Below are 200,538 nucleotides of genomic sequence, written 5' to 3' on the forward strand. Positions count from 1 at the left end.
TAGGTGTGTAGGGTGTCGAAGATTTGCTGGTTCTTGTCGGTGGGGATGTCATCGAGCCAGTAGACCCGTTCGACCTGATAGAGGCCGGTGTCGCGGCCGTGGCTGTCGGCACACGGGATGTCGAGGCGGCGTCGTGGTTTCGGGCGGGGTTGTGGGGTCATGTGTGTGATGGCGTTGTCGATGTGTTGCTCGACGCGTTCGAGGGCTTCGTCTTCGGTCATGTCGGCTCCGCCTTCTCCGGCGCACGCACCGATGAGAAGCAGCACGGCGGTGATGATGGCTATGACAAGATGTCTCATCACTGCACCCGGTCGTGCTGACCTGTAACGATGTAGGCGAGATTGTTCCTTGCTTGGTTGCCTTCGTTCCAGTAGCTCGAGTGCCCTCCGATGTCGCTACTGAAATCGGTCGCACCGAACGGACTCACCACGTCGAAAGGCGAGCTCGTGGGCTGCGGGCCGAGCATCCGGTGCGGTGCAAAAGAGATCGGATCCCCCAGGGCCGTGGTGGCGAAGACGTTTTCCGGGTCGATACCGAGCTCGGACACAGTGTCCACCCCCACGCCCGGGCTGGCCACGAAGACCAGATTGTCCACGGGGACGTCTCCTTCCTTGGCGGCGTGCCCGATCACGGTGGTGCCGTAGCTGTGTCCCAGCAGGGTGTTGTGTGAATCTCCCTCGGCGTGAGTGACGCGCAGTCCTTCCTGGAAGCCGCGCAGACGCGGCGCCCCAGCCTCGGCGGCATCGGGGCTCCAAGCGGTCCTCGACGGGGATTCGACGTCGAGCACGACGTCCTGAGGAGCGTCATAACCCAGCCACATGACCACTGCGGTGGAACCTTGCCCGGCTTCTTGCGCATCCTCGAACATGATGTCCGTGCGCTGGATGTCGGTCCGGATACGCTCGTCCAGCCGGCTTCCGGTGCCGGGGACGTAGGTGGCGACGTGGCCCGCCTCGTCGGGATTGCCCACCGAGACGACGGCGCGTCCGAACCCGTGGGTGCTCAGGTCGATCAGGAAGGCCGGTGGTTCGCTCTGGTCGAGCCGTTCCTTGACGACTGACAGCCCGCCCAGGCGCTCCGCGATGCGCGAGGCCTCCTGATGGCGGGGGAGGAGCCCGGCCACGTCGGTGGGGGAGACCGGACGGCCGTCGAGATAGAGGGATGTATCGGATCCAGGTTTCTGGATCAGTTCGCCCAACTCGGTGTGCAGCCGCTCGATTTCGTGATCAAGGACGGTGCGGTTGGCCCGATCCCGCGAGGCAATTGGAACGCCGTCGAGCCGGCCTACGAGGTAAGGGTGGTACTCGACGAGGTACTCCCGCTCGGTCTCGTCCAGGCCGGCCCACCATTCGTGAACGTCCTCGGGGGAACGCCCGGCCTGGTCGTGGATCTGGTGGCTGACGTGCTCGTCGCCGTCGAGTAGATCACCCGGGAAGTGAACCACGCCGTCGTCACCGTGCAATCCGTACGCTTCCTGGTGCACGAGAAGTGTCTCGGCGCGGCGGTGCCGTTCACGCAAGTCGGGAACGACGGTTTCGAGCTCCCGTTTGGCGGCGGCGAGCCGGGCGAGATTGGTGGTCTCCACTCCGAAGTAGGAAAAGTCGCGTTCCAGTCCGGGTAGCCAATGGCGTAACCCGTCGAGGGTCCGTTCGAGGTCGTCGACGACCTGGCCGAGGGCGTCGAGATCGATGGAGGCGTAGCCGTCGTTCATCGGAGGCTGAGGTCGGCGCGCATGGTCTCGGCGACGTCTTCCGGGACGAGATCGTCCATACCGAGCAGCGCCTTCTCGACGTCGTCGGCGATGCTCGACCGGCCCGCTTCGAGATCACGAGCCGCTGGCGCAAGAGAGTGGTCGTATACCTCGCGGGCGGCCGATCCCGTCCAGGCCGGGCCGGCACCGATGGCGTCGGCTGCTGCCGTGATGCCGGCGATATCGTCGACGGCCCGGTTGACGCTGGTCAGCACCTGTTCGAGGGCGGACTTCATCGGGTTGGGAACCATCTGCGCCGGATCGGCCATGGTGGTAGTCGCCTTTCCCGTCACGTCGACTCGAGCGGAGCGTTCCGGATAGGTGAACGGTTCAGGAGACTACCGTAAAAGGAGGGGTGCCCGCTCGCATCCGTGTCTGTGCGGTGCGCGTAGCCCGCCGGCAGGCTTTGCCGGGGGTCAGGGCGCGGGAGACTGGCCGGCGTCGAGCACGTATTCGGCGTAGCGCTGCTTCATCAGGGCAACGACGTCGTCGGGGTTGGTGGCCCAGAGCTCGGCATTGAAGATCTCGACTTCAATGTCGCCGTCATATCCGGCGTCGTCGACGAGGCGGCGCAGGTACCGAAAGTCGATGTGCCCGTCGCCCATCATGCCGCGAGACAGCAGGGCATCGCCGGGGAACGGGGTGATCCAGTCGCAGACCTGGAAGCTGGCGATCCGTCCGCGAGCGCGCGCGATCTGGCGTTCGATCTCGGGGTCCCACCACACGTGGAAGGTGTCGACGACGACGCCCACGGTGTCGGCAGGATGCTGTTCTGCGATGTCCAGGGCCTGGCCGAGCGTGGACAGGACCCCTCGGTCCGCGCAGTACAGGGGGTGCATCGGTTCGAGGGCGAGCCGCACGCCACGCTCGCGTGCGTACGGGGCCAGCTCGGCGATCCCGTCGGCGACGCGCTGGCGGGCACCGGCCAGATCCCGGTCACCTTCGGGAAGCCCTCCGACGACCATCACCAGGCACGTCGTCCCCAGCTCGACGGCCTCGTCGATGGCGCGGCGGTTGTCGTCGATGGTCTGGCGACGAGCCGGTCCCTCGCGGGCGGTGAGGAAGCCACCGCGGCACAGCGACGACACTCGCAGCCCGGCATCGTGGACCAGCTCGGCGGCCCGTGCCACGCCCGCGTCGTGGACCGGCTCGCGCCACAGGCCGATGGCCTCCAACCCCGCGCGCACGCACCCGTCGACGGCCTCGTCGACGCCCCACCGGTTGGTGGTCTTCTGGTTCAGCGACAGCCGCCGCATGCCTACCTCCTCCCGCACCCAATCCCGCCATTCCCGCTGATCATGAACACTAGGTGAGTACATAGGTCGATTAATGTTCATGATCAGCGGGAAGGCGGTGGAGGGGTGCCGTACGTCTCGAGAAGTGCCGTCATGCGGGCTGCGGCGAGTTCGGGATCGGGAAAGAGTCGTGCCGCGTCTGCCAGCCGGAACGCTTCCACCAGGTGGGGCAGGCTGCGGGCGGATTGCAGCCCGCCCACCATCGTGAAACCCGCCTGGAACCCGGACAGCCACGACAGGAAGGCCACACCGGTTTTGTAGTAATACGTTGGCGCCCCGAAGATGTGCCGGGCCAGTGGCAGGGTCGGTGCGAACGCCGCGTCATAGGCGTTGTCGTCGCCGTCGTCCAGCGCTTGCAAGGCCGCGGACGCCGCGGGCGCGATCGCCGCGAAAACCCCGAGCAACGCGTCGCTGTGGTGCGCGCCGTCACCGCGAATCAGCTCGGGATAGTTGAAGTCGTCTCCGGTGTACAGGCGCACGCCGGCGGGCAGCTGGGCACGGAACGCCTTCTCGTGGTCGGCATCGAGCAGCGAGACCTTGACACCGTCGATCATCGACGCGTGGTCCCGGACGAGATCGACGACGTGACCGGTGGCGACGTCGACGTCGTCGGACCCCCAGTACCCCTGAAGGGCGGGATCGAACGCGGGGCCGAGCCAGTGCAGGATGACGGGGGAATCGACCTGCGCCAGGACGCGATCGTAGACGGCGCGATAGTCGTCGACGCTACGCGCCAGCGCGGCCAGGTGCCGGCTGGCCATGATGATCACTTGGGCGCCGGCATCCTGAATGGTGCCGATCTGTTCCTCGTACGCGGCCACCACCTCGTCCAGCGTCGTCGCCGGGCCGTCGAGCTGATCGGTGCCGGCGCCCGCCGCGATACGGGTGCCGGCGGAGGCGGCCTCGGCGGCGCTTCGCCGGATGAGCTCGCGGGTGGCCGGCCAATCCATGCCCATGCCGCGCTGCGCCGTGTCCATCGCCTCGGCCACGCCCAGCCCGTGCGACCACAGGTGGCGGCGGAACGCCAGGGTGGAGTCCCAGTCCAGCGCGGCCGGCGTGCCCGGCGTGTTGTCGGCGAGGGGATGCGCGACGACGTGGGCTGCGGCGAACGCCACGCGGGACCGGAACGGCCGCTGGGGTTTGGGCCAGTCGCGTGGCTCGTTCAGGGCGTGTTCGATGCGCCCGCCGTCGGGCGTTGGCAGGGTGATCGTGGTCATAGCGTTAACTCCGGAAGGTCGACGCGTGTGCCCTGGGCCGACGAGTCCAGCCCGGCTTGGGCGAGGCGGACGCCGCGCGCGCCGGCGAGGAAATCGTACGGATGCGGGGCATCCTCGACGACGTGCCGGACGAAGTCCTCCCATTGGGCCTTGAACCCGTTGTCGAGCTCGGCGTTGGCGGGGACCTCCTGCCACTGGGAACGGAACGGCTCGGTCTCCACGACGTCCGGGTTCCACACCGGGCGGGGTGTGGCGCCGCGGTGCTGGGCGACGCAATGGTGCAGGCCAGCGACGGCGGAACCGTGCGTGCCGTCGACCTGGAACTCGACCAGCTCGTCGCGGTGCACCCGCACGCACCACGACGAGTTGACCTGGGCGACGATGCCTCCCGCGAGCTCGAAGATCGCGTAAGCGGCGTCGTCGGCGGTGGCGTCGTAGGGCTTGCCGTTCTCGTCCCAGCGTTGCGGGATGTGGGTGACGGCGCGAGCGGTGACTGCCTCGACCCGGCCGAAGAGGTTTTCCAGGACGTAGTCCCAGTGGCAGAACATGTCAGAGACGATGCCGCCGCCGTCCTCCTTGCGGTAATTCCAGCTGGGACGTTGCGCCGGCTGCCAGTCGCCCTCGAAGACCCAGTAACCGAACTCGCCGCGTATGGAGAGGATGCGACCGAAGAACCCGCTGTCGAGAAGCCGGCGCAGTTTGATCAGCCCGGGCAGGTAGAGCTTGTCGTGGACGACACCGTTCTTCACGTTCGCTGCCGCGGCCCGGCGGGCGAGGTCGAGGGCCTCGTCCACGGTCTCGGCTACCGGCTTCTCGGTGTAGATGTGCTTGCCGGCCTCGATCGCCTTGATGATCGATGTCCGGCGAACCGAGGTGAGCTGCGCGTCGAAGTAGATCGGCAGGTCCGGGTCGGCGAGCGCGGCGTCGAGGTCGGTGGTCCACCGGGTGAGCCCGTGACGTTCGGCGATGTCGCGGAGCTTGGCTTCATTCCGGCCGACGAGCACCGGTTCGAGCTGGACACGGGTGCCGTCGGCGAGCTCGACGCCGCCCTGGTCTCGGATGCGGAGTACGGATCGGAGCAGGTGCTGCCGGTAGCCCATCCGTCCGGTGACGCCGTTCATGATGACGCCAAGCGATCTGGCTGGCATGAGGTCTCCTTGGGAAAGCGCTTTCCACCGAGCCTACACCACGCATCATCGTGATCGGGAGACCCCCATTCGTCGCCGGCGTTCACCTTCCCAAGCAGGCCGTGACGTGCGCGTATGTCCATGCTGCATGCAACGCATGCCTGCAAGATCCCGCGGTGCAACGCGAGGCGCACAGGCTCTTCGGCGGGCGTGAATGACACGCTGGTACGGAACGCCGTCTAGCGGCCTTCCGTACCAGGACTCGGTGATCGGCAGGCAGATGACGAGGAGCATGGCGTGAGCGTTGGATCCGGTGGCTCCACCAGGCGCGTTACACGTCGGCGGACGATCGTGGCGCTGGCCGTAGTCGTCGCGCTCGTGGCCGCGGCGTATGGTGCCGTGGTTGCGTACCAATGGTGGAACGGACGATGCGAAGCGCGACTGACGCCGGCGGACCCGGACGATGCTGCCACGCCGGTGGTCGTGACCGCCGAGGAGCTGGACGGCGGCTCTGTCTCGGACCGCTGGCGTGACGAGCTCACAACGACCTTGCAGACCGGCTCTGAGCAGCGGACTCCCTGGGAGGAGTTCTATGGTGCGCTTGCACCGACGATCCACCCCGTGGCGCTGACCGGCGGGACGCTTGTATACCAGACGGAGATCGACGCAGCGACCGCCGTCGTCGGCTCCGACCTCGAAAGCGAGACACCAGAGTGGGCAGTGGAGCTCGCTGCGGACGATCGTACAGACGTGTCGGTTCTGCCGGCGCGAGAGGACGTTCCCGCTGTGGTGGCGCAGGCCGGTCCCGGGACGATACATGTCGGCGGCGTGAGCGGCCCCGAGGGCGGCGGTGGAGAACTGCAATGGTGCCTCGGCCTCGATGGCGATTCGCTGGTCGATGCCGGACTCCATCGCGCATCGGGCGACGTCCTGGTGCACGCGCGTCTGGGGGAGGCGTCGCGGTTGACCCGTCTTGACGGCACCAGCGGGGAGAACGCGTGGTCGGTCACCCTGCCGGATGATGCCCAGCTCGTCGGCGACGCAGCCGCTGGAGTTCAGCTGACGTTCGACGGCGTCGAGATCGTTGCCGTCGATGTGCGCGACGGCTCGCAGGCGTGGTCCCACGAGCTGCCCGTCGACGGACTGGGCGATGCGCACCTCGTCGGGGTGTCGGATGGGTGGAGCGTCGTCCTTAGTACCGAAGATCGCGAGCAAGCGCGATCGGGCACGGGCACGACGTCGATGTATGCACTCGGCCCGGACGGCGAGGTGCGCTGGCGCGAGGATGTGGCGTCAGGCGTGGTGCGGCTCGGGTGGGCGCTGCGCGATGCGGATATGGACGTCGACGACGAGTTCGCGCGTTCGACGGCTGTCGTCGACGGAACGATCCTCGTGGCCGAGGCGGCGGGCGATGACAGCTCTGTGGATCAGCAGATGTCGGCCCGGACCGTGCACGGTTTCGATCTTCACTCCGGGCAGCGGCTATGGAGCGACGAGCTCGACGCCGACGTGCGGCTGGACGAGTCGGTCGTGCTGGATGAGGGTGACGTGATGGTGCCCCTCGGAGGGCCGCTGCTGGCGGACGAGCGCCGGGAACCGGGCATGGTGCTGGTGGACGTCGCCGAGGGGGCGATCAGCGAACGGTACCTGCCGGATGCGTGGGTGGGTAACTCCTCCACGGCCAGGGTGCTCGCCGACGATAGCTATGTCGTCCTGCCGGCCGGGGACACGTACGCGGTCTTTCGCCGCTGACGGCGCAGGCAACGGCCTTTGCCAGAGGGCCCGGCGGCCCGGAAACATTGGTGCAACCGCAGAGTTGCATTTCCCTCCAATCTAGTGCAACCTATTGGTAGCACATCAGGGTTGCCCAGTGAATGGAGAAAATCATGAGCACTCAGGATCGGATCGAGCAGCAGGTCGTGATCGACGCCCCCGTGGCCCGCGTGTGGAAGCTGGTCACCGAGCCCGGCTGGTGGATCGGCGATGGTAACGACCGCACAGGTCAACGGCGGTACCGCGATGGAGACCTGGACGTGGTCGAGGACCCACGGTTCGGGCGGTTCCCGGTCCGTACCGAAACGACAGAACCGCAGCACTACGTGTCGTATCGATGGGCCAGCACGTTTCCCGGGGAAGACCTCCGCCCGGACAATTCCACACTGGTCGAGTTCTGGCTGAGCGAGCACGACGGTGGCACACTGCTTCGCGTGGTTGAGAGTGGCTTCGCATCCCTCGCGGTTCCCGACGAGGCCCGTGAGCGTTCGGTCAACGGGAACATCGAGGGCTGGGTGGAACAGCTGACGGCGATCCAGAAGCGCGCGGAGCAGAGCGTGGAATGAGCGTCGACGAGCATGAGATCGGCACGGTGCTCGTCGCGCTCGCGGACCCGACCCGGCGCGAGCTCCTGGATGCGCTGGCCGAGGAGGGACAGGCGAGCGCGACGACCCTGGCCGGTCGCCTTCCGGTGTCTCGCCAGGCCGTCGTCAAACACCTTCGAGTCCTGGAGGAGGCCGGTCTGGTCCGATACGGCCGGTTGGGACGGGAGGTGCTGTACGAAGTTCGCCCGGCACCTCTCGATTCCTCGGCCCGGTGGCTGGCGGAACGCGCTGCGGCGTGGGACCGTCGCCTCGAAGCGATCAAACGGGTCGCCGAGAACCCGCCGGCCCGCCCATCTGATAAACCCGCTGATCATGAACACTAGTCGACCTCATGGGTCGCTTAGTGTTCATGATCAGCGGGCGAGGGGTGGTGTGCTCTGGCGGACGACGACCTCGCCGGGCACGTGGCGTAGCCGGGGCGGCTCGCCCACGGCGGCATCCAGGGCCAGTTCGAGCGCCATCCTCCCCGCCTTCTCCAGCGGGAGCCGCACCGTGGTCAGTGCAGGGCTGACGTCACGCAGCGTGGTGATGTCGTCGAACCCGGCCATGGCGATGTCGCGGGGAACGTCGACCCCCCGGTCACGGCAGGCGGTCATCGCTCCCACGGCCATGACGTCGTTGGCGGCGAACACGCACTCGACGTCCGGGTCGCGATCCAGGAGCTGGGACATCGCGGCGTGGCCGCCGTCGCGAGTGAAGTCGCCGTGAATGACGTTGTCGGTATCGACCTCGATGTTCGCCGTGACGAGCCCGTCTTGGAATCCCTGCACCCGATCGCGCGCCGTACGTAGCCTGGCCGAGCCTGCGAGGATGCCGAAGCTGCGATACCCGAGGTCGACGAGCTCGGCGGCCAGGTTCCGGGCGCCGGCATGGTTCTCGAAGGCAACCGTGTCGACCGGGAGCAGCGGCTGACTGATCATCACGACACGTCCGCCACCGCGCTCGAATTCGGCAGCCTCCTCGGACAGTGCGTGCAGGGTGTCATCGTCGTCGATGCGGCTGCCCGCCAGGATGGCGGCCTGGCCGTGCTGGCCACGAAGCGCCGCGAGGTGTTCGATCTCGCGTTGGGGGTGGCGTTCGGTGTGGGCCAGCGTGACCAGCATGTCGTGATCGTCGGCGGCTTGCATGATGCCGGCGGCGATCGACGAGAAGTAGGGGTCGGCTATGTCGTGGACGAGCAGCCCCACGATGTTCGTCTTCCCGCGAGCGACGGCTTGCGCCTGGAGGTTGGCGGAGTAGTTGAGCCTGCGGGCGGCCGCGAGTACACGCTCCCGGAGATCCTCGCCGACCTGGCGTTCGCTGCCGTTGATCGCCCTGGAGGCGGTGGCCAATGAGACGCCAGCCTCGCGGGCGACGTCCAGGAGCGTGGTGGTGCCGCTCCGCGCGTCGGTCATGGACACTCCCATTCTCAGTCGATCACGCCACGTGGGCTGGAAGGGGTTCCCATGCTATCGATGTGCTCGACCGGCACCGTCCCGCTCGCGGTCACACATTGGTGACCGCCGCCCGAGGAATCGAGATGACGTCCCGGACGGCGGCCATTGCTTCATCGGATGGCCACTCGGACCATGGTGGATGTTTAGATCGACCAGGCGGTCAGCGAATGCCGGCGTTGCGGCTCACGCAGCGCTGCGAGGGCATGCTTCTCTAGCTGGCGCACCCGTTCGCGCGATACGCCTACCTCCTCGGCGACATCTTGGAGGGTGTGCTCGCGGCCGTCGGCGAGCCCGTACCGCAACTCGATGATCCGTGCCTCGCGTGGCGGCAGCGAGTCCAGCACGGAGCGCAGCGAGTCCACGAGGGCGTGCCGTTCGGCGATGTCCTCTGCTTGCAGGACGTCGTCGTCCTCGACGATCTCTCCGACCGACGTATCCCCGTCCTCGCCGATCGGCGTGTCGAGACTGAGCGGGTCACGGGAGACCCGACGCAGTTCGATGACCCGTTCGACGGGCAACCCGGCCTCCTCGGCCACTTCCTCGACCGTGGCGTCGCGTCCGAGGAGTCGTTGCAGGTCACGGCCGATACGATGCAGCTTGGCGACCGTCTCGGCGACATGCACGGGCAACCGCACGGTGCGGGTCTGCTCCGCGAGTCCACGCTGGATGGATTGTCGAATCCACCATGTGGCATATGTGGAGAACTTGAATCCCTTGGTGTAATCGAACTTCTCGACCGCACGCATTAGGCCGAGGTTGCCTTCCTGAATCACATCGAGGAAAGGCAAGCCTCGATTGGATAGCTTTCGTGCTACCGAGACGACGAGGCGGAGGTTGGCCCGGATCATATGATCTTTGGCCAGTTGTCCGTCTTGCGCAATGGCTTGGAGTTCACGCCGGTCGTGTGGAGTGAGCTGGCGGTCGCTTTCACCAGCATCCACGGCGCGCAGGAGTTCTCCTGCATACACACCGGCCTCGATCCGCTTGGCCAGCTCGACCTCTTCATTGGCGCTGAGTAGCGGTGTCTTACCGATCTGCGCGAGGTATCGACCGACCAGGTCAGGTTCCGCATCGGAGCCGCTCGGCTGACCACGACGTTGGACGTCGGTGTCGATGCTGACCGTCATGGCTCCTCCCTTCCTGTCGTCATATCCGGACGATACCCAGATCGCCCGACGAACACACGTTTCATAACGTTCGAGACGCCCCGCAAAATTCCGAGATACCTGAGAACTTGCTGAGACTTTTCCGGCTGTGCGGAAAAGCCGCCTCGTGACCCCACCTGGCGAACCACACAATCCCCCCGGCCCCGCCTGCGCAATCCGTAGGCCCAACTACGGTACCTTCCGGGCGCGCGATTGTCGCGCATTCTCGGCGCGCTGCATTCAGCTCTTGTCCATTTCATCTCGGATCTCTTCGTACCCGAGTTGCGTTACCGGAATGTCCGGCGACGAACCGGCATCGCGGCGAGAATGCCGCTGTGCGGTATGTCAGGCGATGGCGGGCACGTGCGAGAACCGATCGCGACGATGCTGCGTCTCTACGGGGCGTGGAAGGTACGCGTACCGACGACGAGCTCTTGCGCGCCGCCGGCTCCGGTGACCGCGTGGCGTTTGAGGAGTACTACTCCCGCAACGCCGCGTGGCTGCTGATCCGGCTGCGTCGCCGATGCGGCGACGCGGAGCTCGCTGCTGACGTGATGCAGGATACGTTCCTGGCGGTGTGGCGGGCCGCGGCGACGTATTCCGGAAGCGGCCAGTCAGGAGGATGGCTGTGGTCGATAGCCACGCGCCGCCTGATCGACGCGTATCGCCGGCGCGCTGCGCGTCCCGAGTCGGCGGGTGAAGCGTCTGAAGGGCTCGTCTACACATCCTCCGCCGAGGACGAGGCGCTCGCGTCGTCGTTCGGCGCCGAGCTGGCGGTGGCACTTGACCGGCTCTCGCCGGAACTGCGTGCTGTGCTCCAGGCCACGGTCCTCGACGGGCTCTCGACGAGGGAGGCCGCGACGTTGCTCGACATTCCGGAGGGAACCGTCAAGACCCGTGTCCGGCGCGCGCGGTTGCTGCTGAAGGAGGCATTGGCATGAGTTGGCACGTGACAGGGGAGGCGCTGAGCGCCTATGCGTCCGGTCGCATCGCCGACTCGGACGCGTGGTCCGTCGAGATGCACCTGACGGCGTGTGAGCGATGCCGTGCCGCTCTCGCCGCCGAGGCAGCAACCGATGTCGATCTCTCGACGGCCATACGGGAGAGCTGGCCGGGCATTGCGGCCAACCTGTCGTCGCAGGGCCGCGTCCGCCGCGGGTCTCGATCGCGGGAGCTGATCGTCTTGATCGCCGCCGGTCCTGCGGCCCGGTGGGCGTGGTTCACCGCGGCCGTCGTCGTTCTCGCCCTGGCAGCGGGGCTCGGCGCCGTGACGCCGTTCGGGAGGGGGCAGGAGATCCCGCTCCTCGGCGTCGTGGCGCCGCTCCTCCCGATACTGGGGGTGGCAGCCTCGTACGGAAGCGGTCTCGACGATGCGCACGAGGTCATCGCGTCGACACCCGGGGGAGGGATACGGCTCCTGCTGCTTCGCTCCGCGTCGGTCCTGGCCGTCACGCTTCCGGTCGGGTTGATAGCGGGGGCGGTAACCGGGTACGGCTCTCCGATTCCCTGGCTGGCGGCGTCGCTGGCGTTGATCTTGACGACGTTGGCTCTCGCTTCCGTGACGGGCGTCGGGCGCGCCGCCGCCATCGTGGGTGCCGCCTGGGTCACCGGCCTCGCCATGAGCGCCGCGGGAGACGTTACGCAGGCGGCGCCCGCGTTGCTGGACCCCGACGCGGTCCCCGTCTGGCTGCTCGTGAGCGTGGCGGCCGTCGCGGTCGTCGCATTGCGCCGCCAGGCCTTCAACTACACATCCCTACCCGCTCACCCCCGTCTGGAGAACTGAGAACTGACATGAACGCGTCCACCATGATCGGAACGCACGTCGACGTGCGCGATCTCGTCGTCGAGTTCGGCAAGCGCACCGCCCTGGACGGCGTGGACCTCCAGCTGGACACCGGCGTGCACGGCCTGCTCGGGCCCAACGGGGCGGGCAAGACGACCCTGATGCGCGTCCTCGCCACCGTGGCCCGGTCCACGTCCGGCTCGGTGTCGTTGCTGGACCACGATCTGAGCAAGCAGCGGGACCTGCGGATGGTGCGGCGCCGGCTCGGCTACCTGCCCCAGCAGTTCGGCTACTACCCGCGTTTCACGGTGCGCGAGTTCGTCGAGTACTTCGCGTGGTTGAAGGAGATGACACCGTCGGCGGTACCGCTGGCCGTGGACCATGCGATCGAACGGGTCGGCCTTGCCGATCGTGCCGACGACCGGCTCAAGAAGCTCTCCGGTGGGATGTTGCGGCGGGCCGGCATCGCGCAGGCGATCGTCAACGACCCCGATGTCTTGCTGCTGGACGAGCCCACGGCCGGGCTCGATCCCGAACAGCGCGTCGAGTTCCGGGAGTTGCTGCGCACCATCGGTGTCGACTCGTGCGTGCTGGTGGCCACCCACCTCGTCGAAGACGTGGCCGTGGCGTGCACACATGTGACGGTGGTGAGCGACGGGCGCGCCGTCTTCCGTGGCACGCCCGACGATCTGGTGGCCGCGGGCGAGGACACCTCCGACGGTGATTCCCCGATCGAGCGGGGATACACGGCGGCCATCCGTGCGGCTCGGAAGCGCTGAGGGGTGACGTTTTCGATGAGCCGGTTGGTCGCGCGTGTGCTGAAGATGGAGCTGTGGCGTGGAACGGCACCGGTCGCGGCGCTGTCCATCGCCGTCGCCGGTATCGCGACGCTGTTCAACATGAGCGAGTACTGGGCCGGACGCTGGGCGCCGCTGGCCGAGAACTTGCGCATGATCCTGATCGTGCTGGTACCACTCGCGGCTGCGGCAGGTGCCTGGCAAGGCGGTCGCGAGCGACGGCGCCGGATCGGTGAGCTGCTCGGCTCGACCGCGCGGTCGCCATGGCAGCCGCTCCTGGTCTCGTGGACCTCTGTGGTCCTCGGGACGTTCGTCGGACTAGCGGTCACGTGGACGGCCGGCGCCGCCCTCGTGGCCCCGGTGGCGACCTACGAGGGCCGGCATTGGTGGTGGAGCGTCGTCGTGGCCTTTGCCGGGCTGGCGGCGGCCAGCGCCGTCGGCCTGGCGGTGGGCCGGCTCATACCCAACCGGCTTGTCGCTCCGATCCTGGGCATCGTCTTCTACGTTGTCGGGGGCGTGGCGACGTATCAGTCGGGTGGGACTCAGTGGCTGATGCCCACAGTGTCCAATTCCCGGGATGGCGCGTCCTACCTGGAACCGCAATTCCAGCTGATCCAGATCACCTGGCTGCTGGCGCTCGCGGCCGCCGCGCTCGTCGTGGTGGGAGCGCGCCGCCGGTGGCTGAGCACCGTCCCCCTGGCCGTGGCAGTGGTGGCGGCCATACCCATCGCGACCGGTCCCGGAGACGGACGCTGGCAGCCCGATCCGCAGGCCCGCGAGCTGGTCTGTGCCGACGGGGAGCCGCAGGTGTGCCTGGCCCGGGTGAACGCGTTCGTACTCGACGACGTCGCACCCAAGGTGCGAGAGATGCTCGAACGCTGGGAGGGCGTATCGGGCGGTTTCGAGCGCGCCATCGACCGGACGTCTTTGTCCAGGGACGAGAGGCGACGAGCCATGCCTGGTAACGGGCCGCAGGGCGACGAGATGCCCGATGGCGAGCAGGACCATGCCTCGGTCACCGAGCCGGGTGTCGATCTCGAACGCACCGTGGTGCTCGACCTGGACAACCTGATCTCGTGGAACGCGACGCTTGCCCGGCGTTCCGAACACGGCAAGACGCTCGAACTCGTCGTAGCCGAGGCAGCGCGCGAGGCCTACGGCTGCGAGGTCGGCGCCGGGGTACCCGAGGCGGCCTGGACGGCCATGTCGGTCGCGCGCCTGTGGGCGGCCGGAATGTCAGACGAGCAGCCCGGCGATGGAACGTGGGTATCCCAGGAGGAGACGCAGGCGTTCGAACACCTCCGGTCGTTGCCGGAAGCCGAGCAGAAGGCATGGATGGGTGACTATCTCGCCGCGGCTCGCGACTGCGATCACGCGGCCTTGACGGAACTCGCCGGGGAACTGCGTTGATTCCGCAGTCGCGTCCGTCGACGGAGTGGCGCGGGAACCACGCGCGGCGAACCGGCAGGCGTCGCAGGTTCCTCTGGCTGCACGTCCGCGCCCGCGGTGTCGTGCTGGCGGCGGCAGGCGTGGCGGCCGTGGCGCTGGTGGCGTGGTGGGCCGCGGGGTGGCTGGTGAATCTCGAATGGACCGGCGGCGCCGATGCGCGGGTTCCGGTGGTGGTCGGGGCTCCGCTGCTCGGTTCCGTCCTCGTCTCTGCCGGTCTGGAGGGAAAGGACGAGGAATTCGAACGGTCACTGGCGGTGCGATGGCCGGTGTTCCGGTCGATACACGTCGCCGGTGCCGCGCTGGCCATCGGCGCGCCGCTGGCCGTGACGGGCCTGTGGGAGCCGCGCGTGTACGGCGCGTTCGAGCTGGTCCGAAACACCCTGGGGTTTCTTGGCCTGGTCACGCTGGCGGCCGTCGTTGTGGGTGCGCGGCTAGCCTGGTTCCTGCCATTCGGCTTCGCCGGAGTGATCTACATCGCCACGCCGCAGCCGCTCACCGAGGCGACAGCGTGGTGGACGTGGCCGGTGCAGCAGTGGAGCTCCGGCGTGGCCGCGTGGACGGCGGCGGCTCTGTTCGTCGTCGGGACTCTGGCGTACGTCGTTCTGGGTTCCCGCCGCGCTCATTCCCGCTGATCATGAACACTAAGCGACCTATGTAGTCGCTTAGTGTTCATGATCAGCGGGAGCCAGCGGGAGCCAGCGGGAGCGGGGTTGCGAAATCGGCTTCCGGTCGGCACTATTGGTCGTCAACACGAGTTGCGCAATTCGTGTTGACACGAAGCTGGACGAGCTGAGCCGGAGGAGGCGGTAGACCGTGACCGTTCGCCGTGCCGACGTCGCCCGACTGGCGGGGACGTCTCCGGCGGTCGTCAGCTACGTCCTCAACGGAGGGCCGCGCAGCGTCGCCCCCGAGACGCGCGCCCGCGTCCTGGCCGCCGTCGAGCAGCTTGACTACCGGCCGAACGGTGTCGCGCGCTCGCTGCGCACGAACAAGACGATGACGCTGGGGCTCGTCGTGCCGGACACGTCGAACCCGTACTTCGCCGAGCTGGCGCGAGCGATCGAGGAAGCGGCGTTCTCTCATGGCTACACCCTGTTGATCGGCAATGGCGCGGAAGACGACGCGCGCCAGACGGCCTACGTCCGGACCTTCCTGCAACGCCAGGTTGACGGCCTCTTTCTCGTGCCGGCGCACGGCGTGGCCAGCTACATTGCCGACCTGGAACGCGCCCGCACGCCCTGGATCACGCTCGACCGGCGGCTGCCGGGTGTGACCGCCCCGCCGGCGGTCCTCGTGGACAACCGCGGTGGCGCCCGGGAAGCAACGGCCCACCTGCTTGAACATGGCCGCAACACGGTCGCGTGCATCGCGGGTCCGGAGGACGTGATGCCGGCCACCGATCGGGTCGCGGGCTGGCGTGACGCCTTGGCCTACGCCGGGTTGCCGGCCGACGACGCATACCTGTGGCATGTGCCCTTCGGGCGGCACCCGGGCTACATCGCCGCGCGCGAGATGCTGGGCGATCGGTCGATCGACGCCGTCTTCACCGCCAGCGACGAGCAGGCGCTCGGGGTGCTGCGCGCGGTCACTGAGGAGGGGTTGAGCTGCCCCGACGATGTCGCGATCACCTCGTTCGACGGGATTGCCGCCGCGGCCTACGCCACGCCGGCACTGACCACGATGGCCCAGCCGTTCGGTGAGCTGGGCCGGGCAGCCGTCGACCTGCTGCTGGCACGCATGGCCGATCCCGGGGACATGGCGGCGCCGTCGGTGCTTCCCGTGCAGCTGACGCCGCGCGGCTCGTGCGGTTGTGCCGATCCGCCCGGGGGCGATCTGTTCGACGGTCCGATGAGCGGAGGGCGGTGATGGCGATGACGCGGGGAGAGAGCGGGGTCCAGCCACCTGCCGGGGCCGCCGGCGGTCTGGTGTGCCGGGGACTGACCAAATCGTTCCCGGGGATACGTGCCCTGGACGGTGTCGATGTCGACGTTCCCTACGGGAGTGTCGAGGTGATCCTCGGGGAGAACGGTGCTGGCAAGTCCACCCTGATGAAGATCCTCTCGGGTGTCCACGGCCCGGACTCCGGGAGCATGACGCTGGACGGCCAGGAGTACCGGCCGGCGACGCCCAAGGCAGCCATCGCCGCAGGCGTGGCCATGATCCACCAAGAGATGAACCTGGTGCCGGGCATGTCCGTGGCGGAGAACATCTTCCTGGGGCGCCAGCCACGACGGCGCGGTGGCGTCGACTATCGCGAGATGACCCGGGCAGCGACCGACATCGTGCGCCGGGTGGGGCTGCGGGTGGACGTGACGCGGCCCGTGGGCAGCCTGTCGGTGGCCGCGCAGCAGCAGGTGGAGATCGCCAAGGCGCTGTCGCTGGAGGCGCGGATCCTGATCCTTGACGAGCCGACTGCCGCGCTGGGTGCCGAGGAGTCCGAGCGACTCTTCGAGATCGTCGACGAGCTGCGCGCGGACGGCGTGGGGTTCGCCTACATCACGCACCGCCTGCGGGAAGTGGAACGGGTGGGCGATCGTGTCGTCGTCATGCGGGACGGGCGGCGGGTGGCCAGCTGGGACCGCGCGGACGTCGACGTTGACACGCTCGTCGAGGCGATGGTCGACCGCACCGTTGACCAGGTGTATCCGGAGCCGCGCGCGCCAGAGTCCGGAGAGCTGCTGCGCGTCGAGGGGCTGGGACGCGCCGGTGCCTTCTCGGGCGTGTCGTTCACGCTGCACCGTGGCGAAGTGCTGGGCATCGCGGGGCTGGTCGGAGCGGGAAGGACCGAGCTGGCCCGCGCACTGTTCGGTGCCGAACCCGCGGACCGGGGCCGCATCGTCGCCGGCGATCGCGAGCTGGAGATCGCCAGCCCGATCGACGCGATCGAGGCGGGGATCGTGCTGGTCCCGGAGGATCGCAAGGCGTCCGGGCTGGTCCTCGGGATGCCGGTGCAGGACAACGTCGCACTGCCCTCGCTGCGTGATCTCACCGACGGGGGCGTGGTGCGGCGGTCGAGAGTGCGCGACATGGCCCGGAACCTCGCCCAGCGGTTCGACATCCGTGGCCGGCCCGGCCAGGCGGCCGGCACGCTCTCCGGCGGTAATCACCGGAGGATCGCAAGGCGTCCGGGCTGGTCCTCGGGATGCCGGTGCAGGACAACGTCGCACTGCCCTCGCTGCGTGATCTCACCGACGGGGGCGTGGTGCGGCGGTCGAGAGTGCGCGACATGGCCCGGAACCTCGCCCAGCGGTTCGACATCCGTGGCCGGCCCGGCCAGGCGGCCGGCACGCTCTCCGGCGGTAATCAGCAGAAGGCGGTCATCGCCAAGTGGATTCCGAAGCGGCCGCGCTTGGTGATCTTCGATGAGCCCACGCGGGGGATCGATGTGGGAGCGAAGACGGCGATCTACACGCTCATCGAGGAGCTCACCAGCGACGGCGTCGGCGTCATCGTCATCTCGTCGGAGCTCTCGGAGGTGCTCGGGCTGGCGCGGCGGGTGCTGGTGCTGTCGCACGGACGCCAGACCGGGCTGCTCGAACGGGACGAAGCAACGGAGGAACATGTCATGGCACTGGCGGTGAGCGGCTGATGTCGGCGCTCGTGCGAGATCAGGAGACTCCGGATCAAACGGGCCGGAAACCGTCGTGGCGCGCGGTGCTCGACCGGTTCGGGTCGAGCGGGCCACTGCTCGGCTTGTTGCTGCTGGTGGCCATCCTGTCGGTGCTCTCTCCGGCATTCTTGACCGTGAACAACTTCGTCAACGTCTTCCAGCAGATCTCGGTGCTCGCGATCCTGGCCCTCGGCATGACGGCCGTGATCATCACCGCGGGCATCGACCTGTCGGTGGGGTCCGTGCTGGCCCTCGCCGGGGTTACGGCCGGATGGACGTTCGCCGAAGCGGGCATGCCGATGCCGTTCGCGTTTCTCGCGGGCCTGGGGATCGGCGCGCTGGCCGGGCTGGCGAACGGTCTCATGATCACGCTGGGGAAGCTCCCGCCGTTCATCGCGACCCTGGCGATGCTGTCCATGGCGCGCGGGCTCGCGCTGGTCATCTCCGACGGCCGGCCGATCTCGGGCTATCCGGACTGGTTCCGCGCCATCACCCGGTTCCAGCTGTTCGGGGTCGTGCCGCTGTCCGTCCTGCTGGTGGTCATCCTGTTCCTGCTGGGTGCCGCGTACCTGCGGTATCGCCCGTCCGGGAGGGCGCTGTATGCGATCGGCGGCAACGAGGAAGTAGCGCGCCTGTCCGGCCTCAACGTCAGACGCGAGAAGATCAAGGTGTACACGGTTGCCGGCGCGCTGGCCGGGCTCGGCGGGCTCATCCTGATGGCGCGGCTCAATTCGGCCCAGCCCACCGCCGGTACGGGAATGGAGCTGGACGTGATCGCCGCCGTCGTGATCGGCGGGGCGAGCCTGGCCGGTGGGCGCGGGAGCGTGTCCGGGACGCTCGTCGGCGCGCTCATCATCGGGGTCTTGCGCAACGGCCTCAACCTGCTGGACGTCTCGTCGTTCTGGCAGCAGGTGGTCATCGGCGCGGTCATCGCGATCGCGGTGATGACCGACACCCTGCGCCGCAGATCGAAGCATTGACACCACACGAGAACAAGGGAGTGCAGACCATGAGACGACTGCTGATCGCGGTCGCCGCGGGTACGGCCGTGGCGCTCACCGCATGCGGAAACGGCGACGAAGGGGGTGGCTCCGATGCCGATGTGACCGTCGGGCTGTCCATCTCCACGCTCGAAAACCCCTTCTTCGTCACCCTTCGTGACGGCGCCGAGGAGGCAGCGGACGAGGCGGGTGTCGAGCTGCGGGTGTCCGACGCGCGCGACGACGCGCAATCGCAGGCCGATGACGTGCAAGACTTCGTCACCCGCGACGTTGACGTTCTGGTGATCAACCCGGTGGACTCCGCCGCGATCGTGCCGTCCATCGAGGCGGCGAACGATGCGGATATCCCGGTCGTCACCGTCGATCGTGGATCCGAGGGAGGAGAGGTCGCCTCCCACATCGCCAGTGACAACGTTCAAGGTGGCCGCCTGGCGGGCGAATTCCTCTTCGAGGAGATCGGTGGATCCGGTGAGGTCGCACAGCTCGAAGGGATCGCCGGGACGTCGGCGGCGCGGGACCGTGGAGCGGGCTTCGAGGAAGCCCTTGACGCGGCGTCCGGAATCGAGCTGGTGAGCAGCCAGGCGGCAGACTTCAGCCGGGACGAGGGACTGACCGTCGCGGAGAACGTCTTGCAGGCCAATGCCGATCTCGGCGGCGTGTTCGCCCAGAACGACGAGATGGCGCTGGGCGCTGTCGAGGCGGCACGCTCGGCAGGGGTGCTCGACGAGCTGGTGATCGTCGGGTTCGACGCCACCGACGACGCGCTCGCGGCGATCGAGGACGGCGAGATGGATGCCACCATCGCCCAGCAGCCCGACGAGATGGGCCGGCTGGGGATCGAGACCGCCGTGTCCATCGCGGGCGGCGACGACGTCGAGGCCGAGCAGCCGGTCGAGGTCCAGCTGGTGACGGCGGACAATGTCGGCGAATTCGCCGAGTAGCGCGGTGCAATCGGGGATGGGGCAACGGACGGCGGTGGCCGTTGCCGGCAGCCTGAACCTGGACGTGGTGATGCCGGTACCGCACCACCCCCGCCCGGGCGAGACCGTCCTGGGCGGGGACCACACCCGCCACCCTGGCGGGAAGGGAGCCAACCAGGCGGTCGCGGCGGCCCGGCTGGGCCAGCACGTCACGATGCTGGGCCGGGTGGGCGATGACGACGCGGGCTCGTTCCTGACGGGAATGCTGGACAGTGCCGGTGTGGACACGTCCGCGGTGACGGTGACGCCGCAGACCCCCACCGGCATGGCGTACATCGCGGTCGACGAGGCCGGGGAGAACACGATCATCGTGAGCCCGGGCGCCAACGGGATGTTCTCGGCCGGCGACGTGGCGTCGTCGGCCGCCGTTCTGGCAGACGCGGACGTGACCCTGCTGCAGCTTGAGGTGCCCCTGGATACTGTCGAGGCAGCGGCGCGCGCCGCGGGCGGGACCGTCGTGCTGAACCCGGCGCCGGCTCGGGAGCTGAGGCCGGCCCTGCTCGATGCTGTGGACGTGCTCGTGCTCAACGAGACGGAACTGGAGGTCCTCGCCGGGCAGCAGTTACCGAGCGGCAACCTCGACGGGATCGTCGATCTGTCCCGGCGCATCAACGGTCCGGACGCGATCGTGGTGACGCTGGGTGCACGGGGAGCGCTCCTGGTCGATTCGGAGGGCGTGTCGTACGTGCCCGCAGTGGAGGTCGACGTGGTGGATACGACGGCGGCGGGTGATGCCTTCTGTGGTGCGTTGGCCGACGCCCTCGTTCGCCGTGAAGGTCTCGGGGCGGCGGTGCGCTGGGCGACGCGTGCCGCGGCCGTGACGGTGACCCGGGATGGAGCCCAGCCGGCACTGCCCAGCCGCGACGACGTGGAGAACGTGCGCTGAGTATGAAAGACCATGGAATCCTGCATCCGAGGCTGTCTGCCGTGGTCACGGCGATGGGCCATGGCGACACGCTGTGTGTGGCCGACGCGGGCTTACCCGTCCCGCCCGGCGTCGAGCGCATCGATCTGGCCTTCGCTGCCGGGCAGCCGCGATTCATCGACGTCGTCGAGGCCGTGCTCGCCGAGCTGAGGGTCGAGGCCTACACGATCGCTGACGAATCTCTCGACCACAGCCGTCACCTGGTCGATCACGTGCGGCAACGGCTGCACGGGGCCGAGGAGCTGCGGGTGAGCCATGACGTGTTGAAGGAGCAGACGCGGGCGGTTCGCGCCGTCGTACGCACCGGGGAGTTCACGCCGTTCGCGAATGTCGTGCTGCGCAGCGGGGTTGCCTTTCCGGTGTCCCAGTAGCGGGAGCGGGAGGCGTCCGGTCATGGACGCCCGGTCGAGAGGGCTGGTGGTGGCGCCGGTCGTGTGGGCCAGCCGAGGGCCGAGCCAGCAGGTTTGGGCTCGTCGGCAAGAACCGACATTGTCCAGGTCATGGCCGTGATGATGTCGGTTCCTTGGCTGACACGGTGGGCGCTGCCCCGAGGTTCCGCTGCCCGGTGATCGATGCGGAGTTTCGGCTGGGCTGCGGGGAAAAACGGTCGTGATAGTGGCCCATTCTCTACGCACGACGGGCGGAAACTCCACATCGATCACTCACGGGTCCGGCTCACCAGTCGTGAAGATCGTCGTGGTGGCACAACCGGTGGGAACCGTCGTGGTGGAACAACCGGTGGGAACTGTCGCGATGGCACAGCCGGTGGGTGTGGTGGATGCCGGCCGCAGGCCGAGCCAGCAGGGTGGCCCGGTCGTGTGGGCCGGCCCGGGGGCCGAGCCAGCAGGTTTGGGCTCGTCGGCAAGAACCGACATTGTGGAGGTCATGGCCGTGATGATGTCGGTTCCTTGCCTGACACGGTGGGCGCTGTCGTGCTGCGCATCAACGATCACCGACATGGACTTGTGCAGGATCGTCAACGATCAGATGGCTTCATCGTGTGGGCTTCGTCGTGTGGGGCGGGCTAGGGTGTGATCGCGAGGACGGCGGCGTCGGGCGTCTCCAGCCAGTGCGGCCCGGACGTGGCGGGAAAGCGGGCCAGATCGTCGTGGACCGGGCGGCGGCGTCCCAGCGTGTCGGTGAGGAGCGTGCCCTTGGCATCGACGGCGACCAGCTCGCCGTCCACCCGCAGGAGAGCGGGACCGTCCCGGCCGGCGGCCACGGCGGTCCGCCCCGCGCGCAACGCGGCCAGGACGGCGTCGGAACCGATGTCCGATGCGGATCCCGGCGCGGCGGTCCGGTCCCCGTCTCGGGCGACGCCCTCTCCGGTGCGGCCCTCTCCGGCGCGGGCGGTGAGCCGGTCGGCCACATCGTCGTCGACGGCAACCCAGGTGACGGGCACGCCGATGGGCCGGCCCTGCTCGGGTGCGTGAAAGTCGCTGCCGCCGACGGGGATCGTGTCCCAGCCCCACGCGTTCCACCAGGACAGCGGGCCGGTCCAGCGGGTGTCCAGCCAGCTCCAGTGCCAGATTTCGGCCAGCGGCGGACGCTGGGCCAGCGGGTGGTGCCACGCGCAGTCGGCGGCCAGCGGATGGTTGATGGACAGCAGGCCACCGGTCTCGGCGACCTGCGACACCCAGGTGTCCGGAGGCTGGCGGAAATCGATCCAGGGGATCGCCCCGAAGGCGTTCGCGTGGCCGCGGTCGGTGGTCACCTCCTGGCCGGGAACGAGCGTGATGCCGTAGGCGTCGCCGATCTGGCCGAGCCCGTCGTGGTGGCTCACGGTGTTGTGGTCGGTGACCGCGAGCACGTCGAGCCCGGCCTGCACGGCCAGCGCGGCGAGTCCGGCGCGGCCGAGAGCACCGTCAGAATGCACGGTGTGCGCGTGGAAATCGCAGGCCAGCCAGGTGCGCCCGGAGTCGGCAGGCAGCCGCCGGCGCGGCGGGCGCTCGGGCAGCGGGGGAGCGGGTGGTTCAGCCTCGGGAGGGCCGGATGCGGGCACGTCAATCTCGACCGTGACGTCGAGGCCGGCAGCGGGAATGCGGTGCAGGCCCAGCACGACGGACCAGGTACCCGGCTCCAGCTCACCCGGCAGGTAACCGGGGGTCGCGGCCTCCGGGGTGATCACGTAGCGCTCGCGGTTACCGCCCGACCATCCGCGAAAGCCGTCCGCTCCGGCGCAGCCGAGATCGATCACGCCGCTGCCGCGATCGTAGGACAGGCGCACTTCCAGCGTCGACGTTCCGGGGCCGATCTCGAAGGGGATGGTCAGGTACGGCGTCTCTGCCCGGTCGTCGGGTGTCAGGGTTCGCTCGATCCGTGTGGTCATGTCTCGTCCGTTCCCTGGGATCGCCGTGCGGGCGTCGAGATCACGGGGATGTGGGAGTGTCGTCGAGGATGAGTTCGCCGCTGGCGCCGTCGAACAGCAAGGTCCGATCGATGCGCGGGACGACCCACCCGCGTGCTCCCATCTCGGGCTCGTCGTCCTCGTCGACAACCAGCTGAATGAGTGTCCCCCCGGCATCCACCGTGACGAGCGCCGCCGCGCCGAGATTCTCGACGATGGTGGCGCTGCCCTCGATCGAATCCTCGACGGGCTCGGTGGACCACCGCAGGTATTCCGGGCGCGCACCCCAGATCACCTCGTCACCGTCGCTGACCCGGCTGCGCGCGGACGGAGGTATCGGGACCGACGAGCCGGCGACCTTGACGTGCTCGCCGGACACCGTCGCGGTATGCAAGTTCATCGGTGTGGAGCCGACGAACGACGCGACGAACGTGTTGGCGGGCCGGGCAAAGACCTCGCGCGGGCTGCCGATCTGCTGGATACGTCCCTCCTTCATGATCGCGATCCGGTCGGCGAGCGCCAGCGCCTCGGCCTGGTCGTGGGTGACGAACACGGTGGTCACGCCGAGATCGCGCTGCAGCCGCTTGAGGAATGTCCGGGCTTCCAGCCGCAACCGAGCGTCCAGGTTGGACAGCGGCTCGTCGAAGAGGAATACCGTCGGGTTGCTGGCCACGGCGCGGGCCAGCGCGACCCGCTGCTGCTGGCCACCGGAGAGCTGCCCGGGCCGGCGGTCGATGAGCCCGTGCAGCGCCAGCCCATCGGCCGTCTCGGCAGCCGTCGCGTGCCGTGAGCTCTTCGGTACCCGCTGGATCTTCAGCGGGTACGAGATGTTGTCCGCGACGGACATGTGCGGGAAGAGCGCGTAGTCCTGGAATACCATGGCGACGTCGCGCTTTCCCGGAGGCAGCTCGGTGACGTCGCGGTCACCGATGGTCAGGCGTCCCTTGGTAGCGGCCTCGAGGCCGGCGATGGTGCGCAGCAGGGTGGTCTTGCCACAGCCGGACGGTCCGAGCAGGGCGAAGAACTCGCCGTCGGCGATGGTCAGATCGAGCCCGTCGACGGCGCGCACTCCGCCGGGAAACTCCTTGACCAGCTGGTGCGTGGTGATCTCCGCCATCAGCTCTTGATACCTCCGTAAAAGCGGAACCCGTAGCGCCGGCTGACGAAGAGGTACAGCAGCACCACCGGGATGGAGAACAGCAGGGAGAACGCTGAGATCAGCGCGAGGTTGGGCTGGCCGCCCTCGGTGTAGAACGTGAACATCACCACGGCCCCCGGGAACTGCTCGGGTGAGCGCAGCAGGATGAAGGGGATGAGGAAGTTCCCCCAGACCTGCACGACACCCCAGACGGCGATGGTGGCCAGCCCGGGCCGGGCGATCGGGACGACCACGTGCCGCAGGATCTGCAGCGGCGACGCCCCGTACACCCGAGCGGACTCCTCGTAGGACTTCGGGGTGTTGTCCATGAAGTCCTTCAAGATGAAGATCGCTGCTGGCAGCAGGCCGCCAGCCATCACCAGGACGACCGCGAGGTAGGTGTCGATCAGCTGGAGCTCGGTGATCAAGACGAAGATCGGCACCATCGCGGCCGTGCCCGTGACGATGGACGACAGCAGCAGCAGCGAGTACAGCAAGATGTCGCGGCCGGGCACCCGTACCCGGGACAGCGCGTAGGCGGCGAGCGCGGCCAGAACCAGGACGATTGCCATGGTGCCCACCGCGATGATCACCGAGTTCCACATCGAGCGCAGCGCGTACGGGTTGTCGATGAGCACCTGGAAGTTCTGGAGGGTGAACTCCGGAACGGACAGGCGTAGCGCCGGTGCCTGGTCGAAAGGCGCGGTGACCAGCCACAGCACGGGCAGCGCGAAGAATACGATGACGAACCCGATGAACACGTATCGCCCGATCTTGGCGAGCGTCGTGCGCACGATGCCGACCGCATCGCGGTGCTTCATGGGTGTGGTCTCGTGGGTGGTCGTCATTTCTGGCGTCGCTCCCTCAGCACACGGAGGTAGATCAGCGCGATCGCGAGGTTGATCACGATCATGATCAGGGAGAATGCCGCGCCCCGGCCGAGCTGGCCGGTTTCGAGCGCCATCCGGTAGATCAGAACCGGGAAGATCTCCGTCTCCTGGCCGGGCCCGCCCTGGGTGAGCAGGAAGGGCGTGAACACGTTGAACGTCCACAACGTCACCAGGAGCATCACCGTGAGGATGTGCCCGCGGATGTTGGGAAAGACGACGTCGCGCAGTGTCGCCCAGGTTCCGGCACCGGACATCCGGGCGGTCTCCAGCTGCGACGGCGGTATCGAGGCCAGTGCCGAGCTGAACAGCAGCATCGCGAACGCCGTGCCGTTGAAGATGTTGAAGGCGATGATCGACTGCATCGGGTACTCGAGCAGCCACGCCGTTTCCCCGGTCCCGAGTAAGGAGTTCAGCGTCCCTTCCCGCCGGTCGAGCAGTACGAGCCATAGCCACGCGATGACCGACGCGGGGAGGATCCACCCCATCAGCACCAACGTTTCGACGATCCCGCGCAGGGTCTTGCCGGCGGTGCGCATCAGCCACGCGATGGTGAAGCCGAGCACCATCTGGCCGATCAGGGCGGAGCCGAGAACGAAGACCAGGGTGCGAAAGACGGAATCGAGAAAGCGGTCGTTGGTGAGGGCGTCGATGTAGTTGTCCAGCCCGACGAACTCCGGCTCGGCGGCCGCCAGACCGGTCAACTGCCAGTTGGTGACCCCGAGATACAGCGTCCACAGGGCGGGAAAGACCAGGAAGATGCCGATGAGGACGAGTGCCGGTGCCACGAAGGCACTGGCACGTGTCCTGCCCAGGCCGGCGGCGTCCTCGTCGAGACGGCGCCGCTTGGGCGCCGTCTCGACAACGGGCTGCTCGTCCGGTTCCTGATCAGTTGGCGATGTTCTCGTCACCGACGATCCCCTCGAGCGAGGACTGGTACTGCTCCGCGGCATCGGCCGGCGACGTGCCGGTCACCACGGCTTCGGTACTTTCCTGCAGGGCTATCGAGACCTCGGGGTACTCCTCCAAACCCGGCCGGTAGAAGGTGATCGGCAGCACCTCGTCGGTGATGTAGCGGATCATCTCGTCGAGGTCGAGTTCCTCGTTCACGTCGGCCCGCGAGGTGATCCGGGGATCGTCGCCGTACCGCTCGAGCAGCGCCTCCTTCGAGTTCATGAAGGACAGCAGCTCCCAGGCGAGTTCCGGATAGTCGGTGTTCGGGTTGAGCACCTGGCCACCGCCGCCGGACATGCTGACGAAGTCCTGTCCGCCGACGCCGGCACCGGGCTCGACGGCTGGGATCTTCGCCCAGCCGACCACCTCGTCGCGGTCCTCCATGGGAGCGATGTCGGAATCGGGGGTGATGACCGAGCGCCACAGGTAGTCCCCCTCGATCAGCATCCCGAGCTCGTGCTCGGAGAACATGAGGAACGAGTTGTCCCGTCCGGCGGCCTCCTGCTGCAGAAGCGGATCGCCGAGCTCCTCCTCGACGTAGATGGTGTTGTAGAAGTCGAGTACCTGCTGCATTTCCGGCGAGGCACCCATCCAGAGGCTGGCGTCCTCGTCGTAGATCTCGGCTCCGGTTCCGGCGAGCAGTGGCAGGAAGCCCTGCATCGTGGTGGCCTCGCCCATCGGCGTTCCGGCGTTGATCTGGATCGGGGTCACGCCGTCGAGTTCTTGCAGCTGGCGTGCGGCGTCGAGGATCTCTTCCCAGCTGGTGGGCTGCCAGTCTTCGGGAAGTCCGGCCTCGGCGAACAGCTCGGTGTTGTAGTAGATCACCCGGCCGTCGGTGCCGACGGGGATCCCGTACCGGTCACCCTCGAAGGACATGTTCTGCTGGACGGCCTCCGGGACCTGGTCCCAGCCTTCCCAGTCGTCAGCTCCGGAGTAGATCTCGTTCAATGGCTGGATGTAGTCCGCCTGGGCGAACTCTCCGGTCCAGATGCCGTCGAACCCGCCGATGACGTCGGCGCCCTCGCCGGTCTGCAGGTCGAGGGCCAGCGAGGTCTTGTAGTCCTCGTCGTCGGCGCCGCTGCCGTCGAATTCGACGGTCACGTCGACCCCGTCTTCGGCCTTCATCTCTTCGAATTCGGGGATGACCCAGTCCTCGACCCACTCGGCGACCTCGGCGTTCTTTCCGCCTCGGATAGCGTTCTCGGCGATGGTCAGGGTGGCTTCGGTCACTTCTTCACCGTCGGCGGGAGCATCGGAGTCGTCATCCGAGCCGCAGGCGGCGAGCACGAGCGCGGCGGTGCTGAGGCCGACGGCGAATCCGCCGGCCCGGGAGCGCATTGAGCGAGTTTTCATCGGTTCCTCCAATGAACAGACATGCCGTTAGTGGCATCCACAGGGGTCCTGGAACTCGGCTCCCGAACCCTTCGGAGAGTGGCTCCTCCTGCTGTCAGAATGTCATAACCTTCGCACAGCCTAGACTGTGAGGTCCATAGGCCGCTACCGGCGTCTGGACTAGTGACAGGCAGGTCATGCGAGGATTTTTCGTTAGATGTCCACATGACTGCGTGCTACGCAGGGACGTCATGTCTTAACATGCTGATGTCTGCAAACTTGACGACGGGTGAGGGGTCCGGATGGATGATGGCATTCCGCAGCTGGTGGTCGATCGCAACAGCCCGGTCCCGTTGTATTTCCAGGTCGCCCAGCACCTGGAACAACTGATCGAGTCGGGTGCGTACCCTCCGGGAACGCGGCTGGACAACGAAATCCTCCTGGCAGATCAGCTTGGCCTGTCGCGTCCAACCATGCGCCGCGCGATCGAATATCTGGTCGACCGCGGGTTACTGGTGCGCAAACGGGGAGTGGGTACTCAGGTCGTGCAGCCGAAGGTGCGCCGGCCCGTCGAGCTGTCCAGCCTCTTCGATGACCTGCGTGCCGCCGGGCGGTCGCCGCACACGCAGGTCCTCGCGTTCGACGTGGACCACCCGTCGGAGATGATCGCCGAAACGCTCGGTATCGATGTCGACACCGACGTCTACGTCATCGAGCGTCTCCGGTACACCGGTGACGAACCCTTGTCGATCATGCGCAACTACATCCCGACCTCGCTGCTGGAGCTGAGCAGCGAGACCCTTGAAGAGAAGGGCCTGTACGATGTCATCCGGGCCGCCGGAATCAGCTTGAAGATCGCCACCCAGTCGATCGGCGGGCGAACCGCGAGAACGGCCGAAGCGCGGCTGCTGGACGAGAAACCCGGCGCGCCGCTGCTCACAATGACGCGGGTCGCCTACGACGACGCCGGCCGGGCCATCGAATACGGGTCACACCTGTACCGCGCGTCGCTATACACGTTCGAGCTGACCCTCACCACCCAGTAGCACGGCCATGACGGCTCCCGCTCGTGCTAGCCGCCGGCTGGCACGGACGAGTCACGCACGATGAGCTGCGGGCCCACCACCACGCTGTGGGCTGGCCGGTCGCCGGTGGAGTCGTGCAGCCTGGCGGTCAGCAGGGACACCGCGGCGCGGCCGATCGCCTCGCGGTGTGGCCGTACCGCCGTCAGTGGCGGATCGCACAGCGCGGCCACCTGGTCGTCGTAAGCGACGACGGCGAGATCCGTGGGTACGTCGATGCCGCGTTCCTGGCACCGCTCGACGACGGAGATGGCCTCCGGATCGGAATGCACGAGCAGCGCCGTCGTCGAGCTGGCGAGGCAGGCGTCGATGATCTCGTTCACCGTGTCCGGCCAGCTCGGGTCCCGGTGATCCATGGTGCGCAGATCCGGAACCCCGTCGAGCCGCAGGTGCAGCTCGTCACATGCCTTCTGCCAGCCCCGGCGCACGTGGGGAGTGGTGGGGCTGCCCGCCGTGGCGGTCAGCCCCACGCGCTGATGGCCGAGCCCGGCCAGATGCCGCACGGCCATGGCAGCGCCGTTGACATGGTCGCTGACCACCGACTCCATGGCCTCGCCGTACGGCCCCACCGTGGCTGCCCGCTCGACGAGGACGATCGGCACGGCGGACGTCTCCAGCCAGCGCACCAGCTCCTCGCCCTCCGGGCCGGTGGTGGTGGGAGCCACGAGCAGACCGTCGACGCCGACCGCCTCGACCAGCCGGGTCAGTTGCTGGCGCTCGTCGGCGGCCTCGTACGTCGCGCCGCGCAGGACGACCCGGGCCGACGAACCGGCGGCGGCTTCCCGCACCCCCCGGATGACGTCGGGCCAGTAGTAGTCGAGCGACGGCACGACCATCCCCAGGGTGAGCGAACGGCTGGCCCGGCCGGGGGACGTGCCGGGATCCTCGATCGCGGCGTCGGCTGGTGGCTCCCCGTGGGCACGCTGGGAATGGTCTGCCGACGTGCCCGTCGCCGACTCGTCGTGGGGCAACGTGGCGCCGCCGTGTACGCGCCGCAGCAGGCCGCGCCGGGCGAGCAGGGCGATGTCGCGGCGCACCGTGATCGCCGCGACGCCGAGCATCTGGGCGAGGTCGTTCACCCGCACGGTCCCGTGCCGGCGGACGGCACGCAGCACGCGTTCCCGGCGTTCGTCGGGGAGGAGATCGGGCGCTTCGGGAACGCTCATCCGAGAACCTCCGTCGTCAGGGCGATATTGCCGGGTTCGTCGTCCGGGATGCGCAACTCGAGCCGGGTCAGATGGCTGCCCCAGACGTCGGTGAGCATCGGGTCGTCCAGGATACGTCCGGTCAACGAGCCCGCCGCCCGGTCCGGATTCCAGGTGAGCTGGGTGGCGCGCGCACCGTCGAGTGGCCAGACGATCACCCGACCGGGACATGGCATGTGGACCTCGCCCGCGAGCAGGTAGTGCAGCGTGGTCGGCTCCACCTCGGCGGCCCCGCCGGTGGGGGAGGGCGCCAGGGTCCAGGCGTCCTCGATGGTGACCCGGGAGGCACGGGTGTCGAGGCTGGCGTCGCGCCGCCACTCGAGACCGGGCACCGGGTAGGCGGAGCCGAGGTCGACACGCGCGACGAACCGGTCCGGCTCGCGGGACACGGCGCACCGCCGGGCGTGGAACCGGCGACCCTGGCCCTGCGGCGTGCCACGAACTTTTGGCACGTTGTGCCAGTCGCTGTGCATGGTCCAGATGGCGTAGCGGTCCGGGCCGAAAGTCTGCGCGGTGTACGTGGGCCGCCCGGCATCGACGACGACGGGCACGCCGTCGACGGCCACCACGACCGATCCGACGTCGTTGTGATTGTGATGCTCGCCGTTGTGCCCACCCTTCACGGCCAGGGTCAGGCCCGTCGTCGTGCCGGGCCGCTCGCGTGCCAGCGCCACCTGCACGCCGGGACACCAGGCGCTGCCGACCAGCGGAGGGCGCGACGTCGTGGCCGCGGTCCACTGTGGATCGCAGAGCGCGCCGAGCAGCCGGCCGAGCCCGTGCCGGGCCGTTGCCACGGGCTCGCCGGGGACCCGGTATGACGCGGCGTGCGCGGCAGCGTCGTGGTCGCCGACGTGCCGGGACCAGCGGTGGAGCACGGCCCAGGGCTGATCGCGGGGCGGCCGGGCCCGGGCATCGGCGACATTGAGGTACCAGTCTCCACCCAGGTGCATGCGATGGGGGAACGCGACGGTCGCGCGGACGACGGGTACCTGGCTCGCGTCGAGTGCGCCGGCCGTGGCGTGCGCGACGACGTCGAGCGCCTCCAGCGCCCGGCACGCGCCGTTCCACCAGTACTCGTATCCCTCGTCGACCGAACCGTCGGGAGGCAGCGCGGCAAGGAAACGGTCGATACTCTCGATCGCCCACGCGACGGCGGCCACTCGCTCGTCGCCGTCGGGGATGAGCTGCAAGGCGGCGACGAGGACGTTGCCGCAGATCCACGGGCACCAGTTGTGCACGTCTCCGTCCAGGCCGAGCCAGGGCCAGTCGCGCCGGCCCAGGAACGGCTCGACGATGCGCTGGCGGACCTCGTGGCGTACCCGCTCCCGGAGCCCGGGGTACCGGGTGTCGAGTACCGGTCCGAGAACGTGATCGGCCCAGGCGAGCTGCGCGGCGACCTCGCCCGCACCGAGGTCGAGGTAGGGAGCGTGCACGTCGGGGAGGGCGGTTCCGGACTGCCGGACGTGCGTATCGTGCGCGGCCCAGCACCACGAACTCTGCTCGCACAGCAGCCAGATGCCGTCGGCAGCCTCGTCCAGCCACGCTGGATCGTCCGTGGCCGCGGCCAGGACCACCGCGCGGGTGAGCCGTTCCTGCCGGGCAGCGACCTGACTTTCGTATGCGGTGCGGTTGCCGTCCCGGAAGAAGCGCGAGTACTGCGACGCCAGTGGCTGTGGCCAGGCAGTACCGTGCTCTGCTTCGGCGCGTGCGCGGATGGCTTCCATGGTGGCGCGATCCGCCTGCCGCCATGCGGGTTCACCGATCACCGGACCGGGCAGCGCGCCAGGCGGAAGCGGAAGGGAGGCGCGGTCGAGAAGCTCGGCAGCACGTGTGGCTGACCACGCCGTCAGCAGCGGGCCACGGTCGCGTTCGGCTCCTGGTGTCGCGAGCTCGGCGTCATGCACCACCCGATCATCTCTGATCACATATGTATGTTTCAAGGTATTGACGCGCCGGTTGCGACCGCGTTTACTGGTCTGCCACACATATTCGATCATAAACGAACATATGTGATCGTGCTGCTGGTGGGATTCTCGCCAGCCACTGTGACGGGAGGTCCCACGGGTGACGAGCCGACGGCCACACGCCCTACTGGTCATGGCGCAGGAGAGCTTTGCCATGCAATTTCACGAGCCGCAGCTTCGCCGGTTGCACGCGCTTGCCGAGCTCGGCGAGCCACTCGTGACGGATGAGCTCGACTCGCCCGAGGTGCGCCGGCGGCTGCGCGATGTCGACGTTCTCATGACGTCGTGGGGGTGTCCGAGGCTCACGGCCGAGCGGCTCGCCGCCGCGCCCCGGCTGAGCGCCGTCTTCCACGCCGCCGGGACCGTGCGAGATCTTGTCAGCGACGACGTCTGGCGGCGCGACATCCTGGTCACGAACGCCGCCGACGACAACGCCATCCCGGTAGCGGAGTTCACGCTGGCCGCGATCATCTTCGCCGGCAAGGGCGCACCGTTCCTTGCACAGCACGTCCGGACACACCGCGACGACTGGTCAGGCATCGACCGTGCAGCGCTGAGCAACCGGGGCGGCACCATCGGCGTCGTCGGGTATTCCCGCACGGGACGGCGCGTGGTCGAACGCCTACGGAGTCTCGACGTCGACGTGCTCGTCGCCGACCCCTACGTGTCGGAAGCCGACGTCACGACGGCCGGTGCGCGCCTGGTCGAGCTGTCCGACCTGCTGCTGGCCTGCGACATCCTGACGCTGCACGTGCCTGCCCTGCCGTCGACGCGGCACCTCGTCGGGGCCACCGAATTGAGCTTGCTGCGCGACGGCGCGACCGTCATCAACACGGCCCGCGGTGCCGTCCTCGACACCGAGGCCCTGGAGAAGGAATGTGCGGCCGGCCGGCTGCACGCCATCCTGGACGTCACCGAGCCCGAGCCGCTGCCCGCGTCGTCGGTGCTCTACGAGCTGCCGAACGTCATGATTACGCCGCACATCGCCGGGTCTCTCGGTTCGGAGACCCAGCGGATGAGCGACAGCGCGCTCGACGAGCTGGAGCGCTTCGTCTCGGGCCAGCCGGCGCGAGCATCCGTCGACCCGAGCGAGCTGGAGGCCAGCGCATGACTACCGGCATCTCGCCGATCACCGGCTGGACCCGCGAAAGCTGGACCCGCCTGGCCGACCACATGCTGCGCGCGCTGCGCCCGTATGCCTCGCCGGGACATGGACGCATCACCCTGCCCGGCCCACCGGGTGGACTCGGTACGGACGTCGACGGCCTGGAGGGTTTCGCGCGCACGTTCTTGCTGGCCGGTTTCCGGCTCGCGGGCGAGAACGGTCGCGAGCCGGAGAACGTTCCGGGCCTGGCCGGGTGGTACGCGGAGGGAATCGCTGCGGGGACCGACCCCTCGGCCAGTGATCGCTGGATCCGGCCGGACGAGCATCGCCAGGCGAAGGTGGAAGCCGCCTCGATCGCGTTGATCCTCGACCTGACCCGGCCCTGGATCTGGGACCAGCTGTCGTCCGGTGTCCAGGAGCGCGTCGTCGATTACCTCGCCACCGTCGTGGGTGACGACGATTATCCGCGCAACAACTGGCTGTGGTTCCGGCTGGTGGTGCAGACGTTCCTGTGGTCGGTGGGCGGGCCGTGGTCCCCGGACGACGTCGAGGCCGACCTCGCGCTGCACGATGCCTTCTACCGCGCGGACGGCTGGTACGCGGACGGAGACGAGCGGGCGTTCGACCATTACGTCGGGTGGGCGATGCACCTGTATCCGATCCTGTGGATGCGCATGCGCGGCATGCCCGCCTCCGGCGGCGTCGATGGGCACCCCGGCGGCGCGGCCGTGACCCCTGCGACGCTCGCCGCGCAGCGCGGTGATCTCGACACCTGGCGGCTACGGCGCTTCCTGCAGGACTACGTGCGTCTCATCGGTGGTGACGGTTCCCCTCTGGTGCAGGGCCGTAGCTTGACGTACCGGTTCGCGGCGGCCGCATCGTTGTGGGCCGGCGCCCTGGCCGGCATTGACGAGCCGGGTCCGGGCGCGCTACGCCGCGCCGCGTCCGGGATCGTCGACCATTTCACGCGCCATGCGGTGCCCGACGAGCGCGGGTTGCTGACCTTGGGCTGGCACCACGAATGGCCCGGCATCGCGCAGAGCTACTCCGGACCGTCGTCGCCGTACTGGGCGGCCAAGGGGATGCTCGGTCTGGCCCTGCCCGCCGATCACCCGGCGTGGACCGCGACCGAACAGCCGCTGCCGGCCGAGGGAGGCGACCACGTCTGGGCCGCACCCGTTCCCAGCTGGCTGATCAGCAGCACGCGCGACGACGGCATCGTACGCGTCGTCAACCACGGCACCGATCACGCGTTGCCGGGCTCGTCGGCGGGTGATTCACCGCTGTACGCCCGGCTGGGCTACTCCACGGCGACGGCGCCCCTGATGTCGCCGGACGCCTGGGAATCACCTGTCGATCAGTCGGTGACGCTGCTGGATGCCGACGGCCGCGCGACGCATCGAGCGGGGATGCAGCCGCTGCGCACGGACATCTTGCGCACGGAAAGCGCCGACGAGACGGCAGGCGACGACGGCTCGGGGAGCGCTGACGACGCGACAGGCTCCGACGGCGGTCCCCGGTGCGCCGCCGTCGGAGCCTCGGTCGCGCGTGCGCGCTGGGTCGTGCCCGCACCGGGGCAACGTGATCACGGGTCGGGCCGATCCGGCGAGGTGCACGATGCCGGCGCGGTGAGCGTGCTCTCGGTGGTACGCGGCGCATGGGAGATCCGGTGCGTGCGGGTGGACGCCCTCCCCGAGGACGCGAAAGCGCTTTCCAGCGCGCGGCGGCTGCGCATCGGCGGGTGGCCGATCGCCGACGCCAGCGCCCCTCGCTGGACGGTGGACGGGCCGCGCGGCGATGGGCGCGAACGACCGCGGGGCGCGTCGCGGACCGCCGAGGTCACATCCGCCCGCGCGGTGTCCGTGATCGTCGTCGATGAGGGATTCGACGAAGCCGGTGTACACCGGCAGGTGGACGCGAGCCCGCTCGGCGCACACAGCGCAACCCCTTGGGTAGCAGGTCCGGTCACGGCCGGTGTCTGGCACGCCGTCGTGATCGGCCTGTACGAACACGCCCGCGAGCAGCCGCCACAGGTGGATCTGAACGGCACCCCGGACGGTGCGGCAACCCGGCTGCGAATCACCTGGCCTGGTGGCCAGTGGACGGTGGTCGACCTGCCGGAGGCACCGGCGAAGCATGTCCCGGCCCGGGTGGTGGCACCGGGACCGGCACCGGATTCACGCCGGATCGACGCCGGGAAGGAGAGCACGACGCCATGAGCAACGGACGACGGGACCTCGACGAGGAGTCCCGAAGAGAGGAGAGAACGCATATGCCGCGACGCCTCGTGTCAAGCCTTGGCACCACAGCGGTGCTGTCGCTGGTCCTCGCCGCCTGCGGCGGCGACGGAGATGCCGACAGCGCGACCGGTGACGGCGGAGACGGAACCCTGACCGTCTCTGTCTGGAACCTTGAAGGCACGCCGGAGTTCCAGGCGCTGTTCGACGCCTTCGAAGAAGCCCACCCGGACATCACGGTCGAACCGGTGGACATTCTCGCCGACGACTACGAGGAGAAGCTCACGGCGATGCTTGCCGGTGGCGACCAGACCGATGTGATCACCATCAAGAACGTCATGGAGTACGGGGAATACGCCAACCGCGGGCAGCTTCTCGACATCACCGACGTCGTCGAATCGGCGGACACATCCGACCTTGCCGGCCTGGAGGCGTTCGACGTCGACGGTTCCTACTTCGCGATGCCGTATCGCCAGGACTTCTGGGTGATCTACTACAACAAGACGCTCTTCGACGAGGCCGGTATCGACTATCCGGACACGATCACGTGGGACGAGTACGTCGACATCGCCGAACAACTCACCGAGGGCGAGGACGAGGACAAGGTGTACGGGACGTATCACCACACCTGGCGATCGGTGACCCAGGCGATCTCCGCGGCGCAGACCGGCGGTGACCTGCTCGGGGGAGATTACTCGTTCTTCGCCGATCAGTACGAGGTGGCCGTCGGGCTCCAGGAGTCGGGTGCGGCCATGGACTTCGGCACCGCCAACGCGCAGCAGGCGAGCTACCAGACGATGTTCGAGACCGGTGCCACGGCCATGCTTCCCATGGGTACCTGGTACATCGCCGCCATCCTCGCGGCCGAGGAGAGGGGAGACACGGACGTCGACTGGGGCATCGCTCCCATGGCACAGCGCCCGGACACGGACGAGGTGATCTCCTTCGGCTCGCCCACGGCGTTCGCGGTGAACGAGAACGCCGCGAACGCGGATGCCGCGAAGGAGTTCGTCGAGTTCGCCGCCAGTGCGGAGGGAGCGAAGGCGATCGCGGAGATCGGCGTGGTTCCTGCACTGCAGACCTCGGAGATCACCGAGACGTATTTCTCCCTCGACGGTATGCCCGACGACGAGCTGTCGAAGAAGGCGTTCGAACCGGACGTCGTCGAACTGGAGATGCCGGTGAGCGAGCGGACGGCGGACATCGACGAGATCCTCAACCAGGAACACGAGCTCATCATGGTCGGCGACAAGTCGATCGAGGACGGCCTGTCGACCATGAGCGAGCGCGTGCGCACCGAAGTGCGCGACTGAGACCGCCCCCGCCCCCAGCGCCCCATGATCATGAACACTAACTCGGCATATACGGCGATTTAGTGTTCATGATCATGGGGAGGGGCCTACGGAGAACACCATGGCTCACCCTTCGATCCCCTCGGCTGCGCCCCAACCGGTGGCGCCCGACCCGCCCCGCCGGTCCTCCCGCCGCCGGCTGATCCGGCGCGAGACGCTCGTCGGCTGGAGTTTCATCCTGCCCAACTTCGCCGGATTCGCCCTGCTCACGCTCGTTCCGGTGCTGATGGCCTTCGCCCTGGCCTTCATGCGGTGGGACTCCTACGGATCGCCGGAATGGCTCGGCCTGGACAATTTCCGGCGCCTGGTGAGCGACGAGACGTTCCACATGGCGCTGTTCAACACCGTCTATTACGCGGCCGGGCACATTCCCTTGACGCTCCTGGCGTCCCTGGGCCTGGCCATCGCGTTGAACCGGAAGATCCCGGGTCTAGGCATCTTCCGGACCGCGGCGTTCTTCCCGTACATCACCTCGCTCGTCGCCGTGGCGGTCGTGTGGAACATGCTGTTCAACCCCTCCTTAGGGCCGGTCAATCAGTTCCTCGAAGCCATCGGCATCGCCGAACCGCCGGGCTGGACGGCCAGCACCGCGTGGGCCATGCCAGCGGTGATCATCACGAGCGTGTGGCGCGACATGGGCTACTACATGGTGCTGTATCTGGCCGGCCTGCAGACGATCCCGCAGGAGTACTACGAGGCGGCCCGCGTCGACGGGGCCAACGCCTGGCAGCGGTTCTGGCACGTGACCCTGCCCGGCCTGCGGCCCATCACCTTCTTCGTCGTCGTCATCCTCACCATCCAGAGCTTCAAGGTCTTCGACCTCATCTTCGTCATGACCGAGGGCGGACCCGGCCGCAGCACGCTGGTGCTGTCCCAGCTGATCTACCAGGAGGGCATTAGCCAGGGACGGTTCGGCTACTCGTCGGCGGTGGCGCTCGCGCTGTTCTTCCTGGTGTTCATCATCACCGTGGTCCAGTTCCGGCTGAACAAGAGAGGGGAGTCGTAGTGGCCACCCTGCACGCTCCGGTCGGCGAGGATGCCCCGCTCGCACCGCAGCCATCGGCGGCACCACGGCGGCGTGGCGCGCGGGACCTGCTGCGCATGATCGCGACCTATACCATTCTCATCTTTCTCGCGCTGCTGGTCCTGGTCCCGTTCATCTGGATGATCTCGTCGTCGCTCAAGCGCAACAACGAGGTCTTCACGGTCCCGATCCAGTGGATCCCCGAAGAGTTCCAGTGGTCGAACTTCGTGGAGATCTGGGATCGGATCCCCATGCACACGTACCTGCGCAACTCCGCGTTCCTCGCCACGGTGATCACGTTTCTCCAGGTGCTCACGGGCAGCTTCGCAGCGTACGGGTTCGCCAAGGTCCGTTTTCCCGGACGTGACGCGCTGTTCCTCGGCTACGTCGCCACCGTTGCCATTCCCTGGCAGGCGTACATGGTGCCGCAGTACATCATGATGCAAAACGCCCAGCTGACGAACACGCATCTGTCGATCATCCTGATCCAGGCATTCGGAGCGTTCGGTGTCTTCCTGATGCGCCAGTACTACATGTCGATCCCGGACGAGCTGGTGGAGGCGGCGCGCATCGATGGGTTGAGCGAGTACGGCATCTACTGGCGGATCATCCTTCCCCTCTCCAAGCCGGCGCTGGCCAGTCTCGCGCTGCTCACGTTCGTGAATACCTGGAACGACTACATGGGGCCGTTTATCTATCTCACGAGCAACGAGCTGTGGACCGTGCAGCTGGGTCTGCGCTCGTTTGTCGGCCAGTACGACGCCGAATACGCCATGATCATGACTGGCGCCGTGCTGTCCGTGCTTCCCGTCGTCCTCGTCTTCCTGCTCGGCCAGCGCTACTTCATCCGGGGTATCGCGACCACCGGGCTGAAGGGGTGAACGCTTCATGGGCACCACGGCTGTTGCCCGCGTGCTGCGACCGGCTCCGCAGGCGACCTACGAGAAGATCTTCGGCACGGTCTACGTCGGCCTGATGGTCAACGTCCTGCTGGCCGTGGCGTGCTCGCCACTGCTGCTGGCGCTGGCGATCGTGCGCGATCCGATCGCGTCCTGGCCGTTCTTCCTCGCGATGTCCGGACTGTGCGCGCCCGCGTTGGCCGGGGCGTTCGGCTGTTTCGCCCGGATGGGCGAGGACGGTGGAACGCGCGTGCTCCATCCGTTCTGGACCACATACGCGCGCACCGCCCGGCGCGCCGTCGGGGTCTGGATGATCGGTGCCGTGCTTGTCGGCGTGCTGCTGTTCGATGCCCTGCTGGTCGCGCGGATGGCGTGGGGTCCGGCGCTGGTGCCGTTCTTCATCACGACATCGGCGCTCGCCGGCACCGTCGTCGTCGGCGTTATCGTGCTGGCCGTCGACCGTCCCGACCTCGGACTGCGCCAGATGGTGCGGTCGTGCGTCTACCTGCTGGCTCGCCGCTGGTACCTCGCGACCGCGAACGTCGCTGTCCTGGGGCTGGCCGTCGCTGTCGTCCTGGTCAAACCCGTGATCGGGATGCTGGTGGCGTGCGCGCCCCTGCTCTACGTGGCGTGGGCGAACACCCGCTACGCCCTCGCCCCGCTGCTCCCTGCCGATGATCATCGGCACTTTGCCCAGCCATAGTGCTTGAAAATGCCGATGATCACGGGAGGGTTCATGGATCCACCCCCGGTGAAAGGAGTGCCATGATCCACCGACGACATCGCACCGCCCGAACGTTAGCGTTAACAACGGCAGCGGCGACGACGCTCGCCGCGGTCCAGGCGGCGGTGCCGGCCACATCGGCGACCGAGGCGGTGAACGAGCCGGCGACGGAGGCCGCTGACGAGCCGGCGAGCTCGGTCACGGTCCAGATCGACCCCTCGTACCAGCAACCCGAGTTCGAAGGCTGGGGAGCGAGCCTCGTCTGGTCGGCGAACATCACCGGCGGCTACCCGGATGAGATCCGCGACCGGCTCGTCGACATGGTCTTCGGCGAGGACGGCCTGCGGCTCAACATCGCCCGGTACAACATCGGCGGCGGGAACGCCCCGGACGTGCGCGACGATTACATGAAGCTCGGGGCCACCATGGAGGGCTTCTGGAACGCGCCCGAGGGCATCACGCAGGAAGATATGGACTGGTGGGACCCGGACAATCCGGATCACTGGAACTGGGACGCCGACGCGAACCAGCGGTGGTGGATCGATGCGATCAAGGACCGCGTGGACCACTTCGAGGCGTTCAGCAACTCTCCGCCCTGGTTCCAGACGGTCAACGGCTACGTCTCCGGGCCGTTCACCGCCGGTGAGAACTCCATCCGGGAGGACACGCTCGACGACTTCGCCACCTACCTCGTGCGCGTCGTCGAGCACCTGGAAGACGCCCACGACATCGAGTTCGACACGGTCGAACCGCTCAACGAGGCGAACACCGACTACTGGACCACCACGCTCGGCCCGGACGGGCAGCCCACCGGGGGACGTCAGGAGGGCGTGCACGCCGATCCGCAGCTGCAGGAGAAGGTCATCCAGGCGCTGTCCGACGAGCTCGACGGCGCCGACACCGACGCCGTGATCTCGGCCATGGACGAGACGAACCCCGGGCTCTTCGTGGAGAACTGGAACGCCTACTCTGCCGGGACGCGTGCGGACGTGGAGCAGCTCAACGTCCACACGTACGGCACCGGGCAGCGCACGTCCGTGCGTGACATCGCCAAGGGCGAGCACAAGAAGCTCTGGATGAGCGAGGTGGAGGGCAGCTTCCACTCGCCGACGGATTACACCACCATGGAAACCGGCCTGGGCATAGCCAATCGGATCGTCAACGATCTGCGCGAGCTGGAGCCGTCCGCCTGGGTGCTGTGGCAGCCGATCGAGGACACCGGTCCGCAGGTGGAGGGCGGAGGTAACTGGGGCAGCATCCACGTCCCGTTCACCTGCACCGACGAGGACACTCTCGAGACGTGCGAGATCCAGACCAACACCAAGTACGACACCATCCGCAACTTCACCCACCACATCCGGCCCGGTGACCGGATGGTGAAGGTGGACGACACGTCGAGCGTCGCCGCCATCAAACAGTCCGGTGATGCCGCGACAGTGGTGCACGTCAACGACACGACGGAAGCGCGCGAGGTCACGCTCGACCTGTCGCTGTTCGACAACGTGAGCGGTCAGGCCAGCGTGACACCTGTCGTCTCCAGCGCCGACGGCGGGCTGATCGACGGTGATCCGGTCGCGGTCACCGGCGATTCGGCGAGCCTGGTGGTGCCCGGCAAGTCCGTGACCACGTTCGTCGTCGATGGCGTGAGCGGCGTCGATGATGACGCCGAGCTGGTACAGCCCGACCACGTCTACCGGCTGCAGGGCGTGCAGAGCGGGCTCTCGCTCGCGCCCGGCGACGGGGGCGACGGGGTCGTGATCCGGGACAACGCCGACGTGCCGGAGCAGCTGTGGTCGGTGCGCAAGCTGACCGGCGGTGTCGGTAACCGGGAGCGTCACGTGCTGGCCAACGTCGATATCGGGCAACGGCTTGCCGAGCGGGACGGGTCCCTCGTCCTGGAACCGGATGAGGGGGAGGCCGACGACGCCGCGCAGTGGATCATGTCCACGACCGGTGACGGCACGTACACCTTCGTTAACGCGGGGACCGGCCGGCTGATCGACGTGTCCGGCGAGGCCACGGACGACGGTTCGCCGGTGACCACGTGGACCCCTACGTCGGGTGCCAACCAGCGCTGGACGGTCCTGGACGAGACCCTGCTGGGAACCGAGACCGTGGAACTGTTCACCGTGCCCGAGCTGGCCCCTGAACTGCCCGAAACGGTGCCCGGTGTCTATCGGGACGGTGTCCGCGGCGAACTCCCGGTGGTGTGGGAGGACGCCCGGCCCAACCAGTGGAAGAATCCGGGCACGGTCCAGGTAAGCGGGGAGGCCACCGACGCGCTGGGCCAGACGTATCCCGCGGAGGCCGAGGTCACGGTGGACGTTCTGACGTCCACCCGTCCGGGCCGGGCGAAGACCTACGTGGGTGCCGCTCCGGAGGAGCTGCCGGACACCGTCGTCGGCGTCGGCGAGCACGGCGGCGCGGTGGACCTGCCGGTGAGCTGGGAATCCGCCCCGGACGGCGCGTTCGACGCTGCGGGCGTGGTGACGCTCGACGGCGTGGCCGAGGTGATGGACGGCAGCACCCTGCCCGCCACGGTCGAGGTGCAGGTCACCGAGCCGATCGAGGTGAACGTCGCGCGCGCCGACGGCGTCACGGCCGAGGCCACGTTCACCGAGGACGGCTACTCCGCGGACCGGCTGCGCAGCGGCAATACCACCGAGAAGGCGTGGTCGAACTGGAAACCGGGCGACACCAAGAATCCCTCGGACGCCATCACGGTCACGCTCCCGGCGGAGCGTGACGTGAACCGCGTGGTGACTCACTTCTACAAGGATGGCACCAACACCAGCGTGGCCGAGAGCTTGCAGGTTCAGATCCGGGACGCGGGCGGCCAGTGGGTGGACGCCGGCGACGATGTCGACATCGAGTGGACCGCTGACGATCCGGCTCCGGCGATTGACGTCGCGCTGGACGCGGCGACGGATGCGATCCGGGTGGTGATGTCAGCCCGGCCGGGCGGTTACATGACGCTCAGCGAGATCGAGGTCTTCGCGGACGCACCGGGCACGTCGTCGGATGCGGCGGCCGGATCGATCGAGGTCGACGGCGAGGAGATCGACGGCTTCGATCCCGATTCGACCGAGTACCGGATGGTGACCCGGCCACCGCACCGCAGTACGGTCACGGCCGAGGCCCGCGATCCGTACGCGACGGTGAACGTGGCCGAGCTCGACTCCTCGGAGCGGGGCTCGCGAGATTTCGGTGTCACGGTCGAGAGTGAGGACGGCTCGGCGAGGACGGTATACCACGTCACCCTCGCCCGCCGCTGATTCGCTCGTCCGGGGAACGTCCGGCGGCCGCGCGACGCGTCGGACGTTCCCCGGAGCCTTCCCTGACGGCGCGCGTCGTGGCAGCGTTCGCCGCGGGCCAGGTGATGAATTTCCCAGCATATTGCGCTCTCCGCTATGTGGATATTCTCCGCTTTTTGGATAACTTGACAGAATTCGAATATAGCGCCAAGGTTTAGGTCAATTAGCTGATTTAGCGCATTTCATCGTCGTCATATCGGCACTACAGATGGGCGAAAGGCATGAGACGACTGCGACTCCTGTTAGCGCTCACAACAACCCTTGGCCTGCTCAGCGTCGCCCTGTGGGGCGCTACCGTCTCCACGGCGGCGGAGGAGAGCGCCGAAAACGGGTACGACGTCCTGTTCTTCCACCACACCACCGGATTCCGGCACGACTCGATCGAGGACGCGCTGGCGGCCGTGGAAGAGCTGGGCGCCGAGCACGGTTTCTCCGTGACCGAAACACAAGACCCCGAGGTCTTCGACGACGAAGAACTCCAGAATTATGCCGCGGTCGTGTTCTACACCGACGGTGAGGGAACGCTGAATGCGGAACAGCGCACCGCCTTCGAGCGCTATCTGCATCGCGGTGGCGGCTTCGTCGGGCTGCACTCCACCGCGAACATGGACACCACGGACTGGCCGTGGTGGTCCGAGCTGATGGGCAACGCGCTGTTCGACAACCATCCGCCCATCCAGAGCGCGACCATGAACGTCGAAGACGGCGGCCACCCCGCCACCACGCATCTGGGTGACACCTGGGAGTGGGCCGACGACGAGTGGTACAACTTCACCGCGAACCCGCGCGATGCCGGGGCGCACGTCCTGCTGACGGTCGACGAGACGACGTACGACGGCGGCGAGATGGGCGAGGATCACCCGATCGCCTGGTGCTCGGAGTACGACGGTGGCCGGACGTTCTACACCGCGATCGGGCACTCGGCGAGCCACTACGAGGATCCCGACATGCGCCAGCACATCCTTGGTGCGATCGAGTGGGCGGCCGGTGCCGAGGATGGCGACTGTGGTGAACCCCGCGAGGGCCCGCCCACCGAGGCGGCCTTCGAGAAGGTGGCACTGGACGACAACACCGCCAACCCGATGAAGATGGACATCGCCCCGGACGGGCGCGTCTTCTACGTCGAGCTGGGCGGGACGCTCAAGGTCTGGCACCCCGACACGCAAGCGGTGAACATCGCGGGCGAGCTCGACGTGTTCCGCGAGCACGAGAACGGGCTGCTCGGCGTCGCGCTCGACCCGGATTTCCAGGAAAACAACTACCTGTATCTTTACCACAGCGATCCCGAAGAGTCCGAGGTCGACGGGACGGTCGGTGGGGTCCAGCAGCTGTCCCGGTTCGAGCTGGATCCGGAGAGCGAATCGCTGATCATGGACTCCGAGGTGGTGCTCCTGGAGGTCGAGCACCAGCGGCAGGAATGCTGCCACTCGTCGGGCGACATGGAGTTCGACTCGCAGGGCAACCTGTACATCTCGACGGGAGACGACACGAACCCGTTCGGCTCGCAGAATTTCGCGCCGCTCGACTACCGCGACGGCCGTGCCCCCTGGGACGCGGCACGCAGCGCGGGCAACACGAACGACCTGCGCGGGAAGATCTTGCGCATCACCCCCATGGACGATCCCGGCGACGAGCCCGGGCTCGGCAGCACGTACACGGTGCCCGACGACAATCTCTTCACCGAGGCCAACGACACGCATCACGATCTCTTTCCGGGCGGCGAGTACGATCCCGACCTGGTTCGCCCGGAGATCTATGCGATGGGCTTGCGGAATCCGATAGCCATCGCGATCGACCCGGAGACCGACTGGCTGTACGTGGGCGACGTCGGCCCCGACGCGAACCCGTCCGGCGGGTTCGACGAGGACCGGGGACCGCGGGGATACGACTCCTGGACGCAGGTCCGCGAGGCCGGCAACTACGGGTGGCCGTTCTGCTACATCGCGCAGGAGCCCTATCGCCAGTGGGACTTCGAGACGGAAACGCCGGGTGACTTCTACGACTGCGACGGCGGGCCGGTCAACGACTCGCCACGGAATACGGGGCTGGAACAGCTGCCCCCGGTGACATCGCGGACCATCTGGTATCCGTACTGCCCCTTCACCGCGCCCCAGGAGTTTCCCGAGATTCCCAGCGGCGACGTCTCGGGTGGCCAGAACTACGGTTGTGGCCGCGCCGCCTACGCGGGCGATGTGTACAACTACGACGCCGGCGTGGACGCCGAGGGCCAGTTCCCGGAGCATTACGACGGCAAGCCGTTCCTGATGGAGTGGGAGCGAGACATCGTCGCCAGCATCGATCTGGACGCCGACGGCGAGTACGTCCGGGAGTCGTTCGAGGAGTTCGGATTCCGGTGGCGCCTCGACGACGAGACGAGGTTCCGCAAGCCGCACGACATGGCATTCGGGCCGGACGGCAACATGTACCTGATCGAGTGGGGCGACGAGTTCAACTTCGCCGGTGGCGGGGTGAACCCGGACTCCGGGCTGTATCGGATCAGCTATGTCAAGGGCGGCCGCACCCCGGTGGCCGAGACGTCGGCGTCGCCGGACAGCGGCCAGGCACCGCTGGAGGTCAGCTTCTCGTCCGAGGGCAGTCACGATCCGGATGGTGAGGACATCACCTACGAGTGGAACTTCGGTGACGGGACGACGAGCACGGAGCCGAACCCGACGCACACCTACACCGAGGAAGGTGTCTACCAGGTTCAGCTGACCGTCACGGACACGACGGACCGGTCCAGCAGTTCGAACACCACGGTGACTGTCGGCAACACCCGGCCGGACGTGACCATCGAGATCCCCAAGCACGGCCAGATCTTCGACTGGGGCGACGAGGTCCCATTCGAGCTGAGCGTGACCGACGCCGAGGAGGGATCGACAGACGACGGCGGCATCGACTGCGCGGACGTCACGGTCCAGCGGGGACTGTGGCACTCCAGCGGCGAGAGCGCGCACGTACACCCGGGCCCGAGCCAGAACGGCTGCGAAGGCACGATCGTCACCCAGGCCGACGCCGACCACGGCGAGGACGCCGATCTCGCGACCGTGGTGACGGCCACGTACACCGACGAGGGCGACCATCCCGACGCGCAGCCGCTGACCGGCGGTGTCACGCACCTGCTCCAGCCGGACCGCAAGCAGGCGCAGTACTTCGACGAAGCGTCCGGGGTGAGCGTCTCTGCCGCGAACGACGAGCAGACCGGCGGGCGGGACGCCGTCGCCGGGCAGGACGGCGCCTGGGCCTCGTACGAGCCGTTCGACCTGAGCACCGTCGATGAGATGACGCTGCGCGCGTCGGCGCTCACCGATACCACGGTCGAGGTGCGGCGGGATGCGCCCGACGGCGAGCTCCTGGGAACCGCCGAGATCGAGGCGTCGGCCGAGATCGGCCGGATCGGCGGTCCGGACGGCTTCGGAAGCGCCCTCCAGCTCAACAGCTCCAGCCCGCACGAATACGTGGAGATGCCGCAGGGCGTCGTCAGCGATGTCGACGAGTTCACCATCTCCACGTGGGTGAACTGGGACGGCAGCCAGACCTGGACGCGGATCTTCGATTTCGGCTCCGGTACGGGTACGTACATGTTCCTCACGCCGAGCGCCGGTGACTCGAACAGCATGCGCTACGCGATCACGACGACCGGCGGTGGTGACGGCGAGCAGCGGATCGACGCCCCGGAGGCGTTGCCCACGGACGGGTGGCAGCACGTCGCGGTCACGCTGTCCGGGACCACCGGAACGCTGTACCTCAACGGTGAGCCGGTCGGGACCAACGAGAACATGACGCTGAGCCCGTCCGATCTGGGCGAGACCGAGCAGAATTGGATCGGTGACTCGCAATGGGAGGCGGATCCCCTCGTCGACGCGGCCGTCGACGACTTCCAGATCTTCGACCACGCGCTCGGTCAGGAGGAGATCCAGTCGTTGATGGACGGCCCGGGCGGCAACGTCGGCGGCGGTAACGTGGCCTGGTACGAGTTCGACGAGGATGGTGGCGGCACCGCGGTCGACTCGTCCGGGCAGGACAACCACGGCACGATCGCCGTCTCCGATTCGATCGCTGCTTGGCAGAACGTGACGTTTGGCCTCGAGGAGACCAGCGGCACGTTCCCGCTGCATCTCGTGTTCCCCGAGGGGCAGGCTCGGGTGAACTGGATGCACTTCGGCGATCCGCCGGATGACCCCGGAGATCCCGATCCCGAGCAGCCCATATGCGAGGACGAGCTGATCGTGGATCGTGATGACTTCGACGGGGATGCGCTCGACGACGGCCGGTGGACGGTCGTCGAGCCCGACCCGGACAACCTCGCCGTCGATGATGGTCAGCTGCTGATCCAGACCGTGGAGGGCCGGGATTTCTACGCCGACGGCGGCACGCTGCCCAACGTCGTCGTGCAGGAGCTACCCGGCGAGGCCCGCACGGTCACCGCCTCGATGGACTGGGCACCGGCGCAGAACTGGCAGAACGCCGGTCTGGTGATCTGGGACGACGAGGACAACTACATCAAGGCCGGCATGGTGCACGCGGACGGGCGCGCGTTCGAGCTGATCAAGGAGCTCGGCGGGAGTCCGGAGTTCCTCGGCAACGAGGTCGCCGGCGATGACTTCCCGGGCGGCTTTCAGCTTCGCTACGTCTTCGACGGCGACGAGCTCGAAGCCCAATACTCGGCGGACGGCGAGTCGTGGTCGACGATCGGGGCGACGGACCTATCCGGTCTGAACGATCCGATGGTCGGGGTGTACGCGACCAACTCGACCGGTGCCGATGCGACCGACCCGCCGCAGGCCGGGTTCGACTGGTTCGAGGTGGAATTCGCCGGTGCCGCGCCGGAGCGGTCGGTGAGCGACGACTTCTCCGGTACCGAGCTGGACGGCTGCCGCTGGGACAGCGTCGTGCGCTATGACACCGACCTGCTGGACGTCTCTGACGGCGCGCTGCATGTCACGACGACCAGCCAGGACATCTTCGGTGGTGACAACACCGATCTGCCCAACCTGGTGTTGCAGGAAACGCCGGACGAGGACTGGTCGGTCGAGACCAAGATGCACGCACCGCTAGAGCAGGGCTTCCAGAACGCGGGTCTCTTGGTGTATGGCGACGACGACAACTACCTGAAGGCTGGCATCGTCGCGACGAACGAACCCGGCGAGTCGCGCGCGCTCAGCGCCGAGGTCGCCACGGAGTCCGGGGCGGAACCGGAGGTGTCCAATGAGGACGTGCCGGGCGACGTCGACGGCTGGTGGCTGCGCCTGTCCAAGGAGGGCGCCGAGTACACGTTCGAATGGCGCCCGGAGGGCGCGGACGAGTGGACCGCGTTCGGGACGAACCCCTCCATCGAGCTCTCCGACCCGGCATTCGGCCTGTACGCGACCGGCAGCGCCGAACAGGGGGATGACGAAGAGATCACCGTCAGCTGGGAATGTTTCGCCCTCGGCGGGGAGAACGAGGGCGTCTGCCCGGCGGATGATCCCGCTCCGAGCGAGTGTGCTGATCCCGACACGCGAGAGACGGTGGTGATCGGTGATGTGGACAGCGGCGTCTCCAACCACGAGGTGGGTGACGGCTGCACGGTGAACGATCTCATCCGGGACGGCGAGGAGTGGCCCAACCACGGGCATTTCGTCCGGCACGTCCGCGAGGTCAGCGGCGATCTCGTTGAGCGCGAGGTCCTGACACAGCGCGAGGCCCGGGACATTCACCAGGCGGGTAGCCGCAGCGTCATCGGCCGGCACGGAACCCGGGGCCGGGGTGGCACGGTCTGACTGCCTGTTCACAATTGACCAGCAATTATCCGTATGGTGGATGTGAGCGCGTACATTGTCGAAGAGATTCGCCGCTGAGCTGACTTCGATACCGAGGCGTGCGTCTATTCGCCGTTTTGGCGGTGTTTTCGCGCGTCTGAGTGTCAAAGTCGGCGTCCGTGTCCGGGCAAGCTAGGTATGGACGCTCTTGAGCTGGTCGAGTGCTTCGTCGTCGGTGTGGCCAGCTCGCAGGGACGCGGATAGTGCGGCGGCGATACGGGTCATCTCGGCCAGCAGCCGGTCTTGCTGCCGGGTCTCCAGCCGGGCAGCCGGGCCGGAGACGGAGATCGCGGCAACGGGCTGGCCCACGACGAATACCGGCACGGCGATGCACCGCACGGCTTCTTCCTCCTCGCCCGCGTCTACGGCGTAGCCCTGCCGGGCTACGGTGTCGAGTTCGGTGGCGAAGTGCTCCCACTCGGTGATGGTCGCGGCGGTGCGGCGGGGAAGGCCGGTGCGCTCGATGATCCTTTCCGCCTCCTCGCGGGGTGTGAACGCCAGCAGTACCTTGCCCACGGCACTCGAATGGGGCAAGACGCGGTTGCCGACATGCGTGAACATGCGCAGCCGCCGTTGGGGCGCTCCGACCTGGGCGATGTAGACGACGTGGCTGCCATCGAGGACGGCGAGGTTCGCCGTTTCCTGGCTGACATCGGCAAGTTCGGCCAGATGCCGCTGGGCCCAGACGCCGAACAGCCTCGTGTAGGGCTCGCGCAGCTTCAGCACGCTGGGCCCGAGGAGGTACCGGCGAGATTCCGGGTCCTGCCGGATGTAGCCGCGTGCGGCCAGCGTTGTCAGCAGGCGATGAACCGTGGCCAGGGGCAGGCCGGTCTCCTGGATGAGCGTGGTGAGCCCGAGCGCGCCGTCCGCCTGGGCGAGTGCTTCGAGGACATCGAGCGCGCGCTCGACAGACTGGACTCCGCTGGCGTTCTTGCTCTTCGCCACGTCTGCCTCCCTCATGACCACGCCCGACCCTCGGGACCTGCGCACGGTCTGGAGCGGTCCACGACATCGATGGTCCAGCCACCATTGACGATGTATTCACGCGACCGTAACATCCTATCCATATTAAAACACACTATATCCACCTATCGGATAGTGGGGAGTGGTCGTGGTGAAGTCCGAGTTGCAGCGCGACCTCCTCGACATCCTCGGAGCCGACGGGCTGGTGACGGAGTGGGCGCAGCGCCGCACCTACGAGGCCGACGGCCTCGCCGCGTACCGGTCCGTTCCGGCACTCGTGGCGCTTCCGAGTTCTGCGGATGACGTCGCGGCCGTGATGCGTGCGTGTGTCCGGCACGGTGTGCCGGTGGTTCCCCGGGGCGCCGGAACCGGCCTGTCCGCTGGAGCACTCCCGCATCCCGAGGGTGTGCTGATCGTCATGTCCCGGATGCACCGCATCCTCGACATCGACCCGGTGAATCAGCGGATCGTGGTCGAACCGGGTGTCACCAACGCGGCGATCAGCCGTGCGGTCAGCGAGCACGACCTCTATTACGCGCCGGACCCGTCGAGCCAGATCGTGTGTTCCATCGGCGGCAACCTCGCCGAGAACTCGGGCGGGGCGCACTGCTTGAAGTACGGATTCACGACGCATCACGTGCTGGGATGTGAGCTCGTGCTGCCGGACGGTGAGACCGTCGAGCTCGGCTCTTCCACCCTCGATCCGCCCGGATATGACCTGCGTGGCGTGCTCGTCGGCTCGGAGGGAACGCTCGGCGTGGTCACGAAGATCACGCTACGGCTGTTGCGCCGTCCGGAGGCCGTCCGCACGCTGGTCGCCGACTTCGAGAGCCCGGCCGCGGCCGGCGTCGCGGTGAGCGCGATCGTCGCTGCCGGGATCGTGCCGGCGGCGGTGGAGATGATGGACAATCTCGCCATCCAGGCGTGCGAGGAAGACGCGGCGGCAGGGTTCGACGTGTCCTCGGGCGCGGCATTGATCGTGGAACTGGACGGCCCGGCGGCCGAGTGTGACGCCGCGTTCGCCGAGACGGTCGCGTTATGCCAGGAATCCGGGTCGACGGCGATTCGCGTTGCCGACGACCCGCAAGAGCGTGCTCTGGTGTGGAAGGGCCGCAAGGCCGCGTTCGCGGCCATGGGCCGGCTGGCGCCAGACTACTTCGTCCAGGACGGCGTCATCCCGCGCACGCGGCTGGGCGAGTGCCTCGCCCGGATCGCGGAGATGGCCGCGGAAGCCGATCTCCGGGTGGCGAATGTGTTCCACGCCGGTGATGGAAACTTGCATCCACTCGTCCTCTACGACAGTGCGAATCCCGGCGAGGGTGAACGCGCGGAGTCGCTGTCTGCGCGGATCGCCGAGCTGTGCGTCGAGTTCGGAGGCTCGCTCTCGGGCGAGCACGGCATCGGCGTGGACAAGGCGTGTTCGATGCCGACCATGTTCGGCGCCGACGATCTCGCCGTCATGGACCGCGTACGCGCGGCGTTCGATCCGGCGGGCCGCTGCAACCCCGACAAGGTGCTGCCGACGCCGCGGCTATGTGGCGAGAAACCCGGACCGTACCGGCCGCACCCCCTGGAGGCGGCCGGCGTGATCGAGCGGTTGTGAGCATGATGCATCCCGAAGCGGGGACCGTTGCCGAAGCGCAGGCGAGCTATCGCCCGGCGGAGCTGGCGGGCGCCCGGGAGGCGGTGCTCGCGGCGCGGCAGGCGGATACGAACGTGCTGGTGCGCGGCAGCGGCTCGAAGCTGCGGTGGGGTGCCCGCCCGGCCGGTGAGCGGCCGTGGTCGGTCATCGACACGCGTGCGCTGAATCGGCTGATCCACCACGAGCCGGGTGACATGACCGCCACGGTTCAGGCGGGGATGCCGCTGCACGAGTTGCAGGAGCAGCTCGCCGTCGCCGGCCAGGAGCTGGCCGTGGATCCGCCGCGGGCGGCACGTGGCGCCACCGTCGGGGGCGTCTACGTGGCGAACGACGCCGGTCCGCGCCGGCTGGCCTATGGCGGCATCCGTGACCTCGTGATCGGCACCACCGTGGTGCTGGCTGACGGAACGGTGGGGCGAAGCGGCGGGACCGTGATCAAGAACGTCGCGGGCTACGATCTCAACCGGCTCTGGTGTGGCTCGCTGGGCACGCTCGCGCTCGTCGTCGAGATGACCGTGCGGCTGCACCCGCGGCCGGAGGCCTCGCGCACGGTGCTGATTCCGGCGTCGGCTGGGGACGCGACGGCATTCGTGCTCGACGTGCTGGCCAGCCCGGTCGAATGCGCCCTTCTCGAATGGTCCGCCCCCGCTCCCACCCAACCCCAAGACCCGCTGATCATGAACACTAATCGACCTCATAGGTCGATTAGTGTTCATGATCAGCGGGGTCAGGCCGGGGGTGGCGGGTGGCTGCTTGTCGGGCTGGAAGGCCGGGCGGCCGGGCTCGACGCCCGGGTGGACCAGCTAGTCGACGTCGCACGGCGGCACGACCTGGCTGCCGAACCCGCTGACGGCGAGGACGGGCTGTGGGACGCCTGGCGGGAGGCGCACGCCGGCACGGCGGGCGACGACGGCGCTGAGGGGGAAGCCGAGGGGGAAACGGTCGCGCGAGCGGCGACGCTGCCGAGCCAGCTGGCGGACGTCGCCGGCGGCCTGCATCGTGCCGCCGACGCGAGCGGCGTCGAGGCGCGCCTGCACAGCCACGCTGGCCTGGGCCTGCACGATGCGATCATCACCGGCGCCGATCCGGCCGCACACGCGGCGACGGTCACGGCCTGGCGCGAGCACGTGTGCGCGCTCGGCGGGAGCGTCGTCGTCCGGGACCGTCCGGACGGCCTGGACGGCCTGGTGGACCCGTGGGGCGAGCCCCGATCCGCGCAACTAGTGAAGCTGTCGAGATCGGTGAAGCGGGCGCTGGACCCGGAAGGACGGTTCGCACCCGGCCGATTCTTGGGAGGCCTGTAGATGGACCGCGAGCTGATCGACGACTGTGTGCACTGTGGGTTCTGCCTGCCGGCGTGCCCGACGTACAGCCTGTGGGGCGAGGAGATGGACTCGCCCCGGGGCCGGATCTACCTGATGAAGACCGCGCTCGAGGGCGACACGCCGATCGACTCCACGTGGGTCGGGCACATGGACGCGTGCCTGGGCTGCATGGCCTGCGTGCCGGCGTGCCCGTCGGGCGTGAAGTACGGCGAGCTGATCGAGTCGGCGCGGGCGACCATCGAACGGGATTACCGGCGCCCGTGGCGGGACCGGCTGTTCCGTTCGCTGCTGTTCCGGATGTTCCCCGGCCGGCGACGGCTGCGGCTGGCGGCCGCATTGGGCTGGCTCTACCAGCGCTCGGGCCTGGCCACCCTGGTGCGGCGCAGCGGCGTGCGCGGCCGGCTTCCCGCGCGCTTGCAGGCCCTCGAATCGCTGATGCCGTCCACGACGCTTCGCGCTGTCACCCGGCGTACCCCGCGGCTGACGCCCGCGGAGGGTGAGCGCCGCCAGCGGGTCGGGTTCCTCACGGGGTGCATCCAGGAGGTCTTCTTCGGCGACGTGAACGCCGCTACGGTCCGGGTGCTGGCCGCGGAGGGGTGCGAGGTGGTCGCCCCGCCCGCGCAGGGCTGCTGCGGCGCGCTCGAACTGCACGGCGGGCGGGAGGCGGGCGCCCTGGATCGGGCCCGCTCCGTCGTCGACGTCTTCGCGCCGCTGGAACTCGACGCGATCGTGGTGAACGCGGCCGGGTGCGGATCGGCGTTGAAGGACTACGGCCGCCTGCTGGCCGACGATCCCGATTACGCCGAGCGGGCCGCCGCGTTCGCCGGCAAGGTTCGGGACGTCACCGAGGTACTGGCCGGCTTGCCGCCCCGGCAGAGTTATGGCCAGCTCGACGTGACGGTCGCGTACCACGACGCGTGCCATCTCGCCAACGCGCAGCGCATTACCTCCGAGCCGCGGAACCTCCTGCAGCGGGTGCCCGGCCTCCAGCTGCGCCCGGTGCTGGACGACGGCATCTGCTGCGGCTCGGCCGGTATCTACAACCTGGTCGAGCCGGAGGCCGCGGGCGAGCTGGGCCGGCGCAAGGCGGAGGCGCTCGCGTCCACCGGTGCGCAGATGGTGGTCACCACGAATCCGGGTTGTGCCCTTCAGATCGCGCGGGAGCTCGATCGCCCGGTGGTGCATCCGGTCCAGATCCTCGCGTCGGCGCTGGGCGAGCGGGCGCTGGAGGCGAGCTCATCATGATCATCAAGGTCGTGATCGCCAGGAAGGCGAGCCGAGGAGGGAAGAGCTGATGCCGACCGTGATCTTGCTGGGAACTCTGGACACCAAGGGCGAGGAGTACGACTTTCTCCGCCGTTGCCTGACCCGTTCCGGCGTGGACGTCCTGATGGTCGACTGTGGTGTGTATCCGCCGCGGGGCGACGGCCCGGATGTCGGGGCAGAGGACGTCGCGGCGGCGGGCGGGGCGTCGCTGTCCGAGTTGCGCGAGTCGGGTGATCGCGGCCGGGCGGTGTCGGTGATGGCTGAGGGCGCGGCGGCCGTGCTCGCCGGTTTGCTCGCGGACGGCCGGCTCGACGGGGTGCTCGCCATGGGTGGTTCGGGTGGCACCTCGCTGGCGGCGCACGCCATGCGGACGCTGCCGGTCGGTGTCCCCAAGCTCATCGTGTCCACGGTCGCCTCGGGAGACACCCGCCCGTACGTGGGTGCCAGGGATATCGCGATGATGTACTCCGTCGTCGACATCGCGGGAATCAACCGGCTCTCGGCGCGCATCCTGGCCAATGCCGCCGGTGCGATGGCCGGAATGGTGCGCGCGGAGCCCCCGGACGTGGCCACGCGCCCCCTCGTCGGCGCCACGATGTTCGGGGTCACGACGCAATGCGTCACGGCGGCACGCGAGCGTCTGGAAGAGTCGGGGTACGAGGTACTCGTCTTCCACGCCACCGGAACGGGCGGGCAGTCGATGGAGGCGCTCGCGGCCGACGGATACCTGAGCGGCGTTCTCGACATCACGGCGACGGAGCTGGCCGACGAGCTCGCGGGCGGCATCATGAGCGCCGGGCCCGATCGTCTCGAGATGGCCGGGCGGCTGGGCCTGCCACAGGTGGTGTCGCTGGGTGCCCTCGACATGGTCAATTTCGGTCCCCTCGACAGCGTGCCGGCGCGCTACCGGGACCGCCGCCTTTACCAGCACAACGAGAACGTGACCCTGATGCGCACGACGCCCGGCGAGTGCGCCGAGCTGGGCCGCCGGCTCGCCGGGAAACTCAACGCCGCGACCGGACCCGCCGCCCTGTTCGTCCCGCTGCGTGGTGTGTCCGCGATCGCGGTCGACGGAGGGGCGTTCCACGATGCCGACGCGGACGCCGCGTTGTTCGAGGCGGTGCGCGCGAACCTGGACACCCGGCGGGTCGAGCTGGTCGAGATGGACACGCACATCAACGATCCGGCCTTCGCCACGGCGATGGCCGACCGTTTCGAGGAGATGACACGTGAACACGCGAGCAAGGAGGCAGGGGTCTAGATGAATCGGGGTGAAGCACTCGCGCGGCTGCACCGGGTCGTGGCCGACGGTGGTGCCGTCATCGGGGCCGGCGCGGGCACGGGGCTGTCGGCGAAGTGCGCCGAGGCCGGCGGGGTCGATCTGATCATCATTTACAACTCGGGCCGCTACCGCATGGCCGGGCGCGGGTCGCTGGCAGGGCTGCTGTCCTATGGCGATGCGAACGCCATCGTCGTCGACATGGCCCGCGAGGTGCTTCCCGTCGTCCGGGAGACGCCCGTGCTCGCGGGGGTGTGCGGCACCGATCCATTCCGGCGCATGGACGTCTTCCTGCGCGAGCTCAAGGCCCTGGGCTTCGCCGGGGTGCAGAACTTCCCGACGGTTGGCCTGATCGACGGCGTGTTCCGCGCCAATCTCGAAGAGACCGGGATGAGCTTCGATCTCGAGGTCGACATGGTCCGGCAGGCTCACGAGCTGGACATGCTGACCGCGCCGTACGTCTTCACCCCTGAAGAGGCCGAGAAGATGGCGGCGGCCGGCGCCGACGTTCTCGTGCCGCACATGGGTCTCACGACGTCCGGGACCATCGGCGCGCAGACGGCGATCACGCTCGACGAGGCGGTCGAGCGCGTCCAGGCGATGCGGGATGCGGCTGTGAGCGTTAACAGCGACGTCCTCGTCCTCTGCCATGGCGGGCCGATCGCCGAGCCCGACGACGCCGCATACGTCCTGCAACGAACGTCCGGGGTGGTTGGCTTCTTCGGCGCGTCGAGCATGGAACGCCTGCCGACGGAGGTGGCCATGACCGAGAACATGCGCCGGTTCAAGGCGCTACGACCGGCGCATCCGTGATCAGGAGGATTCGATGAAACTGAGCCAGATCGACCCGCACAGCCGGCCGACCATGACGTTCGACTGGGGCACCGTCAAGTGGTTCGTGCAGCCGGACACCACGCCGGGCGCCACGCTGTCGTTCGGTGAGGTGGTGTTGAACCCGGCCAAGGGGCACGAGCGGCACAACCACCCGACCGCCGAGGAAGTGCTGTACGTCCTCTCCGGCACGGGTGAGCAGATGCTGGACGATCAGGAGCCGTTCCTGGTGCATCCCGGCGACGTGATCTACGTGCCGCAGGGCATGTACCACGCGACGTTCAACACGGGCTGGTCGCCGATGCGCCTGATCGCCCTGTACAACCCGGGTGGCGCGGAGGAGCGAGCGCTGGCGGAGCTACCTGACTATACCGAGCTCCCTCCCGGCAGCGTGCCGACCTTCACGCGCAGTTTCGGGAACGGCTGACGATGGACCAGATCCTGACCATCGGCCTCAACGGGTTGACGGTCGCGTCCCTGTACTTCCTCGTGGCCAGCGGGCTGACGCTGATCTTCGGGATGATGCGCATCGTCAACCTGGCCCACGGCGCGTTCTACCTCCTCGGCGGGTACGTCGCGTTCAGCGTGCTCCAGGGCACGGAGTCGTGGAGCCTCGGGCTGCTGGCGGCGCTCGCCGCCGTCGGGGCGGTGGGCGTCGTCATGCATCAGGTGCTGCTACGGGCCATCGAGCACGAGGACATGCGGGTGGCGCTGGTGACCATCGGCGTCTCGCTGATCCTCGCCGACCAGCTGCTTGTCTACTACGGAGGTGTGGCCCACTCCGTGGTGCCGCCGGACTTCCTCAGTGGCGGGATGGAACTGGGGGTGGCCGGTATCGTCTACCCGCGATACCGGATCTTCGTCCTCGGCCTGGCGATCCTGGTCGGCATCGCGCTGTGGCTCTTCATCAGCCGGACCCGGTTCGGAATGATCATCAGGGCGGGCGTCGACGACCGGGACATGGTGTCGGCGACGGGCATCAACGTCCGCGTGGTCTTCGCCGCCGTGTTCTTCATCGGCTCGGCGCTGGCGGGACTGGCCGGTGCTGTGGGGGCCGGAGCGTTCTCCCTGGCGCCGGGAACCGACGTCGAATACCTGCTGTACTCGCTGATCGTCGTGATCGTCGGCGGGATGGGAAGCATTCCGGGCGCGGCGATCGGCGCCCTGCTGGTTGGCCTGGTGTCGCAGTTCGCCCTGGGCTACACGCCCGCTGTGGCCTCCATCGTCACGTTCGCGCTGATGATCGGCGTGCTCGCGGTGCGCCCGCAAGGTCTACTGGGGAGGACGGCATGACTGGCCCGGATCTGGTAGCCCGCGATCCCCGGCGGAATTCCCCGCCCGACGCGGATTCCCGGCGCGGGTGGCGGCGGATATTCGAGGGCTCGAAGGGAGCCGGCATCATCGCCGCGGCAGTGCTCCTGCTCGTGGCCTTCCCGTTCGTCGTTCCGCAACCGCAGTTCTGGGTGGTCAGCATCGCGATCCGCTCGTTGTGGCTGGGTGTGGTCGCGCTGAGCCTGATCTGGCTGGCCCGCAACACGGGTATGCTCTCGCTCGGTCAGATGACGTTCTTCGCCGTCGCCGGATACACCGTCGGCGTTCTCACCACGCAGAACGATGTCCCCTATGTGGTCTCCATACCCGCGGGAATCCTGCTGGCCACCGCCGTGGGTGCGGTCGTCGCGCTGATCGCGGTGCGTACGCAGGGCGTCTACTTCCTGATGCTCACGCTCGCGGTATCGCAGCTGTTGTACTTCCTGGTCTTGAACGCGGCGACGCTGACCCGCGGGTATCAGGGAATCAGCAACATCACCCGGCCGGAGCCGTTCGGGTTGTCGCTGGACAACCGGAACGTCTTCTACTTCCTGGCGCTCGCCATCGCCGCCGGTGCGTTCGCGTTGTGCTGGTATGTCTCGCGGACACCGTTCGGCCTGGCGCTGCGCGGTATCCGGGACAGTCCGGAGCGGATGCGGGCGTTGGGATACAACGTCTACCTCTATCGGATGTTAGCGTTCACGTTCGCTGCCTTCATCGCCGCAGTCTCGGGTGCGCTCGCCTTCTTCTACCACGGCGGGATCACGCCGGGAGCGATCGACCTGCTCCGGTCGATCGATGTGCTGATCGTGTCCGTGCTCGGTGGCATCAACTCCCTCTGGGGCGCCTTCGCCGGAGCGCTGGGGCTGACGATGCTGCAGAACTTCGCCCAGGCCGGATGGATCCCGATGCGGCGGGTCACGCTGACCGGCGTCGTGTTCGTCGTGGTCCTGCTGTTCTTCCGGGGCGGCATCGTCGACCTGCCACGGCAGCTGCGGGAGTACGGGCGCACAGGGCGACGGGCATGGAACGGATGGCGCGGTCGCGACCTGGGCGGGGACCGACCCGCGTCCGGTCGCGACGGTGACGGAACACGTCCGGAACGGGTCGCGGTGGGATCGAAGCTTTCACCGCCGGGCCGGTCCGGTCCCCAGATCGACGACGGTACGCGCTCGACACGAACCGGAGAAAGGTGAAGGAGATGCGACAACGACGCACGTTGGGCCGCCGACTGTGGGCCATGCCCGTCGCGGCGGCGCTGGTCCTCGCGGCCTGCCAATCGGATGAGGGCGACGAGGCGGACATGGGCTCGCCGGATATGGACGCGCCAGGCGAGGAGAACGGCGAGGACGGCGACGGCGAGGGAACCGATGCCGGCGATGCGGAGGGCGAGCCCATCGTCATCGGGAGGATCAGCGCACTGGAAGGTCCGTACGCGGCGGGCGCCGAGGACGGTGAACGTGGCGTGGAGATGGTGCTGGAGGAGTTCGATCACGAAGTCGCCGGGAGGCCGATCGAGGTGATCGTCGAGAGCTCCGACACCACGCCCGAGACCGCCGTGGACCGGGCACGCAAGCTGGTGGAGCAAGATGGCGTGAACCTCATCCACGGCCCGCTCTCCGGCGCCGAGGGTGAGGCACTGGCGAGCTATGCGCACGACACGGAGCACGTGACGATCGTCGACGCCGCCTCGGGCGCGAGCACGACCACGCTGTCGGACCCGGCGCCGAACTACTTCCGCTGGCACTCCGAAGGCGCGATGTGGACCGCGCCGCTGGGGCCGCACGTGATCGACGAGCTCGGTTACGAGCGCGTGGCCACGCTGGCAGAAGACTACGCGTTCCCGCACGCGCAGGTCGGCGGCTTCCTCGAAGGGTTCTGCGAGGCCGGGGGCGAGCTCGCCAGCACGCACTGGGTGCCGCTCGGCGAGAGCGACTACAGCTCCGTCATCGCGTCGATTCCGGACGACATCGACGCGATCTTCGTGGCCCTCGGTGGTTCGGACGCCGTGGACTTCCTGTCCCAAGCCATCGACTTCGGCCTGGAGAAACCGATCATCGGTGGCTCCTTGCTGGTCGGCTCGGACGTACTGGAGTCGGAAGGTCGCGTGCGCGAGAACGTCGAGGGCATCGTCACGTCGATGGTGTACCCGCCGTCCAGTGCCGACGTGTACGAGTGGCAGGACTTCGTCCAGCGTTACCAGGAGATGTTCCCCGACGAGGGCTTCGAAACGCCGTCGAACTTCGCCATCCTCTACTACAACAGCTTCAAGTCGCTGCTGCTGGGCATCGAGGAGGCCGGCGGCGTCGTCGAGGAGGACGACGGCGAGTCGCTGCGGGCAGCCATGAGCGAGATGAGCTGGGAGTCGCCGATCGGCCCGCTCGAGCTGAACGAGAATCGGCAGGCCGAGACCGACGTCTTCATCTCCGAGGTGGTCGAGAACGACGGCGAGCTGACCACCGAACTGCGCGAGGTCGCCGAGCAGGTGGAACAGCCCGACACACCCTGGGAACGCCTGGATGAGTGCCCCTCCTGAGCCCGCCGTGCCAGCATCGCACGCGGATGCCGTGCTGGCCATTCGTGGCCTGGACAAGCGATTCGGCGGCGTGCGCGCCGTGGCCGATCTCGATCTCGACATCGGCCACGGCGAGCGGGTCTCCGTGATCGGGCCAAACGGTGCTGGCAAGTCGACACTGTTCAACGTCATCGCTGGCGATCACCGGCCGACCGGCGGGCGGATCGTCATGTTCGGTACGGACATCACCGGCGAGTCGACGCGCAAGCGCGCGCATCGCGGCCTGGCCCGCACGTTCCAGACGTCGAAACTGTTCAGCACCCTGACCGTCGGGGACAACCTCTATCTCGCGCTCTGCGGGCGGCCGGGATCGGTGCGGCGGTTGCGCAATGCCAACCGGGATCGCGCCCGCCGGGCGCGGGCGGCCGAGTTCGCCGAGCGCGTCGGCCTGGGCGAGCGGCTGCGAACCGAGGTCGGCGAGTTGTCGCATGGCGAGCAGCGCCAGCTGGAGCTCGTGATGGCACTGGCCACGCAGCCGCGCCTGCTCATGCTCGACGAGCCGGCCGCCGGGCTCTCCCCGGCCGAACGGGGTGGCTTGATGGACGTGCTCACCAGCTTGGATCGCGACGTCACGTTGCTGCTGATCGAGCACGACATGGACATCGCGCTCGTGGTCGGCGAGCGCGTCGTCGTGATGGCCGACGGGGAGAAGGTCCTGGAAGGCGGGCCGGACACGGTGCGGTCGAGCGATCTGGTGCGGCGGATCTACCTGGGAGGTGCTCCGGATGGGCGATGAGGACGGCCGCTTGGTCGTCGACGGGCTCAACGTCTACTACGACCGCGTCCACGTCCTGCAAGACGTGGGTTTCGAGGTGGGTGCGGAACCGGTAGCGATGGTCGGGCGCAACGGCATGGGCAAGACGACGCTCGCGAAAGCGTTGCTGGGGCTGGTGCCGGCCGCGTCGGGCTCGGTGCGGTTCGGCGGCCAGGAGCTGCTGGGCGCGAGCCCGTACAAGATCGTCAAGGCGGGCATCGGCTACGTGCCCCAGGGCCGGCGGATCTGGCCGTCACTGAGCACGCACGAGCACCTGGTGATGGTCGGGGCGAAGGCAGGATCACGCTGGACGGTCGACACCGTGTACGACGTGTTTCCCCGGTTGGCCGAGCGCCGCGACGTCAGCGGCGCCAACCTGTCCGGCGGCGAGCAGCAGATGCTCGCCATCGCCCGGGCCCTGCTCACCAACCCCAGGCTGCTCGTCATGGATGAGCCGTCCGAAGGTCTGGCGCCCGCCATCGTCGAGCATCTCGCGTCAACGCTGCGCTCGCTGGTCGACGAGGGACAGAGCGTGTTCCTCGTCGAGCAGAACCTCCGGTTCGCCACGGAACTGGGCGATCACATCCTGGTGATGGTCAACGGGCGCATCGCCACGGATCTGCGGTCCGAGGAGCTGCTCGCCGACGAGGAGAAGCAGAACCTCTACCTTGGTGTGGCATGAGAGAACTCGTCGGCCAGCACCGTCGCGATGCGGCACATGACCGGGACCACGTGCTCGGCAGAACTGGTGCTCAGCCGCGTGTCGGGGGCCGATATGGAGATGGCCGTCGGCGTCGGGGCGTCCGGAACGGGGACGGCGAAGCAACACACGCCGATCTCCTGTTCCCCGTCGTCGACGGCATATCCGCGGCTGCGTACGAGCTCCAGCTCGGCGAGCAGGGTGTCGAGGTCAGTAATGGTCCGGGGCGTCTGGGCGGGCAGGTCGGAGCGGCCGAGAAGGGAGCGAGCATCGTCACCGGGTAGCTGCGCGAGAACCGCCTTTCCGACGCCGGTGCAGTGCAGGTGTACCCGGCGTCCCACCTCGGTGAACATCCGCATCGAGTGTCGTGACGGCACCTGGGCGACGTAGACGACCATGTCGCCGTCGAGCATGGCCATGTTGGCCGTCTCGCCCAGCTCTTCAACGAGCTGCGCGAGGTGCGGGCGGGCCCAGGCGCCGAGGGCGCGGCCGGCGTTTTCCCCGAGCGGGACGAGCCGGGGGCCGAGCGCGTAACGGCGCGACGGCAGCTGGCGGGCATAGCCGCGCCGGACGAGGGTGCCGATGAGGCGGTGGATGGTCGGCATCGGCAGGCCGGACTCTGCGGCGAGCTGGCTCAGCCCGATCTCACCGCCGGAGTCGGCCATGAGCTCGAGGAGATCCAGCACCCGCTCGACTGACTGGACACCGCGATGGGCGGATGGTTCAGGTGTCACCGCCGGTGGCCTTCCTTCGTCTCGGGTGGCTGCGTTGATGCTGACGGGAATCCACAGCGTACATCAGATGAGGCATTGAAAATTCCGCAACATGGAATATAACATCCACGAAGTGGTAGTTCAGCCATGATTCACAGGGAGAGGCAGAGCAGATGGCAGACGTCGAGGTGACCGGGCCGGCAGTCGACCGTGGTGACGAGATCCTGACCCCGCAAGCACTGGAGTTCATCGGTGCGCTGCAGCGCAGGTTCGGTGCGCGCCGGGACGAGCTCCTGGCGCTGCGAGCGAAGCGGCGCGCCGACGTGATGGAGAACGGCACGCTCGACTTCCTGCCCGAGACGGCGAGCATCCGATCAAGCTCCTGGCAGGTCGCTCCGGCGCCGCAGGACCTGCTCGACCGGCGCGTGGAGATCACCGGACCCACTGAGCGCAAGATGGCGATCAACGCGCTCAACTCGGGCGCCAAGGTGTGGCTCGCCGATCTGGAAGACGCCAACACCCCACACTGGTCCAACGTCGTTGCTGGCCAGGTCAACCTGTATGACGCGGTGCGCCGCACGCTGTACCAGGCCGATCCCGGCGGTAAGGAATACCGGTTGCGCGACGACGCCCCGCTCGCGGTGATCGTGATGCGCCCGCGCGGTTGGCACCTCGACGAGCGGCACATCCTGGTCGACGGCGCTCCCGTGGCAGGAGCCCTGGTCGACTTCGGTCTCTACTTCTTCCACAACGCGCGCGAGCTCCTGAACCGGGGGAGTGGTCCCTACTTTTACCTGCCGAAGCTGGAGAGCCACCTGGAAGCGCGGCTGTGGAACGACGTCTTCGCGTTCGCGCAAGACGAGCTGGGCATCCCCCAGGGCACGATCCGTGCCACGGTGCTCATCGAGACGATCCCGGCCGCGTTCGAGATGGACGAGATCCTCTACGAGCTGCGCGAACACGCGTCGGGCTTGAACGCCGGGCGGTGGGACTACCTGTTCAGTATGATCAAGTACTTCCGCGACGCCGGCAGCGAATTCGTCTTGCCGGATCGCAACTCCGTCACCATGACCGCGCCGTTCATGCGCGCCTACACCGAGCTGCTGGTGCGCACGTGTCACCGGCGTGGAGCGTTCGCGATGGGCGGCATGGCGGCGTTCATCCCCAGCCGCCGCGACGCCGCGGTCAACGAGCGGGCACTGGCCAAGGTGCGCGCGGACAAGGAGCGCGAGGCCGGTGACGGCTTCGACGGCTCGTGGGTGGCGCACCCCGACCTGGTGCCGATCTGCGAGGAGGCGTTCGGCGCGGTGCTGGGGCAGCGTCCCAACCAGGTGGAGCGCACCCGCGACGACGTCCAGGTGGGCGCGGCCGACCTGCTCGACGTGGCCGCGACGCCCGGCTCGGCCACCGAGGACGGCTTGCGCAACAACGTGTCCGTGGCGCTGCAGTACATCGCGTCGTGGCTCGGGGGTAACGGCGCGGCGGCGATCAACAACCTCATGGAAGACGCCGCGACAGCCGAGATCGCGCGGGCGCAGATCTGGCAGTGGGTGCACAACGGGGTCCCGCTGGACGGCGGTCCGGCCGTCACGGCCGGGCTCGTTCGCTCGGTCCTGGACGAGGAGCTGGCATCGATCCGGTCGGCGTATGGTGACGCGTTCGACGAGGCGCGCTTCGCGCAGGCGCGCGACCTGTTCGAACGCGTGGCGTTGGCGGACGACTTCGCCGATTTCCTCACGCTCCCCGCCTACGACCTCCTCGACTGACCCCGGCCACCGCTCCTCCTTCCGAATGATCATGTGCCGGAACGGCGAGCCGCCGGAGGAGGGACGACGGAGGCGGCGAGCGTGACCCAGGGGTCGGAACGGCGAGCCGCCGGAGGAGGGACGACGGAGGCGGCGAGCGTGACCCAGGGGTCGGAACGGCGAGCCGCTGGAGGAGGGACGACGGAGGCGGCGAGCGTGACCCAGGGGTTGGTACGTTTTCTCGGGCCGCAACATGGCTGCAGACGTGTTACGGCCCGAGAACTCCTGGTACGGCACGGTCCCGACAATCCTGGGCCAGCACGCCGCGACAGCATCTGGCAGCGCCGTCCGGCTGGCCGCGCCGACCCGGCTATGGCGTCTGAGCGGTGGATCCGCGGATCGTGTCTAGCGCCGTCTGGGACGCGTCGTCGGCTGCCCGGTAGACGACGAGGCGCTGGTCGCGGTCGTCGAGCGGGGTGAGCGCGTCGAAGTCGATGTCGATCCGGCCGGCTTCCGGATGCCGCAAGCGCTTGCGTCCCCGACCGTTCACCCGGACGTCGTGCTCGTCCCACAACCGGGCAAACTCGGCGCTCTGCGAAGTCAACTCGTCGATCAGGGTGGCCATCTCCGGGTCATCGGTGCGGGACGCCCAGGCAGCACGCAGGTCGGCGATGCCCTGCCGGATCACCTGTTCGCGCTCGAGGTAGAAATCGCGGTGCGGGAGCTGGAGGACGCAGAGCCACATCACGTTGCGATGTTCGGCGGGAAGCGAGTCGAGGTCGACCATCACGAGCCGGGACATCGCGTCGTTCCAGGTGATGATGTCCAGGCGATGGTTGAGCAGCATGGCCGGCAACGGCTCGAGATCGTGAACCAGCTGACCCAGCGGTCCCGGATCCGGCCGTGCCGCGCGGCGGCGTCCGGTGGGGCGCTGCCGCGCCAGGTCGAACAGGTAGGCCCGTTCGTCATCGGTGAGCCGCAAGGCGTTGGCCAGGGCCTCCAGTACGCCAGGAGAGGGGCGCAACCCGCGCGCCTGCTCGAGGCGGATCACGTAGTCCACGCTGACGCCCGCCAGCTCGGCGACCTCCTCGCGGCGCAGGCCCGGAGTGCGCCGCGTGCGGCCGCCCGTGCGTAGCTCGACGTCGTCGGGCGCCAGCCGTTTCCGCCGGGTTCGCAGGAAATCCGCCAGCTCGTGGGAAATGTCGGCGGTGGTGCTCATCACGCTCGATTCTACGGCGGTGACTGCCTGGGATAGACGTTCCCAGGAGAAACCCTCCCTTCCCGCGGACCCGCCGAGCGGCGACTCTTGACCTGTGCGGGCGGCAGCGGCCGCCGTGCCGCCGCTGCACACCCGTAGACCATCGATGCTGTCAACGAGCAGGAGGCCAATCGTGGCTGGATCCGTTTCCCTCGACACCTACCGGCTGCTGGGCCGCTCCGGCCTGCGTGTCTCGCCGATGTCGCTGGGGACGATGACCTTTGGAACCGACTGGGGGTGGGGCGCCGACAAGGACGAGTCCCGGCGAATGTTCGACACCTACGTGGACCGGGGAGGAAACTTCGTCGACACGGCCAACAAGTACACCGACGGCACGTCGGAGCAGCTGCTGGGCGAGTTCGTCGCCGGTAGGCGTGAGCGCCTGGTGCTCGCCACCAAGTACACCCTGGCCATGCGGAACGGGGATCCGAACTCCGGTGGCAACCACCGCAAGAGCATGGTCCGTTCCGTCGAGGACAGCCTGCGCAGGCTCGGCACGGACTACATCGACCTGCTGTACCTGCACGCGTGGGATGGCACGACACCGGTCGAGGAGATCCTGCGGGCCATGGACGACCTGGTCCGGATGGGCAAGGTGCTCTACGTCGGCATCTCCGACGCGCCGGCGTGGCAGGTGGCGCGCATGCAGGCGATCGCCGACCTGCGCGGGTGGTCCCCGCTGATCGCGCTGCAGATCGAGTACAGCCTGATCGAGCGGACCGTCGAACGGGACTTGATCCCGATGGCGGCGGAGATGGGGCTGGGTGTGATTCCCTGGTCACCGCTGGCGCACGGTGTGCTGACCGGCAAGTACACCCGCGTCGACGTTGACGCCGGTGGTGATCCGTCCAGCGACGAGGGAACCCGCAAGCACGTCGCCGCCGCCAACACGGCGCTGTCCGAACGCGGCGTGGCCATTGCCGACGTGGTACGCGACATCGCGGCCGGGATGGGTCGCACGCCCGCCCAGGTGGCACTGGCGTGGATCATGCGCAACCCCGCCGTCACCTCGCCGATCATCGGGGCACGCACGCTCACCCAGCTGGAGGACAACCTGGGCGCGCTGGACGTGGAGTTCGACGACGACCAGGTGGCCAGCCTGGAGCGGGTCAGCGCCGTCGATCTCGGGTTCCCGCACGAGTTTCTGGCCCGCTCGATGACGCGCGACGTCATGTTCGGCGACGTGATGATTCACTCCGGTGACGTGAGAGTCAACGTGTAAATCTCGCCGCCGGCGGATTCCGTGGCGGGCTCCGGACCCGGCGACTGTCAGTTCCGGCCGGCGAGCTCGGCCAGCACGGCGTCGGAGAGCGGCGGCCAGACTTCGGCCGCCCACTCGCCGAAGTCACGATCCGTCAGGACGACGCAGGCGGCGTCGGCGTCCGGATCGACCCACAGGAACGTGCCGGATTGGCCGAAGTGCCCGAACGTTCGCGGCGAATTCGACGATCCGGTCCAGTGCGGTTCCTTGCCGTCGCGGATCTCGAATCCCAGCCCCCAGTCGTTCGGCTCCTGCCGGCCGAAGCCCGGCAGCACCCCCGCAAGTCCGGGGAACGCGACCTGGGTGGCCGTGTCCATCGTGGCCGGATGGATCAGTGTCGGGCGCTGGAGCTCCGCCGCGAACCGGATCAGATCGCCGGCTGACGACGACGCGCCGTGCCCGGGAGAGCCTTCGAAGGTCGTCGACGACATGCCGAGGGGCGCGAGCACGGCCTCGCGCACGTAGCTGTCGAAGGCGATTCCGGATCGCTTGGCCAGCTCGTCGGCGAGCTGTTCGAAACCGGCACTGGAGTAGATGCGACGGCTGCCGACGTCGGCAATGGTGGTGTGCTCGTTGAGGTTCAGCCCCGACGCATGCGCCAGCAGGTGGCGGATCGTCGAGCCCGGAGGTCCGGCCGGATCGTCGAGTTCGGCCACACCCTCCTCGACGGCGATCAGGGCGGCATAGGCGGTGATCAGCTTGGTGACGGACGCGAGCGGGAAGACGCGCCCGATATCGCCGTGCGAGCCCGCGACCTGCCCGTCGCCGGACACCACCGTGGCAGCCGCATTCTCAACTGGCCAGGTATCGATCGAACGTAAACTCTCCACACGCCGACCCTATGGCACGTACCGGCGAGGAGACGGGGAGCGGTGTGCGGGACCGGGGATCGGGGGTGCGGTCAGGTTCGGTCGAGCCCGCGGCGTTGCAGCAGTGGCTCGATCCGCGGATCGCGTCCGCGGAACTCGCGGTAGGCCGCCATCTCCTCCGTGCTGCCGCCCCGCGCGAGCAGGGTACGGCGGAAGTGATCACCGTTCTCCCGCGTCAACCCGCCGTTCTCCCTGAACCACTCGACGGTGTCGGCGTCGAGTACCTCGCTCCAGATGTACGAGTAGTACCCGGCGCTGTAGCCACCAGCGAAGATGTGGGCGAAGTACGACGTGCGGTATCGCGGCGGGATGGCCTCGAGCGCCACCCCGGCCCGCTCCAGGGCTGCCGCCTCGAAGGTGAGGACGTCACCGATCTCCGTGTCCGGGCTGATCTCGTGCCAGGCCAGGTCCAGCAACGACGCGGCGAGGTACTCGGTGGTCTTGAAGCCCTGATCCCAGATCTGGGAGTCGACGATCCGCTGGACCGTTTCCTGCGGCAACGGCTCCCCTGTTTGATGGTGCCGGGCGTAGTTGGCCAGGACGTCGGGCCAGGTCGCCCACATCTCGTTGACCTGTGAAGGGAACTCGACGAAATCGCGCCGGACCTCGGGAGCGGAGAACGTTGGATACCGCACCTCGGAGAACAAGCCGTGCAGCGCATGGCCGAACTCGTGGAACAGCGTCTTGACTTCGTGGAAGGCCAGCAGCGTCGGCTCGCCGTCGGGAACCTTGGTGATGTTGAGATTGTTGACGACGACGGGCTTGGTGCCCATCAGCGACGACTGCTTGACCAGAAGGTCCATCCAGGCGCCCCCGCGCTTGGAGGCGCGAGTGTAGAAATCACCGAGGAAGAGGCCCAGTGGTGTGCCGTCGGCGTCGAAGACCTCGAAGACGCGGACGTCGGGGTGGTAGCCGACGAGGTCGGTACGTTCGACGATGTCGATCCCGTACAGGCGGTGCGCGGCGTGGAACACGCCGTCGTGGAGCACGCGCTCCAGCTCGAAGTAGGGCCGCAGCTCGGCCTCGTCGACGTCGTAGGTGCTGCGGCGCACCCGTTCGGAGTAGAAGGACCAATCCCAGGCGCGTAGTTCGACGGATTTCCCGGTGGGTGTGTCGGCGTCGAGCGCCTTCTGCAGTTCTGCCGCCTCGGCGTGGGCATTGGCAATCGCCGCCGGGATGAGTTCGGACAGCAGCTCGTACACTGCGGCGGGCGACCCGGCCGTGCTGTCTTCCAGGGCGTAGCACGCGTGGCTCGAATAGCCGAGTAGCGCGGCACGTTCGGCACGCAGCCGTGCCATGCGGGCGACGATCCCGGTGGTGTCGTGCTCGTCACCCTTGTTGCCGCGGCTGATGGAGGCGGTGTGGATGCGTTCGCGCAGCTCCCGGCTGGTGAGTGAGTGCAGTGCGGGCTGCGCGGTCGGCAGGTTGAGGGTGATGACATACGCGCCGTCGTGCCCACGTTCCCGGGCTGTCTGCGCTGCAGCGGCGATGGCGTCCCCGGACAGGCCGTCGAGCTGCTCGACATCGTCGACGACGACGGCGGATTCGTTCGTGTCTGCCATCAGTTTCTGCTGGAACGTCGTGGATAGCGAGGAGAGCTCTTCGTTGATCTCTTTCAGCCGGGCCTGCTGGCCCGGTTCGAGGCCGGCCCCGGCACGGGTGAATTCCAGATGGGTGCGTTCGAGGAGCCGCTGAGATTCCGGATCGAGTTCCTCTCCGGCGTCGTGCACGGCTTTGATGCGCGCGAAGAGATCCGGATCGAGCATGATCGCGTCGTGGTGTGCGGAAAGCTTCGGGGAGATCTCGGCCTCGATCTCTTGCACAGTCTCGTCTGCGTCGGCCGCGGTCTGGTTGAAAAAGGCCAACGACACCCGTTCGAGTAGCTGTCCGCTGCGTTCGAGAGCAACGATCGTGTTCTCGAATGTTGGCGGTTCTGGATTCGCCGTGATGGCCCGGATCTCGGCCCGCTGATCGGCCATACCCTGCTCGAATGCCGGCCGATAATGCGCCGCGTCGATCCGTTCGAAATCCGGTAGCTGGTATGGCAGCTCGCTCGGGGTGAAGAACGGGTTGTCCGTTGTCACAAAGATCTCCTCGAGTTTCCGGTGTGCCGCGCCCACGACACCTTTCGCGCGGCGCATCCTATCGACATTTCGACGACGACGGGGGTGGGTGGTGCGGCGTCGTTTCGTCCTGAGTTGCCGCATTTCAGATGGTATCGGTGGTGGTCGTATCGCGTTCACCTCGTGTTCGATGAGCCACGTGCATGGCACAGCGTCGCAGTGTGGTGCACAATGGGACTGGTTCACCGATCCTTCGATAGTGGAACGAGGCCGCAGGGGAAGGCGTCCCTCGACCAACAGGAGGATCCGGTGACAACACGTGGCGTCTTGTACGTCCACGCCGCTACGTCGGCGTTGTGCCCGCATGTCGAATGGGCAGTCGCCGGCGTTCTTGGTGTGCGCGTGAGCCTCGATTGGACACCTCAGCCTGCCCAGCCGCGGGCGTATCGGGCCGAGCTGTCCTGGCAGGGCCAGGCGGGTACCGGCGCGCGTATCGCGTCGGCACTGCGGGGATGGCTGCATCTCCGGTTCGAGGTCACGGAAGAGCCCAGCCCGGGCAACGAGGGCGCTCGTTATGCCTACACGCCGAATCTCGGCATCTTCCATGCGATGATGGGCGTACATGGCGACATCATGATCCCGGAAGATCGGATCAAATCAGCGGTTGTCAAGGCAGCGGCCGGTGAGATCGACCTCGAAGCCGAGATGTGCCGGCTCGTCGGCCAACCATGGGACGACGAGCTTGAGCCATTCCGGTACGCCGGCGACGGAGCCCCGGTCCGATGGCTTCACCAGGTCGTGTAGGGCTGGTCGAAAAATTTGCTGTCAAGGTCTTCACAGATATCGCTATGACGTGTATGGTCACAGCCAGATAACGCCCCCTTAAGCGTGGCCGCTCCGGCACCGGTGATTTCCCCGGCCCGGTGATCCGGGACACAGCGGCCTCACCACTTGTGTGGCCCGGCTCCCCAGAAACTGGGTAGAAGCCGGGCCACGTGCTTGTGCGGCCGCTCCGTGGGCTGCACGGGGATGATTACACGGGGATGTTGCCGTGCTGGCCGTGCTTGCCGCGCTGCCCCAGCGCCTCGGCGATGGCCCGGTGGTGACGGCGGTGCTCATCACGGTCTTCTAGGCGTGAAGGGCAGCGAGCATGGCGATAGTCGTCAGGGCCTGTCGAAGGCGAGGACGACGTTGTGCCCCCCGAAGCCGAACGAGTTGCTCATCGCAGCGTCCGGTCCGCCGTCCAGCTTGCGTGGCTCTCCGCGGATGACGTCGAGCTGGATCTCCTCGTCGAGATTGTCGATGTTGATCGTGGGCGGCGCGAGCCGGTGATGCATGGACAGGATGGTCACGAGCGCCTCGACCGCCCCGGTGCCACCGAGCAGGTGGCCGACCATCGACTTCGGCGCCGTGACGGGAACGTTGGAGATGGCTTCCCCGAAGACCTTGCGCAGCGCCACGGACTCGGCGGCGTCGCCTACCGGTGTCGAGGTCGCGTGGCAGTTGATGTGCCCGATCTCAGTCGGGTCGAGCCCGGCGCTCTCCAGTGCCTTGCGGATCGCGGACACCACGCCGGTGCCGTCCGGTTCGGGTTGCGCGATGTGATGGGCGTCGGCGCTCATTCCCACGCCGGCGAGCTCCGCGTATATGCGCGCGCCCCGGGCGTGCGCGTGCTCGGCAGATTCGAGAACGAGGAGCGCTCCTCCCTCGCCCAGCACGAATCCATCGCGGTCGCGGTCGAAGGGCCGGCTGGCCCGCTCGGGCTCGTCGTTGCGCTTCGACAGCGCCATCATCTTCGCGAATGCCGCGATCGGCAGCGGATGGATGACGGCTTCGATCCCGCCAGCGACGACGACGTCGGCGCGGCCGGAGCGGATCATGTCCGAACCGTGAGCGATCGCCTCGGCGCCCGACGAGCACGCGCTCACGGGGGCGTGGACACCGGCGCGCGCGTCGAACTCGAGGCCGACATTCGCGGCCGAGCTGTTCGGCATGAGCATCGGGATCGCGAGCGGCGAGACCTTGCCCGGACCGACGTCACGCAGCAGATCGTAGTTGGACAGCAGGGTGTGCAACCCGCCGATACCGGAGGCACACACGACGCCGAGACGATCCGGATCGATCCCGGCGTCGCCGGCCTTACCCTCGAATCCGGCATCCGTCCATGCCTCGCGTCCGGCGACCACCGCGAACTGGGCCGAGCGGTCGAGGCGGCGAGCCTGGACGCGGGGGAGGGCCCCGGCGGGGTCGACGGCTGCCGGCGCGCCGAAACGCACCGGCATGTCCGCCACCCACTCCTCGGTCAGAGGCCGCACGCCGTTCTGCCCGGCGAGCAGAGCTTCCCAGGTCGACGCGACATCGCCCCCGACAGGCGTACTCGCGCCGAGCCCGGTGACGACGACAGGTGCCTGGGAACGTGTCATGAGTATCAGGACCCCGCTTTCTCGATGTAGGACACGGCGTCGCTGACGGTGGCGAGGTTCTGGACCTCGTCCTCGGGGATCTTCACCCCGAACTTCTCCTCGGCGGCGACAACCACTTCGATCATGGACAGCGAGTCGATGTCGAGATCGTCAGTGAACGACTTCTCCATCTGGACGTCGTCGGCAGGCACGCCGGTGATCTCGTTGACGATCTCGGCAAGGCCGCTGCGGATCTCTTCTGTACTAGCCATCGGTTCCGGTTCTCCTCTGCGGTTGACATGTTGTTCGAGTGCCGGGCGCACACCGTCGGGCGACACGGCCGTTGGTCAGAGTACGCGGGACATCATGGCATGCGGATCACCTGGGCTGCGTAGACGAGACCGGCGCCGAAGCCGATCACGAGCGCCAGATCGCCGCTGGTGGCGTCGCCGGTCTCCAGCATGCGTTCGAGAGCGAGCGGGATCGATGCCGCCGACGTGTTGCCCTGCTGGGCGATGTCGCGGGCGATCGCGACCCGGTCCGGGAGCATCAGCGCGTTGGCCATGGCGTCCGTGATACGCATGTTCGCCTGATGGGGAGCGAAGACGTCGAGTTCTTCGACACTCACGCCGGCCGCGTCGAGTGCCTGCCGGGCCACCTTCGCCATCTCGTACGAGGCCCAGCGGAAGACCGGGTTTCCTTCCATGATCAGATGCGGCATCCGCGGGCCGTCGGGACCGAACATGGCGTCGCGCCACTCCTCACGCTGCGTGATGAGCGTCTGGTGCTCGCCCTCCGAGCCCCAGACGACGGGGCCGATGCCCTGCTCGTCCTCGCTGTCGGCCGGGCCGACGACGACCGCTCCCGCACCGTCGGCGAAGAGGAACGCCGTCGAACGGTCGTACGGGTCGGTGAGGTCGGACAGCCGCTCGACGCCGATGACCACGACGTGCCGGGCCGTGCCGCCACGCACCATGTCCGAGGCGAGCGAGAGGCCGTAGCAGAAGCCGGCGCATGCCGCGGAGATGTCGAACGCGGCCGCATGGCCCGTGCCGAGTTTGTGCGCGATCTCCACCGCGGCCGCCGGGGTCTGGTAGAGGTGGGTCACCGTAGAGACGATCACGCAGTCCACCTGTTCGGGCCGGATGCCGGCGTCGGCGAGCGCCTTGCCGGCTGCGGAGACGCTCATCGCCACGACGGTCTCCTCGTCGGTGGCCCAGCGCCTGCGCTCGATCCCGGAGCGGGTGCGGATCCACTCGTCGGATGAATCGATGTTCTGAATGATCTCGTCGTTGGTGATGACCCGGCTGGGGCGGTACCCGCCCAGGCCAAGAATCCGACTCGGCCGGAGGGTTGTTGGACCCGTGATCGAACCAGTCATGCTGTCACCGCCTCGGGATGCAACCGGACCAGCGGCTGCCCGGGCGCCACCGGATCTCCGTCTTCTACCAGCCATTCCAGCACGGTGCCGCCGTGTGTGGCACGAATCTCCTGCGAATCACGACGGGACGTGACCGTGCCGACCGCCTCGCCGGGCGCGAGTTCGGCCCCGACGTCTACCGCTGCCGTGGCGAAGGTGCCCTTCATGGGGGCCACCACCAGACGCCAGGTGGGGCTGGCGGACATGGGGCTCGGCGTGCCGTGCCGCTCTACGAACTGCCGGGCGTCGTCGAGCTGGTCGGGAGTCTTGAGCGCGAACGTTTCGACGTCGGGAAGCGCGCGGCGGGCGAGGCCGGTGAGAGTTCCGGCCGGTGGCATTTCGAGGACCCCGGTGACACCGAGATCGGCCATGGTCGACTGGCACAGGTCCCAGCGCACCGGGCGCGATATCTGCTCGACGATCCGGTTGAGCACCTCGCGGCCGTCATGAACGACCAAGCCGTCCCGGTTGGAAATGACGAGGGTCCGCGGCTCGCGGGTGCTGATGGCGCTGGCATAGGCGCGCAGCTTATCGACCCCCGGTTCCATGTGTTCCGTGTGGAAGGCCCCGGCCACGGACAGCGGCCGCAGCCGTGCACCCTCGGGTGGGTTCTCGGCCAACGCGGCTAGCTGGTCGGTGGTCCCGGCAGCGACAACCTGCCCGGCCCCGTTGATATTCGCGGGAGTGAGCCCGCGACTCTCGAGGACCTGGACCACGTCGTCGACGTCGCCGCCGAGGACCGCCGTCATGCCGGTAGGTGTCGTGGCCGCCGCGTCAGCCATGGCCCGGCCTCGCTCGCGGACGAACACCATCGCCTGCTCTGCGGTGATGACGCGAGCACCGGCGGCTGCCGTGATCTCGCCGACGCTGTGCCCGGCAACGGCGCCGACCGTGGCGAACGCGTCAGCGGGATGGGGAAACAGCTCGATGGCGGCAACCAGGCCCGCCGCGACGAGCAACGGCTGGGCGATCGCCGTGTCCCGGATCGTGTCGGCGTCGGCCTCGGTGCCGTAGTGCGCCAGATCGAGCCCGGCGACGGCCGAGAGCCACTCGATCCGGTTCGCAAACGACGGCTCTTCCAGCCACGGCGTGAGAAAGCCGGGAGCCTGGGAACCCTGGCCGGGCGCGACGATGACCAACACACTTACAACCCTGCTGGTTACCGGGACGTAGAGGGGGCGGCCCGCGTAACAAGGTCGTCCAATGAACTTTGGACGATTCCCACAAAGGGATAGTGAAAGTGTGGTGAAGAAGGATCGTGAGGTGCGTTACATGATGCTAGCGCGCATGATCGTCAGTCAACCTGCGGAGAATCGAGCCGGCCGAGCGTGAGCGCGAGCCGCAGGGTGAAGGCGTCGCGCGGCTCTGTCGGAGTCAGGCCGGCCACGTCGGTGACCCGGCGCAGGCGATACCGGACCGTGTTCGGATGCACGAACAGCAGGCGCGCCGCCGCCTCGACCGACGCGCCCGACTCGAGGTAGGCCGCCAGGGTCTCCAGGATCACCGGACCGGCCTCGGCCACGGGCACGTACACCTCGTTCACCAGTTCCTGGGCCGCGTGCTGGTCTCCGGCCAGGGCGCGCTCGGGCAACAGCGCGGAAGCGGGCGCGGGCCGCGGCGCGTCGGGCCAGCCCCGGGCCGCGAGCAGCGCGGACACCGCGGCACGCGCCGAGACGTCGGCGGATACGAGATCGGGAACCAGAGGTCCCACCACGACCGGGCCGGTTCCGAAGTGCGACACCAGACAGCTCGCGGCCTTAACCGGGTCCTCGACGTGGCCGAGGACGGCGACGAGCCGATCACCCTGCACCCCGGTCAGGACGTCGTAGCCGGCCTTGCGGGCGCTACGCCGGATGTCATCGACGGTGTTGTCGATATCGGCAGGCGGCCTTCCGATCGCCACCGTGACACCACTCTGCGCCGTCCAGCCCAGTGCGGACGCCCGGGAGCGGACACCCTCGTCCACCTCGCCTCGAAGGAGGGAGTCGATGACGGTGGCCTCGAGCCGCGCGTCCCATGAGCCTCGGGCTTCCGCGTACCGTGCGTACACGTGTGCCGCCGAGAACGCCACCTCGCGGGAGTATCGCAGGACACCCTCCAGGACGGCGGGCGCGTCGTCCTCACCGACCTCGTGCGCCACGTTGTCCTCCACCACCTCGATAGTGAGCCGCACGATTTCGACCGCCTGCTGCAGGCTGATCGAGCGGATGAGGTCGCGCGGAGCGGTACCGAAGACGTCGGCGGTAGGGGTGGGCCGTGACGGCTCCGGGTTGCGGTACCAGTCCACGAAGGCGGCGATTCCCGCCTGGATCACCAGACCGACCCACGAGCGCTGCTCGGGTGGCATGCCCCGGTACCAGGGAAGCTCGTCTTCCATGCGGGTGATGGCCGCCGTCGCCAGCTTCCCCGTCGCCCGTTCGAGGATGCGGACCGTCCGTTCGTGGCGCTTCGTGTCGCGACGTGGAGACATGTTCGGCAGCGTACGTGGCAGCTGATCGCTGCCGGTAACCCGCGCTCGCACCGCGCGTGCCGGCACGTTCTCACCGATATGGAATATTCCTGCGTAATGCCGGAAATGCCGCCGTACGCGGGACGAATGGATCTATGGAGCTCCGGTGAAGGGGTAGGAACAGCGCGGCGTGGACGCTAGGCTGGCACTCCATGTCCACCTCGGTGCCTCCGGGACGGCGTGCCGACGAACCGACCCTCGACGCGCTCGGGGCCGAGCTTCGCTGGATACTCCTGGTGTTGGCCACGAGTGCGGTGCTGATGAGCATGATCGTGCTCCTGATGTACACCGAACCTGGCGCGCCCTGGGGTGCGGTCGTCACCGCCGTGGTGGGCTGTGCGCTTGCCGCCACGGCATGGCTCATTCCCCGCCGGCGGCTCGCTCCGATGGAACCCGGCGGGCGTGCCGAGCCGCTCGCGTCGGCGCGGACGTTGCGATCGCTCGGGATCCTGGTCATGGTCGTGACCGAGGTTCCCGCCGTCGTCGGGATCGTCGCCAGTGTGCTGGCTGCCGGGTGGTTGCCGGCGTTCGTCGGCGGGGTCCTCGCGACCGGCGCCATGCTGCTGCTCGGGCCGACCAAGATGCGTCTGTCCGCCTGGAAGGACTGTCTCGAGGCGAGCGGGGCACGAACCGGCCTGTAGCAGGCATCCCGGCCAGCGGGCGTCCCGGCGAGCTGGGCGGCGAGGCCCGGGCGGGGTCGGGGAGACTGTCACCGTGGCTGACTATGCGATCATGCGCGGCGCGAACCGGTTCGTGAGCACCGAGCCGGGCGTGACCTCACGGCACTCGTTCTCGTTCGGCCAGCACTACGACCCCGAGAACATCGGGTTCGGCTTGCTGGTAATGAACAACGACGATCTCCTGCAGCCGGGCGCGGGGTACGGGACGCATCCGCACCGGGACGTGGAGATCGTGACGTGGGTGCTCGACGGCGCGCTCGTCCATCGAGATTCCACCGGTGCTGGGGGCGTGGTCTACCCGGGCCTGGCGCAACGGCTCAGTGCGGGGCGGGGAGTGCGGCATTCGGAATTCAACGACACCGGCTCGGCCGGGGACGTGCAAGGCAAGGAGTCCCCGCTGCGTTTCGTCCAGATGTGGGTTCCCCCGGACGAGTGGGGCAGGGAGCCGTCATATGCGCAGTGTGACGTCACACCGGAACTGACGGCGGGCGGGCTGGTTACCGTCGCGAGTGGCATGCGGCGCCACTTCGGAGCCGCCGCGATCGGGCTCGGACAGTCTGCCGCGGCGATGCACGTCGCTCGTGTCGGGGTGCACGCGGGGCGCCACGGCCAGACGCTGCCCGGCAGCGAGGGCCGGGGAGACGGCGAGGCGAGTCCCGGCAGCGCGAGACAGCCCGGACAGTCCGCGAGCGTCGGCCGGCCGGACAGCGTGGTGCTCCCCGGTGCCCCGTACGTGCACGTCTACGTCACCCGCGGATCGGTGCACGTCGAAGAGATTGGCGAGCTCGGCGAGGGCGACGCCGTGCGAATCACGGACGAAGGTGGGCGCCGGATCTCGGCGACACGGGACGCCGAGATCATCGCGTGGGAAATGCACGCCGACGTCCACGCTGGCCCACCCACCCAGTGAGCTCGGTGCCGGGCGGGGCGCGGCGCCGCCTGTGACGGCTGCAGGAACCGACATTGTCGTGGTGATGGCCTCGACAATGTCGGTTTCTTGTCGGTTCCTTGAGGCCGATGTTCGTCGGGAACGGGCGCCGCCGGCCTAAGACTCTCCGCCAGCCTCCACGGCCGTAGTGGCGGTGACGTCATCGAGCTTGTACTTCTCGTGTGCCTTCGCCACGACGTCCCAGGAGATCTCGCCACGCCGTGCCAGCAGGGTGAGCACGTTCACGACGATCGACTGGGCGTCGATCTTGAAGTGCCGCCGCAGCGCCCCGCGCGTGTCGGACAGGCCGAACCCGTCGGTTCCCAGCGACGCCCAGTCGCGCGGGACGTACGGGGCGATCTGGTCCTGCACGGCGCGCATGTAGTCGCTGACACCGACGACGGGACCGGGCGTCTCGTTGAGCCGTTGCGTGACGTAGGGCGTGCGGGGCTGCTGGTCCGGGTGCATGAGATTCCACTCGTCGCACTCGACGGCTTCCCGGCGTAGCTCGTTCCAGGACGTGACTGACCATACGTCGGCGGCGATCTCCCACTCGTCGGCGAGGAGCTGCTGGGCCTCGAGTGCCCAATTGACCGCGACGCCGGAGGCGAGGATCTGGGCATGCGGGACCCGATCTCCCGGTGCGACCTCCATCGGCTTGTACAGGTACATCCCCTTGAGCAGGCCGTCGACGTCCAGGTCCTCCGGCTCCGGTGGCTGCAGGTACGGCTCGTTGTAGACGGTGAGGTAGTAGAAGATGTTTTCCGGATCGTCGCCGTACATCCGGCGCAGACCGTCGCGGACGATGTGACCGATCTCGAACGCCCACGCCGGGTCGTAGTGCACGACCGCCGGATTGGTGGAGGCCAGCAGCACCGAGTGCCCGTCCTCGTGCTGTAGCCCCTCGCCGTTGAGCGTGGTCCGTCCGGCGGTCGCCCCGAGCATGAAGCCACGGGCCATCTGGTCGCCCGCTGCCCACAGGCCGTCGCCGGTGCGCTGGAAACCGAACATCGAGTAGAAGATGTAGACGGGAATCATCGGTTCGCCATGCGTGGCGTACGACGTCCCGGCGGCGGTCCACGACGCGACGGAGCCCGCCTCGTTGATTCCCTCGTGCAGGATCTGGCCGTCGGAGGCCTCCTTGTAGGAGAGGAACAGCTCGCGATCCACCGACGTGTAGTTCTGCCCGTGCGGCGAGTAGATCTTCAGTGTCGGAAAGAGCGAGTCCATACCGAACGTACGGGCCTCGTCCGGGATGATCGGCACGATCCGGTGGCCGATCTCGGGATCCTTCAGCAGATCCTTGAGCAGCCGGACGAACGCCATCGTCGTGGCGACGGGCTGCTTGCCCGAGCCCCGCTGGGTGACCTCGTACACCTTGTCGCCCGGAAGCACCAGCGGCCGGTTCTTGACCCGCCGCTCGGGCAGGAAACCGCCGAGCTTGGAGCGGCGATCCATCATGTAGGCGTACTCGTCGGAGTTCGTGCCCGGGTGGAAGTAGGGCGGGTGGTAGACGTCCTCCAGGGAGGAATCCGGGATGTCCATGTAGAGGCGGTCACGGAACGATTTGAGATCGTCGCCGGTCAGCTTCTTCATCTGGTGAGTGGCGTTGCGGGACTCGAAGTGCGAGCCCAGCGTCCATCCCTTGATGGTCTTGGCCAGGATGACGGTTGGCTGGCCGGTGTGCTCCATCGCGGCCCGGTAGGCAGCGTACAGCTTCTGATAATCGTGCCCGCCGCGTTTGAGTCCCCAGATCTCTTCGTCACTGAGGCCCTCGACCATCTTCGCGGTGCGCGGATCGCGGCCGAAGAAGTGCTCGCGAACGTAGGCGCCGGACTCCGCCTTGTACGTCTGATAGTCGCCATCCGGCGTCGTGTTCATCAGGTTGACGAGGGCGCCCTCGGTGTCGGCTGCGAGCAGGGGATCCCACTCGCGGCCCCAGATCACCTTGATGACGTTCCACCCGGCACCCCGGAACAGCGCCTCCAGCTCCTGGATGATCTTTCCGTTCCCACGTACCGGGCCGTCCAGGCGTTGCAAGTTGCAGTTGACGACGAAGGTGAGGTTGTCCAGTTCCTCCCGTGCAGCGACGCCGAGCGCGCCGACGGTCTCGGGTTCGTCCATCTCGCCGTCACCCAGGAAGGCCCACACGTGCTGCTGGCTGGTGTCGCTGATGCCGCGATTGTGCAGGTAGCGATTGAACCGGGCCTGGAAGATCGCACCGATGGGGCCGAGGCCCATGGAGACGGTGGGGAATTCCCAGAACTCCGGCATCAGCCGCGGGTGCGGGTACGACGGCAGGCCGCCCCCCGCGCCGGCATGCGAGAGCTCCTGCCGGAAGCCGTCGAGTTGCTGCTCGTCGAGCCTGCCTTCCATGTAGGCGCGGGCGTACATGCCGGGGGAGGCGTGACCCTGGAAGAAGATGTGGTCACCGCCGCCGGGATGGTCCTTGCCCCGGAAGAAATGGTTGTATCCGACCTCGTAGAGGCTGGCCGACGACGCGTAGGTGGAGATGTGCCCGCCCACGCCGATGTCCGGACGCTGGGCGCGCTGGACCATCATCGCGGCATTCCAGCGGATGTACGCGCGTATCCGTCGCTCGATGTACTCGTCACCGGGGAACTCCGGCTCCGCCTCGGGCGGGATGGTGTTGATGTAGTCGGTGTTGCGCAGGCTCGGCACACCGACCTGGCGCTCGGTGGCCCGCTGGAGCAGCCGGAGCATGAGATACCGAGCCCGGTGCCGGCCGCCGTGCTCGATCGCGGCGTCCAGCGATTCCAGCCACTCCTGCGTCTCCTCGACGTCGACGTCTGGAAGTTGGCTCGGAAGGCCGTTGATGATGATCGGGGAGCGGTCTGCAGCCACGACGATCCCTTCGCGGTCGGTCCGCGCCGACATGGTCGTTATGTCGGCATTGGTAGGTTCAGGGTCACTGTTTCCTCTCTCCTATCCTGCTCGCTTCGCTGGCGTTCGTCACTATCGGGGTCGGTTTACAGTCAGGTGATAGCCATGTGAGTACTTGACGTGCCACGCTTAGGGAAATCGCCGAGAGTATGAGTTCGGCGCGTGCACTTGCACAATTCGGCGTCCTTGGGTGGACTACGTGCGTACGACGTGGTCCGCACGGGGCGGAGCACATGATGTGAGGAGGACGATCGGTGGGCCAGACCGGGGGCCTGCCGGCCCAGGACAACGGGCCGGCTAGCAGGATGGGATTCCGTCCTGGACAGGTGGTTCAAGAGCTCGGCTGGGATGAGGACTGCGACGACGATCTTCGGATCGACATCGAGGACGCGACCGGCGGTGAACTCATCGACCAGGGCAGCGGGGAAGTGGCGGACGTTGTCCTGCAGTGGTGGAGAGACGAAGACGGCGATCTCACCGACGCGCTCGTCGACGCGATCACCGAGCTTGCTCCCGGGGGAGTGGTGTGGTTGCTCACGCCCAAGGTCGGCCGGGACGGCTACGTGGATCCCAGTGACGTCGCCGACGCTGCCCTGACTGCCGGCCTGTCGACGACTACCACGGTGTCCGTCACCGAGGAATGGTCGGGGACGAAACTCGTCGCGCCCAAGGGGTAGTATCGCGAGGGCGATGACACTGATCGGTACACCGGCACCCGATTTCGAGCGGCCGGACCAGCACGGTCGCACGTGGCGGCTGTCGGCGCTCCGTGGTCATGCCGTCGTCATCGTTTTCTTCCCGTTTGCCTTCACCCGTGTGTGCACTGGTGAGCTCGCCGAGCTGCGAGATGAAATGCTTCCCTCGCTGCCGGACGGAACCGTTGTGCTCGCGATGTCGTGCGACAGCATGTTCGCGTTACGTGTCTTCGCGGAGTCCGAGAAGTTGGAGTTTCCGCTGCTGTCGGATTTTTGGCCGCACGGTGTCGTTGCTTCGTCATACGGTGTCTTCGATGAGGAACGGGGCTGCGCGCGTCGCGGAAGCTTCCTCATCGATGCCAAGGGGATCGTGCGGTGGAGTGTGGTCAACGCCATTCCGAACGCGCGTGACGTCGACGACTACCGGCGCGCGTTGGATGGCCTCGCCATCACCAGCCGCTGACGAGGAAGGATGCCATGCCTTGCTACCGCTGTGGGACCCGGGAATCCGATCCCGCTCGTGGATCGCGCCTGTGGGTACGGGCCGTGCGATCCGATGCCCAGGTTCTCGTCTGCCCTGACTGCCAGCAGAGCAGCGGCTGGACGGCCGAGGTGGACCATTGCCCGACATGCGACGGCACCAACCTGGTTCGACGTCTCGGGGAGACGGTGTGCCGCTCGTGTGAGTCGTCGGCGACCGCGGAGTTTCTCGCCGTGGAGAGCACGACCGACCGTGGCCTGTCCGTCGGTTCGCTGAGCCAGCACGATCAGTCTGGTGACGAGCGCGACTTGAGCAGCGAGGTCGCTACCGCCATCGATCGCGTGCTGGGACGGCATGCGGGCCCGCCGGCGGAGGACGACCATCCGGATGCGGATGTGGCGCACTCGCAGCGCAACGGGGCGGAGTCCGGCCAGCCGCAGAGCAAGGGCGGTCGGCGCAAGCGTCGCGGCAAGTACAGGTAGCCGCAGGCTGATCGGTTTCGAGTACTTGCCGGATGCCGGCTGATCGCCGCGTGCCGGATACGCTGGCCTGGTGCGGCCGTACCGGGAACGGGTGCGGTAATCTGAACTGGCTGCCGGAGCGGCGCTGGTTCCGGCAAGTACAGGGGCGTATAGCTCAGTGGTAGAGCACTGGCCTTACAAGCCAGGGGTCGCTGGTTCGAACCCAGCTGCGCCCACACGCAAACATCGCAGGTCAGCCGCATGATCCGGCGGGCAGATTTTTAGCCGTGCCACCGACGTGCCACTACGTCGCAGGGCTTATTTTGATGGCTGTGGCGCCACGTCGGCTTTATGTGCTACAAATAGCACATGACATCGGTTGGTGTGCGTGAGCTACGTCAGCGAGCCAGTGAGTTACTGCGCCTGGTCGGAGAGGGGGAGACGGTCGAGATCACTGATCGTGGCCGTCCTGTGGCGTTGCTGACTCCCACGCCACAAGGGAGTCCGCTGGAGCGGATGCATGCCGCCGGCGAGATCGAGCCCGCGACCGAGGACTTTGACGATTTGCCCGAACCCTTGGTTGTGCCGGCAGGTGTTGAGTCCGCCTCGCAGGCTCTTGCGCGGTTGCGTCGTGATGAGCGCTGATGGCTGCGACGTATCTAGACTCGTCTGCCATCATCAAGCTTGTGGTGCGGGAGTCTGAGTCTGCGGCGCTGCGGCAGTACTTGCGTCGACGTCGTCCGCTGGTCTCCAGCGCATTGGCCCGCACCGAGGTGGTGCGGGCGTTGCTGCCCGCTGGGGAGAAGGCGGTAGCAGCTGGGCGTAAGGTGCTGAAGCGGATCGATGTCGTCCGTATCAGCAACGGGATCCTCGATGATGCGGCGACGCTGCGGCCAGATGAGGTGCGATCTCTCGACGCGATTCATTTGGCGACGGCTTCCCAGTTGGGCGAGGATCTCGGCGCGCTCGTCACATACGACGAGCGTATGGCTGAGGCGGCCAAGCAGTCCGGCCATCGCGTCGTCATGCCGCGTTAAGCCACATCGGCCTGGGCCTAAGAATACGAGCTTCTTCGCTCAGCCCTGAGTTGTGCAATATCGGGTTGTTGTTCATTGCGGACGGGGCCATTGGTTCGATCCCAGTATCGCCCACCACACGTAGTGGCAGGTCAGCCCCGGTTTTCAGACCGGGGCGTTGTCTTTTGCATCGCTTATGCATCGCTCGAAAGTCTGGTCGGCTGCGGCAAGATCTCAGACTGAGGTGCCGCGAGCCGTTGGCCCGGCCGAACCCAGTTGGAGTTCCGCCAACGACCCCACGTTGAGCTTTGCATCCTGAGGAAGATGATCGGGTTCGGTCGGTGCCCTCACACACCCAATCGGCGCTTTCACGATCATCGAAAGATCGCATCCGATTTGACCCACATCTGTCGATGACCCGACGGTCATGTGGTGCGGGACTGCAGCGCGGCTTAGCCGGAAGCTGACAACATCGCGTCCTTTTCGCCCACTAAGACGCGGGCTCAGCCACGGGAAAGTGCGCTGACGGCGCAATCTCCGTGACCTGCCCAATGGCAGTCCTGGCCGCGATGTCGCGTCCTGGTGCCGTCGCGCACAGGGGCAGCGAATAACGATTCCTCGACCGCATCGCGGCCGCCACGGGACTATCGAAAGAACGGGTCGCCCACCTAGTGCGATGCACATGCGAATGTGACCTCCTGCAGGCAATTTTGGTTTCGCGCCCGTCTACACGAGCACCTTGACAATCTTTGTAGACGATAGGCGTCTCTTCTTCGACACCTTTACCTTGCGCGCCTTGTGCAGGCGCTCAAAGACAGTGGCGTGAGCGTCCCCGGTCGGAAGTTCGAATTCGTCGCCGGGACCACCTTGGAGCAACGAGTAGGGATGTCCGAGGAGGACCAAAATCGCGATGACGTCCGCGGTTGCTGAGCCCTTTAGCTGTGCGAGGAGGGGAACAACGAGGTCCGGGTCTGATGTCACAGTGGCGACGCGGCGCACCTCCGCTATCGACAGCGGATGGCGATGCCTCAGGGACGCCATCGCAGCGGCTCGCATGGGGTCCTCCTGGCTGTCGGGGACGAAGTCACCAAGGCGGTCCAGGACGGAGGTTAGGACCTCGTCGGGCGTGCCTCTGCTGGCCAGCAACTGTTCAACAACCGGTTCAACCCTTGCTGGCGTTAGGAGTTCACGGAAACGTGCCGAATTCCGGACGGCCTCCTCGACGGCGTCCCAGCCAGCCGAGAGGAAGTGGTCGAAGACGTCCTCGGTCTCCGTGAAGAGCCCCGCCTCAACGGCGGCTGCGAGGAAGCCGTCCGCTTCGGGGGTGACTGAGGCCAGCGGGATCGCGTCGACAGGAAGTCCAAAGGTTGAGGCCAGCGCGACTCGATTTTTGACGTCTAGTACGGACGAGGCGCGGAGGACTGTCGCTGCGACTTCAATGACCGTGTCTGTGTCATCTTCGTCCGTTACGACGACCCTTGCCGACTCTTTCCCGGATGTCAGGAAATCGGCGAGGTGCTGGTCGATGTCGTGTGTCTGCGCGTAGGTGTAGAGGTTCGCGATCGTGGGCACGAAGAGGTGACTTGTCGCGAGGAGCTGCCAGAGGTGGTCGGGTAGCTCCGTCAGGTCTGGCACCGCGCTGGTAGTGGCACAAAGCTTGAAAAGGCGCGTCAACTGCTCGGGCGTCCAGGTTTCGTGCTGTGATTCAAGTAGTTCCACGAGCACGCTGCTGCTCTCCACGGCGTGCTGCGTGGCGTCGTCCTCGTCCACGGCTTGGAGGTAAGTGTCGATGTTGTCGCGGCAGTACTCCCACACCGCCGGCGGGGCCTCCGGGGCGCGGACAGCGTTCAGCGGAACCTTGCCAGTTTTGGACAAGGCGGTGCGCAAGTTGTCCGCAGTGAGTCGGTACATGTGCCCGGCGACGATGCGCGCTCGCAGCGGTTCACCGATATCGGAGAGTTCACCGACGACAAGGCCGGCGCGTTCAGCGAACTCGAAGGTGACACGGGCGCAGCCTTCTGTCTGGTCTTTCGTGAACGCGGACATCTCGGTGTAGTTGGAGATCAGGAACTGTGCAACGTCGTCGTCGACCTGGAAGTCGCTGACGGCCGCAGCGGAGTGTAGTGCGGCGTCCACGAGCTTTGTGCGGGTGTCGTCGTCTGGGAGGCCGGGATGTGTGACGAGATAGCTGAACAGGCGCGTCCACGGGTGGCGGGCAAGCTTCTCGACGAGCAGGTGCCGCGGCAATTCGACTTCGTTGAGGTACGTCTCGAGGAACTCCTGTGCCTCGTCGCTGAAGGCGGTTGTGAGGTGGGCCACGATTTCGTCGGCGCGGGGGTCGTTCTCGTTCAGTAGGTAGGTGACGACGTCGAGGTTGAGTGCGCTGAGGGTGCTGGTGAAGTCGGGTGAGACTTCGGCGAGGAGGTTCTTGACTGCGGCTGTCCCACTGAACTTGAAGTCGAGGTACATCGTGTTCGGTTGAACACTGCGGTTGTAGAAGTTCGCGACGTCGACACCTATGAAGTTGCCGTAGAAGACCGACGCGTACTCGGCGAAGTTGCGGTCGATGTAGCCAAACCGGACAAGGTCACGTGCGAGGTCCGACACCAGGGTTTCCTCGACGAAGGCAAGAAACGTGGAGGGCTGCCTAAAGCCGGGTCGTTTTAGTGTGAACCGGCCCTCGTCGATGAGGTCCTTGAAATCGGCTCCCCGTAGGTACGGGATGAGCTCGTCGATCTCCGCTATCCGTTCCTTTCTTCGGTGCTCGTCCGCCGCGGCCCACCTGTCGGCAGCGACTCCGTCGGCGAACTGGATCTCTAGTTCCGGCGCGCCGAGGATCAAGAGTGTGATTGGTTGGTTGCCGGGCTTTTGGGCGCGGATAGTCAGTGTCCGGTGATGAGCGACGTCCTCCCAAAACTCGCAGCCGCCAACCTTATCCTTCGTGTAGGGCTGGTCTCCGGTGACGAACACTAGTCCTGTCTGGTGCCGGGCGTGCGTTTGCTTGAGGGCATCTCCGAGCGACACGAGCCGGCTTCCAAGAGTCGCAGCAGTCGCCTCACGGGTTCGGTATTGGGCGTCCTTGGCTGTGAGGCGGCGCTTCTCTTCCTGCAAGGCTTTGATGCTCGCTCGGACAAGGTCGAGACGAAACCGCTCTACCTCGTCGAGGGTGCTGCCGCGGGCCGGGATGGCCTCGAAGTCTGCGAGGTGGAAGTTTTTGAAGGAGACGAGCGCGAACAGATGGTCTTCGGTGAGGCCGGGCGCGGGCTTGTCGACCCACAAGAGCCGCTCGGCGAAGACGATGAACTCGTTGCAGATGTTGGTGAGCAAGCGCATGTCGGTCGCGTGCCGAGCGACGAGGCCGAGCAGAGGCTTGGCCAGCGTATCCTCGTGGATGCCGCGCTTCTTCAACTGGCTCAGCAGCAGGTCTCGTGCGTTGCGGTGCGATATGAACGGCACCATCGGGATGACGAGCTCGAAGAACTTCGTGCGGTTTGCGCGTTCTGTCGCAGCCGCGGCGATATCCACCTTCTTCAGCGCTATCTCCTCGTTCGAGGATTGTGGCGCGGAGTCCTGCGAAGCCCGCGCGTCGCCCTTCGCGTCGTCCTTCTTGTTCGAGTCATCGTTGGCGTCCCCGCCCAGTTGCTCGAACAGGCTGTCCTTTATGGCATAGATGAAACGCAGCGGAGGCTTATCGCTGCCGCGGTTCGCTGAGGAGTTCAGCAATGTGTTCAGCTCGCGTAGCGAGTCGAAAATGTGTGAGTCGTCGAAACGGTCCAGGTCCTCGAAGATGACGTAGTCGGGGGACACTTGGTCGAAGAACGAGACCAGTTCGTCCAGGTACTTATCGAAGTAGGTGTCCGGCCGCTCCTGCAGAGTCACTGAGGTGCCGGCGGTTGCCACGCCGGAGACGATGCGGTTTCCTACCAGCCAGCGCAGCATCCACACCACAACGACACTCAGCGCCACGAACGCCAGCCATGCTGCAACCTGGATGAGGGGGTGGTGACTGGTTCCCGCTCCCGTAGGGTTGGGCAGGAGTCCTGCCAGCCACAGCAATGCTCCGGCGACCAGGGTGCCGCCGCATGCTTGCCAGAATGCCCGCTTTGGAGTCAGCGGCGCTGTGCGTGCAAACCGCGAGGACCGGACTTGTCCAGCCTTCGCGCGGTAGACGAGTTGTTTGACCATCTCCTTCTGGATGCGGTTCGTCAGTCCCTCGCCCTCGATGTCAGGGCCGAGCGTGTTGATGTTTATGCGGACAGTCGAGTCCTTATGCTCTTCCTCGAACTTGTCAAGGACGCTCGACTTGCCCGCTCCGTACCTGCCGGTCAACGCGATGTTCCGGTTGCGCGGGTCCTTGACAGCTTCCTCAAGGTGTCGGACATAGCTGGCGTGCCAGTTCTCGACGTACTCCGGAGCCAGGGAGCGAAGCTTCAACGACGACGGTCGGCGCGCCTTCGGCGACGACTGCGGCATCTCCTGGGAGTCGTCCGTCTCCGCCATCGCACACGCCGACCCATCGACCCGGACAGAGCCGTCGCCCGGATCTTCTAGATGGCCAGATTGATTGACCTTCAAGGGAACTCTGTCCTCACGTCGTCGTACTGGCTGTCACGACGCCCTGCGTTACCAACAAGCGCCGCTCGGTCACTTCTGCTAAGTGTGCCAAGAGGCGTACCACGACAGAGCCGACGCGGCCAAGCTCGGCACGAAGACGACGTAGGCGGGCACGCTCCGCCCGCGTGCGCAGGGCAAGCGTTCTCATCACCGATTAGTGTGTGTCCGCGCAACTACCTCACCAGCAAGACCTCGACTCGAATTGAGGGTCGCGTCGCAAAGAGCCGAGCATCGACATTTCGGCAGCACGATCACGCAAGCCGAAACTGGCTGCGATCCGCGGGTCTTGTTCCAAGGATCAGTGACTGACCCCCAGCTGCGTATTACCGCCGCGTTCGAGGGCTGACTGAGCATCGTTAGAGGTCAAGATGGTGTGCACTCGCCAGGAGGTCGGCAGCCCAGTCGAAACCTCGCTGACGAAGGATCGGGATGAAGACGTGAACCGGCGGGATATTACTCCTGTATCCCGGATTCGTCGAAAGCCCGCCGCCCGGACCTGAACTGAGTCCTCCGCCGGGCCCGGTCGACAAGCCGCCTCCGGGTCCTGTGCTTAGGCCGCCGCCTGGGCCGGTGGACATCCCGCCTCCCGGACCTGTGCTTAGGCCGCCGCCTGGGCCGGTGGACAACCCGCCACCAGGACCTGAATTCATCCCGCCACCAGGACCCGTGGAGGCACCGTCTCCGGGTCCGGTGCTCAGACCCCCACCAGGGCCCGTGCTCAATCCACCGCCCGGTCCAGTCGATCGATCTCGTGGCCATCCCAAGTTCTTCATGGCCGAGAAGATACAACGAGACACCGACATAGAAGGCTGCGTCATACCGCCGCTACTGTCCCGGTGGACGCGGGTCATAGGGTTTCGTCTGAGTACGCCGGCTGTGGCGACCATTAGTCGTGTATAACCTCGAGGATCGCCTGTGCCATCTCGTCGACGGTCATCAGGGCGGAGTTGAGGGCGAGGATCCCGGCGAGGAGCGGCGATTGTGCGAGCACTTCATCTTTACTGACGTGATGCCAGATAGGGAGGATCAGGTTCCGCCCGGACTCCATCTTTCGGCTGAAGAGCGCATCGAGTTCTGCCCGCGTCCAATGCTTCCGGAAGAAGTCCGGCGAGATGACTACGACGCCGAATCGGGCGTTGGCTATGCCCTTCTCGATCTCTTGACGGATGCTTTGTCCGACTTTGATCTTGATCTCGTCGAACCACACGGAGAGCCCACGGGCCTCCAACGTGTCCTTCAACGGCCGTGCGATCGAGTCCTTGTCCTCGCTCGCGTGGGACAGGAAGACATCATATGTCGGGCTCGCCGCGAACGAGTCGGTTGTGGACGCACTCCATGGACGCGCCGCTACCTCAACACCGAAAGTCGCCGGCGTGAACTGGGAGGCAGCACTAGCGTTCTGCCTCCAGATCGCGTCCATGGCCTTCTTCTGGTCGGCTGCCCGCTTCTTGTCGACATCGATCTGCGCCTTGGCAGTCTTTGTTTCGAGATCGGCCAACTTCTTCTCTAGATCGCCGCGCTTCTTCTCCGCAGCGTTGGCCTCACCCTCGGCGCGATCGGCCTCGGCGGTCTTCTGCCTTATCGTGCTCGCATTCTTCGACCGCTGGGCGGCCGCGCGGGCGTCGGCGGCTTTCTTGCGCTTTGCCGCGACCGATGACGTCGTCTTGGCGATCTCGCTATGCACGCGAGACGCATTGGCCCGGTACCGGTTGAGGTCGCTCTCGCTGGCCACGCCGGCTCCTGGTTCGTCAGATGTTTGGACGTCCATTGTCGCTCCGGCAGAAGGACACCGATACCGCAAGGCTTAGCGTCGCATGATGCCGGGCACTCCATAGATCAGAAGCGTAGTGTCTTTCACAGTACTCGTCCTCGGTGCTCCGACGCCGCCTATGCCCAATCGGGTCGCCTTGGCGAGGGGTTGCGCCATCGCCCTGCGCCACCTGCCCGCTCATTGAGCAGTATCGAACCACAGCGCACTTCGGGAGGTGGTGTCCGGCGGTGGACTTTTTGCTGCAAGCATGTCACTTGTTGCTCGGCGTGCTGGCGCGGGCGATGAGTACACTCGCGAGCACGCGGGCTTCTTCGGCTACCCGATCGTTCTCGAGCCAGACGTCGATGCAGCGATCGATTACTGACCCGAGATCACGGCACCCAAGCGATGTCTTAATGACGTCAAACACCCGTTGGTGAACAACGAAGCGACTCTTGTCGATGGCGACAAGGAGCGTCTGCGGATCGGTCTCCAAGAGCTCCGCAGCGCGCTCTGGATCCTCGGCAAGGGCCAAAACTAGTTCTTCCTCGGGGGGTCCACCGGGGAGGAACAGACAGTCTTCGTACTCGTTGTTCGTGCGCAGATCCCCATCGAGTACACATACCGATGAGAGCCGATGTGATCTCCTCGTCACCCGGAACGCGCGCGCTGCCTCGTCTGACCCCCCACTGGAGACGCCATCGAACTGATTTGCCGAATGCGCGATGAACCGGCGGATGATGGCCTCAAGCATCCGGGCCGCCATGTCATCCTCGACGTAGATGAGGGCTCGCACGTGGTCGGGCTCGAGAGACAGAGCGCTGAGGACCCGCTCCGCTGAGGTCACATTTGTGATCTTCCCGCCGCTTGCTCCGCGGGTGATCAGGCGCAGGCACTCGGGAGCTATTCGACTGATCATTGCCCAGGAGTGCGTCGCTACAACCGTCTGGCACCCGACGGCGCGTGTGATGCGAGCGATTTCGTCAATAAGAGCCGCATGCCCGGGTGTGGCGAGGAAGGACTCGGGCTCATCGATGAGAACAACGTCGCTGGGTCCCGCGTGGCGTAGGCACCATAATACGCAGTGCACCCAACGCTCAGCGGTACTCATCTGCCAGATGTCGATGACTTCACCCTCTCGTGCGCTTCGGACGTAGGGGATGGTCTCGTCACATTCGACTCTGACTTCGCCTTCTTCGACCCACTCATAGCGGTGCCCGAGTATCCGGTTCAATGCGTCTACGCCTGCCCTGCGCACATTTTTGATGCCGACTGGATTCACAGTGCTGAAACGTAGGTGATCGGCGGCATAGGCGGTCTCCTGCTCGACTAAATGCGGGGTGAGATACGTACAGGACACACCTTCAACGGCGACGGCTTCTCTCGTGGTCGTGTTCGACTCCAACGGGCGAACGAACCTCTGCGCCACTGTGGAATCACCCACAAACACAAGCTCATAAGTACCAATCAGAGCATCCAGATCAGAACTAGTGCCTCCACCCCTCGGTATCTGCCAACTCGGTAATGCGCTGTCGAGCATTCGCAACAGAGTGCTCTTGCCAACGCCGTGAACACCCAGCAGTGCGGTGAATTGCGAAAACTCACAGTGAACATCTGTGAACATTGGAGCCGTAGCGATGGCGACCCGACCTACGACAGGCGCAGGCCCTGTCAGTACACCCCACACTCGATCAACCTCGCTCCGGTACACATCTCCTCGGTTCTAATACGCCCGCCCACATTCTGCACGACCGCTCTGTGGAGCGAAGCTCTCCGGAGCCCGAGTCATCCTGAGTCCTCGCGGCGAAATGACACTCGCCAGTTTGCTGCCTAAACCCAGCGCGTTTTCGTCGGTGGTGCCAAGCGGCCTGCATCAGCACGGTCGCACCTCACCCATTGACCGCGATGTCCCATCTCCTCTGAGCTGCGATGCCATCTCTGTTGCTGCCGTGGCTTCCGCCGCTGTAGAGCATCCGCGACACTGCCTGAGCGCCCTGCTTCTGACTTGCCGCCTACCGGACTGGCCATCTGTCCCTTCGGCTTCTTGGCCCGCTGTCCTTGATCTGAATGGACGCATGCTACCGGCGGTAGGGGCTGCGCACCTTCCTCACAAGATACGTGAGGAGGCCAGCGGGTGAAGGGCGGCGTGATCTTGTTCCGAGGTGCTGGCACTGCCGCGCGCCGCTACCTGGAATCCGACCGCTCCCGAGCCGATGACTACTACTTAGAAGCAGGCACCGCGCTGGCCCATTTCACCGTGTCGGACAGCACCGGCCAGGTAATCGCCGAGGCCGAGCTGCTGCCCGGCGACTACGCGGGGTGGGTGGACTGGCAGCATCCGCTGACTGGTGAACAGATGGGCAAGCCACGTGCGCCTGGTGATGGGCGGCGGGGGTCGCCGCGGTTCGCGGAGATGGTCGTCAACGCTCCCAAGAGCTTGTCGATCGCCGCTGCCCTGCATCCCGAGGTGTCGGTGGCGCTGGATGCGGCGCAGCGGCACGCGGTGGCCGAGATTAGCCGCTGGCTCGCTCAACATTCGGTGACCCGTGTCGGGCCGCGTGGGAGGCAGGAGGTGGTGCCGGTCGAGCAGGTGCAGACCGTCGCCGTCTCGCACAAGACGTCGCGGGCGGGTGACCCGCACCGGCACATTCATTTCCAAGTCGGCGCCCGTGTCCGGGCCGGCGGTGCGTGGCGGGCGTTGGATACGGCGGCGCTGTTCAAGCAGCAGGGCGCGATCCGCGCGCTCGGGACCGCTGTGATCGCCGCGCACCCCGGGCTGGCCGGTGTGCTCGACCGGCACGGGTTGACGCTCGATCCGGTGACCGGCGAGGTCACCGAGCTAGAGCGGTTCAACCAGGTAATGAGTAAGCGCGCCGCGCAGGTGGAGCGGAACCTCACCCGGATCGAGGCCGAGTGGCAGGCCGCGCATCCGGGCGTGGAGCCTGGCCCGGTGCTGCGATCTAGGTGGCTGGTGAAAGCGTGGGCGCACGAGCGCCCGAACAAGAAGCCGACCAGCCTCGCTGACGAGGAGGGCTGGCGCCGCGAACTCGCCGACGCCGGCTACCACCCCGAGACTGCGGTGGTTCGCCGCGAGAGCAAGCTCCCGGTGTCGCTGGATGACCTCTCCGTGCAACAGGTCGCGAACCGTGCACTTGACCGCTGCGCCGCCGCTGCATCGACCTGGACCGTGCACGCAATCCAGGAGCACGTCACCCGGATCACCACCGAGCACGGCGTGCGCGCAACGTGCGAGGAGTTGCGGGAGTTCATCGCGATCACGACACGGCTCGCATCGGAGGATTGCTTGTCCGTGTTGCCGCAGGGTGCAGTGCAGCCCGAGCACGTCGCGCACCTTACCTCGTTGCGGGTCGTGCAGGCCGAGACCGAACTGCGCGACCTGCTACAGGCTTGCACATCCGAGACGGAACCGAAGCGTCCGGACGTGACTGACCTCGCCGCCGAGCGCGGCCTCGACGACGGTCAGACCGTTGCGGCAGCAGCTGTCGCCTCAACCGATCCGCTGGTGATTGTGGAGGGTGCTGCAGGGGCCGGAAAGACCACCATGCTCGCCGTCGCCATCACCGCGGCTGAACGTGAGGGCCGACGGGTGCGGGTGGTCGCACCGACGAAGAAGGCCGCCGACGTCGCGCACACCGAGCTCGGTGTACCCGCCGATTCCGTGGCCGCGCTAGTGTGCGCGCACGGGTGGCGGTGGAACACCGATGGAGACTGGACGCGCCTCACCCCTGGCGACACCGACCCAAACACCGGACTCCGCTACGCTGGCCCGCCCGAAGGAGCCCGTCTGGTTCGTGGTGAGCGGGTGATCGTGGATGAGGCCGGAATGCTCGACCAGGACACCGCACTCGCCTTCTTCACCGTTGCACACGAATCGGGCGCAACGGTCGCGTTGGTGGGTGACCGTGCACAGTTGTCGGCCGTCGGGCGCGGCGGCGTGCTCGACATGGCCGCCCACATCCGTGGCACCACCTACGACATGACCGGCGTGCACCGCTTCACCGACCCCGACTACGCAGCGCTGACTGTACACCTACGAGCCGGTGCAGACCCAGCGGTGTTGTTCGACCGGTTGCACGAGCTCGGCCTCATCCAGCTGCACGCCGACGACAACGCGGTGAACGACCACATCGCCAACGAGGCCTGCGAGGGTGCGGCAATCACCGTCGCGACCAACGACGACGCCCGAGCCCTGAACGAGCACATCCGCACCCAGCGCGCGCAGTGGGGCGAGGTGGTTGGCTCTCAGACCGTGACGGGCAGCGACGGCCTGGATATGAGCGTGGGTGATGTGATCCAGACCCGCAAGAACGACCGCGGTCTTCGGGTGGCCAACCGCCAAACATGGACCATCCAGCACATCGCTGATGACGGGACCGTGCGGGTGAGGGAAGCCGGGAACGGTAGGAAGCGCCAGCACACGGTCGCGCTGCCTGCCGAGTACGTGAACGAGCACACGCACCTGGCTTACGCCGCGACCGCGTACGGGGTCCAAGGCGCTACCGCCAGCGAGTCGCACACGATCCTCACCGATGCCCTCGAGGCGGCAGCCGTCTATGTCGGCATGACCAGAGGCCGAAACCAGAACGTCCTCCACGTCGTCGCGCCGAACCTGGACGAGGCTCGTGATCAGTTCGTCGCCGCTATGCAGCGTGACCGCGCCGACCGCGGCCTCGCCGACGCCACCAAGCAGGCCCGCGACGCCACGCGCGGACTGATCGAGGACGGGCCAGTGAAGCAGGTCAACACCGAGCTGGCAGCACTCGACGAGAAGGCCACGCATGCCGAGCGCCGCGCCAAGCGGTGGGAATGGATCGCCAAACACCTCGACGCCCAGACCGTCAAACATGCGGCCGAGGCTGAGCAGAGCGACGCTGTACTCACTGCGGCCAAAGAGAACGCTGCCCAGATGCGAGATGAAATTGCCGGTCCGTTGATCAGCCGGGCCATGAACGACGCACGGACGTATCTCGACGCGGTCGCCGAGGAGGCCGCCGCAGCGCGGCGACTGCGCACAGCGGGATGGCTCGCACGACGCCGCGCCTACCACGACCACCACACCGCAAGCCAGCACGTCGCGACGGTAGGCGGCCAGGTCCGCGATAAATGGGGCAGGTTCCCGGCCAGTCCGGAGGCGCTACCCGACTGGGCGGCACGTGCCGCATCACGCCGCGCCGAGGCCGACCTGCGAGTCGTCGAAGCCGACAGCGCCGTCGCCGCGGCGAAAGACGTGCAACAGGAAGTCACCATGCGGCAGCGTCGCGAACGCCTCGCCCTCCTGACTCGGCTCTACGGCCCGGAGAAGGTGCGCCGCGACCCGACCCGCTGCGAACTCACCGACGCACACCGTGAAGTCAGGCACTGGCAGGCCACCGCCGATCAGGCCAGGGCAGAGGCGGCAAGGCTCCGTGCGCTTCCGCCTCAAGAAGCGGCTCAGCAGATCACCCAGAAGCGCGCTGTCGCGGCGGCACGGCAGGCCACAGCCGAACGTGCTCGACAACTCCGTACCGCAAGCGAACCACCGTCGACCAGCAGAAGTGGCCCGCATCGCGGCCGCTCCGGACTCGGATTCTGAGTCTCATGTCAGCAATCAGCCGAGGTTGCCCCTTTGCCGCCACGCGCACAGCGATATTGGTATGCGACGGCGAAGGAAAGGGTAGTGACTATATCCGTAATATTCGGTAAGCTAGTTATTCACAGTTTGAGCACAGGAGTCATAAAATGCGCGTGATCGCTCGGGTGATGTTCCCCGATCGGCCGCATCTGCGCAGGTCTGACGGTGCCGCCGTAATGGCGGCACCGTACGTCGCGCGGGGTTGACGGCCCCGTCGATTCGACGGCACCGTCCCCACCGAGGCCAATCGTTCAGAACGGTGGCCGTTCAGTCGCGATCTCGTAGGCCATCACGTGAGCGTCAATGATGTCGATCCCGGTATCGGGAGCTGCTGCTACTGACCGCCACGCCTCGATCGACGCCCAGGAATCCCACCGCTCGTAGTTATTGACTCGTCTCGGGTCGATAGGGTCCGCGGTAATGGCGAGATCGAGGCACCCTGCCGCCTGGCGCGCTCGGCGAACCAGGTCGGCGTGAGCGTCGACATACGCGTCACGGTGTTCGGGGTCAACGATCAGGTAGCCAGCGATAATCCACATTGTTCCTCTAACCGCCGCACAGGGCGAGCTTGTCCGTAGGTGTTCTCTGATGCCCCATTCTGGCGGCCAGCGTCCGACTCAGTGGAAACGGGACACTCAGCGCACCTTCTCGGCAAAGGTCCTGCCTCAACGGGTGGTGGAGTGTCATGACGGTGACGAAAACACACGCGCGGCGTCGTGCTCCGATGCGGGAGCTATTCAGCGTGGCCGCGTCCGCAGAGTACTTGGATGTCAGTGAGCGCACCATTCGCCGGATGATCAATGCCGGTCACCTAAAGGCCTACCGGATTCGACGGCGAGGCATGATCCGGATAGCCAGGGTCGATCTTGACGCTGTGCTCTACGAGGTCAAGCCCGGCGAGGTGCAGCCTTGAATGAACTCGCCGGATCGATGACCGCTGTCCATGGCGGTCATTCGTAGCGGTGACAGATCAAGGCGCTACTCTTCCCCTCCTCGTCGTGTGTTGACCGTCTTCGCTGTTTCTGACGTCCGCGGCCAGTTGTTGCCAGTCAGCTAGGCCATCCTCGTCGCCGATCATCGGCGTCACTCGTTGAGTGTCAAGGTTGTTCCCCTCCGCTCCGCTACGGGGACTCCACCTTGACTCTCTCCTCGATGACGACGAAGGAGGCACCGATCGAGGAATGGCTGACCGTGCCTTGTGTGACGCCGAGGGCTGACGTTCGGAATGACGGCGCACCGGCGTGCCGGGAGAAGGCATCTTCGATGCCCGACGCGGCGCGCGTTCGGATTCGGAGGTGATGGTTCAACGCTGGTCGAGGCAGCTCGCGAGGCGGGCGCGGGCATTTGCCCACGCCTCGCCTGCGGAGTCTGCGGCCGTTGCCCGCCGGCCGCGACGCTCGATCTCATGAGCCCAGGCGGCTTTGAGCTCCTGTTGGTCCGCCTCCGGTCGATCATGCAGGCTGGCCAAGAGTTCGGCAGCGATGTGGGCACGATCATGTACTGGCAATTCCAGCGCTGCTTGGAGCAAGTCCTGAGCCTGACGGGTCATAGAAGCAATATAGGCGCCAACACGTCTAGAACTGCGGGAGATGGTCGACGCCTGTCCTGGGACATAGTTGACACCTCAGGGCCGGTGGTGCGACATGTCGTTGGCTGAGCTTGTGATCACGGCGGTCAAGATGTGTCCAGACCATGGATGCATGGTTCAACGCCACAGCCGTTGCAGCCGTGGATTGTCAAGGATCAGGGCCGTTGGGCTCTACCGATACCTATGGTGGCCATCAGGATGATGCTCTGATGAGCTGACGTGCGTCGATGCTGGTCGGATGCATTTGCCGGCGTCGGCAAGATGGTGGATGGTGTGCGCCGCAACGTCGTTGTATTCGTCGATGGTGTGTGACATACTCGATGGGTGACGGAGTTTAGGGTCGCCAGGTCGGCGCGTAAGCACAAGATCGGGAATGCGCACATCCTGGCAGCGATCGCCAACGCGGGCGAACCGATCGTCGAGGGCGACGCCCTGACCTACGTCGGCAAGGATGACCGAGGTGTTGAGCTGACCATCATCATCGTCCCAGACGATCGGGCCGGATGGATGGACTCATGGACCATCATTCATGCCATGCCCAACTACCGGAGGTGATCACGATGACACGTAAGCCGAAGATTGACGACACCACCACGATCCGTGACATAAACCTCGACCAGGAAGAAGTCCACTTCCAGGGTGAGCGGCTGACCGAACAGCGCGCCGAGCAGGTCGCCGAGGAGACCCTGGCCAAGCTGCGCAACAAGAACCTCATCCCTGGCGGCAAGTCGCTCTCGGGTGGCGGCAAGCACTCGCCCACGGTGCAGTTCCGGGTGCCCGAGGAGCTACGCGAAGAGGTCGAGCGGCGCGCGGCGGCCGAAGGGGTCAGCGTGTCGAAGTTCGCCCGCCACGCTCTGGAGGAGTACCTCAAAGCGTCGTGATCTTCGTGCAGGTGTTGATGTCCGCCAGCCCACCCGCCGGGTCCCGGCCTTGACACCGGCGAGAACGGCGCCAACGTGCCCTTGAAACTCATCGCGCTTAACGCGGAGCACTCACTGACCTTTGGCGCCATTCACGCTCTACTTGATGCCGGTGCGTTTCGTCGAGCCTATAGGCACTGCCCACGTGGTCTGAGGCGCGGATGCATTTTCCGATGACGGAGTTGAAGCGGGCAGCGGTACGCGTAGAGACCGTGCGGTGGTGCGCAGCCGTGAAAATGCGCGGGCCCGGGACAACGGCTTGCGCGGCCCGGGCCCGGCTCTATCTTGGGCACAAGCCCATCAGGATGCGTAGCTTCTCTTGCCGTGTAGGAGGAGCCCGGCGAGGCGTTCAGCCATGTCCCACGACAAGATCGCCCGGTTGTACGGTGAGAACTGCCGTGCCGCGAGCGTCAGCACGCAGTATGGGCGTTGGCTGTCGGATTCGGCGGTGACCGCGACGGCGAACACGGCCGCGTTGCGAGGCAGCATGATTTCCCCGATGTGCGCGACGTGGTTGCCCGAATGTCCGCCTTGGTCGGCGAAGTCACACCAGCGTGGGCAGGATCGCGCTTGTGGCCGGGTCATGTTCGCCCCCACTCATCGGCTGCGTCGCGGGCGATCGTCGCCACCCGTCGGGCCTGCCGCAGTGAGAGCTCAACCACGCATTCCTGCCCGCACCTCGCATGCGGCATCTTGCGGATGATCAGGTTGGGCGGTGCCTGGCTGTTCGGAGCACCCAGCCAAACGTCGACCGTCTGTGTCGCGCCGGGACCATCGGGGCCGAACTCTCCCAGACGCCGAGTGTGCCGATAGCCAATGTCGTTATTGCTGTGCCCGGAGCACCAGTGCGGGCATGCCACCCGCTCGCCCGGTTCGGTCACGTGGCTGCCCCGAGCCGTGGTGGCCACCAGGCCACGGTGGCGCAGGATCGCCAGCGTGCGGATGATGGTCCAGCGCGACACCCGGCACTGCTGCGCAAGCCGATGCTCCGCCGGCAGCCGGTCACCCGGCGCGAGCCCGCCAGTCTCGATCATCCGGTCGACGTGGTTAGCGAGCTGGATACTGAAATACACCGGGATGTCACGGTCCGGGCGGAAGTCAGCGAACATCGCTACTCACCACCGCCCGTGGCGACGAAGGTGCCTTTGGCCGGGAGAGTGACAAGCACGCCACGCCGGCGTAGGACATCGGTGGCCCGGCGCACGGTACCGATCGACACCGCGAGGGCTAGTGCGAGGTCGGCCTCGCCTGGCAGCATCGCCCCAGGCCGCAACTCCGCAGCGTGGCGGATGACTCTCTCGATGTGATCGGCGACCTGCTCGAACAGGTATCGCGGGGCCGTTTCTTGGTCGGGTTCGAAATCACTGAGCCGCATCACGACCACCGCCGTCGCGCCGGCGACGGGCGAACAGTGCCGTCAGCGGGGCGGTGACTGTGCGAGATGGCGATGCGGGATGTGAGCCGACGCCGGAATGCGTGCAGCTCGATGGTTGGGCCGTTGTGTACGGTACCCATGGGTCTACCTCCAGGGTTGCTCTGGTGGTGGATCAAGGGACCGTCGCGGAGTTGCCGCTCCCGGCGGTCCCGCCTGGCTTACGTTGTGTCAGCCTCCTTTCGCTTCTTCGTCCTGGTTGCTGTTTCGATGGGAACGACGTTTGTCTGTTCGGTTGCCATCTGCGACATGCGGTCGGCGATCTGCCGGTCACGATCTTTGGCCGCGTGCCAGTAGATCTGCGCTGCCTGAGCCGTCTTGTGCCTCAGGCGCTGCATGAGTTCTGCGGGGGAGGCCCCGGCTGCTGCGGCCAGCATGGAACCGAGATGGCGAAGATCATGCGGACGTATGTCTGGACGGCCGATCTTCTTCTTTGCAGCGTTGAACACCTTGTGCAGGGACGACAGAGACATGTACCCGCCCTGCTTCGCAGGGAACAGCAGGTCGTGCGGATTCAAATGGTCGATGTACTTCTGTACGTCGGGTATGACGTGCGGTGGAATGGCGACGTCGCCACCCTCGCCTGATTTTGGCGTGTCTTCGTGCCATTCGCCCTTGGTACGGGTTACGCCACGGTCGACATGAAGCACGCCGGTGCATCCGGCATCGGGGCAGTTCTCCCGTGATGCATCGCATTGATGGCGAATCCGCACGTCCCGCTTCTGCAATGCTGTCAGCTCACCGAATCGGACGGCGCACCATGCATAGAGCAGCACGAGCAGCCGGTACCGCTCGGGCAAGGCTGCGATGAGTGCGCCTAGCTCGTCTATGGATAGCGGCCGGATAGGACGGCGTCGCTTGGTTGAACCTGCTCCGTCGATTTCCGGTGGCATCGCGGCGATGAGCTTTCGCTTGTGCGCCGTTCGCAATATCGACCGCACGAGCGAGTACGCGTGAGCATTCTGAGTCAAATGATCGGCATCGAGCGAGTGATACCAACTCTCGAAGGTGTCAGCGTCGGCTACCTGTTCCAGCTCAAGGTCGCCGAATGTCGGGTAGATGACCCGGTCGAGAAGGCTCTCGTAGTGAGTTCTTGTGCGAGGCTTCAGCGGGGTGCCGCGACGTGTCCGACGCGTCCTCACCCACTCATCGGCAAAAGGCCGGAAGATCGCGATCTCAGGCGGTTCTTCTTTGCTCGGAGGCTTCCAACGACCTGCTTCAATCTCTTGCCGTACCCACGCCAAGTAGTCCAGCGCTCTCTTCTTGGTGGAGAATGTTCGCGGACCGAGATCGTGGTTGTCATCACTCACGACGCGGGCGCTGTGCCACGCCCCATTCAGCCTCCACCGAGCCTGAAACCGGCCAGACGGCAGCCTGCGCACGTTCCCAAACTGTGCGCGGGGCTCATTGCTCATGATGCCGTCCCTGAGATTCGTGCCACTGGCGTGCCACTGTCAGAGTACATCGATGGCACTTCGAATCCAAGGATGTCAATGGTGGCCTTCATAAAGTCGCAGCTCATAGGCAACTTGTGCGAGCATTGCGAACTCTCAACGAACTATGGCGTATCTGGTTCGAACCCAGCTGCGCCCACCAGAAGATCGTTGTTCAAACCGCTGACATCGGCGGTGCCGATGCCTTCGTCTGAGGTCACGGTGAGCTTGTGGGAGAAGGCTTCGGCCACAACCCGTCAGCGGATGCCGGCCAGTGCCTCACCAAGGGGTGTGCGGGTGTGCAGGACCCGCACACCGGTGCGGCGGCTGTCGACGAGTCCGGCGTCGCGGAGCACGGTGAGGTGGTACGAGGCGGTGGACACGGCGATGTCGGTCAGCTCGGCGCATTCGGAGGTAGACAGGGGCTGCTGGAGCTCGAGGATGAGGCGGGCGCGGGCCTGTCCGAGCAGGGCGGTGAGCGCGTCGAGCACGTCGGCTCCGTCTCGGTGCCACGTTTCGGAAACGCCGTGTGCGGGGTAGAAGATCGTCGGCTGCGCGGGGCGTTCGGTGAGTACCGTGCAGCCGCGGGTGGGCATCATCACCGAGGGCACCAGCACGAGGCCGGTGCCGCCGCAGTCGACGATCTCCTCATGACGGCGCATCTGCACCCGGACGGCCTCGTCGGCCCAGGTGATGGTGGAGTGCAGGGTGGCGGCCATGTGGGCGAGGCCCGCGTCGCTGCTGCGGCGGGCGCGGACGGCGATGTCGGCGCGCGACAGGTGGAGCATCTGCGGCCAGACCGGGCTGAGTAGCGTACCCCATAGCTCTCGCCACGCGTCCGCGATCACCTGTCGGGCGTGGTCCGGCGCGGCGATCAGGTCACGGATCTCCTGCTGCCGGGTGCCGGTGGAGCGGAGCACCATCTTCTCCAGGTCGAACCGCAGCCGCTCGTCGGGCACTTCCCGCAGCCGCTCCAGCTCATCCTCGGGGGTCATGTCACCCGACGGTGTCGCGGTGAGGAAGTCGGGCATGTAGCCGTCAGCCCCGCAGATCACCGCGAGCAGCCGGAACGCCTCGCTCCGGGTCTGCTGCTGCACCGTGCGGAACCATCCCCACTGCAGCGGCGCGGTGTGAGGGCGCAGCAGGACGCGCACGGCGTGGACCAGCTCGTGCCCGGGGGAGATGCCGAACCGGACCGTTGAGATGTCGCTGGATCCCAGCCGGAACTCCACGAACTTTCGATCCACATCGAAAGCGTAGTCGACACCGTGCGTATCCGTGGAGAGTGGAGTCATCGGGCAGCCAGCCCTCACCAGAAGGAGAACCCTCATGACCACTCCGCTCGTGATCCCCGCAGCCGACATCCGTATCTCCGGTAGCCGCACCCTCCGCTTCGAAGGGGAGGCGCACGGGTCGAACGTGTCGTTCTTCCTCGTCACCAGCGACCCTGGACAAGGTCCCGACCTGCACCGCCACCCCTACGACGAGACCTGGACCGTCCTGGAAGGCGAGGCGACCATAGTCGTCGGCGACGAGAAGGTCACGGCCCGCGCGGGCGACACCGCCGTCGCCCCCGCGAAAGCCTGGCACCGGTTCACCAACACCGGCACCGGAACGCTCCGGATCGTCTGCATTCACGCCTCCCCGGTGATAATCCAGGAGTTCGCCGACCAGCCCTGAGCTGAGCGCCGCTCAGGATTTGCTCCAAGCGGCGCTGGCACTGCCCGCACATGATCGTGCCGACGTGGCTGCTGAACTCTTGGCTAGTTTGCATGAGCGGCCGGAGGCTGATCGACAGGACGTCGAGGCTGCCTGGGCTCATGAGATCGAGCGCCGAGCCCGGCGCGTGAAGGCTGGCGATTCCGCGGGTGAAGCGCGCGCAGATGGCCGCGCTCGCCTTGCTGACTGACTCGCCCAGCGTTGAATTACCACCTCCGGATCGAGCCCGAAGCATCGGCGGAGCTCGAAGAGGCCATCCTGTGGTACGAAAAGCAACGTGCCGGTCTTGCTCGGAGTTGCTCGATGCGATAGATGTGCTCATGGCGCATATCGACCGCTCTGGCTATTCGGATCATGCCTCGCCGCCAAATCTGGTATGCCCTCAGGTGATCGGCATGGATCACCTGACGAATGGTGCGCTCGCTGACATCCAAGTACTCGGCGGAAGCGGTCACGCTTAACAGTTCGCGCGCCGGAGCACGCCGCTTGCGAGTCTTCGCCGCGGTCACAACACCTCACCACCCTGCATGGCAGGACTCTCATTGCCGAGAGGGTGTGCGGGGTGCTCCGTATCCACTTGCCCCGACATCCGGCGGGCGGCGCGGTCGCGTTGGCGTCTGTACCGGTGCGGCAGCGCTCGCACGGTGATCCAGACTCTCGGAGGTGAGGTGCACTGTCAGGTCCCTTGTCAGGACGGGCCTGACCCTTGAATCCGCGGCCGGGTCGCCGGATAATTAACGATGTCGGAAATTCGATATGGAGGGTCTCATGGCACGGGTTAGGGTCTACAAGCGCACCTCCGATGACGCTCCAACCGAGCTTGATGGGTGGTTCGACTCAGGCAGAGCGGAGAAGTACGAGTCTCGTGTTGACACGGACCGAACGCTTCGGCGGGGAAAGCAGCGAGCACCCCAGGTGCTATACCACACCGAGGATGGGGCGTGGGTCAGGGAGATGCAGCTTGGGCTGTCGATGGAGCCACATCGGGAGTTCATCAGCGAGGCCGCGGCTCACGACTGGCTGACGCGAAACGGCCACGAGGGTGTGGCGGACGATCTGATCGATCTGCCGCGCGAGCAGGGTCCTGGGCGGCCCGAGATCGGCGGAACTGTTCAGGTACGGCTAGGTCGGCCGCTGCTTCCGCAAGTGGATGATTTTGCCAGGCGACAGGATTGCAGTAGAGCCGAAGCTATTCGCCGGCTGATCACGGCTGGGTTGGAGGCGACTGGGTAGGTCTCTGGTGGAGCTGTGCGTCAGCGCACAGCTCCACCAGCGCGGGTCGGTTAGGTCAGCATCTCACCAGGCCATCGAAGGAGCCGGGCGTGTACCAGGTATGCCGCCATTGGTCTCCCGACAGCGTGTAGTGGCAGGAGCTGTCCGGACCGAAGGCGACGATCGCCTTCACCCTGTAGTTGCCGATGCAGTTGCTGATGACATCGACCCACTTGGAGTAGAAGTTCTCATCGGGGTCGGTCACGAAACAGGTCGGCGCGGGGTCGGCGGCGGCAAGGTTCGGAAGGAATCCGTCCGGATCGACCGAGGTCGGCACTTCCTGGCCCATGTAGGACGGTTTCGTCTCGCCAGTGGACGTCGAGCCTTCTTTCGACTCTGCGGCTGTCGCTGGCGCCGCAAATACTGCGATCAGCAGCGCGAGTACCGCGATAGTGACGGCAGCGAGTCGCTGTAATGGCTGTTGCCGCATACTGGTTGTACTCACCGATGATCACACCTTTCAGCATCGAGTGTCGGTGGGTTGCAAGGGGCGGCCCTGTGCGGTGACACGGGGCCGCCCCGTGACCACGTTCTGGTTCCGCGGCGCGCCTGAAGCAGGGTGGTGGGATCATCGTGCGCTGCGATGCGTTGCGGTGTCCCCCTCTAAAATGGGGAGTCTTTGCATTCGCCAGGCGCGGCCGGGCGGTCAACTCGTACCGTCTCTGATGCCGGCGATCGTGTACTCGTCACGACGCATCGCTGGTCATGAAGCGATATGCGTGACACAACAGTTCTCTGCGGTTTGCGGCACCGGTCTTGAGCCGAATGTTGTCAACGTGGTATTTGACCGTGCTCGGCTGAACGTGCCGGGCCTCGGCGATCTCGCGGTTGGTCATGCCTCGTGCGAGAAGGCGGAACGTCTCCAGCTCGGCGGCGGTGAGATGCTTGAGTGCCGCATCAAGTTCGGGCATGTGGCCGTGTTCCAGATGCTCCCAGATTGCCTGTGCCACCCAGACGCCGTAGCTGGCCGCAGCCGTGATACCTAATGCGAGTGTCTCAGGTGGGTCGTCGGCAAGAACGAGTCCGCGAACAATTCGCGTGCCGATCAGGGCCGACAGCTCATCGCGGCTAGCCCGCTCAACGACAAGTACCACAGGAGCATGGACCGATACGGTGCCACGCCCTGCGGGATCGAGCATGCGAGGCGACGTGATGATCAGGTCGACATCTGCGTGCCGACCGTCCGTAGTGAACTTGCGAACCGACAAGTCCCACGTCGGCAACAGCGGCTGACTGCCCAGGTACCGCTCAGCGCGGTCCGAATGATTGGGCGGAAGCGAGATTCCGACTCGAAGAGATTGCGCCATCGAAAGACCCCCTGGCGCAGCGTGTTGCCGAGCCAGCACCCCGCCCCCTGCTGACGCGGGCACGCCCCTGTGTCTGGTAAGTGCCGCGCAATTCGTCTGAACGATCACGATATTGGTCAGATCGATCGCCAACAAGGGGCCAGAGACGGGCACAACAACCCCGGCAACGAGGTCGTCAACAAGCCAGCTTCGCCCGTGCTCGGGGACTCAAGCAGTCCAACCGTCTCGACAGCACCGAGCTTCCTGACCAGACGCTCCGTGAGGGCATCCGCTGGCTCGGTCATACACGCCAGAAACATCTTGGACCGAGTCATCGCTGATCCCAAGCTGCGCGGCCACCCCAGCAAGCGTCAGCCCTTCTCCGTACAGGCGTGCCGCCTCCGCACGGGTCGTGTCGGCGAGTTCCAGTCGACGTGGCTCCAAAGCGGGAGATGAGTGTGGCTGAACAGCGGTATAAGGCCGTGCTGGCGTTGATCAGCGTGGAAGCGATAGCTCACGGAGTGCGTTGCCGCCGTCGACGAACAGCCGCCCTTGCGGGGTGAGTGCGTCGGCGATGCGTTGCAAGGCGATCTGGCCGGCTTTCGGATGTCGTCCGTCGAGGGCGCCGACCCGGACGGCGAAGGCGAGATCGAACGGCTGCTCGTCCGGGTCGAGTTCGAAGTCTTCGACGGCGACTTGACGGAGGCTCATGATGCCGGCGTCAATCTCGGTGGCGGCGTTTTTCTCCGCCTGGGTGATGCTTTTGGAGGAGCGGTCAATCATGCAGATGTGCCCGTCGCCGATGCGCCCGGCAACGGCTCTTGCGGCGGCACCGGACCCGCCACCGATCTCCAGCACCCGCATCCCGGGGGTGAGAGGAAGCGCGTCGACGATCGCCGCCAAGCGTGGAGACAGGGCGCTCATGCTGGGTTGTCCTCGGGATCGTCGATCCGGTAGTGCTATCAGCCGGTCCAGGATGTCAGCGACCTCGACGACCCCACGGGTCGTCCGCCAACCAGTCGAGTGCCCGCCTGAGAAGACTGTACAGGCCCACCGTGTCCGGGTCATCCAGATCCTGGTTCTTCTTGGTGATGGTGCTGTGATCGGCCGTGGCTACCGGATCATGCCTCGTCGTCGAATCTCGCTCTGTCACAACACCTCACCACCCCTGCGGTAGGTGTTGCCCTTTGCCGAGAAGGTGCGCACGGCGCTCCGTGTCCATTCTGTCGGATGCGGACGTCAGAATGAGCCATCGGAGAAATAAAAATAGTCGGCTCATCAAGCACATCTGTTGGAGGAACCGTGTGGATTATCGCTGGCCACCTGATCGTTGACGCCGAGCACCGGGATGCGTTTGTCGATGCTCATACCGATCTTGTTCGCCGGGCGCGGGAAGCGCCAGGATGCCTCGATCTGGCTATCACCGCAGACCCTGTCGACCCGAGACGAGTCAACAACTACGAGCGCTGGGATTCGTGGGAGTCGATCGAGGCGTGGCGGGCAGTGGCTGCCGCTCCCGACACCGGGATCGACATGATCGATGGTCACGTGATGGCCTACGAGGTCGCGACCGAACGGTCGCCCTTCTGAACGACGAGCGTCGTGGGGTGGGCGTCGCTGTTGAACGGATATGTGATCGATGAACGTGGCGCTCTATTCGTGCGGGTCGGCAGCGAAGCTGACCGGTTGTCTGAGGATGGTGCGCAGCTTCTCGGGTGCCACCTTGCGGAAGTCACTGAGGTAGATCTCGTGATGCTTGCCGACCATGCGCAGGCCATTCTCTGGGATGAACGCGTGGTGCATCCGGGCGAGCACGTCCGCCTCGTTGTCGAAGGAGCCGACGTGCAGTGTTTGCACGCACCGGCCTTCGGACAGCGGCTCCAGGCGAACGTCGTCGAGCCGTGCCGGACGGTTCTTGGCTCCGGCCTGCTCGACTGCGGTGGTGAACATGTCGTGATCTATCCAGTCCGGCACCATGATCATCAGCGTCCACTCCCACCGTGACTTGTCTCGCGCCACCGTGAAGGTATCCATGTTCTCGGCCCACCACAGCCCTTCGAGTGGCATGACGACGTAGTCGCGTCCGAGGTCTCGCTTGCTGGCGAATTTCAGCTTGTAGGCCACCGGATAGAGCGCTCTGATCGCCTCGGCGAAGGCCGGTGAGGTGTTCGGGTCGCCGTGGCCGTCGACCATGAGGTACTGCATGTCGGGCACGTCGACGATCCGGAATTGGCCTCGTGTCGCCCGGTAGGCGTCGAGACTCTTCTTGAAGTCAGTCTTGCCTGTCATCGGGAACCTGTACTCGCGAAGCGAGCCACTGCCTTTCTGCCTCCAGGAGGCTCAGCGAGTACGAGAACACTTCGCGTGCCGGGACCGGGAGTGGTGCTTGCGCTTTCTCGGTTTCCTCGATCACCGCGATACGGGCCGCGACCTGCCCGAGTCTGGCGCGTAGCGCCTCGGCGTACTCCTGCTCGGAGATCAGCGGCAGGTTGGCGATGCCGACCAGAATCGGGTGCGGGACCTCCCGGATCTCCGCGATCAGAGCGAGGGCATTGCGCCTCGCGGCCTGCCGGCCCGCGGTTGTGGCGTGGAAGACGCGACGGGACTTCGCGCCAGCAGGAGCCTCGGACGTCTGGGCCAGACCCCGCTTTTCCAGCTTTGTGAGCAGGTAATAGATCGAGGAGAAGCCGATGTCGGTCCACTGCCGGATACCGCGCTGCTCGATGACCCGCTCCAGGTCGTAGCCATGCCGGGGGTGCTCGACGAGCAATCCCAGGACGGTCAGCTCGGACGGGGTAAGCTCCACGAGTAATATTCTAGCACTAGAATATCACGGCCAGTGCGCCCGGATGCGGATTCGGTCTTCCTAGCCGCCAAGGTCAGCACGTAGTGCGAGCGTTGACCGCCGGCCGCGGTGGTCGCAGCCATGGCAACGAGAGGGGTGATTGCCGTGCCGGAGCTAGGGTGCGGACTCACCGTGCTGTTCGGTCACCGCGAGCGCGTTCAGCATCTCGGTGAGTACCCGGAGCGTGGCGCCGACCTCTGCTTCGGTGATGTCGCCCCCGACGCGGCTCAGCAGCCGCAGTTCGCGCTCTATTACCGCATCGATCGCGGACACTCCCGCCGGAGTCACGCGCACCAGATGTGAGCGCCGGTGTGCGGGGTTCTCGACGATCTCGACCCACCCGGCCGTGTGGGCGTCGTTGACCATCCGCTGGACGAACTGGCGGCTCAGGTCTTGGGTGCGGGCCATCTGGGGAACGGTCATGTCGCCTTCCCGGCGCAGTTGGTAGAGCACCGCGCGAACGCCCACCGACATGCCCATGATCGGTTGGTCGCGTTCCACGATCCGCTGCACTTTGCGGTACAGCGGGCCGACCACGAGGTACACCTCGGCGAGGCGTTCGGCCAGGGCGTCGGGAGGAAGGGGTTCGTCTGTCACGGACCCATTATGACACTCGAGTTGTCAAAGTATAGGAAGTATGACACCTTGGTTGTCATGATTTCTTCGGCCTTCCCGCTCCAGACGCTCGACCTGGACGACCACCGCGTCGCCTATGTCGACCTGGATCCCGACACCTCGCACACCCCGCTGGTGCTGCTCCACGGCGGCGTCGTCGATCACCGCATGTGGTCACATCAGCTCGCCGCCTTCCCCGACCGTCGCGTCATCGCTCCGGACGCGCGTGGTCACGGCCAGACGTCCACGCCGACGGGTCCGCACCGCCTGTGCGACGACGTGGTCGCGCTGCTCGACGCGCTGGACGTGCCGCACGCCGTGCTGGTCGGTTTGTCGATGGGTGGTGGGACGGCCGTGGACACCGCCCTGGAGTACCCGGACCGGGTTACTGGCCTGGTGGTCAGCGGCACCGGAACCAGCGAACCGGAGTTCACCGACCCCTGGATCGTCGACATCTTCTCTGCCTGGCAGCAAGCCCAGGCCGCGGCAGACCTCGAAGCGTGGGTCGACGTCTTCCTGCGGTTCGTGCCCGGCCCGCAACGCACGGCCGCCGACGTCGAACCCGCGGTGATGCGCGGCATCCAGACCATGGCACGTGACCTGGTGACGACGCACGTGAAGCTGGATGAGAACGGCGTCCCGGTCGCTCCGGCCCAGCCGACGCCGGTAACCGGCACGTGGTCGCGCCTGCCCGGGATCGCGGTACCGGTTCTCGCCATCGCCGGATCCGCCGACGGCTCAGACCACGTCAGGATGACCCGGCAGCTGGCGGAGCACGTCCAGCAGGGCCGGTTTGTCACGGTGGACGGTGTCGGGCATTACCCGAACCTGGAGCGGCCAGCGGAGTTCAACGCCGCCGTGTTGGAGTTCCTGGCGGCTCACGACCTCTGACCGAACGCCGAGTGCGCCCGCGAATCGTGGGTACGAGGTACGCCATGTTGACATTGACGATGGAGGCGGTCTCCGCGATACGGGGACTGACGAATCAACCCGAGGTATCCGAGAACGGAGGCTTGCGCATCTCGTCCGCGGCGGACGAGAACGGAGCCGTGGAGCTGGTTGCGGCGGTGGCGGCTGGTCCGGAGCCGCAGGACGATGTGGTCACGATCGACGACGTCAACGTCTATCTGGATCCGCAGGCCACGCCCGCGCTCGACGACAAGGTTCTCGATGCCGAGATCACCGAGGAAGGTCAGGTGCGGTTCGAGGTGGTGTCCCAGAGCGGGGACGAGGGGCCGTACTCGCAACCGGAATGATCCCGCATCGGTGGTGACGCCACTGGCTGCGCGGAGAGTCGTCGTTCCGGACGGCGAGTTCCGGCCGAGCAGGTCGTCGATGGATTCGACCGCGAGGAATATGCCGGCTGGGTGATCGCACCGCGTGGCTCCGGTTCATCTCAGAAGACGGGTTTGCCGCCGGTGACCCCGAGGATGGTGCCGGATACGTAACTGGCTTCGGTGGGGGAGGCCAGGAAGACGAACGCCGGGGCGACTTCCACCGGTTGGCCGGCCCGGCCGAAGGGTGTGTCCTGCCCGAATTTCTCGACTTTCGCCACGGGCTGCGTGGCGGGTTGCAGCGGCGTCCAGATCGGCCCCGGCGCCACCGCGTTGACCCGCACGCCACGCGGGCCGAGTTCCGCCGCGAGGTTGACCGTGAAGTTGTTGATCGCGGACTTGGTGGCGGCATAGTCGAGAAGGGATCCAGAGGGGTCATAGGCCTGGATGGACGAATTGTTGATGATGCAGTCGCCGGCGCTCAGGTGAGGCACGAGGGCCTGGGTCAACCAGAACAACGCGGTGAAGTTCGTCCCGACCACGCGATCGAGCTGTTCCGCGCTCACCTCCTCGATGCTTTGGGACCGGGCCATCTGGAAGCCGGCGTTGTTGACGAGGATGTTCACACCATCGAGCTCGGACAGGGCGCGCTCGGCGACGTCGAGGCAGGTCCGCCGGTCGGTGAGATCGCCGGGCACGGTGACGACGCGCCGTCCCGCGTCCGAGACGAGAGCTGCCGTGGCTTCCCCATCGGGGTGCTCCTCGGGGAGATAGGAGATGGCGACGTCCGCGCCTTCCCGGGCATAGGCGATGGCGATCGCCCGCCCGATTCCGGAGTCGCCCCCGGTGATCAGTGCGCGCATGCCGGTGAGGCGGCCGGTGCCTCGATAGCTGTCCTCGCCGTGATCGGGCCGGGGATCCATGGCATCGGTGAGCCCGGGTGGCTCTTGCTGCTGGGCTGGGAACTCGCGCGGGTAGTGATCAGTACGTGGCGACATACCGGTATTCCTCTCGGGATCGGTCGTCAGCGTCCGACTGCCCGTGCGAGTTCCTGCTTGTTCATCTTCGAGCGACCCTTGACGCCCTGCCGTTTCGCGTCGGCGTAGAGTTGCGCCTTCGTCCGTCCACCGGGACCGGACCCGGAACGCTTACCTCCCCGGCGACCCGGCGAGATGTCCTGCACCGACTCCCGGCTCCGGCGTTCGGCCTCACCTTCGCGGGCGCGCTCCTTGTTCACCGTGCGCGCCGCGATCTCCTCCGCGGTGTCCTCGTCATATCCGCGGTCGGTGAGTCCTTCCTTCACGTGTTCGTACTGGCGTTCGCGCTTGTCACTCCACTGTTCCTGGGGCATGTCTCCAGCACCTCCGCGGTGCTCCGTTGGTGTTCGGGCGGTGTGGCGCTATGCGCCGTTGCCCTTGCACATACCCCTCAGCGAACGGCCGTAACGCCGGCGTTTCACGGGCGCGGCGGAGTCAAGGTCGCAGATGATTCAGCGCTACGGCCGCGTACGTCGCCACGCCGGTCGCCAGGGCGGACTCGTCGAACACCACGAGGTTGGAGTGGTTGGGCGTGGCTTCGCCGGGATTGGTGCCTGCCGGGCAGGCACCGAGGAATGCCATGGCTCCCGGATAGGTGCCGAGCACGTAGGAGAAGTCCTCGGCGCCCATCAGCGGCTCTCCCATCTCCTGGACGCGCTCGGCACCGAGGGTCTCGCTGGCGACGGTCCGCACCACGTCGGTGAACGCGGGGTCGTTCACCGTTGCGGGGTAACCCGGGATCACTGTGACGTCCGCGCTGAGTTCGTGCGCGGCGGCGATGCCGTCGGCGACGACGCGCAGCCGCTCGTGCACGTTCGTGCGGGTCTCCTCGGACAGCGTGCGGATGGTGCCTCTGAGCTCGGCCGTGGCGGGAATGATGTTGTCGGCGGTTCCGCCGGTAATCTGGCCGACCGTGAGCACGGCGGGGTCGAAAACGTCGACTCGGCGGCTGAGGGCGACTTGTAGCGTCGTGACGATCTCGCAGGCGGCCGGCACGGGGTCATTGGCTCGATGCGGCGACGACGCGTGCCCGCCCCTCCCGGTGAGCGTGACCTGGAAGTTGTCGGCGGCGGCGAGCAGTGGCCCGGGCCGGATGTTGATCGTCCCGCACTCGTGCTGGGCGCTGATGTGCAGGGCGAACGCGCCGTTGACCGTGGGGTTGTCGAGCAGGCCCTCGGCGAGCGCGTAGTGAGCACCGTGGTATCCCTCCTCGCCGGGCTGGAAGAAGAACAGGACCCGGCCGGCGAGCTCCTCGCGTCGTCCTGCGAGCAGGCGGGCCGCGCTGGCCAGCATCGCGACGTGGGTGTCGTGGCCGCACGCGTGCATGGCGCCGGGTACCTGCGACGCGAACGGCAGCCCGGTGTCCTCTCGCAGGGGGAGGGCATCCATGTCGCCGCGCAGGATGAGCGTCGGGCCGTCGTACGCGCCGTCCAGTTCGGCCACGATCGACGAGGTCGTCTCCGACAGGCGCAGCGTCAGGCCGAGATCGGCGATCTCGTCGAGTACGGCTTGGCGAGTAACGGGAAGGTCCAGGCCGATTTCGGGGTGCTGGTGAAGTTTCCGGCGAAATGCCCGGGTGCGCTCCGCGAGCGCTTCGGCGGCGGCGAGTGTCGACGTCATCCATGCAGTATGGCCCCGGGACCCGCTGATCATGAACACTAGGCGTCCACATAAGGACGCCTAGTGTTCATGATCAGCGGATCAGGGGGCCGGGTTGGGTATCGTCAGAGCTCGCCGAGCAGGTACGGGCTGTCCGAGACATCGATCGGGGTGTCCACGGCACGCGGCTCGGTGGCCAGCTCGCACTCCCCGCCGACGGTGCAGCGCACCAGCGCCGTCTCGTCGTCCTCCGTCGCCTGGAACACCAGGCTGTCGTTGGACTCCCATGTCGCCTGCGCCGGATCCGGCACGTCGAAGCGCGTGACCTCCTCGCCCGTCGCGGCGTCGACGATCACCAGATCGCGGCGGCCGTCGGAGTTCTCTTGCCGCTCACGGTATTTCCTCGCATGATCGAGCATCTCCTGGGTGATCGTGAACTCCTCGCCGTTGATCGTCACGGTATGACCCACGTCGGGCTCGAGCTCGAGGATCTGCTGGGCGTGCACGCCGTCGATCCACGGCGAGGGACCATGCAACATGATCAGCGCGGCGTACTCCCCCTCCGCCGAGAAGCCGGGGAATGTCCCGCGGTTGGCGGTCCACATCTCCTCGCCGGTCTCGGTATCCACGATGGACGTGTCCCGGTCCGGCGCGTCGTTCGGTGGCATGAACGCTCCGACAGTCCCCGACGGCGCGAACGATCGGGCAAAGCCGTAGTCCAGCCACGACGTGACACTGTCCTCGACGATATTCCAGATGTAGACACCATCCGGGCTGTTCTTGGCACTGTTCAGGACCACCTGATTGTCGTCCAGGAAGCCAGCTACGCCCCCGACATCGCCGAGGTCGTCTTCCTGCGTCCGGCTGTGTACCACCTCACCCGCGGTCACGTCGTACACGCGCACGGTGGTCCGCACGGGACTCCCGGTTGCTTCGTCCATCTCGTGCTCGGCCCACGCCACCAGCGTGCCGTCCGCGGAGACGCGAATGCTGAAGATGGACGACTCCGCGATCTTCTCGACGTCGCCGTTCTCCCGGATCAGGTGGACCGCGTGTCCCCGGTGCTCTCCGTCGTCCTCATGTGCGGTGAGCGCGACCGCCCCGCCCTCGACCGCCTCCAGCTCTCTCAGGTGGCCGAACGATACGTCGAACGGGACTTCGGCGTCACCCAGGTGGATCGCCCCCTCGGAGTACCACGGAGTGGCGGGCGCATCGCCGGTATCGAGGCCGTCCAGCTCGACCACGGTGGAGGAAGCATCCCCCTCGTTGCCGGGCGCATTGCCCTCCTCGGCGGCCGAAGTATTACCGGAGGAGCCATTCTGGCCCGCCGCTGCCGGGCCACCCTCGATCCCGGTGCCGGGGTCCGGCGCGGACCACAGTCCTAACGGGTCGGTGACGCCAACGGTTGCCCCGGCCATGGCCGCGACAGTGACGCCGCCCACCACGGCCGTCCGGGTGGCGTGTTTGCGGCGGCGTGCCTGATGCAGCACGTCGTCCGCCAAACCGGTACGGGCGGGGACCTGCTCGCCCATGTCGTGCACGGTGTCCTTGACCAGTCGTTCGATGTTCATGCTGAAGCCTCCTCCGTCGCGGGGAGATCGTCGGGGTAGTGGGCGTCGAGTTCCGGGGCGAGTTCGCGTAGCCGTGCCAGGGCTCGGTGGGTCTGGCTGCGCACGGTGCCCACCGAACAGTTGAGGGTGTCGGCGATGTCGCGCTCCGGCAGGTCGTGGTAGAAGCGCAGCACCAGCACGGCGCGCTGCCGTGGCGCTAGGCGTAGCAAGGCCTGCCGCAGGTCCAGCCGGAGATTGACGTCGGCGGCGGCATCCCGCTGGCCGCGTTCTGGCGTGTCCTCCACCGGGTCTTCGCGAATCTTGGCCCGGCGGCGCCAGCGGCTGGCATGGTCGTGGTAGATGATCCGCCGCACGTAACGCTCCGGATCGTCCACCTTGTGCCAGCGGCGCACCAGCTTGACCAGCGCACCTTGGACCAGATCCTCTGCTGCGTGAATATCGCCGCACAAGGCATACGCGGCGCGTCGCAGATGCAGTGATCGGGCCTCGACGAATTCTCGGAACTGGCGTTCCTTCTCGGCATTCACGTGCGTCCCTTCGGCGGTACGTCCGTTCGTACCCTGGTAGACGCGTGGCGCCCCGCCAACTATGCGAGGCTCGTCGGTCCGGATACGTCCGGACTGCCCGTACTGGCCGAGAAGCGAGCGCGCCGGGGGCCGGAATGTGCGCGTCGAGCCGTGTGTTGTGCCCCGAAGCGGGTAACACAGACTGTGGTACTACCCGCGTTGACGTGCGAGTGCCATACGATATGTCGCTTCGCTCTTGTGAACAGAAAGGACGACCGTGACCGTTTCCACCCCATCCCGTTCTGCTGACCTGGCCACCGCCGGCGGTCTGCGCCGGTGGAGCTTCGGCGGGTGTGAGATCGTGACGGTACACGGAGAGATCACCACCACACTTGTCCGCGATATAGGTGCTGGACTCACGTCGGCTGGTGGGAGACAGCTGATCGTGGATCTCCGCCATGCCCGTGCCCTGCATGCATCGATGGCGTTGCCGCTGGCCGAGCTGTATGGCCAGCTGCGTGCACGGGGACGCGGCGTGTCCGTGGTTACCGCGCCGGAGTCGACTCACTCGCGGTTGGCCACCGCTCTTGTGAAGCAGGGCATGCCGGTGTTCGATGACATCGCCGACGCCTTGGAGGCGGCCATGGAGGCGGCCGTGCCCGCGCGGCAATCCGAGCTGGCCGGCTGAGGTCCCGCGGCTGCATCCCGCCGCGTTGCAGGCGGTCCCGTTCTGCCGCCCCGCACTCCCGATCAGCAACCGTCCCGTGCATCATGGTGGGCGCGGTTGTTGATGATCGCAGGGGAGGAGCGATTAAGGTGATCGATCGTGCCGCGGTTAAGTGATGTCATCGCCGTTCTGGACGAGCAGTATCCACCGTCCTCGGCGGAGTCGTGGGATGCGGTCGGCCTGGTTTGCGGCGATCCCGATGCCGACGTGCACCGCGTGCTGTTTGCCGTCGACCCGGTTGCCGCCGTTGCCGACGAGGCGATCGACTGGGGCGCCGACCTTCTCGTGACTCATCACCCGCTGTTCCTGCGGCCCGTACACGGTGTCGCGGCGACGACGCCCAAGGGCCGGCTCGTCCACCGCCTGGTGACCAACGGCGCCGCGCTCTATACCGCGCACACCAACGCCGATAGTGCCGATCCCGGCGTCAGCGACGCCCTCGCCGACGCCATCGGGCTGCGTGACCTGCGCCCGCTCCGGCCGGACACCGGTGAGCCGCAAGACAAGCTGATTGTCTTCGTTCCCGAACCCGATACTCCGCAGGTTCTCGATGCGCTCACCACCGCGGGCGCGGGCATCATCGGCAACTACGAGCGCTGCGCGTGGATGACGTCCGGCACCGGCACGTTCCGGCCGGGCGCGGGCGCCAATCCCACCATCGGCGCGGTCGGGGACGTCGAGGAGGTCGCCGAGCACCGGTTGGAGATGGTGCTTCCCCGCCGCATCCGCGCGAGCGTCATTGCGGCACTGTACGAAGCCCACCCCTACGAGGAACCGGCATACGACATCTACGAGCTCGCCGACGTGCCGACGTCGGCCGGGCTGGGGCGCGTAGGCGTGCTCGACGAGCCCGAGTCGCTGCGCTCGTTCACGCGCCGGGTCGCCGACGCGTTGCCGGCGACGGTTTCCGGAGTCCGCGCGGCGGGCGACCCCGAGGCGACCGTGCGCACCGTGGCCGTCTGTGGAGGTGCCGGGGACTCGCTGCTGGACGTGGCGCGCCGCGCCGGTGTCGACGCGTACGTCACCGGCGACCTCCGGCATCACCCGGCGTCCGAGGCGCTGGATGGCGGCGGGCCGGCGCTGCTCGACGTCGCGCACTGGGCCGGTGAGTGGCCCTGGCTGGGTCGAGCCGCCGATCGCCTGCTGGAAGGACTGGCGGCTCGTGGTAATACGGTGGAGACTCGAATATCACAGATACCGACCGATCCGTGGACGCTGCACGAACCGGGCCGGTCAGCCGGCACCGGACGTGCCTGAGGAAGGGACCAACTCCTGAACGTTGACCCGGACGCCCAGCTCCGCCTGCTCGACGTGCAGGGGCTGGACCTGAAGCTGGACCAATTGGCGCACCGGCGGCGCACGCTGCCGGAGCTGAACGAACTCGAATCGCTGGCCGCAGAGCATGCTCGGCTCAGCGATGCACTCGTCGTCGCCCAGACCAAGGTGACCGACCTGGAGCGGGAACGAGAGCGTGCCGACAGCGACGTGGAGCAGGTGCGCGACCGCAAGGCCCGTGACCAGAAACGGCTCGACGCGGGGCAGGTCTCCTCGCCGAAGGAGCTGGAGAGCCTGCAACGCGAGGTCGAATCGCTCAACCGGCGGCAATCCGAACTGGAGGACGCCGAGATTGAGATCATGGAGCGGCTGGAGGAAGCCCAGAGCGAGGTCCAGTCGCTGACGGCGGAACGGGACAAGACGGCCGAGCGGGCCCGCGAGGTGCAGCAGACGCGCGACGCGAAATGGGCCGAGATCGATCAGGAGGCCGAGGAGGCCCGAACCCGGCGTGCCGAGCTCGTCGAGGAGCTGCCCACGGAGTTGATGGAGCTGTACGAGAAGATCCGCAGCTCGCAGGGTGGCATCGGGGCGGCGGCACTGCGCCGGCGTACCTGCGAAGGTTGCCAGCTCCAGCTGGACGCGAGCGAGCTGAAGCGGATCGAGAGTTTCGCGCCCGAGGTGGTGGTCCGGCACGAGGAATGCCGCCGGATCCTCGTCCGGGTCGCCGATTCGGGCACGTGACGGCGCGATGACTCAACTCATCGTGGAGGCCGACGGCGGCTCGCGGGGGAACCCCGGGCCCGCGGCATTCGGGGCGGTAGTTCGCTCGGCCGGATCGGGCGAGGTGCTGGCAGAGGTCGGAGAGACCATCGGCTCGGCGACGAACAACGTCGCCGAGTACCGGGGGCTGATCGCCGGACTCGAACTGGCGTCGGCTATCGATCCGCAGGCGCAAGTCGAGGTGCGGCTGGATTCCAAGCTCGTCGTCGAGCAGATGAGTGGCCGCTGGCGAGTCAAGCACGCCGATCTGCGCCCGCTGGCCCTGGAGGCGCAGCGGATCTTCCCTCCGGAGCACGTCACGTACACGTGGGTGCCACGCGAGCGAAACGCCCACGCCGACCGCTTGCTCAACGACGCTCTGGACGGCAAGCCCGTGTCCGCGCCAGCCAAGTCCGAACTGCCGGCCGGGCCGGAGACCATCACCGGAGCGCTGTGGGACGACGCCGTGACGACGGCCACCGGTCCCGCGAGGCTGCCCGACGTCCAGCCTCCCGAACACGTCAGCCATGTCGACACCTCCGACGAGGACACGCTCGCTACCGGAGATGCGCGATCCGCCGAGGGGGACGTGGACGATGCGGCCCCTGGCGCCCGGGCGGTGACACCGGCGTCGGCGCCGGAGCAGCCCACCACCCTCGTCCTGGTGCGGCATGGCCGCACGCCGATGACCGAAGCCCGGATCTTCTGCGGCGGAGACACGGAAGGCCCACAGCTGGATGATGTCGGGCGTGCGCAGGCTGAACGAGCCGCGAGGGCGCTCGCGGCGGGCACGCCCGTGGCGTTGCCTCCCGGGACGGAGCCGGTGATCGTGTCGTCGCCGATGCTGCGAACCAGGCAGACCGCGGACATGATCGCCGCGCGGCTGGGTGTCGAGAAGGTGACGACGGACGAGCAGTGGCGCGAATGCGAGTTCGGCTCGTGGGATGGCCTGACACTGGCCGAGATCACGGAACGTTTTCCCGACGAGGCGGCGCAGTGGCTGTCCTCCACGTCGTCACGGGCGCCGGGCGGCGAATCGCTGGATGATATGGCCGCGCGCGTCATCGCCGCCCGCGATCGGGTAGTGGAGCGTTACCCAGGGCAGATCGTGGTAATCGTGACGCATTCGATGCCCGTGCGGGCGTTGGTGCAGCTGACGTTGGAGGCGCCGCCGAGCGCGATGTTCCGGTTGCGTCCCGCGCCGGGATCGCTGACCGAGATCCAGCATTACAGCGATGGCGGGATCGCCTTGGGCGGGTTCAATCTCCGGCCCTGACTCTGACGGACGCCAGAGTGTCGGCGTCCGGGCATACCATGAGCCACATGGTCCCTACGATCACGCGCCCTCAGGTGTTGAGCTTCCGGGTGCGGGCTCAGCAGCTCGACCGGGAATCCGGTCTGGCTGGTGATACCGCCCTGCTGAACGGCGGTGTGCAGGATACGGGACCTGATGGCGGGCTGTGGGCGCTCGTCAACCGTGGCGTGGACACCGCCACGCTGGGCCCGGACGAGCTCGCCACGGCGTGGACCATACGCGGCGCTCCGCACCTGTATCGGCGCGCCGACCTGCCGTCGGTGGCCGCCGCCGTCTGGCCCTTCTCGGAGGCGGATGCAGGAAAGCGGATCTTCGACGCGTCCAAGCCGCTCAAAGAGGCTGGTATCGGCAACCTCGAGGCGCTGGAAGCCGTCGCGACGACGATGCGTTCGGTCGTCACGGAACCGATGAGGAAGGGTGAGGTCTCCTCCCGCCTGGCGGCCTTGATGGAGGAACCGTATCTGCGGTTCTGCCGGCCGTGTGACGCCATCCATCTGTACGAGATGCCGTTCCGCCTGGCGGCGTTGCCAGCGGGACTGGAGTTGCAGGCGGGCACGTCGCCTCCGGTGCTCCAGCGGATCGCCGGGTTCGAACGGGTCAGTGAGGTGCCGCCGCGGTTCGATGTCATCCGCACCTACCTCGCGATGTACGGTCCAGCCACGCCGCAGCAGGTCGCGGGCTACCTCGACGCAGCGGTCAAAGACGTGAAGGCGCGTTGGCCAGATGATGTGACCGAGGTGACGGTCGAAGGGGAGACTCGCTGGCTGTTGAGCTCGGACGTCGACGCGCTCGACGCGGGTCCGGTGGGCGCCGTTCGCCTGCTCGGGCCGTACGATGCCTATCTTCAAGCCAAGGACAGGTCCTTGCTGGTGGACGATCCGGCCCGTGCCAAGGCGTTGTGGCCCGTGCTCGGCCGTCCCGGCGCGGTCCTGGTTGACGGCGAGATCGCCGGGATGTGGCGCCCGCGCAAGTCCGGCACGAAGCTGGAGCTCTCGATCGAGTTGTGGGAATCGCTCCCGGCGCACGTCCGCGAGGCGATAGCCGTCGAGGCCGAGCGGCTGGCCGCGTTCCGGCAAGTGCGGCTCGCCGGTGTTCACGGAGTAGATGGTTGATTCCTGGCGATCGTTGACGGGGATCGGGTCCGCGCCGGAGTCCTCCCTGCATCGCCGGAGCTCTCGTTGCACTTGTTACCCCTAGGGGGTATCGTGACAATTACTTCCAACGCTACCCCCTAGGGGTATAGCGTAGAAGCGAGGCGAAAGGGCAGATACGGCGACTGCTGAAAGGCCGTTCGCCAGGCCGGCTACGACGCGCACGGAGCAGGGGAGAGGGCGTAGATGAATGCCCCACTGAAGACCGCCGCCTACTTCGCCGTCCTGGTGCTGGTGTTCGCCGGTGCGTTCGGCGTGGGCAGTCTCACCGCCAGTCCGGTGGACGGGCCTGACGACGGCGTTCGCAGCGATGACCACGGACCAGAACGGAGCACCCGATGACGACGCACGCGGCCGGCAAGCCGCCTGGTACCGAGGCCTCGGCTTCCGAGCGGATGTCGCGCATCGAGATCGCGATCGGTGGGATGACCTGCGCATCGTGCGCGGCCCGGATAGAGAAGAAGCTCAACCGCGTCGACGGCGTCACCGCGTCGGTGAACTTCGCCACCGAGAAGGCGCAGGTCGAATACTCGGACGCGGTCGCACCGGACGAGCTGGTCAGCGTTGTCGAGCAAGCCGGTTATCAGGCGAGCTTGCCACCCATGTCCGACACCTCGTCGGGCCGCACCGAGGTGTCCGGCGAGGCCGACGTGGACGACGTGGACGACGCACACGACCGCGAGCTGGAGTCGCTACGGTTCCGGGTGATCATCAGCGCGGTCCTGTCCCTGCCGGTCATCGCCATGGCCATGGTGCCGGCCTTGCAGTTTGAACATTGGCAGTGGCTCTCACTGACGTTGGCCGCACCCGTGGTCATCTGGGGTGGATGGCCGCTGCACAAGGCCGCGTGGACGAACCTGAAACACGCGACGGCGACCATGGACACGCTCATCTCCATGGGAACCGGCGCGGCGTTGCTCTGGTCGGTCTACGCGCTGTTCTTCGGTACCGCCGGCGAGCCGGGGATGAGCCATTCCTTCGAGCTCACTGTCTCGCGCACCGACGGGCTGTCCAACATCTACCTCGAAGTCGGAGCCGGAGTGGTGACGTTCATCCTGCTCGGCCGCTACTTCGAGGTCCGCTCGAAGCGTCGCGCGGGTGCCGCGCTGCGGGCGTTGCTGGAGCTGGGCGCGAAGGAAGTGTCGATCCTCCGTGATGGGCGCGAGGTGCGCGTGCCCGCCGGTGAGCTGATGGTCGACGACGTCTTCGTCGTGCGCCCGGGAGAGAAGATCGCGACCGACGGCGTCGTCGTCGAGGGCTCGTCCGCGGTCGACGAGAGCATGCTCACCGGGGAATCCGTCCCAGTCGAGGTCGGCCCGGGTGACCGCGTGACCGGTGCCACGGTCAACGCCGGTGGCCGTCTCGTCGTACGGGCGAGCAGGGTGGGTGGCGACACCCAGCTGGCCCAGATGGTGAAGCTCGTCGAGGAGGCACAGTCCGGCAAGGCCGCCATACAGCGGCTGGCCGACCGCGTGTCCGGCGTGCTGGTGCCGGGCGCGATCGCGATCGCCGTCGCGGCCCTGGGGTACTGGCTCGGCACCGGAAGTTCCCCGGCCACGGCGTTCACCGCGGCGGTCGCAGTTCTGATCATCGCCTGCCCGTGCGCGCTGGGTCTGGCCACGCCACTGGCGCTCATGGTGGGTACCGGCCGTGGCGCTGCGATGGGTGTGCTGATCAAGGGACCGGAGGTGCTGGAGTCCACCCGGAAGGTCGACACGATCGTGTTGGACAAGACGGGCACCGTCACCACCGGACAGATGACGCTCATCGACGTCGTCGTCGATGGAGACACCTCGAAGGACGAGGCCCTGCGCCTGGTCGGCGCGCTGGAGAACGCGTCCGAGCATCCCATTGCCCAGGCCATCGCCAGGGCAGCGGAGCAACGCGTCGGCGACCTTCCCGAGGTGGAGTCCTTTGAGAACGTCGAGGGCCAGGGCGTCCAGGGCGTCGTCGACGGCTACGCCGTCGTCGCCGGGCGGGAGAGCCTGTTGGCGGACTGGTCACAGCCGCTCAGCGCGGAGTTGACGGAGGCCAAGCTCACCGCTGAGCGGCGGGGCCAAACGGCGATAGCCGCCGGGTGGGACGGTGCGGCCCGGGCACTGCTGGTGGTCGCCGACGCGATCAAGCCGACGAGCGCGGAGGCGATCAGCCAGCTTCGCGAGCTCGGGCTGACGCCGATTCTGCTCACCGGGGACAACGAGACCGTCGCGCGTTCCGTGGCTGCCGAGGTCGGCATCGCCGAGGTCATCGCGGAGGTACTGCCGAAGGATAAGGTCGAGGTGGTGCGCCGCCTGCAAGGCGACGGCAAGATCGTCGCGATGGTCGGTGACGGTATTAACGATGCCGCCGCTCTCGCCCAGGCCGATCTGGGGTTGGCAATGGGAACCGGCACCGATGTCGCCATGGAAGCGGGGGACCTCACACTGGTGCGAGGTGACCTACGAGCCGCGGTCGATGCGATCCGGCTGTCCCGCCGGACGTTGGGGACGATCAAGACCAACCTGATGTGGGCGTTCGGCTACAACACGGCCGCCATTCCGATAGCTGCCGCGGGACTGCTCAACCCGATGCTGGCCGGTGCGGCGATGGGCCTGTCCAGTGTCAGCGTTGTGATGAACAGCCTGCGCTTGCAGCGGTTCCAGCCAGTTCGTCGCTAGGGACAGTCAGGTGGTGACGACGCCAGCCGAGCCGATCTGAACGTAGACCTGAAGGAACCGACATCATCGAGGCTATGACCTCGATGATGTCGGTTCCTTCAGGTGTGTTGGTGGTGTGTGGATATCCACAGGCATCGTTGAGATCGCAGTGCCATCCACAGATCGCACTTGGGGCATGGCGGGTGGATCGTGTCGTGTCCAGGCTTGATCGCGTGGTGCGCGGATACGGTATTGCTCGGTGGTCCACCACGGACGGTTCGAATCCCTCGCGTGGCGACGAGCTCGACGCCGCGATTCAGCAGATCGTGCGGGAGCAGGACGGCGTGTTCCGTCTCGACCAGGTCGCGACCCTGGTGAGCTGGTCGATGGCGGACCATGCCGTGAGGACTGGTCGGTGGAGTAGGCCGCACCGAGGTGTGTATGTCGCACACAACTCCGATCTCACGAAACGGCAGGAGTCGTGGGTGTGTCTGCTCGCTGGTCCGCCGGGTTCGGCACTGGGCGGGTTGACTGCGGCCGAGCTCGATGGCTTGCGAGGATTTGATGCGGCCGGAACGTACCTGGTAGTGCCCCTCAAATCGCGGTCACCAACCCGCCCCGGGCTCGTCGTGAAGAGGTCGGGGGAGTTGACCGACGGGGACGTGCACCCCTCCCGGCGCCCGCGTCGCACCCGCGTGCCACGCAGCTTGGTGGATGCCGCGTCCTGGCAGGGGAGCACGGGACGGGCGAGCAGCATCATCCTCGCCGGGGTTCAGCAACGGCTCGTCCGGCCCGACGACCTGCGGGACGCGTTGGCTCGCCGGGGCAGATGCCGGAACCGTCTGGTGATCCGCCAGTCGATCTACGACGCCGAGGGCGGCATCGCGTCCGTGCCGGAACGCGATTTCGGTCGGATCGTGCGCATGTTCACGTTGCCCGAACCGGAGCGTCAAGCTGTCATCCAGCGTTCCGACGGCAGGTTCTACCTTGACGCGCATTGGCGTAAGTACGGCGTGAGCTCGGAGGTTCACGGAATCCAGCACCTGGAGCTGTTCTCCTGGGACGCCGACCTGGACCGTCAGGCCATCGTGGCCGCGCGGGGCCTGCGCGTGCTGCCGTTCAGTTCCTATGCCGTCCGCCATCGCAAGGAACATGTCGGCAGGTTGCTGACCGAAGCACTTCGCAACGCTGGCTGGCGTGGTTGAGCGCTCACCGCGAATCTGGCACACCGCAGGAGACGACGTGCTGGCCGAAAGAACCGACATTGTTGAGGTCATAGCCTCGACGATGTCGGTTCCTTTGGGGACGAGTCAGGTGGTGACGACGTCGAGGGTCCAGCTGTGTCCGGTGCTCTGGGGCTCGACGAGTTCTGCCTTCCACCCCAGACCGACGATCATCGCGGCGAGGTCGGCGGCCGTCTCCGGATCGTCGTCGTGTTCCAGGATCGCGCGCACGAGCCGGCCCTTGGTCGCCTTGTTGTGATGGCTGACGACGACGCGCTTGCCGTCGCCGCGTTCGTGCAGGACCCGCACCTTCACGACGTTTTCCGCGACGTCGGGAGACGGCCGCCAGAAGCTGGCGTAGGTGCTGGAGCGCAGATCAACGACGACGCCGCCCGCGGCAGCGGACGGCAGTACCTCCCGCAGCGCTGGCCGCCAGCATGCGGCCAGCCCGCCGATGCCCGGCAGGGAAACGCCACCACCCAACCGGTATGCCGGGATCCGATCCGTAGGGCGCAGCAGTCCCCACAGGCCGCTGACGATGCCGATCCGCTCGTCGGCGCGCCGGGCCGCTTCAGCGTCGAGCCCGGTGTCAAGGCCGGTGTCGAGGCCAGCCTGAGGCGCGGCCAGCCCCAGCGCATCGAACAGGACGCCGGTGTAGACGTCGCGGGCAGGTGCGGCCGGTGAACGGGCGAGCTCGGCGTTGCGGGCGACGTCGTCAGCCTGGCGCGGGCCGAGACCCAGCGTGGTCACCGCCTGATCCGGATCCATCTCGCACAGGCGCACGAGCGCGGCCATGACGTCGACACGGGTCGCGGTGAGCTCGGGGAAGGAAAGCGCATCGAGATCGACAGGTGCTCCGCTGTCTGGTGGCGACTTTCCCTCGGACGGCGGGAGCAGAATCAACACGGCTCGCAGTGTAGAAAGATGCACGCTGCCGGTCGCCGAGTGGGGTCGAAACGGCCAGGTGTCCGGCCCGGTGTCCGGCCTCGTGTCCGGCTTGGTCCCCGGCGGCGTATCCTCCGTTCACCCCCTCATCCCGACCGGGACACGCCCCCGCATCCGGCCCGTACGGGCGGGTCCGGAAAGGGTGACCACAATCGGTAGACCAAGATTGTCGAGTCGATTCGTCGTCAGACCGCATCCGGCAATAGGCTAGCCCGCTGTGGTGACGATGCAGGACGCGCTACTGGCGCTGACCAAGTACTGGACGGACCGGGGCTGCATGATGGCGCAGCCGTTCAACACCGAGGTCGGTGCAGGGACGATGAACCCGGCCACCATCCTCCGGGTGCTCGGGCCCGAGCCGTGGCGAGTCGCCTACGTCGAGCCCAGCGTCCGGCCCGACGACGCCCGGTACGGGGAGAACCCGAACCGGATGCAGATGCACACCCAGTTCCAGGTCATCCTGAAGCCGGATCCGGGCAATCCCCAGGAGATCTACCTGGCCAGCCTCGAAGCACTGGGGATCGACGTGCGCGCGCACGACATCCGGTTCGTCGAGGACAACTGGGCCTCGCCCGCGCTGGGAGCCTGGGGCCTGGGTTGGGAAGTTTGGCTCGACGGTCTGGAGATCACCCAGTTCACGTATTTCCAGCAGGCTGGTGGGATCAGCCTCGATCCGGTCTCGGTAGAGATCACATACGGGATAGAGCGCATCCTCATGGCGCTTCAGGGTGTGACCCACTTCAACGACATCGCCTATGCCCCGGGCGTCTCTTACGGCGAGGTGTTCGGCCAGTCCGAATACGAGATGTCGCGTTACTACCTTGACGACGCCGACATCGACGCGAACCGGTCCCTGTTCGAGACCTATGCCGCCGAGGCCGAGCGCATGATCGCGCAGCGCCTTCCGGTACCAGCTCACAGCTATGTGCTGAAGTGCTCGCACGTTTTCAACGTGCTCGATGCGCGTGGAGCGATCAGCACGACGGAACGTGCGCAGGCGTTCGCCCGGATGCGCGGCCTGGCACGCGAGGTGGCCAGCCTGTGGATGGCCCGGCGCGAGGAGCTGGGGCATCCCCTGGGCACGGGTGTGCCGTCCGCACCGGCCGAGCTGCTGCTGCCCGAGGTGACCGAGGCGCCACTCGCGGCGCCGGACGAACCGGCGTCGCTGCTGTTCGAGATCGGCACCGAGGAGATGCCACCGGCCGAGGTCACCAAAACGGTCGAGGCCGTGCGTTCGGGTGTGACTGACAAGCTTGCCGCGACACGGCTGGGCCACGGCGAGATCAATGTCTACGGCACGCCGCGCCGCGTCGTCGTGACGATCGACGACGTCCAGCCCCGCGAGCCGGATGCCGAACGGACCGTCAAGGGCCCGAAAGTCAGCGCCGCCTACGACGAGACGGGCGAGCCCACCAAGGCGCTACTCGGGTTCGCGCGGAGCAATGGTGTGGAGCTCGAGCAGCTCGGCACAGCCTGGTTCGGCCAGAACGAACACGTCGTTCTGACGGTCACCGACATCGGGCGCGCCGCGCCGGATGTCCTGTCCGGCCTGCTTGCAGACGTCGTATCCGGGCTCCGGTCGGACAAGAACATGCGGTGGAGCGACCCGTCGTTGTCGTTCACCCGGCCGATCCGATGGCTGACAGCGCTGCTCGGCGAGTCCGTGGTGCCGGTGCGGGTCTCCGCGCTGACCAGCAACCGGAACACGCGCGTTCACCGCACCGCGGAGCAACCGGAGGTCGCGGTGCCGTCGGCGGACGGTCATCTGCAGTTCCTGGCCAGTCACGGTATCGTCGCCGATCCCGCGCGTCGCCGTGCCGAGATCGTCGAGACGGCCCAGCAGCTCGCCGAGAAGGCCGGCGGCGAGATCGACGTCGACGCCGAGTCCGATCTGATCGATGAGGTCACCAACCTCGTCGAACAGCCGCACGCGTTGCTCGGCTCGTTTGACCCCGCCTACCTCGAACTGCCCGAGCAGGTGCTGACGACGGTGATGCGCAAGCACCAGCGGTACCTTCCGGTGCGCCGTCCCGACGGCACCTTGCTGCCGAACTTCGTCGCCGTGGCCAATGGCGAGATTGACGAAGGGTTGGTGCGCACCGGTAACGAGGCGGTGTTGCGCGCGCGCTACGAGGACGCGTCCTTCTTCTGGCGTGCGGACCTGGGTGTGGCACCGGAGGAGTTCCGTTCCCGGCTGACCCAGCTCACCTTCGAGGAACGGATCGGCTCCATGGCCGAACGTGCGGACCGGATCGCCTCCGTCGCCGTCGACTTGAGCTCGCACCTGACGATGGAATCCGGCGACCGGGAGACGCTGAACCGGGCGGCGGCGTTGGCGAAGTTCGACCTGGCCTCCCACATGGTCGTCGAGCTGCCCAGCCTGGCCGGGGTCATGGCCAGGGAGTACGCGGCCCGCGCTGGGGAGACCGAGGCGGTGGCCCAGGGGCTTTACGACATGGAGCTGCCGCGGCACACGAGCGACTCGCTGCCCGTGACGTTGCCGGGTGCACTGCTGGCACTGGCCGAACGGTTCGACCTGCTGATGGCACTGTTCGCGCTGGGTGCGAAGCCGACCGGGAGTTCCGACCCGTTCGGGCTGCGACGAGCCGCCCTGGGCGTCATCCGGATTCTGCGCGACCGCCCCGAGCTCGCCGAGGTCACCATCGATCGAGGACTGGCCGCGGCGGCAGAGCGGCTCCGGGTGCAAGGCGTCGACGTCGGCGACGAGGCCGTGGCGGTCGCCCGCGAGTTCGTTCTCGGCAGGTTCGAACAGCAGTTGCGTGACGAAGGCGTGCCGGTCGACTTCGTCACGGCGGTACTGCCCGGCGCTGCCGCACCGGGCAAGGCGGTGGACGAGCTGGCCGTGCTCCGGCAACGTGCCGAGGACGCGAGCTTCCGGGAGCTCGTCGCAGCGTTGCAGCGGATCGCGCGGATCCTGCCCGACGGTACCCCGGCCCAGTTGGACATGTCGCGGCTGCGCGAGCCGGCGGAGATGCAGCTGGCCGAGGCCGTGCAGGCGCTAGGGGACTGGTCGGACGGTTCGGTTGCGGCTTTCGCGGACGCCGGGAGCGCGATCATCGAACCGGTGAACACGTTCTTCGACGAGGTGCTGGTGATGGCCGAAGACGCCGGGGTGCGGTCGGCGCGGCTCGGGCTGTTGCGGACCGTGCTGGAGCGCAGCCCCGCGTCGGTCGACTGGTCTGCGTTGGACACCGCGCTGGGCCAGTCGTCGGCGTCGTCGGCGCCGTCTGCGTATACGTCGCCGGCGGCGTCCGCGTCGTAGGCGGCGGACGCCGGCTGTGGGCGGGTCAGCGCGCGAGGACGTATTGCGGGCGAGGTTGGTTACGCGGGCGACGCCACGGCGGGCATCAGCTCGGTGGCGGCTCGGGAGCGTGCTGGTAGGGAAGGACGACGATCCGGTCCTTCTGTGCCTCGATGAGCTGCGGGTCTATCCGAGAGAGTGCCTGTAGCTCGGTGAACGACGTGTAGCCGCGCCGCAGCTCGCGATCGTTGACGAAATTGCTGACGAGCCCGGCATCCCAGCCGAGGACGTCGATGATGCTGTCGGCGGTCGCGTTGTTCAGGTCGATCATGCCGCCGTCGTCGTACGGTTGGCGCTGATCGTGCAACCGATCCCGCGACGTGCGGTGTGACCGGCGAAGCTCGGGTCGGCCGATCCCCAGTTCGATGGCGAGCTGGGGATCGCTCTCGGCGATGCCCTTGGCTTCTTTGCGGCGCTCGCGATTCTCCAGTGCCTCGTGCACGGCTGGATCGGTTTCGGGTCCCTTTCGGTCGAAGACGATCTCGTGCCCGCTGACGGCTGCCGTCGTGCCTCCGACGGCAGCACCGATGATCAGCCATCCGAAGACCGCGCCGGCGGTGTCGGTGGCCATCCCGGCGACGATCGCGGCGGAGGTGAGGGCAAGCGCGGCGGTCGTGATCAGCCAGCCTGCGGTACGTGCTCGCCAGTAGATCTGGGCAGCTGGCACCCAGGACAGGAAACTCATGCTGATGATGGGGATCAATATCCACACGAATCGGCCGACAAACCGAGCCCGGGACTCGACGCGGGCGTTGTGGCCGTGCGGACGGATACGTTCCACAGCACACACTGTGCCATACCCGTTGCGTTACCAGGTTTCTCCGTGCCGTGACACGTCTACAGCCGTGTTATGGCCCGAGAAAACGTACCAAACATGATCATTCTGAAGTGGTGGTGTCAGCCGAGTTCGTGCACGTGGTGCGGATCGTGTTCGCGGGGGTGCTCGCCCTTGGCGTGATCGGCGTGGAACAGGGCCTGTTCCAGGAGCTGGCGCACGTGCGTGTCGGCGGCGTGGTAGTAGATGAACGTCCCCTCCCGGCGTCCTTCTACCAGGCCGGTGAGCCGGAGTTTGGCCAGGTGCTGGCTGACGGCACTCGGGGTCGAGTTGACCAGCTCGGCCAGGCAGTTGACGGACGATTCGCCTTGGAGTAGCGCCCACATGATCTTGATGCGGGTGGGATCGGCCAGCATGCGCAGCGCACGGGCCGCGCCGTCGACCTGATCGGCCGTGGGCATCTGAAACTCGACGGCTCCGTCATGCATGTAGACCAGAGTACTACGCGACGGCAATTACTTAGTATATAAGCAGATAAGTATACTGTCAGCCATGTCGAATCGGATAGCTGGCAGCATCGAGATCAACAGCGACGGTTCCCGGCATCCCGCCGAGCACTGCCGGGGGCACGACCACGCGACGAGATTGCGACGCCTGTTGCACGCCTTGCGGCCTCATGGGCATGACGCAACGGAATCGATCGAGGCGGTCGAAGAGAACAGCGACGCCGGGGCGCGGGCGGCGAATACCGGAGTGCGGGCTGCGGATGCCGGAGTCCGGGCCGCGTGGGTCGGGCTGGCAGGGATGCTCGTGACCGCCGGCGCGCAGCTGGCGATCGTGGCCGTCAGCGGATCGATCGGCCTGCTGGCCGATGCGGTTCACAGTTTCAGCCATGCCGTGACGACCATTCCGCTGCTGGTCGCGTTCCGGTTGGGGCGCCGGGCCCCCACCAAGCGATATCCCTATGGCTATCGCCGCGCGGAGGACCTCGCAGGGGTCTTCATCACGCTCGTCATCGCGCTCTCCGCCGTGTTGATCATCATCGAGTCGATCCATGCCGTGATCGACCCCAGGGAGCTCGCCAATCTGGGGTGGGTCCTGGCTGCCGCCCTGGTCGGCGTGCTGGGAAACGAGCTCGTCGCGATCTACCGGATCCGGGTCGGTCGCCGGATCGGATCGGCCGCGCTAGTGGCTGAAGGTCACCACGCCCGCGCTGACGGGCTGACGTCTCTGGTGGTGGTCGTGGGCGTCGTTGGCGTGTGGGCCGGCGTCCCACAGGCCGACGCCATCGCCGGGTTCCTGGTCGCTGTGGCGATCGTGGGGATACTGGTGAATTCGTGCCGTACAGTCGTCCGCCGCCTGATGGACGGCGTGGACGACGGGACGGTGGAGAGCATCGAAGCCGTGGCGGCGAGCGTGGATGGTGTCCGGGACGTCGGACGCGTCCGTGCCAGGTGGACCGGCCACCGTCTCGAGGCGGACATCGACATTGCTGTTGACGCCTCGGTCAGCCTCGAGCGAGCAGCATGCGTTGCAGACGACGTGAGTGACACCCTTCGGCATCATGTCCGTCACCTTCACCAGGTGATCGTCCACCTCCGCCCCTCCCATGATCATCGATACGATCCCCAGTCCCGGGTTGGACATGGTTGATGACTACGGGAGGGGCGGCCTGTTACGGCTGCCGGTGCCTCCGGTCGGCCTGTTCTCGGCGGCGGGGCGCGTACTTGGGGTGCGCGTCGACCATCAGGCCGATCAAGCGTTCCCAAGCGGACCAGGTCAGTGTCGTGGCTGCGTAAGGTCGGTGCCCGATATACCCCATGGCGATGGCGAGCTGGGGGGTCATGTCGGTGGGTGCGGCATCGAGGAACAGGCGGACGAACATCTCGGTGGAGTGCGTCTCGCCGAGATCGCGTCGATGCCGCGTACTGTGGTTCGGTGGCTCCTGACACCACCTAACGCTGCAGGTCTCGCTCATGCCCTTCACCATCCTCGTCGTAGGCGCGGAGGCCGGTTGTCTCGTCCTGGCGAGTCCCAGGATCGGTTCTTACCTGGCACGACGGACTCTTGCGCCAATCATGACGCGCATTTCGACCACAAGTGACGGGATGGCTAACATGTCGTGATGTTGTAATCGGCTCGCAGTGCAGCGTGACCGATGAGCACGCGCCGTTGTGGCGTGACGGCCGCGAAGCTTCGCGGTCAGTGTGCGAGGAGCTGGCCGACGCGAGAAAGCGTCTCCTGGAGATTCTCTTCGGCCGTGGCCGAGATCGCCGCTGGGACGGTAAGCCAGCGAAGCGGTGCCTCGCCGTGTTCCGGGCGTATGCTTTCCGGAGCTTGCGTTGCCAGCACGAACCTGATGTCGGCGTGCTCGTGAGCTGGTTCGGTATCGCTGGCGGCGACCGGAACCACGACGACATGCACGATGGATTCGTCAGGCCACGGCACGAGGTCGGTGAGTCCGGTCTCTTCACGGCCTTCGCGCAGCGCGATGTCGATCGGCGTGATCTCTCCCGGATCGCCGTGCCCGCCGACCTGCAGCCAGGCGTGCTGGCGCGGGTGCCAGCGCAGCAGCACGCGCTGCGTCGGTGGATGAACGATGAGAGCCGATGCCGTGACGTGGATGCGAGTGGAGCGTAGCCACGGGTCACGTGCCGTCTTGACGAGATCGCGGGTCCGGGCGAGATCGACGGACTCCAGCGGATCTCGGGCACGATAGCTCGACAGGAGATCGGCGACGGGCGAATTCAGGGCTGCCATGTCGGCCAACTTAGCGCCCCGAGGCCAGCAGGTGTTGGCACCTTAACGGTGACATTGTCGACATGCCGAAACGAGGCCCCTCTCGCACCCGAGATCACACACTTATCGTCAATTGCCATAACTGAAAGTGACGGCGATGTCACTCGGCATGGGCGGCACCGACGTGCCCCAGACGGGCGATAGCGGGCCTGCTGAATACGCGAGATCCGGGTGGCAATCCGACGGAAGGTGGCACAGCATGGCCGTCCTCGAGACGTTCACCGATGATCGCCCTGCCGATGAGGTGCTGCGCTGGAGCCGTGCCATGGTCGAGCCGGCCCTCCGCACGGCCGTCGACGAGCTCGACGAGCCGATGCGGCACGTCGCGTCGTATCACTTCGGCTGGTGCGACGAGCAGGGACGGCCGACATCGGGGCAGGGTGGCAAGGTCTTGCGACCGGCCCTGACCCTCTTGTGCGCCGAGGCCGTCGGTGGCGCCCCGAGTTCGGCGGTTCCGGCCGCCGTCGCGGTCGAGCTCGCACACAACTTCTCCCTGCTTCACGACGACGTCATGGATGGCGACCACACCAGGCGTCACCGCCGGACCGCATGGACGGTGTTCGGTGTCGACGCTGCGGTCTTGGTCGGTGACGGCTTGCTGACCCTGGCGTCGCATGTCGTGGCAACCAGCGGCCATCCAGCTGCTCAGGACGGGACCCGCCTGCTCAGCGCCGCCTTGCTGGATCTCGTGAATGGGCAGGCGGCAGATCTCGAGTGCGAGGGCCGCGACGATGTGGACGTCGCGGAATGCCTGGCCATGGTGAACGGCAAGACGGCAGCGTTGCTCGGCGCCGCATGCGCGCTCGGTGCGTCCTTCGGTAACGCCGAGCAGCGTCAGGTCACCGGTATGCACGAGTTCGGGCGCCAGGTGGGGATGGCCTTTCAGATCGCCGACGATCTGCTGGGCATCTGGGGAGATCCCGACGTCCTGGGCAAGCCCGTCCATGCCGACCTGCGAGCGCGCAAGAAGACCGTTCCCGTCGTCGCCGCGTTGACGTCTGGCACGCCCGCCGGGCAGCAGCTCGCGGAACTCTACAACCGTGCCACTCCGCTCAGCGAGAGCGAACTCGCGCATGCGGCGGAGCTGATCGAAGCCGCCGGCGGGCGGGCGTGGGCACGGGAGCAGACGGACGCCTTCCTCGCCCGGGCACTCGGCCAGCTAGAGGCGGCAGGCGTCCGGCGCCGGGCATGTGCCGAACTGGCGACGCTGGCGCGACTGATCGTCGACCGCAACCACTAACCGTGCCGGAGGTATCCCCTGTATGTGTGCTGATCAGAGATCCGACTTGGCGATGACAGCCCACCGGAGCGTGCGAGACGCGGGAACCGTCCTGGTTGCCGACGCGTTGCACGGGCTGGAGCCGGACGTCATCCCGTGCCCGGCGGCAGAGTTCGTCGCCGGGGAGCTTCGGCGAAGGGAGATTGCCGCCACGATCGCTCCGCTGCACCTCGATCCGGCCGGTGCGTCCGATTCGGACGTGGTGGAGTTCACCGCCGTGCTCGACGGTACCGACGGCCGTGCGGGCCTCGGCCTGGCCGCGTCCCGCGTCCCCGAAGCTTCCGGAATCCGGCAGGCCGCGAGCGACGCGCTCGCCCGCTGGGCTGCGGTCGCTCAACCGCGAACCGTGCTGCTGGCTTCTCCCAGGTCGTTCTGCGCAGGGGTAGAGCGGGCGATCGACGTCGTCTGGCGCCTGCTGGAACAGCGCGGCGGCCCGATCTACGTACGCAAACAGATCGTGCACAACACGCACGTGGTGTCCGAGCTGGAAGAGCACGGCGCCGTCTTCGTGGACGAGCTGGACTCCGTGCCGGAGGGTGCCACGGTGGTGTTTTCCGCGCACGGGGTGTCACCGGAAGTGCGAGCCGAGGCGCAGCGGCGCGGGCTGGATGCGATCGACGCGACCTGCCCGCTGGTGACCAAGGTGCACAGCGAGGCTCGCCGGTTCGCGAATCGGGGCGACACGGTCGTGTTGATCGGCCACGCGGGACACGAAGAGGTCGAAGGCACTCTCGGCGAGGCACCCGGGGAAACGGTACTGGTCGAGGACGCGGCCGATGTCGAGAATCTCGCCGTCGACGACCCGTCGCGGGTGTCGTATCTGACGCAGACCACGCTGGCCGTGGACGAGACCACCGAGGTGCTGGAGGCGCTCCGGGACCGGTTCCCGGATCTGCGTGGCCCCGCTTCGGACGACATCTGCTACGCCTCGACCAACCGGCAGGACGCGCTGAAAGTCATCGCCGAGGAGTCCGACCTGGTTCTCGTCGTCGGATCGGACAACTCCTCGAACTCGTTGCGCCTGGTCGAGCTGGCCCACCGTTACGGCACGCCGGCATACCTCGTCGACGACGCCGGTGACATCCGCGCCGAATGGCTGAGCGGCGTTGACGTCGTCGGGCTCACCGCCGGCGCGTCGGCTCCGTCACGCCTGACCGAAGAGATCATCACCGCCTTGGGCGGGCTGGGGCCGGTCACCGTGAGGGAGCGCAAGACGGTCGAAGAGACCGTGGAATTCAACCTACCGTCGGCAGTGCGGCCATGATGTCGAGCACGGGCACACACGAGCCGCCCGGTGTCACGCTTCCTGCATGGCTCGCCGGTCCGGAGACCGTGCGTGGCCTGTCACAGGATGCCCTGGCCGGGCTGGCCGAACGAATCCGGCAATTCTTGATCGACAAGGTGTGCAGCACCGGCGGTCATCTGGGGCCGAACCTCGGTGTGATCGAGCTGACGCTCGCGCTGCATCGCGTCTTCGACTCGCCACGCGACGTCTTGCTCTTCGACACCGGCCATCAGGCCTACGTCCACAAGATCCTCACCGGCCGTCAGGACGATTTCGACACGTTGCGGCAGTCCGGTGGGCTGTCCGGGTACCCTTCCCGGGCCGAGTCCGGGCACGACGTGATCGAGAACTCGCACGCGTCGACGTCGTTGTCCTACGCGGACGGCCTGGCCAAGGCGTTCGCTGTCCGCCAGGAACACGACCGGCGGGTGGTGGCCATCGTTGGTGACGGCGCGCTGACCGGCGGAATGTGCTGGGAGGCCCTCAACAACATCGGCGGCGCGCCGGACCGGCCAGTGATCATCGTCCTCAACGACAACGGCCGCTCCTATTCGCCGACGGTCGGCGGGGTGTCCGCCCATCTCGGCGAGCTCGCCGGGCTCGCGGGGTCGCCCCGGACGCACCTGCGGTCCTACACGTATGACACGGATCGCAGCCTGTTCGAGAGTCTCGGCCTGAGCTACCTGGGACCGTTCGATGGCCATGACACCCTCGCCATGGAGCGGGCGTTGCGCCGCGCCGCCGCACTCCGGCATCCGGTGGTGGTTCACATGGTGACCACCAAGGGCCGCGGCTACCAGCCGGCGGAAGACGACGAGGAGGACTGCCTGCACACGGTGAGCGTCGTCGATCCGCAGACCGGCCGCCCGCGATCTGCGAGCAAGCCCACCTGGACGTCGGTGTTCGGGCACGAGATCGGAGAGATTGGGGCCGAGCGCGACGACGTCGTGTGTATCACCGCGGCCATGCCGCATCCGACGGGACTGACGACGTTCGCCGCGCGGTTCCCCGACCGGGTGTTCGACGTCGGGATCGCCGAGCAACACGCCGTCACGTCGGCAGCGGGCCTGGCCACGGGCGGGTTGCACCCGGTGGTGGCGCTGTACTCGACATTCCTCAGCCGCGCCTTCGACCAGGTGCTCATGGACGTGGCGCTGCACCGGCTGCCCGTGACGTTCGTCCTGGATCGGGCCGGGGTCACCGGCCCCGACGGGCCGAGCCACCACGGCATGTGGGACTCGTCCATCCTCCCGGTGGTGCCCGGGTTGCGGCTGGCCGCCCCGCGCGACCCGAGCCGGCTGCGTGAATTGCTGCGCGAGGCCATCGACGTGACCGACGGTCCCACGGTGCTGCGCTATCCCAAGGCGACGGCCGGAGCCGACATCGCGGCCGTGTACCGGGTTGGCGAGTGCGACATCCTCCGGGAGAGCACGGAGGGCGAGGTGATGCTCGTCGCCGTCGGTCCGCTGGCGGAGCCGTGCCTGTCGGCGGCTGACGAGCTCGCCGGAGATGGCGTGCCGGTGACCGTGGTCGATCCGCGGTGGATCGCACCCGTCAGTCCAGACCTGGTGTCCCTGGCCCGCGATCACCGTCTCGTCCTGGCGGTCGAGGACACGACGGCCACCGGCGCGCTCGGTGCCCGCCTTGGCCAGGCGCTCACAGCGTCGGGTTCGAGCACGCGGGCGGCCACTTTCGCATTGCCGCCACGGTTCCTGCCGCACGCGTCCCGCAATCAGATCTTGCAGGCGCACGGGCTGGACGCGGCCGGTATCGCGACGACGGTACTCAAACGTCTGGGCCGGGAATGGCAGACCACGATCGAACCTACTGAGGAGGTGCCCACGTGACGGCCGTGAACCTGGATACACCGGCAGTGCGCGCGGCAAGCTCGACGGCAGCAGCGTCGGCGTCGCCCGCCGGTCCGCTGGCCGTACGCCGGGTGAGCCGGCAGGTCATGATAGGCAACGTACCCGTCGGGGGCGGCGCGCCGGTGTCGGTGCAGTCGATGACGACGACGCCGACCACCGACGTCGATGCGACCCTGCAAGAGATCGCCGAGCTGACGGCTGCCGGATGCGACATCGTCCGGGTCGCGGTTCCCTCCCAGGACGACGCCGACGCGTTGCCGGCCATCGCGGCGAAGTCGCAACTCCCGGTCGTCGCCGACATTCATTTCCAGCCCAAGTACGTCTTCGCGGCGATCGAGGCGGGATGCGCTGCCGTGCGGGTGAATCCGGGAAACATCAAGAAGTTCGACGACCGGGTCGGGGAGATCGCCCGGGCCGCGCGAGACGCCGGTGTGCCCATCCGGATCGGTGTCAACGCCGGTTCCCTGGATCCGCGCATGCTCGCCGAGCATGGCCAGCCCAGCGCGGAGGCACTCGTCGAGTCGGCGCTGTGGGAGTGTTCCCTGTTCGAGGAGCACGGCTTCCACGACATCAAGATTTCGGTGAAGCACCACGATCCGCTGGTGATGATCGAGGCATACCGGGGCCTGGCCGAGCGATGCGACTACCCGTTGCATCTCGGTGTCACCGAGGCGGGTCCACCGCCGCAGGGCACCATCAAGTCCACGGCGGCGTTCGCGGTCCTGCTGGCCGAGGGGATCGGGGACACCATCCGGGTGTCGCTGTCCGCACCCCCGGTCGAGGAGGTCAAGGCGGGCACCCAGATCCTGCAGTCGCTCGGCCTGCGCCCACGCAGCCTGGAGATCGTGTCTTGCCCGTCGTGCGGGCGCGCCCAGGTCGACGTCTACAAGCTCACCGAGGAGGTCAACGCCGCGTTCGAGGATTTCCCCGTCCCGCTGCGTGTCGCCGTCATGGGGTGCGTGGTCAACGGGCCGGGTGAGGCGCGCGAAGCGGACATCGGTGTCTCGTCCGGCAACGGCAAGGGCCAGATCTTCGTGCGGGGCGAGGTGGTCCGCACCGTCCCGGAAAGCAAGATCGTCGAGACGCTCGTCGAGGAGGCACTGAAACTCACCGACAGCGAGAGCGGAGCCGGGGGTGACGGTGACGACGTGGCCGAGGACGCAGCCAACCAGGTGTGGGGTGCACCATGACGCAGGATGCCGTCGATGTGCGATTGCCCCCGTTCTACTGCCCCATCGCACCCGCGAAGACTCCGTTGACCGAATCGGCGGAGCATCACAGCAAGCGATGGATGGAGCGGGTTCTCGCCGATCTCGGGGGAGCCCGGCTGGATTGGGCGCACAGCAGCCACGCCCACGAGTTCTTCGGCCGGTGCGCCACGATGGCATGCGAGCCCGAAGTGTTTTACCAGGGCGTCTACTTCCACTACCTGACGTTCACCTTCGACGACGTGTGCGACGCCGAGCGCCACGGCGAGAAGGGGGACAAGCTCGTCCGGTTCACCGACCTGGCGAACCGGTTTATGCGGGCAATCGAGATACCCGGCTACCGGCCGCCGGAGGGAACGGATCCCTTCGTGGCCGCCGCGGGTGACATCGCGGCCGAGCTTCGCCGGCACGTGAGCCCGGCACAGATGGGTCACTTTGTCGATGGGGTGCGCAGCTACGTGCTCGGCTGCGTATGGCACCTGACCAACGAGCAGCAGGGCATCATTCCGGCAGTCGATGACTACCTGTCGGTGCGCCTTCTCGAATGCGGCGGTCGATTCGTCGTCGCGCTTGCCGCGATGGCCGACGGCCTGGACATTCCCATGGAGCGGTTGCAGAGCTCGCCGGTCCGGGCTGTCACCGAGTGCACCACCCTCATCGCGGCGCTCGACAACGATCTGGTCTCGCACCGCAAGGAGGGAACCTACGATCAGAACCAGGACATCATCACGGTGCTGCGGGCGCACCACGGATACGATCTCGCGGACGGGGTGGACGCCGCCGTCCGCCTCCGGGACCGGATGATGAGCCTGTTCCTGCGGCTGCAGCGACAGCTCGTGCAGACCGGCGATGCCGCGCTGCGCACCTACGTCATCGAGCTCGGCCAGATCATCAGCGGCAACATCGAGTGGAGCCTGCACGTCCCGCGCTACGATCTCGCAGCCGACCTGTCCGGCCCGTACTTGTCGCTTGCGCCCGAGCCGTGGACGGATCGGCCATCCGACCCGGACCCGGCGCCGTTGCCGTATCCCAGCGTGGCGTGGTGGTGGGACCAGCTGGACTGAATGACGGAGTGCGCGAAGGCGCTCCCTGTCGTGGCGCCCTCGCGCACTCGATCACGTTCCGGTGGGCCGGGGACCGGGGCAGTGGCGAAGATCTGTGTCTGCACGAGGGACGGGACGGGAAGGAACAGCACCGTGACCAGTGCGACAACCAAGCTGAACAGCAACACGGCCGTTCCCAGGGACAGGATCATCGTCAGCAGCCCGACGCCGACGGCGGGCAGTCCCGCGCCGAGGTAGAACAGCAGGTAGAGGCTGGCCGTGACGGCGGCCCGGTGCTCGCTGGTACGGGCGTCGACATCGGCCGCGGCTCCCCAGTAGCTCATGCCGTGGCCCATCCCGGCGGTGACCGCGGCCGAGATCAGCAACACGAGGGAAGCTGGTGTCTGCGCGAACATCGGCAGGTACGAGCTGACGAGCAACCCCAGAGCGACGGCGATCATGGTGACGCCCAGCGTCTGCGCCGCGTGGGGGAGGAGTCGCGGCGCGAGCGGCTGGGCCAGGGCCGAGCACAGCAACAGGGCGGCGATGATGGCGCCGGTCACCGCCAGGTTGGGCCGTCCCAGGACGGACTCGGCGACTGAAGGCAGCAGGGCGAGGAAGATGCCGACGACGGCCCAGCCGAGGAAGCCGGTGGTTCCCGCCACGACGAACGTCGTCCGCAGGTGATGCGGAACGCTGGGGCGGGTGGGCCGCCAGCGCTGCCCGCGCACCAGCACGCCCCCGGGTACCCAGGCCAGGCTCACGCCGACGGCGAGCAGGACGGCGAGCATCACGACGAACGGCAGGACCGTCGGGGCGGGCGCGTATTGCGCGAGGACGCCGGTCAGCAGTGGCCCGGCCCCGGTCCCACCGATGAACGACAGCGTGGCCAGCAAGGATCCACGGGCCCGGTTTCCGGACGGTTCCCGTTCGATCATCATCGCGACGCCCGCACCCGTGGCCAGCCCGAGCGCCACGCCCAGCAGGAGTCGGCCGGCGAAGAGCCATGCCACGTGCTCGGCCACGGCGAACGGGAGGGTCCCGATGGCAGCACAGGTGACGCCTAGCGCCAGGACCGGCTTGCGGCCGAACGCGTCGGCGGCCGGGCCGAAGAGGAGGAGCGACGGCACGGACGCCAGCGCGTAGGTGGCGTAGAGCAGCGTCACCGCGAGATCGGAGATCCCGAGTGCCTGCTGATAGGTCGGATACAGCGGACTGGCCATGTTGGCCGCCGCGGAGAGTGTGGCGAGCACGCCCGCCGCGATCCACATTTCGCGTGCGGTGCTGCGGACTCGTAGTTCGTTCGTAACATCCCGGGCGTCGCTGCGGAATCTGGGCACGTGTTCATCGTGGTCGCGCCCGAGTATGTTTGAAAAGCAAATACTTTTACAGAAAACCATGTAGGAACGCTGAATGATTGACCAGCGATTGCAGATGCTGCGCATGGTCGCCCACCACGGCACGGTCACCGCCGCGGCGGAAGCGTTGCGCTACACCCCCTCGGCGGTATCGCAGCAGCTCAAGCAGCTGTCCCGGGAGCTCGGAGTGGTACTCCTGGAACCGGAAGGGCGCCAGGTGCGCCTGACCTCGGCGGCGCGCTCGCTGCTGCGCCACGCTGACACGCTCTTCGCCGAGTGGGAGCGGGCACGGGCGGAGCTGGCCAGGCACGTCGACGAGCCCAGCGGAGCGCTCACCATGTGCGGATTCTCCACTGCGGCGGCAGCTCTCCTGCCTCCGGCGGTGGCGGGCCTGCGCGACCGATTTCCGCGCGTGCGCGTCGAGACGATCGAGGCCGAACCGTCCGAGTGCTACGAGCTCGTGTTCGCCGGCCGGGCCGATCTCGCCGTCGTGCTGCTCACGCCGACGACACCGTCGTTGTCGGATCCGCGCTTCGACCAGCGGCGCCTGTTTGACGAGCCGCTCGATCTGCTCGTCCATCCCGAGCACCGGCTCGCGGAACACGCGACGGTGTCGCTTGCCGAGACGGCGGAGGAAGCCTGGATCGTCGCCCGCCCCGGAACCACATACCATCAGCTGACCATGGCCTCGTGCGCCAGCGCCGGGTTCACCCCGAACGTCGCCCACTACGCCAACGAGTGGGAGACCGGGACGGCACTGGTCGCCCACGGATTCGGTGTCGCGCTGGTCTCCCGGCTGGCCCGCTGGTCGGGGCAGCATTCCGTGGTACGCATCCCCCTGCGCGGCGACCCGATTCCGGCCCGTCGCATCCTGGCGGTTACCCGTGCCGGAGCCGGCACGTCGCCGACCCTGGATCACGCGCTCGGCATGATCGGAGCGACTGCGGAGGAACTCATCGGTGCCATGGCCGACCAGCGCGGGTGACACCGGCCAGGTACTGCTGGAAGCGCCCCTGCCGCTCGACGTCGACGTCTACGGCGCCGTCGCGGTGCAGCATCCAGATGACAGGATGAAGTCATGTTCTTCGAGCATTCGAATGCCATCTGGACGGCGCATCCCGATCTCGCCGCGACGGCTCTGTACGCCGACGGCATCACCGCGCACGCTGACGACGTGATCACCGATGCGATCACGCGGTTCAGCGCCGTAGCCGAGACGCGTCTCGCGTCGTCGTCCGAAGGCGAGCTGCCCGAGATACGGGCCTGGCGGCGTACGTTCTCGCAGATGGGCCTGAAACCCACGCAGTACAGATGCGCCTCGGAAGCGCTGCTACGGCGGTTCAAGAAGGAGGGGGCGCTGCCCCGGATCCACCCCCTGATCGATCTGTGCAACGCGCTCTCGCTCGCCTACGCGATCCCGATCGCGGTCTTTGACGCCTCGGCGATCACGGACCACCTGCGGGTGCGGCACGCCACCGGCGACGAGGAGTACCTCACCTTCTCCGGTGACGTGGAACACCCGTACCCGGACGAGGTGATCTTCGCCGATGGGGCGGGCCGGGCGCACGCGCGGCGGTGGACGAACCGCCAGAGCGGCTACTCGGCCGTGCGGGAGACTACGACGTCGGCCCTGATCGTCGCGGAGGCGATGCACGAGACCGCACGAGCCGACGTCGAGAATCTCGCCGGCGATCTGGAAGCTGAGCTCGTCGCGGCATGGTCGGTCACGCCGGAAGCGGCGACGCTGAGTGCGGGCTCGCCCCGGCTGACCGTGTTGGCACCCGCGCCTGCCGACGCGTCGACCTCCGCGCACCCGGACACCCGTTGATCAGCGAGCGGTTGCGTTGATCGTCAGCGATCGCCTACATGGATATGTGCACGTACGTCAATGATCACGTGAGCGAGCTGGACGCCCGGCGTTCACGTTCTCCGACGCTCGGCTTCCTGCCGGATGGCCAGCACGAGGAGCACGGCCGGGGCGAAGATCCAGAATTGGGCAGCGGTGTAATACCGCAGCTCGGGCCAGATATCGACGCCCGCGAGTTCGCTCTCAAGGCGTCGGCCGGGGAACAGGGCTATCGCATGAAGTGCGAGTGGAATGTAGTTCACGCCGACGCCGGCCACCCAGAGCCCGAACACGGTCCAGCCGCCCAGAGGTTGCGTCGCGAGTGTCCATAGTCCGAGTCCGCAGCATCCCAGGGCACCGGCGATGAACTCGGCGAGGATGATCCGGCGGCGTAGCCTGCTACCTGCGGAACCGTACATGTCCACAGCAGCGAGCCGGCGGATGTCCCGGAGCAGAAGTGCGTTGATGTCCACCGACATTACCAAGACGATCGTCGCCTTCAACGGCTCCTAGTCGTCGAGCCACGATGTGGCCATTCTGGGTTCACGTCCCATCGCGGCGCGGTTTGGTGATGACCACCGGTGTGGCTATTCCTCGCTCTGCCCCTGCTGCCCCGTCCTCTTGCTGGGACTGCCCTGCGCCGCATGCGCGTCGGCCTTGGCATCGCTGACGGCAGCTTTGGCCATCTCGGCGGCCCTCGCCGCTGCCGTTTCCGGATCCAGCGCCAGGCTGTCGGCAGGGGTCAGTTCCCGGCCGCCGAGATCCTCGTCGCCGGTCTCCTCCTCTGGCGCCTGCTCGTTGTCCGCGGCCTCCTCGTGTGCGGGCGCGCCCATCTGGGAGTGGTCACCGAAGGCTTCGGTCACGGTGCGCACCGCCTGGGTGAGCTCACCCGGAATCACCCAGAAGGTGTTGTTGTCGCCGTCGGCCAGGTGCGGCAGGGTCTCCAGATACTTGTAGGCGAGCACCTTGGGATCGGCGTTGTTCTTGTGAACCGCCTGGAAGACGCGCTCGACGGCCTTGGCCTCGCCATCGGCACGGAGGATGGCGGCCTGCTGATCACCTTGCGCCTCCAGGATGCGCTGCTGCTGCGTCCCCTCGGCTGTGAGGATCTTGGACTGCCGGTCTCCTTCGGCATGGAGGATGGCGGCGCGCTTGTCACGCTCGGCCCGCATCTGCTTCTCCATGGCCTCCTTGATGGTGGCCGGGGGGTCGATCGCCTTGATCTCCACACGGTTGACGCGAATGCCCCACTTGCCCGTCGCCTCGTCGAGTACCGAGCGCAGATGGGAGTTGATCTCCTCCCGGGAGGTCAGCGTGCGTTCCAGATCCATGCTGCCGATGACGTTACGCAGCGTGGTTACGGTGAGCTGGTCGATCGCCTGCACGTAGTCGGAGACCTCATAAGCGGCCGCCCTGGGGTCGGTGATCTGGAAGTACAGCACCGTGTCGATGTTGACCACGAGGTTGTCCTCGGTGATCACCGGTTGGGGCTGCGACGAGAAGACCTGTTCACGGATGTCGAGCCGGGTATTGATCCGGTCGGCCAGCGGCACGATGAAGTTCAACCCCGGTTGCAGCGTCGTGCGGTAGCGGCCAAACCGTTCGACGTTGTACCTGTGCGCCTGGGGAACGACCCGGACAGTGGCGATGACCAGGAACACCACCAAGACGGCCGCGACGATGATCGGCACCAGCAGGGGATCCATATTTCCTCCGCCTTCGTTGTTAGCGGTTGTGGTTCACGGCAGCAGTTCCCGGGGATAGACGATGGCGGTGGCGCCGTCGATCTCCATCACATCTACCAGTGATCCCACCGGTATCGTCTGGTATTCGTCAAGAGCGCGGGCCGACCATTCCTCGCCGGACAGCTTGACGAGCCCGCGGGCAGCGGTGACTTCTTCCATGACGACGGCTCGCTGTCCGATCAGCGCGTCGCTACCCTCACGCGAGACGGGTGGCTGGGTCATGTGCCGCCGCGCTATGGGGCGTACGATGGCGAGCCCGACGGCGCCGCTCGCGGCGAACGCCAGAATTTGCGCCAACAACGGGAGTCCCAGTCCAGCAACGACCGCGCCGACGAGCGCGGCGGCGGCGAGCAGCCCGAAGGCCAGGGTCAGGGTGAAGAACTCCGCGACACCCAGGCCCGCGGCCACTATCAACCATGCGATCCACGGCATCGAATCGGCCTCCCATCCAGGATGGCTGCTACCAACGTACCTCGCGGGAATGCTGGTAGGCACGTGATGTGCAGCCCTTTCTCCATCCCGGATTGATCACAATTCACGCGGGCTGTCGCCGCCTGGCGCCGTCAGCAGTACGGCGGCGCCGCGCCGACGTTCGCGACGTATCGGGCCGACACCCATTGCCCGCCTCCGCCACCGGTGAGCTGGTACCAGCGCGGATTGCCGTCGACGTTCTGGCTGTCGACCTTGCAGACCAAGGGCAGCCTGTGCCCGCTCGGGGCGGAGCTGACCGTGGCATTCGCGGTGCTGGGACCGCTTCGCACGTTCAGCGACGATTGGGCGATGACGTCACCCTGGTACTCCTCCCCGTCGCCGCAGAAGTGCGGTGCTGCGCCGATGTTGGCGACGTAGCGAGCCGTGACCCAGGTGCCGTCGGCGAGTTTGTACCAGAGGTCGTTGCCGGCGACGGATGGTCCGTAGACCTTGCACTGGAGGTCGACGATGACCCCGTTGGACAGCGTATCCATTCTGGATGATGCTGCTGTCGGTGCGTTTCGGGCGTTGAGGGAGCTCGATGCGATGACTTCACCCTCGTACGGGGCATCGGACGTCGGTTGTGCGGACGTCGTGGGTTGTGCCGATGCCGGCTGTGCGGCTGCTGCCGTGGTCGCCAGGCCCAGGGGGACGACCGTGGCGGTACCGAGTACGACGGCGAACGTCCGGGCGAGATGTCGGATGATCATGGTGGCCTCCCGGTAATCGGCCCGGTCGAGCTGACCGGGCTGGAGCTTTACCCCGGGAGACGCGTGTCTGGCCGGATGGGTTGCACTTTGATCTTCGAGAGCGCGCTGGCCTCGTCCGCGGACCGGGAGTGCGCTGTCCGGGATTCGGATGGCACGGATGCCGGTGCGCGAACATGATCCGCCGGGCTGCTTGGCAGCCCGGCGGATCAGATGTGACGAGCTTCGTGGATTCTCGTCGGCGATTGTCAGGTGTCAGCTGGCGATCTTGAATACGCCGATGTCGTCGCCGTAGGCACCTTGCTCGGGCACGGTCTCGTTCAGGGACGCCTCGACGCCCACCCAACCGTGGAACTCGCCGTTGTCATCCACGACCTGCATCATGGGTTTGACGTGCGAATTGCCGGTGTAGCAGTACTCGTTGCGACCATCGGCGTTGGACAGCCGCCAGCTCCACATCGTGTCCCGGCGATGCCCGATCGGGCTGCGCGCGGGCGATACGTAGTAATCCGTTCCGGAGGTGCCACCATCGGTGCGTGCGCCGAGGCAGCTGCCGCCGCTGCACACCGACCAGTCCGTCACCCAGAACGGCGAACCGTCACCACTGTCGATGTGCGGGTCGGGGTTGCTGTGGGTGGTCTTCCACAGCCGGTACGAGTGCTCGAAGTTCGAGTGGTCGGCAGCCGCGATGTCGGCGTTGGAGACGCGATCGTTCCAGGCGGCGTTGCTCCCGTAGCCGTAGCCGTGCGTGGCGCCGAAGTCGGAGTCGACGTACTCCAGGCTCACCAGGGCGCCATCGGCGGTGGTGGTCATCTCCCACTTTTCCCAGAACTGGCCGTCGTTCCACGTGATTTCGAGCGTGTTCCCGTCGACGGTGTACGTCCCGTCGAGCGTCTTCGAGGACCCGGTGAACTCGTATCCACCGGCCGTCTGGATCTCACACTCCCGGGTGGGGCAGTTACGGGCCACGAAACCGGTGTACGTGCGATCGACCCGGTTGCGCTGGCTCCAATGCCAGTGCCGCTCGGTCACGGTGCCGTCCCCGTGAAATTCGTACTGGCCGAGCCGGACCCAGTTCTGCGTGGAAGACGCTTGCAGGCCGCCGATCGCTACCACGAAGCGTTCTTTGCCATGCGGTAGCTCGGCAGCGCTCGCGGACGATCCTCCCACGGGGGCGACGTTGCTGATCACGGCCGATACGCACACCAGCATGGTGGTGAGCAGGACCGCGACGAGTCTGGAGGGCAATGAGCGAGTGCGCTGGGTGAGTGGGGGAAGTGAGGTCGAGGTGTGAGACATCATGGGCACCGGCATCCTCTCGATCTGACCGGACGTCGTTTTTTGGTTTTCATGCCGCGCTCGAAGCGGGCTAAGGCTGCCATGACTGCCTGAGTGACAAAGAACGTAACAGATTTAGACGCATCTAACTAGTCTTGCGGTTCGCCTAAATCATCCGCTGATCATGAACAGTTCGCGACCTATGTGGTCGCGAACTGTTCATGATCAGCGGGGCGTGGTTGGCTGGGGCGTCGGGAGCCACACGCGCATCGCCGTGGGTCCGCGCTCGGCCCACTGGTGATAGGGGTGCAGCAGGAGGGGGATCGCGCTCGCACCATCCGGTGAGCCGGCCAACGCCTGATACGGCCACGGTGCATCGCCGTTCGCGTCTCCGCTGCCGGACGCCAGTACGCGCCCCTGGACCTCGACCCGATCGTGATCGCGCAGGACCGGCTGGCTCGCCGGATCGACGGCGATCCCGTCCAGCTCCACGCCGTCCGGCAGGTCGATGGACTCCAGGCAGTACACCAGCGGTCCGCGCTCCACGGCCACGCACCCGCGTACCGCGTCGATCCGGGGATCCGGCCAGGTGAAGCGGGGGGACATGGGAAGGTGCAGCCGGATCTCCTCGCCCGGCGTGAACTCCCGATCGACGACGGCCAGGCCCGGCTCCACCGCGCGGCGCCGGCCACCCTCGTCGAGAACGGCTCCATCGGCCCAGGATGGAACGCGCAGCCGCAGTGCCAGCGCGCCGGCAGGCGGATCGTCCAGGGAGACGGTCACGGTGCCGCCCCGGGGATACGTGGTGTCGACCGTCACGCCGATGGCGCGACCATCACCCAACGTCGTCTCGACCCGTGCGCTGCCGTATTGGAGCAGCGTCAGCTCACGTTCGCCGACGCTGGCGGCGTAGGTGTGCCAGGAGGCCAGCGTGCGCGCGACGTTCGTCGGGCAGCACGACACGTCGAACCAGGGCGCGCGGGTGCTGCTCGCGGCGCGGGGCGACACCGTGTCCTCGTCGGGCGCGTTCCCGGCCACGCGCTGGTGCAGCGGGTTCGCGTAGAAGAACGCGCGACCGTCGGAGCGCGGGGAGGTGGCCACGATGTTGAACGACGTGCGTTCGATGAGATCGGCGTAGCGCACGTCTCCCGTTGCCAGATACAGCCGCCACGACACCATGATCGACGCCACGCCGGCGCAGGTCTCGCAGTACGCCCGATCGGCAGGCAGCTCCCAGTCCTCGCCGAAACTCTCGTCCTGATGGCGGGAACCCATGCCGCCAGTGATGTACGTACGCCGGGCCACCGAGGCGGTCCACTGCCGCTGGACGGCAGCCAGCAAGTCCACGTCGTCGTACTCGGTCGCGACGTCCACGGCAGCGGCGGACAGGTACAGCGCGCGCACCGCGTGCCCGCGCCACGTCGCGGCGTCGCGGATCGGCACGTCGTCCTGGAAGTACGCCGGTCCGAACGGGATCTCGCCGAGCCGCCCGTGCCCGCGGCGGTCGAGGAACAGCCGGGCCTGTTCGACGTAGCGGGACTCGTCAACGGCGCGGCCGAACTCCACGAGACCGAGCTCGATCTCCGGGTGGCCGCCGATGCCCTGGAGCCCGTCCGGGCCGAACATGTCGCAGACGTGATCGGCGGCCCGACGCGCGATCTCCACCAGCTCGTCCGGGCCGGCGGTGCGCAGCCGCGCGACGGCGGCCTGCAGCAAGTGCCCCGCACAGTACAGCTCGTGGCCCGTTTCCAGGTCGCTGTAGCGGGGCGGCCGCTGCGGGTGCCCGTAGTAGGTGTTCAGATACCCGTCGGAGTCCTGGGCCCGGCCGACCCGTGCGGTCAGCCGCCGGATCGCGGCGTCGATGGCGGGGTCGCCGGAGCGGCCGAACTCCCACGACATCGCCTCGATGAGCTTGTAGACCTCGGAGTCCGAGAATGACCATCCGGGCCGCTCGATGCCGGTCGTGCCGTCGGCGGCATGGTCGAGGTTGGCCAGCCAGCCGAGCCGTTCCATCCACTGCTCGCAATGCTCCAGCGTCGCGGCCGCATTCGTGGACTGCAGATGCGCCCAGAATCCGGCCACGAATGCGATCTCACCCGAGCCCAGCGGACGGTGGCTGCTGCGGGTAGGGACGACCGGGCGCCCGCCCGACGGGTCGGTGGCGGTCGCGGTCTGGTCGACTGTCACGGTGTACTCCTTGGTCTGTCAGTCTTTCACGGCCCCGGCGGTGACACCGCTGGCCACGTAGCGCTGCGCGATGATGAGCAGGATGGCGGCAGGGATCGACGCGACGACGGCGGTCGCCATGATGGAGTTCCATTGCGTCGTGTTGTTGCCGATGTAGGCGTAGATGCCGAGCGTGATCGGGATCAGGTCGCCGTTGCGATCGAGCGTGGAGGCGAAGATGAAGTCCGACCACGCCCACAGGAAGGCGAACAGCGAAACCGTCACGATGGAGTTCCGGCTCACCGGCAACACCACGGAACGAAACGTCCGCCAGGTGCTGGCGCCGTCGACCTTGGCGGCGTGGATGAACTCCTGGGGTATGCCGGACATGAATGCCCGGAAGATCAGCACGCCGAACGGGACGGCGATCGTCGAATTCGCGATGATCAGTCCCCAGAGCGTGTCGAGCCAGCCAAGCCGGATGTAGATCGCGTAGAAGCCCATGGCCATGACCACGCTGGGAATCATCTGCGCGATGAGGAGCAGGAAGCTCATGCCACCGCGCCCCGGCATGCGCAGCTTGGACAGCGCGTAACCGGCCGGTGCCGAGATCACCAGTGTGAGCAGCACACAGCCCAGGCCCAGCAGCAGGCTCGTGGCCAGGTTGGGAAGCTGCTGGCGGAACACGTCGGCGTACCCCTCGAACGTGGGATCCCACGGGAACACGTGCGGCGGATCGGCACGCATGTCGCCGGTCCTGGTCAGCGAGACGTTGAACATCCAGTAGACGGGGAAGAGCATCAGCGCCGTGAAGACGAGTCCCAGCGCTGTCTTCCACCTGGTGCGGCGCGCGGTCATGCGTTCTCCTGTCGACGCTGGAGGTACAGATAGACGAAGCCGCCCACCAGGGCCATGATGATCAGCAGGTTTCCGACGGCGGCGGCTTCGGAGAAGTCCGGCTGGCCGGTGCCGAAGGCACGCCGGTAGGACCAGATTGCCAGCGTCGTCGACGCGTTTCCGGGTCCACCGGTCGTCATGATCCAGATGACGTCCACGACCTTGAGCGTGTAGACGAGGCCGAGGAGCAGTGTGATCGTCGAGACCGGCCGCAGCAGCGGGAACGTGATGCGCCGGAACTTCTGCCAGGCGTTGGCCCCGTCGAGGGCGGCGGCTTCGTACATGTCGTCGGAGATGGTCTGCAGCCCTGAGTACAAGATGACCAGGTTGAACGGGATGCCGAGCCAGATGTTCGCGATGATCACCGAGACCAGCGCCCACTCCGGCGACGTCAACCAGTTGATCTGCCCGATGCCGAAGGCGCCCAGGAACGCGTTGATGATGCCGTTCTCGCTGTTCAGCATCCACGACCAGGTGGACGCCGAAACGATCAGCGGGAGCAGCCAGGGAATCAGGAACAGCGCCCGCAGCAGCCCGGACAGGCGGAAGTGGGTGCGGAAGAAAACGGCCAGCGCGAGCCCGATGGCGAACTGCGCCACGATCGAGATCAGCGTGAACAGGATGGTATTGCGCACCGCCGGTCCGAACGTGTTCGACGAGAGGACGTCGACGAAGTTGGCCATCCCGACGAAGTCGGGGTTGCCCTGGACGAAAGCTCGGGGCGTGTAGTCGTGCAGGCTGAGCTCGACATTCCGGTACAGCGGGTACGCGTAGAAGACGACCAGATAGGCGATCAGTGGTGCGGCGAACACGAACGCCGCCACCGTCGTCGACTGGATACGCCTGCGCCGCTCACGTGGATGCCGCTCCCGGGTGGGGCCGGGCGAGGGTGTGACGCGCGGCCCCACCCGGCCGGCACGGCCCGGTTCCCGGAACGTGTTCGGGACGGAATTCATGGCGTGCTTCCTGATCGGTTCTCGGTTGGGTGACCGGCGTGCGTGGCTCAGCCGGTCTCGGCCTCGGCGTCTGCCTGGGCTTGCTCCAGTGCCTCCTGCGCGCTCATCGAGCCGCTGAGGGCGTTCTGCACGGCCGTCCAGAGCGCTTCGGAGATCAGCGGGTAGTCGGTGCCGAGATCGTCACTGGTCCGGCCCTTGGCGTTGCGCACCGCTTCCACCCAGGGTTCGAGCTCGGCGTTCTCGTCGAGCAGCGCGTCCTGGCCTTCGGCCGTCGGCGGGATGTAATAGGCGAACGTGGTCGCCGTCTCCACCATGCCCTCGGGCGTGGTCATACACTCGACGATCTGCGCGGTCACCTCGTAGCGTGCGGGGTCGTCCTGCACGGGAGCGGTGATGAACTCGCCGCCCGTTGGTGTCTGGGCCACACCGCCGTCGCGCGCGGGCAGCTGGATGACCCCGGTGGGAAAGTCCGCCTCCTCGGCCGCGCTGTTGACCTGCCACGTGCCGTTCTCGGCGAAGGCGAAGTCCCCGGTGAGGAACTCTTCCCACACGGTGTTCTGCGAGTTGGTGATCACCGAGTTGGGCGCGTATCCGTCGTCCAGCCAGCCCGTCCACAGTTCGAGGGCGTCAACTGCTTCGGCCGAGTCGAGCTCGCGCAGGTCCGCTCCGGCTCCCCAGAACCACGGCAGGAACTGGAACGAGCCCTCCTCGGTCCCGATACCGGCGAACGTGATGCCCTGGTGGCCCGCGTCGACCACCTGCTCCAGTGCGGCCGTGAGGGACTCCCAGTCGGTGACCGATGCCGGATCCACACCGGCGTCGTCGAGGATGTCCTGGTTGTAGTACAGCGCGAGCGTGTTCGCCCCGATGGGAATGCCGTAGGCCTGGCCGCCGACGACGCCCGCGGCGAGGAGGTTCTCGTCGATGTCCGAGGTGTCGAAGCCGAACTCCTCCATCGTGGTCAACATGCCGGTCTCCGCGAGGGTGGACACGGCCGGGTTGTCCAGCAGGATGATGTCCGGCGCGGTGCCTTCCTGGGCGGCGAGCAACGCCTGGTTCGTCAAGGCGGTGGTGTCGTAGGCGGTGCGGTCGATGGTGACCCCGGCCTCGTCACCACACGCGTCGACCCGCTGCTCCCACTCGGACGACTCCTCGTGCTGGGGATACGGATCCCACCACGTGTAGGTGTCGCTCGACGCCGTGTCGCCGTCGCCGCTGTTGTCGTCTGTCGACGTGCAAGCCGAGATGGCGACGAGGCACAGCGCGGTGGTTCCGGCCGCGCCGAGCACGTGCCGGGGCTTCGGTGCGCGATTCATGGTTTCTCCTCCTTGACCGAGGTATGTGCTGACGTTTGTGCAGGTGGGGAGCGCGGATGGGTGGCTATCGACCACGACCCGTCAGCGCGGCTCCCCGGTACTTCCGCGATCGATGAGCTCGGGGGAGACGTATCTGACGACATGTGGTTCGGTGCGGTGCTCGGGTGACTCGATCCGGCGGACGAGCTGGCGCACGGCCATGCGGCCGAGCCGATCCGGGGCACTCTCGATGGACGAGAACGGCAGCGAGAAGATGCGGGCGAACTCGTCGGAGTAGCGACCGATCACGGACAGATCGGCGGGAGCGGCCAGACCACGCGCATGCATGACCGTGGGCAGCGCCGCGGCGGCGGCCTCGTTGTTGAGCAGGAGACCGGTGGCCGACGGGTGGGTGTCGAGCAAGTTGTGAAGCGTCTGCCCGATAGCGGGCTGCCGCGACTCGCCGAACACCGCGTGCAGCCGGATACCGCGCAGCCGGGCCTGCTCGAGCGCCGCGTCTTGCAGCCGCCACACGTACGCGCCGCCGCGCTCGACGACGTGTTCGGGTTGCGAGACCAGGATCAGCTCGCGGTGGCCCAGGCGGTACATGTGCTCGACCATCATCCGGCCGGCCTCTTCGAAGTCGAGATCGAAGACGTCCAGGCCGGAGCAGTCACCCGGCAGCCCGACGAGGGCGCCCGGCTGCGGCGCCGCTCGCAGGATGGGCAACCGGACATCGTCCTGTGCCACGTTGAGCAGGACGACGCCGTCCACCATCCGGGAGTCGGAGATGCGCCGGAGCGCGCGGGCGCCGTCGGCCTCGGTGACCAGCAAGATGTCGTAGCCGAGTTCCCGGGCGGTGTCGGAGACACCCTGCATGTATTGCAGCATCGCCGGGGCGAACTCGTCCTCCAGGAACTGTGCCAGGAGGCCGATGACCATCGTCTGCGACGTCGCCAGGGCGCGGGCGCCCGCGTTCGGGGTGTAGCCCAGCTGGCGCACCGCATCGTTGACGCGCTGCCGGACCTCGGGCGAGATCGTGCGCTTGCCCGACAGCGCGTAGGACGCGGTGCTGCGCGAGACTCCCGCCGCGCGGGCGACGTCTCCGATGGTGACCACTCTTCCTCCTGGTGATGCGATGGCCATGGCGACTCGAACGAAGCGATCGGCCCTGAAGGCCGGAGGGCTCGCGATCCGATCAGCGAACCCTCCGGCACTCCTCGGGCAGTGCGATTCCCTCAGCCCGGTCCGGGGAGGGGCCGGGCGAACTCGGCGATCGTGATCTCGTCGATCACGGGCGCGTACTGCGAGCGCAGCAAGATGCCCGGCCACAGGTCCGAGCTGTAGGACTCCCCGTCGAAGTTGGGCTTCTCCTCGGAGGAGAAGGTGATCGTGTTCGTGCCTTCCTCCAGTTCGAGGGGGATCGTGCGTTCCCAGAAGTTGTTCTCGTGGAAGGTGCCCGGCACGAGCATCTCCGTGGCCTCGGACCCGTTGACCGAGATGTCCGCGCGGCGGGCCATCGGGTTCGGGTTGTAATGCGAGGCCTCGGACTGCTCCGGGTTCGAATAGCGAACCCGCATGGCATGGATGCCGTCGCGCTCCGCTTCCACCTCGAACGTCGCGGTGTTCGAGTTCCCCGGCTCCCCGCCGATTCCGGTCACGGCGGTCTCGTCGCGAGCCAGGGAGAGCGTGGTGACCTCGGCAGATCCAGCGGTCTCGGCGTCGCTGGCGTCATAGGTGGTGGTCGCCAGCGTGCCGGATGTTTCCTCCACATCGATCCGGTCGAGCAGTAGACGCCGGGAAGCCCCGGTGACGGTCACCTGGTTGATGCCGCCGGAGAGCGAGACCGCCGCTTCAGCGGAGCCCGAGTTGACGCGCATCACGTTCTCACCATTGACCGTCAGCGTGCCGTTGCCGCCACCGGCGGTCCGGACCCGGATCGTCGACTCGGCGTCGGCAGCGGAGTAGACCCAGAATGTCGCGCTCTCACCCCGGGACATCTGCACGGCGCCGGAGCCCGAGATCTCGCTTCCGCGCCAGCGGGACGTGTCGTACACGGGCTGGGCACCGTCCAGGTCGGCCAGCTCGGCCTCGTGGACCGCGACGTCGGCCCCGGGATTCGGCAAGGCCAGCGTGATCCGGTCGATGATGGCATTACCCCGCGTCGCGCCGGAGCCGTCGAGACTCTCCGCCGCCAGCGAGATGGTGTTCTCACCCTCGGCCAGCTCGACCGTGGTCTCCGTGTAGTCCCAGACCACCCAGTTGTAGCCGAGCGGCAGGAACATCTCCTGCTCGGCCTCGCCGTTCACCCGCAGGAACACGTTTGTCGGTCCTTGCTCCTGCACGAGGTCGTAGGTGTTCAGCGAGTTGGCGAAGACGCGCAGATCGTAGGTGCCGTCCTCGGGAGCCTCCACCGTGAAGTCGAGCACGCCATCCGAGCCGGTGCGCAGCCCGCCGACGTTGTAGCCGCCGGACGTGTAGTACTTCGAAACGTCGTCGGGAGAGCCCTCGGGGCCGTTCACGCTGTAGCCGCTTCCGGTGTACTCCGCATCCTCGGCCTCGAAGGAGCCCTTCCACCGGGTGGGAGCCTCGGCCGACGGCTCGGCGTTACCGGCCGGGGTCAGCACGATCTCGTACGCGGACGACTCCTGCAGCTGCGGCAGCGCGCCCCCGAAGTCGAAGGCCACCGTCCCGTCCTCGACATCGACGACCTCCTCGGTGATGAGCTCCGGGGCGGCCGAGTCGCCGATCTGCCCGGTCCACGGGATCTCCCGGATCCAGGCGCGCACGCGGTCACCGAACACGTCCTCGGGAACGTTGTCGAATTCGACGAACGCCGGCCCGTCCGTACCCCCGACGATTGCCGTGGAGCGGGCCATGTCCTCATCGAGTGTCGCGACACCCTGGAGTGTGTAGTTCTCACCGGGGAATGGCGGGGAGACCTCGACGGTGTGCCCGGTCATGGAACCGTAGGCGTTGTAGAGCCACCACTGGCCGTTGCCCCGGTTCGCCTCGACAGCGGAATCGGAGATGTTGCCGTTGATGTTCCAGAAGGCGATCATCGCGTCGATCTTCGACTCCTCGATCGCCGAGATCCACTGGATCATCTGCCCGGGAACCGACGTGTGGTAGTTGAAGGCGTACTCGTTGACGTTGATCGGCAGCTCGGTGCCCTCGTACCCGGTCCCCGCGAAGATTTCCCGTTCCCACTGGCGGTACGTCTCGACGGAATCGCGTACCTGCTCGGGGTGGCTGAGCTCGTGCCAGGTGATGATGTCCGGCACCGTGCCGGCCTCCACCGCGTGCTCCATGAAGCCGTAGACCTGCTCGTACAGGATGCTCGTGTTCGGACCCGAGATGCGCACGTCCGGCAGCTTCTCCCGGATCAGCGCGTAGGCGTCGTCCCAGGCGCGGAAGTAGTCGGTGGGATCGTCCAGCCAGCTCGTGCCGTCGTAGCTCCACTCGCCGGTGCCGAACATGTTGCCTTCGGGCTCGTTGAACGGCTCGATCACGATGTTGTCCCGGTACTCGGGGTCGAGCTCCTGGATCTGGTCCAGCTGCCGTTCCATCACGTCCATGTAGCCCGAGAGTTTCTCCTCCGGGGTGTCACCCGGCCACTGGTAGGGAAAGCCCCGGTAGAAGTCCGTCGTGCGCACGTAGATGTCGCCGTCCGTCGCGTCGGCCAGCGGCTCGACGACTTCCAGGGCATCCGAGCCGGGATGCTGGGCACCGTCCTGTCCCTTGGTGGCAACCGTGCGCAGGTTCATGCCCTCGATGACGTTGCTGCTCGGCACCCCCTCGCCGTAGAGGCCGTACAGGGCACCGGAGGCGCCGCCGTGAAAGTCACCGGTGTCGGTGCCCAGGTCGATGGAGATGTGCCCTTCCCTGATGACGGTGACGGTCGCGGTGACGGCCCACTCGCCGGCCGTGCCCGACACCGTGAAGGTGCCCGTGCTGGCGTACTCGTCGGGGTCGATCTCGTCCCACTCGACGGGCAGCGGGCGGTCGTAGCCGTCGGAGTAGGTGGCCGGGACGGAATCGGGGAGATCCGGCGTGTCGCCGACCGCGGTGCGTAGCTCGAAGCTGTCTTGAGTCACGCCCGTCGGAGTCGGGATCTCGCCATCGACGATGTCCGCCACCTGGCCGTCCGAGAGCGTCGACGGGTAGATCCGGAAGTCGTCGACGGCACCGCCGAACAACGGGTCCGGGTAGAACGAGCTGCCGATGTAGCCCGCGATGTCCGTGGAGGTGTCGAGAAGATCGGGCGCGGTCACCGACGTCGGGGCGGACCCGATGGCGGCGCCGTCGAGATAGGTGGTGATCGTCCCCGCATCGGTGTCGAGCGTGACCGTGAGGGTCGTCCACTGCTCGGCTGGCATTGCCGCCGAACCCGTGATCTGGGACTCCGCGCCGGCACCCGATTCCGTGATGGCCGTGCGCAGCCGCTCCGAGTCGTTGTGTGGCGTGCTGAACAGGTACCGGTTCGTGTCCGTGCCCAGGGCGTAGATCCACTGCCACGGTGCGCGTTCGCCATCCCACCTGATCCGGGCCGAGACCGTGAGATCGGTGGCGCCGTCCAGCACGTCACGGGGAAGCTCGACGTAGGCGCCGTCGGAGTCGGGTGCGCCGCCGGGGAGGCTCAGCGCCTGTCCGCCGCTGGCACCGTCGACGAGCGATGCCGTCGATGCGTTGACAAGCGTTCCGTGCCGCTCGTGGCCGGACGTGTCCGTGATGGTGCCGTCCGTCAGATCGTCGGAGTCGAATTCGTAGTGAACGGAGGGGGAGGGGAGATCCACCGTCGCCGCTGGCGTCACAGCACCGCCGAGCAGCAGGCCAGCGGTCAGCGTGCCCGCGAGCAACGCCGGCGCCGATCCCGTGCGGCGGAATCGTCGTGATCTCGATGGGAACATCCTTGCTGCTCCTGACGTGTCGCTTGCTCCGGTCTCGCATCCGCGTGACGGCGTGCGAGTCGTGCTAGTCGAACCGGTTCGACATGCGAGCAACGTGGGCGGACCGTTCCTTGTGGGATTGTGTGTCCGGCACGTACAGCCGCATGTGTATGGCGAACCATTGTGAGCGCTAACATCAGGCAGGTCAAGAGGTACACCGTGGATTCGTGACGTGCGGCGGGGCCTTTCGAGGGCGGTGTCCAGCTCGTTTCGGGTCAGCCGTCGCGTGGTCGGGGAGGCGCTTCGTTACCCCGACCGAGGTCGAATCGGTTCGATAATCCGGCCACGTCCGTCCGTGCCCCTCCGCGCCCCTCCGCACGTTTCTTCCGCTGATCATGAACAGTTAGCGACTATATAGGCCGCGAACTATTCATGATCATGGGACGGGGACGGCTGGGTGTAGTTCTCCCGAGTGGCAATGATTCCTGCGACCAACGCGGTGACGACGCCAGCCATCTGGATCCAGGTGCCGATCTGCGCCCCGGTTCCGTTGTCGCCCTGGAAGTTGGGTATCCCGTCCGGGCTGATCAGGAACCCCACTGTCACGAACAACCCCGCGAACGCTCCCAGGCCCGGCGTCCAACGCCACGGAGCGAACGCCACGACGGCCGCAACGGTCAAGAGAATCACCATCCCTGGTGGCGGAATCATCGGAAACTCGACTCCCGAGGCCCAGAGGATGCCGATTCCGGCCGCGCCACCTATCAAACCCGCGATCGTCGTGACGAGCTATGGGGAGTTGTATGCACGCATGTCGTCTCTCCTGTTCTGCTTTTCTGATGTTTGCACTGCTGGTCGTTCCGAAGCACCCCGTGTGGTCATCACGGGTCATGATCGATTCGTGAGCCCTCCAGCGCGCGCCACCGACGAGGCTCTGATCACGGCGGCGATGGTCAGGACGCCTGCGCCAAGCAGCAGCAATCCACCCAGTCCGGCCACCACATACGCGATCGCCCCGAGGCCGCTGAACGAGTCGATGATTATCGCGACCGCGAACAGCGCATACCCGGCCACGCCGATGTGGACGAACGCATCACGACGGCTCTCGGGCCAGCCGGTGAATGACGTCAGCCAAGCAAGCGCTGGCAAGATCAAGATGCCGTGCATGGTCGCGGCGTGTCCGGGTTTCAGGAAACCGGCCACCTCGTATGCCTCGTGCTGATTCCCGGCGTAGACCTGGGTGACGCCCTCCACGATCATGGCGGCCCCGATCAACAGGGACAGGTCCAGCGCAATGAACCCCATGCGCAGGGCAAGTCGCATACGGCGCTCCACGGTGGGATTCGCGCGGAACGACATCACGGTCAACGTCGCGATGACGATGACGATCACGGCCCCGCCTGCGGCGAGCGCGCGCGAAACCGCCGTGTCGAATGTCGTCTCCTGGTTGAAATGCGACGGCGTACCCCGCCACACCTGCATGGTGACCAAGGCGGTCTCGAGCGTGCAGACGGCAGCGAAGGTCCCGATCAGGACCTTGCGTTCCCTGGATGACAGGCACAAGAACGACGACACCCACACGACGGTGATCAGTGTCAGCCCGAACGACAGGCCGAACGTCGTGGCCTTGCGCCACGACACCGGACCATCCCACGCGTCACCACTGATGACCCAGACACCGAAATGGAAGGCGCCCGAGACGATGAGAGCGGCGCCGATTCGGTAGGCGATGCGGTCGACCGGACGCGCCTCTGTCCACGACCTCCGGAGTTCTCCGAACACACCTAGAGTGTCGTCGTATGGCGAGTCTCGGTAATCCCGCACGAAGCGGCTTCGGGTATACGTCGAGAAACGTACCGGTGACTACGTCCGTACGTTCACGTGTTGACCCTCCTTACCTGACCACCATGATCATGAACAGTTAGCGACTACATAGGTCGCTTACTGTTCATGATCAGCGGAAGAGGAGGGTGCGGAGTGCGGTGGCGGGATGGCCGGTCAGACGGGGGACGTCCTCCGTCACACCGTCGAGCTCGCCGTTCGCCACCGCCGTGTAGGTCGACACCCAGGCGTCGAGCTGCCAGTCCGGCGCGCCGTAGGAGGCGCGCGACCGGTACGCCTCGGGCACCGACTCGGGGTGGTACGTGATGGCACGCCCGGTGGCCTCGGACAGGATCGTGGCGATCTCCTCGAAGGTGAGCGACTGCGGGCCAGTCAGGTCGTAGGTGACGCCGGCGTGCTCGGGAGCGTGCGTGAGCACGGTGACGGCGGCCTCGGCAATGTCGTCTTGCGCGACGACGGATGCCCGTCCGTCCCCGGCAGGACCGCGGATGACGTCGTCGTCGCCGACCAGCGCGGGCGCGAAGTCGGCGTACAGATTGTCGCGGAGGAAGGTGAAGTTCATACCACTGGACCGGATGTGCTGTTCGGTGGCCCAATGGTCACGGGCCAGGGTGAAGGTGGCGTCGGGCGCGGCGCCGAAGAAGGAGATGTAGACCAGGTGCCGTACGCCGGCCTCGGCAGCCGCGTCGACGAAGGTGCGGTGCTGTTCCACCCGGTCGAGGGTCTCCGACGCCGACACCATGAGCACGCGATCGATGCCGTCGAGCGCCGCCCGTACTGCGCTGTGATCACCGAAGGTTGCCTGCGCGGTGGTGGCGCCGGGCAAGCGTGGCGCACGGGCGGGATCGCGGACGACCATGGTTTGCGGCATGCCGGCGGCGGCCAGCAGCCGGGCCACGCGGCCACCGAGCCTGCCGGTGGCGCCCGTGACGGCGATCGGCGTGTCGGCCGAATCGTCGGACTGTCGCTGCGTCATCACATCACGTTCCGTCGTTGGATACCTGCTCCTGTCTCGTCGCCATCGATCATATGGCGGTACCGCCGGCCGGCGCCGGCCTCGGGAGACATCTGGGGGATACTCGCCCTCCTCTTCCGCTGATCATGAACAGTTAGCGACTACATAGGACGCTAACTGTTCATGATCAGCGGAAGAGGGGTGCAGGATGGAGCCGTGAACCGGATCCGGACGCGTGCCCTCGCGAGCGCATTGTGTGTCGGCCTGCTCGTGCCGGGGTGCTCGTCCCCCGCCGACGACGTGAACGGTGACGGGTCCGATGGGGAGCGGCCCGGGGCCGACACCGGCACCGAGGATCGCGCCGAGGCCACGCCGACCGATCCGCCGTCGACACCGGATCCCGCAGGTACCGGCACCGCCACGCCCACCCCGACGGCTGAAGAGCCACACCCGGTCTCGCTGCCGGCGCTCATGGAGCAGGAGTTCGACGGCGGGGATCTGCAGGTGGGCGAGGTGCTGGAGGACGCCGGTGCGTACACGCGCTACGAGGTTACGTACCGCAGCGGGGACCTGACGGTTTCCGGCATCATGAACGTTCCGGAGGGTGCCGGGCCGTTCCCGGTGCTCGTCCTGGCGCACGGGTACATCGACCCCGAGATCTACACCACGGGCCGTGGACTGGCCCGCGAGCAGGACTATCTTGCCCGGCAGGGCTACGTCGTGCTTCACACGGACTACCGCAACCACGCGGGATCCGACGACGATCCGGAGAACGAGGTGCGGCTGCGGCTCGGATACACCGAGGATGTGATTAACGCCGTGCTGGCCGTCCGGGAATCGTCGCTGGACTATCTCGACGGGGAGCGTGTCGGGTTGCTCGGCCGCTCCATGGGTGGCGGTGTCACGCTGAACACGCTGGTGGTTCGGCCCGGACTGGTCAATGCGGCCGTGATCTACGCGTCGGTCAGTTCGGACGCCGTCGAGAACTTCGACCGCTGGACGCGTAACGACCCCGAGTCGAGCGAGCTGGCCGATGAGATCATCGACGCCTATGGAGCACCCGAGGACGATCCGGAGTTCTGGCGGAACGTGTCCCCGGTGACGTTCTTCGATCGGGTCACCGAACCGCTGCTCATGCACCACGGCACCGCCGACGACACGTGCCCCATCGAGTGGGCGCACGACACGCACGACGCGCTCGACGAGCTGGGCAAGGACGTGACATTCGAGGTCTACGAGGGAGAGCAGCACGCATTCGTGCCGCAGTGGCAGGATTCCATCGAGCGCACCGAGGCGTTCTTCGACGAACACCTGTGAGGTCGGCACTGACTGCCGGGATCAGCCGCCGGGGGTGCCGTCTGGCTTACCGTGCACGAGCCTCCAAATCTGCCAGAATGCACAAGCTCCGCCCAGATTTGCCATGTGCAGTTTGCTTCAGCCTCCGTATGGTCGAGCCAGAATCTGCATCACGACTCCATGGGAGGCCGCAGATGGGTGCCCTCGACACCGCTGAGCGCCGGCCGGTCGCGTCGGCCGGAACCCTCCACGCCCGCGAGGTGACGCTGGACGCCGCGCATCTCGGCGAGCTTCGCCGTACCGATCCGGAGGCCGACGTCGCCGAATTGCAGCGTCGGCTCGACGACGACGGCTATGTCTACCTGCCGGGCTTTCACGACCCCGACGACGTGCGCGGCGTGCGGGCGGACGTCGGCGCCCGGTTCGCAGCCGACGGATTGCTCGACGCAGACTCCCTGCCCGACCGGCTGGTAGCTACCGATGCGCTGCGTAAACCCAGCGTGCGCTCGGACATCGCCCATACGAGCGGCCCGCTGACCGAATTGCTGTACCGGGGCCGGACGATGGCGCTGCACCAGGCGCTCTTCGGTGAGCCGGTGGCGCACTTCAGCTACACCTGGCTGCGAGTCGTGCCCCCGGGTCCGGGGACGGCGCCACACGGGGACGCGGTTTTCATGAACCGTGGCACGCCGCGGCTACGGACCACCTGGACGACACTGACGGACACGAGTTTCGAGCTCGGGGGCCTGATCATTCTGGAGGGCAGCCACCGGCTGCCGGAGATCGCCGATGATTACGTCCACCGCGACGTCGACACGTACTGTGAGAACACAGGTGAGGCCCCCGGGCAGTGGGACGGTGCCCTGTCGCACGATCCCGCCGCCTTGCGGGAATGGCTGGGTGGCCGGTGGCTCACCGCGGACTTTCGGGCTGGTGACATCATCGTGTTCGGCATGTCCACGGTGCATGGCAGCCTGGACAACACGTCCGAGGAGGTGCGCATGTCGTCCGACTCGCGCTACCAGCCCGCGAGCGAACCGGCCGACGAGCGCTGGATCGGCCCGGATCCCATCGCCCACGGACCGGATGCCAAGAAGGGGATCATCTGCTGACAGACGTCTCGCCACGAGCGCTCGCCGGAGTTCGTCTCGTTCGCGGTGCCACCGCCGAGGCGTCGCTGGGTCGCGTCCTCTTCACGGGGGCGATTCCCGATGGGGCAGGTCTCGGCGGTCCGCGTGTCCTGGATGTTTACGCCTTCGTGTATCTGGTCAGCGGCGCCGGTCGATACAGCGACGAGCTCGGTGCCGAGCACCGGCTCACGCCCGGCAGCACGGTGACAGTCTTTCCCGGGATGAAGCACAACTACGGTCCGTGCCCGGGGGAGCAGTGGACCGAGCGCTATATCTTGTTCGACGGTGCGCTAGCCCGTCTGCTGGAAGAGCGGGGCGTCATCGATCGCGCGCGTCCGGTGGGACGCTTGCAGCCGGTCGACTCGTGGTTGCCGGCCGTGGAGGGCGTCACCGAGCCCACACCCGCCGGGGTGCGCTCCGCACTGGTCGAGCTCTCCCGCCTGCAGACGCTGCTCGCCGCGGTGCGCGTGGAAACGGGGGCGCGCGACGACGGCTCGTCGTGGTTTCACGAGGCATGCCTGCTGTTGAGCCGGGAACCGGCTCTCGACCTGCACGGCGTCGCGGCGGCTGTGGGCTTGCCATACGATCGTTTCCGCAAGCAGTTCACCGCCATCGCGGGCGAATCGCCGGGCCGGTGGCGGACCCGGCAGCGCATGGACGAGGCGGCCCGGATGCTTCAGCAGGGAGGGTGGACGATCCGCGAGATCGCGCGAACTCTGGGATTCTGCGACGAATACGCGTTCTCGCGGCGCTTCAAGGAGGTGTTCGGAATACCACCCTCGACCTTCCGGGCGCGGCTGCCGAAGGTCCGCGCTGCTGCCTCTTCGAGTGGGTGACGCTTCGAGCGGGTGACGCTACCCGGTATGGGCGGTGACACCCCGGAGGTCGAGCTCTTCGGCGAAGTGGCAGGCGACCGAGTTGCCGTTTCCGAGATCGCGCAGGGGCGGCTCCTCGGTGGCACAGATGGGCTGCGCGTACGGGCAGCGCGGATGGAAGTAGCAGCCGCTCGGGGGGTCGGCGGGATCGGCGACGTCACCGGAGAGCACGATCCGCTCCCGGCGGTCACGCAGCAAGGGATCGGGTTTCGGTACGGCCGACAGCAGTGCCTCGGTGTACGGGTGCTGTGGAGCGGTGAACAGTGATGCGGTGTCCGCCATCTCCACGATCTTCCCGACGTACATGACCGCGACCCGGTCGCAGAGGTACTCCACGACGGACAGATCGTGGGAGATGAACAGGTACGTCAGGTGGCGATCGGCCTGGAGATCTTGCAAGAGGTTGAGGATCTGGGCCCGGACCGACACGTCGAGCGCCGAGATGGCCTCGTCGGCGATGACGAGCCGGGGATCGAGGCTCAGCGCCCGCGCGATGCCGACGCGCTGGCGCTCGCCACCGGAGAACGCGTGCGGGTACCGGCTCATGTACTCCGGGCGCAGCCCGACGGTCTGCAGCAGCGAGGCGACCCGTTCGTCGAGCTCGCTGCCGCTGGCGATGCCGTGCACCTTCAGCGGCTCGCCCACGATGTCGCGCAGGGTCATGCGCGGGTTCAGCGACGAGTGCGGATCCTGGAAGATCATGCGGATGGCGCGCCGGTACTGCTTCAACGCCGTGCTCTTGACCTTCGCGATATCCGCCGGTTGGGTTCCGTTGCCGTGGTACAGGATCTCGCCCCCGGTCGGATCGTAGGAACGCACGACGCACCGGCCGGTCGAGGTCTTGCCGCATCCCGATTCGCCGACGAGTCCCAGGGTTTCGCCGCGGCGGATGACGAAGTCCAGCCCGTCGACGGCGCGCACGTACCCGGCCGGGCGGCGCATCAGTCCCCGGCGGATGGGGAAGTGCAGCTGGAGGTTCCGCACATCGAGCAGGACGTCGTCACCGACGTTGTCGCCGGCGATGCCGGCGGTACCGACGTTGTGACCGGCGGTCGTCATGTGTTCACCTCGTTCCGTACGCCACTCGACGGCGCGCCACCGTGGAGCAGGCACCGCACCTGCCGGTGTTCGTCCAGGTCGATGGGTGGTGGCACGATCTGATCGCAGGTGCCGGGCATGTACTCGCCGCAGCGGTTGTGAAACGGGCATCCGTGGGGTCGGTCGTAGGGGTCGGGGACCATTCCCTTGATCGTGTTCAACCTGGTACGGGTGCCCATGCCCATGGTGGGGATCGATCGCAGCAGTGCCCTGGTGTACGGGTGCTGCGGGTCATGGAAGATCGACACGACGTCTCCGCGCTCGACGGTCATGCCCAGATACATGACGACGACGTCGTCGGCCATCTCCGCGACCACGCCGAGGTCGTGCGTGATGAACATGATCGCCATTCCGTAGTCGTCCTGGAGCTCGCGCATCAGTTCGAGAATCTGTGCCTGGGTCGTGACATCCAGGGCCGTGGTGGGCTCGTCGGCGATCAGCAGTGCGGGGTTGCAGGACAGCGCCATGGCGATCATCGCCCGCTGGCGCAGCCCGCCGCTGAGCTCGAACGGATACGAGTCGAATCGCTGTTTCGCCCGCGGGACGCCGACCTTGTGCAGCACCTCCACGGCGCGCTCCTTGGCCTCCCGGTTGGAGACATTCTCGTGCAGCTGGATGGCCTCGACGATCTGGTTACCGATGGTGTGGACCGGGCTCAGGGACGTCATCGGCTCCTGAAAGATCATCGCGATGTCGCCGCCGCGAATGCGGCGCATCTGCGCGCCCTTGGGATCGAGGGCGGCCAGATCGACGATCTCGCCGTCCGGTCCCTTACCGGCACCGCGTCGCTGGCGGCGGAACAGGATCTCGCCGCCGACGACGCGGCCCGGGCGGTCGACGATCTGCAGGATGGACCGGGCCGTGACGCTCTTGCCGCATCCGCTCTCGCCGACGACACACAGCGTCGTGCCCTGGCGAATGTCGAAGCTGGCACCGTCGACGGCCTTCACCAGCCCCTGATCGAGCGGGAAGTGCGTCTGCAGCGCCCTGACCGACAGCAGGGAATCGTGGTCGAGTTCGGGACTCGCCGACGTCTGGACGCTCTCAGCTACCACGTGTGCCACCAATCACTTGTTGTACGGGTCCGCCGCGTCTCGCAGGCCGTCGCCCAGGAAGTTCAACGCGAGCACCGTGGTGATCACGGCGACCGCTGGCACGATCAGCACCCACGGAGTGTGCGCGATCGACGGGATGTCCTGCGCTTCGCGCAACAACACGCCCCAGCTGACCGTGGGCTCGGTCAGCCCCAGACCGAGGAAGCTCAGCGCCGTCTCGGCCAGGATCATCGCCGGGATCGCCAACGTCACGGCAGCGATGATGTGGCTGGTGAACGACGGCAGCATGTGCCGGAAGATGACCCTGGGCTTGCTGACCCCGTCGAGCACCGCGGCCGTGACGAAATCCTCCTCGCGCAGCGAGAAGAACTTGCCGCGCACGACGCGGGCCAGCGTCGTCCAGCCGACGATCGAGAGGATCACCGTGATCCCGAAATAGACCTGAACCTGGGACCATGACTGCGGCAGTGCCGCCGCGAGCGCCATCCACAACGGGATCTCCGGCAGCGAGCGTACGAACTCGATGACGCGCTGGATCGCGGAATCGATCCACCCGCCGAAGTAGCCGGACACACCTCCCAGGACGATGCCCAGGACCAGGGAGAGGACGACACCGACCACCCCGATCGACATGGAGATCTGCGTCCCGTAGATGACGCGGCTGAGGATGTCCCGGCCGTTGCGGTCCGCACCGAACAGGTACATCGGTGCGTCGGGATCGGTGGGGCCGAACAGGTGGATATCCGTGGTGATCAGCCCGAAGAGCTCGTATTCGTGCCCGTGGACGAAGGGGCGAACGGGATAGATCTCCGACTCGTCTGTGGTGTAGGTGCGCCGCCACGTCTCCTCGTCGGACTCGTAGTCGAAGCCCTTCACGTGGGGGTTGAACCGGGTGCCGTCGTCGGTCTCTTCGAACAGGTGCAGGCTCTGTGGTGGGGCGTGCTGGTATTCGGCGTCGAAATCGGACGAGTGGAACGGCGCGAAGAACTCGGCGAACAGCACCAGCAGGTACACGAAGACGACAAAGATGGCGCTGACCATGGCCAGCTTGTGCTTGCGAAACCTCCACCACATCAACCGCCACTGCGAGGCGGTGTAGAGGTTGTTGCGGCGCTTCGTGCCGCCCGGTACGGCGCTGGAGCCCTCCGGGGAGGTGTCAGGATCAACGCGCGCGCCCGTGGTGTCCGGTGCCGGCTCCACGTGTGTCATCGACGTCCCGCCTTCTCGTACTGGATCCGTGGGTCCAACCAGGCGAGCAGGATGTCCGACAGCAGCGTGCCGATGAGGGTGAGTACGCCCAGCATCATCAGGAAGCTGCCGGCCAGGTACATGTCCTGGCTGCTCAGAGCGCGCAGCAGCAGCGGCCCCGTCGTCGGCAGGTCGAGAACGACCGACACGATGATCTCGCCGGAGACGAGGGTGGGAATGGTCCACCCCACGGTGCTGATGAACGGGTTCAGCGCCAGCCGCAGTGGGTACTTGGCGATCAGGCGCCATTCCTGCATGCCTTTGGCCCGCGCGGTGGTGGTGTAGGGGCGGTGCAGCTCGTCGAGCAGGTTCGCCCGCATGATCCGGATCGTGCTGGCAGCTCCGGCGGTCGCGATGATGACCACCGGAATCCACAGGTGCTGGAACAGGTCCCACGCCTTGCCCAGGCTCCACGGCGCGTTCTGATACTCGGGCGAAAAGAGGCCGCCGACACTTTGCCCGAAATATCGAAAGGATATGTACATCAGCACGAGCGCCAGCAGGAAGTTCGGCGTTGCCAGCCCGATGAACCCGATGAAGGTCCAGAAGTAGTCGCCGAGCGAATACTGGCGCACCGCCGAGTACGTGCCGATGAGGAACGCCACGAGCCACGTGAACAGCGTGGACACCACGGCGAGCAGCATGGTGAGGGTGAGCCGGTCCCAGATCAAGCTGGAGACGGGCTGGTTCCACTCGAACGACTGCCCGAAGTCCCCGCAGCACACGATGTTCGATATCCAGCGCCAGTACTGGACGTGAAAGGGCTCGTCCAGCCCGTAGCGCTCCTCGAGCACGGCGAGCTGCTCGCGCGCGATGATGTTGTCCTGCGCGCCCATGCCGGCGGCGTACGTCGTCAGGAAGTCACCCGGTGGCAGCTGGATGATGAAGAACGACGCCAACGAGATTGCGAACAGCGTCGGGATCATCACCAGCAGCCGCCGGGCGATGTACTTGAGCATCTACGGGCCTTTCATCCGTGTGGTGACACGTGCCGGCTGCGTAGCGCCCGCTCACTCCTGGATGAAGTACTGGATGGTGTTGGTGGGCCCCGGGGTGGGCCAGGACGTGGAGTTGTACATGTGGTCCGGGACGTTGTGCATCCGGTTGGTCACGACGCCCAGGCCCTCGGGAGGCGTGCTGATGCCGATCGAGTAGAACTCGTCCTTCAGGATCTCCAGCAGTTCCCGCATGAGCTCCACCTGCTTGTCCTCATCGACGGTGCGCAGGATCTCGTCGTAGAGCTCCATCTGCCGGCGCGGGCCCTCGGGCGGCTCCTCGGCGTTCGGGTCGTCCGGGTTGAGATACCAGTCGCCCCAGGCCGATGCGAAGTCCGCGGCCGCCGTGGAGGGGAAGTACCAGTGCGTCTGCATGAAGGGAACGAGCCCGCCGCTGCCGGTCCAGACGGTGGCCTCGTGTTCCCCGTTCTCCCGCACGCGCTCGGTGTGCAGGGAGCGGCTCATACCGTTCAGCTCCAGGTCCACCCCGACTTCTTCCCAGTAGCCCTCGACGAGCTCCAGGGCATCGGTCCAGCTGTTGTTGACGTCGTTGGCGTAGTCGACGGTGATCGAAATGGGCTCTCCGTCGGGGCCGATTCGCCGGCCCTGCTCGTCCATCTCGTATCCGGCGTCGTCGAGGTATTCGTTCGCCAGGTCGACGTCATATTCGGTGTACTGCTTCGCCAGCTCTTCGTTGTAGAAGAGTTCCGATGTCGCGGCGATCTGGAACGGCTCACCCTGCCCGAAATAGACCACGTCGATGATTTCTTGACGGTCGATCGCGTGGGAGAGGCCGATGCGGAAGTCCTTGTTCTGGAAGATCTCACGCTTGGTCTCGTCCGGAGTGGTCTGGTTGAGATGGATCGCCATCGTGTTCATGTGGTCCGGTTCCATGGTGACCGTCCGGTAATCGCCTTGCTCGGCGTTCTCCATGATGAGCGCCCGATCGGCGGGATCACCCACGCTGCGCTGGAAGTCCAGCTCGCCGTTCATGGCGTCGAGCTTGATGACCTCGCTCTCCTCCACCAGCCGGACGACGTGTTCGTCGATGTAGGGCAGCTGGTTTCCTTCCGGATCCACCTTCCAGTAGTACGGGTTGCGTTCGAAGACGACGTCGTTTCCCTCGCCGAACGGCTGGGTCACCTGCCAGGCGTAGATGACGGGCAAGTCGGGATTGCGCATGGCGTCGGACTTGTCGAGGAACAGATCCACCCAGCTACTGAGGCCGGACTCCTCGACCAGCTCGTCCAGGTTGTCGTCGTTGTAGTCCGCGTGGAACTGTTCGAGGTAATGGCGGGGGAGCGCGGTGAGTTTCTGCGTCGCCCACTCGGCGACACCCTGCAGGAACAGCCCGTGCGGCTGGTCGAACGTGAACCTCACCGTGTGGTCGTCGACCGCTTCGACCTCGGGTGGACCGCCACTGTCCAGATGCCGCGGGTCGGCCTCGGCACGTAGATCGTCGTTGAAGTAGTAGTCCTCGACGGCGAAAACGATGTCGTCGGCGGTGAACGGCTCGCCATCCGACCAGCGCATCCCCTCGCGCAGGGAGAAGGTGAACTCGGTGCCCTCGTCGTTTACCTCCACATCGGTGGCGACGTTCGGCGTGGTCTCCTTTCCGCCCTCCCACTCGGGAGTCCAGTTGAACAGCCGTTCGTAGCCGATGTGGCGTCGCTCGGTGACCTCGAGTTCGGTCACCTCGGATTCGGCGCGCCGCCAGGTGCCGCCGTACACGCCGATACGGTCGACGACGTCGACCACCAGCGGCTCATCCGGGAGGCGCTCTTCCAGGGGAGGAAGCTCGCCGTTGTCGACCATCTCGGCCAGCTCCGGTGCTTGCGATTGCCCTTCGGCTATGGCGTCGTCGCCTGCTTCCTCCTCGTCTGGCAATGCTCCCGCGCTGTCGTCTCCGGTGCCCGGTGAGCAGGCGGCGGCCAGGAGTGCGCAAGCGGAGATCAGTGCCAGGAGAAGGGACCAGCGGTTCGTGGAGCTCAATGTCGTCATCGGCCTACTCCCTCTGCCGGATCCTCGTCAGCGTGTTCAAGCGCGGACGATCTGTAGCTATGATTCTGTCCGTCGATGTTGATTGCCAATCGTTCAGGCAGAATTCCACGCAGAAACGCTCACGTAGTGATCAGAAGGTGATTGGATAATGACAGGCCGTTTAAATCTCGATGATGCGCCCGGCGAAACCGTGCTGGACGTGATGGTGTTCAACATCTGGCACGGGGGCAACCTCGACAAGCAGCATGCGCACGGGTTCGAGGAGCAGAACCGGGCCGAGCTGCTGGACTTTCTCGCTCACGAGCGCCCGGACCTGCTCTTCGTGGTCGAGACATACGGGCTGGGGGAGCGCATCGAAGCAGCGCTCAACCGCGACGAGAGCGACGGCCGGGTATTTCGCGGTATACAGGTCACCCGCGAGCCAGGTCAGGCCGGTGACCGGGACAATCTCTGGCTGTTCACCTGGCTCCCGGTCCGCGAGGTGTATCCGGTCATTAGCGAGCAGCCGGTGACGTCGTTTCATTTCGGCGGGGCGCGGCTCGGCTTACCTGGAGGCGGCCACATTCACGCATTCACCACATGGATATCCCATATCGCGAATTCGTGGGGTCCGCTCAATCATGCTGTGATCGAGTCCGAGCTCGGATTGGCGCGATCAATCACGAATGACGAACTTGTGGCGAGCGATCACGCACGGCGACAGGAGATGGCCAGGATCATCCTCGACGAGCGGTTGCCCGCGTACGTGACCGATGATGCGCCCGTCCTGCTCGGCGGCGACTTCAACACGCAGACGCACCTGGACTGGACCGGGGCCAGCTCCTCGGCACCCCGCCACGCGGGCTTGGTCCTTGAGTGGCCGGTGACGAGAATGTTCGCCGACGCCGGATTCACCGACACGTTCCGCGCCGCCCATCCCGACGTGGCGCGACACCCTGGGCGGACGTGGGCACCGGGGCACTCCTTCATGTACGCACCGATGCGTCTCGACTACCTTCTGGCCAGGGGAAACGTCGAGGTGTTGGCGTCGTCGACCCGGACTCGACGACTATCCCCACATCGGGGCAGCGAGCTGGACGATCTCTATCCCTTCTACTCCGACCACGGCGCCGTCGTCTCCCGCCTGCGGTTCGACGATGCGGGTCCGGGCTACGCGCCACCGTACGAGCCGGTCGAGGAGCCGGAAACGACGTCGTGGCCCCGTATTCCCGAGCCACCCCCGGGCGCGCCCGTCCCGGCTGGTGAGATGGTGGCGTCCGCCTCGAGCGCGGCGCCGGAGCACGAACCGTGGCTGGCCGTGGACGGAGATCTGCGTACCTATTGGCACTCGCGCACCGAACCGGGAACGCCGGATCCACACCCGCACCATCTCACCGTCGATCTGGGACGGGAGCGCACGCTGACGGCCGTGCGTTACTGGCCACGCATCAACGGCTACGGTGGCATCGTCACCAGATACACCTACCTCGTGAGCACGGACGGGGAGACGTTCGAGCCTGTGGTATCGGGCACGTGGGATCGGGACTCGCTGCCGAAAGACGTCGAGCTGCCGCACGTCCGCGCCCGATATCTGCGGCTCACCGCCGAGGCCGGCGTCGCGGGATTCTCGGCTGCCGCCGAGCTGATCCCTTACGAATAGAGCGGGAGCGTCCGCGGGGAACGTCCGCGCAGAACGCCACTTCTTGGGCCTGTGGAACGCCCAGGACGCTTATACGGCCTCTGGACGTTCCGCAGGCCCAAGAAGTGGCGTTCGCCTGCGCCCATCGTGCCGATGTCGGATGGTCGGCCACCGGCTCGTGCCTCGGCATGCCCGGTGATGGTCCGTCGTACAAAAAATATGATCCGACTTAAGGTCTGCCAATACGACCTATTGGCCTGAAAGATCTGATCAATGTATTGACAGGTCTGACCAAAAGGTTCTAACGTCGGCGCTCACATCGGCCCAAGCCCGCTGGTTCGACACGAGCGAGGGAGGCACCTCATGGCGCAGCCCCGATACTCGCGGCGTCCCTTCCTCGCGTATCGGCACATCGTCGTAGGGCACACGAGCGGGTCGATGAAGGGCTGACGGACGCACGTGCAGGTACCGAGAAGGACACCGAGAAACGACGAGGGGAGCATGGAGATCGATCAGGAGCGGCGTCGAACCGAAGCAACCACCGGCGGGGCGTCGCCGCTGGCGGGCTATCTCTCGGATCAGCGGCTGGTCCGGGCATCTCCCGCCACGGCGGATTCCAGGACGGGCGAGGTTCCGGATGCGGGGCCGCTGAACGTCTGGTTGACGGGCACGGGGACCCCGGCTGTGCTGCCCGGGCGTGCTGGTCCATCGACCCTGATCCGGGCCGGGACGGACCTGATGCTGATCGACTGTGGCAACGGGTGCGCGTATCAGATCGCCCGGCTGGGATTCGATCCGAAGGACATCACGCACATCTTCATCACGCATCACCACGCCGACCACAACGCCGACCTGCCGTTCCTGCTCATGAGCGGGTGGGTCACACACCGGGACGACTACCAGGCGCCGCGCGTGATCGGGCCTCCCGGAACGCTGGAGTTCGTCAACCGGATGCTCGCATTGCACGAGTACGACATCCGGGCGCGACTGGATCACGAATACGACATAGAGCGGCTGGCGCCCGAGGTGATCGAGATTCACGACGGCGCCCAGATGGCCGGCAGCGCGTGGAAGGCCACCGCATTCCGGGTCGATCACCATCCGGTCTGCGAAGCGTATGGATACCGGGTGGAAACGCGGGAGACCTCGGTGGCCATCTCGGGCGATACCCGGCCTTGTGACAACCTGATCTCCTACGCGAACGGTGTCGACGTTCTCATCCACGAGGCGATCTATCCGGGTTACGGCTACCCCGAGTACCACACCCTGTCCACAGACGTCGGCGCCGTCGCCACCCGAGCCGGAGCACGGCAGCTGGTGCTGACCCACCTGTTGCCGGGACACCTGCCGGCGGTTCGCTGGCTCGAGCATGTCCGGCCCGATTACGGCGGGCCGATCACCGTCGGATACGACCTCATGCAGGTGATGTGACGATGGCCCGGGCTCCTGAGAGCGGCCGGGCCACCCGGGTGGACGAAGCCGAATCGATGCTGCGGTCGTTGATCGCCGAGCGCCGTGAGACAGGTGGAAGCCGGCTGCCACCAGAGAAAGAGCTGAGCGAACAGCTCGGAATATCTCGCTCGACGCTGCGGAGTGCGTTGACCCGGTTGGAATCCGAAGGCGTGATCGCCCGGCAGCGACGCGTCGGCACGCTGATCACCTCACCGGAGGGACGCTGGGAACGCCGGTCCGCGCTGGCCTATCCCGTCGACATGATCCTTTCACTGTCGGATTACCTGCAGGCGGTGGGCGCGGATTACGCGGTGCAGGCGGTCTCCGTCCGGAGGGATCCGGCGACCGAGGAGATCGCGGATGCTCTGGGGCTGGAACGCGGAAGCCCCGTGTTCACCGCCTCCCGGCTGTACGAAGTGGAGGGCCGGCCGGCCGCGTTCCTGGAGCACTTCCTCCCGGCGGTCCTCTATGGTCGCGAGGTCCACATCGAGTCGCTGACCGAGGGCGTCACCACGTTCCTCCGCGACACCGAACACATCCGGCTCACCCACACCGAGAGCACCTTCACGGCCCAAGCCGCATCGCCGGAGCTGGCGCACGAGCTGGCGGTGGGCGAGGGAACGCCGTTGCTCGTCATGCACGCGGAGCTCTACTCGGAGGGCCCGGACCCGGTGGCGCTCGGCCGGCTCGTCTTCCGGCCGGACGTGTTGTGCCTGACCGCCAGCGCAGACGAGGGCTCCGGGGAAGAGAGCGTGCGCGGGCTGCGCGTGATGTCGCTCAAGGACAGGGCAGCGACCGACGAGGAGGACACGTGATTCGACTGCAGATATTCTTCGCCGTCGACGATGATGACCGCGACGCGTTCGAGCAGATGTACCACACGGTCTACGTGCCCGCGCTGCAACGGCAGCAGGGATATCTGGGATGCAGCCTGCTGCGCCGCTACCCGGCCGATGTGCTCGACGAATTCGGCGGCACGCCGGTGCCGTACACGTACCAGCTCGAGCTCGATTTCGACACCGAGGAGAACCGCCGACGGTGGGCGGCGAGCGATGACCACGAACATGCCTGGACCCAGGCAAGCGCGCTGGCTACGTCGGTGCAGTCCTGTGGATATGACGTCGTAGCAGCCGAACCGAGCGTGGCTCCGCACGCTGGCCCGGAATCTCGAACGTGAGCGGGGAGCGGGGACCATGGGTGACACGCTGAGCGTGGCGTTGATCGGCGCGGGCTACGTCTCGGGAGATCACGCGGCGGCGTGGCGCGCGCAACCGGGGGCGTCGATCCGCTGTGTCGTCGACGCGGATCCACACCGTGCCCGCAGCCTCGCGGCGGACGCCGGAATCGACGAATGGGCTACGGACTTCGAGTCGCTGATCGATCGGCCGGACATCGACGTGGTGGACATCTGCCTGCCGCCGCGCTTGCATCTGGAAGCGACCGTCGCGTTTCTCGACGCGGGCAAGCACGTCCTGCTCGAAAAGCCGTTCGTGACCAGTCTCGACGAGGCCCGCCGGCTGCTCGACGCCGAGCAGAACAGCACGACGACGCTCATGGTGGCGGAGAACTGGCCGTACTCGTCGGTCGCTCGCCGGGTCCGGCGGCTCGTCGACGACGGCGTGCTGGGCGAGCTGTTCATGCTCCGCGCGCACAACGAAAGCGCCCTGTACATGGAGCACGACGGCGCGCTGGCGCCCGCGCTGCAGGCCTCGTCGGCGGTGGGTGGTTTCACGATGTCGGCGGGGATCCACAACATCAACCTGGCGTCGTCCCTCATGGGCGGTATCGAGTCGATCTACGCGTGTTCCCCGGACCGGTCACCGTCGGCGGCACCGTTTGTCGAGCGTGACGCCGCGATGACCGCGCGTTTCGGTAACGGCGGTGTCGGTGTCATGCATTTCACCGGGCGTTCGCTGCATCTCGGCGAACGTCGTCTGGCCTTCGCGCTGTATGGAACGCGTGGGATGGCCGAGTTCGACATCTTGCATGGTCGAGTTGCGTTCACCGTCGACGGCGAGCGGACCCAGATCGAAGAACGGTCGCCGTCAATGGGGTTCGCAGAGGAGATCGCGCACTTCTGCGAGTGCCTCGCCGGCGGCGCGACGCCGATGACGTCCGTCCGCCAGCAACTCGAGCCGCTGGCGACGGTGCTGGCGGCCTATCAATCCATGTACGAGCGACGAGAGGTGCATCCGGCCGACCTTTTGGCCCAGGCCGGGCTGTCGACCGTGGGCACCGGGGGTGCGATCGATGTCTAGGCAAGATTTGCGAATTGCGCAGCTCAGCTTCTGGTTCATGCACGCCAACGAGATATGCCGGCGCGCCCAGGCCGCCCCGGGCGTGCAGCTTGCGGCGGTCTGGGACAGCGACCAGGCGCGGGGAAACCGCAAGGCCGCCCAGTTCGGCGTGCCGTTCGAACCGGAGCTGGCGACGCTTCTGGACCGGGACGACATTGACGCCGTCAGCATGTGCGCGGAGCCCGCACGCCATCCCGACCTGGTCGAAGCTGCTGCGGCAGCCGGCAAGCACGTTCTGATAGAGAAACCGATAGCCGGAGACGTCGCGGGCGCCCGGAGGATCGTCGAGGCAGCACGCACGCATGGCGTGCAGATCATGCCCGCCTACAACCTGCGCCACCACCCGCTGGCGCAGCGAGTCAAGCAGCTGGTGGACGACGGCGCGGTCGGTGAGGTCGTCCGGGTGCGCAAGCTCCACGGGCACTATCTCGAATACGAGGCCGCGGACTACCGGGCGGATCGGATCACGAGAGCCTGGGGCGATCCGCACGACGAGCGACGCGACTCGCTCTTCTTCGCGGGTACCCACGTGAGCCTCTGGTTCGAGTGGATGTTCGGCATGCCCGAGAGCGCCCTGTGCGTGCGGCAGACGGTGGTGGACGGCCTTCCGGTGGAGGACAACTCCACGGTGATGTTCCGCTATCCCCGTTACGTCGGCGTCAGCGAGCTCAGCGAGACGCTCGCAGCGCAGCAGCCGGTCACCGAGATCTACGGAACCGAAGGCACCATCCTGCAATTGCGCGGCAACCTGCCGTCGACGCGCGTGTTCAACCCGGCGCGCACGCCGCTGCTGATCTTCAACCGGCGGGACGATTCGTGGTGGGTTCCCGACCTTCCGCCGCACTTCCTGCGGCACGAGGACCAGTACCACAGCGCCGGGGTGTTCTTCGAGGCGCTGCGCCGCGAAGAACCCGTCCCGACGTCGCCGGAGGCCGGATTGCGCTCCATAGCGATGCTCGTCGCGGCGGAGCGCGCGGCTGCCACCGGACGCGAGGTCCGCATGGACGAGGTCGTGACGGAGGCGGAGGTGATGGCGGCATGACCGCGGACGGTTCCCCGACATTGTGGCTGATGGCAGATTCACAGCGACGTCGCCGCTATCCGGAACGTCTGTGGCAGGGCGACACGCTGATCGAGGTGAGCACGGACGCGGCAGGGGAGAACCGCGTGGCCACGATCGTCGACGGCGACACGTGGCCCGCCGATGCCCCCGCTGCCGGCCCGGTACTGCTCTCGCTCGATGTCCTCGCTGATTCTCTGCGGGGAAACGAGTACCAGCTCGCGGATCGGGCATGGGTGCCGTTGCTGCCGGCCGATTTCTACTCCGACGTCGCCGTGGCGCGGCAGCGTGTCGCGGCGGGTGAGATCGGCGCGCCGCGCGTCGTCGATGTCACCGTGCCGGTGGGCCTGCCTCCGGCTGGCGCGTGGGACGTCGACCACGTCTGCGCCCTGACGTGGCTGGAAGCGCTCGTCTTCGGGATGCGGGCCGCCGAACTCGTCGGGAACGCGACGGTCGAATCGAGTACCTGGCTGCTCGGCCGTTCCCCGGTACGCACCGTGATGCACACGCTCGACACCGGCGTTGTGGTGGTCCATCACATCGTCCCGGCGGACAGCACTCCCACCACCGCGTACGAGGGTGTCGTTCTGGGCGAGTCCGGCCGCGTGATGCTTCGCCAGCAGTTCGCCCCCGGCGCGCTCGGGGTGTGGCAGCCAGCACGGCCCGGCTATACGTTCCCGGCGATTTACGAAGCCAAACAGGACGTCCAGGCGCCGGACAGCGTCGGCGGCGGGTGGGAGATGGCAGGACTCCTGCACGAGCTTGCCGGACCCGGCGAGCATGCGACGCAACTCAGGGAACATGCCGTGCGCCTGGTCCGGCACGCGATTCAGCTTTATTCGGGAGGAAACGATGACCATTGAGATGCGTGACTCGCAGCTGTCTACCGTCGTCGACGTCGACGAGCAGGTGGAGCGGGTCGCAGGAGGGTTCGAGTTCACCGAAGGCCCGGTGTGGCACCCACGCGAACACTTCCTGATCTTCAGCGACATGCCGGGTGACCACATGCGCCGCTGGAGCGCGGCGGAGGGTGTCACGACGTTTCGCAGCCCGAGCGGGATGGCGAACGGCAACGCCTACGACCGCAGTGGCCGTCTGGTGACGTGCGAGCACGCGACGAGCCGGGTGTCTCGCACCGAGCTGGACGGAACCGTCGTGACACTTGCCGACAGTTACGACGGCCGCAGCCTCAACAGCCCGAACGATGTGGTCGTTGCCAGCGACGGCAGTATCTACTTCACCGATCCCACGTATGGGCGGCAGAGCTTCGTCGGCGTGCCGCGCGAGCCCGAACTGCCCTTCCAGGGCGTCTACCGGATCCGGCCCGATGGCAGCCTCGACCTTCTCGTCGACGACTTCGACCAGCCCAACGGGCTGTGCTTCTCGCTCGATGAGCGGCAGCTGTTCGTCAACGACACCGAACGGATGCACATCCGGGCTTTTGCCGTGTTGCCGGACGGCACCCTTGGCACGGGCAGGGAATGGGCAGTGACCGAAGGGGAGGGCGACGGCGCGCCGGACGGCATGAAGTTCGACAGCGAGGGCAACCTCTATTCGTGCGGCCCGGGTGGCGTTCACGTCTTCGACCCCGACGGCGCCAGCCTCGGCGTCCTGCGCATGCCGGAGAAGGCGGCCAACTTCACCTGGGGCGACGCCGATCTGTGCTCGTTGTATATCTGCGCATCGACCAGCCTCTACCGCATCCGGGTCCGCGTCCCGGGCCGCCCGAGCTTCTGAGCCCCGGGCCGCCCGGGCCTCGGATGCCCGGGAGCGTGACTTCTTGGGTTTGTGGAACGTCCAGAGCGCTCGGAGGCCGCCTGGACGTTCCGCAGCCCCAAGAAGTTGAATCTTTCGGTCACGAGACGGACTGCAGGAACGTGAGCGTGCGGTCGAGCAGCAGGCGAGCGCTCGCGGGCTCGTAATCGGGAGAGTCAGCGTCGGCGAAGAGATGCCCCGTGCCCGGATACACGAACAACTCCGCCGACCTGGCCGCCTCCGCCAGAGCTCGGCACGCGTCGAGCTCGCTCCACTCGTCGCCCTCCATCACGTGAATCTGCAGCGGCACGCCGGCCGGCCACGGGCGACCGAGTTCGGAGGCCGGAACGCCGCCATGGAACAGCACCGCGCCGACGGCTCCCGGCCGGGTCTGGGCCAGCGCCTGGGCGGGCAAGGCTCCCAGGGAGAACCCGGCGTAGACGATCTCGGACGAGAGCTCGTTCGCAGCGGCCACGCCGCGCGAGACGATTTCCGAGAAGCCCACCTGTTCGGCGAAAGCGACCCCAGCATCGAGATCGGTAAACGTCTTGCCCTCGTAGAGGTCGGGCGTGTGCACGGTATGCCCGGCGTTTCTGATGTTCTGGGCGAACTCAAGGAACGCGCCGGTCCGCCCGTGTGCATGGTGGAACAGGAGGACGTCAGCCATCGCTGCACACTAGTTGAACCATCAGTACGTGTCACCATCCCGGCGTGCCGCACGACGGCTAGGAGAAGCTCGGCGTCGCTGGGCGAAGAACTGGCGGATGTCGGACGCGTGTGTGCCGGGCGCGAAAACGCCCAACTGCGGTGCGGAATAGAACCATGACGTTGCAGTTCCTGCCGGTGCAGGCCCGTTGGGACGAGAATGTGGCCGAGCGTGGAAACGAATCATGTGGACGACGAAAGGAGTGATCGTGGCCAACCCGCCGATTCCAGAGCACTTGGTGGAGATTCTGAAGCGGCCCAATCCGGCCGTGATGGGCACGGTGCGCCCGGATGGCACGCCCGTGACGGTGGCCACCTGGTACCTGTGGGAAGAGGGCCGGATCTTGCTTAACTTGGACGCCGGCCGCAAGCGTCTGGAGCACATCAAGGCGAATCCCCGGGTGTCTTTGACCGTGCTGGACGGAGACTCCTGGTATCGGCACGTCAGCGTGCAGGGCACCGTGACGCTCGACGATGACCCGGACCTCACCGACATCGATCGTCTCGCCCGCCACTACATCGGCAAGCAGTACCCGGAGCGGGAGCGCCCGCGGGTGAGCGCCTGGCTCGACATCGACAGCTATCACTCCTGGAACGTGACGTAAGGAGCGTCCCGCCGTGGCGAGCTGGTGAAGACGGCACGTGTCAGGGCACAACGGACCGTGCGACGCGGAAACCGACGTCGTCGATCTGGAGGGTCGGGTGGCTGCGGCGGCGCACCGAGGCGCGGCAGCTCCAGTGCTCGTCGAACCAGCCGCCGCCGCGCAATACCCGATAGCTTCCGTAGACCTCGGCATCGTAGATGTCCCAGCACCACTCCCACACGTTGCCGAGCATGTCGTACAGGCCCCACGCGTTCGGCAGCTTGCCACCGACGTCGTGCACCCGCTCGGACGAGTTGTCGCGGTACCAAGCGATCTCGTCGAGATGCCCGTACCGTGGCCCTGTCGTACCGGCACGACAGGCGTACTCCCATTCGGCTTCGGCCGGTAGCCGGTATCCGTCGGCGGAGGTGTCCCACGTGGCGTCCTCGACGTCAGCTTGCAGGTGGTACACCGGCGTCAACCCCTCGCGCAGCGATAGCGCGTTGCAGAACCGGACCGCATCCCACCAGGTAACGCTCTCGACGGGCAGGTGGTCGCCGTGCACGGTGCCCGGCCGCTGGCCAGCGACCTGTGCGTATTGAAGCTGGGTGACGGGGAACGCGGCAAGGTGGAACGGCGCAAGCTCGACCGGCCAGCTGCGCTGCGTCCGCCGATCCGACAGCGTCACCTGCCCGGCCGGTACGGCGATCATCTCGTTCCCGGCGTTTCCGTCCATCGGTTGCCAAGCCTACGTGCGCCGGTTGTCACCCGTCCCTCGCGGTGGTGACACCGCTGGATCGGTTGAAGCGCGCGCCGCCCGCACGGCGGCTGTCCGGTTGCTGGTCTGGTCATTCCGTTGACCGGGAGCGTCGTCTGGGTAATGGTTAAGGGATGAGCGGCGACGAGTCACGTGCGGGCGTGCAGCTGAGCAACCTCGATCGGCCGCTGTTCGCGGATGCAGGTGTGACCAAGCGGGACCTGGTCGACTACCTCGACGCCATCCACGATCGTGTCCTTCCGGTACTCGAGGATCGGCCACTGTCGGTGATGCGGGTCCATCGCGATCAAGCACCGTTCATGCAGAAGAACGTCCCGAAATACGCTCCGGCGTGGGTGCGAAAGGTCCAGATCTGGGCCGAGGCGTCGAGACGCGAGATCTCGTACGCGTTGTGCAACGATCGTCGCACGCTGTTGTGGTTCGCGAACCAGCGCGCCGTCGAATATCACGTGACATTGATCCGTGCCGATCAGCCGATGCACGCGACCCATCTGGTCGTCGACATCGATCCGCCGGAAGGCCGATTCGAGCACGCGGTCGGGGCGGCGTTCCTCGTGCGGCAGGCTCTCGCGGATACGGGATTGTCCGGAGCGGTGAAGACCAGCGGTGCCAAGGGGATACACGTCGTCGTGCCGGTTTCGGCGCCGACGTCGACGGAGGACGCCGCAGCCGCGACACGTGCGCTGGCGGCGCGTGCCGAACGTCTCGACCCGAAGCTGGCCACCACCGCGTACATCGTCGAAGATCGCGAGGGCAAGGTGTTCCTCGACTCGACCCGGGCCGGCAGCGCGACGGTCATCGCCGCGTACAGCCCGCGGATACGGCCCGACGTGCCGATCTCGTTCCCGCTGGCGTGGGAAGATCTCGAGGGGTTCGTTCCAGGTGAGGTGACGATCCGCAACGCCGTCGAACGTCTCGGCGGCGCCGACCCATGGGCGGATCAGATGCCACGCCCGCAGCCGCTGCCACCGGATCTGGTGGAGGAAGGGCACACCATACCGGTGGCCCGTGTCCAGGCCATGCACGAGGGCAAGCGCCGCGCCCGCGCTCGCCGTTCATGATCCGTTGGTCACGCTCGCCGCCTCCGTCGTCCCTCCTCCGGCGGCTCGCCGTTCCGGCACATGATCATTCCGGTTCCCCGGCGGAGCGAGCGTGCTTCACCTCGTGTGCAACGGCCCAGGCGTCCGCCACGGGTCCGACGTGCCCGAGCTTGTCGGGGTTGATCACCGAACGGATCGTCTGGATCTGCCCACCGCATACGTCGAGCGTCATCGTGCCGACCACATTGCCGTTCCGATCGCGAAGGATCGCGCCAGGCTGGCCGTTCACCTCGCGTCGCTCCATGCGTGCGTCGATCTTGGCGAGCAGCGGGATGTTCGACGCCAGGAACCGGGCCACGTTGTCCGCGCCGATCACGCCCTTGCGGAACGCGGGTGCCTTGCCGCCCCCGTCTCCGAGCATCTGGACGTCGGCAGCGAGCAGCTCCCGAAGCCCGTCGACGTCGCCATCGCGGACCGCGCCGAAAAAGCGCGCCGCCAGCTCCTCGCGTTCCCGGCGATCCGCTTCGAACCGGGGGCGCCCATCGTCCATGTGGCGTCGCGCCCGGACGGCGAGCTGGCGGCAGGCCGCCTCGGATCTGCCGACGGCCGACGCGATTTCGGGAAAGCCGAACCCGAACACGTCTCGCAGCACGAAGACCGCCCGTTCGAGCGGGCTGAGCCGCTCGAGCAGCAACAGGGCCGCCATCGACAACGAGTCGGCCAACTCGGCCGAGCGCGCCGGATCCTCGTAGGTGTCGGTGAGCAGCGGTTCGGGGAACCACGGCCCGACGTACGTTTCGCGCCGTGCGCGTGCGGATCGCAGCACGTCAATCGAGATCCGGGTGACGACAGCGGAGAGGTACGCCTTGGCCGACGTCGGCTGCGTCGGAGACGGCTCGTAGCGCAGCCAGGCCTCCTGGACCGCATCCTCGGCTTCGGTGACGCTGCCGAGAATTCGGTAGGCGATCGAGAACAGCAGCGGGCGTAGCTGTTCGAATTCCTCGTCCCGGGTCATGCGAGTTCTTCCCGGAAACCTTGCCGCCACGATGGATAGCGCGGCTGCCAGCCGAGCTCCCGCTTGGCCTTGGCGTTGGAGAAGCCGCGCCCCTCGACCATCATCATGACCGGCATCTCGCCCGCCAGTAGCCGGGCCAGCCACGTGGGGACCCGCATCGGCCGTTTCGCCCCTGCGCACGCAGCCAGGTGGGGTAGCCATTCCCTGGCCGGTGCGGGGTCGTCGTCGGCGATGTTGAACACACCGCTCGCCCGTTGCTCCACTGCCAGAACGGTAGCGCTCGCCGCGTCGTCGAGATGCACCCACGACATGTAGCCGGTGCCGCGCCCGACCAGCGGAAACTTCCGCTTGCGCACGAGCTCGACCTGGTCGTCAGTGGCACCCGGCCCGTACAGCGCGCCGTATCGTAGGACCGCGCCGCCAGCTTTGACGACCACGTCCTCGAGATGGAAGAGGCACTCCGCCATCTTCCGCGCACTGGCCGGGAACGGGTCCAACGGATCTTCCTCGGTCTTCACCCATCCACCCTCGCGGATGCCGTTGAAACTGCCAAAGCCCTGCGCGACCACGTGAGACACGCCAGTCGCCTCGGCAGCGGCCAGCAGGTGGTCGGTCCCCTCAGTGCGCAACCGGGCGGTAAGGCCGAAGTACCGGTCGGGGTGCTTGAAGTCAGGCTTGCCGGCATGCGCCAGGGACAGCCCGGTCATCTGATGCACGATCGTATCCGGCTGAGCGGCCGCCACCGCCTCGCCGACCGACGCCGCATCCAGCCCGTCCATCACCACGCCCTCGGCACCCATCTGTTCCAGCAGCCCCACCTTGCCCGCGTTGGTCGTCGTCGCGGTCACGTGATGGCCACGGCCCACGAGTTGCGGCACCAGGCGCCGTCCGATAACACCGGTCCCGCCTGCCACGAACACTCGCATTGCGTCACGCTCCAATCCGGGTACTTGCTCTCACCACCGAGACGAGATAGTCCGGCAATTTTGTGACACGACGTCACTATCGTGGAACGTCCACTTGAGCCGATCGTGTCCGGAGAGTGGTGTGCGGTGGACGTGGCGACGCTCGCCGGACTTCCCACGTTGAAGATCACACTACGTGTCCCGGCGACATGGTCATGCCTCATCGTCGTCGGGCCACGCCTCGCGCGGCCACGCGGCGAGCGCCTTTGCCGCCATGGCACGGTTGCGGGTGACGCGATTGCTGAGGGCGGTGGTTGGCGACAAGTGGCCAGCCCTTGCCCGGCCAGCGTTGCAATCCCTGCACGACGAAGCCGAGGCACGTGATACCAGCTCGAGTCCTCCAGCGGATGGCTGCGCAGCCGGCTCAGACGCGCAGGCAGGGTCGGAATGCCGAGCAGTCGCGCCGCGTGGTCGGCCCGGGCGAACGCGACCTCGTCGTCGGCTTGAAGGCCGGCTTCAACCATGTCGCGCCATCCCGGATGTTCGATGATCGCCACGCAGTCCGTACGAAGCGTTTCCCGCAGTTCCGAGGTCCAGCCACGCAGCTCCCGGGTATCCCAATCGGTGTCCTGATCGAGGAACTCGGCAATGTCGCCCAGGTGCAGCAGGTCGTCGATCGTGCGTGCTCGGGTTGCCATGTGATCCACATACCGGCGAGTCGCTTGTGGCCCGTCCAGATAATCGTCGATGTTCTCGGCTGGGCCACCCTCGATGAGCGCGCTGAGAATGTCGCCGGCCGCCGCCAGGAGCTCGTCATCCACATCGTCACCGCCGAGCGCCGCGGCGAGGTCCCCGGTGGTGGCGGCCGTGTGGGCCAGGTACTCGTTCATGATCGAATTACGGAAGCCCTCCCGGAGAATCCAGTCCTTGATCTCCGGCCGGTCGGTGTTGGCGAGCCGTTCCACCAGATGAATGCGGCCCCAGCCTTCTACCTGCTGGGCCAACCTCCACTGTGCCGGCTCGCTATCGTGCAGGCCGTTGCCGAACGCCACGGCGACATAGAGGGTGAATTCTTCGTGTCGGCCCAAGGTCATCAGCTGCTCGGTCAGATCTTCCAGATCGAACAGCCCGAGCAGGCCCACGCCGACCTTCACCGGCTCGCGGTGTGCGGACTCGAATGCCAGCCGACGGCCCAGCTCGTAGACGCGCGCTGGCGGCAAGCGGGACGATGCCACCCGCTCCAGCAACGGATCGAGTACGGAGAGAGCGTCGACAGACCGCAGCGACGTGTACAGCCGCTGGAATCGCTTCTCGGCTCGCCAGCCCCTGGTCGCACGGAGAATTCGGTCGAAGATTCGATCCACTGGCTCGTGATCATCGTCAGTGCCGAAGTGGTGTCCGACTGCCGCATTCGGCCGCGGTGTACGAGACGTGCGAGAGGTCAGGATTCAACGGTGGGTGACATGCCGAATGCATGCGAGAGGCCGGGGTCAAGGAAACGTGTCATGCCGGCGATCCGGCCGTCGCGAAGGGTCAGGACGATGATGCCGTTGAAGCGGACCCCAGCATCGTCGTCGCCGGCGAGGTAGCAACCGAATGCTGGCTGGACGTTGGCGCCGGTCGGCACCAGACGGATGCGGCGGCCGGCACGCCAGGTGGCACTGCTGCGCAGGAAGGCCCCGATAGCGGTGGGGCCGTGGTATTCGTGCGGCGCGGGAGGCATGGCGAGCCAAGCGTCGTCGGTGAGGAGTTCGATGACGCCGTCGATGTCGTCCTCGGTGAATGCCCGGGCGAATCGTCGTGCGATATCCCACCCGTGCGTCGAGTGGGTGTGACGGTGCCCGTCGCTGCGAGCTGTCGTGCGCCGAGCGACGGATGCGCGAGCACGTTGCAAGGCCCCCTTGACGGCGTTTCCCGTGGTGTCCAGCATCTCCGCGACGTCGGCGACGGAGAAATCGAGAACATCACAAAGGATCAGCGTGGCGACCTGCCGTGGCGGTAGCTCCTGCAACGCGGCGACGAACGCCAGCTCGGTCGCTTCCCGGGCGAGATATCGGCCCGCCGGACCGGGCGCTTGATCCGTGGCTTGCTCCAGCAAGGTGTCGGGATAGGGCTGCAGCCAGGTCAGATCTGACCGCCGGGAGGGCGGCGGAGGGTCGAATGGTGGGACTGGTTCGGCCGGAGCGCGCCTGCGGGAATCGCGCAGCGCGTTGAGGCAGCGGTTGGTGGCGATCCGGTAGAGCCAGGCGCGTATCGAGGACCGGCCAGCGAAGCCCGCGAGCCCGCGCCAGGCCGCCAGCATCGTCTCCTGGAGCATGTCGTCGGCATCGGCGAGTGAGCCCATCATCCGGTAGCAATGCAGGTGCAGCTCACGGCGGTACGGTTCGACGAGCTCGTGGAAGGCTTCGTCGCTCCTGTCTCGCGCGCGGTCCGGTGTGGACGGGGTCACGCGTCCATCTTGACATGCGAGATCTCGCGGCGGATTCGGCCGAGAGCGTTCCGCTCGGCCGCCTAGCGGTGTCTCAAACACCGTAGATGCATGTCGACGAAAGGAAGCGACCATGACCGAACAGAGTGCCGCTGCGCTGGAGACCGCGCTCGCCTACCACCGTGCCTGGACGAACGACGACTTCGAGCGGGCAATGACCTACATTGCCGACGACATCGTCTGTGATGCACCGTCCGGACGGTTCGAGGGAGCCGAGGCCTTCCGTGGCTTCATGGGACCCTTTACGCAGATCCTCACGAGGTCCGAACTGCTGGCGGCGTTCGGTGACGACACGACGGCAGTCCTGATGTATGACACCGACACCGTTCCGGTGAACGGCGCTCCCGGTGCCGAGTGGGTCCGGGTGGTCGACGGGCAGATTGCGCAGATGCGGATCATCTTCGACAGGACACCCTTCGACGCCGCCCGCCGAGCAAGCGCATCCATGGCCTCCGGCAGCGAGTGACCTCCGGGCCAGGCACGGCCTTTCGGTCAGGTGCGGTCTTCCGCTCAGGCGCCGCCCTCTGGCCGGCTGCGGCCTTGCGCGGGTGAACCCGCGGAGTTAGCCCTTGACCTTGGCGGGCAGCGAGCGCGCGTAGGCGAGGCCACGAGCCACCCACCGTTCGAGCTGCGTGGCCTCGCCCAGGGCAGCGGTGTCGACGTGGAGCCACCCGCGCATCTCGCGTCCGCGCATGACCATAGCCAGGCGGGCGCACGGTCCCGTGTGATGTCGGCCGCTGAAACGCCGGTGTGCCGCGACGGCTGGGCAGCCACACATGGTGGCCACACATCAAGTGTCGTATTCGTCGGGCAGGCGCATGTTGGGGCCACCGACCTGCAGGCCGAGCGGAACCGCACGGCCCGTCGGCTCCTCCCACGCCTCCTGGCGGCCGAGGGCGGTGAGGTCGAGGTACTGGTAGCCGTTGTGGAACTCTTCGATGCCGCGGCCGTACGTGGAGTAGGTATGGAATACCTCCTCGCCGACTCGCAGGAACGTGCTGATGCCCGGCATCTCTGTGCCGCGCATGTCCTCCGTCCAAGGTCCACCCGTCCACGGCGTTCCGGCCTCGGCAAGCTCAGCTTCGGTGCGGAAGTGGAGCAGCACTGGCGCGACGCGGTCGTCGAGGGTGGCATGGAAGTCGTAGTTGAAATCGCTGCCGTACGAGGAATACCAGGGGAACGTCCAGCCCATCCGCTCGCGAAACGCAGCGATCTTCTCGTACGGGGCCCGCGACACGGCGACAAGTGTGGTGTTGCGGACGTGCAGCTGCCGCAGCCCGCCGATCCCGTCGGCCGCGGAGGAGCAACTCGAACAGGCCTCGTCCCAGTCCGGGCCGAACATGAAGTGGTGCATCACCAACTGCGATCGACCCTCGAACAGGTCGAGCAGCCTGACCTGCCCATCCGGTCCGTCGAACGTGTACTCCTTATCAACGCGGACCATCGGCAACCGACGGCGTTCAGCGTTGACCCGGTCACGGGCCCGGGTGAGCTCCTTTTCTTTCACCAGCAGCTCCCTGCGGGCGGCGAGCCATTCCTCGCGTGACACCACCTCGGGCAGATTCCCCGTGGACATCGATGCCTCCAACCGATTTCGTTTTGCAACTACTCTGACGCTAGGGGATACTGAAGCGGAAATGCAACCGGTTTAGAGGTGGGTGCAGTGCGTAAGGACATGCGGTCGGGCTGTCCGATCAACCTGTCGCTGGAGATCTTTGGCGACCGCTGGACCTTGCTCGTCCTGCGCGACATCATCTTCGGCGGCGCCCGGCACTTCCGTGAGCTGCTGGCCGGCCCCGAGCGGATCTCGTCGAACATTCTCGCCGATCGGCTGAACACGCTGGTCGAGCACGGCCTGCTCACCAAGGCCGACGATCCCTCACACAAGCAGAAGGTCACCTACAGCCTCACCGAGCACGCGATCGAACTGGTCCCGATCCTCGCCCAACTCAGCGCCTGGGGAGTGCGGCATCTCCCCGTAGCAGAGGCGTACGCCGCCCGGGCGCACGTGCTCGCCGACGGCGGACCACCGGTCTGGGAGGCGTACATGGACGAACTCCGGGAGACCCATCTCGGGCCACAAGCGCGTAGACAGCCCGCACCAGACGGCCCCACCGTTGCAGCACAGATGGAGGCCGCGTACGCAGCCACACTCGGCGGCGCATCCGATTCCTAGCTAGGCCGCCCGGACCGGCATCACCCGATCGAGGAGCAGGCGCGGCACAATGGTCATGCCGACCTCCTCCGGGAGTCGGTAGGCAGGGTTACCGGGGCAGTCGCTCCAGCCCGCATGCTCGGGCGCCAGCCAGATCTCGCACTCCTGGCGGCGTCGCATGACCGTCGACGCCGTGGGACGATCGGACACCGATGACCAAGCCCCTGGACCCAGCACAGCGTACGTCCGGGCAGGCCGTGGTCGACGAGCCCCCGCTGCCCGCTCGCACGCGGCGTCCGATCGACGTGCTGTGGCTGCTGCTTATCACCGCAGCCATGTCGACGCTGGTCGTTCTCTCGATCGTCGCTGATCGCACGCTCACTGCGGCAACTGCCGATCTGACGGATTTCAACGATCGCATCCCCGACGGTCCGGTGGAGATCGTCGCGTTCGCCGCCAACCTCGCCGGGTTCGTGTTGCCGCCCGTTCTCATCCTGGTGCTGATGTTGCGCAGCCGGGTTCGCATCACCCTCGAGCTCCTGGTCGCCGGGGGCATGGCGGCTGCGGCAACCGTGGCGGCCTCAGCGTCGTTGAGCGCATGGGCACCGGCGCGGGTCTACGACAGCCTGGTCCCGATCGTCGACGGTGCCGAGGGCACTCCGGTGCCGACCTACCCGGCGCTGCTGGTCACCGTCGTCACCGTCGTATCCCGACTCGACGTGAAACGCTTCCGGCAGGTCGCCATCTTCGCCCTCACCGGCGACGTCGCCGTCTTGTTGCTGCGTGCCGAGGCGTCGGTGGGCGGGCTGCTGATCGCGATGGGGATCGGTGCCGCCGTCGGATTGCTCGTCCGGCTGGTGGGCGGGCAGCCCTCCGTGGCACCCAGCGGGCGAAAGGTTGCCGCCGCGCTCGAGGAGAACGGCTATGACATCACCGCGTTGCGAGCTCGATCCGTCGACGAGTACCGCCGCTTTACCGCCGAGACCCCCGACGACACGTTCAGCGTGCTGGTCCTCGACCGCGACAACGAGGGGGCGGGGACGCTGGTCCGGACGTTCGGGCGGCTGCGGACGCACCAAGAGGTGCTTCCCAAGCAGTCGGTGACGATGCGCGACGCGCTCAACCGGATCACGCTGCAATCGCTGGCGGTCGCCCGCGCCGGCGCACGAACCCCGGAGATCCGCACCGTCCTGCGCATCGACCGCGACTCGGCGGCGGTCGTGTACGACCACGTCCCGGGGAGGCTGCTCGGCGAGCTGTCAGCCAGCCAGGTCAGCGACGCGATGCTCGACGATCTCTGGCGCCAGGTGGGCCAGCTGCACCGCAATCACGTGGCCCACCGCCGGCTGTCCGGACGGACGATCAAGATTTCCGACGACGGCAAGGTGTGGCTGCTCGACCCGGCAGGCGGCGAGGTAGCCGCAACCGAGGTGGCGCTGCGCGCCGACATCGTCCAGGTCCTGGCCGCGGTGGGGGCCGTCGTCGGTGCGGAGCGCGCCGTCGACACGGCCATCCGCACGCTCGGCTCCGATGTCGTCGGCGCGACCGTTCCACTCGTCCAAACGGCAGCTCTGCCGCGGGCCACCCGTCGTGAAATCGCCGAGCACCGGGACGTTCTGGCTCGTGTCCGGGAGCACCTGGTCGAGCGGCTCGGCGCCGGGGCGACGCCGGTACAGCTTCGGCGTTTCCGGCCGTTGACGCTGTTGACCGGGGTCGGAACGGTGGTCGCGGTATACCTGATCGGCACGCAGCTCTCGGATGTGTCGTTCGGCCAGTTGTGGGCAGAGACCGATCTGCGCTGGCTCGTCGTTGCCGTGGTGATGATGTTCGGCAACTATCTCGGCATGGCGTTCGGCATCCTCGGGTTCGTGCCCGAGCGGATACCGTTGCGGCGCGCGTTCTGTGCCCAGGTGGCGCTGGGGTTCGTGCGGCTGCTGGCGCCGGCAGCGGTCAGCAACATGGCCATCAACATGCGGCTGCTCACCAAGGCACAACTCGCCGCGCCGCTGGCGACGGCCAGCGTCGCGGCGCACCAGGCGGGGCAGTGGGCCGTCGTGTTCCCGTTGTTCGCCATCCTCGCGGTCATCTCCAGCTCCTCGGCCGCCGCCGGTCTGGCGTCGGCGACCACACTGATCATCGTTGTCGGGGCATTGGCCGCGCTGGCCCTGAGCGTGCTCATCCCTCCGGTTCGGCGCTGGCTGCGTACTCTCTGGTCCGACTTCACCGAGCAGGGATTGCCTCGGTTGCTTGACGTGCTCAGCGATCCACGCAAGCTGGCGACCGCAGCGGGCGGCATCCTGCTGCAGGCATTCAGCATGATCGTGTGCTTTTATGCCTGCCTGAAAGCGGTGGGCGGAAGCGCGCCCATCGCCGGTCTGGCCGTCGTACAGCTGGTCGGCAACACCGTGGGCACAGCCGTGCCCACGCCTGGTGGCCTGGGCGCGGTGGAAGCCGCGCTATCGGCCGGCGTGAGCACCCTCGGCGTTCCGACCGCCACCGCTGTTACGGCCGTCTTGCTGTTCCGCATCGTGACCTTCTGGCTGCCGATCCTGCCCGGCTGGATCTCGTGGACTCAGATGCAACGACGCGGTCTGCTCTGACCGATTGCGCATGCGCTACCTGGTGTCACGGCGCAGCGGATGATCGTCCGGGATCTCGACGAGCACGATCGGCACGCCGTCGGGGTCCTCGATCCACATCTCGATCAGACCCCATGGCTCCTGACGTGGCTCGCGTGTCACGACGGCGCCACGCTCCAGCAGCCGCTCGTGCTCGGACCGCACGTCGCGGACCTGGAGCCAGATCTGCACCGGGCCGTCGGCCTGGCCGTTCGAGCTGCCCGACACCTCAAGAAATCCCTGGCCGAGAAAGAAGACCACACCCGGGCTCTCCGGCGGCCCGAATTCCCGATACACGGCCAGCCCGAGAACGTCGCCGTAGAAGTGCCGGCTGCGCTCCGGATCGGATGGACGCAGCAGGATCCGGCTGCTGAGGACCTCCATATCTCGATCACCGCCTTCCAACGCTGCGGCGCTTACCCCAGAATCAGCGGAACATGACTCGCACATCCCACAAGGGGGCCGGGCCCTGGACTTGATGATCTCTGAGCGTGGCTCGTCGGATGGTGATCAGCTCGGTGGGTGAGCGTCGAGCCACGCCCGTGCCCGGCGAGCTGACGCGCGTGCCAGCCAGGCGTCCTGGATCACCTCGGTCAGCTCGTCCAATGTGAGCTCACCGATGCGACTGGCCCGCAGCAACACCGACGGATGGCCATCGAAATGCGCGGTGGTGAAGAACGGCGACGTCTGGTCGCGAACCAGGGCTTCTTTGTCTGCCTCCGATCCGACCCAGAACACGATGACATCCTGATACCGTTGCCCCGTCTCGGGGTCGACCGCGTCCGGGCGGGGATTGCGGAAGAAGATGAATGACTTCCCGCCCACCTGATAGATCGGATTTTCCCCGGTTCCGTACTCGACGGTGGCGTGCGGCATGGCCAGAGCACGTTCGTGTATGTCGTCGACCCGTGCGGGCCGGCTCCCGTCGCCGGACACAAGTCCAGCATAGACAGGCACCGGCCCGGTCAGCCTGTGCATCGCCTTCCGATGAGAGGCACCTAGAGCGAGGGGAGCGAAGCGAGGAATGCCCGGGTTGCCGGTGTGGGGTTGAACTCGCTCCAGGCGAGGTACTCGATCCGTCTCGGGCCGTCGGTCACGGAGAGCACCCGGACGTCCGGGTTGGATTGGGCGATGGGAGCGGGGAGAAACGCGACGGCGAGTCCCTGGCTGACGATGCGCATCATCAGTTCGGCCGAGGTCACTTCGTAGGCGACGGTGCGCTCGAGTTCCGCGGCCGCGAACGCCTCGTCGCTCTGGGCGCGGCCCGGGCTGCCGGTGTGGAAGTCGGCGAAGGGTGACTCGGCGAGCTCGCGGAGGGTGACCGTGCCACGCTCGGCGAGCTGATGGTTTACCGGCACGACAGCGACGAGATCCTGGCGCGCGAGCTCGCGCACCTCGACATCTTGCGGCCGGTCGTGAGCCGGCAGGCCGAGGATCGCGATGTCCAGATTCCCGGCTGCGACGTCGGCTGCCATCTCGTCGCTGGCCCCGACGCGGAGGCTGACGCGCACCCGCGGGTGCCGCTCGCGGAAACGCTGCAGCGTGGCGGGGATGTCGAGGGCGGCGACGGTGGGGATGATGCCGATAGCCAACCGTCCCCGCACCTCGCCGACTGCGGCAGCCGCGTCGGCCGCGGCACGTTCGGCAGCGTCTAGACACTCTTGGGCAGCGGGGATGAAGGCCGCGCCAGCGGGGGTGAGCTCGACTCGCCGGCTGGTGCGGGCGAACAGTGCCACTCCAAGCTCCTGCTCGAGGGCCTTGACCTGGTGGCTCAACGCGGATTGAGCCACATAGCACTGCGTGGCGGCCCGGGTGAAGTTCCGGGTCTCGGCCACGGCCATGACGTATCGGATCTGCCGGAGCTCCATCCGAGCAATCTTATATGACGATTGGTTCTATCGAAACAATATGTTGGACTTATAGGTGTGGTCGCAATGAGACTGCATGTGTGACGACATCGATAACCCGACATCCACCACGGGACCTCAGACGTAGCGCCGGGCCGGGATGGATCGGTGGCACGGTGGCACTGATCGCGGCCACCGCCCTCGCGCCCGCATCGTGGGGCACCACGTATTCGGTGACGACCGAGTTCCTGCCGCCCGACCACCCGCTCTTCGCAGCGCTGATGCGGTCCCTGCCCGGTGGGCTCATCCTGATCCTGGCGACCCGCGCGCTCCCTCGCGGTATGTGGTGGTGGAAGGCGGCCGCGCTCGGTGCGCTGAACATCGGCGCCTTCCTGCCCCTTCTCTTCGTGGCGGCCGAGCGGCTTCCCGGCGGGGTCGCGGCGACACTCGGAGCCATCCAGCCGATCATCGTCGCAGGCCTGGCCGTCGCCGTGCTCCGGGAACAACCGTCGATCTGGCGCATCGGCTGGGGAATTGCCGGCGTCGTCGGTGTGGGGCTCGTCGTCCTCGGGCCGACGGCCGCACTTGACGGGGTCGGAATCCTCGCCGGACTCACCGGAGCCGCCTGCATGGCCCTGGGCGTGACACTCACCAAGCACTGGGGCCGCCCAGCCGGAGTGGGCCCGCTGACGTTCGCCGGGTGGCAGCTCGTCGCGGGTGGGCTCGTGTTGCTGCCGCTGACCGCGCTGGTTGAAGGGGCGCCTCCCGGCATCGACGGTTCCGCCATCATCGGATACCTGTGGCTCGGCACCGTCGGTGGCTTCATCGCCTACGCGCTCTGGTTCCGGGGCATCGGACGCCTCCCGGTCACCGCAACCGCCCTCCTCGGCTTGCTCTCTCCACTGGTCGCCGCCCTCATCGGATCACTGCTCCTCAGCGAGACCTTCACGGCCGGTCAAATCGCCGGCTTCGCGCTCGCGCTCACCGCTCTCGTCGCCGGACAACTCAACCCAACTCGACAGCGAAGGACCCGCACATGAAGATCACCGTCATCGGGGCCACCGGCATGGTCGGCACCCGCGTCACCGACGAGGCCGTGCGCCGCGGCCACCAGGTCACCGCCATCTGCCGCAACCCCGGCACCGATGGCCTCCCCAGCGGAGTGACCACGGTGGCCGCGGACGCCAATGACGCCGTCACGCTGCGCTCGCTCCTCGCCGACACCGATGTCGCCGTCCTGAGCGTCCGTCCCGCGCCGGGGTTCGAGGCCACCCTCGCCGCGGTGACCACGGCGGTCCTCGACGCCGCAGCCGCCACCGGCACCCGAGTCCTCGTCGCCGGGGGTGCCGGGCCGCTGCGCAGCCCGAACCGTCCCGACCTGCTCGTCGCCGACGATCCCGCCTACGTTCCCGCGGAATACTCCGCCATCGCGGCCGCCAGCACCGACCAACTGCGGGCCTGCCAGAGCCATCCGGACGCCACCTGGACATACCTGAGCCCGCCAGCCCTCCTCGCCCCAGGCGAACGGACCGGCATCTACCGGCGTGGCACCGAAACCCTCCTGATCGACGACGACGGCATCTCGCGTATCAGTGCCGAAGACTTCGCGATCGCCGTGCTCGACGAACTCGGGAATCCGGCAGGAGCCCCGCACCTCACCGTCGCCTACTGAGCTGGTCAGCCGACGCGCGACGATACGACCAGCAGCTGCCTTCGGTCACTCGTCGTGTCGCGCGCGGCGCCAGGGCACCGAGCAAAGCAGGTAATCCAACGCGATCGCGCATACGCAGATGCCTGCGGTCAGCCACCAGTTGGTCGTCCAATCCTTCCCGGTGGAAAAGTGTTTGGTGAGTACCGATTCCGGCCAGGCCTGCTGAGCGACGACGAATCCGGAATAGGCCAGCAGGGTGACCAGTGGTCCGACACGTGGCCCCACGATCAGCGTGGAAACCACTCCGATACTGCCAGCGAGCAGCACGTTTCCAGCGAGATCCCACGCGGGCGGCAGAGTCTGGGACGGCACATGGAACCGGACGGACTGATACCACGCATGGATAACCAGGAGCGGTGCGATCAGAAACGTAGCCGAGATGAAGGTGTGGGTAATCCGAGCCGTCAATGTGGCTGCTTTCTCCCGTGCGTCGAATGCGGGCACGCACACAGCAGGAAGCAGGGCGGCCAGCGAAGCGCCCAGCAACTCAGGTGTACCGACACCGCGGGCGAGACGGCCGATCGCCGGTTGCACGCGGACGGATATGTCATAGAACAGCCAGGCAGAGATGATCACCACCGCAGTGAGGACGACCCCAGCCCACAGGCGGCGGACGTGCCATAGCCCTCGAGCGTGGTATCTCACAGCTCCGTGACATCCTGAGTGGTCAGCTGGCACGCCACTATCGTCTCGTGCCGCTGGGCTACGAAGTCCGCGAACTGCGCCGAAGACATCTCCTCTAGAACCTGTTCCGCTTCCGAGAGATCAGGAAAGGTTGAGGTGAACAGATCGGCCACGTGACCGTACCCGGCGTCGGTGAGGATCCGGTGACGCACCAGAGCACCGAGGTCATGGTGCTGTCTCGACGAACACGGGCCAGCGGGCACGGCAGCCGCCGTGCTGACCTGTATGGCGACCTGTTCCGGGACGGTCTGCGCAGCCAGCCGCGGGCTATCCGGAGTGAGATTGAGCGAGATGACGGCATTACCTTGTCGCGACGTGTTCACGTCCGACACGGATTCTCCGGTCACGCTGTTGATCAGCGGTTCGGCACCAGCGGATTGCAGCGACGCCACAGTCTCGGCAACGGTGTCAAGACTCTTGGCGTGTGCCTCATGCAGACATACGGGTACATCGTGAACGCTCGTACAGACTTGTGGTCGCTTTCCAGAATCAACATACAGCTCGGGTCGCCAGGCGAAGGCAACCGTCGCCAGTACGAGCGGTGCCAATGCCCAGGCGATGTGTGCTGGGCCCAGCCGACGCAATCCGCAAAGTACCGCGTCAGCGGTGGCGACCGCGGCCAAGATACCGACGACAGCGAAGATGAAGCTGAAGACACTGACCGCCGTGTTGGGGACGAACTTGAGGTCGCTCGTCGTCCACTGTTGTACCGGCTGCAGTAACGCCAACGGGCGCAGGAGGGGATTGTTGGGTAGCTGCATGATGACCAGAGCAGCAATCGCAACAAGCGGTGGTGCCACCTTCGCCGAGCGAATGACAACCCCGGCAACGAAACCTGACGCGACGACGAGTGCGAGTCCGGCTAGCGAAACCAGTACATCCAGTATGCGCAGGTGGCCCCATGTCGCACTGCCGACCGCGTAGGCCGTAACGGGCATCATGCCGAGCACGTGACCAATCAGCGCCCAGACGGCAACACCAGCGATGTGGGTCGCCACAGCACGTCCGCCCAGCCGGGGTCTGATGGGAAGACTGATGGGGGATCGTGATGTGAAGATGCTGGCAGCGGCGAAGGCGCTGAATCCAGCCGCAAGCGCTCCTGGCAGTCTCAACGACTCGTGCCATGCCGTGGACACTTCTGGCCACGTCACATAGGGAGCATGCAACATGTGCTGGGTGCTCAGCGCCGTGCCCACAGCGACGACCATGCCCACCAGGGGAAACGTGAGTCGGTGAAGGGGCCAGCCCGTCCAGAGAGCTCGATACGCCCGGCGTCCCTCAGTCATCCACGGCGCCCAGGCTAGCTATCAGGCTCTCGTAGGCCTTCTCGAAGTCCGAGCCGGGGCCGGGAGATCGAGGGGAGGAATGCGCTCCGGACACGAGGCCATCGAGGGGCCCGTCATAGCGGATCGTCCCCTCCACTAGTACGCCGACGGTGTCCGCCACATACTGGACGTCCTCGGCCATATGCGTCGACATCAGGACCGCCCGCGTGGAGCCGATCTGCTGGATCGTATGCCGGACCTTCAAGCGTTGTCCGGGATCCAAGCCCGCAGTCGGCTCATCGAGGAGCAGCACGTGCGGATCGTGAACGATACCGGTCGCCAGCGCCACACGTTGCCGTTGCCCTCCGGACAACGTGCGAACACGCCGGCGGCGAAGGTCTTGAAGCTCGAGCTCCTCAAGCACCGCCGACATGCGTGTGGCGAACTCTCCACCAGTTACTCCACTCAACCAGGCCGCATAACCGATAGCGTCCTCGACACGTGAAAGAGCGGGCAGTTGAGCACGCTGCGGCACGTATCCCACGAGCCGTTGAGCCTGCCTGCGAGTCGCCCGCTCGGTCATGCTCAACGACCCGATGTGGACAGTTCCGTCGGCTGGGTGAAGCAGCCCCACAATGCACTTGAGAAGCGTGGTCTTCCCCGCACCGTTGGGCCCGAGCAGCGCAGCGACACCAGAACCCACGGACCAGGAGGCGCCGGCCAGCGCTCGGCGCCTCCCGTATGCGAATACCACACCGTCAAGGTGTATTTCAGCCCTCGTCATCAATGAGCTGAACTCCGATCAACAACGATAAGCTGTCGAAGACTGCGCCGTCGCTCCCGAGCTCGAGTCGACCTGCGAGTAGTAAGTGCCATCCCATGCGGTCATTCCCAAAGCAGCCATAACGGCAATCCGAGACGTCACCGATCACCTCGTCGACTTTATCTCCTCCTGAAAGAGTGCGTGTGGATCATGCCGCGTCGAGATCGGGGCGCGTGTCCGCCAAAAAATCGCGCGCGATGTGGTGGCGTCGTGGTATTCGATCGGGGAATGGCGATTGGGTTGGGCAAGCCGGGAATTGAAGGGCTGAGCGAGGCCGTGGGCGTGCTGCGGGAATGGCAGAGCGACGGGTCGCCGATGCAGCTGCATCCGGGGGACCTGGGCTGGTTCTGGCGGTTCGGTGCCGAGGCGACGGCCGCTGCGATTCGGACCTGGAGCCGGGACGGGCAGATTCTCGCCGTCGGGCTGCTGGACGGTCCCGAGCTGCTCCGGCTGACGATGGCGCCGGAAGCTCGGCGGGACGAAGAGCTGGCGCAACAGCTCGTCGACGATATGACTCACCCGGAGCGTGTCGTATTGCCAGAAGGGAAGGTGTACGTCGAAGCGCCAACGTACGCACTGGTCCCAGATCTGCTCGTCGAGAATGGCTGGAAGATCGACGAGCCGTGGACGCCGCTGCGACGCGATCTTGCGGAGCCGGTGCAGGACCCAGGTGTGCGGATCGAGGTGATCGGGCCGGAGCGAGCGCACGTGCGGACCGCTGTACAGCGGGCATCGTTCGGCGGGTCGACGTTCACGGACGGGCGCTGGCATGCGATGGCGGCCGGATTGCCGTACGCCGATGCCCGGTGTCTGGTCGCGTACGACGACCGGGGTATTGCGGTGGCGGCGGTGACGGTGTGGTCCGCCGGTGTGGGCAAGCCCGGGTTGATCGAGCCGATGGGCGTGCACCGGGAACATCGCGGTCACGGCTACGGCAAGGCAATCACCGTTGCTGCGGCGGCCGCACTGCAGGAGCTGGGCTCGTCGAGCGCGATCGTCTCCACCCCGAGCTCCAATACCGGCGCGGTCGCCACGTACAAGGCGGCCGGCTTCCACGAACGCCCCGAGATGCGGGACCGATACCGGGACGCTTAGGGGGCCCACTGGTCGGTCGTCCGCAAGCGACCCCTCTCCGGACGGATCGGGCCCTTAGCGCCTGGTCTCGTACCTGGTCAGCACCACGCCATCGGGAAACGTCCGGGTCTGCACCAGGTTCAGGTTCACCCAGTTGTCCAGGGCTGTGAAGAACGGCGTGCCGCCGCCCACCAGGACCGGATGGGTGACGAGCGTGTACTCGTCGATCAGCCCGGCCCGCATGGCTGCCCCGGCGAGTGTGGCACCGCCGATGTCCATGGGCCCGCCGTCGTCTGCCTTGAGCCTGGTGATCTCGGTGACCGCGTCGCCGGTGACCAGACGGGTGTTCCAGTCGACCGTGCTGATCGTAGAGGAGAACACCACCTTCGGCATGTCCCGCCAGCGGCCGGCGAACTCGATCGCCGCCGGTGTGGCACCCGGCTGCTGGTCGGCGGTCGGCCAATAAGAGCTCATCGTTTCCCACAGCCTGCGCCCGTACAGCGCCAGGCCCGTCGCGTCCACCCGGTCGGACCACCACTGGAACAGCTCGTCGCTCGGCACGCTCCAGCCGAGGTCGTCGCCGGGCGCGGTGATATAGCCGTCCAGGCTCATGTTCATGCTGAAGGTCAGTTTCCGCATGGCGTCATGCCTTCCGTGAGTCGGTATTTGGCGTATAGACAAGCACGGCGCGCCAAACTCATCGGTTGGGCCACACCGAGGGCCCGTTGACCACCACGCCAAACAAATCCTCCATACGAAACAGGAAACCTCCGACATACCGGCGGGAACGAGACGAGCCCGCCGCCACCGCTGTGATCTGCACTGGCTCCGTCGACCGTTGACTCGCTCCGCTCCGACCTACGAACGGGCAACTACGAGGATGACGTCTCAGCATGGCCCCATAGCCCTGCACCGCTAGGGCACATTGAGGGCACATCAGGATGCGAAAGGCCGTCAGGCGATGACAGGTGACGACAGGCAAATCTGCTGGCCAGAGAGCAAGCCGGCGTATCGGCCCGAGCAGAGAGGACGAGCTGGCCTGTAAGCCGGATTCCGGCCGGCGTTCCGCTGGTATGTGGCTGACCTGTGTAAACGCGTGTTCGCGGTGATCACGGTCCGTATGCAGTCCGCAGTAGCAGGTGGACGTTGGTCAACCGAGGACGACGTGAGCTTGGTTAGGTCTGATTGCTAGGTCCTTGATCTGGCCAGCTGCGCATACACTGCTTCGGTGAGCGACGTCAAGATCGTCGCCGTAAGTAACAACATGTGCTTGTAGTGCTGTGATACATAGAGTATTGTGTGTATCACAACTTCATAGGAGGACGGATGCGGATTGACTACGTCGACCTCGACGAGGGCAACACTCCTCACGTGACGCGCCATGGTGTCACCGAGTTCGAGGTGTACGCCGCATTCGATACCAAGCCCTCGGTTCGGCGTAACAAGGGTGACGGAACCGCTGGCTACTACATCGTGGCCAACGGCATCCGGGTCAACTTTGTCTACGACGCCGAGGGGCGAGCAGCGCGGCCGATCAGCGCTTGGAGGATGCGATGAACACGACACCGCCGGAAGGACTCTCCGAAGCTGAGCTTGCGGATTGGCAGTATGAGCACCGCGATGAGCTTGATGCCCAGGGTGAGGACGATGAGGTTGTCGAGGTTGAGTATGCCCAACCGTTAGCGACGACGATTTCGTTTCGGCTTCCAGTCTCTGAGGCGGCCGCGATCAGTAAGGCCGCCCAGGACGCGGGTATTTCCCGGTCGGACTGGATTCGCAGTGCATGCAAAGCGGCGTTGGGGGAGCGGCCGGTTGTGCCGGACCGCGTCGTCAAGAACGTCGAGCAGGTCGCTGATGAGGTTTCGGCCACTTATGCTCACTTGACTGAACTGCTCGACACGATGGGGGTCCCTCCAGGCCACCGGCGCGCGGCGAAGCCGTCACCGTGAAGCTGTGCTTTAAGCCATGTCCCGCCGAGGGCGAAGTCAAGGGCGCCAATGGTCTCCAGCGCAATGCGCCCGGTCACCTTTCGCCGAAACCGTCCATGTGCTCGTCTACCTGCCGGGCGATGGGTGCGTCGCTGGAGAAGAGTGCTCCACAGGGCGGAGATGATTGTCAGACTGACCGGTGTCCTTGCCCTCAGGGGCGACGTCTGCCTTTGGGGTGTCACGCATGTAGACGTCACAACGTTCGCGGGCGGCGACCTTTCCGGCTGCGCGCTCGGCGTCCGTCCGAGGATCAAGTCGCCTGGCCTTTGCCTTGACCTCGACCCAAGGCACGTATTCAGTGTTCATGGTCTCGTTCTCCATGGAGATGTATCGGCCAATGTCGACTGCTCATACTCGACTCCCTGGAAACCAGCGTAGGGTCTTCGAGCTTCGGCCATCCACGTTGTTCTCAAGCCGGAAGACACTCGACGGTCGACGGGTGGAGCACGAGGGCGTTCTGGTCGGCTTGCTATCAGATGATCTCCCTCAGCGCGTGTTCGGTGGCGGCGACGGCGCGGTCCTCGTCATCGATCCAGAGGTGGCTGTACGTGCGAAGGGTTTCCGCGGCGTCTTCGTGACCGAGCCGGTCGGCGACGGCGCGTGGGCTGCGCCCGTCGGCGATGAGTAGGGACGCGTGGTAGTGACGCAGGTCGTGCCAGCCGGATCGGGGCCGTAGTCCCATACTGGTGACGGCGGGTCGCCAGATGTGGCCGGCTCGGCTGCGGTCAATGGGGACGCCGCCGGGTGCGCTGAAGACGAGACCGCCGTTGCCGGGTCCGAACTCGGCGAGGTGATCGGCGATCAGGCGCGTGACAGACGCCCCGATGACCACGATCCGGTCGGCGGCCGGGGTCTTCACGGGGCCGAATACCGGCTGCCGGGCGTCGTCAATGCCGACGAGTTGGCGGTCGATCCGCAGTGTTGTCTGGCGTGGATTGATGTCCCTGCGCATGTGCAGGGCGGGGGAGAGGCGGTCTACCGTGAGCCCACGTAGCTCGCTGCTGCGAGCCCCGGCTGCTGCGCCGGTCAGGACGAGTGCGCGGTAGCGGCGTTCTACGCGGCTGGCGATCTGTGAGACCTGTTCCGTGGTGAGGGGAACGACCTTCACGCGGGGCTTCTCCGGTAGGTTGATCTTCACGCATGGGCTGGTCGGGATGACTCGGTCGACGACGGCGTTCTTGAAGACGGCGGAGACGTAGCTGTAGATCACTTCGACGGTGTTCGGCGCCAGCTCCTGCGCGGCAAGCGTGACTACCCGTTGGACGTCGCTTCGCCGCAGCGAGGTCATCGACCGGCTACCAATGACCGGATAGACCCACAGGCGCAGTCGGCATTCCGCCTGAACGGCGGTACTGGGATCGGTGGCTATGCGCGTGCTGGAGTTCTCATATCTGCAGGCGCATCACATTCTCAGTCTGAGTCAGTCGCCACTGCTAGCACGATCCGGCCTTGGTGGCATCGCTATCTGTCTACTCGGTGTCACGGGAGAGAAAGCCACCGAGTAGATCCTCGGGAGGTGCCCCCAAGGCCCTCTCCAGCATCGTTAGCTGAGTTACAGAAAGGTTGACCAGGCCGCTGATGAGTGGATTGATACTCCGGTCCTGCTCAAGCACTCGGTTGATCGCATCCGTCACCTCCGTTCCGCTGCCGTGGACTAGCCATGTGGCGATCACTGCGGCAGCTTGATCGTCGGCATGTTGCTGCTCTTCCGAGTGAGTCGGCTCGATAGACGACGGCGGGCGAACAGCCGCGAGTGGATCCTCTGTTGCCAGTGCCTGCTCAATATCGTCGAGGGCTGATGTTTCCGGAAACGTTTGCCACGCGAGCTGGCCGGTCTCGTTAGATGTCGGCAGCCGAAAGACCGCTGGGTGCCCATCCACGGCGCCCGCCCGGGTGATCCCGTCTCTCATGATCGAAACCGCTTCTCCACAACGCTGGAGAAGAACTCGAAGGATTTCATCCTCGACGAGCCGCAAACCTGCCATCGCGTCATCGACAAGGGGCATGAGTGAGATTTGCTCGGGCCATTGTTCCAGCAACGCTCGGGCGTGGTGGCTCCAACTGAATCGTGCGAACAATAAGTGGGACCGACTCAGATAAAGATCAACTGTTGTTCTTCCACCCGTGGTAGCGGCGATAGTTAGCCCGGAGAGAGGTGGGCCACAATGTTGGGCATAGTTCCGAAGGTCGTATAGGAATCGATAGCCCGGGTGGGTATCGAATGCCGATGACGTCACAGATTGGTACCGCCGTAGCTGATCACTGCCATCGCCGAACTGCCGAAGAATGAAGTCCCGTTCGCTCTCTAGGTACAAGCGGGTAGATGCCAGCCAGTTGGTTATTTCACCCATGAACATTGAATTCACGCTTTGAAGGTCGAGGTTTTTGAAGAGACCACCAATTCGTTCGAGGTTGCTGTATGTGTCGAGCATTGCCGCAAGCCTATGATGATTCCGTGTAAGGACTTGGTAAGTGGGCCGTGCTACCAGAGATTGATATGTGGCGATCGCCGCAGTGTACGAACTGAATTCCTCCCGACCAATTTCGGCGGCGACGGTGATGTCCATGCCCTCCTGGTCAGGCCCCTGCTCCCAGACACCCAGCGCGTACTCGCCACTCATGATCCCTACCACGACCCTACCGGAGGTGTAACCGCCACCGGGAGCATCTCCCGCCGCTGCCCCATCCGTCCAGTCTCAGCGCGTGCAGGCGTCCGCTCATCAGCAAAGAGCGAGCGTTTCCGACGAAGGTTCGGCTGTGTGCCATCATGCCGGCTCCCCTCTGTTGTCAAGTGCGTGGTTTCGGTTCCTTGGGGTGCGCCGGCGCTTGTCGCCGACAAGGTCGTTCGTCCGGTGGGGTGCTCCATCTTGACGGCTCCGGCACGTCGGGGCGGTGGGCGAATTGCCGAAGCCGCATGGGTTCGCACCGGCCTGGGTTCCGGGTAAGGTCGTGATCGCGGGTCCGGGAAGTGGCTGATCCGAAGTGTCGATGTGCGGGGGAAGGTCGACCGCGCTGGATTCTTGAGACGCCCCGCGGTGCCCTCCGGGCCCGCCTCACCCGGGTCCTCGTGGGCGCCTAGTCCGGCCGCACGTCGAGAACAAGCTGTCGGTCGACGGCGTCGGAGATCTTGGGTTTGAAGCAGCGCGGTGATTTCCTTCTTCGCCCGGCCAGGCAGCAGCTCAGACAGCAGCCGCTGCAGTCTATTGACGGTCTGGACCCGGTCGACGAGCACTACCCGGCCTGGCTCGCCGACGACCTGACGACTCGGGGCATCGATGCGGTGGCGCTGACCGCGCACCGGCCTGAGCTGCGCGGGGTCGACGGCCGCCGCGTTCTGCAAGCCGCCGTGGCCGAAAGCCGGGTCGTGGTGACCGAGGATGTGACCACGTTCAGCGCCGCCATGGCCGCCGTGCCCGACCATGTTGGCGTCATCTACTGTCACCATGCGCGCTTCCCACGTACCCGGCCCGGTCTGAACCTGCTACACAAAGGCCTCGTCGCATTCGTCGCCGACCCGCCAGACGGGCTTGGCAAGCATCCCATCGTCTGGTGGCTCGCAGC

The 200,538-nt window shown here is 66.8% G+C and carries 183 protein-coding genes, 1 tRNA gene and 4 pseudogenes; 95 read left to right on the plus strand and 93 right to left on the minus strand.

The annotated features are described in order from the left end of the window. The 6 genes and pseudogenes from DPM12_RS07740 to DPM12_RS07765 all read right to left on the minus strand — a co-directional run. Positions 1-299: pseudogene (locus DPM12_RS07740) on the minus strand (hypothetical protein); the annotation flags it as partial. Next, complete coding sequence (locus tag DPM12_RS07745; protein ID WP_112257748.1) at positions 299-1,711, minus strand: alpha/beta hydrolase; 1,413 nt, start codon at positions 1,709-1,711, stop codon at positions 299-301. The pseudogene DPM12_RS07740 and the gene DPM12_RS07745, both read right to left, overlap by 1 nt. Continuing rightward, positions 1,708-2,043 (minus strand): hypothetical protein, encoded by a 336-nt coding sequence (locus DPM12_RS07750; protein ID WP_123788522.1) that lies wholly within the window; start codon positions 2,041-2,043, stop codon positions 1,708-1,710. Before DPM12_RS07750 ends, DPM12_RS07745 begins: the two co-directional genes overlap by 4 nt. 123 nt (positions 2,044-2,166) lie before the next feature. Continuing rightward, positions 2,167-3,006 (minus strand): sugar phosphate isomerase/epimerase family protein, encoded by an 840-nt coding sequence (locus tag DPM12_RS07755; RefSeq protein WP_112257750.1) that lies wholly within the window; start codon positions 3,004-3,006, stop codon positions 2,167-2,169. Positions 3,007-3,089: 83 nt separating this feature from the next. Then, on the minus strand, positions 3,090-4,262 hold the full coding sequence (locus DPM12_RS07760; protein WP_112257751.1) for a dihydrodipicolinate synthase family protein: 1,173 nt from the start codon (positions 4,260-4,262) through the stop codon (positions 3,090-3,092). Continuing rightward, positions 4,259-5,410 carry a Gfo/Idh/MocA family protein gene (locus DPM12_RS07765; RefSeq protein ID WP_112257752.1) on the minus strand — a complete coding sequence of 384 codons (1,152 nt, stop codon included), beginning with the start codon at positions 5,408-5,410 and terminating at the stop codon, positions 4,259-4,261. Before DPM12_RS07765 ends, DPM12_RS07760 begins: the two co-directional genes overlap by 4 nt. Positions 5,411-5,686: 276 nt before the next feature. Between DPM12_RS07765 and DPM12_RS07770 the strand changes: the two genes are divergently transcribed. The 3 genes from DPM12_RS07770 (at position 5,687) to DPM12_RS07780 (ending at position 8,090) form a co-directional block, all read left to right on the plus strand. Further along, positions 5,687-7,141, plus strand: coding sequence for a PQQ-binding-like beta-propeller repeat protein (locus DPM12_RS07770; protein ID WP_112257753.1), 1,455 nt, complete (start codon positions 5,687-5,689; stop codon positions 7,139-7,141). Positions 7,142-7,275: 134 nt separating this feature from the next. Next, positions 7,276-7,728, plus strand: a complete 453-nt coding sequence (locus DPM12_RS07775; protein WP_112257754.1) for an SRPBCC domain-containing protein — start codon at positions 7,276-7,278, stop codon at positions 7,726-7,728. Next, the gene (locus DPM12_RS07780) at positions 7,725-8,090 is read left to right on the plus strand and encodes an ArsR/SmtB family transcription factor (protein WP_112257755.1); all 366 of its coding nucleotides are present in this window, start codon (positions 7,725-7,727) and stop codon (positions 8,088-8,090) included. Before DPM12_RS07775 ends, DPM12_RS07780 begins: the two co-directional genes overlap by 4 nt. A gap of 30 nt (positions 8,091-8,120) precedes the next feature. Here DPM12_RS07780 and DPM12_RS07785 read toward each other — a convergent pair whose 3' ends face one another. Further along, positions 8,121-9,161 (minus strand): LacI family DNA-binding transcriptional regulator, encoded by a 1,041-nt coding sequence (locus tag DPM12_RS07785; protein ID WP_112257906.1) that lies wholly within the window; start codon positions 9,159-9,161, stop codon positions 8,121-8,123. Positions 9,162-9,346: 185 nt separating this feature from the next. Continuing rightward, positions 9,347-10,330, minus strand: a complete 984-nt coding sequence (locus tag DPM12_RS07790) for a sigma-70 family RNA polymerase sigma factor (RefSeq protein WP_112257756.1) — start codon at positions 10,328-10,330, stop codon at positions 9,347-9,349. A gap of 422 nt (positions 10,331-10,752) precedes the next feature. On the opposite strand from DPM12_RS07790, the gene DPM12_RS07795 reads away from it, so the two are divergent. The 13 genes and pseudogenes from DPM12_RS07795 (at position 10,753) to rbsD (ending at position 21,264) form a co-directional block, all read left to right on the plus strand. After that, positions 10,753-11,289: an RNA polymerase sigma factor gene (locus DPM12_RS07795; protein ID WP_112257757.1), complete on the plus strand. Its 537-nt coding sequence runs from the start codon at positions 10,753-10,755 to the stop codon at positions 11,287-11,289. After that, positions 11,286-12,131 carry a zf-HC2 domain-containing protein gene (locus DPM12_RS07800; RefSeq protein ID WP_112257758.1) on the plus strand — a complete coding sequence of 282 codons (846 nt, stop codon included), beginning with the start codon at positions 11,286-11,288 and terminating at the stop codon, positions 12,129-12,131. Before DPM12_RS07795 ends, DPM12_RS07800 begins: the two co-directional genes overlap by 4 nt. A gap of 8 nt (positions 12,132-12,139) precedes the next feature. Then, positions 12,140-12,910, plus strand: coding sequence for an ABC transporter ATP-binding protein (locus DPM12_RS07805; RefSeq protein WP_211658618.1), 771 nt, complete (start codon positions 12,140-12,142; stop codon positions 12,908-12,910). 15 nt (positions 12,911-12,925) lie between these two features. Further along, positions 12,926-14,338: a hypothetical protein gene (locus DPM12_RS07810; protein ID WP_112257759.1), complete on the plus strand. Its 1,413-nt coding sequence runs from the start codon at positions 12,926-12,928 to the stop codon at positions 14,336-14,338. After that, positions 14,335-15,009, plus strand: coding sequence for a hypothetical protein (locus DPM12_RS07815; protein ID WP_123788521.1), 675 nt, complete (start codon positions 14,335-14,337; stop codon positions 15,007-15,009). Before DPM12_RS07810 ends, DPM12_RS07815 begins: the two co-directional genes overlap by 4 nt. A gap of 181 nt (positions 15,010-15,190) precedes the next feature. Further along, complete coding sequence (locus DPM12_RS07820; protein ID WP_112257761.1) at positions 15,191-16,243, plus strand: LacI family DNA-binding transcriptional regulator; 1,053 nt, start codon at positions 15,191-15,193, stop codon at positions 16,241-16,243. A 5-nt stretch (positions 16,244-16,248) separates the two neighbouring features. Next, positions 16,249-17,265, plus strand: a pseudogene (locus DPM12_RS07825) (sugar ABC transporter ATP-binding protein); the annotation flags it as partial. A gap of 254 nt (positions 17,266-17,519) precedes the next feature. After that, positions 17,520-17,690 (plus strand): annotated as a pseudogene (locus DPM12_RS24460) (sugar ABC transporter ATP-binding protein); the annotation flags it as partial. A 72-nt stretch (positions 17,691-17,762) separates the two neighbouring features. Further along, positions 17,763-17,966: a hypothetical protein gene (locus tag DPM12_RS23405; protein ID WP_170313678.1), complete on the plus strand. Its 204-nt coding sequence runs from the start codon at positions 17,763-17,765 to the stop codon at positions 17,964-17,966. After that, complete coding sequence (locus DPM12_RS23410) at positions 17,966-18,967, plus strand: ABC transporter permease (protein WP_170313679.1); 1,002 nt, start codon at positions 17,966-17,968, stop codon at positions 18,965-18,967. Before DPM12_RS23405 ends, DPM12_RS23410 begins: the two co-directional genes overlap by 1 nt. Positions 18,968-18,996: 29 nt before the next feature. Continuing rightward, positions 18,997-19,929: a D-ribose ABC transporter substrate-binding protein gene (locus DPM12_RS23415; protein ID WP_170313680.1), complete on the plus strand. Its 933-nt coding sequence runs from the start codon at positions 18,997-18,999 to the stop codon at positions 19,927-19,929. A 16-nt stretch (positions 19,930-19,945) separates the two neighbouring features. Next, positions 19,946-20,854, plus strand: a complete 909-nt coding sequence (gene rbsK, locus DPM12_RS07840; RefSeq protein ID WP_112257763.1) for a ribokinase — start codon at positions 19,946-19,948, stop codon at positions 20,852-20,854. 2 nt (positions 20,855-20,856) lie between these two features. Beyond that, complete coding sequence (rbsD, locus tag DPM12_RS07845; protein WP_112257764.1) at positions 20,857-21,264, plus strand: D-ribose pyranase; 408 nt, start codon at positions 20,857-20,859, stop codon at positions 21,262-21,264. 291 nt (positions 21,265-21,555) lie between these two features. Here rbsD and DPM12_RS23125 read toward each other — a convergent pair whose 3' ends face one another. The 6 genes from DPM12_RS23125 to DPM12_RS07875 all read right to left on the minus strand — a co-directional run bounded on the left by DPM12_RS23125 (position 21,556) and on the right by DPM12_RS07875 (position 27,572). Further along, positions 21,556-21,780: a hypothetical protein gene (locus DPM12_RS23125; protein WP_123788520.1), complete on the minus strand. Its 225-nt coding sequence runs from the start codon at positions 21,778-21,780 to the stop codon at positions 21,556-21,558. A gap of 137 nt (positions 21,781-21,917) precedes the next feature. Next, entirely contained in the window at positions 21,918-23,222 is a 1,305-nt protein-coding gene (locus DPM12_RS07855; protein ID WP_112257766.1) for a CehA/McbA family metallohydrolase, read from the minus strand. Positions 23,223-23,262: 40 nt separating this feature from the next. Next, positions 23,263-24,357, minus strand: a complete 1,095-nt coding sequence (locus tag DPM12_RS07860) for an ABC transporter ATP-binding protein (RefSeq protein ID WP_112257767.1) — start codon at positions 24,355-24,357, stop codon at positions 23,263-23,265. Next, positions 24,357-25,226, minus strand: coding sequence for a carbohydrate ABC transporter permease (locus DPM12_RS07865; protein ID WP_211658619.1), 870 nt, complete (start codon positions 25,224-25,226; stop codon positions 24,357-24,359). The genes DPM12_RS07860 and DPM12_RS07865 overlap by 1 nt, the downstream gene beginning before the upstream one ends. Further along, a complete protein-coding gene (locus DPM12_RS07870; RefSeq protein ID WP_211658620.1) occupies positions 25,223-26,176 on the minus strand; it encodes a carbohydrate ABC transporter permease in 954 nt (317 codons plus the stop codon). Before DPM12_RS07870 ends, DPM12_RS07865 begins: the two co-directional genes overlap by 4 nt. Continuing rightward, on the minus strand, positions 26,154-27,572 hold the full coding sequence (locus tag DPM12_RS07875; RefSeq protein ID WP_211658622.1) for an extracellular solute-binding protein: 1,419 nt from the start codon (positions 27,570-27,572) through the stop codon (positions 26,154-26,156). The genes DPM12_RS07870 and DPM12_RS07875 overlap by 23 nt, the downstream gene beginning before the upstream one ends. 281 nt (positions 27,573-27,853) lie before the next feature. Between DPM12_RS07875 and DPM12_RS07880 the strand changes: the two genes are divergently transcribed. Beyond that, positions 27,854-28,597 (plus strand): GntR family transcriptional regulator, encoded by a 744-nt coding sequence (locus DPM12_RS07880; RefSeq protein WP_112257770.1) that lies wholly within the window; start codon positions 27,854-27,856, stop codon positions 28,595-28,597. A gap of 26 nt (positions 28,598-28,623) precedes the next feature. On the opposite strand, the gene DPM12_RS07885 is transcribed toward DPM12_RS07880, so the two are convergent. After that, the gene (locus tag DPM12_RS07885) at positions 28,624-29,799 is read right to left on the minus strand and encodes a substrate-binding domain-containing protein (RefSeq protein WP_112257771.1); all 1,176 of its coding nucleotides are present in this window, start codon (positions 29,797-29,799) and stop codon (positions 28,624-28,626) included. Further along, entirely contained in the window at positions 29,796-31,763 is a 1,968-nt protein-coding gene (locus tag DPM12_RS07890; protein WP_158542817.1) for a heparinase II/III domain-containing protein, read from the minus strand. Before DPM12_RS07890 ends, DPM12_RS07885 begins: the two co-directional genes overlap by 4 nt. 193 nt (positions 31,764-31,956) lie before the next feature. Between DPM12_RS07890 and DPM12_RS07895 the strand changes: the two genes are divergently transcribed. The 8 genes from DPM12_RS07895 to DPM12_RS07930 all read left to right on the plus strand — a co-directional run bounded on the left by DPM12_RS07895 (position 31,957) and on the right by DPM12_RS07930 (position 48,219). Beyond that, complete coding sequence (locus DPM12_RS07895) at positions 31,957-32,913, plus strand: hydroxyacid dehydrogenase (RefSeq protein ID WP_425467586.1); 957 nt, start codon at positions 31,957-31,959, stop codon at positions 32,911-32,913. Beyond that, positions 32,910-35,126: a DUF2264 domain-containing protein gene (locus DPM12_RS07900; protein WP_112257773.1), complete on the plus strand. Its 2,217-nt coding sequence runs from the start codon at positions 32,910-32,912 to the stop codon at positions 35,124-35,126. Before DPM12_RS07895 ends, DPM12_RS07900 begins: the two co-directional genes overlap by 4 nt. Next, complete coding sequence (locus tag DPM12_RS07905) at positions 35,123-36,457, plus strand: ABC transporter substrate-binding protein (RefSeq protein WP_211658626.1); 1,335 nt, start codon at positions 35,123-35,125, stop codon at positions 36,455-36,457. Before DPM12_RS07900 ends, DPM12_RS07905 begins: the two co-directional genes overlap by 4 nt. 100 nt (positions 36,458-36,557) lie before the next feature. Further along, on the plus strand, positions 36,558-37,502 hold the full coding sequence (locus tag DPM12_RS07910) for a carbohydrate ABC transporter permease (RefSeq protein ID WP_112257775.1): 945 nt from the start codon (positions 36,558-36,560) through the stop codon (positions 37,500-37,502). A 95-nt stretch (positions 37,503-37,597) separates the two neighbouring features. After that, positions 37,598-38,401 (plus strand): carbohydrate ABC transporter permease, encoded by an 804-nt coding sequence (locus tag DPM12_RS07915; RefSeq protein ID WP_112257911.1) that lies wholly within the window; start codon positions 37,598-37,600, stop codon positions 38,399-38,401. A gap of 7 nt (positions 38,402-38,408) precedes the next feature. Beyond that, on the plus strand, positions 38,409-39,122 hold the full coding sequence (locus DPM12_RS07920; RefSeq protein WP_112257776.1) for a ferredoxin-NADPH reductase: 714 nt from the start codon (positions 38,409-38,411) through the stop codon (positions 39,120-39,122). 62 nt (positions 39,123-39,184) lie between these two features. Then, entirely contained in the window at positions 39,185-42,418 is a 3,234-nt protein-coding gene (locus tag DPM12_RS07925; RefSeq protein WP_112257777.1) for a glycoside hydrolase, read from the plus strand. Positions 42,419-42,678: 260 nt separating this feature from the next. Further along, positions 42,679-48,219 carry a ThuA domain-containing protein gene (locus DPM12_RS07930; protein ID WP_112257778.1) on the plus strand — a complete coding sequence of 1,847 codons (5,541 nt, stop codon included), beginning with the start codon at positions 42,679-42,681 and terminating at the stop codon, positions 48,217-48,219. Between the two features lie 171 nt (positions 48,220-48,390). Here the strand turns inward: DPM12_RS07930 and DPM12_RS07935 are convergent, their stop codons facing one another. Next, positions 48,391-49,203, minus strand: a complete 813-nt coding sequence (locus tag DPM12_RS07935; RefSeq protein WP_245951230.1) for an IclR family transcriptional regulator — start codon at positions 49,201-49,203, stop codon at positions 48,391-48,393. A 166-nt stretch (positions 49,204-49,369) separates the two neighbouring features. Between DPM12_RS07935 and DPM12_RS07940 the strand changes: the two genes are divergently transcribed. Genes DPM12_RS07940 through DPM12_RS07990 form a run of 11 tightly spaced genes read left to right on the plus strand, consistent with a single transcriptional unit; the run spans position 49,370 to position 60,886 of the window. Next, a complete protein-coding gene (locus DPM12_RS07940) occupies positions 49,370-50,824 on the plus strand; it encodes an FAD-linked oxidase C-terminal domain-containing protein (RefSeq protein WP_112257913.1) in 1,455 nt (484 codons plus the stop codon). A 2-nt stretch (positions 50,825-50,826) separates the two neighbouring features. Further along, on the plus strand, positions 50,827-52,167 hold the full coding sequence (locus tag DPM12_RS23130) for an FAD-binding oxidoreductase (protein WP_123788519.1): 1,341 nt from the start codon (positions 50,827-50,829) through the stop codon (positions 52,165-52,167). Beyond that, on the plus strand, positions 52,168-53,433 hold the full coding sequence (locus tag DPM12_RS07950; RefSeq protein WP_112257779.1) for a (Fe-S)-binding protein: 1,266 nt from the start codon (positions 52,168-52,170) through the stop codon (positions 53,431-53,433). It abuts the gene before it with no gap. Between the two features lie 49 nt (positions 53,434-53,482). Then, on the plus strand, positions 53,483-54,715 hold the full coding sequence (locus tag DPM12_RS07955) for a Tm-1-like ATP-binding domain-containing protein (RefSeq protein WP_112257780.1): 1,233 nt from the start codon (positions 53,483-53,485) through the stop codon (positions 54,713-54,715). After that, positions 54,716-55,546 carry a phosphoenolpyruvate hydrolase family protein gene (locus DPM12_RS07960; RefSeq protein WP_112257781.1) on the plus strand — a complete coding sequence of 277 codons (831 nt, stop codon included), beginning with the start codon at positions 54,716-54,718 and terminating at the stop codon, positions 55,544-55,546. A gap of 13 nt (positions 55,547-55,559) precedes the next feature. Continuing rightward, complete coding sequence (locus DPM12_RS07965) at positions 55,560-55,991, plus strand: cupin domain-containing protein (protein WP_112257782.1); 432 nt, start codon at positions 55,560-55,562, stop codon at positions 55,989-55,991. Positions 55,992-55,993: 2 nt separating this feature from the next. Further along, a complete protein-coding gene (locus DPM12_RS07970; RefSeq protein WP_112257783.1) occupies positions 55,994-56,857 on the plus strand; it encodes a branched-chain amino acid ABC transporter permease in 864 nt (287 codons plus the stop codon). After that, positions 56,854-58,071 carry a branched-chain amino acid ABC transporter permease gene (locus tag DPM12_RS07975; protein ID WP_112257784.1) on the plus strand — a complete coding sequence of 406 codons (1,218 nt, stop codon included), beginning with the start codon at positions 56,854-56,856 and terminating at the stop codon, positions 58,069-58,071. Before DPM12_RS07970 ends, DPM12_RS07975 begins: the two co-directional genes overlap by 4 nt. 5 nt (positions 58,072-58,076) lie before the next feature. After that, entirely contained in the window at positions 58,077-59,411 is a 1,335-nt protein-coding gene (locus tag DPM12_RS07980) for an ABC transporter substrate-binding protein (RefSeq protein WP_123788518.1), read from the plus strand. Continuing rightward, positions 59,395-60,186: an ABC transporter ATP-binding protein gene (locus DPM12_RS07985; protein WP_112257786.1), complete on the plus strand. Its 792-nt coding sequence runs from the start codon at positions 59,395-59,397 to the stop codon at positions 60,184-60,186. Before DPM12_RS07980 ends, DPM12_RS07985 begins: the two co-directional genes overlap by 17 nt. Next, positions 60,176-60,886, plus strand: coding sequence for an ABC transporter ATP-binding protein (locus tag DPM12_RS07990; protein ID WP_112257787.1), 711 nt, complete (start codon positions 60,176-60,178; stop codon positions 60,884-60,886). Before DPM12_RS07985 ends, DPM12_RS07990 begins: the two co-directional genes overlap by 11 nt. On the opposite strand, the gene DPM12_RS07995 is transcribed toward DPM12_RS07990, so the two are convergent. Beyond that, positions 60,868-61,638, minus strand: a complete 771-nt coding sequence (locus tag DPM12_RS07995) for an IclR family transcriptional regulator (RefSeq protein WP_245951231.1) — start codon at positions 61,636-61,638, stop codon at positions 60,868-60,870. The genes DPM12_RS07990 and DPM12_RS07995 overlap by 19 nt on opposite strands. 152 nt (positions 61,639-61,790) lie before the next feature. Between DPM12_RS07995 and aceB the strand changes: the two genes are divergently transcribed. Next, positions 61,791-63,383, plus strand: a complete 1,593-nt coding sequence (aceB, locus tag DPM12_RS08000; RefSeq protein ID WP_112257789.1) for a malate synthase A — start codon at positions 61,791-61,793, stop codon at positions 63,381-63,383. 349 nt (positions 63,384-63,732) lie between these two features. Here the strand turns inward: aceB and DPM12_RS08005 are convergent, their stop codons facing one another. Further along, positions 63,733-64,581, minus strand: a complete 849-nt coding sequence (locus DPM12_RS08005) for a helix-turn-helix transcriptional regulator (protein WP_211658630.1) — start codon at positions 64,579-64,581, stop codon at positions 63,733-63,735. 172 nt (positions 64,582-64,753) lie between these two features. Between DPM12_RS08005 and DPM12_RS08010 the strand changes: the two genes are divergently transcribed. Then, positions 64,754-65,842 carry an aldo/keto reductase gene (locus DPM12_RS08010; protein ID WP_112257791.1) on the plus strand — a complete coding sequence of 363 codons (1,089 nt, stop codon included), beginning with the start codon at positions 64,754-64,756 and terminating at the stop codon, positions 65,840-65,842. Between the two features lie 47 nt (positions 65,843-65,889). On the opposite strand, the gene DPM12_RS08015 is transcribed toward DPM12_RS08010, so the two are convergent. Together DPM12_RS08015 and DPM12_RS08020 are read right to left on the minus strand one after the other, a co-directional pair. Beyond that, positions 65,890-66,711, minus strand: coding sequence for a serine hydrolase domain-containing protein (locus tag DPM12_RS08015; protein WP_112257792.1), 822 nt, complete (start codon positions 66,709-66,711; stop codon positions 65,890-65,892). A 71-nt stretch (positions 66,712-66,782) separates the two neighbouring features. Then, on the minus strand, positions 66,783-68,834 hold the full coding sequence (locus tag DPM12_RS08020; RefSeq protein WP_211658632.1) for a M3 family metallopeptidase: 2,052 nt from the start codon (positions 68,832-68,834) through the stop codon (positions 66,783-66,785). Between the two features lie 288 nt (positions 68,835-69,122). Between DPM12_RS08020 and DPM12_RS08025 the strand changes: the two genes are divergently transcribed. After that, complete coding sequence (locus DPM12_RS08025; protein ID WP_164465301.1) at positions 69,123-69,617, plus strand: DUF3145 domain-containing protein; 495 nt, start codon at positions 69,123-69,125, stop codon at positions 69,615-69,617. A 359-nt stretch (positions 69,618-69,976) separates the two neighbouring features. Here the strand turns inward: DPM12_RS08025 and fabF are convergent, their stop codons facing one another. The 5 genes from fabF to DPM12_RS08050 form a co-directional block, all read right to left on the minus strand. Beyond that, positions 69,977-71,236 carry a beta-ketoacyl-ACP synthase II gene (gene fabF, locus DPM12_RS08030; protein ID WP_112257794.1) on the minus strand — a complete coding sequence of 420 codons (1,260 nt, stop codon included), beginning with the start codon at positions 71,234-71,236 and terminating at the stop codon, positions 69,977-69,979. 5 nt (positions 71,237-71,241) lie between these two features. Next, a complete protein-coding gene (locus DPM12_RS08035; RefSeq protein ID WP_112257915.1) occupies positions 71,242-71,487 on the minus strand; it encodes an acyl carrier protein in 246 nt (81 codons plus the stop codon). A gap of 92 nt (positions 71,488-71,579) precedes the next feature. Continuing rightward, entirely contained in the window at positions 71,580-72,596 is a 1,017-nt protein-coding gene (locus DPM12_RS08040; RefSeq protein WP_112257795.1) for a beta-ketoacyl-ACP synthase III, read from the minus strand. Beyond that, complete coding sequence (locus tag DPM12_RS08045) at positions 72,593-73,777, minus strand: acyltransferase domain-containing protein (protein WP_112257796.1); 1,185 nt, start codon at positions 73,775-73,777, stop codon at positions 72,593-72,595. The genes DPM12_RS08040 and DPM12_RS08045 overlap by 4 nt, the downstream gene beginning before the upstream one ends. Before the next feature lie 152 nt (positions 73,778-73,929). Further along, positions 73,930-75,105 (minus strand): PucR family transcriptional regulator, encoded by a 1,176-nt coding sequence (locus tag DPM12_RS08050; RefSeq protein ID WP_112257916.1) that lies wholly within the window; start codon positions 75,103-75,105, stop codon positions 73,930-73,932. A 191-nt stretch (positions 75,106-75,296) separates the two neighbouring features. Here DPM12_RS08050 and DPM12_RS08055 point away from each other — a divergent pair, with 191 nt between their 5' ends. Together DPM12_RS08055 and DPM12_RS08060 are read left to right on the plus strand one after the other, a co-directional pair. Beyond that, complete coding sequence (locus DPM12_RS08055) at positions 75,297-75,785, plus strand: hypothetical protein (protein ID WP_112257797.1); 489 nt, start codon at positions 75,297-75,299, stop codon at positions 75,783-75,785. A gap of 91 nt (positions 75,786-75,876) precedes the next feature. Then, a complete protein-coding gene (locus tag DPM12_RS08060) occupies positions 75,877-76,734 on the plus strand; it encodes a pirin family protein (protein WP_112257917.1) in 858 nt (285 codons plus the stop codon). A 135-nt stretch (positions 76,735-76,869) separates the two neighbouring features. Here the strand turns inward: DPM12_RS08060 and aceE are convergent, their stop codons facing one another. Continuing rightward, positions 76,870-79,617, minus strand: a complete 2,748-nt coding sequence (gene aceE, locus DPM12_RS08065) for a pyruvate dehydrogenase (acetyl-transferring), homodimeric type (protein WP_112257918.1) — start codon at positions 79,615-79,617, stop codon at positions 76,870-76,872. A 293-nt stretch (positions 79,618-79,910) separates the two neighbouring features. On the opposite strand from aceE, the gene DPM12_RS08070 reads away from it, so the two are divergent. The 6 genes from DPM12_RS08070 (at position 79,911) to DPM12_RS08095 (ending at position 82,330) form a co-directional block, all read left to right on the plus strand. Beyond that, a complete protein-coding gene (locus DPM12_RS08070) occupies positions 79,911-80,333 on the plus strand; it encodes a DUF3052 domain-containing protein (protein WP_245951232.1) in 423 nt (140 codons plus the stop codon). Positions 80,334-80,346: 13 nt separating this feature from the next. Next, a complete protein-coding gene (locus DPM12_RS08075) occupies positions 80,347-80,814 on the plus strand; it encodes a peroxiredoxin (protein ID WP_112257799.1) in 468 nt (155 codons plus the stop codon). A gap of 83 nt (positions 80,815-80,897) precedes the next feature. Then, positions 80,898-81,314 carry a hypothetical protein gene (locus DPM12_RS08080; protein ID WP_211658636.1) on the plus strand — a complete coding sequence of 139 codons (417 nt, stop codon included), beginning with the start codon at positions 80,898-80,900 and terminating at the stop codon, positions 81,312-81,314. 143 nt (positions 81,315-81,457) lie between these two features. Beyond that, a tRNA-Val gene (locus DPM12_RS08085) sits at positions 81,458-81,529 on the plus strand. Positions 81,530-81,662: 133 nt separating this feature from the next. Then, entirely contained in the window at positions 81,663-81,938 is a 276-nt protein-coding gene (locus DPM12_RS08090) for a type II toxin-antitoxin system Phd/YefM family antitoxin (protein ID WP_112257800.1), read from the plus strand. Continuing rightward, positions 81,938-82,330: a type II toxin-antitoxin system VapC family toxin gene (locus DPM12_RS08095; protein ID WP_112257801.1), complete on the plus strand. Its 393-nt coding sequence runs from the start codon at positions 81,938-81,940 to the stop codon at positions 82,328-82,330. The genes DPM12_RS08090 and DPM12_RS08095 overlap by 1 nt, the downstream gene beginning before the upstream one ends. A gap of 705 nt (positions 82,331-83,035) precedes the next feature. Here the strand turns inward: DPM12_RS08095 and DPM12_RS08100 are convergent. The 3 genes from DPM12_RS08100 to DPM12_RS08115 form a co-directional block, all read right to left on the minus strand. Further along, positions 83,036-86,809, minus strand: a complete 3,774-nt coding sequence (locus tag DPM12_RS08100; protein ID WP_112257802.1) for a YobI family P-loop NTPase — start codon at positions 86,807-86,809, stop codon at positions 83,036-83,038. A gap of 1,000 nt (positions 86,810-87,809) precedes the next feature. Then, entirely contained in the window at positions 87,810-88,655 is an 846-nt protein-coding gene (locus tag DPM12_RS08110; protein ID WP_158542818.1) for a toll/interleukin-1 receptor domain-containing protein, read from the minus strand. 289 nt (positions 88,656-88,944) lie between these two features. Next, positions 88,945-90,213: an ATP-binding protein gene (locus DPM12_RS08115; protein WP_211658645.1), complete on the minus strand. Its 1,269-nt coding sequence runs from the start codon at positions 90,211-90,213 to the stop codon at positions 88,945-88,947. A gap of 594 nt (positions 90,214-90,807) precedes the next feature. On the opposite strand from DPM12_RS08115, the gene mobF reads away from it, so the two are divergent. Beyond that, the gene (gene mobF / locus DPM12_RS08120; protein WP_112257806.1) at positions 90,808-94,266 is read left to right on the plus strand and encodes a MobF family relaxase; all 3,459 of its coding nucleotides are present in this window, start codon (positions 90,808-90,810) and stop codon (positions 94,264-94,266) included. Positions 94,267-94,556: 290 nt separating this feature from the next. Here mobF and DPM12_RS08125 read toward each other — a convergent pair whose 3' ends face one another. Next, positions 94,557-94,844, minus strand: coding sequence for a putative quinol monooxygenase (locus tag DPM12_RS08125; protein WP_112257807.1), 288 nt, complete (start codon positions 94,842-94,844; stop codon positions 94,557-94,559). Positions 94,845-94,990: 146 nt separating this feature from the next. Between DPM12_RS08125 and DPM12_RS08130 the strand changes: the two genes are divergently transcribed. Next, positions 94,991-95,218 (plus strand): helix-turn-helix domain-containing protein, encoded by a 228-nt coding sequence (locus DPM12_RS08130; protein WP_211658652.1) that lies wholly within the window; start codon positions 94,991-94,993, stop codon positions 95,216-95,218. A 390-nt stretch (positions 95,219-95,608) separates the two neighbouring features. Here the strand turns inward: DPM12_RS08130 and DPM12_RS22785 are convergent, their stop codons facing one another. Continuing rightward, positions 95,609-95,854 carry an addiction module protein gene (locus tag DPM12_RS22785; protein ID WP_123788516.1) on the minus strand — a complete coding sequence of 82 codons (246 nt, stop codon included), beginning with the start codon at positions 95,852-95,854 and terminating at the stop codon, positions 95,609-95,611. A 363-nt stretch (positions 95,855-96,217) separates the two neighbouring features. On the opposite strand from DPM12_RS22785, the gene DPM12_RS08145 reads away from it, so the two are divergent. Both DPM12_RS08145 and DPM12_RS08150 read left to right on the plus strand, forming a co-directional pair. After that, positions 96,218-96,448 (plus strand): hypothetical protein, encoded by a 231-nt coding sequence (locus DPM12_RS08145; RefSeq protein ID WP_211658654.1) that lies wholly within the window; start codon positions 96,218-96,220, stop codon positions 96,446-96,448. Positions 96,449-96,453: 5 nt separating this feature from the next. Then, positions 96,454-96,774, plus strand: a complete 321-nt coding sequence (locus DPM12_RS08150) for a ribbon-helix-helix domain-containing protein (RefSeq protein WP_158542819.1) — start codon at positions 96,454-96,456, stop codon at positions 96,772-96,774. A gap of 339 nt (positions 96,775-97,113) precedes the next feature. Here the strand turns inward: DPM12_RS08150 and DPM12_RS08155 are convergent, their stop codons facing one another. From DPM12_RS08155 to DPM12_RS08175, 5 genes are all read right to left on the minus strand, one after another. Then, entirely contained in the window at positions 97,114-97,398 is a 285-nt protein-coding gene (locus DPM12_RS08155; protein ID WP_112257812.1) for a hypothetical protein, read from the minus strand. Beyond that, a complete protein-coding gene (locus DPM12_RS08160; protein WP_112257813.1) occupies positions 97,395-97,922 on the minus strand; it encodes a GntR family transcriptional regulator in 528 nt (175 codons plus the stop codon). The genes DPM12_RS08155 and DPM12_RS08160 overlap by 4 nt, the downstream gene beginning before the upstream one ends. A 2-nt stretch (positions 97,923-97,924) precedes the next feature. Next, positions 97,925-98,188 (minus strand): winged helix-turn-helix domain-containing protein, encoded by a 264-nt coding sequence (locus DPM12_RS08165; RefSeq protein WP_112257920.1) that lies wholly within the window; start codon positions 98,186-98,188, stop codon positions 97,925-97,927. A 218-nt stretch (positions 98,189-98,406) separates the two neighbouring features. Next, the gene (locus DPM12_RS08170) at positions 98,407-99,660 is read right to left on the minus strand and encodes a tyrosine-type recombinase/integrase (protein WP_112257814.1); all 1,254 of its coding nucleotides are present in this window, start codon (positions 99,658-99,660) and stop codon (positions 98,407-98,409) included. Positions 99,661-99,935: 275 nt separating this feature from the next. Further along, positions 99,936-100,925: an ArsR/SmtB family transcription factor gene (locus DPM12_RS08175; RefSeq protein ID WP_112257921.1), complete on the minus strand. Its 990-nt coding sequence runs from the start codon at positions 100,923-100,925 to the stop codon at positions 99,936-99,938. Positions 100,926-101,007: 82 nt separating this feature from the next. Here DPM12_RS08175 and DPM12_RS08180 point away from each other — a divergent pair, with 82 nt between their 5' ends. Both DPM12_RS08180 and DPM12_RS24465 read left to right on the plus strand, forming a co-directional pair. After that, the gene (locus DPM12_RS08180; protein WP_112257815.1) at positions 101,008-101,358 is read left to right on the plus strand and encodes a cupin domain-containing protein; all 351 of its coding nucleotides are present in this window, start codon (positions 101,008-101,010) and stop codon (positions 101,356-101,358) included. Between the two features lie 19 nt (positions 101,359-101,377). Beyond that, entirely contained in the window at positions 101,378-101,587 is a 210-nt protein-coding gene (locus DPM12_RS24465) for an addiction module protein (RefSeq protein WP_425467584.1), read from the plus strand. 16 nt (positions 101,588-101,603) lie between these two features. Here the strand turns inward: DPM12_RS24465 and DPM12_RS24470 are convergent, their stop codons facing one another. The 5 genes from DPM12_RS24470 to DPM12_RS23140 all read right to left on the minus strand — a co-directional run bounded on the left by DPM12_RS24470 (position 101,604) and on the right by DPM12_RS23140 (position 105,108). Then, a complete protein-coding gene (locus DPM12_RS24470; protein WP_112257817.1) occupies positions 101,604-101,906 on the minus strand; it encodes a helix-turn-helix domain-containing protein in 303 nt (100 codons plus the stop codon). 779 nt (positions 101,907-102,685) lie between these two features. Beyond that, a complete protein-coding gene (locus DPM12_RS22790; RefSeq protein WP_123788515.1) occupies positions 102,686-103,114 on the minus strand; it encodes a hypothetical protein in 429 nt (142 codons plus the stop codon). 241 nt (positions 103,115-103,355) lie between these two features. Further along, the gene (locus DPM12_RS23555) at positions 103,356-104,108 is read right to left on the minus strand and encodes a helix-turn-helix transcriptional regulator (RefSeq protein WP_146751900.1); all 753 of its coding nucleotides are present in this window, start codon (positions 104,106-104,108) and stop codon (positions 103,356-103,358) included. Between the two features lie 342 nt (positions 104,109-104,450). Then, entirely contained in the window at positions 104,451-104,879 is a 429-nt protein-coding gene (locus DPM12_RS08210) for a methyltransferase domain-containing protein (RefSeq protein WP_112257821.1), read from the minus strand. 55 nt (positions 104,880-104,934) lie between these two features. Then, on the minus strand, positions 104,935-105,108 hold the full coding sequence (locus tag DPM12_RS23140; RefSeq protein ID WP_158542823.1) for a hypothetical protein: 174 nt from the start codon (positions 105,106-105,108) through the stop codon (positions 104,935-104,937). Between the two features lie 149 nt (positions 105,109-105,257). Here DPM12_RS23140 and DPM12_RS08215 point away from each other — a divergent pair, with 149 nt between their 5' ends. After that, positions 105,258-105,545, plus strand: a complete 288-nt coding sequence (locus tag DPM12_RS08215; protein WP_112257822.1) for a putative quinol monooxygenase — start codon at positions 105,258-105,260, stop codon at positions 105,543-105,545. Positions 105,546-105,608: 63 nt separating this feature from the next. On the opposite strand, the gene DPM12_RS08220 is transcribed toward DPM12_RS08215, so the two are convergent. From DPM12_RS08220 to DPM12_RS08230, 3 genes are all read right to left on the minus strand, one after another. Then, positions 105,609-106,244: a GyrI-like domain-containing protein gene (locus tag DPM12_RS08220; protein ID WP_112257823.1), complete on the minus strand. Its 636-nt coding sequence runs from the start codon at positions 106,242-106,244 to the stop codon at positions 105,609-105,611. Next, positions 106,228-106,761: a PadR family transcriptional regulator gene (locus DPM12_RS08225; RefSeq protein ID WP_112257824.1), complete on the minus strand. Its 534-nt coding sequence runs from the start codon at positions 106,759-106,761 to the stop codon at positions 106,228-106,230. The genes DPM12_RS08220 and DPM12_RS08225 overlap by 17 nt, the downstream gene beginning before the upstream one ends. A gap of 153 nt (positions 106,762-106,914) precedes the next feature. After that, entirely contained in the window at positions 106,915-107,397 is a 483-nt protein-coding gene (locus DPM12_RS08230; RefSeq protein ID WP_112257825.1) for a MarR family winged helix-turn-helix transcriptional regulator, read from the minus strand. A 57-nt stretch (positions 107,398-107,454) separates the two neighbouring features. On the opposite strand from DPM12_RS08230, the gene DPM12_RS08235 reads away from it, so the two are divergent. Then, positions 107,455-108,306, plus strand: a complete 852-nt coding sequence (locus DPM12_RS08235) for an alpha/beta fold hydrolase (RefSeq protein ID WP_112257826.1) — start codon at positions 107,455-107,457, stop codon at positions 108,304-108,306. A 44-nt stretch (positions 108,307-108,350) separates the two neighbouring features. Continuing rightward, positions 108,351-108,671 (plus strand): hypothetical protein, encoded by a 321-nt coding sequence (locus DPM12_RS08240; RefSeq protein WP_112257827.1) that lies wholly within the window; start codon positions 108,351-108,353, stop codon positions 108,669-108,671. A gap of 140 nt (positions 108,672-108,811) precedes the next feature. Here the strand turns inward: DPM12_RS08240 and DPM12_RS08245 are convergent, their stop codons facing one another. The 5 genes from DPM12_RS08245 to DPM12_RS08265 all read right to left on the minus strand — a co-directional run bounded on the left by DPM12_RS08245 (position 108,812) and on the right by DPM12_RS08265 (position 113,423). Further along, positions 108,812-109,687 carry an SDR family oxidoreductase gene (locus DPM12_RS08245; RefSeq protein WP_112257828.1) on the minus strand — a complete coding sequence of 292 codons (876 nt, stop codon included), beginning with the start codon at positions 109,685-109,687 and terminating at the stop codon, positions 108,812-108,814. A 26-nt stretch (positions 109,688-109,713) separates the two neighbouring features. Continuing rightward, on the minus strand, positions 109,714-110,040 hold the full coding sequence (locus DPM12_RS08250) for a plasmid stabilization protein (RefSeq protein WP_112257829.1): 327 nt from the start codon (positions 110,038-110,040) through the stop codon (positions 109,714-109,716). 121 nt (positions 110,041-110,161) lie between these two features. After that, the gene (locus DPM12_RS08255; protein WP_112257830.1) at positions 110,162-111,346 is read right to left on the minus strand and encodes a M20 metallopeptidase family protein; all 1,185 of its coding nucleotides are present in this window, start codon (positions 111,344-111,346) and stop codon (positions 110,162-110,164) included. A gap of 104 nt (positions 111,347-111,450) precedes the next feature. Beyond that, complete coding sequence (locus DPM12_RS08260; protein WP_112257831.1) at positions 111,451-112,896, minus strand: hypothetical protein; 1,446 nt, start codon at positions 112,894-112,896, stop codon at positions 111,451-111,453. Next, positions 112,893-113,423 (minus strand): SigE family RNA polymerase sigma factor, encoded by a 531-nt coding sequence (locus DPM12_RS08265; protein WP_112257832.1) that lies wholly within the window; start codon positions 113,421-113,423, stop codon positions 112,893-112,895. Before DPM12_RS08265 ends, DPM12_RS08260 begins: the two co-directional genes overlap by 4 nt. A 256-nt stretch (positions 113,424-113,679) precedes the next feature. Here DPM12_RS08265 and DPM12_RS08270 point away from each other — a divergent pair, with 256 nt between their 5' ends. The 8 genes from DPM12_RS08270 (at position 113,680) to DPM12_RS08300 (ending at position 122,470) form a co-directional block, all read left to right on the plus strand. After that, positions 113,680-114,090, plus strand: a complete 411-nt coding sequence (locus DPM12_RS08270; RefSeq protein ID WP_112257833.1) for an STAS domain-containing protein — start codon at positions 113,680-113,682, stop codon at positions 114,088-114,090. Between the two features lie 138 nt (positions 114,091-114,228). Beyond that, on the plus strand, positions 114,229-115,386 hold the full coding sequence (locus DPM12_RS08275; protein WP_211658664.1) for a Nif3-like dinuclear metal center hexameric protein: 1,158 nt from the start codon (positions 114,229-114,231) through the stop codon (positions 115,384-115,386). A 54-nt stretch (positions 115,387-115,440) separates the two neighbouring features. After that, on the plus strand, positions 115,441-116,145 hold the full coding sequence (locus DPM12_RS08280; RefSeq protein ID WP_211658665.1) for a zinc ribbon domain-containing protein: 705 nt from the start codon (positions 115,441-115,443) through the stop codon (positions 116,143-116,145). A 7-nt stretch (positions 116,146-116,152) separates the two neighbouring features. After that, a complete protein-coding gene (locus DPM12_RS08285; RefSeq protein WP_112257836.1) occupies positions 116,153-117,439 on the plus strand; it encodes a bifunctional RNase H/acid phosphatase in 1,287 nt (428 codons plus the stop codon). Positions 117,440-117,486: 47 nt separating this feature from the next. Beyond that, positions 117,487-118,590 carry a winged helix DNA-binding domain-containing protein gene (locus DPM12_RS08290; protein ID WP_112257837.1) on the plus strand — a complete coding sequence of 368 codons (1,104 nt, stop codon included), beginning with the start codon at positions 117,487-117,489 and terminating at the stop codon, positions 118,588-118,590. 225 nt (positions 118,591-118,815) lie between these two features. After that, entirely contained in the window at positions 118,816-118,971 is a 156-nt protein-coding gene (locus tag DPM12_RS23145; RefSeq protein ID WP_158542824.1) for a hypothetical protein, read from the plus strand. Continuing rightward, entirely contained in the window at positions 118,968-121,286 is a 2,319-nt protein-coding gene (locus DPM12_RS08295; protein WP_112257838.1) for a heavy metal translocating P-type ATPase, read from the plus strand. The genes DPM12_RS23145 and DPM12_RS08295 overlap by 4 nt, the downstream gene beginning before the upstream one ends. A gap of 194 nt (positions 121,287-121,480) precedes the next feature. Beyond that, entirely contained in the window at positions 121,481-122,470 is a 990-nt protein-coding gene (locus DPM12_RS08300; RefSeq protein ID WP_123788513.1) for a PDDEXK family nuclease, read from the plus strand. A gap of 105 nt (positions 122,471-122,575) precedes the next feature. On the opposite strand, the gene DPM12_RS08305 is transcribed toward DPM12_RS08300, so the two are convergent. Continuing rightward, a complete protein-coding gene (locus DPM12_RS08305) occupies positions 122,576-123,394 on the minus strand; it encodes a YaaA family protein (RefSeq protein ID WP_112257840.1) in 819 nt (272 codons plus the stop codon). A gap of 265 nt (positions 123,395-123,659) precedes the next feature. On the opposite strand from DPM12_RS08305, the gene DPM12_RS08310 reads away from it, so the two are divergent. Beyond that, entirely contained in the window at positions 123,660-126,716 is a 3,057-nt protein-coding gene (locus DPM12_RS08310; RefSeq protein WP_112257922.1) for a glycine--tRNA ligase, read from the plus strand. Positions 126,717-126,801: 85 nt separating this feature from the next. On the opposite strand, the gene DPM12_RS08315 is transcribed toward DPM12_RS08310, so the two are convergent. Together DPM12_RS08315 and DPM12_RS08320 are read right to left on the minus strand one after the other, a co-directional pair. Beyond that, positions 126,802-127,536, minus strand: coding sequence for a ComEA family DNA-binding protein (locus DPM12_RS08315; protein WP_112257841.1), 735 nt, complete (start codon positions 127,534-127,536; stop codon positions 126,802-126,804). Positions 127,537-127,652: 116 nt separating this feature from the next. Further along, positions 127,653-128,018 (minus strand): ArsR/SmtB family transcription factor, encoded by a 366-nt coding sequence (locus DPM12_RS08320; RefSeq protein ID WP_112257842.1) that lies wholly within the window; start codon positions 128,016-128,018, stop codon positions 127,653-127,655. A gap of 64 nt (positions 128,019-128,082) precedes the next feature. Between DPM12_RS08320 and DPM12_RS08325 the strand changes: the two genes are divergently transcribed. Beyond that, entirely contained in the window at positions 128,083-129,183 is a 1,101-nt protein-coding gene (locus DPM12_RS08325) for a cation diffusion facilitator family transporter (RefSeq protein ID WP_112257843.1), read from the plus strand. 22 nt (positions 129,184-129,205) lie between these two features. Here DPM12_RS08325 and DPM12_RS08330 read toward each other — a convergent pair whose 3' ends face one another. Together DPM12_RS08330 and DPM12_RS08335 are read right to left on the minus strand one after the other, a co-directional pair. Further along, positions 129,206-129,508, minus strand: a complete 303-nt coding sequence (locus tag DPM12_RS08330) for a hypothetical protein (protein WP_123788512.1) — start codon at positions 129,506-129,508, stop codon at positions 129,206-129,208. Positions 129,509-129,732: 224 nt separating this feature from the next. After that, positions 129,733-130,290 carry an NUDIX hydrolase gene (locus tag DPM12_RS08335; protein ID WP_112257923.1) on the minus strand — a complete coding sequence of 186 codons (558 nt, stop codon included), beginning with the start codon at positions 130,288-130,290 and terminating at the stop codon, positions 129,733-129,735. 238 nt (positions 130,291-130,528) lie between these two features. On the opposite strand from DPM12_RS08335, the gene DPM12_RS08340 reads away from it, so the two are divergent. From DPM12_RS08340 to DPM12_RS23825, 5 genes are read left to right on the plus strand one after another with little or no spacing between them, the layout of a single operon-like run. Next, entirely contained in the window at positions 130,529-131,569 is a 1,041-nt protein-coding gene (locus DPM12_RS08340) for a family 2 encapsulin nanocompartment cargo protein polyprenyl transferase (protein WP_112257845.1), read from the plus strand. Positions 131,570-131,621: 52 nt separating this feature from the next. Next, positions 131,622-132,872 (plus strand): 4-hydroxy-3-methylbut-2-enyl diphosphate reductase, encoded by a 1,251-nt coding sequence (gene ispH / locus DPM12_RS08345; RefSeq protein WP_170313681.1) that lies wholly within the window; start codon positions 131,622-131,624, stop codon positions 132,870-132,872. Beyond that, positions 132,872-134,740 carry a 1-deoxy-D-xylulose-5-phosphate synthase gene (dxs, locus tag DPM12_RS08350; protein ID WP_112257847.1) on the plus strand — a complete coding sequence of 623 codons (1,869 nt, stop codon included), beginning with the start codon at positions 132,872-132,874 and terminating at the stop codon, positions 134,738-134,740. The genes ispH and dxs overlap by 1 nt, the downstream gene beginning before the upstream one ends. Further along, positions 134,737-135,951, plus strand: coding sequence for a flavodoxin-dependent (E)-4-hydroxy-3-methylbut-2-enyl-diphosphate synthase (gene ispG / locus DPM12_RS08355; RefSeq protein ID WP_245951233.1), 1,215 nt, complete (start codon positions 134,737-134,739; stop codon positions 135,949-135,951). Before dxs ends, ispG begins: the two co-directional genes overlap by 4 nt. Continuing rightward, positions 135,948-137,033 (plus strand): terpene synthase family protein, encoded by a 1,086-nt coding sequence (locus tag DPM12_RS23825; protein ID WP_112257848.1) that lies wholly within the window; start codon positions 135,948-135,950, stop codon positions 137,031-137,033. The genes ispG and DPM12_RS23825 overlap by 4 nt, the downstream gene beginning before the upstream one ends. A gap of 233 nt (positions 137,034-137,266) precedes the next feature. Here DPM12_RS23825 and DPM12_RS23830 read toward each other — a convergent pair. Next, positions 137,267-138,457: pseudogene (locus DPM12_RS23830) on the minus strand (MFS transporter); the annotation flags it as partial. On the opposite strand from DPM12_RS23830, the gene DPM12_RS08370 reads away from it, so the two are divergent. Beyond that, the gene (locus DPM12_RS08370) at positions 138,426-139,355 is read left to right on the plus strand and encodes a LysR family transcriptional regulator (protein WP_112257850.1); all 930 of its coding nucleotides are present in this window, start codon (positions 138,426-138,428) and stop codon (positions 139,353-139,355) included. The pseudogene DPM12_RS23830 and the gene DPM12_RS08370 sit on opposite strands and share 32 nt — an antisense overlap. Positions 139,356-139,448: 93 nt before the next feature. Continuing rightward, positions 139,449-140,198, plus strand: a complete 750-nt coding sequence (locus tag DPM12_RS08375; protein ID WP_112257851.1) for a B3/B4 domain-containing protein — start codon at positions 139,449-139,451, stop codon at positions 140,196-140,198. Positions 140,199-140,290: 92 nt separating this feature from the next. Here the strand turns inward: DPM12_RS08375 and DPM12_RS08380 are convergent, their stop codons facing one another. The 14 genes from DPM12_RS08380 to DPM12_RS08445 all read right to left on the minus strand — a co-directional run bounded on the left by DPM12_RS08380 (position 140,291) and on the right by DPM12_RS08445 (position 157,438). After that, positions 140,291-140,719, minus strand: coding sequence for a hypothetical protein (locus tag DPM12_RS08380; protein ID WP_123788511.1), 429 nt, complete (start codon positions 140,717-140,719; stop codon positions 140,291-140,293). Positions 140,720-140,803: 84 nt separating this feature from the next. Continuing rightward, a complete protein-coding gene (locus tag DPM12_RS08385; protein ID WP_112257853.1) occupies positions 140,804-141,922 on the minus strand; it encodes an SPFH domain-containing protein in 1,119 nt (372 codons plus the stop codon). A 33-nt stretch (positions 141,923-141,955) separates the two neighbouring features. Beyond that, on the minus strand, positions 141,956-142,393 hold the full coding sequence (locus DPM12_RS08390; protein ID WP_112257854.1) for an NfeD family protein: 438 nt from the start codon (positions 142,391-142,393) through the stop codon (positions 141,956-141,958). A gap of 131 nt (positions 142,394-142,524) precedes the next feature. Continuing rightward, positions 142,525-143,142: an SH3 domain-containing protein gene (locus DPM12_RS08395; RefSeq protein ID WP_112257855.1), complete on the minus strand. Its 618-nt coding sequence runs from the start codon at positions 143,140-143,142 to the stop codon at positions 142,525-142,527. Between the two features lie 252 nt (positions 143,143-143,394). Then, the gene (locus DPM12_RS08400) at positions 143,395-144,441 is read right to left on the minus strand and encodes a hypothetical protein (RefSeq protein ID WP_123788510.1); all 1,047 of its coding nucleotides are present in this window, start codon (positions 144,439-144,441) and stop codon (positions 143,395-143,397) included. Between the two features lie 201 nt (positions 144,442-144,642). After that, on the minus strand, positions 144,643-146,604 hold the full coding sequence (locus DPM12_RS08405) for a glycoside hydrolase family 127 protein (protein WP_112257857.1): 1,962 nt from the start codon (positions 146,602-146,604) through the stop codon (positions 144,643-144,645). Positions 146,605-146,622: 18 nt separating this feature from the next. Then, positions 146,623-147,441: a carbohydrate ABC transporter permease gene (locus tag DPM12_RS08410; protein ID WP_112257858.1), complete on the minus strand. Its 819-nt coding sequence runs from the start codon at positions 147,439-147,441 to the stop codon at positions 146,623-146,625. Next, on the minus strand, positions 147,438-148,436 hold the full coding sequence (locus tag DPM12_RS08415) for a carbohydrate ABC transporter permease (RefSeq protein ID WP_112257859.1): 999 nt from the start codon (positions 148,434-148,436) through the stop codon (positions 147,438-147,440). The genes DPM12_RS08410 and DPM12_RS08415 overlap by 4 nt, the downstream gene beginning before the upstream one ends. Positions 148,437-148,483: 47 nt before the next feature. Continuing rightward, entirely contained in the window at positions 148,484-149,752 is a 1,269-nt protein-coding gene (locus tag DPM12_RS08420) for a sugar ABC transporter substrate-binding protein (protein ID WP_112257860.1), read from the minus strand. Positions 149,753-149,833: 81 nt separating this feature from the next. Beyond that, positions 149,834-150,850, minus strand: a complete 1,017-nt coding sequence (locus DPM12_RS08425; RefSeq protein WP_112257861.1) for a LacI family DNA-binding transcriptional regulator — start codon at positions 150,848-150,850, stop codon at positions 149,834-149,836. Positions 150,851-150,969: 119 nt separating this feature from the next. Continuing rightward, entirely contained in the window at positions 150,970-154,641 is a 3,672-nt protein-coding gene (locus tag DPM12_RS08430; RefSeq protein ID WP_112257862.1) for a LamG-like jellyroll fold domain-containing protein, read from the minus strand. Positions 154,642-155,046: 405 nt separating this feature from the next. Beyond that, complete coding sequence (locus DPM12_RS08435; protein WP_123788509.1) at positions 155,047-155,301, minus strand: hypothetical protein; 255 nt, start codon at positions 155,299-155,301, stop codon at positions 155,047-155,049. Between the two features lie 207 nt (positions 155,302-155,508). Beyond that, positions 155,509-156,402 carry a hypothetical protein gene (locus DPM12_RS08440; RefSeq protein ID WP_112257864.1) on the minus strand — a complete coding sequence of 298 codons (894 nt, stop codon included), beginning with the start codon at positions 156,400-156,402 and terminating at the stop codon, positions 155,509-155,511. Between the two features lie 172 nt (positions 156,403-156,574). Further along, positions 156,575-157,438, minus strand: a complete 864-nt coding sequence (locus DPM12_RS08445; RefSeq protein WP_112257865.1) for an SDR family oxidoreductase — start codon at positions 157,436-157,438, stop codon at positions 156,575-156,577. A gap of 195 nt (positions 157,439-157,633) precedes the next feature. On the opposite strand from DPM12_RS08445, the gene DPM12_RS08450 reads away from it, so the two are divergent. The 3 genes from DPM12_RS08450 (at position 157,634) to DPM12_RS08460 (ending at position 160,679) form a co-directional block, all read left to right on the plus strand. Beyond that, on the plus strand, positions 157,634-158,734 hold the full coding sequence (locus tag DPM12_RS08450) for an alpha/beta hydrolase family protein (protein WP_211658671.1): 1,101 nt from the start codon (positions 157,634-157,636) through the stop codon (positions 158,732-158,734). 173 nt (positions 158,735-158,907) lie between these two features. Continuing rightward, complete coding sequence (locus DPM12_RS08455) at positions 158,908-159,825, plus strand: phytanoyl-CoA dioxygenase family protein (protein ID WP_112257866.1); 918 nt, start codon at positions 158,908-158,910, stop codon at positions 159,823-159,825. Positions 159,826-159,953: 128 nt separating this feature from the next. Further along, positions 159,954-160,679 carry an AraC family transcriptional regulator gene (locus tag DPM12_RS08460; protein ID WP_281269638.1) on the plus strand — a complete coding sequence of 242 codons (726 nt, stop codon included), beginning with the start codon at positions 159,954-159,956 and terminating at the stop codon, positions 160,677-160,679. 18 nt (positions 160,680-160,697) lie between these two features. Here the strand turns inward: DPM12_RS08460 and DPM12_RS08465 are convergent, their stop codons facing one another. Genes DPM12_RS08465 through DPM12_RS08485 form a run of 5 tightly spaced genes read right to left on the minus strand, consistent with a single transcriptional unit; the run spans position 160,698 to position 167,115 of the window. Further along, entirely contained in the window at positions 160,698-161,777 is a 1,080-nt protein-coding gene (locus DPM12_RS08465) for an ABC transporter ATP-binding protein (protein ID WP_112257868.1), read from the minus strand. Then, entirely contained in the window at positions 161,774-162,871 is a 1,098-nt protein-coding gene (locus DPM12_RS08470) for an ABC transporter ATP-binding protein (protein WP_112257926.1), read from the minus strand. The genes DPM12_RS08465 and DPM12_RS08470 overlap by 4 nt, the downstream gene beginning before the upstream one ends. A 12-nt stretch (positions 162,872-162,883) precedes the next feature. Further along, positions 162,884-164,080, minus strand: a complete 1,197-nt coding sequence (locus tag DPM12_RS08475) for an ABC transporter permease (RefSeq protein ID WP_112257869.1) — start codon at positions 164,078-164,080, stop codon at positions 162,884-162,886. Beyond that, positions 164,077-165,078, minus strand: a complete 1,002-nt coding sequence (locus DPM12_RS08480) for an ABC transporter permease (protein WP_112257870.1) — start codon at positions 165,076-165,078, stop codon at positions 164,077-164,079. Before DPM12_RS08480 ends, DPM12_RS08475 begins: the two co-directional genes overlap by 4 nt. A gap of 51 nt (positions 165,079-165,129) precedes the next feature. Then, positions 165,130-167,115: an ABC transporter substrate-binding protein gene (locus DPM12_RS08485; protein WP_112257871.1), complete on the minus strand. Its 1,986-nt coding sequence runs from the start codon at positions 167,113-167,115 to the stop codon at positions 165,130-165,132. A gap of 148 nt (positions 167,116-167,263) precedes the next feature. On the opposite strand from DPM12_RS08485, the gene DPM12_RS08490 reads away from it, so the two are divergent. The 8 genes from DPM12_RS08490 to DPM12_RS08525 all read left to right on the plus strand — a co-directional run bounded on the left by DPM12_RS08490 (position 167,264) and on the right by DPM12_RS08525 (position 175,279). After that, complete coding sequence (locus DPM12_RS08490) at positions 167,264-168,754, plus strand: discoidin domain-containing protein (RefSeq protein ID WP_112257872.1); 1,491 nt, start codon at positions 167,264-167,266, stop codon at positions 168,752-168,754. A gap of 480 nt (positions 168,755-169,234) precedes the next feature. Continuing rightward, positions 169,235-170,164: an MBL fold metallo-hydrolase gene (locus tag DPM12_RS08495; RefSeq protein ID WP_112257873.1), complete on the plus strand. Its 930-nt coding sequence runs from the start codon at positions 169,235-169,237 to the stop codon at positions 170,162-170,164. 2 nt (positions 170,165-170,166) lie between these two features. Then, positions 170,167-171,000: a GntR family transcriptional regulator gene (locus DPM12_RS08500; RefSeq protein WP_112257874.1), complete on the plus strand. Its 834-nt coding sequence runs from the start codon at positions 170,167-170,169 to the stop codon at positions 170,998-171,000. Then, the gene (locus tag DPM12_RS08505; RefSeq protein WP_112257875.1) at positions 170,997-171,362 is read left to right on the plus strand and encodes an antibiotic biosynthesis monooxygenase family protein; all 366 of its coding nucleotides are present in this window, start codon (positions 170,997-170,999) and stop codon (positions 171,360-171,362) included. Before DPM12_RS08500 ends, DPM12_RS08505 begins: the two co-directional genes overlap by 4 nt. Positions 171,363-171,378: 16 nt before the next feature. Beyond that, complete coding sequence (locus DPM12_RS08510) at positions 171,379-172,443, plus strand: Gfo/Idh/MocA family protein (RefSeq protein WP_112257876.1); 1,065 nt, start codon at positions 171,379-171,381, stop codon at positions 172,441-172,443. Continuing rightward, on the plus strand, positions 172,436-173,524 hold the full coding sequence (locus tag DPM12_RS08515) for a Gfo/Idh/MocA family protein (protein WP_112257877.1): 1,089 nt from the start codon (positions 172,436-172,438) through the stop codon (positions 173,522-173,524). Before DPM12_RS08510 ends, DPM12_RS08515 begins: the two co-directional genes overlap by 8 nt. Then, complete coding sequence (locus DPM12_RS08520) at positions 173,521-174,405, plus strand: hypothetical protein (protein ID WP_112257878.1); 885 nt, start codon at positions 173,521-173,523, stop codon at positions 174,403-174,405. The genes DPM12_RS08515 and DPM12_RS08520 overlap by 4 nt, the downstream gene beginning before the upstream one ends. Next, a complete protein-coding gene (locus tag DPM12_RS08525; protein WP_112257879.1) occupies positions 174,395-175,279 on the plus strand; it encodes an SMP-30/gluconolactonase/LRE family protein in 885 nt (294 codons plus the stop codon). Before DPM12_RS08520 ends, DPM12_RS08525 begins: the two co-directional genes overlap by 11 nt. A 118-nt stretch (positions 175,280-175,397) precedes the next feature. Here DPM12_RS08525 and DPM12_RS08530 read toward each other — a convergent pair whose 3' ends face one another. Beyond that, positions 175,398-175,964 (minus strand): dienelactone hydrolase family protein, encoded by a 567-nt coding sequence (locus tag DPM12_RS08530; RefSeq protein ID WP_112257880.1) that lies wholly within the window; start codon positions 175,962-175,964, stop codon positions 175,398-175,400. Positions 175,965-176,211: 247 nt separating this feature from the next. Here DPM12_RS08530 and DPM12_RS08535 point away from each other — a divergent pair, with 247 nt between their 5' ends. Beyond that, positions 176,212-176,607, plus strand: a complete 396-nt coding sequence (locus DPM12_RS08535) for a TIGR03618 family F420-dependent PPOX class oxidoreductase (RefSeq protein WP_112257927.1) — start codon at positions 176,212-176,214, stop codon at positions 176,605-176,607. A 40-nt stretch (positions 176,608-176,647) separates the two neighbouring features. On the opposite strand, the gene DPM12_RS08540 is transcribed toward DPM12_RS08535, so the two are convergent. Continuing rightward, complete coding sequence (locus DPM12_RS08540) at positions 176,648-177,322, minus strand: formylglycine-generating enzyme family protein (RefSeq protein WP_112257881.1); 675 nt, start codon at positions 177,320-177,322, stop codon at positions 176,648-176,650. 155 nt (positions 177,323-177,477) lie between these two features. On the opposite strand from DPM12_RS08540, the gene DPM12_RS08545 reads away from it, so the two are divergent. Then, the gene (locus tag DPM12_RS08545; protein WP_112257882.1) at positions 177,478-178,425 is read left to right on the plus strand and encodes a DNA polymerase domain-containing protein; all 948 of its coding nucleotides are present in this window, start codon (positions 177,478-177,480) and stop codon (positions 178,423-178,425) included. 64 nt (positions 178,426-178,489) lie between these two features. On the opposite strand, the gene DPM12_RS08550 is transcribed toward DPM12_RS08545, so the two are convergent. From DPM12_RS08550 to DPM12_RS08565, 4 genes are all read right to left on the minus strand, one after another. Next, positions 178,490-179,419 (minus strand): RNA polymerase sigma-70 factor, encoded by a 930-nt coding sequence (locus DPM12_RS08550; protein ID WP_112257883.1) that lies wholly within the window; start codon positions 179,417-179,419, stop codon positions 178,490-178,492. Then, a complete protein-coding gene (locus DPM12_RS08555) occupies positions 179,416-180,345 on the minus strand; it encodes an NAD-dependent epimerase/dehydratase family protein (protein ID WP_112257884.1) in 930 nt (309 codons plus the stop codon). The genes DPM12_RS08550 and DPM12_RS08555 overlap by 4 nt, the downstream gene beginning before the upstream one ends. Continuing rightward, complete coding sequence (locus DPM12_RS08560; RefSeq protein ID WP_112257885.1) at positions 180,264-181,688, minus strand: hypothetical protein; 1,425 nt, start codon at positions 181,686-181,688, stop codon at positions 180,264-180,266. Before DPM12_RS08560 ends, DPM12_RS08555 begins: the two co-directional genes overlap by 82 nt. A gap of 77 nt (positions 181,689-181,765) precedes the next feature. After that, on the minus strand, positions 181,766-182,773 hold the full coding sequence (locus DPM12_RS08565; protein WP_211658675.1) for an RNA polymerase subunit sigma-70: 1,008 nt from the start codon (positions 182,771-182,773) through the stop codon (positions 181,766-181,768). A 112-nt stretch (positions 182,774-182,885) separates the two neighbouring features. On the opposite strand from DPM12_RS08565, the gene DPM12_RS08570 reads away from it, so the two are divergent. Beyond that, positions 182,886-183,278: a nuclear transport factor 2 family protein gene (locus DPM12_RS08570; protein WP_112257887.1), complete on the plus strand. Its 393-nt coding sequence runs from the start codon at positions 182,886-182,888 to the stop codon at positions 183,276-183,278. Positions 183,279-183,374: 96 nt separating this feature from the next. Here DPM12_RS08570 and DPM12_RS24095 read toward each other — a convergent pair whose 3' ends face one another. Both DPM12_RS24095 and DPM12_RS08575 read right to left on the minus strand, forming a co-directional pair. Next, positions 183,375-183,506, minus strand: a complete 132-nt coding sequence (locus tag DPM12_RS24095) for a hypothetical protein (RefSeq protein ID WP_281269637.1) — start codon at positions 183,504-183,506, stop codon at positions 183,375-183,377. A 96-nt stretch (positions 183,507-183,602) separates the two neighbouring features. Next, on the minus strand, positions 183,603-184,388 hold the full coding sequence (locus tag DPM12_RS08575) for a DUF899 domain-containing protein (protein WP_112257888.1): 786 nt from the start codon (positions 184,386-184,388) through the stop codon (positions 183,603-183,605). Between the two features lie 87 nt (positions 184,389-184,475). Here DPM12_RS08575 and DPM12_RS08580 point away from each other — a divergent pair, with 87 nt between their 5' ends. Beyond that, complete coding sequence (locus DPM12_RS08580; RefSeq protein WP_112257889.1) at positions 184,476-184,988, plus strand: winged helix-turn-helix transcriptional regulator; 513 nt, start codon at positions 184,476-184,478, stop codon at positions 184,986-184,988. Here DPM12_RS08580 and DPM12_RS23835 read toward each other — a convergent pair whose 3' ends face one another. Continuing rightward, a complete protein-coding gene (locus tag DPM12_RS23835; protein WP_245951234.1) occupies positions 184,989-185,177 on the minus strand; it encodes a hypothetical protein in 189 nt (62 codons plus the stop codon). Between the two features lie 2 nt (positions 185,178-185,179). On the opposite strand from DPM12_RS23835, the gene DPM12_RS08590 reads away from it, so the two are divergent. Further along, entirely contained in the window at positions 185,180-187,567 is a 2,388-nt protein-coding gene (locus DPM12_RS08590; RefSeq protein ID WP_112257890.1) for a flippase-like domain-containing protein, read from the plus strand. Positions 187,568-187,582: 15 nt separating this feature from the next. Here DPM12_RS08590 and DPM12_RS08595 read toward each other — a convergent pair whose 3' ends face one another. The 3 genes from DPM12_RS08595 to DPM12_RS08605 form a co-directional block, all read right to left on the minus strand. Beyond that, the gene (locus DPM12_RS08595; RefSeq protein WP_112257891.1) at positions 187,583-187,969 is read right to left on the minus strand and encodes a VOC family protein; all 387 of its coding nucleotides are present in this window, start codon (positions 187,967-187,969) and stop codon (positions 187,583-187,585) included. A gap of 126 nt (positions 187,970-188,095) precedes the next feature. Continuing rightward, positions 188,096-188,461: an MmcQ/YjbR family DNA-binding protein gene (locus DPM12_RS08600; protein ID WP_425467587.1), complete on the minus strand. Its 366-nt coding sequence runs from the start codon at positions 188,459-188,461 to the stop codon at positions 188,096-188,098. Positions 188,462-188,583: 122 nt separating this feature from the next. Beyond that, entirely contained in the window at positions 188,584-189,453 is an 870-nt protein-coding gene (locus tag DPM12_RS08605) for a LysR family transcriptional regulator (RefSeq protein WP_112257893.1), read from the minus strand. A gap of 80 nt (positions 189,454-189,533) precedes the next feature. Here DPM12_RS08605 and DPM12_RS08610 point away from each other — a divergent pair, with 80 nt between their 5' ends. Both DPM12_RS08610 and DPM12_RS08615 read left to right on the plus strand, forming a co-directional pair. Continuing rightward, positions 189,534-190,472: an EamA family transporter gene (locus DPM12_RS08610; RefSeq protein ID WP_211658678.1), complete on the plus strand. Its 939-nt coding sequence runs from the start codon at positions 189,534-189,536 to the stop codon at positions 190,470-190,472. After that, the gene (locus tag DPM12_RS08615) at positions 190,469-191,104 is read left to right on the plus strand and encodes an NAD(P)-dependent oxidoreductase (RefSeq protein WP_112257895.1); all 636 of its coding nucleotides are present in this window, start codon (positions 190,469-190,471) and stop codon (positions 191,102-191,104) included. Before DPM12_RS08610 ends, DPM12_RS08615 begins: the two co-directional genes overlap by 4 nt. A gap of 45 nt (positions 191,105-191,149) precedes the next feature. On the opposite strand, the gene DPM12_RS08620 is transcribed toward DPM12_RS08615, so the two are convergent. From DPM12_RS08620 to DPM12_RS08630, 3 genes are all read right to left on the minus strand, one after another. Next, positions 191,150-191,788 (minus strand): hypothetical protein, encoded by a 639-nt coding sequence (locus DPM12_RS08620; RefSeq protein ID WP_123788508.1) that lies wholly within the window; start codon positions 191,786-191,788, stop codon positions 191,150-191,152. Further along, a complete protein-coding gene (locus DPM12_RS08625) occupies positions 191,785-193,035 on the minus strand; it encodes a hypothetical protein (RefSeq protein ID WP_123788507.1) in 1,251 nt (416 codons plus the stop codon). The genes DPM12_RS08620 and DPM12_RS08625 overlap by 4 nt, the downstream gene beginning before the upstream one ends. 70 nt (positions 193,036-193,105) lie before the next feature. Beyond that, a complete protein-coding gene (locus tag DPM12_RS08630) occupies positions 193,106-193,876 on the minus strand; it encodes an ABC transporter ATP-binding protein (RefSeq protein WP_112257898.1) in 771 nt (256 codons plus the stop codon). A 267-nt stretch (positions 193,877-194,143) separates the two neighbouring features. On the opposite strand from DPM12_RS08630, the gene DPM12_RS08635 reads away from it, so the two are divergent. Beyond that, the gene (locus tag DPM12_RS08635) at positions 194,144-195,010 is read left to right on the plus strand and encodes a GNAT family N-acetyltransferase (RefSeq protein ID WP_112257899.1); all 867 of its coding nucleotides are present in this window, start codon (positions 194,144-194,146) and stop codon (positions 195,008-195,010) included. Positions 195,011-195,064: 54 nt separating this feature from the next. Here DPM12_RS08635 and DPM12_RS08640 read toward each other — a convergent pair whose 3' ends face one another. Beyond that, entirely contained in the window at positions 195,065-195,628 is a 564-nt protein-coding gene (locus DPM12_RS08640; RefSeq protein WP_112257900.1) for a dihydrofolate reductase family protein, read from the minus strand. Between the two features lie 687 nt (positions 195,629-196,315). Here DPM12_RS08640 and DPM12_RS08645 point away from each other — a divergent pair. Together DPM12_RS08645 and DPM12_RS08650 are read left to right on the plus strand one after the other, a co-directional pair. Beyond that, positions 196,316-196,546 carry a hypothetical protein gene (locus DPM12_RS08645; protein WP_112257901.1) on the plus strand — a complete coding sequence of 77 codons (231 nt, stop codon included), beginning with the start codon at positions 196,316-196,318 and terminating at the stop codon, positions 196,544-196,546. Continuing rightward, positions 196,543-196,938, plus strand: coding sequence for a plasmid mobilization protein (locus tag DPM12_RS08650; RefSeq protein ID WP_112257902.1), 396 nt, complete (start codon positions 196,543-196,545; stop codon positions 196,936-196,938). Before DPM12_RS08645 ends, DPM12_RS08650 begins: the two co-directional genes overlap by 4 nt. Before the next feature lie 511 nt (positions 196,939-197,449). Here the strand turns inward: DPM12_RS08650 and DPM12_RS08655 are convergent. Both DPM12_RS08655 and DPM12_RS08660 read right to left on the minus strand, forming a co-directional pair. Beyond that, positions 197,450-198,265: a tyrosine-type recombinase/integrase gene (locus tag DPM12_RS08655; RefSeq protein ID WP_112257903.1), complete on the minus strand. Its 816-nt coding sequence runs from the start codon at positions 198,263-198,265 to the stop codon at positions 197,450-197,452. 181 nt (positions 198,266-198,446) lie between these two features. Next, complete coding sequence (locus tag DPM12_RS08660; protein WP_112257904.1) at positions 198,447-199,598, minus strand: hypothetical protein; 1,152 nt, start codon at positions 199,596-199,598, stop codon at positions 198,447-198,449. A gap of 512 nt (positions 199,599-200,110) precedes the next feature. On the opposite strand from DPM12_RS08660, the gene DPM12_RS08665 reads away from it, so the two are divergent. Next, a partial coding sequence (locus DPM12_RS08665) for a DUF5615 family PIN-like protein (RefSeq protein ID WP_112257905.1) occupies positions 200,111-200,538 on the plus strand: 428 nt, incomplete at its 3' end.

The organism is Phytoactinopolyspora halophila (assembly GCF_003287285.1).
Taxonomy (GTDB): domain Bacteria; phylum Actinomycetota; class Actinomycetes; order Jiangellales; family Jiangellaceae; genus Phytoactinopolyspora_A; species Phytoactinopolyspora_A halophila.

Excerpts from the sequence above, each read along its gene's own strand:
- DPM12_RS08335 (WP_112257923.1), bottom strand. The coding sequence starts at position 130,290 with ATGGCAGCCCTGAATTCGCCCGTCGCCGATCTCCTGTCGAGCTATCGT.
- DPM12_RS08645 (WP_112257901.1), top strand. The coding sequence starts at position 196,316 with ATGCGGATTGACTACGTCGACCTCGACGAGGGCAACACTCCTCACGTG.
- DPM12_RS08615 (WP_112257895.1), top strand. The coding sequence starts at position 190,469 with ATGAAGATCACCGTCATCGGGGCCACCGGCATGGTCGGCACCCGCGTC.
- DPM12_RS07865 (WP_211658619.1), bottom strand. The coding sequence starts at position 25,226 with ATGACGACCACCCACGAGACCACACCCATGAAGCACCGCGATGCGGTC.
- DPM12_RS08260 (WP_112257831.1), bottom strand. The coding sequence starts at position 112,896 with ATGAACATCGAACGACTGGTCAAGGACACCGTGCACGACATGGGCGAG.
- DPM12_RS08155 (WP_112257812.1), bottom strand. The coding sequence starts at position 97,398 with ATGACCCGGCCACAAGCGCGATCCTGCCCACGCTGGTGTGACTTCGCC.
- DPM12_RS08320 (WP_112257842.1), bottom strand. The coding sequence starts at position 128,018 with ATGCATGACGGAGCCGTCGAGTTTCAGATGCCCACGGCCGATCAGGTC.
- DPM12_RS08475 (WP_112257869.1), bottom strand. The coding sequence starts at position 164,080 with ATGACACACGTGGAGCCGGCACCGGACACCACGGGCGCGCGCGTTGAT.
- DPM12_RS08630 (WP_112257898.1), bottom strand. The coding sequence starts at position 193,876 with ATGACGAGGGCTGAAATACACCTTGACGGTGTGGTATTCGCATACGGG.
- DPM12_RS08125 (WP_112257807.1), bottom strand. The coding sequence starts at position 94,844 with ATGTGGATTATCGCTGGCTACCTGATCGTTGACCCCGAACACCGTGAC.
- DPM12_RS08340 (WP_112257845.1), top strand. The coding sequence starts at position 130,529 with ATGGCCGTCCTCGAGACGTTCACCGATGATCGCCCTGCCGATGAGGTG.
- DPM12_RS07885 (WP_112257771.1), bottom strand. The coding sequence starts at position 29,799 with ATGAGCGTTCCCGAAGCGCCCGATCTCCTCCCCGACGAACGCCGGGAA.
- DPM12_RS08430 (WP_112257862.1), bottom strand. The coding sequence starts at position 154,641 with ATGTTCCCATCGAGATCACGACGATTCCGCCGCACGGGATCGGCGCCG.
- DPM12_RS08575 (WP_112257888.1), bottom strand. The coding sequence starts at position 184,388 with ATGTCCACGGGGAATCTGCCCGAGGTGGTGTCACGCGAGGAATGGCTC.
- DPM12_RS08525 (WP_112257879.1), top strand. The coding sequence starts at position 174,395 with ATGACCATTGAGATGCGTGACTCGCAGCTGTCTACCGTCGTCGACGTC.
- DPM12_RS08035 (WP_112257915.1), bottom strand. The coding sequence starts at position 71,487 with ATGGCTAGTACAGAAGAGATCCGCAGCGGCCTTGCCGAGATCGTCAAC.
- DPM12_RS07965 (WP_112257782.1), top strand. The coding sequence starts at position 55,560 with ATGAAACTGAGCCAGATCGACCCGCACAGCCGGCCGACCATGACGTTC.
- DPM12_RS08660 (WP_112257904.1), bottom strand. The coding sequence starts at position 199,598 with ATGAGTGGCGAGTACGCGCTGGGTGTCTGGGAGCAGGGGCCTGACCAG.
- DPM12_RS08640 (WP_112257900.1), bottom strand. The coding sequence starts at position 195,628 with ATGCGGAAACTGACCTTCAGCATGAACATGAGCCTGGACGGCTATATC.
- DPM12_RS08115 (WP_211658645.1), bottom strand. The coding sequence starts at position 90,213 with ATGCTCGACAGCGCATTACCGAGTTGGCAGATACCGAGGGGTGGAGGC.
- DPM12_RS07790 (WP_112257756.1), bottom strand. The coding sequence starts at position 10,330 with ATGACGGTCAGCATCGACACCGACGTCCAACGTCGTGGTCAGCCGAGC.
- DPM12_RS08325 (WP_112257843.1), top strand. The coding sequence starts at position 128,083 with ATGTCGAATCGGATAGCTGGCAGCATCGAGATCAACAGCGACGGTTCC.
- DPM12_RS07745 (WP_112257748.1), bottom strand. The coding sequence starts at position 1,711 with ATGAACGACGGCTACGCCTCCATCGATCTCGACGCCCTCGGCCAGGTC.
- DPM12_RS07875 (WP_211658622.1), bottom strand. The coding sequence starts at position 27,572 with ATGAAAACTCGCTCAATGCGCTCCCGGGCCGGCGGATTCGCCGTCGGC.
- DPM12_RS08050 (WP_112257916.1), bottom strand. The coding sequence starts at position 75,105 with ATGTCTCCACGTCGCGACACGAAGCGCCACGAACGGACGGTCCGCATC.
- DPM12_RS08370 (WP_112257850.1), top strand. The coding sequence starts at position 138,426 with ATGATTGACCAGCGATTGCAGATGCTGCGCATGGTCGCCCACCACGGC.
- DPM12_RS08375 (WP_112257851.1), top strand. The coding sequence starts at position 139,449 with ATGTTCTTCGAGCATTCGAATGCCATCTGGACGGCGCATCCCGATCTC.
- DPM12_RS07970 (WP_112257783.1), top strand. The coding sequence starts at position 55,994 with ATGGACCAGATCCTGACCATCGGCCTCAACGGGTTGACGGTCGCGTCC.
- DPM12_RS07765 (WP_112257752.1), bottom strand. The coding sequence starts at position 5,410 with ATGCCAGCCAGATCGCTTGGCGTCATCATGAACGGCGTCACCGGACGG.
- DPM12_RS07955 (WP_112257780.1), top strand. The coding sequence starts at position 53,483 with ATGCCGACCGTGATCTTGCTGGGAACTCTGGACACCAAGGGCGAGGAG.
- DPM12_RS08605 (WP_112257893.1), bottom strand. The coding sequence starts at position 189,453 with ATGGAGCTCCGGCAGATCCGATACGTCATGGCCGTGGCCGAGACCCGG.
- DPM12_RS08075 (WP_112257799.1), top strand. The coding sequence starts at position 80,347 with ATGACACTGATCGGTACACCGGCACCCGATTTCGAGCGGCCGGACCAG.
- DPM12_RS08385 (WP_112257853.1), bottom strand. The coding sequence starts at position 141,922 with ATGGATCCCCTGCTGGTGCCGATCATCGTCGCGGCCGTCTTGGTGGTG.
- DPM12_RS08595 (WP_112257891.1), bottom strand. The coding sequence starts at position 187,969 with ATGGAGGTCCTCAGCAGCCGGATCCTGCTGCGTCCATCCGATCCGGAG.
- DPM12_RS07990 (WP_112257787.1), top strand. The coding sequence starts at position 60,176 with ATGGGCGATGAGGACGGCCGCTTGGTCGTCGACGGGCTCAACGTCTAC.
- DPM12_RS08520 (WP_112257878.1), top strand. The coding sequence starts at position 173,521 with ATGACCGCGGACGGTTCCCCGACATTGTGGCTGATGGCAGATTCACAG.
- DPM12_RS07985 (WP_112257786.1), top strand. The coding sequence starts at position 59,395 with ATGAGTGCCCCTCCTGAGCCCGCCGTGCCAGCATCGCACGCGGATGCC.
- DPM12_RS07800 (WP_112257758.1), top strand. The coding sequence starts at position 11,286 with ATGAGTTGGCACGTGACAGGGGAGGCGCTGAGCGCCTATGCGTCCGGT.
- rbsD (WP_112257764.1), top strand. The coding sequence starts at position 20,857 with ATGAAAGACCATGGAATCCTGCATCCGAGGCTGTCTGCCGTGGTCACG.
- DPM12_RS08485 (WP_112257871.1), bottom strand. The coding sequence starts at position 167,115 with ATGACGACATTGAGCTCCACGAACCGCTGGTCCCTTCTCCTGGCACTG.
- DPM12_RS08180 (WP_112257815.1), top strand. The coding sequence starts at position 101,008 with ATGACCACTCCGCTCGTGATCCCCGCAGCCGACATCCGTATCTCCGGT.
- DPM12_RS08310 (WP_112257922.1), top strand. The coding sequence starts at position 123,660 with ATGCAGGACGCGCTACTGGCGCTGACCAAGTACTGGACGGACCGGGGC.
- DPM12_RS07915 (WP_112257911.1), top strand. The coding sequence starts at position 37,598 with ATGATCGCGACCTATACCATTCTCATCTTTCTCGCGCTGCTGGTCCTG.
- aceB (WP_112257789.1), top strand. The coding sequence starts at position 61,791 with ATGGCAGACGTCGAGGTGACCGGGCCGGCAGTCGACCGTGGTGACGAG.
- DPM12_RS22785 (WP_123788516.1), bottom strand. The coding sequence starts at position 95,854 with ATGACCCGTCAGGCTCAGGACTTGCTCCAAGCAGCGCTGGAATTGCCA.
- DPM12_RS08090 (WP_112257800.1), top strand. The coding sequence starts at position 81,663 with ATGACATCGGTTGGTGTGCGTGAGCTACGTCAGCGAGCCAGTGAGTTA.
- DPM12_RS07855 (WP_112257766.1), bottom strand. The coding sequence starts at position 23,222 with ATGACCACACGGATCGAGCGAACCCTGACACCCGACGACCGGGCAGAG.
- rbsK (WP_112257763.1), top strand. The coding sequence starts at position 19,946 with ATGGGGCAACGGACGGCGGTGGCCGTTGCCGGCAGCCTGAACCTGGAC.
- DPM12_RS07900 (WP_112257773.1), top strand. The coding sequence starts at position 32,910 with ATGACTACCGGCATCTCGCCGATCACCGGCTGGACCCGCGAAAGCTGG.
- DPM12_RS08465 (WP_112257868.1), bottom strand. The coding sequence starts at position 161,777 with ATGACGACCGCCGGTCACAACGTCGGTACCGCCGGCATCGCCGGCGAC.
- DPM12_RS08570 (WP_112257887.1), top strand. The coding sequence starts at position 182,886 with ATGACCGAACAGAGTGCCGCTGCGCTGGAGACCGCGCTCGCCTACCAC.
- DPM12_RS08655 (WP_112257903.1), bottom strand. The coding sequence starts at position 198,265 with ATGACCTCGCTGCGGCGAAGCGACGTCCAACGGGTAGTCACGCTTGCC.
- DPM12_RS08415 (WP_112257859.1), bottom strand. The coding sequence starts at position 148,436 with ATGAATTCCGTCCCGAACACGTTCCGGGAACCGGGCCGTGCCGGCCGG.
- DPM12_RS08515 (WP_112257877.1), top strand. The coding sequence starts at position 172,436 with ATGTCTAGGCAAGATTTGCGAATTGCGCAGCTCAGCTTCTGGTTCATG.
- DPM12_RS08160 (WP_112257813.1), bottom strand. The coding sequence starts at position 97,922 with ATGTTCGCTGACTTCCGCCCGGACCGTGACATCCCGGTGTATTTCAGT.
- DPM12_RS08500 (WP_112257874.1), top strand. The coding sequence starts at position 170,167 with ATGGCCCGGGCTCCTGAGAGCGGCCGGGCCACCCGGGTGGACGAAGCC.
- DPM12_RS07780 (WP_112257755.1), top strand. The coding sequence starts at position 7,725 with ATGAGCGTCGACGAGCATGAGATCGGCACGGTGCTCGTCGCGCTCGCG.
- DPM12_RS07760 (WP_112257751.1), bottom strand. The coding sequence starts at position 4,262 with ATGACCACGATCACCCTGCCAACGCCCGACGGCGGGCGCATCGAACAC.
- dxs (WP_112257847.1), top strand. The coding sequence starts at position 132,872 with ATGTCGAGCACGGGCACACACGAGCCGCCCGGTGTCACGCTTCCTGCA.
- DPM12_RS08240 (WP_112257827.1), top strand. The coding sequence starts at position 108,351 with ATGTTGACATTGACGATGGAGGCGGTCTCCGCGATACGGGGACTGACG.
- DPM12_RS08005 (WP_211658630.1), bottom strand. The coding sequence starts at position 64,581 with ATGAGCACCACCGCCGACATTTCCCACGAGCTGGCGGATTTCCTGCGA.
- DPM12_RS07775 (WP_112257754.1), top strand. The coding sequence starts at position 7,276 with ATGAGCACTCAGGATCGGATCGAGCAGCAGGTCGTGATCGACGCCCCC.
- DPM12_RS08530 (WP_112257880.1), bottom strand. The coding sequence starts at position 175,964 with ATGGCTGACGTCCTCCTGTTCCACCATGCACACGGGCGGACCGGCGCG.
- DPM12_RS08255 (WP_112257830.1), bottom strand. The coding sequence starts at position 111,346 with ATGACGTCGACACTCGCCGCCGCCGAAGCGCTCGCGGAGCGCACCCGG.
- DPM12_RS08100 (WP_112257802.1), bottom strand. The coding sequence starts at position 86,809 with ATGGCGGAGACGGACGACTCCCAGGAGATGCCGCAGTCGTCGCCGAAG.
- DPM12_RS23410 (WP_170313679.1), top strand. The coding sequence starts at position 17,966 with ATGTCGGCGCTCGTGCGAGATCAGGAGACTCCGGATCAAACGGGCCGG.
- DPM12_RS08330 (WP_123788512.1), bottom strand. The coding sequence starts at position 129,508 with ATGAGCGAGACCTGCAGCGTTAGGTGGTGTCAGGAGCCACCGAACCAC.
- DPM12_RS07950 (WP_112257779.1), top strand. The coding sequence starts at position 52,168 with ATGGACCGCGAGCTGATCGACGACTGTGTGCACTGTGGGTTCTGCCTG.
- DPM12_RS07755 (WP_112257750.1), bottom strand. The coding sequence starts at position 3,006 with ATGCGGCGGCTGTCGCTGAACCAGAAGACCACCAACCGGTGGGGCGTC.
- DPM12_RS08390 (WP_112257854.1), bottom strand. The coding sequence starts at position 142,393 with ATGCCGTGGATCGCATGGTTGATAGTGGCCGCGGGCCTGGGTGTCGCG.
- DPM12_RS23125 (WP_123788520.1), bottom strand. The coding sequence starts at position 21,780 with ATGACCTCCACAATGTCGGTTCTTGCCGACGAGCCCAAACCTGCTGGC.
- DPM12_RS08165 (WP_112257920.1), bottom strand. The coding sequence starts at position 98,188 with ATGCGGCTCAGTGATTTCGAACCCGACCAAGAAACGGCCCCGCGATAC.
- DPM12_RS07980 (WP_123788518.1), top strand. The coding sequence starts at position 58,077 with ATGCGACAACGACGCACGTTGGGCCGCCGACTGTGGGCCATGCCCGTC.
- DPM12_RS08490 (WP_112257872.1), top strand. The coding sequence starts at position 167,264 with ATGACAGGCCGTTTAAATCTCGATGATGCGCCCGGCGAAACCGTGCTG.
- DPM12_RS07805 (WP_211658618.1), top strand. The coding sequence starts at position 12,140 with ATGAACGCGTCCACCATGATCGGAACGCACGTCGACGTGCGCGATCTC.
- DPM12_RS08480 (WP_112257870.1), bottom strand. The coding sequence starts at position 165,078 with ATGCTCAAGTACATCGCCCGGCGGCTGCTGGTGATGATCCCGACGCTG.
- DPM12_RS08635 (WP_112257899.1), top strand. The coding sequence starts at position 194,144 with ATGGCGATTGGGTTGGGCAAGCCGGGAATTGAAGGGCTGAGCGAGGCC.
- DPM12_RS08600 (WP_425467587.1), bottom strand. The coding sequence starts at position 188,461 with ATGCCGCACGCCACCGTCGAGTACGGAACCGGGGAAAATCCGATCTAT.
- DPM12_RS07930 (WP_112257778.1), top strand. The coding sequence starts at position 42,679 with ATGAGACGACTGCGACTCCTGTTAGCGCTCACAACAACCCTTGGCCTG.
- DPM12_RS08220 (WP_112257823.1), bottom strand. The coding sequence starts at position 106,244 with ATGACAGGCAAGACTGACTTCAAGAAGAGTCTCGACGCCTACCGGGCG.
- DPM12_RS08590 (WP_112257890.1), top strand. The coding sequence starts at position 185,180 with ATGACCAAGCCCCTGGACCCAGCACAGCGTACGTCCGGGCAGGCCGTG.
- DPM12_RS08150 (WP_158542819.1), top strand. The coding sequence starts at position 96,454 with ATGACACGTAAGCCGAAGATTGACGACACCACCACGATCCGTGACATA.
- DPM12_RS08510 (WP_112257876.1), top strand. The coding sequence starts at position 171,379 with ATGGGTGACACGCTGAGCGTGGCGTTGATCGGCGCGGGCTACGTCTCG.
- DPM12_RS07880 (WP_112257770.1), top strand. The coding sequence starts at position 27,854 with ATGGATGATGGCATTCCGCAGCTGGTGGTCGATCGCAACAGCCCGGTC.
- DPM12_RS08550 (WP_112257883.1), bottom strand. The coding sequence starts at position 179,419 with ATGACCCGGGACGAGGAATTCGAACAGCTACGCCCGCTGCTGTTCTCG.
- DPM12_RS08130 (WP_211658652.1), top strand. The coding sequence starts at position 94,991 with ATGACGGTGACGAAAACACACGCGCGGCGTCGTGCTCCGATGCGGGAG.
- DPM12_RS08095 (WP_112257801.1), top strand. The coding sequence starts at position 81,938 with ATGGCTGCGACGTATCTAGACTCGTCTGCCATCATCAAGCTTGTGGTG.
- DPM12_RS07960 (WP_112257781.1), top strand. The coding sequence starts at position 54,716 with ATGAATCGGGGTGAAGCACTCGCGCGGCTGCACCGGGTCGTGGCCGAC.
- DPM12_RS08495 (WP_112257873.1), top strand. The coding sequence starts at position 169,235 with ATGGAGATCGATCAGGAGCGGCGTCGAACCGAAGCAACCACCGGCGGG.
- DPM12_RS08285 (WP_112257836.1), top strand. The coding sequence starts at position 116,153 with ATGACTCAACTCATCGTGGAGGCCGACGGCGGCTCGCGGGGGAACCCC.
- DPM12_RS08420 (WP_112257860.1), bottom strand. The coding sequence starts at position 149,752 with ATGAATCGCGCACCGAAGCCCCGGCACGTGCTCGGCGCGGCCGGAACC.
- DPM12_RS08455 (WP_112257866.1), top strand. The coding sequence starts at position 158,908 with ATGGGTGCCCTCGACACCGCTGAGCGCCGGCCGGTCGCGTCGGCCGGA.
- DPM12_RS08250 (WP_112257829.1), bottom strand. The coding sequence starts at position 110,040 with ATGCCCCAGGAACAGTGGAGTGACAAGCGCGAACGCCAGTACGAACAC.
- DPM12_RS08040 (WP_112257795.1), bottom strand. The coding sequence starts at position 72,596 with ATGACTGGTTCGATCACGGGTCCAACAACCCTCCGGCCGAGTCGGATT.
- fabF (WP_112257794.1), bottom strand. The coding sequence starts at position 71,236 with ATGACACGTTCCCAGGCACCTGTCGTCGTCACCGGGCTCGGCGCGAGT.
- DPM12_RS24095 (WP_281269637.1), bottom strand. The coding sequence starts at position 183,506 with ATGCGCGGACGCGAGATGCGCGGGTGGCTCCACGTCGACACCGCTGCC.
- DPM12_RS08210 (WP_112257821.1), bottom strand. The coding sequence starts at position 104,879 with ATGAGCGCCCTGTCTCCACGCTTGGCGGCGATCGTCGACGCGCTTCCT.
- DPM12_RS08650 (WP_112257902.1), top strand. The coding sequence starts at position 196,543 with ATGAACACGACACCGCCGGAAGGACTCTCCGAAGCTGAGCTTGCGGAT.
- DPM12_RS08545 (WP_112257882.1), top strand. The coding sequence starts at position 177,478 with ATGAGCGGCGACGAGTCACGTGCGGGCGTGCAGCTGAGCAACCTCGAT.
- DPM12_RS23825 (WP_112257848.1), top strand. The coding sequence starts at position 135,948 with ATGACGCAGGATGCCGTCGATGTGCGATTGCCCCCGTTCTACTGCCCC.
- DPM12_RS08395 (WP_112257855.1), bottom strand. The coding sequence starts at position 143,142 with ATGATCATCCGACATCTCGCCCGGACGTTCGCCGTCGTACTCGGTACC.
- DPM12_RS08245 (WP_112257828.1), bottom strand. The coding sequence starts at position 109,687 with ATGTCGCCACGTACTGATCACTACCCGCGCGAGTTCCCAGCCCAGCAG.
- DPM12_RS23145 (WP_158542824.1), top strand. The coding sequence starts at position 118,816 with ATGAATGCCCCACTGAAGACCGCCGCCTACTTCGCCGTCCTGGTGCTG.
- DPM12_RS08295 (WP_112257838.1), top strand. The coding sequence starts at position 118,968 with ATGACGACGCACGCGGCCGGCAAGCCGCCTGGTACCGAGGCCTCGGCT.
- DPM12_RS07920 (WP_112257776.1), top strand. The coding sequence starts at position 38,409 with ATGGGCACCACGGCTGTTGCCCGCGTGCTGCGACCGGCTCCGCAGGCG.
- DPM12_RS07975 (WP_112257784.1), top strand. The coding sequence starts at position 56,854 with ATGACTGGCCCGGATCTGGTAGCCCGCGATCCCCGGCGGAATTCCCCG.
- DPM12_RS07910 (WP_112257775.1), top strand. The coding sequence starts at position 36,558 with ATGGCTCACCCTTCGATCCCCTCGGCTGCGCCCCAACCGGTGGCGCCC.
- DPM12_RS08170 (WP_112257814.1), bottom strand. The coding sequence starts at position 99,660 with ATGAGCAATGAGCCCCGCGCACAGTTTGGGAACGTGCGCAGGCTGCCG.
- DPM12_RS08055 (WP_112257797.1), top strand. The coding sequence starts at position 75,297 with ATGTCCACCTCGGTGCCTCCGGGACGGCGTGCCGACGAACCGACCCTC.
- DPM12_RS07925 (WP_112257777.1), top strand. The coding sequence starts at position 39,185 with ATGATCCACCGACGACATCGCACCGCCCGAACGTTAGCGTTAACAACG.
- ispH (WP_170313681.1), top strand. The coding sequence starts at position 131,622 with ATGACAGCCCACCGGAGCGTGCGAGACGCGGGAACCGTCCTGGTTGCC.
- DPM12_RS08235 (WP_112257826.1), top strand. The coding sequence starts at position 107,455 with ATGATTTCTTCGGCCTTCCCGCTCCAGACGCTCGACCTGGACGACCAC.
- DPM12_RS08410 (WP_112257858.1), bottom strand. The coding sequence starts at position 147,441 with ATGACCGCGCGCCGCACCAGGTGGAAGACAGCGCTGGGACTCGTCTTC.
- DPM12_RS08290 (WP_112257837.1), top strand. The coding sequence starts at position 117,487 with ATGGTCCCTACGATCACGCGCCCTCAGGTGTTGAGCTTCCGGGTGCGG.
- DPM12_RS08400 (WP_123788510.1), bottom strand. The coding sequence starts at position 144,441 with ATGATGTCTCACACCTCGACCTCACTTCCCCCACTCACCCAGCGCACT.
- DPM12_RS07895 (WP_425467586.1), top strand. The coding sequence starts at position 31,957 with ATGCAATTTCACGAGCCGCAGCTTCGCCGGTTGCACGCGCTTGCCGAG.
- DPM12_RS23130 (WP_123788519.1), top strand. The coding sequence starts at position 50,827 with ATGATGCATCCCGAAGCGGGGACCGTTGCCGAAGCGCAGGCGAGCTAT.
- DPM12_RS08445 (WP_112257865.1), bottom strand. The coding sequence starts at position 157,438 with ATGACGCAGCGACAGTCCGACGATTCGGCCGACACGCCGATCGCCGTC.
- DPM12_RS08060 (WP_112257917.1), top strand. The coding sequence starts at position 75,877 with ATGCGCGGCGCGAACCGGTTCGTGAGCACCGAGCCGGGCGTGACCTCA.
- DPM12_RS07905 (WP_211658626.1), top strand. The coding sequence starts at position 35,123 with ATGAGCAACGGACGACGGGACCTCGACGAGGAGTCCCGAAGAGAGGAG.
- DPM12_RS07860 (WP_112257767.1), bottom strand. The coding sequence starts at position 24,357 with ATGGCGGAGATCACCACGCACCAGCTGGTCAAGGAGTTTCCCGGCGGA.
- DPM12_RS08555 (WP_112257884.1), bottom strand. The coding sequence starts at position 180,345 with ATGCGAGTGTTCGTGGCAGGCGGGACCGGTGTTATCGGACGGCGCCTG.
- DPM12_RS07785 (WP_112257906.1), bottom strand. The coding sequence starts at position 9,161 with ATGACCGACGCGCGGAGCGGCACCACCACGCTCCTGGACGTCGCCCGC.
- DPM12_RS08625 (WP_123788507.1), bottom strand. The coding sequence starts at position 193,035 with ATGGTCGTCGCTGTGGGCACGGCGCTGAGCACCCAGCACATGTTGCAT.
- DPM12_RS07810 (WP_112257759.1), top strand. The coding sequence starts at position 12,926 with ATGAGCCGGTTGGTCGCGCGTGTGCTGAAGATGGAGCTGTGGCGTGGA.
- DPM12_RS23415 (WP_170313680.1), top strand. The coding sequence starts at position 18,997 with ATGAGACGACTGCTGATCGCGGTCGCCGCGGGTACGGCCGTGGCGCTC.
- DPM12_RS08540 (WP_112257881.1), bottom strand. The coding sequence starts at position 177,322 with ATGGACGGAAACGCCGGGAACGAGATGATCGCCGTACCGGCCGGGCAG.